The sequence below is a fragment of the Listeria costaricensis genome, assembly GCF_900183385.1.
In the GTDB taxonomy this organism is placed as follows: Bacteria; Bacillota; Bacilli; order Lactobacillales; family Listeriaceae; genus Listeria; species Listeria costaricensis.
In genome coordinates, this window is sequence record NZ_FXUT01000001.1 from 56967 (window position 1) to 287652 (window position 230686).

Consider the following 230686-nt stretch of genomic DNA (forward strand, 5'->3'; position numbering starts at 1 on the left):
TCGGTTCATCCATCTCACTATGCATTTCGGATATTCCGTTTGAAGGACCAATTGCAGGTGTAGATGTAGGGCGTATTGATGGCGAATATGTGATCAATCCTACTGTCGAGCAAGCTGAAAAAAGTGATATAACACTCACGGTTGCAGGTACCTATGAAGCGATTAATATGGTTGAAGCAGGCGCCAAAGAGGTGTCGGAAGAAGCCATGCTTGAAGCCATCATGTTTGGTCATGAAGAAATCAAGCGTCTTTGCAAATTCCAAGAAGAAATCATTCAAGCAGTCGGCAAAGAAAAACGTGAGATCGAGTTGTTTGTGACGGATCCAGAATTAGAAGCAGAAGTAAAAGTGCTAAGTGAATCCAAAATGAAAACAGCGATCCAAGTAGAAGAAAAGAAAGCACGTGAAGCTGCGATTGATGATGTCAAAGCAGAAATTCTGGCTGTCTTTGAAGAAAAAGACTATACGGAAGATCAAAATAAAGACGATATCCTTGGCGAAGTGGCCCATATTCTTGAAATGATCGAAAAAGATGAAATGCGCCGCCTGATTTCCCAAGAGAAGATTCGTCCAGATGGTCGTAAAGTGGATGAAATCCGTCCGCTATCCTCTGAGGTAGGTCTTCTGCCGCGCGTCCATGGTTCAGGTCTGTTTACACGTGGTCAAACACAAGCGCTCAGCATTTGTACGCTGGCACCGCTTCGTGAACACCAAATCATTGATGGACTAGGTACAGAAGAATATAAACGCTTTATGCACCACTACAACTTCCCGCAATTCAGCGTAGGGGAAACAGGTCCTCGCCGCGGTCCAGGCCGTCGTGAAATCGGTCACGGGGCACTTGGCGAACGTGCTTTGCAATATGTCATTCCATCAGAAGAAGAATTCCCATATACTATTCGCTTGGTATCCGAAGTCTTGGAATCCAATGGCTCAAGCTCACAAGCAAGTATCTGCGGTTCGACACTGGCGATGATGGATGCAGGTGTGCCAATCAAAGCACCTGTTGCCGGAATTGCAATGGGTCTAGTAAAACTAGGCGATGACTACACAATCCTAACAGATATTCAAGGTATGGAAGACCACTTTGGCGATATGGACTTTAAAGTAGCTGGAACACGTGATGGGATCACTGCCTTGCAAATGGATATCAAAATTGACGGCTTGAGTCGCCAAATCCTTGAAGAAGCTTTAGAACAAGCTAAAGCAGGCCGTTTGCATATTCTTGATCATCTGATGACAACCATTCAGGCACCGCGTGAGCACCTTTCTACTTATGCGCCGAAAATTGTGACAATGAATATCAAACCGGATAAGATTAAAGATGTAATTGGACCGGGTGGTAAACAAATCAATGCCATCATTGAAGAAACAGGTGTGAAGATTGACATTGAGCAAGACGGTACAGTTTATGTAGCTTCTCAAGATGAAGCCATGAACAAAAAAGCAATGGCCATCATTGAAGATATCGTTCGAGAAGTACAAGTTGGCGAAATTTACACAGGGAAAGTCCGTCGTATCGAAAAATTTGGTGCCTTTGTTGAACTTTTCAAAGGAACAGATGGTCTCGTTCACATTTCTGAGTTGGCGCATGAACGCGTTGGCAAAGTAGAGGACGTATTAAAACTTGGCGATGAAGTCACAGTAAAAGTCATTGAAATCGATCACCAAGGACGCGTAAACTTGTCACGCAAAGCCCTTATTGAGAAAAAAGAAGGCGACGATGCGGGCAAACGTCCAGAAAAGAAACCTTTTAAAAAACCATTTAAACCTAAAAAACAAGATAGCGACAAATAAAAAACAGCTCCTCTGAATAAATAATGCCCCGCCCCCCAAAGTTAGACCTAAAAATCTGATTTTGAAGGGCGGGTCATCTTATAAAGAGGGGCTGCTTTTCGTTTTAAAGATACAGAAAGAAACAAAAAAAGTGACGGCTCAAGAAAAGCCATCACTTTTTTTATTTAACGATGAGAAAGTAGTTTAGCGATATCTTCATAGCTCATATCACTTTTCACTTCATATTGACCATCACGGATATATCCTTCGTAGCCATTGTCTTTAATGTACTTATTAAAGTCATCTGCACTTTCAATAATACCATTTGCTTGAAGATCTTCCCCAGCTTTAGAAGCAGGATCACCTGACTGGATTGTAAGCGTATAGGTCTTGACTTCATTTGCTTTGGCCTCTTCGGCTTTTTTCGCATCTTCAGCTTCTTTTTTTTCTAATTCCTGCTGTGCAAGTAAATCTTCGTATTTTTTCTTCCAAGTATCACTGTTGTCGCTGTCCTTTTTGGAAGAATCCGCCTTCGTTTCCGTTGCTTTTTGTGTCGTTTTTGTCTCAGTCGCTGCATCCGTATCAGTTATAAAAAACTGATCCCCTATAAATAAGACAACGGCCGAAATTAGGAATCCAAGCGCAAGCATTTGTAAGTTTTTTTTCATCAGTGCGCTCCTTTCGATCTTTTCTTATCTGTATTCGAAACGAACTATTAGTGTTCAAGATATTCTTCGATAATTTTTTCAACTTCTTCTTTTGAAAGAGAAGACTGTTCAATGATTTCTTCAGTCGCAATGCCAGTTGTATAAAGAGTGATGACTTGTTTTTTTAGTAATTCTTTCATTTTAGGCGTTGGAGAAGGAGCGCTCGAAGTATCGTCATCCTCTTTTAACACTGTTTTGTCAATGTTCATTGCTTTTTCAAGAACGGTGACACGTTTTTTAAGTTCGTAGTTCTCGTGCATTAACTGCGAAGCCACTTCTTCAAGTTCCTCTTCAAAATGTTTATTCTCACCTTTTTGGGTGAAGGATAAAACAAACAAGATAATGGCTGCCGCGAGTAGAATAATAATCACTGCGGTCATGTATCTATTTACACCTCTTTCCTCTAAACTCTACTTCTATTTATAGCATAAATCGTTGTGAAACACCATGTTTTCTTGAATTTGTAATAAAATTTAAAACTTCTTCTATGAGAAGCCCTTGCAACTATTCGTTAAAAATGGTATTATTATACAGGTCTCGTAAAAATAAGCTAAAGATAGAGTTGGAGGGAAATAGAATGCGCGTGAATATTACTTTAGAATGCACTGAATGCGGCGATCGCAATTACATCACTACTAAAAATAAACGTGAAAATCCTGAACGTATTGAACTTAAAAAATATTGTCCAAGATTACGCCGTGTAACGTTACACCGCGAAACGAAGTAAGCAGCAGGAACTCGGCCTGTTGCTTTTTTCTTTCTTGAAAAGGAGGAATGAAAATGAGTGAGAAAGCAAATCTTCGCAATTTGGTGATGGATCAGCTGGAAAAATTATCAAAAGAGGATTATGATGCTCGTTCCTATGAGCTCGCAAAGCAATTATTTCAAACTCCAGAGTGGCAGGCTGCAAGCTGTGTAGGTGTGACATTATCCCGATTTCCCGAAGTTAATACGCGCTTCATTCTAGCAGAAGCAAAAAAAACGGGCAAAACAATCGCCATTCCAGAAACAATTTACCCGTCGCACACCATGCAATTTCGCGTATACGAGAAGGGGGACCAGCTGATTGAGAAAAAGTTCGGTTTAATGGAGCCGGCACCTACAGCACAACTTGTTGAAGCGGCACAAATTGATTTATTGATTGTGCCAGGGGTTGCTTATACAGAAGAGGGTCACCGAATTGGTTTTGGCGGCGGCTTCTATGATCGTTATCTGGCTGCCTACGAGGGGAAAACGGTGGCACTTCTTTTTCATGAGCAAAGCAGGCACTTCTTTCCAAACGAAAAACATGATGTGCCAGTGCAAAAATTATTAGTTAACTGATAGCGATAACAATTTGAAAAAAATTGTTGGAATCGCCTGAAAAGCGGGGGTTGCTTGTTTACAACGCCTGTTTTTTTGCGTATAGTAGAAGATATAATTTGTAATGAAAGCAGGGAATTTTTTGAGCCTCTTAGAAAAATATGTTTTCTGGCATCTAACGAATTATTTCTTGCGTGAAGAGAATTATCGACTGATTCATCTTCATGAGGAGAAATTTGAACTGTGGTTAGATAATCCAGGCAAAAAGGATCGTCCTGTCATCCGAATCCAGATGCGGGAACTTGGCTGGTCCAGCGTGATCGAACGTGATGTATCAAACACGCTACAAGTCGCTGAAAATCTCCGCAAGCAGATGGGGCGCATGAAATTGCCATTAATTAATCTATATATCAGTCCCTTTGCACCAGTGGGAGATGAATATGCATCTCTTCATGAGCCAGTTACCAGCCCCAATAAGAAAATTACTCTCTATAATTTTTTGCTGACAGAAGATCAAATGGAGAGTGCACTCAGAAACTTGGCAGCTCATTTACAAATCTCTGAGGAAAAGCTGTCATTTAGTGATGGCGCTATAACAGAAGAGACAGTGACAGCAGAACGTGATGCAGTCATAGGCTATATCACCAAAAAAGTCAGTGCCGAGCAACAGCAGGCGCGAAAAGAAAAACCCATCATCACCTATTCATTTATTGCGATAGCCGTTGTTGTTTTCTTGCTGACTTGGCTAAATGACCACCAATTGACCACCTATACATTTCTAAAGTGGGGAGCCTTTTTTAATCCACTTGTCTATGAAGGGGAATGGTGGCGTTTTATCACACCAATTTTCCTGCACGGAGATTTCATGCATATTGCGTCCAACTGTGTGATGTTATATGTTGTAGGTCCGTGGGCAGAAAAAATCTATGGAAAATGGCGCTATGCAATTATTTTGCTGTTAGGCGGGGTGGCCGGCAATATTGCAACTTTTGCGCTTAATTCGGAAGCGGTCTCACTGGGTGCAAGTACTTCTTTATTTGCCGTATTTGGCGCATTATTGTACCTGGTTGTAATCAAACCACATGTCTATGCTAAATCGATTGGAACAAGCATTGCTGCACTCGTAGCTATTAATCTGGTTATCGATATTTTTATGCCGGGTATCAGTCTTTCGGGACATGTCGGCGGGCTTGTCGGCGGATTTTTCTTAGCAGGCGCTTTATCCATCAAAAAACAGTATTTTCATTGGAAACAGTTCTTTTATGGTGGTGCCGTATGTGTGCTCAGCTGTTTATTTCTTTATTTAGGTTTTTCCAAGCAGTATGATCCAATCAATGCAATGGCAAGTAATTCCTTTGCTCAAAGCTATTTAAATGACCATAAACCGTCAGAAGCAAATAAACTGTTTTCCTATCTAGTTCAGTCGAATAGCGCAGATGAATATACGTATACATTGATGGCTTCAGAGGCGCTTGATAAAGGGAATTATGAAGAAGCAAAGAAACTAGCAGAAAAAGCGATTTCTATCAATCCGACTATTCCTGATCCACACTATATTTTGTCTGTATGTTATTTGCATGAAGGAAATGAACGGCAAGCGGAAGAACAAGCTAAGAAAGCAGCCGATTTATCGGATAATGATTTTTATAAGGATTATTATCACCAGTTTGAACAAAATAAAGTAGAGTAGAGGTCTTGAAAATGTATCCATTAAATAGTGTTTATGATGTTGGTCAACTGCTCAAAAAATTTGGGATTTTCGTTTACGTAGGGAAACGTGAATATGATATTGAAATGATGGAAACAGAATTAACGGAACTATTTAAACATAATCTTCTGGACCGTGAAATATATGCAAGAGCCCGCACGATCCTTAAGCAAGAATTAGTGAAAGAACAGAAAAAGAATCATACACATTTTAATAAATAAAGGAGCAATGGAGAAATGGAAAAAAAATTAATTGGTGTAGACTTAGGTGGTACAACAGCTAAAATCGCAATTTTAACAAAGGATGGGGACATTGAGCATAAGTGGTCCATTAAAACCAACATTGACGATCAAGGTTCGCATATTGTACGAGAAATTGGCGATAGTTTAAATCAAAAATTGACCGAAATGCAACTGGATAATGATCAGTTTTATGGTTTGGGTATGGGGACACCAGGAACCGTTAATTATGAAACAGGAACTGTCAAAGGAGCCTATAATCTGAACTGGGTGGAAGAACAACAAGTCAGTAAAGATCTTGGTAATTTGACCGGACTTAACGTTTACTTAGACAATGATGCGAATGTTGCGGCACTTGGCGAACGCTGGAAAGGTGCGGGCGAAGGCGGAGCCAATGTTGTTTTCGTGACGCTTGGAACCGGTGTTGGCGGCGGTATCTTTGCTGAAGGACAGATTCTCCATGGTATTCGTGGTGCAGCTGGCGAAATTGGTCATGTGACCGTTATGCCTGAAAATGGCTACGATTGTACGTGTGGTAAAAAAGGCTGCTTAGAAACAGTTGCTTCTGCGACAGGTGTTGTTCGTGTTGCGAAAGATATGGCAAAAGAATTCACTGGTAACTCAAAATTAAAAGCAGCGATTTCGAATAATGAAGAAATTACAGCTAAACTGGTCTTTGATTTAGGAAAAGAGCAGGATGAGCTAGCAGAAAAAGTCATCGATCGCGTGTCCTTTTATTTAGCGCTTGCTTTGAGCCATATCGGCAATATGCTAAATCCTGAAAAAATCATTATTGGTGGAGGCGTCTCAGCGGCAGGGGATATTCTTCTCAATCCTGTTACAGCTTACTTCGAAACAATGGTCTTTCCGGCTGTGCGCGAATCTACCAAGATTTCGATTGCAACACGAGGCAATGATGCTGGTGTGATTGGAGCTGCTTGGTTAGCTCTTCCAACTGACGAAGAAGCGTAATGACTGTATTCGGCTTCCAAAAGGGTTTTAGCTTATTCTAAAAAGGGTAAATTTTAGCATCAAGTGAAGATTGGAGGCCGGAGATGAAAAAGGCACATTTGTTGGTCTTAACTGCTGTTATGATGGGGCTTGTGGGGATGCTAGCCAGTTGTACAGATGAAGACCAGACAAAGCCTACAAAAAGTAAACAAGTGACAATTACACCATTTCAAACAACGAATGAAGCATTCAATCGTGTGGTGGGCTGGTTAACAGATAGCTCCGTTCTTCTGCAGGTGAAACGAGATGGACAGACAGAATTTTTCAGCTATGATATTTATTCTGGTAAACAGAAGCTGCTATATCAAACAAGTGACATGATCTCAGATGTTAGCATTTCAGCAGATTATGCCTATTTCCTTGTGTATGCGGCCTCTTCAAAAGATGATGCTTCTATAAAAATTTTTAAAACAGCAACAGGCGAAAAAATTGCTGAGCGACAAACGCCACCTGTGACGATGAATTTTTACTGGAATCAAGATACACCAGAAAAGTTGATGCTGGTTGCCTATGATCAAGATTGGCAGTATAGGACGTACGTTTGGAATTTTCTTACGGGTCAAGATGAAGAAATTCAAACTCTTTCGCCTTTTGTTGCTTGGTATAGTGATAATCTATATCTGATGAGATTTCATTCAAATGAGAAATCTGAACTCAGTGATCTGTATTTAGAAGATATTCGAGATGCTCAAAATCAAAGCTTGGTAATTGCGAATATTTTACAGTTTGGAGTGAATGATAATCTTCTCGTAACGCTTGAAAAATCTGAAGACGAAAAAGAGTTGGTGTATGATTTTCGGACAGTAGGCTTTCAAACCATGTTTAAATATACGCAACCACGTGAGTATGATGATATGGGGACCTTTATTCCGTATTTTGATACTAACTTTGATCAAGATCATTTTCTGGTTTTTGAACCTTATGAAAGCCAAAAATTGGGAGAAACCCCTGGACAGTATCGTCTTGTAGAGGTGGATCCTAAAGCGGGGACAAGTCAGACGATTATGGAACTGATGGAAAATCAACCACTTGAAAGTTCGCCAAATGGAAAGTTGGCTCTTTATGGCTATCAATTTGATAAAGTGATTGATACGAAAACAAAGCAATTGATTACACTAGTTGATTTGCCCAAAAGTGCTTATTAGAAAGTAGCTCTAATCGAAATAGGATTAGAGCTATTTTTTATAGGTAGATTGAATCTCTTGCTCGTAAGATTCTTGGATGAGCTGTTGCAGATGGATCTGATGCTCAAAAAGAAAAATAGTGGTTGATAGTATGAGGAGACAAAAAGAAAGTAAAAATAAGGCGATTGGCAATGTGAAGCCGTTTTTCATACACACTACTCCTTTCCGAAACGTAAAAAGCGCTGTTTGCTTTTACTATCGATAAATTCAAGGATTATTTCGTCATCTTTTTGATAAAAGTGCGTCTCCTGAACATTTTGTAGGACGGGTTCGTGACCACGGCCATCCACTTGACGACGTAATAAATCTTTATAATGTTGATAAGTGATCTGCTTCTCTTCTTGATTGATGAAGCTGATTGTATCTACGGAGATTTGGACTGTATGGGCGTGCTGTATTTCATCTAAGAATTGCTTGCGAAATAAAAGCCATTCACTTTCATCGCTAAGATCACTTAATTGATTGATCTTTTGTGCTTCTTGATAAATAAGTGGAACAAATGAAAGAATCATCATTGTAATAATTAGCGAAAGAAGCACTTCAAGAAAAGTGAAACCATTTTGAATCATTCCGGTCTGCAAAGTTTTGTCTGGTCTTGTTCGGCACAAATTTGCCACCTGTCTTTCTGTTTTTCTGTAGTAATTTTGTAAGAACCGACTGTTTTTTCTTTGGGAATGGGGTGCTTGGCTAGAAGTTTACTTTCATCGGCAATCATTTGTAAAAGAGTGGTTTCCTGCTGTTCGTGATGAAGTCGGATAATTAATTGGAAAAGCAGCGGGAAAAAGAGTGTGGTGATCAAACAAATGACAGAGAGTGAAACAACCCCTTCGATCAGTGAAAAGCCGTTAATTTTTTTCAATATAGAATCGCCCCTTTCCGATTTGAAAGACTAATTGATAGTGATCCTTGGTGCCAGTAAGCAAAAGTGTACGAAAACGATTGATTTTTCCTGTTTGAGCTTGAAATGAAAAACTTTCGCTTTTTTCTACATCAAATGATAGCGAGTGTGGAGTTTCAAGCTGTTCGTAACGGCCATCTGCATAATCTACCGTAAGCATGTGACTGGTAAAGGTAAGCTTTGAAGGAGCATCGTGTGTAATGGCTGCTGTTTGTGCGAGCAGAATGGCCGATGAGATTTCTTGGAGATAATTCTGTTCGGCTTGGGAGGTTAATAAACTGGAAATAGGTCGTAAAGAGAGTGTGCACAGCAGCAAAAATATACTGAGAACAAAAAGCATTTCGATCAAAGTAAAGCCATTGCGCCGAATCATTTTACGTGTACTTTTCCAGAACTGTCGATTTCAACCTTTTTTCCATTAGGACAGCTTTTTTGATCTTCAGAGAGATAGCCTGCGCTTAGTAAGTCGTTCATGGTGGGAATTTTTTGGTATTCAAGTTGATAAGCCTGTGTCTGACCTTCAACGAGCGTGACAAAGGCCTCGCAACCCTTATCATTAATGCTTTCACTTTGACTGACGATATTGGGAATTGTCAAAAGAAGCAGGACACTTACAACTAGTAAAACCATCAGCATTTCGACGAGTGTGAAACCTGAATCATCTCGCCAATCAATCATAAAAATTTTTTTCATAAAACTTCCTCCTTGCTAAATTTTGTCAACCATGGAAAACATGGGAAGTAGAATAGAAAGATAGATACTGATGATAAAGACGCCAATAAAAAGAAAGACGCATGGCTGAATCCAAGATAAGATTTGTGTGATTCTTTCCATCAGCCGCGTTTGACATTGCTGGTAATAAAAGATCAATTCGTTTGCAAGCGTGCCATTTCGCTCCCCATGCTTGACAACTTGGATGAATTCTTTTTCCAAATAGGGGAGTGTTGCCAGACTTTCGGAAAATGATTTTCCAAGTGCGAGCTGCTGGCTTAAATCATGACTAATCTCTTGAAAAAAGCCGGCTGTGTTTGATGAATGGAATAATTGAAAAATTTTTTGAATGGAAAGACCGCTTTGCAATAAGTAGCCGCATTCCCGCGCAAAAAGTTGTGAATAATGAATTTGAAAAAAGTAACGTGCAAAGGGTATGCGACTAATCAAGGCATATTGTTTTCGTAAGGGATACTTTTGGAACTTATGATGTAAAAAAACTGTCAGCAGACCAAAGAAAAGCAACATGCTGAGGAGTATGATCGGCAGACGATCAAATAAAAAAGAGCTGAGTTGATTTGTGTTAGATTCACTTTGCGAAAGCTGACTAAAAAGGAGCTCGAATTTTGGCATTAAAAAAAGGCGCAATAAGATAAAAACAAGCAAGACGGTCGTTAGGAGAATTGCTGGATATTGAATAGTTTTTACCAGCGCTTTTTGTTGCGTGAATTTTTGTTCTGTTAACAAACCTACATCACGAATGGTTTCGGAAAAATAGCCGTGTTCCGTTGAAAAATAGATTGGTGCGATACAGAAATTAGGAAAGTCACATTTTTCTAGTGCCTCAGAAAAAGCGATTCCCTGGTTCAGATAATCTGTAATGCGTAAATAGCGTTTTTTGTTATGCTTGGCGGTGATACTTAAATAATTAATGGCGGTTTCAAGTGGAAAGCCTTTTTCGAGTAATTCGGCAAGACGGATCAAAAATTCGCTATCTTCTTTCCAGTGATTACGTTTTAAAATAGCCATAGCAAACTCCTTTCTGAAACTGATGGGAAATGGATATGAAGCGGGCTGATTGCTGCCAGATAGCTTCGTTTTCAAGATATTCATAAAGGACCGTTCGCTTCTCTTTTAAATGGGTACAGTAAGGCTGGCATTTGCCATCGCATAGTGGGCAGTAAAGCGAGAAGATTCTCTGATGACTAATGCCGATCAACCCTTCAGCGAGATCGCTTTTGGAAAGCCCCAGTTCAGTTAAACGGTTTAGAATCCCTTTTAAACTGCCGGCATGGACTGTGCTCAGGACGAGGTGGCCGGTCAAGGCGGCGCGAATGGCCATTTGAGCCGTTTCACTATCACGAATTTCTCCGATGATAATAATATCTGGGTCATGACGAAGCACTTCGCGAAGTATCTCCTGATAGGTAAGTCCGGCTTTTTCATTGATTTCAATTTGTAAAAAGGCTTGATGATAGTGCTCCACAGGATTTTCAATTGTCACGATTTTTCGGGCATGGTGCTGATAGAGCAATTCTGCTAAACCATACATCGAGGAAGATTTTCCGCTGCCTGTTTTGCCGGAGAACAACAAGAGACCACTGTTCTTTTCTGCATTCTGAAACATTTGCAGACAATTGAAGAGAAATGGGGTGGATTTGTAAAATGGTAAAATGTCGCCTTCTGAAAACAAGCGAATCACCAGGCTTTCAAGACCTGATTTATCAAGCAAAGTGGAAAGACGTAGCGAGATTCTTTGCTGGTCTAGTGAGATTTCATATTGCCCAGTTTGCGGACGTCTTTTTTCGCCAATATCCATGGATGCTTGAAACTTTAAATAGGTGATTAATTTTTGGGCTTCTGTAATAGAGCAAGTTTCAATCAAACAAAAGTCGCCATTCATACGAAAATAACAATGATAATCTTCGCGCCGCGGGGACAAATGGATATCGGAAGCACGTAATTCTTTGGCGCTTGTCAAGAGTGCAGTCAATTTTTGCTGGGGCAACTAGCTCGACTCCTTTCTTTGAAAAATGGTTTTAATAATTTATTCGCTAAAAAAAGGAAATCTCCTTTTCATTTGGAATTTGGGCAAAGTACTTTTGAACGCTCATTTCGTGCTTCTTAACATCATCTGAAATTTTCGGGAAAGAACGCCCTCCATAAGTGTTCATTTTTGCCAGAAAATATTTTTTCATATGTGGAGAAATAAAAGTAAAATGCTCATAAGTGAACATACGGACGTTTTAATAAAAATAAATGGTTTAAGCCCTTACATTCCGAACGGATATCTGAAATTTAACGATTTATCCAATAAAAACGAATTGTTTGCTGAACATTACGGGTCATGGTAAGCTATAAAAAAGGGCTACATACATAACTTTAGCGGATGAAAGCAAACAGAGAGACCGACTGATCGGCGCCGACGGGGAAAGCATGGACTTGCGAAACTCTCAGGCAAAAGGATGTTTGCTGGACGCATCTCTGGAGTGTCACGCGCAACAGGGCTTATGAAACCATCATCAAGCCTTTTTTCTATGCACAAAAATAAAAGGAGGAACAAGATGTGGCAGAGCTAAAAAAAACTCCCTTACATGCCGTGTACAGTAAATATGGGGCAAAAACAATCGATTTTGGAGGTTGGGACTTGCCGGTCCAATTTGCAGGCATCAAAAAAGAACATGAAGCGGTTCGCGAACAAGTAGGGGTATTTGATGTTTCACATATGGGAGAAATTGAAGTAACAGGTCCTGACAGCACAGCTTATTTGCAAAAGATGCTAACGAATGATATTGCAAAAATCAAAGACGAGCGCGCGCAATATAATATTATGTGTGATGAAAATGGCGGAACGGTAGACGATCTAGTGGTTTATCGACGGTCTGAAGTATCCTATTTACTGGTGGTGAATGCAGCAAATACGGAAAAAGATGCGGCTTGGTTGCAACAGCATATTGAAAATGAGGATGTGCAGGTAAAGGATGTATCCGCCATGTACGGGCAACTGGCGGTTCAGGGACCAAAAGCAGAGCAAATTTTAGCCTCTTTGACAGAAGCAGATCTTGCTAGCATACCATTTTTTGGCTTTTTAGAAGATGTCGAATTAGCTGGGAAACGGGTGCTGATTTCTCGAAGCGGTTATACAGGCGAAGATGGTTTTGAAATTTATACACAAGCTGCAGATACGGTAGCCATTTTTGAAAAGTTGATCCAGCATGGCGTGGAACCGATTGGCTTAGGTGCGCGTGATACACTTCGTTTTGAGGCGAATTTAGCCTTATATGGGCAAGAATTATCGAAAGAAATCTCCCCACTCGAAGCAAAACTGAATTTTGCAGTCAAACTTCAAAAGGAAGCAGACTTTATTGGGAAAACGGCTTTGTTGGAACAAAAAGAAGCAGGGGTTCCGCGACAATTAGTCGGTATTGAAATGATCGATCGGGGCATTCCGCGGCATGATTATCCAGTCTATTTTGGCGAAAAACAAATTGGCCATGTCACAAGCGGGACCCAGTCACCTACACTTGGTAAAAATATTGGCTTGGCACTGGTCGAAACCCCTTTTGCTAAAATTGGTCAGGAGCTTGAAATTGGGGTTCGTCATAAAAAATTAAAGGCAGTGGTTATCCCCACACCATTTTATAAACGTTCAAAATAAAAGCATTCAAAAGGAGGAAAAAGTATGGCGAAATATCGTTATCTGCCTATGACTGAAGCGGATGAAAAAGCAATGTTGGATGTGATTGGTGTTCAATCGGTGGAGGAATTATTTTGTGATATTCCGGAAAGTATTCGTTTTAAAAGAGAATATGATTTAAAACCGGCGAAATCAGAGCCGAATTTACTTCGAGAATTAGCGCAATTAGCTGCACAAAATGTTAACACACTTGAAAATGCATCGTTTTTAGGGGCAGGTGTATACAACCACTATATTCCAACGATTGTCGATCATGTTATTTCGCGTTCAGAATTTTACACGGCCTATACGCCTTATCAGCCGGAAATTTCACAAGGGGAATTGCAGGCGATTTTTGAGTTCCAGACGATGATTGCGGAACTTACAGGCATGGAACTTGCCAACTCGTCGATGTATGATGGCGGAACAGCTCTTGCAGAAGGGGCAATGCTTGCAGCGGGTCACACAAAACGTAAAAAAATACTGGTTTCAGAGACGGTCCATCCAGAGTCAATCAGCGTCTTAAAAACCTATGCAGCGGGTCAGCATATTGAAGTGGAACTGATTCCTGAGACAGATGGTGTAACCAATCAGGAAAAACTAAAAGCGGCATTGAATGAAGAGGTGGCGGCGGTCGTCTTGCAATATCCGAATTTTTACGGACAAGTTGAGCCGCTTGCTGATTTGGAAACCTTTATTCATGAAAATAAATCGCTTTTAGTGGTATCAAGTAATCCGCTGGCATTAGGCGTGCTCACACCGCCAGGAAGCCTTGGAGCAGACGTCGTGACGGGTGATACGCAAGTGTTTGGTATACCAGAGTCCTTTGGTGGCCCTCACTGCGGTTATTTTGCCGTTTCAAAAAAACTGATGCGCAAAGTACCTGGACGTTTGGTTGGCGAAACTGTGGATGAAAATGGTAAACGTGGCTATGTCTTAACCCTGCAGGCTCGTGAACAGCATATTCGCCGGGATAAAGCCACCTCTAATATTTGCTCGAATCAGGCGCTGAATGCACTTGCTTCTTCCGTTGCGATGGTAGCGCTGGGGAGGAATGGACTTTCAGAAATGGCTAAGCAGAATATTGACAAAAGTCATTATGCAAAGAAACGCTTTTTGGAAAAAGGATTTGATGTCTTGTTTTCCGATGCCTTTTTCAATGAGTTTGTGATTCGGCTACGCGAGCCTGTAGCAAAAGTAAATGAGGAGCTAGTAAAAGACGGCTTTATTGGCGGGTTGGATCTTTCTGTTTACAGTGAAAAATATCAACAGCACATGCTTGTTTGTGTCACAGAAATGCGCACGAAAGAAGAAATTGACGCGTTTGTCGATCGTTTGGAGGGTGTAAAATGAATAAAGAAGAGACAATGCCATTAGTATTTGAACGTTCGATTTCTGGACGAATTGGCTATAGCCTGCCTGAACAGGATGTGCCAGAAGTGTCACTCACCGATATATTTGACGCAACCTACATTCGTACGGAAAAAGCTGCTTTGCCCGAATTAAGCGAACTGGAAATCATGCGTCACTATACCGAGCTTTCCAATCACAATTTTGGCGTTGATTCCGGCTTTTACCCGCTAGGTTCATGTACAATGAAGTATAATCCAAAAATCAATGAAAAAGTCGCACGCTTCCCCGGGTTTGCAAACGTCCACCCATATCAGCCGGAAAGTTCCGTGCAGGGAGCTATGGCGCTCATGTATGACTTGCAACAAAGTTTGAAAGAAATCACGGGAATGGATGAAGTGACCTTGCAACCGGCAGCAGGAGCGCAAGGGGAATGGACTGGGCTAATGCTGATTCGCGCGTATCACGAATCCAGAAATGACCATGCTCGAACAAAGGTGATTATTCCTGATTCAGCACATGGAACCAACCCGGCTTCTGCAACGGTGGCTGGTTTTGAAGTTGTTACAGTCAAATCCAATGAGAAAGGCCTTGTCGATGTGGAAGATCTGCGGCAAGTGGTGGGGGACGATACGGCTGCTTTAATGCTGACAAATCCTAATACATTGGGGCTTTTTGAAAAAGATATAGTCGAAATCGCTGAAATCGTTCATGAAGCAGGGGGCAAGCTATATTACGATGGGGCTAACCTGAATGCGATTATGGCAAAAGTTCGTCCCGGAGATATGGGCTTTGATGTCGTCCATTTGAACCTGCATAAAACCTTTACAGGACCACATGGCGGAGGTGGCCCTGGCTCTGGTCCGATCGGGATTAAAAAGGAACTGATTCCCTATTTGCCAACGCCTGTCTTAACAAAAAAAGAAGATCAATATGTCTTTGATTATGACTATCCTGAATCAATCGGTCGTGTGAAGCCGTTTTATGGGAATTTTGGCATCAATGTGCGCGCCTATACCTATATTCGGACAATGGGGCCGGATGGTTTAAAGAAAGTCACAGAATACGCGGTGCTCAATGCCAATTATATGATGCGCCGGCTTGAAAAAGCGTTTGATTTACCGTTTGATCAAGTCTGCAAGCACGAGTTTGTTTTAAGTGGTAATCGGCAGAAGAAATTGGGCGTGCGGACAACGGATATTGCGAAACGTCTGCTTGACCATAATTTCCATCCGCCAACTGTTTACTTCCCACTTATCGTGGAGGAGGCAATGATGATCGAACCAACTGAAACAGAATCGAAAGAAACTCTGGATCGTTTTATTGATACGATGCTACAAATTGCCAAAGAAGCAGAGGTAGATCCTGAAATCGTCCAAGAAGCGCCGCACAGCACGTATGTCAAACGACTGGATGAAACGCTTGCAGCAAGAAAACCAGTATTGCGTTATCAAGCCGAGACCGAATAAAGCACATAACAGCAGCTTTGCCGTCAAAAGGGCAAAGCTGCTGTTTTCGTTATAAAAAAAGACGCTGCAGAAAGCTCTGCCGCGCCTTTTTTATTTTGCTTTTGTTTTGCCTGTCCACTTTTTATATCCGCCTTTAAGCTGATACAGGTTGCGATATCCGCGTTTATAGAGCATAATTGCAGCACGGTTACTGCGTTGCGCAGACTGGCAATAAAGATATACAGGAACATCTTTGCGAATTTCACCTGTACGTTGTTTTAATTGTGTGACAGGAATATTGCGTGCACCAAGAATATGACCGCCATCAAATTCATTTGGTTCCCGAACGTCAATGATTTGCGCTTTTCGGTAGCCTTCCTTGAAAGCTTCTTCTGTCAACACGGTTAATGCTTTTTTTCGCATGATGTACTGATAGATCTCATAGCCTAATAAAATCAATAAGATAATCAGCGCGATAATCCAACTAACCACTTCAAGTAACTCCTTTCATGTCTGTAGGAACAAAATGTCCTAAGAAAAACTCTCCTCGTCTATTATAACTTATTTTTTCCCGCCATCAATGACTTTGAAAGAAGATTTTTTCTTTTTTGTGTCCGTTCCTTTTTTAGGATGTAATTTTCGGGATTGTTTCACAGCTTTTTGATAATTTTTATTCGTTTTTTGCCGGCTTATCATAAAACGAATCAGCAGCGTCAATAAAATGGAGCCGATAATTACCGTGACAAAAAGCCAAATAAATGAAGAAAATCCGCCGGAAAAAATGCCGATTAAACAAAGTAGGATAATCAAGCCAGCGATAATGGTTGATTTATTCATCATAGCGCCTTCTTTCTATGCCTGTTCAATCAGTTTAGCTTCAGTGAGCGCTCCGGCAGGGACGCCTTCTTTTTCAACACGCAACAGCTCATTGAATGAGGCGATGGCCACTTCCACCTGATCGTCTTTCGGTTCTTTTGTTGTTAAGAGCTGCAGCCAAAGCCCTGGATAGCCAAGATAGCGCAAAACAGGGATGTTTCGACATTTATTGGTTAGCTGCAGCACTTCAAATGCTACGCCAAGTACAACTGGAATCAATAGAATGCGGTCAACAATCCGCAACCAAAGCGGATCTGTCGGAACAAAGAAATAAATGAACATCCCGCAAATGACTGTGAAAAGAATAAAACTGCTGCCACAACGATAGTGAAGACGGGACTGGCTCTGCACGTTCTCTACAGTCAGTGGGAGACCAGCTTCAAAACAATTGATCACTTTATGTTCAGAACCGTGATATTGAAACACGCGCTTGATAACGGGTGTCTGGGAAACGGCAAAAATATAACCTAAGAGAAGTAGCAGTTTAACCAAACTTTCGAGTATGACCTGACCAACATCAGAAGGGACGAGAAAGCGGAAAAACTGGGCAATAAAGACGGGGACGAGTGTCATCACAAATTTTGCAAAGACAAAAGAGAGCACGCCGATTACTGCAACGCCCAGCCACATGGCCACTTTTGATTCCTTTTGTTCGATTTCCTCTTCAATCTGCTCATTATTTGGATCTTCATCATAGCGGTCTGTCGCAAATGTTAAATGCTTGGAGCCGATTGCGCTAGATTCGATCAGTGCTACGATACCACGCAGAAAGGGGATTTTTTTAAGTTTTATCACCCAAGCCGGGCTGTTTTTTTCCAAATAAAAATATTCAAGAGAACCGTCGATCCGCCGAATTGCTGTAACGGTCTGCTTTTTACCGCCGAACATAACGCCTTCTACAACAGCTTGCCCACCGTAAGTCGGCTTTTTCAAATCTGACAAAAATTTCACCAACCTTTTCTTTAACATTCTATCCAGTATTTTACGCTAAAAATGATCTTTCGTATAGATAAAAGCAAAAATTATGATAAAATAACAATGTTGAATGACTTACATATAAAAAGCTAGAAACAAGGAGGAGAAAAGCATTGACTAAATTAGCAAATATCCAAAAAGCCATCTCAGAAAGAAAATTGGAAGCGGTACTCGTCACAAGCGAATACAACCGTCGTTATGTATCGGGATTCACAGGAACAAGTGGTGTTGCGCTTTTAACGCCTGAAAAAGCCTATTTTGTGACGGATTTTCGTTATACAGAACAGGCAGCTAGACAGGCGGTTGGTTATGAAATCGTCAAACACACAGGTCCTATTTTTGAAACTGTAGAAGAGCTTTTACAACAAAACGGCGTCCGTCGCTTGGCGTTTGAAGCAGATTATGTTACAGTTTCAGCCTATAAAGGAATGGAAGCGACTTTTTCAGCCTCACTGGAACCACTAAGTGACTTTTTTGAAGGCATGCGCCAAATCAAGTCAGCAGATGAAATGAAAGCAATCAAAACGGCTTGCGAAATTGCCGACAAGGCTTTTGATCATATTCTGGGCTTTATCAAAGTAGGCATGACAGAACTTGAAGTTTCCAATGAGTTGGAATTTTTCATGCGTAAACAAGGCGCAACATCGTCTTCTTTTGATACGATTGTGGCAAGTGGTATTCGTTCGGCTCTTCCTCACGGGGTAGCGAGTGAGAAAAAAATTGAGCAGGGCGATTTTGTAACCATGGACTATGGCTGTTATTACAATGGTTATTGCTCGGATATGACACGGACCATCAGTATTGGTGAACCAAGTAATCCGAAACTGAAAGAAATCTATCAAATCACGCTGGATGCCCAACTAAAAGTGATTGATGCATTGAAACCGGGAATGAGCGGGATTGAGGCAGATAAAATCGCACGGGATCATATTGCAAGTTTTGGCTATGGGGATGCTTTTGGTCACTCACTAGGTCATGGCATTGGTCTTGAAATCCATGAAGGACCTAATCTTTCGATGAATAGTCCGCAAAAGCTAGTACCAGGCAATGTGGTAACAGATGAACCGGGGATCTATTTACCAGGAATTGGCGGCGTTCGAATTGAGGACGATCTATTGATCACAGAGACTGGAAATGAAGTATTGATTCATTCGCCGAAAGAACTGATTCTTCTCTAAGATTGAAAGACAGTCATTTTTATGGTTAAATAGAGAAGGAAAACTAAAATAGATGTCGAACATCCTAGTTTGAAGGATGACATGCAGGAGGAAATAACATGATTTCAGTGAATGATTTTCGTACTGGATTAACGATCGAAGTCGACGGCGGGATTTGGCGCGTACTTGATTTCCAGCACGTAAAACCAGGTAAAGGAGCTGCGTTTGTTCGTTCGAAGCTGCGCAACTTGCGGACCGGTGCGATTCAAGAAAAAACATTCCGCGGCGGTGAAAAAGTAGCGAAAGCACAAATTGATAACCGTAGAATGCAGTATCTATATGCAGACGGCTCGAACCATGTTTTCATGGACACAGAAACTTATGAACAAATCGAGTTGCCAGATACGCAAATCGAATATGAACTTAAATTTTTGAAAGAAAATATGGAAATCAGCATTATGATGTTCCAAGGAGAGACGATCGGTGTTGATTTGCCGAATACAGTCGAACTAAAAGTAGTTGCAACAGAGCCGGGGATCAAAGGCGACACGTCTTCAGGCGGTTCAAAACCAGCTACTCTGGAAACAGGGCTTGTTGTACAAGTGCCATTCTTCGTAAATGAAGACGATGTACTTGTGATTAATACAACAGAAGCTTCTTACGTTTCTCGCGCATAATGATCAAGCACTTGCATGAAAATTGCAGGTGCTTTTTTTCTGTTCAGGGAATGCCAGATAGTTCTTTTTCGACGCAAGTGTGGTACAATATTTATGATGCGTTACTATGCAATTTTTTAATTTATTTGAAGGAGTGTCAAACATGCTATCTTTAGAGGAGATTAAACAGCTGATTGAGCTGGTTGATTCATCAAATTTAGATGAATTTGATTTAGAATATGAAGGCCAAAAAATCCATTTGAAAAAAAATAGTGGCGCTGTAGCCTATGCCCCTGTTGAGGTAGCTGCACAAGCCCCTGTTATAAAAGAAGCCGTGCAACAAGCGCCTGCTGAAAATGCTCAACAAGCAGCTACTGAACAGCCAGAAGAGGCACTTGAAGTGATCACTTCGCCAATGGTGGGGACTTTTTATGCATCTGCTGCACCAGAAGACGATGCGTTTGTTAGCGTTGGTTCGCAAGTGTCAGCCACCACAGTGGTTTGTATCGTGGAAGCGATGAAACTTTTCAATGAAATTACAGCTGATATTACTGGCGAAATCAAAGAAGTGCTTGTAACCAATGGGGAATTGGTCGAATTTGGCCAACCGTTATTCAAAGTGAAAAAGAAGTAAGGAGTCTTAGCTGATGATTAAAAAAGTTCTGATTGCCAATCGCGGCGAAATAGCTGTTCGAATTATTCGTGCTGCGAAAGAGCTCGGAATCGAAACAGTAGCCATCTATTCAGAGGCTGACCGCGATGCATTACATATTCAATTAGCAGATGAAGCCTACTGTGTAGGTCCGGCACAAACCAAGGAAAGCTATCTTAATATGTCCAATATTATCAGCGTAGCCATCTTGACGAGTTGTGATGCGATTCATCCGGGTTATGGTTTCTTGGCTGAAAATGCTGATTTTGCTAGTCTGTGTGCAGATTGTAAGATTACTTTTATCGGTCCGAGTGCCGAAGCGATTTCTCAAATGGGCACAAAAGATGTTGCGCGTGAGACGATGCGAAAAGCTGGTGTTCCAGTAGTTCCTGGCTCTCAAGGGATTGTAGCGGATGCAGAAGAAGCGAAAAAAATCGCGAAAAAAATTGGCTATCCGGTTATTATCAAGGCTACTGCAGGTGGCGGCGGTAAAGGAATTCGGGTAGCGGAGAACGAGGAAAAACTCGTAAGCGGTGTGCAGACGACGCAACAAGAGGCCGAAGCTGCTTTTGGTGATCCGGGTGTTTATATTGAAAAGTATATTGAAGATTTCCGTCACGTGGAAATTCAGGTAATGGCAGATAATCATGGAAATGTCATCCACTTAGGCGAGCGGGACTGCACGGTACAACGCCGCCTGCAAAAATTAATCGAAGAAAGCCCGTCCCCGGCCATTGACGAAAAGATGCGCCAAAAAATGGGGAAAGCGGCTGTAAAAGCGGCCAAAGCCGTGAACTATTCCGGTGCAGGAACGATCGAGTTTATCTACGAGCCCAAACAAAAAGAATTCTACTTCATGGAAATGAATACACGGATTCAGGTGGAGCATCCTGTGACAGAACTCGTTACAGGAATCGATCTTGTGAAGCAGCAGTTTTTGGTTGCCTCCGGAGAAGAGTTGAAAATTAAACAAACAGATGTCAAATTAACCGGCTGGGCTATGGAATGTCGCATCAATGCAGAAAATCCCGAGAAGAATTTCATGCCGGCACCGGGCGAGATCAAGTTTTACTTGCCACCGGGCGGTAATGGTGTGCGGATCGATTCGGCTGTTTATCCGAATTACAAGATCCCGCCGTTTTATGATTCGATGATTGCGAAACTGATTTGTTATGCAGACAGTCGTGAAGAAGTGATTGAAAAAATGAAACGAGCACTTTCTGAATTTGCGATTGATGGGATTCCGTCCACGATTGCTTTCCACAGTAAGGTATTGGAAAACGAAAGCTTTGTCTCGGGAGATTTCAACACGAAGTTTTTAGAACAAAATGACATAATGAAACAATCATAAAGGAGGCAAAATCATGGCCTATACAAAAGATCTGCGAAAAGATCCGGAAACGCTTGGCAAAATTGAAATTGCACCAGAAGTCATCGGAGTCATTGCGGGACTTGCTGCCAGTGAAGTTGAAAATGTGGGCGCGATGCAAGGCGGCTTTGCCAGCGAAATGCGTGAAAAATTTGGCGGTACCGTCAATTACCGAAAAGGCGTCAAGATTGAACTGACAGAAAATGGGATTCTGGTTGATTTATACTGCTCCGTGCTTTTTGGAGCAACCATTCCGCTTGTAGCTGAGAGCGTTCAGTCAGCGGTCCGCGATACAATTTTCAGTATGACAGGACTTGATGTTGCAGAAGTCAATGTGCACATTGTAGGCGTTCAATTTGAGAAAACCGATGTCATGTCGCTGGATGATTTTACACTTTAAGATGTTTAACTGACTAAAAGGAGCTTTTTAGATGAAAAGAAGAGAAGCGCGCGAACGAGCACTTCAGGCATTATTTCAAATGGAACTAAACGAGATGACAGCAGAACAGGCGATTCAAAATGTCATGGAAGAAGAACAGGATGACTATGTAGAAGCGCTTGTAAATGGTGTTACAACGCATAAAGCAGAACTAGATGATAAGATTTCTGCGCACTTGGATAATTGGCGTATTGATCGGCTGAACAAAGTGGATTTGTCCATTTTGCGTGTCAGCACATTTGAGATGCTTTACATGGAAGATGTTCCTGATCGCGTAAGTTTAAATGAATCGATCGAAATTGCCAAAGTATACAGCGATGAAAAAGCAAGCAAATTTATCAACGGTGTACTTGCAAATATTGCACAAGAATAGTAGGATTTTTTGCGGCCTGAGCGGGCTAACTGCTCGGGCCGGTTATCTATTTATTTAAAGGGGGCAATCACATTGGCAACAATTATTGATGGTAAAAAACTGGCTCAAAAAATTCAGGAAAGTGTCACGACCGAAGTGAAAGAATTGGTCGCAGCAGGTAAACAACCTGGACTAGCAGTAGTTCTAGTAGGCGATAATCAAGCTTCACGTACATACGTCCGCAATAAACAAAAACGGACTGAAGAATGTGGCATGAAGTCCGTTTTGATTGAATTGCCGGAAACCATTTCAGAAGAAGCGCTGTTGGATGAAGTAGCCAAGCTGAATGCGGATAAAAGTATTCATGGCATTCTCGTACAGTTACCGCTTCCTAAACATATTTCAGAAGAAAAAGTTATTGATGCCATTCATCCAGAAAAAGATGTGGACGGCTTCCATCCGATCAATGTGGGCAACCTTTACATTGGGAAAGAAACCTTTGTTCCGTGTACGCCGGCAGGGATTATTGAGCTGATTAAATCCACTGGCGAATCAATTGAAGGAAAAACAGCGGTCGTCATCGGTCGTAGCAATATTGTGGGAAAACCCGTTGCGCAGCTTCTTTTGCAAGAAAATGCCACGGTGACAATTGCGCATAGCCGTACAAAAAACTTGCCAGAGGTCGCGCGCCAAGCGGATATTTTGGTCGTAGCAACAGGACTTGCGAAATTTGTTACGAAAGACTATGTCAAAGAAGGTGCAATTGTGATTGATGTCGGCATGGACCGGGATGAATTTAATAAGCTTTGCGGAGATGTGGATTTTGAAGATGTAAAAGAAACAGCCGGCTTTCTGACACCAGTACCAGGCGGTGTAGGCCCGATGACCATTACAATGCTGCTTGCGAATACGCTCAAGGCGGCAAAACGACTCGAGCGGTAAAGCAAGCTTACGGGAAGTGAAGATTTTGCAAAACCAATATTTGACCATAGGAGCACTAACCAAATATATTGAGAAAAAATTCGATGCGGACCCTTATATGCAAAAGGTATTCGTTAAAGGGGAAATCTCTAATTTTAAACAGCCACTGAGCGGTCATCTCTATTTCACATTGAAAGATGAGGCGGCAATGCTTCGCTCTGTGATGTTTGCAAAATCGGCCCAAAAACTATCTTTTCGTCCGGAAGACGGCATGAATGTGCTGGTTTCTGGGCGAATTGGTGTTTTTACGAAAGCTGGACGCTACCAGTTTTATGTCGAGGAGATGGAGCCAGACGGTGTCGGGGCTTTGTATGTCCGTTTTGAACAACTAAAGGCCAAGCTTGAACAGGAAGGGCTTTTTGCGCAATCGCATAAAAAGGTGCTTCCTTCTTTCCCGTCAAAAGTAGCCGTTGTCACCAGTGCGACAGGTGCTGCGGTTCGTGATATTTTAACAACAATCCAGCGGCGTATGCCAGCAACGGAGGTTGTCCTGTATCCTACTATGGTGCAAGGAGACGGTGCGGCAGAAAAAATTGCCCGTAATATCGCCCGCATTAATGCCCGAAATGATATTGACGTCATGATTATCGGGCGGGGTGGCGGTTCGCTTGAAGAACTTTGGGCCTTCAACGAGGAAGTCGTGGTGCGCTCCGTGTATGATTCCGATATTCCAATCATTTCGGCAGTAGGTCATGAAACGGATTTCTCACTGGCAGATTTTGCCGCGGATGTGCGGGCTGCAACGCCTACAGCTGCTGCTGAAATCGCAGTTCCGAGTCAACATGATCTAAAGGAGCGGATTTTGGAAAGAGAATACCGGTTGACTGCACTGATTCGCCGTCGTTTGGAACGGGAGAATCAACGGGTGCGACAGCAAAACGATCGGTTGCTCCACGTTAGTCCAGTTCGAACCATTGAAGCGGGGCTGGAAAAGACCGACTATTTTGCAGGTCGGCTCAAGCATTCTTACAGCCGTTTTATTTTGATTAAGGAAAAGGAGTATCAAACACTCCGCTATCGTTTTGAAAAGCTGTCCCCGAAAGACAGCGTTCTCCGTGAAAAACGGGAATGGCAGCTGCAAAAAGATCGGCTAAACGAGCTTTGCCATATACTTGTAGAACGGAAAAAGGACCAGTTAATTCGACTATCGGACGGGTTGGAATATCTCAGTCCGCTAGCGCTTTTAAAACGCGGCTACGGGCTAACAAAAAAAGAAGGGCGCGTCATCAAAACGATACAGGAAATCGAGATTGGCGACCAAGTGGAGGTAACGATGCAAGGCGGTCGGTACGAAGCAAAAGTGACAGCGAAGGAGGAAAGCGAATATGGCAGCGAAAAAACAAACCTTTGAAGAAGCGATGAGCGAACTTGAAAAAATCGTGGAGGCACTTGAAAGCGGAGAGGCAACACTTGAAGAATCGCTCGACTTATACCAAAAAGGTGTTAAATTAACCAAGATTTGTCAGGAAAAATTACAAGCGGCAGAAGAAAAAATGGCCAAAGTAGTTGACGAGATGGATACTGAAACACCATTCGATGTAGGAGGGGAATAAGTTTGACGATTCAAGCGCCCAAACTAATAACATTCAAGCAACAAGTAGAAGAAAACCTTCAAAAAAGCATCCCCGCAGAAGTTGAACCGGTTTTACGAGAAGCGATGCTATACTCTCTTGCAGCAGGCGGCAAGCGGATTCGTCCGCTCTTAGTTGCGGCGACCATTGATGCGCTTGGTGGCGATCTAACGAAAGGACTCGCTTTTGCCAGTGCGATTGAAATGGTCCACACCTATAGCCTCATTCATGACGATCTGCCGGCAATGGACGATGATGATTTCAGACGAGGCAAGCCTACCAGTCACCGGGTATATGGCGAGGCTACGGCGATTCTTGCTGGAGATGCCTTGCTGACACAGGCGTTTGCCGTTTTGAGTGCCGATAATGCTGGAAATTCTGCTGCTGTCAAACTGGCCCTTGTCGAGCTGCTTGCAAGTAGTGCCGGACCGCTCGGCATGGTTGGCGGTCAACAGGCGGACATTCTGGCTGAAAAGCAGGCGGTTAAACTTCCGGACTTGGTGTCCATCCATGCGCGCAAAACGGGTGCACTTTTAAAAGCGTCCGTTCTGGCAGGGGCTCACATTGGCGGGGCAACGGAAGAACAATTTGCAGGTCTAGCGACATTTGCCGCACATATCGGGGTCGCTTTTCAAATTTGCGATGATATCTTGGATGTGGTTGGTGACGAAAATAAACTAGGCAAAAAAACAGGCGCTGATTTGAAGTTGAACAAAAGTACCTATCCCGCTTTGTTGACGCTTGAAGGTGCAAAAAAAGCATTGGAGGCTGAATATCAGCAGGCGCTGGAGGCTCTTTTAGATTTACAATTGCAGTCAGATTTGCTTCTTTTGCTAGCGGAAGAAATTATTCGGCGTGACAATTGATTTATAGTGAAAATTTTTCTACAATTTGACATTTTTTATTTGCAATTTTGCTATAAGCATGTTATTCTTTAAGAAGATTATTTTTGTGGGTCAAGATATAATTGTTTTAGACAATTCCATCTCGTGCCGTTAAGCAAGAATAGTACAATTTATTTGTGTGTTTGACACACGAGGAGGAATTTTAAATGGAACAAGGTACAGTAAAATGGTTTAACGCAGAAAAAGGTTTTGGCTTCATCGAACGTGAAGGTGGCGACGATGTATTCGTACACTTCAGCGCTATCCAAGGCGACGGATTCAAAACTCTAGAAGAAGGCCAAGCAGTAACTTTCGATATCGAAGACGGCGCTCGTGGTCCTCAAGCTGCTAACGTTGAAAAAGCGTAAGTTAATCTTCTAATCATTAAAGGCAAATCACTCTCGGGTGGTTTGCTTTTTTTATTTGCACAAAAACTGCGAGCGTGATTTTCGGTAAAACTATGGGTTGGTGAAAAGGCGATGTAATGATATAATAGTAAGCATCAAAGAAATTGAGGAATGCTTTTTGATGGAGGGAAACGGGGCTGCGTAGAGGGTATAGCCGCGTTTTTTGAACGTATGGAGAGAAAGTGAGAGGATTCATTTGGATCTGACAAAAATCAAAGATCCTGCTTTTCTAAAACAAATGTCGATCCCTGAAATGGAACAGCTTGCAAGTGAAATTCGTCAGTTTTTAATTCAATCGACTTCTGTGACTGGTGGGCATATTGGGCCGAATCTAGGCGTTGTCGAATTGACGATTGCCCTTCACCGCACGTTTGACAGCCCAACGGATAAATTGATTTGGGATGTGGGGCACCAGTCCTACGTGCATAAAATTTTGACGGGGCGTGCCAACCAGTTTGATACATTGCGGCAGCATGGCGGACTCGACGGCTTTCCTAAGCGGAAGGAATCGGTGCATGATGTTTTTGAAACAGGGCACAGCTCCACCTCCTTATCAGCGGCAGCCGGCATGGCGATTGCTCGTGACTTGAAAAAAGACAGCTATCACGTGGTGCCGATTATTGGAGACGGCGCACTGACAGGCGGCATGGCACTTGAAGCGTTAAATCATATTGGTGATATGAATAAGAACGTGATTGTCGTTTTAAATGATAACAACATGTCGATTGCCCCCAACGTTGGAGCTATGCATACGATGCTTGGCAAGCTTCGAACATCCAGCAATTTTAAGCGAGCCAAAAAAGATATGGAGACAATGATGAAACGGATTCCGCAAGCAGGTGACAAGATTGCCGGCCTGGCAGAACGCATTAAGGATAGCGTGAAGTATCTGCTCGTTCAAGGAACCTTTTTTGAAGAGCTGGGCTATACGTATTTAGGGCCGGTTAACGGACACGATTATCAGGATCTGCTCCAAAATTTGCAATATGCACAAAAGGTTAAAGGGCCAACACTCATCCACGTCGTCACGACAAAGGGCAAAGGCTATGAGCCAGCTGAAACGGATCGAAGCGGACTGTGGCATGGGACTGGGCCTTATAAAATCGACACAGGTGCCTTTATCCAACCGGTCGAGGTCACCAAGCCTTGGAGTGCGGTCATTAGTGACGGTGTTCTGGAGCTTGCTGAAAAGGACGAACGGGTGGTGGCAATTACGCCCGCCATGCCAGTCGGTTCCAAATTGATGGAGTTTCAACAAAGGTTTCCCGATCGCTTTTTTGATGTCGGGATTGCCGAGCAGCATGCGGTAACTCTGGCGGCAGGTATGGCAGCATCTGGACTTAAGCCTTTTCTGGCGATCTATTCGACCTTTTTGCAGCGCGGCTATGATCAGATGGTCCATGACGTGTGCAGACAGAACTTGCCCGTGATGATCGGCATTGATCGAGCCGGCCTAGTTGGCGGAGATGGTGAAACGCATCAGGGAATCTTTGACATCAGCTTTTTACGAAGCATTCCCCATTTAGTATTAGCCATGCCGAAAGATGAAATGGAAGCGCGTCGTTTGCTTGAAACTGGCTTTTTGCATGACGGGCCGTTTGCGCTACGCTATCCTCGCGGTCACTCGCTTGGTGTGCAAGGGGCCACTGGTGACGTGCAGCCTCTTCCGATTGGACAATGGGAAGTGTTGATTGAACCATTTGATTGTGCGATTATCACATTTGGCTCGACGATTCAGATGGCGACAGAAGCGAGTCAGGCTCTTTTAAAGCAGGGGATTCGAGCAGGGGTCATCAATGCACGCTTTTTGAAACCGCTGGACGAGGAACTGCTCACACGGCTTTTTGAGCGGCAGATGCCGATTATTACCGTGGAAGAGGCCCTACTTGCGGGCGGATTTGGTTCAGCTGTACTTGAATTTGCTGAATCGGTCGGTGCTACAAGTATTGTCCAGCGACTAGGCTTGCCAGATGCTTTCATTCCTCATGGAGATGTACGGAAGCTGCTGGAAGAAAATGGGCTTTCAGTCGAAAAGATTGGCCAAGCAGTACTCAAGCTATACCAACAAAATGAAAAATTAAGGAAGACGACAATATGACAGTGAAAAAAGAACGTGCGGATGTCCTGCTGGTTGAGCAGGGATTATTTGAAACAAGAGAAAAAGCCAAGCGGGCAATCATGGCTGGGATCATCTTTGATGGTGATACAAGTGTGCTGAAGGCGGGTGAAAAACTCCCTGTAACAGCGAAACTACGCATTCGTGGAGAGACTTTACCTTATGTAAGTCGAGGTGGGCTAAAGCTTGAAAAGGCGCTCGATGTATTTGATTTTGATGTCAAGGATCGCCTGCTGCTTGATATTGGTGCTTCGACAGGCGGCTTTACGGACTGTGCGCTCCAAAATGGTGCCAGTCATTCCTATGCGCTGGATGTCGGTTATAATCAACTCGCTTGGAAGCTACGGAATGATGACCGCGTGACGGTGATGGAACGGACGAATTTTCGTCATGTGACGCCGGCTGATTTTCCACTAGGCTTGGCGGATTTTGCTACGATCGATGTATCTTTTATCTCGCTAAAATTGATTTTGCCGGTACTTGCGACGGTCTTGAAAACAGGCGGGGATGTCATGACACTCATTAAACCGCAATTTGAAGCTGGAAAAGAACGAGTAGGAAAAAAAGGGATCGTGCGTGACCCGAAGACGCATTTGGATGTCGTACAGGATATTTTGCATTTTGCTGAAACAGAAGGCTATCACGTGCAGGGGTTAGATTTTTCACCGATCACAGGTGGAGAAGGAAATATCGAGTTCATCGCCCATCTGAAATGGAGCGGCAGTCGAGCAGAAGCAGCTGAAACTGTTTTTCCTGTCTGGCAGATGGAGCAAGTGGTTCAGGAAGCGCACAAACAGCTGGATAAATAATTATGTAAGCCGGGAATGAAAAATTTCCCGGTTTTTTGCGCTTTTTGGACAAAAGTTTAAAAATATCACTGCATAAAGAAGGGAGAAGTTCATTTTTACCAAATAAGACGGTTCATTCGTGACTTTATGCGTTTTTTCCGTTAAGATGGTAGTAGTAAAAATAACGTGAGGTGAAATAATCATGAATAAAGGTCATCGCCATATCATCATTCGCGAAATCATCACGGCAAATGAAATCGAAACACAGGAAGATCTTGTTGCAAAATTGCTGGAACGTGAAGTAAAAGTCACGCAAGCGACCATTTCACGCGACATCAAAGAACTTCACTTAGTCAAAGTACCCACACAAAACGGCACCTATAAGTATAGCTTACCGGCAGATAACAAGTTTAACCCGCTGCAGAAGCTAAAACGTGCCCTTGTAGACTGCTTTATCAGTATCGATCGTGTGCAGTTTATGCTGATCATTAAGGTTATGCCCGGAAATGGGAATTCGATTGGTGTGTTGCTGGATAATTTGAACTGGCCGGAAAAAGCCGGTACACTTTGCGGTGATGACACTTGTTTGATTATTTGCCGCAGTGAAAAAGATGCAGAGATGATGTCAGAACGAATCGTCGAAATGCTGTAACGTGCACGGAGGTGAAAAAGTTGCTCCAAGAACTTACCATCAAAAATTTTGCCATTATCGAGTCGTTGTCGCTTTCATTTGAAGAAGGCATGACAGTTATGACAGGGGAAACGGGTGCCGGGAAATCGATTATTATTGATGCTCTCGGGCTGATTGTTGGCGGCCGCGGCTCCAGTCAACTGATTCGACATGGTGCAGATAAATTGTCGCTTGAAGCGCTGTTTTATTTAGAGGATCATATGGAAGCCGTACAGGGACTGCTGGAAGAAAACGGCATTGATGCAACAGATCGAATGCTGGTTTTGGAACGGGTTTTATTTAGGAGCGGCAAAAATACCTGTCGGGTAAATGGCAAACTCGTCACCACAGTCTTCTTGCGGGAACTGGGCAGTAAATTGATTGATATTCATAGCCAGCATGAATCACAGGAATTGATGCATGATGAATATCATTTAGGCCTCTTAGATCGGTTTGATCAAAAGACGCTTGCTGGGCCACTTGCTGCTTATAGTCGAGCATTTGAGGCTTATCAGGAAGCGGATAAAAAGTGGCGCAACTGGACGAAGAATGAACAAGAGATGGCACGCCGTCTGGATATGCTTCGTTTTCAAAATCAAGAAATTGAAGCAAGCGGTTTAAAAGAGGGCGAAGAAGAAGAGCTACTCGAGCAAAAAAATATTCTCGCCAATTTTGAAAAATTAAATGAAAATCTGGCCGGTGCCTATGAAGCGCTACAAGGAGAGCCGGGTGGGATGGCCTTCGTTTCGCAAGCGATGAGTCAACTTGAGTCGATCCAAAATGTGTCGGAGGAATACCGGGAACTGAGCGAAAGTGTTTCATCGAGCTATTATATGTTGGAAGATGCACTGCGGCAGATCGGTCAGGCACTCGATCATATGGAGTTTCAACCGGAAGAATTGAATCAGATTGAAGCGCGACTTGCCGAAATGAACCAGCTCAAACGTAAATATGGTAAAACGATTCATGATATTATTCAGTACAATGAGGAAATCATGCAGGAAATCACCGCACTTAGTGAAAGTGAATCCAGTATCGATCAGCTGGCCGAAAAGCGGTTGGACGATCTTGAAAAAGTGCGTACACAGGCAGCCAAACTGACGGCACTTCGCAAAAAAGCAGCGCTTCGTTTGGAAAAGCAGATTGGCGACGAGCTCAAACAGCTGTATATGGAAAAAGCGGTCTTTAAAGTCATGTTCAAGGAAGACGTGGCCGACTATACGGCGGATGGGGCTGATCAGATCAGCTTTTATATGTCAACCAATCCCGGTGAACCACCTAAGCCGCTTACAAAAATTGCCTCTGGCGGGGAATTATCTCGCATGATGCTAGCGCTAAAAACGATTTTCTCGAAGCATCAGGGGATTACGTCGATTATTTTTGATGAGGTAGATACAGGGGTCAGCGGACGAGTGGCACAAGCGATTGCTGAAAAAATTTATGCGGTCTCAATCGGCTCGCAAGTCCTCTGCATCACGCATTTGCCGCAGGTTGCAGCAATGGCGGATCATCATTTTTATATTACGAAACAGGTACAGAATAAACGAACGCTTACCAATGTGACGGTTTTAAATGGCGAAGAAAAGACACTTGAAATCAGCCGGATGATTGCTGGGACGGAAGTGACAGATCTTGCCAAACGACATGCGAAAGAAATGCTTGATCAGGCAGCGAAGATCAAGGAGCAAGGCCAATAAAACGAAATTGCTTGCATACGAATCGGTTTTTGTTTAAAATAAAGGGTGAAGAAATTATTACCTGGTCTTAAAAACAACTACTAATTCGCTACGCGGCTTTTTTGTGTGCAGATGGTGAAAGGAGAATGTTTGATGGGATCAGTTAAGTTCTTTGACAAACGACAAACAAACCAAACGCATATCTTTGCAGTAGCAGGTGGAAGTGACGGGGCGGTCACTGAAATGGTGAAACAAGCCATTGAGAAGAAGCTGGGCCGCTTTTTATTATTTGGTGGAGAAAAATCAACCAATATAAAAATGAAAAATGGGCAAGTGACAGGGATTCCCGTGGCAACGGCCTACACGGAGGCGGAACAGGAATGGGTCACCGTGATCCCAGTAGAAAATGCAGAAGATGCAGCAGAGCAGGCTGCCCTAGCTGTGAAAACAGGACAAGCAGATATTTTGGTGAAAGGATTCGTACCGACATCAAGCCTCTTACATCAAGTACTCAAAAAAGAGATGGGACTCCGAGATAGTCGGCTTTTGTCACATCTCGCCGTATTTGAATTCCCAGCCTATCATAAACCGCTGATCGTGACTGATTGTGCAATGAATATTGCCCCGGATTTTGATGCAAAATGCGCCATTACAGAAAATGCGATTGAAGCAGCTCGGAAAATGGGGATCGAACAACCAAAGATTGCGTTTTTAAGTGCGGTTGAAAAAACGTCTGCTAAGATGCCTTCCACAATTGATGCAGCAAAGTTAGTGGAATACTTTCGAGAAAAAGAGCCCACTCTGTTAACACTGGGTCCTGTAGCAATGGATGCGGCGATTTCAAAAGAAGCGGCGCAGCATAAAGGAATTGAGTCAGCAGTAGCCGGAGATCCGGATATTTTAGTTGTGCCTAACATAGAAACAGGCAATGTCCTTTATAAAACATTGGTCTATTTTGCACAGGCCAAAGTTGGCAGTATGGTTGTTGGGTCAAAAGTACCGATCGTGATCTCCTCTCGCAGTGACTCGGCGGATAATAAATTAACCTCCCTCATGCTAACGGCCCGAATGGTCAGAAAATGATATACAAATGTGAATAAAGCGATTTCATAGCGTTGAGAGCAAAGCTTTTTATCCCTTCCAGCCTACGTGTTACAATAGTGCTGAAATGACAGATAATACTTTTTAAATTTCACAAATTGTTTCAGAGTATATAATAACAAGCGCTTGGAGGAGAATGAATGGCTTATACAGTATTAACAATCAACCCTGGATCTACATCAACAAAGCTGGCGGTTTTTGAAGGGGACGAACTGCAATTTGAAGAAGAAATTCGCCACTCGCGAGAAGAACTGAAAGGTTTCAAGACAATTCTTGAGCAATTGCCTTTACGGCGGGAGGTTCTGCTGCGGACGCTTTCCGCACATGATTTTGACTTGAAAAGCCTCGATGCCATTGTGGGACGAGGTGGACTTTTACGTCCAATGGAAGGCGGTACGTATCGTGTGAATGACAAAATGGTCGCTGATTTACGGGCAGGGGTGTCCGGTGAGCATGCTTCCAATCTTGGCGGACTTTTAGCCAAAGAACTTGCGGAAAAATTGAACGGTTTGCCAGCATTCATTGTGGATCCGGTTGTCGTAGATGAACTGGCACCAGTTGCACGCTTTTCAGGTCACAAAAATTATGAGCGCATCAGTATTTTTCATGCGCTAAATCATAAAGCCAGTGCCCGGAAAATTGCTGCCCATCTCGGAACGACCTATGAAGAGGTCAATTTTGTCATTGCTCACCTTGGTGGCGGTATTTCAGTTGCGGCACACCAAAAAGGACGTGCGATTGATGTGAATAATGCACTTGATGGAGAAGGTCCATTCAGCCCGGAACGAAGCGGGAGTCTGCCCATGGCGGCCTTTCTAGAAGCGGCAATGAGCGGGCAGTGGACGAAACAAGAGCTCTATCAGCAGCTGATCGGTCAAGGTGGTGTCATTTCGTATTTAGACACCAATGACATGCGCGTGGTGGAAGAAAAAATCGCACAGCAAGATACATACGCAAAAGAAATATTTGAAGCGATGGCCTATCAAGTCGCAAAAGAGATTGGCCAAATGGCTGTCGTTTTGCAAGGGCAGGTAGAGGCGATCATTTTGACAGGCGGCCTTGCACGCAGTAAAAATTTCACAGAACAAGTTAAACAACAGGTATCCTGGATTGGTCCGGTATTTATTCATCCGGGAGCTGATGAACTAGAAGCACTGAATAGCGGTGCGCAAAGAGTCTTGGCGGGTATGGAAAACGCAAAAGACTATTAAAGGAGGAATAGACAAGTATGGCACAAGAGTATGATGTCGTGGTTCTAGGCGGCGGAACAGGCGGCTATGTAGCGGCGATTGAAGCAAGTAAAAAAGGGCTGAAGGTAGCCGTTGTTGAAAAAAATAAGCTTGGCGGAACATGTTTGCACCGTGGTTGTATCCCAAGTAAAGCTTTGCTTCGTTCAGCAGAAGTTTTGCAAACGGTAAAGAGAGCGGCAGAATTTGGAGTCGCCATTGACGGTGATTATCAGTTGAACTTTTTAAAAGCACAAGAACGGAAACAAGGCATCATCGATCAGCTGGAAAAAGGCATCCATCAGTTGTTCAAACAAGGGAAAATCGATTTGTATGAAGGGACAGGTACGATTCTTGGCCCGTCGATCTTTTCGCCGACTGCCGGTACGATTTCTGTTGAATTGAATGATGGCTCGGAAAATGAGATGCTGATTCCTAAAAATTTGATTATCGCGACAGGTTCGCGTCCACGCAGTCTGCCGGGGCTAACGCTAGACGAAAAAAATGTCTTTTCCTCTGACGGTGCCTTGCAAATGGAAGAATTGCCGAAGTCGATTTTGATTGTTGGCGGCGGCGTGATCGGGATGGAATGGGCTTCCATGCTGCATGATTTTGGTGTAGAAGTGACCGTTTTGGAATATGCAGATCGAATTATTCCAACAGAAGACCGGGAAATTTCCAAAGAGCTGACACGTCTTTTCAAAAAGAAAAAAATCAACCTCGTCACACAAGCAGAAGTTCAGGCAGATACACTTATCAGCCAAGACGGCCAAGTGACCATCGAAGCCATCGTAAAAGGTGAAACCAAAAGCTTCACTGCAGAAAAAATGCTGGTTTCAGTTGGACGTTCTGCGAATATCGAAAATATCGGCCTTGAAAATACAGATATTGTGGTAGAAAAAGGCTTTATCCAAGTAAACGAACGTTACCAAACGAAAGAAAGTCACATGTTTGCGATTGGTGACTGTATTCCGACCATGCAGCTGGCACATGTCGCGATGCACGAAGGAATTATTGCCGCTCGCTATATCGCTGGTGAGGCAGTAGAAACACTCGATTACGACCTTGTACCGCGCTGTATTTATACGTCACCGGAAATTGCCAGTGTAGGAATTTCTGAGGAAAAAGCAAAAGCAGCTGATTTAGAAGTGAAGAAAGGGAAATTTTTCTTCCGCGGCATTGGTAAAGCACTTGTTTTCGGGGAATCTGACGGTTTTATCAAAGTCGTCGCGAATAAACGGACAGATGATCTTCTGGGCGTCTCCATGATTGGACCGCACGTAACAGATATGATTAGCGAAGCGGCACTCGCGCAAGTGCTGGATGCCACCCCTTGGGAAATTGGCGAAACAATCCATCCACATCCTACGCTTTCGGAAGCATTTGCCGAAGCAGCGCTTGCTGTAGATGGCAATCAAATACATGGTTAAGGAAAATGGTTTTTTAGGAGGAATAAAAGCATGGCTTTAAAAGAGACAGGACTTGAAAAAGAAACGCTTCTTCGTATGTACCGGACCACACTTATGGCCCGCAGATTAGATGAACGGATGTGGCTCTTAAACCGCTCCGGTAAGATTCCCTTTACGATTTCCGGTCAAGGACAGGAGATTGCACAGGTAGGGGCAGCATATGCCTTTGATTTAGAGAACGATTATTCATTGCCGTATTACCGCGATTTGGCAGTCGTATTGGCATTCGGCATGACGGCAAAAGAAGTCATGCTGTCAGCGTTTGCGAAAGCAGAAGATCCGAATTCCGGCGGTCGACAAATGCCGGCTCATTTTGGGCATAAAGCGAAACGAATCGTGACGCAAAGCTCGCCAGTGACCACACAATTCCCGCATGCAGCTGGGATCGGCTTGGCGGCCAAGATGGCACATGATCCAGTGGTAGCCTATGTTTCAACAGGGGAAGGCTCTTCTAATCAGGGGGATTTCCATGAAGGCATCAACTTTGCCAGCGTCCACAAATTGCCAGTTGTTTTCGTGATTCATAACAATCAATATGCCATCAGCGTCCCTGCTAAAAAGCAATATGCGGCTGAAAAATTGTCAGATCGGGCACTTGGCTACGGGATTCCGGGAAAACGCGTGGACGGCAATAATTTGACAGAAGTATATCTGGCTTTTAAAGAAGCGCGTGATCGGGCGGCAAATGGGGAAGGACCAACCTTGATTGAAACGGTTTCTTACCGGTTTACTCCGCATTCCTCCGATGATGACGACCGCAGCTATCGTTCCAAAGAAGAAGTTGACCAGGCGAAAGCGAATGATCCACTCCTCCTTTTCCAAAATGAGCTGCTCGAAGAAGGTTATTTAACAGAAGATGACATTGCGATTTTTGAAAAAGAAATTGCAAAAGAAGTCAATGAAGCGACAGAATATGCAGAAAGCGCCCCATATGCGGAACCAGAAGATGCACTGCGCTTCGTTTATGAAGAAAGCGGGGAGGAGAAATAAGATGGCAGTCATTTCCTATATTGATGCAATTACACTAGCGCTGAGAGAAGAAATGGAGCGCGACGAAAAAGTATTCATTCTTGGCGAAGATGTCGGGAAAAAAGGCGGTGTGTTTAAAGCGACTGCCGGACTTTATGACCAATTCGGTGAAGACCGCGTGATCGATACGCCACTTGCTGAGTCTGCGATTGCAGGTGTCGGTGTTGGAGCGGCCATGTATGGTTATCGTCCTGTTGCCGAAATGCAATTTGCCGATTTTATCATGCCGGCTGTCAATCAAATCATCTCAGAGGCTTCGCGGATTCGCTATCGTTCAAATAATGAATGGACATGTCCGATGGTTATTCGGGCGCCATTTGGCGGGGGCGTGCACGGTGCGCTTTATCATTCTCAATCCGTCGAAAAAGTTTTCTTCGGCCAGCCGGGACTGAAAATCGTCATCCCGTCGAATCCCTATGACGCAAAAGGGCTATTAAAAGCGGCCATTCGCGACAATGATCCTGTCCTCTTTTTTGAACATAAACGGGCTTATCGTTTACTAAAAGGAGAAGTGCCGGAAACAGATTATACGGTGCCAATCGGAAAGGCCAATGTCGTGCGGGAAGGCGACGACATTACCGTCATTACTTACGGACTTGCCGTTCAATTTGCTCAACAAGCAGCGGAACAGCTGGCGTCGGACGGGATTGAAGCGCATATTTTAGACCTTCGCACCATCTATCCGCTTGATAAAGAAGCCATCATTGAAGCGGCGAAGAAAACAGGGAAAGTGCTACTAGTAACAGAAGATAATCTGGAAGGCAGTATCATCGGAGAAGTCAGCGCGATTATTGCTGAAAATTGCTTGTTCGATTTAGATGCGCCTATCGCACGTCTAGCGGGTCCTGATACTCCGGCTATGCCATTTTCACCAACAATGGAAAAATTCTTTATGATCAACCCGGATAAAGTGCTGACGGCGATGCGGGAACTTGCGGAATTTTAATTTGAAAGTATGAGGAGTGAAAAAAGTGGCACTAGAAAAAATTACCATGCCGAAACTTGGCGAAAGTGTAACGGAAGGCACGATCAGTTCATGGCTTGTAGAGCCGGGGCAAAAAGTAGAAAAATATGATCCGCTGGCAGAGGTGTTGACGGACAAAGTAACCGCCGAAATTCCCTCTTCTTTTAGCGGTACAATAAAAGAAATCATTGCGGCAGAAGACGAAACGTTAGAAGTGGGCGAGGTCATCTGCACGATTGAAACAGACGGCGATCTTCAAACGGAGGAAACTGCACCGGAAGCAGAGGAAAGTAAGCCAGCTGAAACGGTACAAAAAGCCGAAAAATCTCCCGTAACAAATCAAGCCAAGAAAACGGAAGGCTTGCGTTATTCACCAGCAGTTTTACGTTTGGCGAGTGAAAATCAATTAGATCTTGAACAAATCGAAGGCAGCGGTAAAGGTGGCCGAATCACACGGAAAGATGTCCTGCGCGTGATTGAAGCCGGAGGAACTCAAGACCCAACAGCCGCATCTTCTGCCCAATCACAAATGTCAGCATCAGCTGATACCAATCAATCAGTGCAGACAAACACTTCTGCAAGTAAGGCAGAGGTTGTGACGCAAGCAGGTGACCGGGAAATTCCTATCAGCGGGGTTCGTAAAGCGATTGCCAAGCATATGGTAGCAAGCAAACATGAAATTCCTCATGCTTGGATGATGGTCGAAGCTGATGCGACGAATCTGGTCCGGTACCGGAATACCGTCAAGGATCACTTCAAAAAAGAAGAAGGCTACAGTCTGACTTATTTTGCCTTCTTTGTGAAAGCTGTTGCGCAGGCCTTGAAGGAATTCCCAGCGCTTAACAGTACATGGGCGGGCGACAAGATCATTGAACACAAAGCGATCAATATTTCGATTGCCGTTGCTGCAAATGATTTGCTCTATGTACCAGTCATTAAAAATGCAGATGAAAAGTCTGTCAAAGGAATTGCGCGCGAAATCAGTGAACTGGCAGAAAAGGCGCGGAATAATAAGCTTGCCACCACGGATATGGAAGGCGGCACCTTTACTGTTAACAGCACGGGATCATTTGGTTCTGTTCAGTCAATGGGCATTATCAACCATCCACAGGCGGCGATTCTGCAAATCGAATCTATCGTGAAGCGACCGGTTGTGATTGACGATATGATCGCGATTCGCGAGATGGTCAACATGTGTCTGTCCATTGACCACCGTATTTTGGACGGCTTGCTCGCTGGAAGATTTCTGCAAACCGTCAAACAAAATGTGGAACATATCTCCAAGGAAAATACACCGCTTTACTAAAAGGTTTCATCTGGGAAAGAAGGGGTATAGTTTAGTACATCTAGATCCATACCCCTAAACTCCCTAGATGTTTTTGGGTAGTACTGTTTCAGTACTGCTCTTTTTTTGCTCAAAAGAAAAAGCCGCAGCCTGAAAGACTACCGCTTTTACCAGAACATTAGCACGCCGGTCATGATGCTTGAAAGAATGATCGCCACAAGCATAAGGATAACGACGAAACGAACGAATTTTTTATTTGACATGTAGAAAAGAGAACTCCTCTCGTTAGTAAAATCATATTGGTTCTATTTTAACGATAAATAAAAAAAACTGCAAGCTTTTCCGGCTTGTAAAATAAACCTTTTACCCGTTATACTTAAGAAAATTCCTTGAAAGAAGGAAAAAAAGATGAAAAATGTTGCAGATTATTTTGAAGAGCTTGTGAAAATTCAAGCTCCATCCGGCCAGGAGGAGCAGCTGATCGAGCATCTGGCTGAATTCTGTCAAACAAAAGGGCTATCCATTACATACAAGGGCCGGGCGGGTTTGTTGATCCAGCTGCCTGCAACGGCAGAAGGCTTCCCGCCACTTCTTTTCAATGCCCATCTGGATCATCATACAAATGATTCAATCCCAGAGCCGATTTTTGAAAATGGCTACTATCATTCCATAGGCGGGCAGCTAGGAGCAGATTGCAAAGTAAGTCTAGCCGCCATGCTTCGCTCGATTGACTGCTTGCTGACCGACAATATGCCGCACGGGGTAGTAGAGTGGCTACTCACTACACGTGAAGAGGAAGGCTTGGTCGGGGCAAAGCTGTTTGATAAGCAGCTGATCACCTCAAGTTTTGGCTATACACTTGATGCCCCCGGACGAGTAGGCGGCTATTTGATGAATAGTGAGACACATGTGACCGTCTCAGTCGATTACTTGCAGGAGGTCACAGCAGAAAGCCTCCCATTAACGCGCGTTTTGCGTGCAGCCATCCATCGTATCCGGCATTTGCATTTATCTGACAAGCTGACGTTTATGATTGACCGCTATCAAGTAGAACAGCAGCAGAATGGGTCAGAAGCTTTGCAAGTATGGAGCCATTTGCAGGCAGAAAAAAATGTAGCAGATGTGTTGCAAGAGTTGGAAGAAATCAAACGCTGCTTTTATGAGGCAGGTAGTCAGTACGGAGCACGCGTGGATATACAAGTCCATGTCACCTATCCAGGATTTCAAATCACCAAGGAGCACGCGGCTTTTCGTTTGTTCCAAAAAGCTGCCCGCAATGTCGGCATTGCAACGAAACCGGTAAAAGAAGAAGGCGGCTCAGATGCCAATATTCTCAATGAAGCAGGCATCACTACGATTCTTCTTGCAGCTGGCTACGAGGCCCCCCATAAGCCTGATGAACGGGTCTCTGTAGCCGAACTAGAGCATTTAGTCGAGCTGATCCTTGCCTTGATCACATGTAGCCGCGGCATCAGCATCCCCGCCGTATTTCAAAAATGAAAATCCATGAAAAATTCCGGTTGGAACAATTGCCGAAGCGTCATTTCTTTGGTATAGTTAAGAATGTTGAGAAGTTTGATGATTCAACGTGTCAAATTATGACACGCGCTGCCCAAAAGGTGCAGAGTATCCGAAGAAGGGAAGATTAGAAAATGGCAAAACAAGAAATTGGCGTAATTGGCATGGGTGTTATGGGCCGCAACTTGGCACTTAATATCGAAAGCCGCGGCTATACAGTATCCATTTTTAACCGCTCTAGTGAAAAAACAAAAGCAGTAATGGAAGAAAATGCAGATAAAAAATTAGTTCCAACGTATAGCTTGGAAGAATTTGTTGAATCACTGGAAGTTCCTCGCCGTATTTTGATTATGGTCAAAGCAGGCGATGCAACTGATATGATGATTGAAGCCGTCAAACCTTTCCTAAATGAGGGTGACATTTTGATTGATGGTGGGAATGCCTTTTTCAAAGACACGATCCGTCGTAACAAGGAGCTTAGCGAGGAAGGTTTTAACTTTATCGGGACAGGTGTTTCCGGCGGTGAAGAAGGCGCGCTGAAAGGGCCGTCGATCATGCCAGGCGGTCAACGTAAAGCTTACGACCTAGTAGCACCAATTTTGCGTGAAATCGCAGCAGTTGCAGAAGGAGAGCCTTGTGTGACGTATATTGGTCCAGACGGTGCCGGTCATTACGTAAAAATGGTCCATAATGGAATCGAATATGGGGACATGCAATTAATTGCTGAAGCCTATACGATTCTTAAATATATTGTTGGTTTAAATCAAGACGAGTTGGCGGATGTTTTTGCAGAATGGAATGAAGGCGAACTTGACAGCTATTTGATTGAAATTACGAAAAATATCCTAAAAGTCAAAGATGACGAAACAGGCAAACCGATTGTCGATGTCATTTTGGATAAAGCCGGTCAAAAAGGCACGGGTAAATGGACGAGCCAAAGCGCACTTGATCTAGGTGTACCGCTTTCGCTAATTACAGAATCTGTTTTTGCGCGTTACATTTCAGCGCTGAAAGACGAACGTGTGGAAGCAAGCAAAGTACTCAGCGGTCCAAGCAACTATCACTTTGACGGCGATAAGAAAGCCTTTGTCGAAGCGGTTCGCAAAGCACTTTATTTCAGTAAGATTGCTTCTTACGCGCAAGGCTTTGCCCAAATGAAAGCAGCAAGTGATGAATATGAATGGGACTTGCAATATGGTGAAATTGCGAAAATTTTCCGTGCGGGTTGTATCATTCGTGCACGCTTCCTGCAAAAAATTACAGATGCTTACAATAACAACAAGCATTTAAATAATCTGCTACTTGATCCTTACTTCAAAGACATTGCACATAATTACCAAGGTGCACTGCGTGAAGTCGTAGCAGAAGCAGTGAAAGCTGGTATTCCGGTACCAACATTTACAGCTGCAATCAGCTATTATGACAGCTATCGTTCCGAAGTGCTGCCTGCTAACCTAATTCAGGCTCAGCGCGACTACTTTGGTGCTCATACGTATGAACGTGTTGATAAACCAGGCGTATTCCATACAGAGTGGCCAGAAGTGGAAGAATAATTCCTGATTCTCGAGCGCCCTTTGAAGCGACGGCTTTAAGGGGCGTTTTTTACTGCCTAAAATAAGGATCCCATTAAAATGTGTTTTTTTGAATGATAAATCCATAAAAAATAGCGGAAATTCTTATCATTCGCCTTGTTATTAGTTGTTTTTGGATGAAAGTCGGTTACAATAGAAGTAGATATGTATACAGATGCCTGAAAGAGAGGTTAACAAAATGAGTAAAATTCTAATTGTGGAAGATGAAAAAAATCTGGCCCGGTTCATCGAGCTGGAGCTTCAGCATGAAAGCTATGAAACAACGGTCGCAAGTGATGGCCGTGCAGGACTGGAGCTTGCTCTCAGTGAAGATTGGGATGCGATTTTGCTTGATTTGATGCTCCCACATTTAAACGGTATAGAAGTTTGCAGACGAGTTCGTCAAACGAAGCAAACACCGATCATTATGATCACAGCGCGTGATTCCGTCATCGATCGTGTTTCCGGACTGGATCACGGAGCAGATGATTACATTGTAAAACCATTTGCAATTGAGGAGTTGCTTGCTCGTCTGCGTTCGCTTTTACGTCGCGTGGAAAACAGTGAACAAGCCATCAAGCAAACGACGCTTGAATACCGCGACCTTGTAGTTGAAAAAGAAAGTCGCATCGTTCGTCGTGGAGAAGAAGTCATCGATCTGACGAAAAGGGAATATGAGCTTCTTTTAACCTTGATGGAAAATATCAATATTGTATTAACAAGGGAAGTATTGCTCAATAAAGTTTGGGGTTATGAGACAGAAGTAGAAACAAATGTGGTGGACGTATATGTGCGTTATCTGCGTAATAAAATCGACCACCCGGATGAAGAAAGTTACATTCAAACGGTTCGTGGCACCGGCTATGTGATGCGTACATGACAACTAGCACTTTCTCACTTAAAAGCCGCTCACTCAAATTTAAATGGACATTTGGTGCCAGCGCTGCGATTTTCTTGACTTTCTTTCTATTCTCTTTTGCCATTTATCAGGGGATCGGCCAAATGCTTTTGAACGAAGAGGAGCAGAAGGCGAACTCGCTGCTTGTTGCTACCGCTTCCAGTGATGTCTTAAAATCTGGGAATATTGCCAATGATGATTTGAATAAAAAAGTAATGGACGACACAAAGGCTATCAGTCAGCGGATTCAAGATCAAGTGGTGGCAATTTATGATAAGGATGGCAATCGGATTAATAATTATTATTACCCGCAGTATAGTGAGACGGGCTCGAAAGATTATTCCAAGTATTTCGTTCCCAATAGCGATGAAATGCTGACAAGTAAGCCGACCGTGGATGGTCAGAAAATGATCATCACGCAGTGCCCAATTGTTTCCAGTGCAGATAATTCAACGATTGTGGGCTATGTGCAGGTTATTAACCCACTAACGAGTTACAATAAAATGATGGACAAATTACTTGTCATTATGTTCATTTTAGGAGCGGTGGCACTTTTCATTAGCGGAATGCTCGGCTATCTGCTTGCCCAAAATTTTCTAAACCCACTAACAAAATTGGCGCGCTCTATGAATGACATTCGCCGTGATGGTTTTCAGAAAAAACGAATCGAGCCGATCACACAAACGAAGGATGAGATCGGTGAACTAACGATGGTATTCAATGATATGATGACGCGAATTGAAAACAGTTTTGAACAGCAAAAACAATTCGTCGAGGATGCCTCGCATGAACTGCGTACGCCGGTACAAATTATGGAAGGGCATTTAAAACTGCTTGACCGCTGGGGGAAAGATGATCCGGAAGTATTGGATGAATCATTGAAAGCTTCTCTTACGGAACTGGAACGCATGAAGAAACTCGTACAAGAAATGCTAGATTTGTCTCGTGCAGAACAGGTTTCGCAAACAAAAGAGCTGCAGATTGTGAGTGTGAATGATACGGTCGAGCAGGTTCGACGTAATTTTGAAGTGATGTATGAAGATTTCACATTTACGCTTTCAGAAGAAGCTGAGAATCTCCATGCAATGATCCAACACAATCACCTTGAGCAGCTGCTAATCATTATTATGGACAATGCTGTGAAATATTCAGATGGAGCCAAGCAAGTGGATATGCGCCTTTACCGTGCGGCGGATAAGATCCGTGTTTCGATTCGGGACTATGGTGTGGGGATTTCAAAAGAAGAAGTGGAAAAAGTTTTCAACCGCTTTTACCGCGTGGATAAAGCCCGCAGCCGTGAAAAAGGTGGCAATGGTCTAGGACTTGCGATTGCCAAACAGCTGGTTGAAGGTTATCTGGGGACGATCGAAGCAGAAAGTGACCCGGAAAAAGAACCAGGAACGACCATTACCATTACTTTGCCACTGATTGAAAAAGAGGCTGAAAAAGCATAAAATTTTTAACCATAAAAAAAGCGAGTATCCAGTTGAAAGGATGCTCGCTTTTTCGATTATTTTTTACTTTGTTCTTCCACTGTTTTTTCGAATTCTTTTTCCTGTGCAATCACTTCTTTAACCTCAGGGTGTTTGTTCATGTAAAGTTTCTTGGAAAGAAGCGTCTGTCCGCAAAGGAAAAGTCCGCCGACTGCCCAGTAAAGTGAAAGTGCAGAAGGTGTCGAGAAGGCCATGAATAAAATCATCGCCGGTGACATTAAACCAATGATCCGCATTTGTTTCTTTTGCTCTGGTGTGTAGCCAATCATGGAGACGAAATATTGAAGCAGATAAACCAGTCCGGCAATAATGGCAAGGGCTGCATCTGGTTGACCAAGATTGAACCATAAGAAGCCGTGTGAGGCAATTTCTGATGAGCCGCGAATTGCATAATAGAAGGCCATCAAAATCGGCATTTGGATAATGATTGGCAAACAGCCCATTTGCATCGGATTGATGTCATATTTTTTGTAGACAGTCATCATTTCCTGCTGAATTCTAGCTTGCTCTTCTTTGGTTGCAGCGCGTTTCAGCCGTGCTTGAATTTCATCAATTTCTGGTTTGGCAACAGCCATTTTCGACTGCATGGTCATTTGTGCTTTTGATGTTCGCAAGTTGAGCGGCAGAATGGCAGCACGGATTAAAAGTGTGGTAATAATAATGGCAACCCCGTAGTTATCATTGAAAAAGGATGCCACAAATTTGATAAATGCTGTAAATGGGGCAATCAAGTAAGTATAGAAAAACCCGTCTGTATTTTGGGATGGGTCCATGCTACACCCAGTTAAGAGCGCCAAGCCAAGTAACAGCATGGCAATGAGTAATAAATGTTTTTTCTTCACGATTAATAGTTCCTCCTAGTTTTAAATAGCTCCTGTTACATCTCAAAGCAAGTAAAGGCTGTCTGGTTCATCTGCGAAGGAACTCTTCTTTAATGTGACAACAAGCCACAACAGGATGAAATTGACCAAATGAATCAATTTCGGTTTCACATTTAGAAGCGTAATGCGTGAAAAAAATAAAACATCTGCATGAAACATTGCTGGCTTCAGTGCTTTAATAATCGGCCAGAAGCGAAACAGTGACAGCATCAGCAAAAAAGTCACAGTCATAGCAATATATTCAGGCTCAGCAATCATTTGAAGAAAAAAGTCCACAGCACGCATCCACTCCCTTCCTGCGATTTTTAGTACTCATTAACTATAATTCAAATAGGCAAGGAATTCAAGCCGTTTTCGTCATTAATACAGAATATCAAATGTTTTGCGTTCTTCTACGGGTGCTCCCATATAAATGTACACATGTTCCACACGGGCAGCTCGTGAAGGCCCTTTTTTTACCGCTTCGATAAATTGATCTAATTGTTTTTCTTCACCGAGAGCCGCAATTTCAACCGAGCCGTCATCCAAGTTTTTTACGGTGCCGCTGATATCATATTTGTAGGCAATATGTTTGGTGGTATAGCGGAAACCAACGCCCTGTACCATTCCCGTAACACGTAAAATAGCGGTTTTTTTTGCCAATTCAATCATCCTTTCGCTTCGTCATCTATACCTATAGTGTAGCTTTTTTTTCTGCTGGTTTCAAAAATTTACTTTACGGTTTGTTCTGCGCTATAATGGATGAGTGTAAGAAATGACCTGAGGTGTTGAAGATGGAATATCAAGTACTGATTACAAAAGGTGAGTTTGAGCCATGGTGGTTTTTTGAAGAATGGGAAGAAACGATCACGGAAACTTTTACTTATATAGAAAAGGAAGCGGCTTTTGAGAAATATCAGGAAATCTGCCAAAAGTTTCAAAAAAGCTACCCGGAAATGCAAGTGAAAAAGACAGTGCTGGCGGCTTTTTGGGATGAAGCTGAGATCGAATACTGTGAGGACTGTGAAGATGACATTCAAACTTTTCACGGAGTTCTCTTACTGGCTGATGGCAATGTGTATGAGCCGGATGCTGCTGAAAAAGAGAAATGGTTTACGCTTGTTGGCGAGCCAGAAGGGGGAGAAGCATGACGAAGGAAGAAAATCTCCTGCGACAAAGAAGAAAAGACGAGCATGTGACGCTTGCAGTTAGACAATACGGTGAAAGAAGCCCGGGTGTTTTTGATGAAATCGAGCTGATCGGTCAATCCGTGCCCAATTTGCATGTTGATCAAGTGGATTTGGCTACGCGTGTGGCGGGGCTCAATTTTTCAACGCCCATCTATATTAATGCCATGACTGGTGGAAGTCCACATACGAAAAAAATCAATGCAGAGCTAGCGGAAATTGCACGCACGACGAATGTTGCCATGGCGGTCGGTTCAGAATCTGCCGCTTTAAAAAACCCAGACGTCCGAGATTCTTTTCAGATTGTCCGGGAAGTCAATCCAGAGGGCATTATTTTTGGCAATGTTAGCCCAGAAGTGCCACTTGAAGAAGGATTGAAAGCCATCGAGCTGATTCAGGCAGATGCCCTGCAAATCCATGTGAATCCAGCGCAAGAGCTTGCCATGGCAGAAGGAGATCGCGATTTTTCAAACTGGTTGAATGTGATTGCCGACTATGTCAAACATGCCCCTGTTCCAGTGATTGTCAAGGAAGTTGGTTTTGGCATGAGCCGTGAGACTGCTCTGCGATTAAAAGAGGCAGGCGTTACAGTCATTGATGTCGGCGGAAAAGGTGGTACAAATTTTGCCCAAATAGAAAATGAACGCAGACGGCATCACGAAAAACGGGCTTTTTTGAATGAGTATGGCTTAACGACCCCTCAATCGCTGCTGGATGTACAGACATTCCAAAAACATGGGGAAGTGCTCGCCTCAGGTGGTATCGAGACGGCCGCAGATGTGGTGAAATGTCTGGCACTTGGAGCAAAGGCTTGTGGAATTGCAGCGCCGATTCTGGCACGACTAAAAAATGACGGCAAGGAAGCGGCGATTGCCTATTTACAAACACTCCAACAGGAAATTCGCTTTTTGATGGTGCTGCTTGAAGCGGCAAACGTAGCAGCATTAGCTGAAATACCTCTTTTTATCAAAGGGGATTTGCGCGCCTTTATGGAAACCAGACAAATCAAGCGAAACTAAAGAACGCGTGAAACCCAGTGCCGAAAGTGGCTGGTTTCACGCGTTTTATTTAGACTTTAAAGACTTTCTGAATGAGCTGGCAATGTTTCACCAATCTCTGCAAGTTTCGCCTCAAGCGCCTCTTTTCCAAAGTCCATTTTTTTGATATAGAGATTTGCCGGATGAACGCGGCATTCATGCGAGCAGCTATGCAGATATTTTACTTCATTTTCTTCAGAAGCAAGAATCTGTTTATTGCAGTAAGGGTTGGCACAGTTGATATACCGTTCGCAAGGGGAACCATCAAAATGATCTTTCCCAACCACCGTATGCTCTACACGATTAATCGGTACAGCGATGCGTTCGTCAAACACATACATCATCCCGTCCCAAAGCTCTCCTTTTGTCTGTTCATTTTTGCCATAAGTCGCAATCCCACCATGGAGTTGGCTGACATCTGAAAAACCTTCTTTTTTAAGCCAACCGGAGAATTTTTCGCAGCGAATGCCACCCGTGCAATAGGTGACAATTTTTTTGTCTGCCAGCTGATCGCGATTTTGTTTGATCCAGTCTGGCAATTCGCGGAAATTTTTTATGTCTGGACGAATAGCTCCTCGAAAGTGACCTAAATCATATTCATAATCATTCCGAGCATCAATGGTGACGGTATCGGGATCTAAAAGCGCTTCCCGAAATGCTTCCGGCTCTAAATAGTCACCTGTTAATTCGAGCGGATCAATATCCTCTTCCAAATGAAGGGAGACAATCTCTTTGCGCGGACGGACATGCATTTTTTTGAAAGCATGCCGATCAGCTGCATCCACTTTAAACACCATATCGTGAAAACGAGGATCAGCGTGCATCGTCTCCATATATTGATTTGTTTGTTCCACTGTACCAGAAAGTGTGCCATTTAAGCCCTCTTCCGCCACAAGAATCCGGCCCTTCAAGCCAAGCTCTTTACAAAAAGCGAGATGCTTCTTGGCAAAAGCTTCCGGATCATCAATTGCTGTGTATTTGTAATATAACAACACTTGATAGTCACTCATGTTTTAACCACCCTTATTATTAAATTATGTGAAAAACGTTGCAAACTCTATGTTTCTCCACATTGCGCAGCTATTACTATACTATAAAAAAGAGGGGATTTCCAAGTTTTTGTTTTCTGTCGTTTCCTCAATGCCGTGATTTCATTTGTTAAATCCATATGATATACTATTAAATAGGAAAAAGGAGAGACGGGAAGTGATGTTATTTGCATATTGATTCAAGTATGATTGAAGAACAGGCCTATAAAGAGGTTCGATTAAGCCGTAGAAAAAGAATGAAATGGCTCCTTTATAAATTGATTATGATTACAGTTGGAGCAGTTTTGATGGGAGTTGGCCTGGAACTATTCCTTGTAAACAATCAGATACTCGATGGCGGCGTTGTCGGAATATCAATTATTATTTCCCAACTGACGCCACTTCCGCTAGGGGTACTGACTTTCGTATTAAACATTCCATTTTTTGTGATCGGCTACCGAAAAATCGGCAAGAATTTTGCTGTCTCAACGCTCTACGGGATTGCCGTGATGTCACTCGTCACATTGCTCCTACATGACGTTGAACCGGTAACAGACGATCTGCTTCTTGCCACAGTGTTCGGAGGCGTCACACTTGGACTCGGCGTGGGTCTTGTGATTCGTAATGGCGGCGCACTGGATGGCACAGAAATCGTATCAATCATTGTCAATGGAAAAACACCATTTTCTACCGGACAGATCATCATGGTCATCAATATTTTGATTTTTGCTGTTGCCGGTCTAGTTTTTAACTGGGATCGGGCGATGTACTCACTTATTACATATTTCTTGGCTTACAAAGTGATTGACATTGTGATTCAAGGAATGGATGAATCCAAAAGCGCCTTTATCATCAGTAAATATTATGAAGAAATCGGCGGCGAGATCATTGAACAGTTAGGGAAAGGGGTCACCTATCTAGAGGCGACTGGCGGCTATTCAGGTGATGTGAGAAAAGTGATTTTTGTGATTATTTCTCGTTTTGAAGAAGTAAAATTAAAAGCGATTCTAGATGAAATAGACCCAGATGCTTTTCTGGCCGTGGGTGGCAGTATGTCGGAAGTTCGCGGCGGCAAGACCATGAAAAAGAAAACACCCCATCTATAGAAATTAGCTGAAATTCTTTCGGGCAGAAGGAATCTCAGCTAATTTCTATTTATATGCGTACGTTTGTTTGGGAAATAGGACTTTTAGCGGAGCAAGTGGGATTTATTTTATGATATAATGGGGCAAGATATGTGAGAGAAGTAAGGTGGGGAAAAAATGGCAACAAAAAGGAAAAAACAACCGGCGAGGAAAAGTGGGCGTTCTCAAAGTCGAAATAAAAAGAAGAACGCATACGGTTTTGAAATAACAGGCATTGTTTTGATTGCGGCAGCCCTATTAGGAATGTTTCGCTTGGGATTTATCGGCCAGCTGATTTATGCAATCAGTGAATTTTTTCTAGGTACACTAGGTTACCTGTTTTTAGCCGGGATGATCGTATTAGGGATTTACTTGCTAATTGCACGAAAACGACCGCCATTTTTTCAAAAGCGACTGGTTGGCTGTTATTTGTTAACAATCGGGATGGCGACATTTGTTGAAATGCATTTTGCCACGACTTTTGGTCTGACAGATAATATTTTAATGGAAACCTGGTCACGTGCGACGACCAATCTGATTTATCCGACTGCAGTTGCCAGTGTAGGCGGCGGGATGATCGGAGCGGTAATTTGTGCAGCTTCTTATTTTCTTGTAGCTAAAATCGGCACACAGGTGATTGCGATTTTATTGATGTTGCTAGGTGTTTCTTTCTTATCTGGCATCCCGCTACGAACGGTAGGACATAAAATAGCTGTCGGTTTCCGCTATCTGTTTGGAAAATCAAAGGAAGCAGCTGTAAAAGGGAAGGACAAAGCTGCAGAGCGTCAGCAAAAGCGTGCGTTAAAAGCAGAAAAGAAAGCAGTCGAAAAGCAACCGACTCCATTGGAATCAAAGGAACCTGAGAAAGCCCTTCCTAAAGAAAATCGGCCGCAAGTTGAGCCGCCGATCATTTCAAACTTCCATGCCAAAGCAGCACCTAAAAAAGAAGTGCCGCCTGTCGAGGTAGCAGAGGATGCACCGGAAGAACGCGAAATGATGTTCGAGCAGGAGTCGTTTGAAAACGAAATCTATCAACTCCCAACCGTTGATCTGCTAACACCTGCACCACCAACAGATCAATCAAAAGAGTATGATCAAATCAAGGCCAATGCAGCCAAACTGGAGAGCACATTTGAAAGTTTTGGCGTACAAGCTAAGATTACACAAGTTCATTTGGGACCTGCTGTGACAAAATATGAAGTCCAACCGGCAATCGGGGTGAAAGTCAGCCGTATTGTTTCTTTAAGTGATGATATTGCGTTAGCCCTTGCCGCAAAGGATATTCGTATTGAAGCACCAATCCCGGGCAAGTCGGCGATTGGAATCGAAGTGGCCAACCAACAAGTGGCCATGGTGTCATTGCGGGAAGTGTTGGAAAATAATCCAGACAATCGACCGGAGGACAAGTTGCAAATTGCACTGGGACGGGATATTTCCGGGGAAGCAGTCTTGGCACACTTGAATAAAATGCCCCATTTACTTGTAGCCGGCTCGACAGGGAGCGGGAAATCTGTCTGTATCAATGGTATCATCACAAGTATTTTACTTCGAGCTAAGCCACATGAAGTGAAGATGATGATGATCGATCCCAAAATGGTAGAGCTGAACGTCTATAATGGCATTCCGCATCTTCTAGCACCAGTTGTGACCAATCCTAAAAAAGCCGCCCAAGCATTGCAAAAAGTTGTGTCTGAAATGGAGCGCCGTTATGAACTCTTTTCTCATACGGGAACGCGGAATATGGAAGGCTATAATGAGCATGTGCGCCGTCATAATGAGGAAAATGAAGAGAAACAGCCAGAATTGCCGTTTATTGTCGTCATTGTCGATGAATTGGCCGATCTGATGATGGTCGCTTCAAATGATGTGGAAGATGCAATCACTCGGCTGGCACAAATGGCGCGGGCTGCCGGTATCCATTTAATCATTGCGACACAGCGTCCTTCAGTTGACGTTATTACAGGGGTCATTAAAGCCAACATTCCTTCACGAATTGCCTTTGCCGTATCCAGCGCGACCGATTCACGAACCATTCTTGATATGGGCGGAGCTGAAAAGCTACTTGGGCGTGGAGACATGCTGTTTCTTCCCGTGGGTTCCAGCAAGCCGACCCGTGTGCAGGGAGCCTTTTTAAGCGACAGTGAAGTGGAGAAGATCGTGGATTTTGTCATTGCCCAGCAAAAAGCGCAATATGACGAAGAAATGATCCCAGATGATTTGCCAGATGTCAGCGAAGAAGCAGAAGATGATTTATTTAATGAAGCCGTTGATTTGGTTGTGGAAATGCAGACTGCTTCGGTTTCGATGCTACAACGGAAATTCCGAATTGGCTATAATCGTGCGGCACGCTTGATCGATGAAATGGAACAACGGGGGATTGTCGGTCCACACGAGGGTTCTAAACCGCGACGTGTGAACATAGATCCAGATAATCTGGAAGAGTAAAAAGAGAACGATGCAGAATTTCTGTATCGTTTTTTTGAGGTTTTATAAGGTTGAATTTTCAGAATTAACTTGTTATATTAAAATCGCAAGTTCCTTATTTATTTCTTTGGCGGTTCATGGTATATTAAAATCAGTTAGCGTATACGGTTTCAAAGTCCACTTGCCATTTTGGTAAAAGGGAAACATTACATAATCAATTAAGCAAAATTGTTCGTGGTAAACCGTTAAAGCTAGCGAATATTTTATCTCTTGGGAGGGGTTTGAAGGTGAAAAAGCGTACGTTTGCGTTGGCGCTAACCATGATTCTGGCTTCTGCGGTATTCCTTGGCGCTTGTGGAGGATCTGACAGCAGTAGCGACAAGTCTAGTGGGAAAAAAGATGATGACAAATTCACTGTAGCAATGGTTACGGATACGGGCGGTGTTGATGACCGTTCCTTTAACCAATCAGCATGGGAAGGTTTGCAAAAATTTGGTGAAGCAAATGACATGGAAAAAGGTCAAGATGGTTACAACTATCTTCAATCTTCATCAGAAGCAGACTACAAAACAAACTTGAATACTGCTGTGCGCAGTGGGTATGACTTGATTTTCGGTATTGGTTACAAATTAAAAGATGCCATTGAAGACGTTTCAAAACAAAATCCTGACAGCCAATTTGCGCTTGTAGATGACACAATTACTGACCGTGACAATGTTGCGAGCATCGGCTTTAAAGACAATGACGGTTCTTACTTGGTAGGAGTTGTTGCAGGTCTTACAACAAAATCGAATAAAGTAGGTTTTGTTGGCGGTGTTAAAGGAGAAGTTATCGACCGCTTTGAAGCAGGCTTTACTGCTGGCGTAAAAGCTGTTAACCCTAATGCAGAAATTGATGTACAATATGCGAACGACTTTGCAAAAGCAGATAAAGGTCAACAAATTGCTTCTACCATGTATTCAAATGGCGTAGATGTTATCTTCCACGCTGCTGGTGGTACTGGTAATGGTGTATTTGCTGAAGCGAAAAACTTGAAGAAAAAAGATCCTAGTCGCGACGTTTGGGTAATCGGTGTTGACCGTGACCAATGGGACGAAGGTAAAGTAAAAGCAAACGACGGCAAAGAGTACAATGTAACACTAACTTCTGAAATCAAACGTGTAGATATCGCTGTGGAAGACCTTGCAACTCGTACAAAAGCAGGCGATTTCCCAGGTGGCGAGAAGATCGAATACGGTCTTGATAAAGATGCAGTCGGCCTTTCTGAACACCAAGATAATATCTCAAAAGATGTTCTAAAAACAGTGGACGAATATAAACAAAAAATTGTTGATGGTGAAATCAAAGTTCCAGAAAAACCTTGATCAATCGTCATGTATGAAGGGCTGGCTGCTCAGTCAGCCTTTCAATTCTATTTACTTTGAAAGCGTTTCCTGCATTTAGTAAAACCTTTTACTAAGCGAAACGAATGGATTTTTCATTTTTTTATATAAAATTGATTGCAATAGTGCGGATTAAGAAATAAAATATAATGGTGCAGTTCTACAGATTTAGGGATTAATTGCAAATGAATCAGTCAAAATCTTATAAAGGTTGCATGTATAAGCGGATAAAAAACGCAAGAATCCATACAGTGGAATGATTGCGGAGAGGCGGCATCATCTGTGAAGACGGTGCGAGAGGCTGTTTTTCCGGTTTTATCATTTAATGACAAAGGGAGTGAGAATGTGGACTATGTTATTGAAATGTTAGGAATCAGAAAAGAGTTTTCTGGTTTTGTAGCGAACGATAACATTACCTTACAGTTAAAGCAGGGAGAGATTCATGCTTTACTAGGTGAGAATGGCGCGGGAAAGTCTACCTTGATGAATGTTCTTTTTGGTCTTTACGAACCTGATGGCGGAGAAATCCGTGTTCGTGGTCAGAAAGAAGACATCCATAGTCCGAACAAGGCCAACGATTTAGGCATCGGAATGGTGCATCAGCATTTTATGTTGGTGGACAAATTTACAGTGGCCGAGAATATCATTCTTGGCAAGGAGCCGAGCAAATTCGGCGTCATCGAGAAAAAGAAGGCGATTCAGGAGATTCAGGAAATTTCCGATCGTTATGGATTGCGTGTTGATCCAAATGCACTCATTCGAGATATCTCGATTGGCATGCAGCAGCGTGTAGAGATTCTTAAAACACTTTATCGCGGTGCTGATATTTTGATTTTTGATGAACCTACAGCGGTACTTACTCCACAGGAAATTAAAGAACTCATTCAAATCATGCGCTCCTTGATCAAGGAAGGCAAATCCATTATTTTAATTACGCATAAGTTGAAAGAAATTATGGATGTCTGCGACCGGGTAACCGTTATTCGTCGCGGAAAAGGAATCGGCACAGTCGATGTTTCGGAAACAAATCCGCAAGAATTGGCCAATATGATGGTCGGACGTGAAGTTGTTTTCAAAACAGAAAAAACACCTGCCCATCCTGGTGAAGATGTACTGGTCATCAAAGACCTGATCGTAAAAGAAAGCCGCGGAGTAGAAAGTGTTCGTGGGCTTAACCTAAGTGTTCGTGCGGGAGAAATCGTGGGCATTGCCGGAGTTGACGGAAACGGACAAAGTGAATTGATTCAAGCGATCAGTGGCCTCACCAAAGTGACAAACGGAACGATTACGTTAAATGGTCAGCGGATTGAGAATAAAAAACCACGTAAGATTACAGAATCGGGTTTGGGACATATTCCAGAAGATCGGCATAAACATGGCTTAGTGCTGGAAATGACAATCGGTGAAAATATCGCCTTGCAAACCTACTACAAAAAACCAATCTCCAACAAAGGCTTCTTAAACCATAAAGAAATGTATCAATTCGCCCGCAATTTAATTGAGGAATTTGACGTGCGGACAAGCAGTGAATATGTATCGGCCAAGTCTCTATCTGGTGGGAATCAGCAGAAAGCAATTATCGCGCGGGAACTTAGTCGAGATCCGGACTTCCTGATTGCGGCTCAGCCGACACGGGGACTTGACGTCGGGGCAATTGAATTTATACATCGCCGCTTGATTGAACAACGCGATAAAGGGAAAGCGGTTCTTCTGATGAGTTTTGAACTAGATGAGATTATGAACGTCAGCGACCGGATTGCCGTTATCTATGAAGGAAAAATCGTAGCAATTGTCAAACCGGAAGAAACCACGGAACAAGAGCTTGGGCTGCTTATGGCAGGTAGTAAAAAAGCAGAAACGGGGGAAGCGATCCATGGCTAAAGTCAAATCATCTTTAAACGCATTGATCATTCCGATTACAGCCGTTATTCTGGGGCTTTTGTGTGGCGCTGTGATCATGCTTGCTTTTGGTTATGATCCGATTGCCGGCTATACGGCACTTGTGGAAGGGGTTGTCAGTCAGCCTTACTACATCGGTGAAACCATCCGTCAATCAACGCCTTACATATTGGTCGGCCTTTCTGTAGCAGTGGCCTTCAAAGCAGGACTTTTCAATATCGGGGCAGAGGGGCAAATGTTGATGGGCTGGCTCGGCTCTGTGATTGTCGGCCTTCATTTTGAAAACCTGCCTACTTGGATCCACTTGCCGTTTGCCGTTATTGTGGGTGCCTTGTTTGGGGCATTCTGGGCGTTCATTCCGGGTATTTTAAAAGCTACACTTCGAGTTAATGAAGTTATCGTCACAATCATGTTGAACTATACAGCACTTTATGTATTCAATTATGTTGTTCAAAATATCTTGACGGATGGCTTGGATAAAACGGAAAATGTGGCGGCTTCGGCTTCACTACAGTCGGCCTTCTTGCAGGAAATCACCCAATATTCAACACTTCACTGGGGGATTCTTATTGCTCTCGGCTTTGTTATTATCATTTGGCTAATGTTGAAGAAAACAACTTTTGGTTATGAAATCGAATCAGTTGGTTTTAATGAAAATGCGTCCCAATATGCTGGGATGAGCGTGAAGAAAACCATCGTGCTTGCCATGGTACTTGCTGGTGCGCTCAGCGGCCTTGGTGGTGTGATGGAAGGTTTAGGTACATATGGAAATGCTTATGTCCTAAGTGCATCTCCGGGTATCGGCTTTGATGGGATTGCAGTAGCTCTACTTGGTGGAAGCTCGCCAATCGGCATCGTGTTCTCGGCACTTCTATTTGGTTCACTTAAGATTGGGGCATTGAACATGCCAGCTGTTGCAGGTGTTCCGAATGAGCTGGTTGATGTCATCATTGCACTGATCATCTTCTTCGTAGCATCCAGCTATATCATTCGTTGGGCGCTGGCGAAATTCAAGAAAGGGGCGAGAGCGGAATGACAACCTATATTGCAACGATTGTATCGAGTACTTTGCTAATGGCTGGCCCGCTGATTTTTACTGCACTTGGCGGTGTATTTTCAGAACGTGGCGGTGTCGTCAATATTGGATTAGAAGGCATGATGGTGATGGGCGCCTTCTCAGCGATCGTCTTTAACTTGACTTTTCAAGATGTTTTTGGAGCCTGGACGCCGTGGATATCACTGATCGCCGCAATGGTTGTCGGTGGACTGTTCTCACTGGTGCATGCTGTAGCGACCATTAATTTCCGCGCAGATCATGTCATCAGTGGTGTGGCCATCAACTTCTTGGCGACGGGGCTTTCCTTATTTTTAGTCAAGGCAATCTATGACAAGGGACAAACAGATCAAATTACTTATTATTTTGGTAAACCAGATATTCCATTTTTGAAAGATATTCCAGTGATTGGTGACATTTTCTTCACGAATGTGCCGGTTATGAGCTATGTAGCGATTGCTTTTGCGATTATTTCGTACTTCGTGATTTATAAGACACGCTTTGGTCTTCGTCTTCGCTCGGTAGGTGAGCATCCGCTTGCTGCTGATACGATGGGGATTAAAGTTCGCTGGATGAGATATCAAGGTGTTATCATCTCTGGTATTCTTGGCGGCTTGGGTGGCGCTGTGTATGCCCAAAGCTTTACGCTTGATTTCGGTCATGCGACGATTTCCGGACAGGGCTATATGGCACTGGCTGCGATGATCTTTGGTAAATGGAATCCGCTTGGGGCAATGGGGGCCGCGATTTTCTTCGGCTTTGCACAATGTCTGGCTATTACAGGAGGATCCTTACCATTCTTTAAAGACATTCCAGATATCTATTTGCAAATCGCGCCTTATGTATTGACGATTTTGGCACTCGTTGGCTTTATCGGCAAAGCAGAAGCACCAAAAGCAGATGGTATCAACTATATCAAAGGAAAATAATTCAACAGGCCTTGCTTCTTTATCAATTGGAGCAAGGCCTTTTTGTGTAAACATTCTTCAAAATTGTCTATCAGCCCCGTTTGCGCTACAATGGAAGATAGATGTTTAACCGGGAAGGAGCATACATATGCAGCTTTATCAGGAAAAAATTGGACCAGTGCAATTGGCGCTACTGGAAACAGATAAATTTAAGTCAACACGAATCGTTTTTAAATTTCGTGCGCCTTTAGATGAAAAAACAGTAACAAAGCGGGCGCTACTTGCCATGCTTTTTGAAACGAGCAATCAAACCTATCCGAATCAGACAGACTTTAGGAAGAAGCTTGCCTACCTCTATGGTGCAAATTTTTATACGACGGTAGAAAAAAAGGGGAATGAGCATATTATCAGTGCAGTCTTTGACATGGTAGATGCAGACTTAGTACCTGATGGGGAAAATCTGCTAGCAGAGGCATTTGCTTTTATTGAGCAAGTGTTTTTCAATCCGCTGGTTAAAAATCAGGCTTTCGATGAGGAAACCGTAGAACGGGAAAAAACCAATCTGCAAAGTCGGCTTGAGGGCATTTATGATGACAAAGCACGTTATGCTAATCGACGCTTGCAGGAGGAAATGTTTGCAGAAGATGTCTTTCGAGTTCCAGCATCTGGTCTTGTAGAAGAAATTCGTCAAATAGATGCGACTAATCTGTTTACCTATTACCAAGAGTGGCTTAAAACAGATGCCATCGATGTCTATGTATGCGGACGTATATCACGAAATACACTGATTCCGTATTTGGAAAAACTAGTGTTTCCTAATCGGAAGAATCAGATGGCTCAGTTTACGACGAATACAGCAAGAAAAGAAGCACAATATGTGTATGACGTGCAGCCAATCAATCAAGGAAAACTTGCCATAGGGTATCAAACGAACACTTTGTTTGGCGATGCGGATTTTGTAGCTTTACAGTTGGGCAATGGGCTTCTAGGCGGTTATGCCAATTCAAAGATCTTTGTAAATGTGCGCGAAAAAGAAAGCCTGGCCTACTCTGCTTCTAGTCGAGTAGATAGTTTTAAAGGCTATTTATTGATTTCAGCAGGGATCGATGAAGCAAATTATGAGAAAGCACTTGCAATTATTCTGGAGCAGGTGGCAGCGATGAAAGCCGGCGATTTTACAGAAGAAGAGCTTGCGCAAACCAAGGAAATGTATATCAATCAATTACTTGAAACGACCGATCAGGCGCAGGGGATGATCGAAATCAGTTATAATAACCAGTTAAGAGCAAGTGATTTAGATCCGGAAAACTGGATCCGTAAGATTGAACAGACGACAAAAGAAGAAGTGCTGGCAGCGATTCGAAAAATCGAACTGGACACGGTGTATTTCTTGAGCAGAGGAGTGACAGAGCATGCGTAAAATCGATTTTCCAGAGGTCAATGAAACGGTATACGAAAAAACGCTTGCGAACGGTTTGCGGGTGTTCTTACTGCCTAAAAAAGGTTTCAGCAAAACATTTGCTATTTTTACAACGAATTATGGATCCATTGATAATGATTTTGTTCCAATTGGTGGGAAGGAGTTTGTTCATGTACCGGATGGGATTGCCCATTTTTTAGAGCACAAACTGTTTGAAAAAGAAGAAGGAGATGTGTTCTTTAAATTTGGCGAAAAAGGTGCCTTTACGAATGCGTTCACTTCATTTACTCGGACGGCCTATCTTTTTTCCAGCACATCGCATGTCCATGAGAACTTGGAAACCTTATTGGATTTTGTGCAGGAGCCCTATTTTACAGAAAGTACGGTTGAAAAAGAGAAAGGCATCATTGCGCAAGAGATTCGTATGTATGATGATGATCCGGATTTTCGTGTTTATTTTGGTGCGATTGAAAACATGTATCACACGCATCCAGTTAAGATTGATATCGCCGGAACAGTAGAGTCGATTGGAGATATTACCAAAGACCTGCTGTATCTATGCTATGAAACGTTTTATCATCCAAGCAATATGGTTCTTTTTGTAGTGGGTAATTTGGAGCCGGATGAAATGATGCATTTGATTGAAGAAAATCAAGCGGCGAAAGATTTTCAACAAGTGGCCCCAATCAAGCGAGCTTTTCCAGATGAACCACAGGAAGTGGCTATCAAAGACCGCAGTATCACATTTCCTGTTCAGCGCGCCAAACTGCTGGTTGGTGTCAAGGAAGATATTGGCAAGTTGCGCGGAAAAGAAGCTGTCAAGCATGAAATGATCGCTGATGTGGCGCTCGAACTTCTTTTCGGAACGACTTCTGATAATTATTTAAGGCTCTATAACGAGGGAATCATTGACGATACTTTTGGCTTTGATTACACACTTCAGGATAGTTTCTCTTTTGTTTTGATTGGTGGGGATGCGAAAGACCCGGATAAACAGAAAGCAGCTATTTTTGAGGCGCTTAAACAGGCGGCAAGTGAAGGCGTGTCAGCGGATAATCTTGAATTGATCAAGCGTAAAAAAGTGGGGCAATTCCTGCGTGCACTTAATTCACCGGAATTTATTGCCAATCAGTTTAGCCAGTATGTGTTAGAGGATGCTTCTCTCTTTGATCTTCAGCCGGCGATTGAACAAATCACAGTGGCCGAAGTCAATGCCTTTCTTAAAACCCTGGCAGAGCCGAAACGGCAAACAACTTTCCAAATTCTGCCGGAAACAGCCGAATGATTCAGCCGCTAGTCGGAGTTTCTTTTCGGTTTCCAGAAGCATTTTTAGGAAATCGATAGTTTTTTTTAGAAATCTTCATGAAAAAATGGTTTTTTTGGCTTAGTCATGCTATCATGAAATAAATGGAGTTAGGGGTTTTGCACATTGAGGTTGAAAGATCGATACGCATTTGTCACTGGAGCAAGCGGGGGGATTGGCAGAGAAATTGCTAAGCAGCTTGCGGCGGATGGTTTTCATCTTTATTTACAGTATTTTCAGGGTGAAAAAGAAATCCGGCAATTGATAGATGAGCTTGCGGATCTTCATGTTGATTTGATCCCCATACAGGCGGATTTTTGTGATCCGGCCAGTTTAGAAAAAATGATGGCGAATATTTTTCAATTAGATGTATTTGTTCATGCAGCAGGGCAGTCCAGATACGGCTTGTTGGAAGAGACAAGCGATCAGGATATGACCATGCTTTGGGATACCCATCTTAGAATGCCGATGCGTCTGCTTCGTCATTTATTGCCGAAGTTGCGTACATCTGAGTGTGGAAGGATTATTTTTATTAGCTCGATTTGGGGTGAGATCGGTGCGGCAATGGAAGTGGCCTATTCAGCTGTAAAAGGCGGACAGATTGCTTTTTGTCGTGCGCTCAGCAAAGAAGTAGCTGATCAGAAAATTACGGTTAATTGCATCACACCCGGTGCAGTTGACACGCAGATGATGCAAGGATTTTCGCGGGAGGATATTCGACAGTTAGAGGCGGATATTCCATTTGGAAGACTCGCAAAGTCAGAGGAGATTGCAAAAGTTGTTTCGTTTTTAGTTAGTGAAAAAGCAGGATATATCACAGGCCAGACAGTGGGCGTTAATGGTGGTTGGCATATGTAGCGAATTATTTTGGCTATCTTCGTGAAATATTGATTTAAAAATGGCAGGTGTTAAATTTGACTGAATTAGGTGACAAACTGAAAGCCGCTCGTCGTGAAAAAGGACTCAGTTTAGATGATTTACAGCAACTAACGAAAATTCAAAAAAGATATTTGGTAGCAATCGAGGAAGGTAATTATTCGGTGATGCCGGGTAAATTCTATGTTCGAGCATTTATCAAACAATATGCAGAAGCGGTTGATCTAGATAGTGCAACATTATTTGATGAGTTTGAAAGTGAGGTGCCTGAATCACAGCAGGAAGTTGTGAAGCAGGAACAAAGCCGAGCGCAGAAAAAATCTGCTCCACTTACCACGCAGTCAGTTGGTGGTACAGGCGGTCCGAACCGTAATCGTTTTTTTGATATTCTACCAAAAGTACTGATTGCTTTGTTTATTGTATTTATCCTCTTTATCATTTGGTATTTTGTTTTTGCAAATAACAATAATGATGATACAGTAAATAATTCAAGCAGTGACAGCAGTATCAAAATAGAAGATGGAACCAATTCATCGACAACGAAAAAATCAAGTGATTCTTCCTCTTCCAAAGACTCTACTTCAAGCGATGATTCTGCGAAAAAAGCAGAAGAACAAAAAGCTACTGAGCAGAAGAAAGAAGAAGAGAAGAAAGTAGAAGTTACAAAAGGTGAAACAAGTGGGAACGCTACAACCTATACCGTGAAAAATGCTGATAAAATTTCGCTTGAGATTAGTGCGAGCGGTGGCGATTCATGGATTGGGGTTTCTGCTGCATCTGGTAGTAGTATTTATAATAAAACGCTGGCGGATGGTGAAAGCTCAGGAACAATTGATGGTGGTAGCGAAACCACGATTTCCGTTGTTATTGGAAATGCGCCAGTAACAACTGTCAAAGTGAATGGTGTCCAAATTGAATTGGCGCCAACGCTTGTCAAACAAGTGCTGACAATCAACTTGGATACAAGTAGTGACAGCAGTTCGTCTGATAGTAGTGCTCAATAATTTGAATGAAGTATAAGCAAAAAACGCTTATACTTCATTCTTTGTCATTTAATCAAAAAGGAGAGAAATTGATGAATCTACCTAATAAACTGACAGTTGCTAGAATCTGTCTAATTCCAGTTTTTGTGATATTATGCGTTGTGCCGTTTCCGTTTGGGGAAGTAGAGTGGCTTGGTTCAACCATTCCAGTTGCCAATTTGATTGCTACTGCTATTTTCATTATTGCGGCGTTGACGGATTGGTTTGATGGTCATCTTGCCAGAAAACATCATCTTATTACGAATTTTGGGAAATTTGCCGATCCGATGGCAGATAAATTGCTCGTTACAGCTGCCTTTATTATTTTAGTGGAAATGAATATTGCGCCAGCATGGCTGATTATTTTGATTATCAGTCGTGAGCTTGCTGTAACAGGCTTGCGTTTGTTGCTTGTCGAAGGCGGGGAAGTTATGGCAGCCGGGCAACTTGGGAAAATTAAAACTTTTACCCAAATGATTGCTATTCCATTGCTCTTTTTGGATAATTTCCCGTTTGCTTGGACTGGCATTCGTGTTGATCTTATTTTTCTTTATGTGTGTGCCTTCTTTGCCGTTTGGTCGGGAATCGACTATTTTTACAAAAACCGCGGTATTTTCAAGGGTTCTATGTAATTAAATATATTTAATAATGCTTAGGAAGTCGTGAAAGTGAGCATCGATAATATTTTCTTGATATTGTTGATATATAGCCACTTTTACGGCTTTTTTTATTGTGATTGAAAAAACAGTTGACAGTCAATAAATAGATAATGTATTATTTAAGTATGATAAATAATAATTAAATATATTTAATAACAGGAGTGAAGCATTTGGTTATTCAAAATCGACAGTTTATTCAATCCAGTAGAGAAAGAATTTTTCAAAAAACGGGCAATGAGAAGCTGGCTCACATGTATGAGAAATGTATGACAAATACATTGGATACGACAATCAAGTATCGCGAAGACGGAGCAACCTTTATTGTGACAGGGGATATTCCGGCGATGTGGTTGCGAGATTCAGTCTGTCAGATTCGTCCATTCCTCTATTTTGCCAAAGAAAATGAGGAAATTCAGCAAATGCTGATCGGCTTATTAAGAGAACAGGAGCGGATGATTGCCATTGATCCATATGCAAACGCTTTTAATGAGACGGCTAGCGGTGCTGGGCATCAGAATGATTTAACGGAGATGCTTCCTGAAATTTGGGAACGAAAATATGAAATTGATTCGTTATGTTATCCCTTGCAACTTGCTTACTTTATTTGGAAATTTGCTGATCAGACGGCTCAATTTGATAACGCTTACTTAAAGATGATTCATTGCGTATTGGATGTTTGGCAGACGGAGCTTCGCCATGAAACAGACTCGCCTTATAGATTTGAGCGACTTGATTGTGCAACAACTGACACGCTCCCTCGTTCTGGAAAGGGAAATGAAACCGCTTATACAGGTCTCCTTTGGTCGGGCTTCCGTCCAAGTGATGACGCATGCGAGTATGGCTATCTGATTCCTTCCAACCTATTTGCCATTCGTGTTCTTGCTTATACAGAAGAAATTTTAGCGACATTTTTTGCAGAGGAAATAGAGCTACTTGCGGAGGTTACGACACTTCGACAAACGATTGAAGCGGCGATTGAACAGCATGCGATTTATAATCATGCAGAGTTTGGTGAGATTTACGCCTATGAGGTAGATGGTTTAGGCAATCAATTGCTGATGGATGATGCCAATGTGCCGAGTCTCTTGGCCCTGCCATTTTTAGGAATTGCTGATGCAGATTCAGCGCGTTACAAGCAAACACGTCGCTTTCTGCTTAGTCAGGAAAATCCTTTCTATCAAGAAGGCGAATATGCGGCTGGGATCGGTAGTCCTCATACACCACTCGGATATATTTGGCCGATTGCCCTTAGTATTCAGGGACTGACGGCGACTGAACAAACGGAAAAAGAACAGATGATGCGTTATTTACTCGCAACTGATGCCGGGACGGAAATGATCCATGAATCTTTTGACCCCAATCAGCCGGAAAATTTCACACGTGAATGGTTCTCATGGGCAAATATGATGTTTTGTGAATTGGCGCTTGATTTGGGCGGCTACAAACTAGACCTTGGCCAGCCTGTTTATCGCTAATTTGAAAGGAGTTGTTGATATGAAAAGACTAAGAGCGCATTCTGTAGAAGCGCACCAGCAACGAATGGCCTATCTATTTATTGCGATTCCGGTTTTGCTGCTACTTGTATTTTTAATTTTGCCAATTGGCATGGCGCTAGTCGTTAGTTTCACTGACTATGATGTGGTAAACGCGCCGAATTTTCTTGGATTTGATAATTACGTCAAGATGTTTCAAGACCAGTATTTCCTGATTGCCTTGCGCAACACAGTGGTGTACGTCTTGCTGTACGTGCCGCTGGGCTTGATTGTTTCACTTGGAACAGCCTCTTTGATCAATATGAATAAAAAAGGCGCGGCGATGTTTCGAACATTCTTCTATGTGCCCGTTCTTTGTTCAACCGTTGCAACAGCGACCATCTGGTATTGGTTGCTAAATCCGCAATATGGTTTGATCAACATCGTGCTTGGCTGGTTTGGAATTAATGGTCCCGCCTGGTTGTATGACTCACATTGGGCAATGATTGCCATTGTACTGATGAGTGTTTGGATGACTTTTGGAACAAATATGATGATATTTATTGCTGGACTTCAAGGTATTCCGCAAAATCTCTATGAAGCCGCTAGAATGGAAGGCGCAAACAAGTGGAAAACGTTTCGCTATGTTACATGGCCTTCGCTTTCAAAGACGACTTTCTTGGTGACAACAATGCTCATCATCAATGCCTTTCAGGTGTTTGACCAGGCCTACATTTTAACAAAGGGCGGACCTGGGAATTCTACGATGACACTGGTTTATTACATTTATAATGAAGGCTTTGGCGGGCTCGAAATGGGCTATGCTTCAGCGATGAGTTTTGTTTTGTTCCTGATTATTCTTGTTTTTGCGATCATCAATACACGACTCAATAAAACGGATAATACGATTTAAGGAGGGAGCACATGAATACTTACCAAGCAAGAAAATGGAGTAAAAATATTTTGTGGTACATCGGGGCGATCATTATCAGTTTGATTACTGTCGTACCACTGATCTGGACACTTTCAACAAGTTTTAAATCAGACGGGGAGATTCTTAGCAACACGTTAAGTTTCATTCCGCAGGATTTTACGCTCGATCATTATAAAGAGGTATTTCAAACCACCCCGTTTGCGCGCTATTTGTTTAACTCGATGGTGCTAGCGGTTGGCGGTGTGATTACTAACCTGTTTTTCGGTTCGCTTGCAGGTTATGCTTTTGCTAAATTGCCATTCAAAGGGAAAAAAGCCACTTTTATGGTTTTTCTAGGCAGTATGATGATCCCCTCAGTGGTCACTATGATTCCCTCTTTTCTCGTACTGAAAAATTTTCCGCTCGTGGGTGGAAATGATATTTTTGGACACGGCGGGATTGGTTTGATCAATACATACTGGGCGATTTTACTGCCGGGTGCTGCGGGGGCTTTTTCAATCTTCTTTATGAAGCAATTTTTTGAGTCGCTTCCTTCTGAACTGGCTGAAGCCGCGCGTATGGATGGCTGTTCGGAGTTTAAGATTTTTTGGCGCATCTACATGCCGCTTGCAAAAACGGCGCTGGCAACACTTGGAATCATGACGTTCCAGTCGGGCTGGAATCAATTCATGTGGCCGCTCATCGTACTCAATTCACAGGAAATGATGACGGTTCAAGTTGGGCTGGCTGCCTTTCAATACAACGAAAGTGCCAATTATGGAGCGCTGATGGCAGGGACGGTTCTGGCAACATTGCCAGTTCTGATCGTTTTCATTTTTGCACAGAAGTATTTTGTTCAAGGTATCGCCCACGAAGGTGGTAAATAATAAATAAAGGAGTTTAAGAGACAATGAAAAAATGGTTACTTGCATTGTTAAGTGTCGGACTAGTTTTGGGGCTTTCTGCATGTGGAGGAGGCAGTGATAGCTCGTCTTCAGAAAGTAGCGGAAAAAATAAAAATGGTAAAGAAGAAATTGTCATGTGGGGCTCTTGGTCAGGGGATCAGATCGATCAGTTGAATAAGCAAATTGATACGTATAACAAATCACAGGACAAATATGAAGTTAAATACGTCATGCAGGAAAATGTGGAAGAAAAATTGCTGACAAGTATTGCTGGTGGGGAAGTGCCGGATCTGATTATGTGGGATCGGTATCAAACACCACTATATGCATCAAAAGGTGTCTTACAGCCAATTGATGAATTGGTGAAAAAAGATGGCATCAATTTAGATGATTTCTATGAACAGTCTGTCAATGAAATGGAATATGACGGCAAGCTTTATGGACTGCCACTTCTTAATGACTGTCGGGTGCTTTTCTACAATAAGGACCTGATGGCAGAAGCGGGAATTGAAACGCCGCCAACCACATGGGACGAGCTTGCAACAGATGCACAAAAAATGACAAAATGGGATGGCGATAAACTGACACAAGCGGGTATGAATATACAGGATGTAGGCTTGTTTAATCTGTACCTTCTTCAAGCGGGCGGCACATTGCTGAATGAAGATGGCACTAAAACGGCTTTTAATTCAGAACAAGGCTTAGAAGTACTCAATTACTGGGATAAGTTGCAAAATGATTTGAAAGTCTACAAACGCGGTTTTGATGATGGAACAGACCAATTTGCTGCTGGTAATGAAGCGATGATGTACAACGGTCCGTGGGCACTGGCTGATTATGATAAAGTAGATGGACTTAATTACGGCTTGGCACAACCGCCAACTGGCCCAAGTGGTGATAAAGGTGCAATCATGGGTGGATTCGGTCTTGTTATGCCAAAAGATGCGAAACATCAAGATGGTGCTTGGGACTTCATGAAGTGGTGGACAACGCAACCGGAAAACGGGGTTGAATTTGCAAAAATCAGTGGCTGGTTGCCAGCAAATAAAGTAGCAGCAAATGATGAATACTTTACAGAAGATCCACGTTACTCTGTTTTTGTTGATACGATGAATTATGCGGAAACTCGTCCGACTGCACTGGGTTATTCAGATGTGGAAAATCTAGCGCTTACACCGCAGCTGGAGAAATTTATGAATGGTGATATTACGGCAGAAAAAGCACTTTCAAATGCCGAAAAAGAAGGAAATAAAATTCTAAAGGAAGCACAAGAGGGGAAATAGATGAACTGGACTGACTATGCAAATCTGGCACAGAAAAGTTTAACATACTTTTTTGCTGCAGATGATCAACAATTTTTAAATAATTTTTACCCAACAGACTCACCTGAGGATAATCAAGTATTTAATTACTGGTGGCTTGCCCATACGGTAGATGTACGGCTGGATGCGTTTTTACGGACAAAGGATGATGCGTATTTGGCATTAGCGGAAGCAACCTATGCTTACAATAAAAATCGAAACGGCGGCACACTTCGTCACGATTTTTATGATGATATGCTTTGGAATGCGCTTTGTGCTTTTCGATTGTATAAGGTGACAGGAAAAACCGTTTATTTAGAGGATGCCATTTTTGTGTGGCAAGATCTGGTGGATACAGCTTGGAATGATATTATGGGGGGCGGATTTGCTTGGAAACGTCCGCAAATGGATTATAAAAACACCCCTGTGAATGTGCCGTTTATCATTCTGTCCACTTGGCTATATCAAGAGCTTGAGGAGCAGAAATATTTAGACTGGGCGCTGAAAACATATGATTGGCAGCGGAAAGTACTCGTTCGTGCGGATGGCTTTGTGGAAGATGGCATCAATCGCATGGGGGATAGTAAAATTGACACTAATTGGACTTTCACCTACAATCAAGGTGTCTACATTGGCGCCAATCTAGGACTTTACCGCATTACGGGTGAGGCGTGCTATTTGGAACGGGCGAAGCAAACAGCTGATATCAGCTTGGAGCTGCTGGTTTCGGAGGGTGTCTTTAAAGATGAGGGTGAAGGAGGCGATGAAGGGCTATTCAAAGGCATCTTCTATCGCTACCTGGAAGATCTTTATCAGCTGACGAAAGAACCGCGCTACATGACTTTTATGAAGGAAAGTTGTGAGATTCTAGTGGCGCATGCGGAAAAAGAAGGACATTTGCTTATGGGAATGGACTGGCTGAAACCGGCTGATTCCAAAGTTCCTTTTTCGGCTGAGCTCAGCGGGATGATGGCGCTTGAAATGGTGGCAAAATCCGAAAAATAGAAAAGAGTGATGGAGATGAAGAAATGGCTGTCAGGAGCACTGCTTGCATCGGTTCTTGTACCGTTTGCACCGATTGATACAGAAGCTTTTACGGCGGAACAACGGGATCAAGCCTATGAAGATTTTACAAAGATGTATTGGGATAGCAGTGAAGCGTATTTTTATACCTACAGCGACCATGAGATTCACAGTGAACATGCAGTTGGTCCGGATAACGGGCTTTACACGGACTACTGGTGGGAAGCACAATTATTTGAAATGGAACTCGATCGTTACGCGCGAACAGGAAGTGCTGATTCGCGCGCAATGATCGATCAGATTTATGACGGTTTTTATGCGGCCTATCCTGACTTCCTTGAGAATGACTGGAATGATGATATTGGCTGGTGGGCAAGAGGACTGATTCGTGCCTATGAAATGACAGGCGAGGAGCGCTTCCTCACGACTTCCAAGGAAATGTTCGACTATATCTATCAATTTCAGGACGAGACTTATGGCGGCGGGATCTGGTGGAAAAATGTCGATGTGGGTGATGGCGACAAAAATGAAAAAAATGTGGCGACGAACGCAACGGCTGTTTACACCGCTATGCATTTATATGCGGCAACAGGAGATGCGTCTTATTTAGACAAAGCAGAGTCTCTTTTTGCCTGGTTGGAAGATCGTTTTTATAATGATGGCCATATTTTAGATCATATTTCTGGCGATGATGTGATTTATAGCTGGGATTGGACCTATAATAGTGGAACTTATGCAACAGCTGCACTGGAGCTCTATCTGGAGACTGGGGATGTGAAGTATCTAAATGAAGCCAATACAGCAGTCAATTGGGCGATTCAAAATATGACGTCTTCGGAAACACTGCTCTATGAGGGACAGGACGATACGGGCGGATTTAAAGCCATTTTGACGCGTAGTCTGCGTGATTTGGCGGACAGAGCTGGTCAAACGCAATATGAAGAATTTTTGACGGATAATGCCACGCAAGCAGTGAATCATTTGAATCAAAATGGGATTGGTGCGTACGACTGGACGGCGCCTACATCTAATACGGATGCCATTCAGAGTCTTTCTGCAGCCGCATCTGTAGCTGTTTTAATGCAGGCTAAGCCAGATGATTATACAGGTATCATAGAAGGAAATGGTGTCTATGAAGCAGAAAATGCCGAACAAAACGGAATTAGTTCAGAAAGTTCACAGGCAGGTTTCAGTGGACGCGGCTATTTGGCGGGCTGGATTAATTCGGGGACGAGTGTGACGTTTCATGTCAATGTCAAAGAAACGAGTGATTATACACTTTCCTTCCGTTACAGTGCGGCAAATGGCGAGGCGATTCGTTCGCTTGAAGTAGAAGGACATGAGCCGCAAAACCTGACGTTTTCAGGGACCAGTGACTGGGGAGACTGGCAAACGAGAGAAGTTACTGTGCCGCTTTCTGCTGGCTCAAATGCGATTACGCTTGATTTAGACGATACGACGGGAAGTGCAAATTATCTTAACCTTGACCAATTAACGATTGAACTTCATGACTGATAGGAAGAAAATAAAAAACGGGCAGAGTGGCTTAAAGCGGCCAACTGCTCGTTTTTGTTTGCTAAGGATTAGCTTCGTTTATGCACGGAGTCCCCTTCAATAATGACGGGATCAAATATGTGTTTTTGAATTTTTTCTGGATGAATAATTTGCTCCAATAGAGAAGTGATTGCTTTCTTGCCCATTTTGTATTGGGGCTGTTTGATGTGGGTAAATCGAAAGCTTTGTCGATCAAAATATTGATCTGGGTGGTCAAAACAAACAATTGACAAATCATCGGGGACTCTTTTGCCTAGTTTTTCGCAAGCCTGTCGCAGCATTAAAGCAATATTATATTCTGCCGCAACCACTGCGGTCATTTCAGGACGTGCTTGCAAAAATTCGACAATATGAGTGATATCTGTATCTACGGCTACATTAGAATTAGGAATAACAGACTCGATTTTACGATAAATATAGTCTTCCTGATATGTCGAGTGAAATGAAGCATGGGCGCGTATAAAGCCATCAATCCGATTTTCAAGTGTAGAGACTTCACTTTTTGATGTGATCATCCCGATATTCTGATGGCCATTTTCAAAAAGAAGCGCCGTGATCATTTTAGCCGCAGCAATATTATCGGTACTAATCGAAGAAATCGGCAGCCCTTCAAGCGAACGGTCCAAAACAATCAGTGGGAACTTCTGAGTGGCCAGTTCAAGTAAAGCAGGGCTGACAAATTTGGAGCTGGCCGGAAGCATAATGAGTCCGGCTACGTTCATTTCAATAAATTCCTGCACGATTTTTTCTTCTAACTCAAGATCACCATGTGACTTTTTGAGAAGTAAATGTGCCCTTCCTTCTTCCTCGTCAAGCATACCAGAAAGTACCTTTGTACCAAAAGTGTCGTCAAAATCTGTCATGACACAACCAATCAAAGGTCGATCAAAGGTGCGCGTTTCAGAATGTTCAGCGGCAGGCCGGTCGCTGATGACGTGAGAACCGACACGCGGCCTTCTGGAAATATACCCCTCAGTCTTTAATAATTCAAGCGCCTTTTTAAGCGTGATGCTGCTGACGCCAAATTCTTCCATCAGCTGAATTTCAGAAGGAAGTTTTTCGCCAACGGGCAGCTGGCCGTTTTGGATTTTTGTGGCAAGTTTTTCGTAAACTTGCTGATATAATAGTCTTTTTTTCATTTTATCACCTAAATAAACATATTTATATGATTAATTATATTTTTTTTACGGACAAAAGTAAACAAAAACCTTGAGAGAAGATACTTGAAGCAAAACGTGAACGATTGGTATAGTATTGAAGTAGAGAGGATGTGTCGTTTGGTGAAACGAGCAGAAATTATTGCAGTGGGTACAGAATTATTATTAGGTCAGATTACAAATACCAATGCGTCGTTCTTGTCGCGGGAACTGGCAGAACTTGGCGTATACGTGTATTATCATACTGTTGTAGGGGATAATCCCACTCGGTTAAGAGAAGCGATTGAAATTGCGGAGAGCAGAAGCGATCTATTGATTTTCTCAGGCGGTTTAGGGCCAACTGAGGATGATTTAACCAAACAAATTCTGGCTGAACATCTAGGAAAAACACTTGCCATGGATGAATTTCATTTAAGGAAAATTACCGACTATTTTGAAAGTCGTGCTGTGCAAATGACTGAAAATAATAAGCGGCAGGCGCTCTATATTGATGGGGCGGAAGTGTTGAAAAATGATTTTGGCTTTGCTTGTGGGATGACTTTGACGGAGGGAGCGCATACTTATTTTCTCCTTCCCGGACCGCCTTCTGAGATGGAGCCGATGTTCTTGAAATATGCGAAGCCGCTGATTTCGGCCTCGATGAATGGGGATTCGACGCATCTAGAGTCGTTGATCATGCATTTTTATGGGATTGGCGAATCAAAACTGGCAGCGGACTTAGCTGATTTGATTGATAAGCAGACGAATCCTACCATTGCCACTTATGCTTCTGATAATGAAGTCGAGGTTCGGATCACAGCAAGCGCAACTACAAAGGAAGAAGCGCAGCAACTTCTTAAACAGACCGAGCAGGAGATTTTGGCGATTGATGGCGAATTTTTATATGGTTATGGGGACGTGACACTGGCTAAACTTATAACAGATCAGCTGCTTGATGAGAGCATCACCATTTCAGCGGCGGAAAGTTTGACAGCTGGCTTGTTTCAGGCGGAACTGGGGGCAACAACAGGTATTTCACAGGTATTTAAAGGTGGAGTCGTCACCTATCAAACAGAAACCAAAGAGAAGATCCTGCATGTCTCTTTTGAAACGATCGAAAATCATGGTGTAGTCAGTGCGGCTTGTGCAAAGGAAATGGCTGAGAATGTACGACAACTTTATCAAACAGATGTTGGGATTAGCTTTACAGGAGCAGCGGGACCGGGAAGTCTTGAAGGACAAGCTCCGGGAACGGTATGGATTGGCCTTAGCGTTAGCGGCTATGAAACGGAAACCTACTTATTTTCATTTGGTCGTGACCGTAATCATAATCGGCGACGTGCAGTTAAACAAGGTTTTCAAATCATTCGTGCATTTTTAGCGGCACATCCTGATTTTTCTGCTAACAGAAAAAGCCATGAATGAGCGGAAAATGCTGTAAAGCGCGCTAAAAAAGTATTGGACGGCAAGGCTTTTGACCCGTTATAATGGGGATAAGCAGGTCGTCCTTTTCTTATTCAAAATGAGCAAAAATAAAAAAAGCGAACATTTATTCGCTTTTTGCTTGCGCCGGAAAATGAAATAAGGTATAGTATGTGTAGAAGTTTTAATTGTATAGAGAATGAAGAAGAAAAGAGATACATGTAAAAGGATAGACAAGAGGAGGAAAAAACGTGAACGATCGTCAAGCGGCTTTAGATCAAGCACTCAAAGCTATTGAAAAACAATTTGGTAAAGGCTCTATTATGAAATTAGGAGAGCAGACCGATCAAAATATTTCCACTGTATCGAGTGGTTCGTTGGCACTGGATATTGCCCTAGGTGTAGGTGGCTATCCACGAGGCAGAATCATTGAGATTTATGGACCTGAGAGCTCTGGTAAAACAACAGTGGCGCTTCATGCGATTGCTGAGGTACAGGCGCAAGGCGGAACGGCTGCTTTTATTGATGCGGAACATGCCCTTGATCCGGCTTATGCAAAGAATCTAGGCGTGAATATTGATGAATTGCTTCTTTCGCAACCCGATACTGGAGAACAGGCATTAGAAATTGCTGAAGCACTTGTGCGCAGCGGAGCAGTTGACATTCTGATTATCGATTCCGTGGCAGCACTTGTTCCACGTGCTGAAATTGAAGGCGAGATGGGTGATGCCCATGTTGGCTTGCAAGCACGTTTGATGAGTCAGGCACTGCGGAAACTATCCGGTGTCATTAATAAATCGAAAACGATCGCCGTTTTCATTAACCAAATCCGTGAAAAAGTAGGGGTAATGTTCGGAAATCCAGAAGTAACACCAGGTGGCCGGGCGTTGAAATTTTATTCATCCGTTCGTTTGGAGGTTCGGCGAGCAGAGCAGCTGAAACAAGGAACAGACGTTATCGGGAATAAAACCAAGATTAAAGTAGTGAAAAATAAAGTGGCACCACCATTTAAAGTAGCTGAAGTGGATATTATGTATGGACAAGGGATTTCTCGTGAAGGCGAGCTTGTTGACATGGCGGCTGAAGTGGATGTCATCAATAAGAGCGGTTCATGGTATTCTTATAAAGAGGAACGCATTGGTCAAGGACGTGAAAATGCGAAACAATTCTTGAAGGAAAACCCAGAAATTCGTGATGAGATTTCTGCACGTGTTCGGCAAGAGTATGAGATTGATGGTGCGACAACCCCTGAACCTGCTGAAAAGGAAGAGTTTAATTTACTAGAAGACGAATAAATAAAAGCGCTGATTTCTTTTGGAAATGGAGGGTGTGAATGAATTATTCACCTGATTTTATTTCTGTTGAGAGAAATCAGCGCTCTTTTTTAAACAGGTATTTTTTATGTTTAGAAAGAGTTGATTTTTATTTTCAGAAGCTTTGATCGTTTCCTTGACATTAAGCTTATTCACCTATAAAATTAAATTGTATATTTGACATTGCTCGTGGTTTGTTCAAGCTTTATTGGACAGAGCTCAAGCAACAGAATTAAACGGGCATCATCCGCCTGTTTGATGATGATGGAAAATACACTTTGTGTCGAATATTTATTCGACCACCGACATAATGATAACGTAAATTGAATAGCAAAGGAGGTGTAAGGATGAGCACTTTAATCACAATCATCTCCAGCTTGCTTTTCTTGATCGTCGGTTTAGTTGTTGGCTCACTTATCAATAAATCGAGTACACAAAAAAAACTCATTGCGGCGCGCGGTACAGCGGAATTGATCGTTGAAGATGCAAAGAAGGAAGCGGAAACAACGAAAAAAGAAGCACTGATTGAAGCAAAGGAAGAGAGTCATAAGTTACGTACTGAAATCGAAAATGAACTTCGTGGGCGAAGAGGAGAATTGCAAAAATCTGAGAATCGCTTATTGCAAAGGGAGGAAAACCTCGACCGTAAAGATACTTCTTTAAGTAAACGAGAAGCGGCACTTGAAAGAAAAGAGGAGAGTATCAGTAAACGACAACAACATATTGAAGAAAAGGAAAGCAAAATCGCTGAGATGATGCAAAAAGAGCAAGCAGAATTAGAAAGAATCTCTGGGCTCTCAAAAGATGAAGCGAAGCAAATCATCCTTAACCAGGTAGAAGAAGAATTATCTCATGACACTGCAATTATGGTGAAAGAGACTGAAAACCGGGCGAAGGAAGAGGCGGATAAAAAGGCAAAAGATATTTTATCTCTCGCGATTCAGCGTTGTGCGGCGGACCATGTGTCAGAAACGACCGTATCCGTTGTAACGCTTCCAAATGACGAAATGAAGGGGCGGATTATTGGGCGTGAAGGCCGTAATATCCGGACGCTTGAAACCTTGACGGGAATCGATCTGATTATTGACGATACACCGGAAGCAGTGATTTTATCTGGTTTTGATCCGATCCGACGCGAAATTGCGCGGATTGCTCTTGAAAAACTCGTACAAGACGGCCGAATTCATCCAGCTCGTATTGAAGAGATGGTGGATAAAGCTAGAAAAGAAGTGGACGAGCATATTCGTGAAGTTGGCGAGCAAGCTACTTTTGAAGTTGGCATTCATTCAATTCATCCTGACCTTATCAAAATTTTGGGTCGCTTGCGTTACCGTACTAGTTACGGACAAAATGTTCTTAACCATTCTCTCGAAGTGGCAAAACTTGCAGGGATTTTGGCTAGTGAACTTGGGGAAGATGTGACAATGGCGAAACGGGCCGGTCTCCTTCATGATATTGGAAAAGCAATTGATCATGAAATTGAAGGCAGCCATGTTGAAATCGGCGTCGAACTTGCGACGAAGTATAAAGAGAATGAAGTGGTTATCAACAGTATTGCGTCCCACCACGGAGATACAGAGCCAACCTCTGTGATCGCTGTCTTAGTGGCTGCAGCAGATGCACTTTCTGCCGCAAGACCAGGTGCCCGCAGTGAGACACTCGAAAACTACATTCGTCGTCTTGAAAAACTGGAAGAAATTTCAGAGTCTTATGAAGGCGTTGAAAAATCCTATGCGATTCAGGCAGGTCGTGAAGTTCGGATTCTTGTTGAACCGGAAGCGATCGACGATTTGTCGGCATATCGATTAGCGCGAGATATTCGCAAACGCATTGAAGACGAACTTGATTACCCGGGTCACATTAAAGTGACGGTTATTCGGGAAACACGGGCAGTTGAATACGCAAAATAAGCAAATAAAGAGCATGGCTGATTTATATCTGTGCTTTTAGACAGTAAAACCCAACTTTTCAAAACGAAAAGTTGGGTTTTTTACTATCTAGATGAATCGTGACATGTGCAATAGTTTTAACGATATTGTTACTTCCCAAAAGTGCTCCTTGTATTTAAATTTAATGCGTTATCAGTTGTTAATTACATCTTGCTGATGAACAAGTATCATGAAGAAGTAAGATCTGATTGTTGTCTAGACAAACAACTAATAAAAGGAGCATATGAAAATGAACAATTTAAAATGTGGATGTGTTTTTAAGAAAAAATGGGTTTTAACAATGTTGTTGATGGTTGCAGTACTATGTTTAACATGCCCATCTACTGGTAGCGCCATGTACGAGGAAGCGGGAGAGGACACCTATCAATATGATGAAAAGGGGCAATTAATTGCAGCGCCATTTGATGCCATCTTTCCTGATATAAGAATGGCCATAGCAGTAGCGAAGACTCTCGGGATGGGACCATATGATAGCGTGTCATTGGATCTTCTTAAGGGTATAGAGGACTTAGATTTAGAAAATTGTCATATTAAATCATTAGAGGGGATTGAAAATTTAACAGGGTTAAAAAAGTTAAACTGTTGTAGAAATGATTTAATAAATATAGATATTTCGAAAAATAAAGAACTGGTTGAATTAGATTGTAGCAGAAGTAAACTGCAACATTTAGATGTTTCCGAAAATAAAAAACTGGTTGAATTAGATTGTAGTGCAAATAAATTAGAAAAATTGCAATTGGATCTTCCTAATTTAAAAATTCTAGATGTAGCAGGCACCATGATAACTGAATTGGATACAAGTAATCTGCCACTTCTAACGCACCTAGATGTTGGATTTTGTAGTAAGATAAAAACACTTAATCTGATAAAAAATCCAATGTTAGAAAAGCTATCTTTCATGGCAAATATGCATCTTGAAGGGGCAATTTTACATAAATATGCGACAGAAAGAGGGGTCAAATTTGTGTGTTTTACTAGTTGACAGGAAATTTTATGATGTGGTGCATTTTTCGTATTCAGGGTTAATATAAAGTATGATAAACTGGTGCATTTTCCCTCATATATTTTTGGCTGTGAAGGATGTTCCTGAGTCATTACCTTTCATTTACGAAGCTCAAATTCTACTACAGAGACTAGAATATAAATCTAGTCTCTGTTTTTTGCTTGAAGAAAAGCTGCCATATTGTTTTTATACACATTCTAAGCGGATGAATGATATTTGCTCATGTCCGTTTCTTATCAGCTGGAACATTGCAGTTTTTGGTTAGATCATGTAAAATTTAGAGTGAAACATACTTTAAAGGAGCGATCAGATCATGTCAGGACATTCAAAATGGAATAATATCCAAGGTCGGAAAAACGCGCAAGACTCAAAACGTGCAAAAATCTTTCAAAAGCTTGCAAAAGAAATTTTTGTTGCAGCCAAACATGGTCCTGACCCGAGTATGAACCCCGCTCTAAGACTTGTTGTAGATAAAGCAAAAGCGGCTAATATGCCGAATGATAATATTAAACGGGCCATTGATAAGGCAAGTGGAAATGCCAATACGGAACACTATGATGAAATATCTTATGAAGGTTATGGTCCGGGTGGTGTGGCGATTTTAGTGCATACACTGACGGATAATAAAAATCGGACGTCTACCAATGTGCGTGTAGCCTTTAATAAAAACGGCGGCAGTCTGGGTGAAACGGGCAGCGTCAGCTATATGTTCGATCGGAAGGGATACTTAGCCATCCCACGTGAAGATCTCACGGTATCTGAAGATGATTTTCTGCTCGAGGCGATTGAGGCAGGGGCAGAAGATGTGACGGTGAGTGATGAGGTTTTTGAAGTGTATACGGATCCTGCTGATTTTCCGGCAGTGAAGGAAGCATTGGCGGCGGCAGAGTATCCATTTGCTACGGCTGAGCTGACGATGATTCCGCAGACCCAAAATGAAGTACCGGACGATAAGAAAGTACAATTTGAAAAGATGCTCGACATTCTTTCTGACGACGATGATGTGCAGGAAGTTTATACAAATGCAACAGGTTATTAATACAGAAGCACCTAAATCAGTCATTGAATGGTTTAGGTGCTTCTCTTAACATGGAGGAGATCACATGGAAAACTGGGTAACGTGGCAGCGGCAATTTTTTCAAACGGGACAGACTTTGTCGTTTGATTTGCGGAAACAATTCTTGCTTGAGCTAAAAATGCGTTTGAAGCAAAATGAAGCCCGTTTTTTAGCTGCGCTTGAGCAGGATTTAGGAAAGAGTTCACATGAAGCTTATATGACGGAGATTGGTATTATTTATGAAGAAATTGACTTTACAGTGAAACATTTGCGTAAGTGGATGAAGCCGGAGCATGTGCCCACACCAATGACGCATATTGGGGCCAAGAGTTTGATTTATCGGGAACCATACGGGGTTGTTCTGGTGATTGCTCCTTGGAATTATCCTTATCAGCTGACCCTTTCTCCGCTGATTGGGGCGATTGCAGCTGGCAATACGGCGATTGTGAAACCTTCTGAATGGGCGCCTGCTACTGAACGGGTGCTGAAAGAGGTGCTGCAGGCTTTTCCTACTGAATACTTGGTTGTGGCTTGTGGTGGGCCGGAAGTGACTCAAAACTTGATTGAGCAAGGACCGGATTATCTCTTTTTCACAGGTTCTACACAAGTTGGCAAAATCATCATGAAACAGGCTAGTGAACAGTTGATCCCGCTTACCCTTGAACTCGGCGGCAAGAGTCCCGTTATTATTGCGAAAGACTGCGATCTTAAGCTTTCTGCCAGAAGGGTGGCTTTTGGCAAATGGACGAATGCGGGTCAAACCTGTATTGCGCCAGACTATGCGTTAATTGACCGGGCTGTGTATGCCCCGTTTATGCGCGAACTGGAACGGGCGGTGGCAGAATTTTATGGTGAAAAGCCGCTGGAATCACCTCATTATGGCAAGATTATTTCCTTGAAGCATTTTAAGCGGTTAAAAAGTTACAGCAATGCGCTCGATGTGGATGAAAGTCGGTTGAAAATAGCCCCTTTGATTATGGAGGAGCCTGATTTAGACAGTCCGGTGATGCAAGAAGAAATTTTTGGTCCGATACTGCCCGTTATTCCCTATACGACGCTAGACGCGGCGCTTACTTTCGTGTGTGAACGTCCTAAGCCGCTAGCCTTGTACCTATTTACGAATGACCGCAGGACTGAGCGGGAAGTTTTGAAGAGAACCTCATCGGGCGGTGTTTGCGTGAATGATACCCTGATGCACATTGCGACGCCCTATCTGCCATTTGGCGGCGTGGGAGCGAGCGGGATGGGGAGATATCATGGCAAGGCAAGTTTCGACACTTTTTCCCATCAAAAGAGCATTTTAAAGCAGACAACGCTCTTCGATTTGCCGTTTCGGTATCCAGGAAGCAACAGCGGTGAAAAATGGCTGCGGCGCTTTTTAAAATAAAAAAAGTCTTGCTGCCAGAACCACTGGAAGGGTAAAATAGAGCGTATGATAGAAAGGATGATTAGAAAAATGAAACCACGGAAAGTGATGATTATTGGTGCAGGGAATGTTGGTTCGGCGGCGGCCCATGCGTTTGTTAATCAAAAATTTATTGAAGAGCTCATCTTGGTTGATTTAAATAAAGATCGTGTGAATGGACATCGGAAAGATCTTGCGGATGCGGCCGCTTTTATGCCGGGCAAGATGGATATTTCGGTTCGTGAGGCGAGGGACTGTGCGGATGTAGATATTGCGGTCATTACGGTCACAGCGGGTCCGCTAAAAGAAGGGCAGACGCGTCTGGATGAATTAAAATCGACTTCGCGTATTGTCGGAAGTATTATTCCAGAAATGATGTCGGGCGGTTTTAATGGGATTTTTCTGATTGCAACAAATCCTTGCGACATTATTACCTATCAAGTTTGGAAATTGTCGGGCTTGCCACGTGAACGAGTGCTGGGGACGGGCGTTTGGTTGGATACGACGCGGTTACGACGGATCTTGGCTGAAAAATTAGATATTGCGGCGCAAAGTATTGATGCCTTTATTATGGGGGAACATGGTGATTCGCAGTTTCCAGTTTGGTCTCATTCGTCGGTGTACGGAAAACCGATCAATGAATATAGTGCGGAAAAACTTGGGACACCAATCGATCTGAAAAAGACAGGCGAAGAGGCACGCGATATGGGCTTTGAGATTTATCATCAAAAAGGCTGCACGGAATATGGCATCGGTGGTACGATCGTTGAAATTTGCCGGCATATTTTCAGTGGGAGTCAACGGGCACTTACGGTTTCTTGCGTGTTAGATGGCGAGTATGGTGAAACGGGAATGGCTACGGGTGTTCCAGCGGTTCTCAGTCAAAATGGTGTGAAAGAGATTATTGAGCTGCAGCTTAGTCAAGAGGAGCAGGAAGCTTTTGCGCATTCGGCACGAGTCATTAAGGAATCGATTGCTGCTTTGTGAGTTGACGATAATTTTGTTATGTAAACAAGGAGTGTTTATTTTTGAATAGATGCTTCTTTTTTACTTCATATTCAACGGATTTTAATGGTACAAATGTTCGTTTTTATGCTATGATTGACAGTATGGGAATTTATAGGAGAGGGCGAGCAGGATGTACGATTATATGATTGGCGAAGTGACGGCGGTTACGCCTGAAAATATTGTTTTAGAAGTGGGACAGATTGGTTACCAGATTTTGACGGGCAATCCATTCTCATTTCAAATGGACAACAAGCAAATAAAGGTCTATCTTTACCAGCATGTACGGGAGGATAATATCAGCTTGTTTGGTTTTAAGACAACAGAGGAGCGCTTTTTGTTTAAGAAGTTGCTCAGCGTTTCTGGGATTGGTCCGAAAAGTGCGCTGGCGATTTTGGCGACAGGAGATGCCGTTCAGTTGATTTCTGCCATTGAAGCAGAAGATGATGCTTATCTAACGAAGTTCCCGAGTGTAGGGAAAAAGACGGCGCGGCAGATTATTTTGGATTTAAAAGGAAAAGTGGGCGATGTGGCGCTGGATCAGCTGACAATTACAGCTCCGAAGAAGGATTTGACAGATGGTTTGCCCCCGCAGCTGGAAGAGGCGATTTTGGCGCTCGAAGCACTTGGGTACAGCCAGCGTGAGTTGAAAAAAATATTGCCGAAGCTTGAAAATGAATTGATGACGAGTGATGCATATATCAAGTTGGCACTCAAGCTAATGACGAAATAAGATAGGAGGAAAGCGGAATGGATGAACGTATTGTCTCAGGCGAGAATGTGGATCAGGAAGAAGTCTTTTTTGAGACGAGTATCCGACCACAGCTGCTTTCTGAATATATTGGGCAAGAAAAGGTCAAGCACAATCTGCAAATTTTTATTGAAGCAGCAAAAATGCGGGAAGAATCGCTTGACCATGTGCTGCTTTATGGACCGCCGGGGCTGGGGAAAACAACGCTGGCGATGGTGATTGCTAATGAAATGGGCACGAATATCCGCACGACAAGTGGGCCAGCGATTGAACGACCGGGGGATTTGGCGACCATTTTAACGGCACTTGAACCGGGCGACGTTTTGTTCATTGACGAAATCCACCGCTTGTCGAAAGCCATTGAGGAGATTCTCTATCCAGCGATGGAGGACTATTGTTTGGATATTGTGATCGGGGCCGGACCAACAGCCAGATCGGTTCGGCTCGACTTGCCGCCATTTACGCTGATTGGTGCGACAACTCGGGCTGGTCAGCTATCGGCACCGCTTCGGGACCGGTTTGGTGTGGTTGATCATTTGGAATTCTATCAAGAACGGGAATTGCAGGAGATCGTCACGCGGACGGCTGGGATTTTGACGACCGAAATTGACGAGCTGGGTGCACTGGAAATCGCCCGCCGTTCTCGTGGGACCCCGCGGATTGCCAATCGTTTGCTTAAACGAGTGCGGGATTTTGCCCAAGTAAAGGGGAATGGGCTTGTGTCGCAGGAAATTGCCGAGGAAGCTCTTACGCTTTTACGGGTGGATCCACGCGGTCTAGATACAATTGATCAAAAATTAGTGAAAACCATTATTCAGTCTTTCCGTGGCGGACCTGTTGGACTGGATACGATTGCAGCAAGTATTGGCGAGGAACGTGAAACGATTGAAGATATGCATGAGCCGTATTTGCTCCAGATCGGTTTCTTACAGCGTACGCCTAGGGGCAGACTGGCAACGGATATTGCTTATAACCATTTTGGTATTTTAAATGAAAAAGGTGTTCATAAATGAGAGTAGAAGATTTTGATTTTGATTTGCCGGAGGAATTAATTGCCCAGACGCCGCTTTTGGATCGTTCCAGCAGTCGGCTGATGGTTGTAGATAAAAATACAGGGGACCTTGCTGACCGGACTTTTACGGATATTTTAAGTTATTTGAATCCGGGTGATGCACTTGTATTAAATGATACGCGGGTGCTGCCTGCAAGACTTCATGGCATCAAGGAAGAAACGGGCGCTCATATTGAGGTGCTGCTTCTGAAGCAAATGGAAGGCAATCGCTGGGAGACACTAGTGAAACCGGCAAAACGGATTCGCTGCGGGGCTAAGATTCATTTTGGCGACGGTAAGCTTACGGCGACTTGTATAGAAGAGCTGGAGCATGGCGGACGAATTTTGGAATTTGCGTATGAAGGTATTTTTTATGAGGTGCTGGAAGAGCTTGGTGAAATGCCACTGCCGCCATACATTAAGGAACAACTGGCAGATCAGGATCGCTATCAAACGGTTTATGCGCGAGAAAATGGTTCTGCTGCTGCACCGACTGCGGGTCTGCATTTTACGGAAGAATTGCTTGATCAGATTCGGGCGAAAGGTGTCAAGGTGGCGTTTGTAACTCTGCACGTTGGTCTGGGCACATTCCGACCAGTTGATGTGGAAGACACCGAAAATCATAAAATGCATGCTGAATTTTATCGTCTAACAGAACCAACAGCGGATTTGCTGAATCAAGTCAAAGCAGATGGCGGCAAAATCGTTGCAGTTGGAACGACATCGATTCGCACGCTTGAAACGATTGCCACTAAATTTGATGGGAAGCTGGTCGCTGATTCGGGATGGACGGATATTTTTATTTCACCGGGCTATACATTTAAGGCGGTGGATGCACTAATTACGAATTTCCATTTACCTAAATCAACGTTGATCATGCTGGTCTCAGCACTCAGCTCCCGTGAACTTATCTTAAATGCCTATCAGCATGCGGTAGATGAAAAATATCGCTTCTTCAGCTTTGGAGATGCCATGTTCATTCATTAAAAAACGCTTTCTTTTTATGGAAAACACTTGTGTTATACGCGTATTTTCGTTATGCTATTTGGTAGAGTAATTGAGAAAGAGGGTACACATGACAGCCATTCGATATGAATTAATTAAAACGGATAAAAAGACGGGAGCACGTCTCGGCAAGCTACACACACCGCACGGCACATTTGATACACCGATGTTTATGCCGGTAGGGACGCTTGCAACCGTTAAAACAATGTCCCCAGAAGAATTGAAACAAATGGGGGCGGGTGTAATTTTAAGCAATACTTACCACTTGTGGCTGCGGCCTGGCGAGGATTTGATCCGGGAAGCAGGCGGTCTTCATAAATTTATGAACTGGGATCAGCCGATTTTGACGGATTCCGGTGGCTTCCAAGTGTTTAGTTTAAGCGATATGCGCGATATCAAAGAAGAAGGCGTGCATTTTCGCAATCATTTAAACGGGGATAAACTCTTTTTGTCTCCTGAAAAGGCAATCCAGATTCAAAATGCGCTAGGTTCTGATATCATGATGAGCTTTGATGAATGTCCGCCGTATCCTGCAACACATGAGTATATGCTGCGGTCGGTCGATCGGACGACACGCTGGGCGGAACGCGGACTAAAAGCCCACATGCGCCCAGATGAGCAGGGACTATTTGGCATTGTGCAGGGCGGGGCGTTTCGTGATCTTCGGGAACGGAGTGCGAAAGATCTTGTGTCGCTTGATTTTCCGGGCTATTCGATCGGCGGTCTGTCGGTTGGAGAACCGAAAGATGTGATGAATGAAGTCTTGGAATATACGACACCACTTCTGCCGAGCAACAAACCACGTTATCTGATGGGCGTTGGCTCACCTGATTCATTGATTGATGGTGTGATTCGCGGTGTGGACATGTTTGACTGTGTGTTGCCAACACGGATTGCCCGCAATGGGACTTGCATGACCTCACATGGTCGGTTGGTCATTAAAAATGCCAAATTTGCACGCGATTTCGGACCGCTTGATGAAAACTGCGACTGCTATACATGCCGCAATTATTCCAGAGCTTATATCCGTCATTTGATCCGCTGTGATGAAACATTTGGCATCCGTTTGACAACCTATCATAATCTGCATTTCCTGCTTAATTTGATGAAGCAGGTACGTACGGCGATTTCAGAGGATCGCTTGCTTGACTTTAGGGAAGAATTTTTTGAGCAATATGGATTCAATGGTCCTAATGCGAAAAATTTCTAAATAAATATTTTTACTTGAGTGAAAGGAGCTGAAATAGTTGCAAGGATTAGCAGCTTTTATTCCGATTATTTTAATGATCGTGTTGTTCTACTTCTTGTTGATTCGTCCTCAACAAAAACGTCAAAAAGAAGTAACGAATATGCAAAGCGGCCTTCAAAAAGGTGATAAAATTATCACAATTGGCGGTTTGCATGGTGTAATCGAAGCGATTGAAGACAATACGGTTATTTTGAAATGCGGTAATGCCAAATTAACTTTTGACCGTAATGCCATTCGTTCTGTGCTTGAAAAAGCCGGTGCACAACCAGTTGTTGCCCCAGTTGAACCAAAAGCAGAAGAACCAGTAGCAGAAAGCACTGAAGTAACAGAAGAACAGAAATAATAAATGAGCCGCTCGGACAATGGGCGGTTCTTTATTTATTTCGCAGAGTCCTTTTTTTAGGTAAATAAGGCTATTTTGTGTCATTTCGTGCTAAATACGAGATTATGCTTTCCATTTTTCCTAGAATTCGATAAAATGGGAATAGCTGATTGTTAATGGGAGGGGAAATAATGTCAGAACAATTTGCTGACTGGTATGATGAGCTTGAACCTGCAATTTTAATTAAAGTAGAAGATTTTCATATTCTCGGGTACCGGGAAATTACGGCTCATCATATTTGGTCATTTCTTACGGAAGTGATTTGGAAAAATAGTTCCCCGGCACTGCATACGCGAATCAATGATGTGATGCAGATGAACATTGGACAGTTAATGCAAGCCGTTACGGGAAGCGTTCAGAACGAGCCGACTTCTGTGATGGATGAGGCACTTATTGCGGAAGTACTAGACGAGCCTACGGAAGAATAAGCGTTTCTAGAGTTATGAATGAGGGAGGAAAGTAGAAAGCATGATCAAAAAAAGTAAATTGATTACTTTTTTTCTTGTCATCATGATTATTTTCGGAGCAGTGGCTTCGACAACGAAATGGGTCCTAGACAATATTAATTTAGGGTTGGATCTTCAGGGCGGCTTTGAAGTTTTATACAAAGTGGAGCCTGCGGATGGCAAAGGAAAAGTATCAAAACAGACACTTACTGATACGGTAAGTGCCCTCGACCGACGGATCAATACACTTGGTGTTGCTGAGCCGAGTATCACGATTGAAGGTGATGACCGTATCCGTGTGCAACTTGCTGGTGTAACTGATCAGGACGAAGCACGGGAAATGCTCTCCACAACAGCACAACTATCGTTCCGTGATGCGAATGATAAGCTGATGATGGATGGCTCAGATTTGGTTCCAGGCGGTGCCAAACAGGAGTTTGATCAAAATAACAAACCGATTGTGACGCTAAAACTTAAAAGCGCAGACAAGTTTGCCAAAGTCACGCAAACGATTTTAGATGAAGCGCCGAATAACCAACTTGTCATCTGGCTCGACTGGCAAGAAGGACAAAAATATGAAGAAGAAAAAACGAAGAAGAATCCGGCTTACCTATCCGCACCGAATGTCAACGAAGTGCTGGATACCAATAAAGTCGAGATTTCAGGCAACTTTACGGTAGATGAAGCGAAAGATCTTGCCAATCTGCTTAATTCAGGTGCTTTGCCTGTAAAAATGACCGAAATTTATTCAACCTCAGTAGGGGCACAATTTGGTCAGGATGCACTGAGTGAAACAGTTCTTGCCGGACTTGTAGGGATTCTTGCAATCTTTATTTTCATGATTGCTGTTTACCGCATCCCAGGTATTATTGCTTCTGTAACACTCGTTGCCTATACCTATCTAGTCCTCTTGGTGCTAAGCTTGCTTCACGCAACACTGACACTTCCGGGGATTGCCGGGCTGATACTCGGGATAGGGATGGCCGTCGACGCGAATGTCATCACTTACGAGCGAATAAAGGAAGAGCTGAAAGTCGGGCGATCGACGAAAGCTGCATTTGAAACCGGCAGCAAAGAGGCCTTCCGAGCGATATTTGATGGGAATATTACAACGCTGATTGTCGCGGTCGTCTTGTTCTACTTTGGAACCAGCTCGATCAAAGGTTTTGCGACGGTGCTGATTATCAGTATTCTGATGAGTTTCTTGACAGCTGTATGGGGTTCAAGACTTCTGCTTGGTCTACTTGTGAAAAGTAATGCCTTGGATAACAAACCAGGACTGTTTGCTGTTAAGCGGAAGGATATTCATAATCTTCATGAAGGCGTCAGCACTTATGATTTGAAAACACGCTTTGACCGTTTTGATTTTGTCAAACATCATCGCTTGTTCCTCACTATTTTCAGTTCGATTGCCATTTTAGGGATTATTATTCTGGCCGTTTTCAAACTGAATTTGGGGATTGACTTTGCTAGTGGAACACGTGCAGAGGTGACGGCTGATCATACACTGACAACAACGGAAATCCAAAAAGATTTGAAAGAACTGGGAATGCCGTCAGATGATATCACTTTCCAAGGAAAAGATTCAAAAACGGCAGTTATTTCTTACAAAGGTGCCTTCACACAAAAAGAAGATGCCAACTTTAAATCTTACTTTAAGGATAAATATGGTAAAGAGCCAAGCATCAGTACAGTTACGCCGACAGTCGGAAAAGAATTGGCGAAAAATGGTTTCTATGCACTCGTTATTGCATCCATTTTCATCGTCCTTTATATTGCGATTCGATTTGAATTCTATATGGGCGTTGCAGCCATTCTGTCGCTACTCTTTGATGCATTTGTGATCTTTATTTTCTTCAGCGTCTTCCAGCTTGAGGTGGATCTGACGTTCATTGCCGCCGTTCTGACCGTCATTGGTTATTCCATCAATGATACGATTGTAACGGCTGACCGGATTAGAGATATCGGGAAGAAAATGAAACGCTATAAAACGGAAGAGGATGTGGCGTTTGCTGTCAATCATGGTTTGCGTCAAACCTTTACACGTTCGATCAATACGATTGTGACTGTACTCTTGACTGTTTTAGCGCTTGTTATTTTCGGTAATGATTCGATTCTGAACTTCTCGATCGCGCTTCTTGTCGGACTTATTTCCAGTGTGTTCTCGTCCATCTTCATGGCGATGCAACTCTGGTATGTCTTTAAATCACGCCAGGTTCGTAAAAAAGGACCGATCAATACAGTGAAGAAAAAGAAAAAACGTAATCCGGGTCAACCGGTTGTCTAAGCAAAAAGCCGCTCATTAATGTGAGCGGCTTTTTGATGTGCAGTGCGAGTTGGTTGCGAGACTATTCCTGTAAGGGGCGGGGGAAGTCTTGAAAATTATTTTTAAGGATTAATTTATCTGAGAAAGGGTAAATAAAAGCAGCGGAAAAGGAGAGAATAGATATGAAAATACAATGGCAAGTTGTGGCGGGCATTGCTTTAGCACTCTTAATTGCAATTTTTGCAGTGGGCAATACGGAGTCTGTAGCGGTTAATTTTCTTGTAGCAGATGCGAGCTGGCCGTTAATCTTGATTATTTTAGGCTGTGTGTTGATCGGCTGCTTGATCATGTTCTGCTTGAATATCGCAAAAGTGAGAGGGACGAAAAAGGAAATTCAGTCTCTTCAAGTGAAAATCACCGAGTTAGAACGTAAATTAGCTGCGGAAAAACAAGCGCGCGAACGTGAAACACTTGTTCAAGAACCACTAGAGCAATCGGAGCCGGTGATTGAACCAGTTACAAAGGTAAATGAAGAGGAAAAAAGCTAAGATTCATTGGGTTTTAGCTTTTTTAATAGAAAAGTAGTTGGTTTTTTTAATTTTTTCAGCTATAATAGGAAGGTTGAAAGGTGGGGAAAACGTGATACGTTCCAAATACACCTGGAAGATCGATCCAGTTAATGAAGAAAAGACCGCAGAGGTGGCAAGGGAATTAGATGTGGCACCAAGTCTTGCCCGAATGCTTGTCAAGCGGAAAGTCACGACGAGCGGTCAGTTAGATAAATTTTTACATCCAACGAAATATGAAGGCTATGATCCGTTTTTACTCGCTGAAATGGATCAAGCGGTAGCACGTATCAAACAGGCTATTGAACAGGGTGAACGCATTCTCATTTACGGGGACTATGATGCTGATGGCGTCACGAGTATCGCTGTTTTGACAACGGCTCTCCGTAAATTAGGTGCGGAACCTGACTTTTATATTCCTAATCGATTTACGGAAGGATACGGGCCCAATCAGACGGCCTTCCAAATGGCGAAGGATGAAGGCTTTGACTTGATTATCACAGTGGATAATGGCATTGCCGCGCTTGAGGTAATGACTTTTGCGAAAGAGATTGGCTTGGATGTAATTGTGACAGACCATCATGAAGCAAGAGAAGTGATGCCGGAAGCCGTTGCGGTGATCCATCCGAAACATCCAGATTCCAATTATCCTTTCACTGATTTGGCTGGCGTTGGGGTGAGTTATAAGCTTGCACACGCCCTCCTTGGTGTAGAGCCGGTGGAGTTGCTGGATTTAGTGGCGGTTGGGACTGTAGCCGATTTGGTTTCACTAAATGATGAGAATCGTCTCTTTGTCCAAAAGGGCTTGATGCAGCTGCGTGAAAAACCTAATCTCGGATTGCAGGCGCTTGCCAAAAAAGCCAGTGTCAAATTAGCTGAGGCGACAGAAGAAACGATTGGTTTTGCTTTGGCGCCTCGACTCAATGCTGTTGGGCGATTGGGGGCTGCTGATCCGGCGGCTGACTTGTTATTAAGTGAGGATCCGGAAGAGGCAGGCTATTTGGCCGAAGAAATTGATCAGGCAAATAAGGAGCGGCGGGAAATCGTAAAAAACATTACGGAAGAAGCTGTGCAGATGATTGAAGAACTGCCGGAAGTACCGCGCATTTTGGTTTTAGCAAAAGAAGGCTGGAATCCAGGGGTGCTGGGTATTGTTGCTTCAAGAGTGGTGGAGAAGTATGGTCGCCCGACAATTTGTTTATCGATCGATCAGGAAACTGGACTTGTCAAGGGATCAGGCCGAAGCATTGCTGCTTTTCATCTGTATCAAGAACTTGACCAGAATCGTTCCTTGCTGACCGCGTTTGGTGGTCATCCGATGGCCGCAGGTTTAACGCTTGAAAAGAGTCATTTGGAGACTTTGACGGCTAATTTGAACCAGCAGGCGGAGAAGCTTTCGCTGGAGGATTTTCGTTCATCACAGGAAGTGGAGGCAGAACTAGCACTTGCAGAAGTGACGCTGCCATTCATTCAAATGATCGAACAGATGGCACCGTTCGGCTTTGGCAATCCTAAACCAGTTTTTCTGTTCAAGGCTGTCAAACCGCAGGATCCAAAACGGATTGGCGCGGATAAGACGCATCTGAAGACGGTGTTTGCTGCGCAAGAAACCCAAATAGATGCAATTGGCTTTGGTTTGGGCTTTTTAGCGGAAAAATTATCGCCAACTGCCCAAGTGGATGTGATTGGCGAATTGTCCATCAATGAATGGAACAATATGCGAAAAGCGCAAATCCGAATTTTAGATTTGGCTGTGGCGCATTGGCAATTGTTTGACGTACGTAATCGGACGGAATGGAGCAAAATCATTCAGGAACAAGCACCGAATCGTTTTTATGTTTGTTATCATGAGGAGACCATCCAAAAAATTCCGGCAGATGATACACAGATTTTAACGCCGCAGGAGGCTGCAGATTTGGCTAGTCAGGCTGTCGAGGAATTGGTTTTTGCAGATATGCCGACAGATACCCAGTCAGTAGAAACGCTGGTCGAAAAGGTACAGCCAGATCGACTTTATTTCCACTTTGGAGCGACTGAAAATATAGATCTTGAGGTGCTTCCCGATCGGAAAGAATTTGCGGCTTTATATAAATTGATCAAACAGTATGAGCCATTTTCATTGGCCAAATACGGTCCTGGATTGACGCAAAAATTTGGCTGGAAAAAAGAACAGATTGATTTTATGTCAAACGTGTTTTTTGAGCTGGAATTTGCTACAATAGACAGTGGCGTGATTAAAATAAATCCGACTGAAGCAAAACGCAGCCTGGATGAATCGGCGAGCTATCAAGAGCGAGCACGTCAAATTGCAACAAGACAAAAACTGCTTTATTCCAACTACTTCGATCTTTATGACTGGATGAAGCGGATCATGGAGACGTAATGTCTGCAAACTTGGAGGAAAAAACATGGATTTAAATGAATTGAAAAAATATGTCGCGATCGTGAATGACTATCCAAAGGAAGGGATCGTTTTCAAGGATATTACTCCGCTAATGAATGACGGGGAAGCTTACAAATATGCAACGGATCAAATTGTTGCCTATGCACGTGAACGCGATGCTGAACTGGTTGTCGGTCCGGAAGCACGGGGATTTATTATTGGCTGCCCGGTTGCTTATGCACTTGGAGTCGGCTTTGCACCTGTTCGTAAGCCGAATAAATTGCCACGCGAAACGATCGAAATGGAATATGATCTAGAATACGGAACCAATACGCTGACCATGCATAAAGATGCGATTAGACCTGGACAACGCGTGCTGATCACAGATGATCTTTTGGCTACCGGCGGAACGATTGAAGCCACGATTAAGCTTGTCGAAAAGCTTGGCGGCATTGTTGTGGGCTGCGCTTTTCTGATTGAACTTACAGAACTTGAAGGACATAAAAAACTAAATGGATATGATCGTCTGATTTTGATGGACTTCTGATCCGCTTGACAAAAGCTGTTTTCTTTTGAGAGAAAATGGCTTTTTCTTTGCGCAAAATGGAGGAATCGGCGAGAAAACTACTTTATAAAGCAGAAACTCTCATGTATAATGAAAACTAAGAATCACTTTGAAGAGGAGAGCTGGTACTTTCAGGCGAACGCGTTTGAGAGTCTTTTTCCATCAAAAAAAGTAGAAAAGGGTAAACTAGGGGTGAAAAAGATGGCAAAAGAACAAAACCTAACAGCAGAGGAAGTCATTCAAATGGCTTCTCACTACATGAATGATGAGCATCTTGCGGTCGTTAAGAAGGCCTATGAGTATGCGCGTGACGCCCATCGCGAACAGTTCCGTAAGTCTGGGGAACCTTATATTATCCATCCTATTCAGGTGGCTGGTATCTTAGTTGAGCTGAGAATGGATCCATCGACTGTTGCGGCTGGTTTTCTTCATGATGTCGTCGAGGATACAGAAGTGACCCTGAAGGACATGGAGGAAGCCTTTGGTAGTGAGGTTGCGATGCTAGTTGATGGGGTGACGAAGCTTGGGAAGATCAAGTATAAGTCACATGAGGAGCAGCAGGCTGAGAATCATCGTAAAATGTTTATTGCAATGGCGCAGGACATTCGGGTTATTTTGATTAAATTAGCGGATCGACTGCACAATATGCGGACGTTGAAACATCTTCCTGTTGAAAAGCAGCGCCGAATTGCGACTGAAACCTTAGAAATTTTTGCACCGCTTGCTCATCGTCTCGGGATTAGTCGCGTGAAATGGGAACTAGAGGATACGGCTTTGCGTTATTTGAATCCGCAGCAGTATTACCGGATTGTCCATTTGATGAAACAAAAACGAGTAGAGCGGGAACGCTACTTAAATGATGTGATCGATGGTGTGACAGAGAATTTGGATGAATTAGGGATTGAGGCAGATATTTCCGGCCGGCCTAAGCATATCTACTCTATCTATCGGAAAATGAGCGAGCAGCACAAACAATTCAACGAGATTTATGATTTGTTAGCCGTTCGGATTATCGTGGATAGTATTAAAGATTGTTATGCGGTTTTGGGGATTATCCATACACGCTGGAAGCCTATGCCGGGTCGATTTAAAGATTATATCGCGATGCCGAAATCTAATATGTATCAATCGCTGCATACGACGGTGATTGGGCCGCAGGGTGAACCGCTTGAAGTGCAGATCCGCACGCTTGAGATGCACCAGATTGCTGAATATGGGGTGGCGGCGCACTGGGCGTATAAGGAAGGCAAAATCGTTAATTCTAAAACTTCATTTGATAACAAAATGACTTGGTTTAGAGAAATTTTAGAATATCAAAATGAAGCGGATAATGCGGAAGAATTCATGGAATCACTTAAGCTCGATTTGTTTTCCGATGTCGTCTATGTCTTTACGCCAAAAGGGGACGTCTATGAGCTGCCAAGTGGCTCTGTACCGCTTGACTTTGCCTATCGTGTCCACACGGAAATCGGTAATAAAACAATCGGGGCCAAAGTGAATGGCAAAATTGTCACTCTGGACTATCAATTAAAAACAGGTGACATTATTGAAATTCTGACATCCAAGCATTCTTACGGGCCGAGTCGCGACTGGCTCAAACTTGTTCAGACTTCGCAAGCGCGCAATAAGATCAAGCAATTTTTCAAACGGCAGGCGAAAGAGGAAAATGTTGAAAAAGGCCGCGATCTTGTAGAAAAAGAACTACGGCAACTTGATTTTGAGCCGAAGAAAATCATGACAAATGAAAACATGAATAAGCTCGTGGATAAACTCAATTTTTCGCATGAAGATGATTTATTTGCAGCGGTCGGCTATAATGGCATTACGGCGCTTCAGGTGGCCAATCGTCTAACGGAAAAGCTGCGCAAAGAGCGGGAAAAAGAAGCGCAAACGGAAAAACTGCTGAATCAAACAGAGCAGAAAACGGACAGCACGGATGCCAATAATGAAAAACTAAAAATCAAGCATAATGCCGGAGTGGTCGTCCAAGGCGTGGGCAATTTGTTGATCCGTCTTTCGCGATGCTGTAATCCGGTTCCGGGTGATCAGATTGTTGGCTATATTACAAAGGGCCGCGGCATCTCGATTCACCGGAAGGATTGTCCCAATGTCCAGCTGACCGAAAAAGACCGTCTCATCGAAGTGGAATGGGAAGACGCGGACTTGCAGGCGAAGACAGATTATAATGTCGACATCGAGGTGTACGGCTATAATCGAAGCGGTCTGCTCAATGATATTCTGCAGGTTGTCGGCAGTCTCACGTCGAATATCAATGGTGTCAATGCCAAAGTGGATCACAATAAGATGGCGACGCTTGTTTTGACACTTCAAATCCATAATATCAATCATTTGCAACGTGTGGTCGACAAAATCAAGCAAATTCCAGATGTCTATACAGTCAGACGTCTCATGAATTGAGGAGGAAAAAACATGCGTGTCCTTTTACAACGTTGCCGGACTGCCAATGTGACAATTGATGATGAAGTCATTGCAGAGATTCCGGCTGGACTATGTCTGCTGGTGGGTTTTACACATGGTGACAGTGAAAAAGAAGTGGTGGCTTTGGCGAATAAAATTGTCGGCTTACGGATTTTTGAGGATTCAGAGGGCAAGATGAACCTCTCCATTCAAGAAGTGGGCGGTCAGATTCTTAGCGTTTCTCAGTTTACGCTATATGCAGATGCCAGAAAGGGTCGCCGCCCAAGTTTTACCGACTCTCTGGCTAGTGACAAGGCGGAAGGGCTCTATCGGCTTTTTAATCAAAAATTGGAAGAGTTGGGACTTGAAGTGGAAACCGGTGTTTTTGGTGCTGATATGGATATTTCACTGGTCAATCAAGGTCCCGTCACCTTTATGCTCGATTCAAATGAGTTAGTAAAATAAGGAAAGCCTTAAACGCGTGGCGCTGGGAAGAAAACCCGTTGCCGTCCGTTTAAGGCTTTTTTTGTTTGCAGTAAAAAAGAGCGCATCCGACTAATTTTTCTTGTCAGATACGCACCCTTTTTCAATTCATGATTTAGTTGGCAAAATAGTCCGCTAAGCCGTCGTAAATGCCTTGAGCAACTTGATTTCGATAGCTGCTAGAATTAATTCTTGCTTCATCTTCTGGTGAGCTTAGGTAACCCAGTTCAAGAAGTAGAGCCGGCTGATCGTTTTCACGAAGCACATAGTAGTCGCCCACCTGATAACCGCGATTCGTAATATCGACATCCTTTTCCAGACCCTCATTCACATCTTTGGCAAGGCCCTTGTCATTCTTGCTGTAGTAATAGGTGGTTTGCCCGCTGACGGAAGAATCCTTATCTTCCAAGCTGTCAAAATGCAAACTGATGAAGACATCCGCGTTATATTTTTCAGCAATCTTAGTCCGGTCGCTGAGTGAAACATATTCATCCGAGTCACGCGTCAAAATGACTTTAGCCCCGCTTTGACGGAGTTTGTCCGCAACGACATTCGCCATCTTCAGAGTCGCTTTTTTCTCAAGTGTGCCATTTGTTCCTTCAGCCCCCGGGTCATTGCCGCCGTGTCCTGGATCCAGAACAATCGTTGCTTCCGACAGGCTGGTTGTTTTGGATTTTTCTTTTGGTGTAGATTCACCTTGCGTGGTAATGTCTACCACCCAGTTGGCGATGTAGCCTTCAGCGCCGGATTTCGTTTGAACCTTGTACCAGTCGCCTTGAACTCCTTGAATGGCATAAGTATCACCGGAGCTGGCCTTTTCAATGACGGAGCTATTTAAATCCGGCTTGCTGCGAATATTGGTATTATCTTCTCGAACAGTCACTTTTTGGAGACTGCTTTCGTCCATCTTGGTTGTGGACTCACGAATCGTAATATAAGAAGCATCCACCCAAGCGTTTTGACCTTGATATTTGATCTGCGCCCAGCCGTTCTGTTCACTGATCACATTAATCTGATCACCATTGTTTAATGTGCCCAAGATTTCACTACTTGTAGAGGGCTCTTTGCGAACATTTAAATTCCCATCAGAGGAAACGACCGCTAAACTGTTACTGGCCGCGCTGACGCTTGTATTCTCGACAAGCCAGCTAGCCACATAGCCCGTATTCCCGTCTTCAAGCCGAACCTGATACCAGTCATTTTCTTCGCCAATCACTTTTAGATTGGTTCCTTTACGAACTTGACTTGTCACATCATAAGCAAGACCGGGACCGCTTCTGACATTCAAAACATCCGCTTGAACACTGACTGTATCAGCATTTGCCATGGCGATCGTTGTCATAATTCCTGCTGCAATTAGTAAAAAAGAAACGATCGATATAAATAAAAGATTTCTTTTTGCTTTTTTCACTTAGTCTTAACACCACCCAAACTTCTCACTTTAACAGTATGTATCATAAAAAGGTTACCATAAAATCGTGATTCAGGAAACTAGAATGGCGTTTTTTTTTCGAAAAATCTTTCAAAAGATTGACTTTCATGATTCTTTCTAGTAATCTAGTAATAATTCAGAAAAACCAGTGACAGAGAAAAGTACAAAAATCACTCCATAACAGAGAGAATTTCGGCAGGCTGAGAGAAATTCAATGGTATATTTTTGGAAAGACACTCTGGAGGGTTTGGTCCAACGATTTTTCTAGTAGACCAAAACGTTTTCCGGCGTTAACGGAATAAGCGGGGGCAGGCTTCATTTTGTCCCAATTAGGGTGGTACCACGGGAATTCAACTCTCGTCCCTTGTTTTTTCGGAAACAAGGGGCGGGAGTTTTTATTTACTTAGAATTAAAGGAGGAGCAGAATGTCATGGAGGAACAAATGATTCTACCACGCGGAACGCACGATATTTTACCGAAAGAAGCTGAAAAATGGCATGTGATCGAAGACGCCTTTATGAAATTGTGTCACACATATCAATATGGCGAGATTCGGACGCCTATTTTTGAGCATACAGAATTATTTGAACGCGGTGTAGGGGATACGACGGATATTGTCACAAAAGAGATGTATACATTTGCCGATAAAGCTGGCAGAAGTATCACTTTGCGCCCAGAAGGCACGGCTTCGGTCGTTCGGGCTTATGTCGAACATAAGTTATTCGGTCAGGTCAACCAACCGGTCAAACTTTATTATAAGGGACCGATGTTTCGTTATGAGCGCCCACAAGGCGGCAGACAGCGGCAGTTCAATCAGATGGGTGTTGAGGCGATCGGCAGCTCTGATCCGGCTATTGATGCAGAAGTCATCTCGCTTGCGATGAACTTTTTCCAAACGCTTGGGCTGCAGAATATCGAGCTGGTCATTAACAGTTTGGGAGATAAGGGAAGCAGACAGAAGCACCGTGAGGCACTGATTGCTCATTTTGAACCTAGCATTGATGAATTTTGCGCGGATTGTCATGAGCGGCTTTATAAAAATCCGCTGCGCATTCTTGACTGTAAGAAAGATCACGATCACCCGCTCATTCAGTCGGCACCTTCCATTTTAGACTTTTTAAATGAAGAATCGACGGCTTATTTTGAAAAGGTGAAGGCCTATTTAGATGTGGTAGGGATTTCTTATCGCGTGGATCCTACGCTTGTCCGAGGGTTGGATTACTACAACCACACTTGTTTTGAGATTATGAGTGCGGAAAAAGAATTCGGCGCGCAAATGACTCTTTGCGGTGGCGGGCGTTATCACGGTCTGGTAGAGGAATTTGGTGGACCTGAAACACCTGGGATCGGCTTTGGTATTGGGGTAGAACGTATTTTGATCGTGCTTGAAAAAGCGGGAATCACACTTCCAGCTGAGCCGGGACTTGACTGCTACTTAATCACTGCACAGCCAGAAGCTGAGGCGAAAGCAGTGGAGTTGATGGCGCGTCTAAGAAAACAGCAGATCGTGGCTGAGAAAGACTATATGGGACGTAAAATGAAGGCGCAGCTGAAAGACGCCAACCGAAAAAATGCCCGTTTTACCATTATTATTGGTGAAACAGAAATTGATCAGAAAGCTTACCAGCTGAAAGATATGGCGACAGGCGAGCAAGTAGAAGTGGCTGAAGAGAAATTGGCAGCAGAATTGATCAGATTGCTTGAAGGGGAGGAACATAACGAATGAAAAAGCGGACGATTTATTGTGGAAAAGTGACAGAAGAGTGGATTGGTCAGGAAGTTGTCTTGCATGGTTGGGTTCAAAAGAGACGCGATTTGGGCGGGCTGATTTTTATTGATCTCAGAGATCGTGAAGGTATGGTGCAGGTCGTTTTCAATCCTGAGTTATCACAGGAGGCCTTGGCAGTTGCAGAAACGATTCGCAGTGAATATGTGATTACTATCAAGGGGAAAGTGGCAGCACGCGACGCAGCAGTTGTCAACGAGAAGATTGCGACAGGAAAAGTGGAAGTTTTGGCAGAAGAAGTGACGGTTTTAAATGGCTCCAAAACGCCGCCTTTCTATATTGAAGATGGTGTCAATGTTTCCGACGAGCTTCGTTTGAAATATCGCTATTTGGATTTACGTCGTCCTGAGATGCAGCAGATTTTTAAAATGCGTCATCTGGTCACACAGACGTTCCGCGAAACATTGAACCGATTGGGCTTCTATGATATTGAAACGCCTTATTTGACAAAAAGTACCCCAGAAGGAGCGCGCGATTATTTGGTGCCAAGCCGGGTATATCCGGGCAGCTTCTATGCTTTGCCGCAGTCTCCGCAAATTTTGAAACAGCTTCTGATGGCTTCTGGTTTTGATAAATATTATCAAATCGTCCGCTGCTTCCGTGATGAAGACTTGCGTGGTGACAGACAGCCGGAATTTACGCAGATCGACTTGGAAACGAGCTTCCTCAGCAAGGAAGAAATTCAAGAAATGACAGAGGAGATGCTTGTGGCGGTTGTCAAGGCGGTCAAAGGGGTCGAACTGAAACGACCGTTTGCACGAATGCGTTATGATGAAGCAATGGACCGGTTTGGTAGTGACAAGCCGGATGTGCGTTTTGGACTAGAACTTAAAGATGTGTCGGATATTGTGGCAGAGCTTGAATTTAAAGTCTTTTCTGGCGCGGTTGCATCTGGTGGCAAGGTCAAAGCGATCAATGCCAAACAAGCGGCTGATAAGTATTCGCGTAAGGAAATCGACGCATTGGGTGCCTTTACGGCCAACTACGGAGCCAAAGGGCTGGCATGGCTGAAAGTGGAAGACGGCGCGTTGAAAGGCCCGATTGCTAAATTTTTCGATGAGGATGCCGCTGCTCTTTTGATGGCAAAACTGGAAGCAGAAACAGGCGACTTGCTGCTTTTCGTTGCTGATAAGGAAGCCGTTGTCGCGGCTTCACTTGGCGCTTTGCGGAATAAACTCGGCAAGGAGCTTGAACTGATCGATGAGTCGGCTTTGGCTTTCTTGTGGGTGACAGACTGGCCGCTGTTTGAATATGATGAGGAAGCAGAACGCTATGTGGCGGCGCATCATCCGTTTACTTTGCCGCGCGAGGAGGACATTGCGCGACTTAGTACAGAGCCGGAAAAAGCAATGGCTGAGGCCTATGACATTGTCTTGAATGGCTATGAAATCGGTGGCGGCTCACTGCGGATTTACAAAAAAGAGGTGCAGCAGCAAATGTTCCGTGCCCTTGGCTTTACAGATGAAGAAGCAAACGAACAATTTGGCTTTTTACTGGAAGCATTGGAATATGGTACGCCTCCTCATGGCGGGATTGCACTAGGGCTTGACCGGATCGTGATGATTCTGGCTGGCCGGACGAATTTGCGCGACACGATTGCCTTCCCTAAAACAGGCAGTGCAGTCGATCTGTTGACAAATGCGCCAAGTGAGGTAGCAAGCGCACAATTAGCTGAGTTAAAAATTCAACCGATACAAAAACAGACGCAAGAATAAAAAATTTTTTTCGCATACAAAAACAGGTAAGAAAACGCATTTACTGGTTTTCTTGCCTGTTTGTTTTTTTGTAAGATTATAATAAGAAAAATAGTGTAACGATTGTTAGGATAGTTGCATGAAACGGCGTCAACAGATCGATGATTGTGTGGACATAGACGTATTGCGCTCTTTTTCCTTTTTGCAAATAGGTAATGTCCTCACTGAGTGCGCCTGGTTTTGCTTGAAATTGCTGAATAAGTTTAAAAAAATCTCCATGTCTATAAAACTACAGTCAATTTCCGTCAAAGCATGCTTATCGTGAAAAATCAGTACCATCGTGGCCGAACGTTTTCCACTTGGGTGAGAGTATTTATAATGGATGATCCCGACTTTTTTAAGAACAATGGTTGTCGTTTTAAATAACGTATGGCAGACCAAATGCTTGCGATCTATGCATATCCATTTTAAAGGGATAGATAAAAGCTGCCATGCCAAACTGAGAAGAATCAGCCCAATAAATAGGATGAAAAATTTGATTTCGCCCGTATCATTTGTGGTAATCTGAACGATAAGTGTCAGAGCGACTATCCAAGCTAACGAAAGATGCGTGCATATCGTTCCTGTGATTTTGTATTTTCCTGTATAAAATTTCATCGTTGCACCTTTTTGATCGATTAAAAATAAAATCCCTCAAACAATACTGCTGAGGGATTCAAATAAAATATTCGACTGTTCAATCGTGTAGATTCTATGCTTGTGTGTTCTTCACGCGGCGTGCTTGGATTTTATGCCAGACATCACGCCATTTACCGGTTGCTAGATATGCTGCGATAAAGAGAATCGGCCAAAGCGGAATGGGGAAGAAGCCTAAGAAAAGAAGGGCTACAACCATTGGGTTATCTAGAATAACGGCGCTGGCACTAGCTGCAATCACGGCCACGATAAAAATCGGATCAACCGGAATGAAAGAAGCAAAAGCAAATCCGAGCGCGACACTACTGAACATGGCAGGGAAAATGTGTCCGCCTAGCCAGCCAGTTTTCAAACAAAGTTTTGTAACCGCCAGTTTGACAAAAGCAATTATAAAGAGCATTAGTGTTGTATAAATGCTATATTCGGCGGCTAGCTCTTTAAAGCCATGTTCGCCGGAAAATAAGCTGTAGGGAACAAAAATGCCGGCAAGGCCAAGCAGAATCCCCCCAATAATCGCTAACAACACGGTTGCATTTTTCACTTTTTGCAAGCAGAAATCGAAAAACTTACCGAACCATTCATAAACCTTGCCAAAATATTTGCCAATAAAAAGTAGTGGAACAAAGAGTAACAGATCCCACCATGAAAAAGCTGTTTTCCCAAGCATGCCGACAAATGGCTCGTTTCCTTGCAATGCAATTAAAAGAAGGAAAGTGCCGCTTCCGGCAAAAATCGACAATAGATAAACAATGACTTTCTTTTTATGAAAAGCGGGTTGATCTTTCGGGGCATTTTCTACAGTTGTCGCAAGCCCAGCGAACGGTGAAACGAAAATCGTGGAAATCATAACACCGATTGAAAACTCCGTAAAGTCTTCGCGTTCCTGAAAAGTAAAACGCATTTTGTCGCCGACCCATGTAATAAGTGCCGCACAAATACTTGTTAACGCTGCTTCTGGTCCTAGACTTGCACCGAACATTAAAATAATCAGCGCAGCTAAAAAGTGCTTCCACATATCACTGTAGCCAACTCGTTTTGTCTTTTTAAACTCACCAAAAACCTGAAAAATCTGGTGTGGATACGGTCCGATGTATTTTTGTACCAGCCCGACCACGACACCACCAAATGTACAGACAACAAGTGGCCAGTACCACGGGTTTCCAGCTAAATCCGGCAAGAATGTCCACCAGAAATCAATGAGCTGATTCATTAAGAAGACAAAGATGAAGGCAATCAAACCAACTACTGCCCCTAAAATAACGCCGTAAACTGCTAAAAAAGACTGAAGTTTTATTCTCACGTAGCTTATCACTCCTTTACATCAATAATTACCATTATACTAAAAAAACAGCTTTTCGACTAGTATTCCAATTAAAAAAGCTTCCAAAACGGTGAAATAATCGTCTTGAAAGCTTTTAAGTCTTAATAATCGAGTGCTTCGATTTGTTCGATATCTACATCATTGACTAAAAGTCCTTGGTTGGCCTCGTTCGACCAGAAGGGCCCGTCCAGTTTTTGTTTCTGTTTATCCGACAGTTTATTTTTATCATAAAAGACTGCCTTGATATTATAATGTTGGCCGGTTTTGACCGCGTTCCAATCATCTTTGGAAAGTGAAAGTGTGACGATCGTATCGCCAGCGCCGTCAATGCGGCCCTTCACCTGATAATCATCTGTTTTTTTATCTACTATATAATTAAAAGAAACCTCTACTTTGGATTTTTCATGATTATAGTAAAGGTAACCTGCGCCAAGTAATAAGGCAGCAATAATGGTGAAAATGGGGATTTTACGCATTACAGCCATCGCGCCTCCAATCTAAAAATACATTCCTTTCCCATTATAAGCGGTTTAGGTCCGTTGGGGAAGTCGAAAACATGATTTCTCATTGTATTTTTAGAAAATGTGCAGGATTATTCACGATTTTGCCATTTTATTTGGTGGGAGAATCTTGTAGCGCGGCCATACCCGTTTCGCCCGTGCTGATTTTTACGACCTCTGCAAGCGGATAGATGAACACTTTGCCGTCGCCAGGTTCGCCTGTACGAAGGGTTTCTTTGACGACACGAAGCACATCTTCAACCGGAACGGTACTGACAACGATTTCGATTTTCATGCGTTCATGCACATTACTTTCTTTTTTTGTGCCGCGATACAGCTCGATTAGCCCTTTTTCAAGCCCGGTTCCGAGCGCTTTCGTCACGGTTAGACCACTGACACCGATTTTTGCTAGTTCTTTTTGGAAAATTTCAAAGCGGTTTGGACGTGTGATAATTTCGATCTTTGTTAATGTGCTCATTTTTTTGACCCCCTTTAGTCCTGATAGGCTTTTTCGCCGTGAAGCGTTAAATCCAGCCCTTTAAATTCTTGGTCTTCATTGACGCGAATTGGAACGAAAAGTTTGATAATCATGACGATGAGTGCTGTCATGATGGCCACAAAGACAATTGTTATGCCAATGGCTGCCAGTTGTTTGAAAAGCAGGGAAGCCCCGCCGTAGAAGAGTCCATCAGCGCCTGCCGGATTGATTTTTGTTGTGGCGAAAAGTCCAGTGGCGATACCGCCCCAGATTCCACCAATCCCGTGCAGCCCAAACGCATCTAGTGCATCATCATATTTGACCTTGCCTTTCAGCCAGAAGACGCCCCAGAAGCAAATCGCCCCGCCAAGAAAGCCAATCAGCATGGCACTTGGAACCGTCACGAAACCAGCTGCCGGCGTGATCGACACTAGCCCTGCGATCGCCCCAGAAATGGTCCCAAGCATTGTCGGGCGCTTATTGATTAGCCATTCAACCGCACACCAGCCAATAATCCCAGCCGCTGCCGCAGTGTTCGTATTGACGAAAGCTGCCATCGCCACATTGTCGATCGTCAGTGCGCTGCCAACATTGAAGCCATACCAGCCGAACCAGACGAGGATGCCACCAATCAAAGCAAGCGGCAGATTGTGCGGAGAGGCAGTATCGGCCTCTTTTCGGCGTCCAATCATGATTGCCAGAACGAGCCCGGTCACCCCTGAACTGATATGCACGACATTTCCGCCAGCAAAGTCGAGTGCCCCCATTTCACGAAGGAAACCGCCATCGCCCCAAACCCAGTGTGCAACAGGTGTGTAGACAAGCAGTGACCACAGGATGATAAATAACAGGTAAGCAACAAAATTCATCCGCTCGGCAAATGCGCCGGAGATAATAGCGACGGTCAAAATGGCAAATGTCATTTGGAACATCATAAACAGAATATGCGGAATGGCGTCACTATACAAATCGTTTGGAGCGAAGCCGACCTGTTGCAGCATGCTCCATTCAAAGCCGCCAATGAAGCCGTTTCCTGGAGAAAAAGCTAACGAATAGCCAATTGTGACCCACAAGATGGAAATGATGGCCATAGAGCTAAAGCTGTACATTGCTGTGCTCAGTACATTTTTTCGCCGAACCATTCCTCCGTAAAATAGGGCAATCCCTGGTGTCATAAGCCAAACAAGCAATGTACAAAAGAACATAAAGACAGATTCCATATCCAACTCTCCTTTTATGTTAGATAAACTAACATTAAATATTTTATTTATGGACCTATCATACCGGATAATTTTTAAATTGCAAGACTTTTTGATTTATTTTGTAAATTTTGTTAGATAATCTAACAGAAAACGCTTTCGAGTGAACTGTGGTCTAGACAGGTTTTGCATAAAAATGGGGAATTGATGGGAGCTTAAACAGAAAAAAGTAGATGAGCGGTTATGGATAAAAAGGACTTGCTTAATAATGGCACGTAGCGATATGATACAGTTGTAGAGAACAAGTTTAAAACCAGCTGGAGGATGTGACAGAGGAAAATGATTCAAATTCAATATTTTTACTCCCCAGAAAATGAGTCTGAAGTAAATCTTGAAGTATGGCGCTTTTTGGAGAATCGTAGTGAAGAGTTGCGGCAGATTTATTATGAACACACGGGAAACCAATTTGAGGTGCAATTAACAAAAGTGACAGAAGACGATCGAAAAGAGCTTCCCGAGCAAGTTAGGGAGCTAATAACGAAGGATCGGGAGGCTTTACCGATCTTAGTGGTAGACGGAAAAATTTACAAATATGGGATATTTTCTATAACGGAGGCTGTGGAAGATATTCTGGCTATTGCCGTATCGATCCAAATAGAGGAAGATTAGGACAAAGATATTTTGAAAAATAAAAAAACCTGAGATCAAGTAGTAAAGCCATTTTTATAATGGGCTGTTACATGATTTCAGGTTCTTTCTATCTGCGCTTTTTTCACTTAAATGTAAAACATATAGCCATCTGTTTGATCCTGGTCATTTTCATGCGCGAGCAAATCTTCCAGCGTTGTGTTATCCAGTACATTTTTCACAGCATCACGCATCAGTGTCCAAAGTTCGCGCTGAGCCCGTTCCTCGTCCTCCATTGTTTCCACAAGGACAATCGGCCCTTCCAGCGTGCGGATCACATCGCCCGTCGTGATGTCAGCAGGATCCCCGTTTAAAATGTAACCTCCATGAGCGCCACGGATGCTTTTGACGATGCCGGCATTGCGAAGCGGTCCAACAAGCTGTTCTAAATAATGCTCAGACAGGTTTTTGGATTCAGCAATGCTGCGGAGCGAAATCGGGCCATCGCCGATCTTACGTGCCAGCTCCAGTGTGATGGTCAACCCGTAGCGGCCTTTTGTCGTGATTTTCATTTAATTTCTAACCTCCAACTAAACATATCCAGTAACACGGATTTCTTCGACTATTATAACCAACTTGCAGGAAGCATGCAATGAAAGAGTGCTTCCAACTGTGGTATAATGAAGCATGGAAGTATGTGAAAAGGAGCGGTATTATGGCAATTCAACCTTTGGCCTACCGGATGCGTCCGCGCTCGATCGATGAGGTCGTTGGACAAAGTCATTTAGTGGGAAAAGATAAAATTATCTATCGAATGGTAAAAGCTAGACAGCTTTCCTCGATGATCCTTTACGGGCCGCCGGGGATTGGCAAAACGTCGATTGCATCTGCTATTGCTGGCAGTACAAAATATGCTTTTCGAACTTTAAATGCGGTCACAAATAATAAAAAAGATATGGAAATCGTTGCAGCTGAGGCCAAGATGAGCGGGACGGTGATTCTCCTGCTGGATGAAGTGCACCGGCTCGACAAGGCCAAGCAGGACTTTTTACTGCCGCATTTGGAGAGTGGAGCGATCATTTTGATTGGTGCGACGACGAGCAATCCTTATATTGCAATCAACCCGGCGATTCGCAGTCGAACGCAAATTTTTGAACTAAAGCCGCTCAGCGTGGACGACATCATTTTGACGCTCGATCGGGCACTTTCAGATAAGGAACGTGGGCTTGGGGAATACCAGGTGGCCATCGAGAAGGCGGCCAAAACGCATTTTGCCACAGCAAGTAACGGGGATGTCCGCAGTGCACTGAATGCGCTCGAACTGGCGGTCATTTCGACAGAGCCGGACGCGGATGGGCAGATTCAGGTGACGCTTGAAATTGCGGAAGAGTGTCTGCAAAAGAAAAGTCTGGCGCATGATAAGGATGGGGACGCGCATTATGATGTGCTCAGCGCCTTTCAGAAGTCCGTTCGCGGCAGTGATGTGAATGCGGCGCTTCACTATATGGGACGCTTGATTGAGGCGGGCGACCTTGTGAGCATTTCGCGGCGGCTACTCGTGATGGCCTATGAGGATGTGGGGCTGGCGAGTCCTCAGGCAGGGGCCAGAACACTTGCGGCGGTTCAAACGGCTGAGAAGGTCGGCTTTCCTGAGGCGAGGATTCCGCTTGCCAATGCGGTGATTGAACTTTGCTTGTCACCGAAGTCGAATTCGGCGATTACCGCGATCGATGCGGCTTTAGGAGATATTCGGCAGGGGCTAAGCGGCGAAGTGCCAGATCATCTTAGAGACGGTCACTACAGTGGCGCCAAAAAACTCGGTCGGGCAGAAGGTTACCAGTATCCCCATAATTTTGAAAATGCTTGGGTGGATCAGCAGTATTTACCGGATCGGCTGTTAGGGAAGGAATATTACACGCCGAAAACAACCGGGAAGTTTGAGCAGGCGCTAGCAACTGTCTATGAAAATATTGCAGAAAACAAGCGAAAAAAATGACGTCAAAAAGTTGTCACAAATTGTATTTTTTCTCTAAATATGCTATCCTTAATTAAGTAAAGAAACCCTAATGTATTCGTTATAGTACCTATATATTTTGAACCGAACAATTATTTTTACCTTGGGAGCTCGGGGTTCTGGCGCAGCGCACATGCCTTTACACGAGGACTTGCAAACCGCGAGACAGGGCACCCACCTGCTTGAGTGCGGGTTCAAAGGAAGGGAAACCTAGACGGTACGATTGGGGTTTCTTTTTCTATGGGCAAAACTAAATAGGAATGATTCAGATTGTAGCTTTGCTTTCGGCGTTAATTCCTGTTACAATAGGGTACGAATTTGAAGCAACCGTAAAAAAGGAAGCGATTATGTTGGAAAATACGATTTATTTAGATCATGCAGCGACCAGCCCGACGCATCCTGAAGTGATTCAGGCAATGCTAGGCTGTTTTACTCATCATTATGGCAATCCGTCAAGCATTCATTTTGCCGGGCGGGATGCACGTCTAGTGCTCGATCAGGCGAGAAGTGCCATTGCGGCTGAAATCGGCGCACAGGAAAAAGAAATCATTTTTACAAGCGGCGGTACAGAAGGAGACAACACGGCTGTCATCGGCGGTGCGCTGGCGAAACAGGCGGCAGGCAATCACATTATCACGACGGCTATCGAGCATCATGCTGTGCTCCATAGCGCGGAATATTTGGAGAAGCTGGGTTTTGATGTGACCTATTTGCCGGTTGATGAAAATGGCCTGATTCGATTGGAAGATGTAGAAGCCGCACTGCGCCCAGATACGATTTTGGTTTCAGTGATGTATGGGAATAATGAGATTGGTTCGATTCAGCCGATCGCGGAGATTGGGGCGCTTTTAAAGGATCATCCTGCTTTGTTCCATACAGATGCGGTACAGGCTTTCGGTCTCGTTCCGCTTGATGTGAGGGAATTAGGGGTGGACCTCTTGACCACTTCAGCCCATAAAATCAATGGACCACGCGGCGTGGGCTTTTTATATGTGAAAAATGGAACGACACTGATTTATCCATTTCATGGCGGTGAGCAGGAACGAAAACGCAGAGCGGGAACGGAAAATCTTCCAGGGATTGCTGGGTTTGCGGAGGCTGTGACACTGATGGTGCAAGATCGGGAGAAAAAAGTAAGCGACTATCTGGAATTTAAACAGGAGCTAGTACGGATTTTTACAGAGGCGGGGCTGACGTTTGCAGTGAATGGCGATGCTTCTAAAACGCTGCCACATCTTTTTAGCGTGCGTTTTCCGGGCGTTTCGATCGAGCAGCTCTTGATGAATCTTGATATGGAAGGCATTGCAGTTTCAAGCGGTTCGGCTTGTACGGCGGGCACAGTAGATCCGTCGCATGTGTTAGTGGCGCTTTTCGGGGAGGAGCATCCGGCTATTCAGGAGACCGTCCGGATCAGTTTTGGCCTAGGAAATACTTTTGAAGAAATTGAACAAGCGGGCGAAAAAATAGTGGAAATCGTCACGCGTTTAAAGAAGTGAAAGGAGCAGCATCGTGACAAAAGATAACAGCAAAACTCGTGTAGTCGTTGGAATGAGCGGTGGGGTCGATTCGTCTGTAACGGCCTATCTTCTCAAAAAGCAAGGCTATGATGTAATCGGCATTTTTATGAAAAACTGGGATGATACGGATGAATTCGGGGTCTGTACGGCAACGGAAGATTACGAAGATGTGATCCGAGTAGCTGGGCAGATTGGCATTTCTTATTATGCCGTTAATTTTGAAAAACAATACTGGGATAAAGTTTTCACGTATTTCCTAGATGAATATAAGCTGGGTCGTACGCCTAATCCAGATGTCATGTGCAATAAAGAAATTAAATTCAAGGCTTTTTTAGAGCATGCAGAAAGTCTGGGGGCGGATTATGTAGCGACAGGCCATTATGCGCGTGTTTGTGAAATGGACGGGGAAGTAAAACTCCTGCGTGGCATTGATCAAAACAAGGATCAAACCTACTTTTTGAATCAGCTTTCACAAGAACAGTTGAGTAAAGTGATGTTTCCGCTTGGTGGCATGGAAAAAAGTGAGGTGCGAAAGATTGCGCTAGATGCCGGTCTTGCTACAGCGACCAAAAAGGACAGCACCGGTATTTGTTTTATCGGGGAAAGAAATTTCAAAAGCTTTTTGAGTGAATATCTACCCGCACAGCCGGGAGAAATGCAGACGCTTGACGGAAAACGGATGGGTAAGCATGATGGACTGATGTATTATACAATCGGGCAACGTCATGGCCTTGGTATCGGCGGCGATGGGGATCCGTGGTTCGTAGCAGGGAAGGATCTGGAAAAAAATGTTCTCTTTGTTGCGCAAGGCTTCCATCATGACAGCCTTTATTCGGATAGTTTGATTGCGACGGATATTTCTTTTACATCGAACAAGCCGAAAGAAAAGGAATTTCATGTGACGGCCAAATTCCGCTATCGTCAAAAGGATACAGGCGTAACTGTTCAGCTCAATGAAGATGGGACGGCGAATGTATTATTTGATGAACCGGTTCGTGCCATCACGCCAGGGCAAGCGGTCGTTTTTTATGACGGAGAGATTTGTCTAGGCGGCGGAACGATCGATACAGTCATTAAAAATAAACAAAAGCTTACTTATGTGGGCTAATGAAACCAAGCCGGATCATCTATTTCAGGTGATCTGGCTTTTTTTATGGCAAAAATAGATTTTCAATGGGCTTCCTTGATTTTTATGGTAAAATATTAAACGAATAAGAGAAAAGAGGTCTTTTATGAAGAAAATTGCATTTTGGGGCGGTATACTTGCACTGATTTTAATTTTGACTTGGGGTTATTTTTACTTTGATTCGACACCTAGCGAAACGGCGGAAAAGGCAGCAGATTCAACCAGCAAGGTGGATGTTTTTGAGGCGGATAATGCGCTGATTTTTGAACCGAAAGAAAGTGCGGAATCAGAAAGTATTATTTTATATCCGGGAGCCTTTATAGACGCGCTGAGTTATGCACCTCTTGCAAAAGAGTTGGCCAATGCCGGCTACAAAACCTATGTCGTGGAAATGCCGTTTAATTTGGCGGTATTTGGCAAAGACCGTGCAGAACCGATTATTAAGGAAAATAGCGATGAACATTTTGTCATTGGCGGACATTCGCTGGGCGGTGTGATGGCGGCGCGATTTGCAAACGAGCATCAGAACGAAATAGATGGGGTATTTTTCTTGGCGAGCTATCCGGATAAAAAAGGCGATCTGAAATCAGCAGGGATGCCAGTCCTATCAATCACTGCGACAAATGACCAGGTGCTCAATCAGGATAAATATCAGGAGAGTAAAAAATATCTGCCTGCAAATGATACGACTTATGTGTCCATAAAAGGCGGCAACCATGCGGGCTTCGGCTCCTACGGGAAACAAAATGGCGACGGAGAACGGACAATCTCGGCCAGCAGTCAGACAGATCAAACGGCGAACAGTATGATCTCTTGGCTTCAAACAAGTGTCCAGAATGAAAAGTGAGGCGAATCAAAGATGAATAAAAATGAACAGGGAATCCAGTTGATGCAGGAAGGAAAATTGGAACAGGCGGTGGCTCTTTTTACGGAAGTCATTGAAGAAAACCCCACAGATCCGGTTGGCTACATCAATTTTGGCAATGTGCTACTTTCGATGGACGATTTTACGCGTGCAGAAATCTTTTTTAAACGGGCAGTTGAACTGGAAAAAGAAGTTCCGGCCGCTCATTATAGTTTAGGAAATCTCTATTATGAACTAGAACGTTATCCGGAAGCGCGGGATGAATTTGATCTGGCGGTTAAACAAGGCATGGAAAATGGCGATGTCTTCTTTATGCTTGGAATGAGCTTCGTGCAGCTGGAACAAAACACGCTGGCATTGCCATTTTTGCTTCGGAGCGTAGAACTGGCGCCGAATGATGCAGAAAACACATTCCAGTACGGGATTGCACTTGCAAAAGAAGGCGTATATGAAGAGGCTATCGTGATGCTCGAAAAGACGCTTGCGCTAAAAGAAGAAGATGCCGATGCGCTTTATAACTTGGGAGCCGTTTATCTTGCTTGGCAGGGCGATCTTGTCATTGCAAAAGAATTTTTTGAGCGGGCACTGCAGTCGGATGCCCATCACAGCCTGGCAGAAAATGGTTTAGCGGCCATTTTAGCCTATGAAGAACAAGAAAATTGATTTTTAGGTAAAGGAGGAAAGCCATATGGAAGATCAGACTTCGCTTCATTTGTTTGAAAAAGAAGTAGCAGGTGGAGAAAAATTTATCAAAGGCACCGTGATGTCGACGATTTTCCATAATGCGGATAATCTTTTTTCCGTGGTGCGAATCCTTGTAAAAGAAACCAATACAGATTGGGACGAGCGGGATATTGTCGTAACGGGCTTTTTCCCGCAGCTTCAAGAACAGGAAGTCTATCAATTCTACGGTGTGATGCAGGAGCATGCCAAGTTCGGGCAGCAGTTCAAGGTGGAGAAATTCCGCAAAGAAATGCCGAAATCGCGAGACGGGGTGATCCAGTACCTTTCTGGTGAAATTTTTAAAGGTGTTGGGAAAAAAACGGCTGAGGCAATTGTCGATACACTCGGCGAGGAAGCAATCAGTCGGATTTTGAACGATCCAGATCTGCTGGCCGAGGTTCCAAAGCTCCCGAAAAAAACAGCGGACCAGCTTGTCGAAACGCTTCGAGAAAATCAGGGGTTGGAACATGTCATGGTCGGTTTGAATCAGTACGGCTTTGGTCCCCAGCTTTCCATGCGTATATTTCAAGTCTATAAGCAGCACGCGCTGGAGATTCTTGAAAAAAACCCCTATAAACTGATTGAAGATGTCAAAGGAATTGGCTTTCAACGCGCGGATGAACTAGGCAAAAAACTAGGACTCGGCGGTCGACATCCAGAACGAATTCGGGCAGCACTGCTTTTCGTACTTGATAATGAGTCGCTGAAACAAGGGAATGTCTATTTGGAAGAAGAGGAATTGCTGCATGCAACGAAGAGCTTGCTTGAACAGCATGATCCGGAAAGAATCGCTTTGGAGGATATTTCTCGAGAGATTGACTACTTGAAGGATGCAGAAAAACTGATTGCTGAAAATACGCGGCTATACATGCCATCGCTCTATTTTGCTGAGACAGGTCTGACGCACCATATCAAACGCATGATGAAGCAAACGGAATATGCGGACCAGTTTCCTGAGTCTGAATTTTTGCTTGCTTTGGGGGAACTGGAAGAGCGAATTCAGGTCTCATACGGGGAATCACAACGGGAGGCGCTCAAAACAGCTTTGATGTCGCCGATGATGGTACTTACTGGTGGACCCGGGACAGGGAAAACGACGGTCATCAAAGGCATTGTAGAGTTGTATAGTGAACTGAATGGTGTCAGCCTTGACCCGCATGCCTACAAAGATGGGCAGTCGTTTCCGGTTTTACTGGCGGCGCCCACTGGTCGAGCGGCTAAACGGATGAGCGAATCGACGGGACTTCCAGCTATGACGATCCACCGGTTGCTCGGGATGAACGGGCAGGAGGGGTTGGATGATGAGGCAGAAAGAACGATTGACGGACGGCTTTTGATTGTGGACGAAATGTCGATGGTGGATGTTTGGCTGGCCAACCAATTGTTCCGCGCTTTGCCCGCCCACATGCAAGTGATACTGGTGGGGGATCAGGATCAGCTGCCATCAGTCGGTCCCGGGCAAGTCTTGAAGGACATTCTGCACGCCAAAACGATTCCAACTGTTGCGCTAACGGATATTTATCGGCAAAAGGACGGGTCGACTATTATCGAGATGGCGCATGCAATCAAAGAAGGCCATCTGCCAGCCGATTTCACCAAAAATCAAGCGGACCGTTCGTTTTTCCATTGCCATGTCAACCAGATTGCTGATGTCGTGGAGCAGGTCGTGTTAAACGCCAAAGCAAAAGGATTTCGGGCAAAAGATATCCAAGTGCTGGCACCGATGTACCGGGGACCGGCGGGGATTGATGTGCTGAATAAAAACCTGCAAGAGATTTTCAATCCGAATGAATCGGGCAAGCGAAAAGAACTCACTTTTGGTGATATGAAATACCGTGTGCATGATAAAGTGCTGCAGTTGGTCAATCAGCCGGAAAAGAATGTCTTCAATGGGGACATTGGCGAAATCGTCTCCCTGATGTACGCCAAAGAGAATACAGAAAAGCAGGATATGATCGTGGTGGCTTTTGACCAAACCGAAGTGACCTATTATCGCCAAGAATTCAATCAGCTAACCCATGCTTACTGCTGCTCCATTCATAAAGCGCAGGGGAGTGAATTTCCGATTGTGATCATGCCGATCGTTCGCAGTTACTACCGCATGCTACGACGGGATTTACTTTATACGGGCGTCACGCGAAGCCAACAGTTTTTGATTCTTTGCGGGGAAGAAGAGGCTTTTCGAATGGGTGTGGAGCGTGTCGATGAAACTACACGACAGACAACACTCTACGAACGGTTGATTTCTGAGGAAGAGGTTCTGGCCGGCAGCAGTCGAAAAATCCTAACGATGGAAAATATCGAAACCATCGACCCTATGATCGGGATGGAGGGCATTACGCCGTATCGCTATATGGCCTAAGCCTAACAGTCAAAATAGAAAAACCAGAAATTGCGTAGCGAAGCCGTCGTGCAAAATGGGCTACTACGCAATTTCTGGTTTTTATTTGATTTATATTACTGCTCTTCTTCGTTATCGCTAAAAAGCGGCAGATAAAGTGTAAAAGTTGTACCTTTTTCCGGTTCGCTTTCCACTTCGATTTTGCCCGCATGATATTCAATCAATTGCTTCACGATGGAAAGGCCGATACCCGATTCGCCGAAAGCTGTGCTTGTACGTGACATGTCGGCTTTATAGAAGCGATCCCAGATTTGTTCGAGCTCGCCCGTATTCATGCCGATGCCGTTATCTTTGATGGCAATAATCGTTTCTTTGTAATCCGTTCGACCGCTGATTTCAATCTGTCCATTCTTGGTAAACTGGATACTATTTTTCACAATATTGATCAAAACCTGCGTCAGTCGGTCGTAATCGGCAAATACCTCTAAATTGGCTGGTGCCGTCACGATAATTTGATTGCCTTTTTCTTCTGCCAAATAGTCGAGCTGCTCCTTAATGACTTCCAGAAAGGCCTTCGCTTGGAAACGCGTCTTATAAAGCTGGATTTTATTCGACCGGATGCGTTCATAATCAAGGTTTTCATTGACCAGTTTTGCCAGCCTTTTCGCTTCCGTATCAATCAACGCAATACAGCGATCCGTTTCGCTTTTCGGGATGATGTCATTGACGAGCCCTTCTGTCAGGCCGCTGATCGTTGTAAGCGGAGTTCGCATTTCATGAGAGACGTCGGCAATAAACTGCCTGCGTCTTTTTTCCTGTCGTTTGATTTCTGCTTGCGATTCGCTGAGAGTTTCCGTCATATGGTTGAAATCATGCGCCAATTCACCAATTTCGTCAAATTGATTGGCTTTGAGACGGGTATCATAATTACCGCGAATCACTTCCCGTGTGGCTTTTTTCATCTTATTGATTCGATTGACTTGAATGCGTGAGAAAATCAAGCTGAGAACGAGTGCCATAGCAATTGAGAGCAGGATCGTATAGAACATGTATTGGTTGATCGTGCCGACCACTTGTTCAGTTCCGCTAATAGGAGCATTTAACACGATGGACCCCGTATATTCCTGATTCATATTGAGAATAGGCACATAGACGACGGACATCACTTGATTAAACCGATTATCTTCTTTATTGACCACCACTTTGCCATTTTCCAGCTGTTTCAGATCACTATCTGAAATGGTGAAGTCTGGTGGAAGCGGGCGGTCATTGTTGGGATAAACGACCGTGTTATCTTGATCCAAAATCGAGAAATGAATTTTTTTCACTTCTAAAATCCGTTGATAGGAGTTCAACACCTGATTGGTTTGATCGCCAGGTGAGTGTTCCAAATCACGCGAAATCGTCACTCCATAAGCCGTCAGATCATTCACCATGGAATCAAATAGATAATCTTTCAAAAAATGACTGACAAGCAGACCAATCATCAAACAGGCCATGAGGACAATGATAAATTGTGTAAAGAAAAATTGATAGCTTAGTTTAAATTTCACTCGACTCATTCCGTTTCATCAAATTTATACCCGACACCCCAGACGGTATGGAGAAATGGATGTTCCGGCGTGGCGATTTTTTGGCGCAGGCGCTTGATGTGCACATCGACCGTCCGCTCATCACCGTAAAATTGGTAGCCCCAAACCTGCTCTAACAACTGTTCCCGAGAAAATACTTGGCGCGGATGCTCCATTAAAAAGTATAATAAATCAAATTCTTTAGGTGTCAAGGCATCGAGCAGCGTCCCTTGATAAAAGATTTCCCGTGTTGTTTTGCTGATTTTAAAGAATTGCGTTTCAAGGACTTCATCATTTCCAGCGGTCGCTTGTTTGCTTGTTGTGTTTTTGCGCCGCGCCACCGCTTTGATGCGTGCCATCAATGTCAGCGGACTAAATGGTTTCGTCACATAATCATCTGCCCCCATTTCGAGCCCCAATACCTGATCAGATTCTGATTCTTTGGCTGTTAGAATGATGATTGGTACGTCGCTCGTTTCGCGAATTTTATGGCAAATCGTCATGCCGTCCATACTTGGCAGCATCAAATCGATGATGATCATATCAAAGTCATCTTTTAAAAATGTTTCATAACCTTCTTTTCCATCATGAATAAAGGTTGCATCCATTTTTTCTTTCATAAAGAACATATTAATCATGGTACAAACACTTTCGTTGTCTTCTATCATTAGTAGTTTCATTCTGGTTCAACTCCTTCATATATTAAAAGTAGCCCAAAAAAGACCGCCGCGCAAGTACAATCAATTTTTTTCGGAAAAGTTTAAAGAACCGCTCATACTTTGTTCATATTTTCGTCATATCCGCAAGATAAGCTAGATTTACAAGTTGAAAGCATGAATGGAGGAAAACAGATGAATTTTATGAAAAGGGCGCTTTTAAGTATGAAAGCGAGAAAAGGACGTACGATTTTACAATTAATTATTTTTACCGTTGTTTCTGTCTTGATTTTATCCGGCTTTACGATTCAGTCGGCTGCTAATAAATCTGCTGAACTAGCACGACAAGAACTAGGCGGCACAGTGACACTTTCTGTAGACAGGGAAAAACAAATGCAACAGCAGCAGGAAGAGGCGAGCTCCTCATCTGATTCAGATGATTCCAGCACCTCAAAAGAACCACCAAAATTTGAAAGTTCACCAATCGACATCTCCAGTGCAGATGATCTGGCTGATCTCGACCATGTGAAAAGTTATAATTACTATTCTTCCACACAGGCACTAGCCGATAGCTTCGATCCAATCGAGTCTTCCGGTGACAGCTCTTCCTCGGATTCTTCGTCCAGCAGTAATGGCGAGGGGATGCAAATGCCGGATGGCGGCGGTCAAATGACCAATGCCGATCTTACCATCAGCGGATTGTTAGACTCTGCAACAAGCACGGACTTTGACGGCGGCACAAGCGAGCTAGTTGAAGGAAAAGCAATTACGTCCGACAATGCAGATGACAATGTTGTCTTGATTGAACAAACACTGGCAGAAGAAAATGATTTGTCCGTTGGTGACAAGATTACCATCAAATCCAGCGATGAATCTACAAGTGTCGAACTGAAAATTATCGGCATCTATGAAACAAATAGTTCTGGCGATGACATGGCTGCAAACTTCTCATTCCTAAATCCATACAATGAACTTTATGTACCGGTCGCAGTTGCCAATACACTAAAAGGTGATGACTATACTGACACAGTGGATTCTGCGGTTTATACCATGGATGATGCTGCCAATATCGATGCTTTTGAAAAAGAAGCGAAGAAAGTATCTTCCGTTGACTGGGATACATTCAAACTAGATGCCAACGATACACTTTATCAACAAATGGTTGGGCCGATTGAAAATGTCGCGTCATTCTCTCAAAATGTCGTGTATATTGTGAGTATTGCCGGAGCGCTTATTCTCGCACTTCTCGTCATGATGCAAGTTCGGGAACGCAAATATGAAATGGGCGTGCTGCTTGCCATTGGTGAAAAACGCAGCAAACTGATCGCGCAGTTCTTTACAGAAATTCTGGTGGTTGCGCTCATCTCCTTCGTATTAGCAGGATTCAGCAGTCACTTTGTCGCTCAAGTTGCCGGCAATCAACTGCTCGCACAACAAACCGAAAGCACACAAACGACAACGACTACGCAGCAGGCTGGCGGTCCGGGAGGTAGCACTCAAGGTGGCCCAGGCGGAAGCGGCGGTCCTGGCGGGGATACAAGCGGTTTTTCAAGCTTGACGAGCAATCAGGAAGAAGTAAAAGAACTGGATATCCAAGTAACGCTTGAAGATATGCTGAAAATGGGCGGCATTGGTATCGGAATTGCCTTTATCGCAGTCGCACTTCCAGCCGCAACGATCTTGCGTATGAATCCAAAAACGATTTTGACTAAACAGGAGTAGGTGAACAGGATGGCAAAAATTTTAGAATTTGAAAATATTCATTACTGGTATAAATCTAAAGACGAACCAATCTTAAACAACATTAATTATACATTTGAAACAGGCTACTTTTACACAGTAGTTGGAAGCTCCGGTTCAGGGAAGACGACATTTCTTTCCCTGACTGGGGGGCTCGATAATCAAAAAGAAGGCGACATTTATTTTAAAGGAAAGTCGCTTCGTGAAATCGGTTTGCAAAACTACCGAAACCAATGCGTATCGATCGTTTTCCAAAGCTATAACCTGCTTCCTTATATGACAGCCCTTCAAAATGTGACAACAGCGATGGAAATCACGAAGAATAAGAAGACGGATAATAAAGCTTATGCCCTTGAAATGTTGAAGAAAGTAGGCATTGATGAAAAAATGGCCAAGCAAAAAGTCCTGACACTTAGTGGTGGACAGCAACAGCGGGTATCAATTGCGCGGGCACTTTGCTGTGAGACTGATTTAATCGTGGCGGATGAACCAACAGGCAACCTTGACGAACGTACAAGTAAAGAAGTGGTCAACTTGATCAAGGATTTGGCGCATAAGGAAGATAAATGTGTCATCATGGTCACACACGATCCGGAAATCGCTAGCGTCTCAGATATCAAGTTGACTCTTAAAAATGGCAACTTTATTTCAAAGGAAAAAGCGAAAATCTATAGTTGACATTTCCTGTCTGCTTCCATATAATTTAACTATCCGTAAATAAGAATGATTTACGCGGAAATATGGTCTTGCTAGACACTTCACGAGAGAGTTCTCCCATTTGGCTGGAAGGAGAATGTTGATTGCTTGCAAGATTGCTCTTTCGCACTTGTTAAATCCGTTTATCTGCGTTAAAGATTTTAAGAGGTAATGATAAGTCCTATGTCATTGCAATCAGGGTGGTACCGCGATTATTCGTCCCTGAAAGCACTGACGTAGGGCTTTTTTGTATCCAATAAGGAGGAAAAGGAAATGAAACAATTATCGAGCAGTGATGTCAGACAGATGTTTTTAGACTTTTTTAAAGAAAAAGGCCATTCAATCGAACCTAGTGCGCCGCTTGTACCGAACAACGATCCAACATTACTCTGGATCAACAGCGGCGTAGCCACAATGAAGAAATATTTCGATGGTTCGGTGATCCCGGAAAATCCGCGGATGGCGAATGCGCAAAAATCAATCCGTACGAACGATATTGAAAATGTTGGGAAGACCGCTCGTCACCATACTTTCTTTGAGATGCTGGGCAACTTTTCGATCGGTGATTATTTTAAAGAAGGGGCGATCGAATGGGCATGGGAATTCCTAACCAGCCCTAAATGGATTGGCTTTGATCCTGACAAACTATACGTAACCGTCTATCCGGAAGATGAAGAAGCGAAACAAATTTGGCGCGAGAAAGTCGGCCTAAGCGAAGAGCATATTGTTGAAATTGAAGATAATTTCTGGGATATCGGTGTGGGTCCAAGTGGTCCGGATAGCGAAATCTTTTATGATCGTGGACCTGCTTTTGGTGATGATGCCAATGATCCCGAGCTTTATCCGGGCGGCGAAAATGAGCGCTACTTAGAGATTTGGAATCTGGTGTTCTCGCAGTTTAATCACAATCCTGATGGCACCTATACACCGCTACCAAAACAAAATATTGATACCGGGATGGGACTTGAACGGATGGTGTCGATCATCCAGGATGCACCGACCAATTTTGAAACAGATCTTTTCATGCCGATCATCCGTGAAACGGAACAAGTTTCAGGCGAAAAATACGGCGTATCAGCAGAAAAGGATGTCGCTTTCAAAGTGATTGCCGACCATATCCGAACAGTTGCATTTGCCATTGGGGATGGGGCACTTCCTTCCAACGAGGGGCGCGGCTATGTGCTTCGCCGTTTGCTACGTCGTGCTGTACGTTACGCAAAAATTTTGGGCATTGATGAACCTTTTATGTATAAACTGGTCCCTGTTGTAGGAAAAATTATGAACAGTTTCTATCCAGAAGTTGAAAAGCAAACGGACTTTATTCAAAAAGTAATTCGTAACGAAGAAGAACGCTTCCATGAAACATTAAATGAAGGCCTAGCAATTTTGGAAGAAATTTTGAAAGATGCAAAAGCAAGTGGTGTCGTACAAGGAAAAGACATCTTCAAACTGTATGATACTTACGGCTTCCCAGTTGAGCTGACCGAAGAATATGCACTCGATCATGCGCTGGAAGTGGACCATGCCGGCTTTGAAGCGGAAATGGAAAAACAACGCGACCGGGCGAGAAAAGCACGTGCGGATGTTAAATCGATGAATGTGCAGGGCGATCTATTAGGCGATCTGACGGAGCCGAGTGTTTTTGTCGGCTATGAAACGATGCATGCGGCTTCTGAAATCCTTTACCTAATCCAAAATGATCAACTGGTCGAAGAGGTACGTGCCGGAGAAGAAGCACAAGCCATTTTCAAAGAAACGCCATTTTATGCAGAAAGCGGCGGACAAGTGGCCGATCACGGCACCGTTCAATCAGAAACAGGTCTGGCATTTGTCGAAGATGTCCAAAAAGCGCCGAATAAACAAAATCTGCACCGCATCAAAGTGACAGAAGGCGTTCTCAAGCTTTCCGATACTGTAAAATTGACCGTTGATCGGACAAAACGCTTATCCACGGTTAAAAATCATACAGCCACACATTTGCTGCACCGCGCTTTGAAAGACACACTGGGCGAGCATGTCAATCAGGCGGGATCCCTTGTTGCCCCTGACCGGCTACGTTTTGACTTCTCCCATTTTGGCCAAATTACCAAAGAAGAGCTAGCTCAAATGGAAGAAATCGTAAACCAAAAAATCTGGGCGGAACTAGCAGTTGACATCAACGAAATGCCAATCGATGAAGCGAAAGCACTTGGCGCAATGGCATTATTTGGCGAAAAATACGGCGACATTGTTCGCGTAGTCAAAGTGGGCGATTACAGTATCGAGCTTTGCGGCGGCGTGCATGTGAAGAACACGGCTGAAATCGGTCTCTTCAAGATTCAATCAGAAGGCGGAATCGGAGCAGGCACACGTCGAATTGAAGCGCTGACTGGCGAAGCTGCCTACCGGTTTATGAACGAACAGCAGGCACTACTGCAAGAAACGGGCGATCTTTTGAAAGTGAAGCAGACAAAAGAAACACCTGCAAAAGTAGAAAGTCTACAACAGGAATTGAAAGAGCTAAAACGTGAAAATGAATCGTTAGAAGCAAAACTGGCAAGTGCAGCAAGTGAAGATATTTTTAAAGATCCTGAAACGGTAAACGGTCTGCCAGTGATTGCCAAGAAAATCACAGCCAAAGATATGAACCAACTGCGTAAATTTGCCGATACATGGAAAGCGAAGCAAATTGGCGGCATTCTCGTCCTCGGTGCTCCTCAAGGCGAGAAAGTCAACTTGCTGGCAGCAGTTTCTGATGAAGCGCAAGCACAAGGCTATCATGCTGGGAAAATCGTCAAAGAAGTTGCAATGCGTTGTGGCGGAAATGGCGGCGGTAAGCCAGATATGGCACAAGCTGGCGGCAAAAATCCTGCTGAGCTGGGTTCTGCTTTAAAAGCTGTACCAGAAATCATTCAAACCCTAAGCTAATACGTCTTGTCGGCCTGGCCAAATGACTGCAGGCCGATAGGATTTGTGAAAGAAAAATTCCTTTGCCCGATTCCTTTGTAAAAACATCGCGGTTAGTGTAAAATAGGTGAAGAGGTTCGTTAACGAGGAGAAGGAATGAGGTGTTAGCACATGGGTTCAAAAGATCAAACAATGTTTTATAACTTTGGTGACGATTCCATTGAAGAAGATGTTAAGGTCTTAATGAAAAAGGTTTATGAGGCACTGCAGGAGAAAGGATATAATCCAGTCAACCAGATTGTCGGCTATCTGCTTTCAGGTGACCCAGCTTATATTCCACGCCACAATGATGCGCGTAATTTGATTCGCCGTCTGGAACGCGATGAAATCATTGAAGAATTGGTACGTGCCTACTTAAAAAACAACGAAATTGGTGACAAATGAGAATAATGGGTTTAGATGTGGGCTCGAGGACGGTCGGTGTAGCCATCAGTGATGAACTGGGCTGGACGGCACAGGGAATCGAGACCATTCAAATAAACGAGGATGCGAAACAGTTTGGTTATAATCGTGTGACAGAGCTTGTTAAGATGTACGATGTGACAAAAATCGTCGTCGGCTTGCCTAAGAACATGAATAACACACTAGGTCCGCGTGCTGAAAGCTCCAAAAAATATGCGGAAATTCTTGTAAAACGCTTGGAACTCCCTGTTGTGCTTTGGGATGAGAGACTTACAACCGCAGCGGCCGAGCGCACCCTGCTTGAAGCGGATGTCAGCCGCAAAAAACGGAAGCAAGTCATTGATAAACTTGCAGCTGTGATGATTTTACAGTCCTACTTGGACGCCAATAAATAAACGAGGTGATACGGATGACAGAAAAACACGAACACCAGCATGATCATGGTGAACATAAAGAAAATATTATTTTGATTCAAAACGAAAACGGCGTAGAAGAAGAGTTCGAGATTTTATTCGACTTTGATTCAGAAGCTTTCGAGAAATCCTACGTTCTTTACTTCCCAGCGGGGGCTTCAGAGGACGAAGAAATCGAAATCATGGCATCTTCTTATATCCAAGATGAAGAAGGTAAACAAGGCCGCCTTGAACCAGTTGAAACAGATGAAGAATGGGACATGATTGAAGAAATCCTCGCGACATTCTTAGCTGAAGAAGACGAAGAATAAGTGGAAAACTGTTGATGGCAAAAGCTGTCAGCAGTTTTTTTGTATGCAGGAGGAGAAAACGTGATTTTATTTGAAAATGATTATGCAGAAGGTGCAGCACCAGAAATCATCGTCCGATTAGCTACTACCAATTTGGAACAAACGCCTGGTTACGGATTGGACCCGTATTCAAAAAGCGCGGCAGAAAAAATCCGACAAGCGACGCATGCCGGGCAGGCAGATGTACACTTTCTAGTCGGCGGCACACAAACCAACCGAACCGTAATCAGCGCCATGCTGCGGCCATTCCAAGGTGTCGTTGCGGCGGAAACGGCCCATATCGCCACCCATGAGACTGGCGCAATTGAAGCAAGCGGTCATAAAGTATTGACGTTACCCACGCGTGATGGCAAAATTACCGCATCAGCAATTGACAAATTGGTTCATGCACACCAACTGGATGTAGCACGCGAGCACACCGTTCAACCGAAAATGGTGTACATATCGCAGCCGACAGAAACAGGCCTGCTATACACGAAACAAGAGCTAATGGATATTCAGGCCGTCTGTCAAAAATTTGATCTGCTGTTTTATTTGGATGGAGCCCGACTGGGTTATGGGCTTGCTGCACCGGAAAATGATGTCAGCCTACCTGATATCGCGGCCTTAACAGATGCGTTTTATTTTGGCGGGACGAAAGTCGGTGCCCTATTTGGCGAGGCGCTCATCATCACAAACCCCGCTTGTCAAAATGATTTTCGCTATGCGATTAAGCAAAATGGTGCCATGCTGGCGAAAGGGCGACTGCTAGGTCTACAATTTGATACGCTATTTGATCAGACGCTCTATCTAACCATCTGCGGTCATGCTGTTCGTGAAGCGCTACGCATCAAGCAGGCCTTTGCCGAACAGGGAATCCGTTTTCATTATGATTCACCGACCAATCAGCAGTTCCCCATTTTAACAAGTCAAGAGATCAGTCAACTGCAAGCATCTTTTGGCTTTACCTATTGGGAAAAGCTGTCTGATGACCGTCATGCCGTCCGCTTTTGCACGAGCTGGGCGACAAAACGGGAAAATGTCGATCGGTTGATTGAAGCGACTAGACATTTACGCCCATAAAAAAAGCTCCTCCCTCTTGCAGTATCTGAATTCATTCACTGCAAGGAGAAGGGGCTTTATTATTTAGATGATTCATCCGGCTTGGATGTTTCTTTCCGGGCCTTCTTATTCCAAATTTTATAGGCCAGCCAAATGACGAAGACAACACATAGGGCTAAAATAGCATAGCTGATGGGACGTGTATATTCTTCTACAATTCCCCAATTGGCACCAAGTGTGTATCCCAGCCATGCGAGGAAGATATTCCAAGGGATACAGCCAAGGATGGTATAAATGATGAATTTTGGCAGGTTCATTTTGGCAATCCCAGCTGGAAGTGAGATGAAGGTCCGAATAACCGGCAGGACGCGGCCGAAGAACACAGCAGATGCGCCGTAACGATTGAACCATAATTCTGCCTTATCCAAATGCTTGACATTCAGGAAGATATATTTGCCAAATTTTAAAACGAGCGTGCGCCCGCCTTTTTTTCCGATGTAATAAGCAAGTAGGGAACCAACGAGATTCCCGGCAATCCCGGCAATGATGACCATCCAAAAATTCAACACGCCCGATTCAGCCATGAAGCCGCCAAACAACATGATGACTTCACTAGGCAAGGGGATGCAGACACTTTCGATGAGCATTGCGAGAAAGATGCCCCAGCTTCCCATCGTGTCGATCAGAAACATGACAAAATCCTGCAAGCTTTGAATGATAGAATGCAGCATAAAAAAACTCCTTTGATAGAAAATAAGATCTAAGTCAAAAATACTTTACCATTATAGCATAGTTCAGAGAATCACGTATACGATTACCTTGTATGAACGCGTTTACTTAAAAAAATAGCCGTATTCACTGGAAAAACGCAGAATATTTGCTATAATTAAGAAGATTAAGTATAGAAAGAAGGCTAAATCTTCATGCAAAAATTTATTGTAACGGTTCACATGATCAGCGGTAATACGTATCAAAAAACAGTCGAAAGTGACGGGCAAAAAAAGGCGATTTCAGATGCACTCGTTCCAACGGGAGAAGGCACCTTTTTGTTTGATGATGACAAAGGACGTTCCGTTCGTCTCTATAAACGCAATATTGAATCCGTAGAGTCTGTCGAAGCCTAAAAAGAGAAAATTCTGAACACGTTCTTCATGAGGTGTTCAGAATTTTTTTGCTTATGCTGAGAAGAATTTTATTCAAAACATGGCATTTCTCTGCAAATATCGGTATAATAAACGAAGAAATTCTTTAAAAGTTATAGAAGTGAGGGTTTTTATGAAGAAGAAAGGCAAGATGATAACACTCATTATAGCGGCAGTTGTGCTGGTTCTTGTCGTATTAACATTTTCCGGCTATTTTTATGTCAAAAGTCAACTAGATGCAAAAGATCCTTCCAGCAAGGAGAAAATCATTGTAGACATTCCAAGCGGATCGAATATCACCAAAATCGGTCAAATTTTGGAAGATGATGGTGTTGTGAGTCATGGCAAAATTTTCTCATTTTATGTCAAATACTCGGGGGATACCAATCTGCAGGCCGGCAAATATGAACTGAGCCCCTCCATGGACACACAAAAAATCGTGGATACCTTGCAAAAAGGCAAAACAGTCGCACCGGATAAATTAGTGATTCCGGAAGGCTATACACTGGATCAGATTGCCGATAAAATTGTGGAATATAATCCAAAACTAAAGAAAAAAGAAGTTTTAAGCGTGATGGATGATCCGGATTTTGTGAATCAAATGATTGCTAAATATCCAGATACTGTCACAAAAGATGTTTTGAATGATCAAATTAAGCATCCGCTTGAAGGGTATCTTTATCCAGCGACCTATACATTCAAAGAATCGAATCCGTCAGCTGAGGAAATCATTGAAGAAATGATTAAAGCGACTGATTTAAATCTGGCTCCTTATCGTGACGAAATGAAAAAACAAAATAAATCGGTTCATGAAGTGCTGACCATGTCTTCACTGATTGAAAAAGAGGCAACGGAGAACGTTGATCGCAAAAAAATTGCCAGTGTCTTTTATAATCGATTGGCACAAGATATGCCGCTTCAAACAGATCCGACCGTTTTATATGCACTTGGTGAACATAAATCGCGTGTGACATATAAAGACTTGGAAGTAGATTCACCTTATAATACGTATCAAAATAAAGGCTTACCGCCAGGCCCTATTTCCAATAGCGGAACCAGTTCGATCGAGGCAGCCTTGTATCCGGAACAAACAGATTATCTGTATTTCTTAGCGGATCCTGATACTGGAAAAGTGTATTTTTCCAAAACCCTTGACGAACATAATGAACTCAAAGAAAAATACATCACAAATAAAAAATCTTCGTAACGAACTGTGCGCTGCAAACGAAGGCTACAGCTAAACGAATTTTGAAGAGGGATAAGAAGTGAAAGAGCGAATACATGATTATTTACTTGCGCAGGTACCGCCGCGCAGTCCATTTTTTACCGAGCTAGAATCAGTTGCTAAGCGCGATCAGGTGCCGATAATGGAGCCTGATTCGCTTGCTGTAATGTTGCAGGTGATGGCGATTGCCAAAACAAAACGGATTTTGGAAATCGGGTCAGCCATCGGTTATTCAGCCTTACGAATGTGTGAGGCACTGCCGGATGCTACCATCGTGACCATTGAGCGAGATGAGGCGCGCTTCCTGGCAGCACAGGCCAATATCGCGCGCTACGGAGCAGATGACCGTGTGGAAATCCTATTGGGGGATGCACTGCTCGATGCGGAGAAATTATGTCAAAAAGGTCCGTTCGATGCGATCTTTATTGATGCAGCCAAAGGGCAGTACGAAAAATTCTTTCAATTATTTGCGCCCGTGTTGACAGATGGTGGTATCATCTATACGGATAACGTTTTGTTTAAAGGTTTGGCGCTGGAAGAATCCGAGGAAGTACAGAAAAAAGCCCGAATCGCTCGGAAAATGCGGGAATTTAATGTGTTTTTAAATCAACAATCTGCCTATACGACCGTGACGATCCCGCTTGGTGATGGTTTGGCAATAACAAGACGAAAACAGTTTGGAGTGGCTGAGCATGAATAAAAAGCCTGTAGTTGTCGGAGTAACAGGTGGTTCCGGCTCAGGTAAAACCAGTGTTTGTAAGAAAATTTTTGATCATTTTGATGGGCATTCGATTTTAATGATCGAGCAGGATTACTATTATAAAGATCAATCGCATCTATCTTTTGAAGAGCGGCTCCAAACCAACTATGATCATCCGCTTGCTTTTGATACAGATCTTCTGATTGAACATGTTAAAGAGCTGCTGCAATACCGGGCAATTGATAAACCGGTTTATGATTATAAAGAGCATACCCGCTCCAGCGAGATCGTCCATCAGGAACCAAGAGATGTGATCATTTTAGAAGGCATTCTGATACTGGAAGATCCGCGGCTGCGCGACTTGATGGATATCAAAGTGTATGTAGACACAGATGATGACATCCGAATTATTCGCCGCTTGTTGCGTGACTTAAAGGAGCGTGGACGGTCGCTTGACTCTGTAATTGATCAGTATTTGACTGTTGTCAAGCCCATGCATCAGGAATTTATCGAACCGACGAAAAAATATGCCGATATTATTATTCCAGAAGGTGGTCAAAATCATGTGGCGATTGATTTAATGACGACAAAAATCGCTGCTGTCTTGCAGAAGAATCTGTGAATAGGGCTCATTAGACTTGTCAAATCAAGGAATTTACGGTAAAATCTTCCTAGTAAATATCGTTATTTACTTGCTTACATTCAAAAAATTCAGGCAAATAAATAGTCGAAAAAGGTACGGAGAGCTGCTCCGTGCTTTTCTATACAAAGATGAGAGTAAAAGGAGAGAATCAACTTGGCTACAGAAAAAGTATTTCCAATGACCTTAGATGGTAAATTAAAATTAGAACAAGAACTACACGAATTAAAAACAGTCAAACGGAAAGAAGTTGTTGAGAGAATCAAGATTGCCCGTGGTTTTGGCGACCTGTCCGAAAACTCGGAGTATGATTCGGCAAAAGATGAACAAGCCTTTGTCGAAGGCCGCATCACAACCATTGAAAATATGATTCGCAATGCGCAGATCATTGATAATGAAGAAACGGATAATGATACGGTGACATTGGGTAAAACGGTTACTTTTACCGAACAGCCTGATGGGGATGAAGAAGCTTACACTATCGTGGGTAGTGCAGAAGCAGATCCATTTGAAGGTCGTATCTCTAATGATTCTCCAATCGCAAAAGGATTGCTTGGTCATACAATTGGGGAAGTAGTGACAATCCAAACACCCGGCGGGGACATGGAAGTAAAAATTGTTAAAATCGAAGCATAATTTAAAAAGGGCAGCGTTGCTTTTTCGTCTGCCCTTTCTTTTTGTAAGGTGGTGAAGCAAGATGGCTAGACAGAAAAAAACCGAACATAGCAGGCGCGTTGAACAAAATAACATTGAAGCAACGCGAGCCAAACAAAACTCACAGCGGAAGCGAACGAATTTAATTTTAAATATCTTGATTATCGTTGTATCGCTCTTAATTGTTGCTTCGCTTTATGTGGTATTTATTGCAACGGATCCAGGTCCAGATCAAAATGACACGCAAACGGCATCTTCTACGCAAAAAAAAGAGGATGCCGCTAAAAGCGATCAATCGGCAAAAGAGGATAAGGAGCAAGCAACGGAAAAAGATTCAGCGACCACTGAAGAGCAGGAGAGCAGTGACCCCAATGTCTCAAAAGTTATTTCAAAAGACTGGAAGGCAGTGGGAACCAAGCAATCCGGCGATCATGTCAACTCTTATGAAATGAACAGTACAGATTGGAACGAAAAAATCCAAGCCTTTTCAGAGGCGACAGATATTTCAGCGGACGATATGACCATCTGGTATGTAGGCCGCGGCGCCGATCCTGCCACACAGTCAGTCGGAACTGTCTCAGCTAAAAGCACGCCGGATCAGGCTTACCGCGTCTATATTACTTGGCGCGACGGTGAGGGCTGGCAACCAACAAAAGTAGAAGTATTGAAATCAAATGATAAACGTTAAAGCGCGAGACTTGCATATCAAAAAGGCTCGCGTTTTTATGATGGAGGATGAAAAAGGATGAAAGTTGCGATTATTGGAGCCATGGCAGAAGAAGTGGCGATTTTAAAGGAAGCGATGGGAGACTATGCGGAAACTTCAATCGCAGGGGCTAAATTCTATACGGGGACACTTAGCGGGAAAGAGGTTATTTTGCTTGAGTCAGGAATTGGCAAAGTGAATGCAGCCTTAGGAACGACCTTGCTTTGTGATCATTTTAAACCAGATGTACTGATCAATACAGGAAGTGCTGGCGGCATTGGTGAGGAGCTTCAAATCGGTGACGTCATCATTTCTGACCGCTTGGCCTATGGGGACGTCGATGCGACGGTTTTCGGCTATGCATATGGGCAGGTTCCACAAATGCCAGCAGTTTATCAAGGGGATACGGCACTGGCTGAAAAAGCTGCCGCCATTTATCGCGCCAAACTGGCAGAGACCGCCAATCATGTAGCGTTTGGCCTTGTGATCACCAATGATTCTTTTGTTTCAACAGAGGCGCAGCGGGAACAGATCAAAACCTTTTTCCCAGAAGTGAAGGCCGTTGAAATGGAAGGGACTGCGATTGCACAAGTGGCCCATCAATTTGAAATCCCATTCGTGATGATTCGGGCGCTATCGGATGTTGCCGATAAAGAAGCAGCAGGAGATTTCGATACATTTTTACAGAAAGCCTCCGAAATGTCCTCTGCCTGCATTCTCGCGCTTCTAGCAGAAATCTAAAAAGAACAGAAGATCCGACAACGAGTTTCGCCGGATCTTCTGTTCTTTTATTTTTTAGATAAGCTCTTCTGTTAATTGTAAAAATTCATCTACGTCAGCTGCAGCCAGTTTGACGGCATCTTCCCAGAAAGTCGGTTTGGTTAAGTCAACATGAAGATGTTTTTGCGCCAGTTCTTCCGTTGACATGGCACCGGTATCCTTCAGAAGGGCAATATAGTCGTCTTCATAGCTTTTGCCCGCTTCAAGTGCTTTATGGTAAATTCCAAGCGAGAAGAGGTACCCGAACGTATAAGGGAAATTGTAGAACGGTACATCGGCAATATAAAAATGCAGCTTAGAAGCCCAGAATTGCGGATGGTACTCATCAAGAGCATCCAGATAAGCCTCGCGCTGTGCTTCTTCCATCAGTCGATTCAGGCTGTCTACAGAAAGCAGACCATTCTTGCGTTCTTGGTAAAAACGCGTTTCAAATAAGAAACGAGCATGAATGTTCATAAAGAAGGCGATACTGCGACCAATTTTATCTTCCAAAAGGGTAATTTTTTCCTCTTTTGAGGTGGCGGCTTTTACGGAAGCATCTGCAATAATCATTTCCGCAAATGTCGAAGCCGTTTCAGCCACGTTCATCGCATAATCCGTATTTTCATAAGGCTCATTGCGGATAACATGTGAATGGAAAGCATGACCAAGCTCGTGTGCCAGCGTGGCAACCGTTCCCGGAGCCCCGTCATACGTCATAAAAATCCGACTTTCTTTCACAAGTGGGAAATCTGTACAAAAACCACCTGGCCGCTTATTATCACGGTTTTCGGCTTCAATCCACCGTTTTTCAAAAGCATGTTTAGCGAAGCGAGCCATTTTTGGACTAAATTTCTCAAACTGTTCCAGAATAAAGGCGGCCCCTTCGTCATAGCTATATTTTTTCGGCTGTTCAGTCAAGACGAGTGGCGCTTCCACATCATAGAAACTCAATTTTTTGAGCCCCAGCAGTTGCGCTTTTCTCTCTAGGAATGTCACGAATGTCGCTTTATGCTCTTCAATGACTTTCCACATCGTATCCAGCGTCTTTTTGTCGAGCCGGTTTAAGGAAAGCGGTTCTTTTAAGAAATCTTCCTCACCACGAATATCGTAGGTTTTTAGACGGAAGCCTGCCAAGTGGTTAAGTGTGTCAGCAAATAAGCGACCGTTCGACTGCCAGGCCTCTGTATAAGCGCGGAAAACTTCCTGGCGAACCTGATGATCGGGATCATTCAGCATATTGAGCGCCTGTCCAGCAGAAAGGGTCTGCTTTTGCCCGTCTAATTCAATCTCGATCCGAAGCTTGCCAACAATCGTATCATAGTGATCCGACCAGCCGCGATAACCATCAACGGATAGTGCATTAATGACCGCTTCCTGTTCCTTGGATCCTTTTTGTTTCCGATTTTCGCGCGCTTCATTTAAAACATAAGCGATCTGGGAAAGGCCGCTTTGTTGAAGCAATTCAGACCAAATTTGGTCATCTGTTTCTGCAAATTTTTCGTACCAGTCATCGAGTGCTGTTGCATGTTCCGCAGCATAACTGTAGACAAGGCCACTAAGCTCGACTGCTCGCTCATCATTAACATCAGCAGAAGCCAGACATTCTAAAAAAGAGCCAGCATTCATCAGCCCTTTTGAAATTTCCGCATTTTGGTTGATGAGCAAAAGGAATTCCACGCTGTCCTCCGTACTTTCAGGCACGGCCCAATCTTCCACATTTTGGACAAAGCTCTGAATATCCTGTTTTAAATTATGTAAAGACTCCTGCAGTTCTGGCGATGTGCTGCCGCCTTGATAAATAGCATCTAAATCCCAGACCTGTGCATAGCTTTTTGTCATCTGATTTCCTCCTTTTTCTTCAAACGAAATGTTCTTTTTCATTATAGCATTGATTGAAAATATTTGGAAAACAAGCGGATATCTGCCGCCTGACAAAATTTTTTTGTAAAAATAGAAGAAAGATGATAAAATTTTATAGATTATCTGTTTGTTTCGCGTTATGATAAGGAACAAGTAGAATTTTTTAGACTTTTGAATTGAGGTGCGAAGAATTGTTCGAGCAATTTTCACCAGATAAGATGCTCCAGACACCATTTGGGATTACGGCAGAGCATCTGCGTAAATTAGGAAAAACGACTGTACTGACAGATTTAGACAACACCCTCATCGCGTGGGATCAACTGGATGCAACGGATGAGATCATCAACTGGTTTACGCTATTAGAAGAAGAAGGCATCAAGGTGATGATTCTTTCCAATAATTCCGAGGAACGTGTGGCGCGTGTTGCCAAAGTCACGAATATTCCCTATCTAGCCAAAGCCAGAAAGCCGCTTGCTAAAAATTTTCACAAGGCATTGGAACGGCTGGATTCGACTCCAGAGGAAACCGTGATGATCGGTGACCAGATTATGACAGATATTTTCGGAGGGAATCGGCAGAAACTGATGACGATTTTTGTTCGACCGGTAAAAGAAACGGATGGACTTGCGACGAAATTTAATCGAATGATGGAACGAATCATTTTAAAACAATTGAGCAAGAAAAAGAGTATGAAGTGGGAGGAATCGCTTTGACGGAAGAATTACGATGTATCGGCTGCGGGGCCGTTATTCAAACAGAAGACAAATCAAAACCCGGTTATGCGCCACAATCATCGCTGAAAAATGAGCAGGTCATCTGCATGCGTTGTTTTCGCTTAAAACATTATAATGAAATTCAGGATGTACCGCTAACAGATGACGATTTTTTAGAAATCTTGAATCAACTGGGCACCAAACAGGCACTCATTGTCTATGTGGTGGATATTTTTGACTTTGACGGCAGCTGGCTTCCCGGACTTAACCGCTTTGTCGGCAATAATCCAGTCCTTTTGGTGGGCAATAAAGAAGACTTGCTACCTAAATCAGTCAAACGAGAGCGCATGGCCAGATGGATGCGAACGCGTGCGAAAGAACTTGGCTTGCGGGCACAAGATGTCGCCTTAGTCAGTGCGGAAAAAGGACGCGGATTTGACGAACTGCTTGAAAAAATTGAGGAGCTCCGGGAAGGGCAGGATGTCTATGTGGTCGGCTGTACCAATGTTGGTAAGTCAACCTTGATCAACCGGATCATCAAGCGGGCAACTGGCGAAAGCAATGTGATCACCACTTCACAGTTTCCTGGGACAACACTTGACCGGATTGAAATTCCACTTGAAGGCGGCAGCACGCTTGTTGACACGCCAGGAATTATCAATCATCATCAAATGGCCCATTTCATTGATACCAAAACGCTCAAACTGATTTCTCCCAAAAAAGAAATCAAACCGATCACTTTTCAATTGAATGCCGAACAGACGCTATTTTTCGGGGCGCTGGCACGAATCGATTTTGTTGAGGGGCCGAGACAGCCGTTTGTGGTCTATATGTCGAATCAGTTGGAACCGCACCGCACGAAGCTTGAAAAGGCCGATCAGCTGTATGCTACGCAAAAAGGCCATGTGCTGACACCGCCGGCAGCTGAAAACATTGAAACCTTGCCAGAACTTGTGCCATATACGTTTTCCGTCCGTGAGAAAGCGGATATCGTCTTTTCAGGTCTCGGCTGGGTCTCGCTTCCAAATGGATCCGCTAAAGTCACGGCCTGGGTACCAAAAGGCGTGAGCGTGTCGATTCGGCAAGCACTCATTTAAAATAATAGTGGAGGGGAAAATATGAAACAATACGCCGTAATTGGAAATCCGATTCGTCACTCGTTGTCACCTGCCATGCATAACCGCGCCATCGAAGCATTAGGAATAGATGCCCACTATCGCCGGGTTTACGTCGACGAAGCGCAATTTGACGCAGAAATCGAAGCACTAAAAGCAACGGGTGTATCTGGTTTTAATATTACGACGCCCTTCAAAGAACGCATTATACCGCATTTAGATGAAATTCATGGGCTGGCTAAAGAATGTCGAGCAGTCAATACCGCCGTTTTAAAAGATGGCAAGTGGCACGGCTATAATACAGACGGTCAAGGCTATCTCGAGGGTTTAGAAGAAATCAGGCCGCTCGATAAGTCAGACCGAATTTTAATGATCGGCGCGGGAGGTGCCAGTAAAGGCATCTATCTGACCATCAAGCAGCAGGTTGGTTGTCCGATCGATCTGACTAACCGGACACTAGCCCGAGCAGAAGAAATGCTGAGCTTTCCAGAAGACCAGGCCATTTCTTTACAGGAAGCGGAAAGGCAGCTAGCCGAGTATGATATCATCATCCAAACCACGTCCATCGGGCTGCCGAATTCCAGTCAGGATGTACCACTTTCGCTTGCGAATTTGGCAGCAGGGACGATCGTTTCGGATATTATCTATAATCCTTATGAAACAACTTTTTTAAAACAAGCCAAGCAAAAAGGCGCTATCACACAGAACGGTCTCCCCATGTTTGTCGGGCAAGGAGCACTTGCTTTTACCCATTGGACAAATATCGAGCCGGACCGCCATTTAATGAAAGAGGCTGTGCTTGAGGCGCTTGATTTGAAGTAGGAGGACACGAATGTTAACAGGAAAACAAAAGCGTTATCTGAGAAAAGAGGCGCATCATTTACAACCTATTTTTCAAGTAGGGAAAGGCGGCATTACGCCAAATATGGTCAAGCAGATTCAGGCGGCGTTAGAAGCGCGCGAGCTGATTAAAGTTTCGATTTTGCAAAATGTGGAGGAATCGCATCAGGAAGTAGCGGAAACCCTTAGCGCCCGTACAGGGGCAGAACTCGTACAGCTGATTGGTCGAACAATTATTTTATACAAGGAATCAAAAAATAAAAAAGAGATTGAACTCCCTTGATGAGAGGCGAATAAAATGAAAAAAAAGATCGGGATTCTGGGTGGCACGTTTGATCCGCCGCACTTGACGCACCTATCGATTGTAGAGGCCGTTCAAAAGAAGCTTCATTTGGATCAGGTTATTTTCTTGCCCAACGCGATTCCACCGCACAAAGAAGCAAGCGGACTTGTAAGTGATGCCGATCGTCTGCAAATGCTACAGCTTTCAACGGCTGATAAACCTTCCTTTACGATCGACCAGCGAGAGCTTCTGAGACAAGGGAAAAGCTACACATATGAGACCATGAAAGAAATGACCAGTGAGCATCCAGAAATCGATTATTATTTTATTATCGGCGGGGATATGGTTGAATATCTGCCAAAGTGGTATCAGATCGATCAGCTGCTCAAACTCGTTCATTTTGTCGGTGTTAATCGCCCAAACTATCCGCTTTCAACGCCTTATCCAATTATCTGGGTCGAAGTATCGGAATCGGATCTTTCTTCAACCGCCATTCGTGAGCGGCTGCAGCAAGGTCAGCCTATCGATACACTCGTTCCAAAATCAGTAGCAGCCTATATAAAGGAGCATCAACTTTATGAAACGAACTGAAATTCTCCAAAAAGTAAAGCTAGCTATGCCGGAAAAACGGTATATCCATACGCTCGGTGTTGAAAAGCAGGCGATTCGTTTGGCAGAGCATTATGGAGAAAATGTCGAGAAGGCAAGTCTGGCGGCTCTACTTCATGATTATGCCAAATATACAGACACCAAAACGCAGAAAGACATTATCGTCCAGGAAAAAATGGATCCGAGATTACTTTCCTATCATCCGTCTTTATGGCATGCACCAGTGGGCAGTTTTTTTGCAAAAACGGAATTTGATGTAGAAGACCCGGATATTTTAGAAGCAATTCGTGTCCATACCACCGGAAAAATTGGAATGAACACGCTGGATAAAATCCTCTATTTAGCCGACTATACAGAAGAAAATCGTGACTTTCCAGGTGTGGAAAAAGCGCGAGAATTAGTCTTTCAGTCGCTTGATCAGGCCATGCTTTACGCGCTGGGCAGAACGATTATCTTTCTTGCAAGTAAAAACAGCCCCATTTTCCCTGATACATTTGAGGCGTATAATGATTTTTCAAGTAAAACAATTAAAGGAGATGTCAATTAATTTGATGAATAGTCACGAAACTTTAATGCTCGTTGCAAAAGCAGCGGACGACAAACGCGCAGAGGATATTTTAGCGCTTAATATGAAAGAAATCTCAAGTTTTGCCGATTACGTGGTGATTTGTCACGGGAATTCGGATAAACAAGTACAAGCCATTGCGCGGGAAATTAAGGAAAAAGCACAAGAAAATGATATTCCTGTTAACCGCTTGGAAGGCTTTGATGCGGCGAAATGGGTATTAATTGATCTAGAAGACGTCATCGTGCACGTATTCCACCGTGACGAACGCAGTTATTATAATTTGGAGAAACTTTGGGGAGATGCGCCGCTTGAAGATGTCAGCACGGCGTTTACACCCTTATAAGAAAGCGAACCGGTGGGGAAGCCCATCGGTTTTTTAGGAGGCAGACGAACTTTGAGTTATGAATATTTTCCTTCTTTTTATGATGAATTGATGGAAGAGGAGCTCTATGAAGAATGGCTGGCATTTACCCTATCTCTGCTAAAAAAATCAACGGGTAAAATGTTGGATTTGGGCTGTGGCACAGGGGAATTTTTACTACGAATGACGCTTTCCGGTTTTGAGACGACAGGGATCGATCTTTCAAAAGAAATGATCCAAGTGGCAGAACGAAAATTTCGGCAAATTGATCTTGAAATCCCATTATATGAACAAAATATGGCTTCATTCCAACTGTCGGAAAAGTTTGATCTCATTACCTGCTTTTGTGATTCACTCAATTATTTAGAAGAAACAGAAGATGTCGAGCATACTTTTCAGCGGGCTTATAGCCATTTAGCTACTGGTGGGCAATTCCTTTTTGACGTGCATTCCGTTTATAAAATCGATACACTTTTTCATGAATATCAATACACAGATGCTGATCCGGCGATTTCAACAATCTGGCAAAGCTATAAAGGAGAGGCACCTCATTCAGTCGAGCATGAGCTGAGCTTTTTTGTGCAGGATGATGATGGCCGCTACACGCGAAAAGATGAGCTGCATAAAGAACGAACCTACCCAGTGGAGGCCTATCTAGCCATGCTGAATCAAGCTGGTTTTTCAAAGATTCAAGTCTATGCAGATTTTGAAAAAGTAGCCCCAGTGTCAACGAGTGAACGGATTTTCTTTGTGTGCGAAAAATAAATTTTTATGAAGTAAACAATCTTTTTCAAGCTTATAAATAAGGATAAAATCAAAAAAGAAGCAGATTAGGTAATTTTGTGATCTGCTTCTTTTTTTGTGCGAAAAGGAAATCGGCCCAGTATGGCGAATATAATAAATAAAAGGATAGGTGGTCTCAGATGTTCGAAAAAATAAAACCTCATTGGAAATACGGTCTTGCAGCTCTTGCCGTGCTTTTACTTGTAATTGGCTATACGCTCATGACTAAACAGGAAGAACTAAGCCAACCCGCTGCCTCTGCAAGTTCAATCGAGACAGCAGAGGAGACGAATAAAACGGTTGAAGCGGACAAAAAGAATACTGAAACACCTTCACGCTACTACATTGATGTGAAAGGTGCTGTCCAAAAGCCAGGCGTCTATCAAGTGCCAAAGGATGGGCGTATTCAGGATGTCATCCAAATGGCAGGCGGATTTTCCGAGGAAGCGGATGTCACGGCTATCAATCTAGCCGCTAAGCTCCAAGATGAAATGCTGTTAATTGTGCCCAAAATAGGTGAAGTGTCCGCATCGACTCCTAGTGCGGGTGTCACCCAGCAGGCAGAAACAGACTCAGACAAAGTCGATTTGAACAGCGCAACAGCAGCAGACCTGCAAGAGGTTCCCGGAATTGGTGAAGCCAAAGCCACAGCAATCATTACTTATCGCGAAGAAGAAGGGCTCTTTCAATCCGTTGATGATTTGACAAACGTTAGTGGGATAGGTGAAAAGACGGTGGAAAAATTGGCCGAGTACGTTTTTGTGAGCGAGTATTGACGTTTTCCAATAAGAAGCACTATACTTAAGGAAAAACGCATAAAGGAGTTTTTACTTTGCAACGAATCGAATGGGATCAATTTTTCATGGCGCAAAGCCATTTAATTTCAACGCGCAGTACATGTACACGATTGATGGTAGGAGCAACGATTGTTCGGGATAAGCGAATCATTGCAGGCGGATATAACGGTTCCATCGCAGGTGGGGACCACTGTGCAGAACATGGCTGTCTGGTAGTAGAAGGACATTGCATTCGGACCATTCATGCGGAGATGAACGCGATTTTGCAATGTGCCAAGTTTGGTGCCTCTACAGATCAGGCAGAACTATATGTGACACATTTCCCTTGTGTTGCCTGCTGCAAATCAATCATTCAGGCAGGTATTAAAACCGTCTATTATGCGAAAGACTACAAAAATCATCCTTATGCAATCGAGCTTTTCGAGCAAGCCGGCGTACTGGTGAAAAAAGTGCCTTTTGAGCATGAAATTCTAAATCTAGAAGGTATAAATGGCCAAGATCGAACATTGGAAGCGATAAAAGAGGCAATTCGAGAAGAAACACTTTCGCCAGAGATTTCTGCGCGTCTTCTTCAGAACATCGAGAACAAGCTATCCTAGAAAGAGGTTCTTTATCGAACAAAAACTTTTTCTAGCTACGGTCTTCCTTTTTAGCGGGGCCGTACTCTATGACTATCATCCTTTTTTGCTGCTTGTGTGCATCGCCATGATAGGTGGAGGCTTTCTTTTAAACCACCATAAGAAAAGCTGGCTGCTGATTCTCTGTGCCCTTTTGATTGGATCAGGATATAAAATGATCGATCAGTTTTTACATATGACACAGGTGGCAGCCGGGGACTTTGATAGGGAAGTCATTATTGCCAAAAAGCAACAAGTAGATGGGGATCGTTATAAGGCCATTGTGACAGCGAATGGGGAATCATTTGCTCTTGGCTATACCATCCAAACGGAACAAGAGCAGAGGGCTTTTAAAGAGCTTCAATATGGGGACGTTCTTCATGTCAAAGGCGCACTGACGAAACCAGAGAATAATCGGAATCCTGATCAATTCAATTATCGTACTTATCTGGAAAGGCAGAGAATCTTCTGGGAACTTGAAGCAACGCAAATAACTAAGACGAATCAACATGCGACAAAGCTTAGCTATCTGTTTCAAAATACACGGCAAACGATATTAAACCAATTAGAACAGGGCTTTTCTAAACGGACATCCAGTTACATGCAGGCGCTTTTACTGGGGGATAAGACGGGGCTCTCGCAAGAAGTCTACCAAGAATATCAGCAATTAGGCGTGGTGCATCTTTTAGCGATTTCAGGGCTTCATATCAATTTGTTTAGCGGGCTTGTTTACTTTATATTCATTCGATTGGGCATAACACGAGAACGGGCTGCTTTTATTTTATGTCTATTTTTACCACTGTATGCAGTCCTAGCCGGGGCTAATCCGCCTGTTTTACGAGCAGCCATCATGGGCATGCTGACATTTATGGGCGTGATGTGGTCAAAAAAATGGTCCGGCCTGATTTGTCTGTGCATAGCTGGGCTGCTATTTTTCTTCTGGCGACCGAATGTCCTTTATGAAGCAGGCTTTCAACTCTCGTTCGCCGTTTCCTTTGCGATCATTCTTTCTAGTCGAATCTGGCTGGGGCGTTATCAACATTTTTTCACTAAGAGCTTGGCGATATCCTTTGTTTCAACTTTCGCAGCAGCACCGATTATGATGTTCCATTTTTATGAATTTTCAATGATAGGCCTGCTTTTTAATCTGTTTTACGTTCCTTTATTTTCTGTGCTCATTTTACCGTTATGTCTGATAAATATGCTTGTTTGGCCACTTCAGCCGCTACATTTCTTATGCGCCAGCATACTAGATCAATTGCTCATTTGGACCGAAAAGTTGACAAGTTTTTTCAGTCACTTCCCTCTGCAAACCATTGTGACCGGTCGCCCTGATTTTTGGCAAATGCTGCTTTTCTTAGGGATAACATGGCTTATTTTCTACATGTTTGAAAAGCGGCGTTCTGTTAAGCTCTTGCTGGTCGTCTACTTGCTGCTTCTTGTTGCTGTACGAATGCCACTACATGGACAAATTCTTTTTATCGATGTGGGTCAAGGCGATAGCATTTTGATACGATTACCACTAGGCCAAGGTGATTATTTAATCGATACGGGCGGTCAAGTAGTTTTTGAAAAAGAGGCATGGGCCAAGCGAAAAGATCCCTTTACGATTGGGAAAGATGTGCTAGTGCCAACACTTAAAGCAGCTGGAATTAGTAAACTGGACAAGATTTTTTTGACACATAGTGATGCAGATCATATTGGTGCGTATCAAGACTTGATCAAAGAAATAGATATCGACACATTGTATAAAACGAGTGGTTCAGAAAATAAAACGTTGATGGCGGAAGCTTTGGCTGCAAATCCAACAATCAAAGTCGTGAACGTGGTGCAAGGGATGGAGTTTGAAGCAGCGGGACAATATTTCCAAATTCTAGCACCGAAAAGTGAGGGCGGAAATGGTGGCAATGATGATTCTATTGTGATTTCTGCCATATTGGATCAAAAACGGTGGCTTTTTACAGGCGACTTGGAAGCGGCAGGCGAACAGGCCTTGCTTGAACAGGGAATTATTCAAGATACTGACATATTAAAAGTAGGCCATCACGGGAGTAAAACTTCAACTACAAGTACTTGGTTAAAAGTAGCAGATCCTGAAGTGGCTGTTATTTCATGCGGCTTAGAAAACCGCTTTGGCCACCCACATCAGGAAACGCTGCAGGCCCTAGAAAAAAATAATACGATCATTTATCGGACAGATGAGCAGGGAGCTATCCAGTATCAGTTTGGCAAAGGGTTCATCACGACTTTAGTTCCGTGACTTGCATTCGGAAAAAATTTCGATTACGATGAGAACAGAAAAGAAGAAATGGGGCATGAAAATGCTGGCAGAATGGAAAAAAATGGAATCAGGACAGCTATCATCTGTTTACCTCATCATTGGAACAGAGGATTATATTATCAACGAAAGTAAAAAGCGAATTTTAGCAGCAGGACTCAGTGAAGAGGAACAGTCTTTTAACTATGCGCATTTTGATTTGGAAGAGACACCTATCGAACTAGTCATGGAAGAAGCAGAAACACTGCCTTTTTTTGGGGATCGCCGAATCGTTCTTGCGAGTCATCCAGTGTTTTTAACCACAGAAAAAACAAAAAGCAAAGTTGAACACCATACGGATAAATTTGCCAGATATTTGGAATCTCCGGCTGATTATACGATTCTCATCATAGTAGCACGGGTCGAAAAGTTGGACGAGCGTAAAAAACTGACCAAACAATTAAAAAAAGTTGCGACAATCATTGAAGCGAAAAAACCAGATGAAAAAGAATTCTTAAATTGGCTGAAAAAAGCAGCTGAGAAAAATGGCTATCAGATGGAGCAGCAGGCAGTCGAGCGGCTTTACGAGCTCACAAGTGGGAATTTAACTGCCGCAATGAATGAACTGGACAAACTACTCTTGTATAAATTTGAAACGAAGGAAATCGGACGTCAAGATGTCGAGCAACTTGTCGTGCGCTCGCTTGAACAGAATATCTTTCTTTTATTAGATAAAATGATTGCCATGGATACAAGCGGGGCTCTGCGCATCTATTATGATCTGCTCAAACAAAAAGAAGAGCCGATTAAAATTATTGCACTGATTGCCAGTCAATTTAGACTGCTTAATCAAATTAAGATTTTAGAAAAACAAGGCTACAGCAGCCAACAAATCGCAAGTAAACTTAAGGTGCATCCGTTTCGGGTGAAAATTGCGACAAAACAAGCGCGCAACTTTTCGGCTGAGGAATTGCAAGTGGCTTTACTTCATCTAGCTGAAATAGATTTGGAGCTTAAAACAGGGTATGGGAATCGTGAACAAAAACTGGAATGGTTTTTATTTGAGTTAGAAGATAGACGAAAAGCTTCTCTAGAGCGTTAAAAAAACTGTGAGGAAAAGGGGAGACCCTCAATCCTCACAGTTTTTCTGCAAAATAAAAACACCACACGCGTGTGTGATGTTTATGCATTATTTAGCTAGTTTAGCAGCTAGACGAGATTTGTCGCGTGCAGCTTTGTTTTTATGAATCAAGCCTTTGCTTGCAGCCATGTCGATTTTTTTCGAAGCGGCAACGTAAAGATCTTGTGTGTTTTCAGCACCGTTAGCAGCTGCTTCTTCAACTTTTTTGATGGCTGTACGCATTGCAGAACGTTGAGCAACGTTACGGCTGTTGCGCGAATCCGTCGTTTTTACACGTTTAATAGCAGATTTAATATTTGGCATTCCATTCACCTCCGTCCAAACTAATGAGGTAATTCTGATTGTTAACCACCTGTAAAAACAAGTGTTTCATTCGATCATATACCCTTTAATTACACATGAACAAATGTTATTATACCGAAAAGCCTATAAGAATGCAATAATACTTTCTAACTTTCTTTAATTTTATTCGGAAATCTGTCAAGAAGCCATTGAATAATCGGTTATGTATTGATATAATCAAATTTAGCTTGCCATCCTTATAAAGATGAGTTCGAATCAGGAGCTGGGAGAATGAACAAAGAAGAAATGCTTGCTCGTCAAGAAAAAATAAGAAATTTTTCAATCATTGCACATATCGATCACGGGAAGTCAACTTTGGCTGACCGGATTTTAGAAAAAACACATGCGCTATCACATCGGGAAATGAAAGACCAACTGCTTGATTCCATGGATTTGGAACGGGAACGCGGGATTACGATCAAGTTAAATGCCGTTCAACTGGCTTACCAAGCGAAAGATGGCGAAACTTATACATTTCATTTGATTGATACACCAGGCCATGTCGATTTTACCTATGAAGTATCAAGAAGTCTTGCTGCCTGCGAAGGAGCAATCCTCGTTGTTGATGCCGCACAAGGGATCGAGGCTCAAACGCTTGCAAATGTGTATTTGGCTTTGGATAATGATCTCGAAATTTTACCGGTCATCAACAAAATTGATTTGCCGGCAGCTGATCCGGAACGTGTTCGGACAGAAATTGAAGATGTGATCGGACTTGATGCGAGTGAAGCCGTCCTTGCATCGGCGAAAAGCGGGATTGGCATTGAAGATATTCTGGAACAGATTGTTGAAAAAGTACCAAAACCAACCGGAGACATCGATCGGCCACTAAAAGCGCTTATTTTTGACTCTGTCTATGATGCTTACCGTGGAGTCATTGCGAATATCCGAATTGTAGACGGCGTTGTTCGTCCAGGCGACACGATTCGCATGATGGCAAACGGAAAAGAATTTGAAGTGACAGAAGTAGGGGTTTTTAAACCAAAAGCCACGCCTCAAGATTGTTTAATGGTGGGGGATGTGGGTTATTTAACAGCCTCCATCAAAAATGTCAGTGACACACGTGTTGGGGATACCATTACGCTGGCGAACAATCCGGCAGAAGAACCGCTACCAGGTTATAGGAAACTCAATCCGATGGTTTATTGTGGGCTTTATCCGATTGATTCTTCCAAATATAATGATTTGCGTGATGCCCTTGAAAAACTTGAACTCAATGATTCAGCCTTGCAATTTGAAGCTGAGACATCACAGGCACTCGGTTTCGGTTTCCGTTGCGGCTTTTTAGGTCTCCTCCATATGGAAATTATTCAAGAGCGGATTGAGCGTGAATTTAAAATTGATTTGATTACAACAGCGCCAAGTGTTATCTATCATGTAAACTTGACAGACGGATCTGAAATCATCGTGGATAATCCTGCTGAAATGCCTGAACCAGGTGTGATTGAGTCCGTGGAAGAACCCTATGTGAAAGCGACTGTTATGGTACCTAATGATTATGTTGGTGCCGTCATGGAGCTGGCTCAGAATAAACGTGGGACCTTCATTACGATGGAGTATTTGGATGATATTCGAGTGAGTATTATTTATGAAATTCCACTTTCAGAGATTGTTTATGACTTCTTTGATCAGCTGAAATCGAGTACAAAAGGCTATGCGTCGTTCGATTATGAATTAATTGGCTATAAAGAGTCCAAACTTGTGAAGATGGATATTCTGTTAAACAGTGAAAAAGTTGATGCGCTGAGTTTTATTGTTCATCGTGATTTTGCTTATGAACGTGGGAAGATCATTGTAGAGAAACTGCGTGAACTTATTCCGCGTCAACAGTTTGAAGTCCCTATCCAAGCGGCAATCGGTACGAAAATCGTTTCACGCTCTACAATCAAAGCACTTCGTAAAAATGTGCTGGCTAAATGCTATGGCGGTGACGTTTCCCGAAAACGCAAACTGCTTGAGAAGCAAAAAGAAGGTAAGAAACGCATGAAACAAATCGGCTCAGTGGAAGTTCCACAAGAAGCCTTCATGGCCATTTTGAAAATGGACGACCAAAAATAATAACGTGGTTTGAGCTGCTGTGAAATAATCGGCAGCTCATTTTAGAAGGAAGGGAAAGCTTTGACAGCTGTTTATATTCACATTCCTTTTTGTGAGCATATCTGCTACTACTGTGATTTTAATAAAGTGTTTTTGGAAGGGCAGCCGGTCGATCAGTATGTCAATTTATTGATTCGTGAAATGGAGCTGACAGCAAAAACGCGGGAATTTACGCCGACTGAAACAGTTTTTGTTGGTGGCGGCACGCCGACGACATTAAATGAACAGCAACTTGTGAGGCTTTGTGAGGCGGTTCATCGCTTGTTTCCACTAACGGACGACGTGGAATTCACTTTTGAAGCGAATCCTGGTGATCTTTCGCTGGAAAAGATTCGGACACTAAAATCCATGGGGGTCAATCGGATCAGCATGGGGGTTCAAAGTTTTAATAATGAACTATTAAAGCAGATCGGGCGGATTCACACGACGGAAGATGTCTACCAATCCATTCGAAACTTGGAAAAAGTCGGGTTTGAAAATGTCAGCATTGATTTGATTTTTAGTCTGCCCAATCAGACAGAAGTGGATTTCAAGGATACCTTGCAAAAGGCTTTAGCGCTAGATCTTCCGCATTATTCAGCCTATTCCTTGATTATTGAGCCAAAAACGATTTTTTATAATTTGATGCAAAAAGGGCAGTTGATTTTGCCCGGTCAAGATGCAGAAGCGAATATGTATGATTATTTGATGACAGAAATGGAACGTGCAGGTAAATCTCAATATGAAATTAGTAATTTTGCTGCAAAAGGCTATCAAAGCCGTCATAATCTGGTCTACTGGAGTAATGAGCATTATTTCGGTTTTGGGGCTGGGGCGCATGGCTATTTGGAAGACACGCGTTACAGCAACTATGGACCAATCAAAATGTATATGGAGCCGCTTGAAAAAAATCAGCTGCCCATTTTCCAGACCAAGCCGCTAACGTTGAAAGAAGAAATGGAAGAAGAGATTTTTCTAGGACTCCGCAAAGTAGCAGGAGTTTCAAAGGCCCGTTTCTTAGAAAAATTCGGTCGACCGATGGAACAGGTTTTCAAAGAAGCGATTGCGTATACCGCAGAACAGGGCTGGCTTTTGAATCAGGATGAATCTATCGCACTTACAAGAGAGGGACGTTTTTTGGGAAATCATGTTTTTCGAGAATTTCTCTAAAAACCGCACCATTGACCAATTTTGACCAAACATCTCCAACTTTAGGCTGAAATCGAGTGTTTTCAGTTGACGAAGGGGGACATGTTTGGTAAATTTATAATTGTATTTAGCACTTAAAGTCATCGAGTGCTAAAAAGAGGTGATAGATATGTTAACAGAAAGGCAGCTCCAGATTTTTAGAGCGATTATCGATCATTTCACTTGGACCGTTCAGCCAGTCGGCTCCAAAAACTTGTTGAAGGAAAGCGATCTCCCTTTTAGCTCGGCGACGATTCGCAACGAGATGAGTGTGCTGGAAGATTATGGCTTCATTGAAAAAACACATTCCTCTTCTGGTCGGGTTCCGTCTGAAAAAGGCTATCGTTATTACGTTGACTATCTTTTGCGTCCTCAGGCATTGCCGCAGGAAGACTTGCAAGTGATTGAAGGTCTTTTTTCAAGGCAATACTTTGAAATGGAGCAGCTGATTCAAAATTCTGCTTCGATTCTTTCGGATTTGACGAATTACACGTCGATCGTGCTTGGACCGGAGTCAGGAACCAATAAGCTCAGCGGTTTCAGGTTTGTGCCGATTAGTCAGGATCAGGCTATGCTGATACTGATTACAGATCAGGGACATGTGGATAATCATTTGGTCACACTGCCGGAAGGTGTCACACTCGCTGGTATGGAACGAATGATCAATATTTTGAACGATCGACTTGTGGGTGTTTCACTCAATGAGCTCAAACGGCAAATTCCGATTGAGGTCAGCGAATTGATCGAACAGAATATTGAAAAGAGCAGTCTTTATCAGTCAATCTTGCAGAATGCTTTTCGTCAAGCGGCGCATGAGAAAATTTATTTTGGCGGCAAAAACAATTTGCTTCATCAGCCGGAATTCCATGATGTGGACAAGATTCGTCACTATCTCGACCTGATGGAAGAAGAGCAGAATCTTTATAACCTGTTTCGTGATATTCCAGATGGCCTGCAAGTGAAGATCGGACGGGAGTTGGATCAGGCGTTTTTAGATAATATCAGCGTGATTACAGCTACTTACCGAATTGCAGATGAGCGAGTTGGCGGGATCATTTTGCTCGGTCCCACAAGGATGGAATACAGTCGGATGATCGGCCTTGTAGATGTTTTCAGCCGAGATTTGACAACGATTCTAACCAAGCTTTATAAAAAGGATTAACAAAATAAGAAAGGACTGAAAGAACAGTCGTTTTTTCAGGAGGTGACTTTTGTGGCCGAAAATAAAGATAAGAAAGACAAATTAGAAGAAGAAATTGAAAAAGAGGCAAATGAAGAGCTGGAAGAGGTGCTTGAAGAAGCAGAAGCTGCGGCTGAACAAACCCCCGAACAGCAGCAGATTGCTAAGCTAGAAGAGAAGCTTGCTGAAACGGAGAATCGCCTGTTGCGCCTTCAAGCGGATTTTGAAAATGTCAAAAAACGACATATTGCAGACCGTGAAGCGACCATCAAGTACCGGGCGCAAAGTTTAGCTGAGGATTTACTTCCAGCACTTGATAGTTTTGAAAAGGCGCTTGCAACTGAAAGTGATCATGAGGAAGTCAAAGCAATTTTGACAGGAATGGAAATGGTTTACAAACAGCTGCAAACAGCCCTTGAAAAAGAAGGAATCGAGCCGATCGCGGCACTTGGCGAACAGTTTGATCCGAATTTTCATCAAGCAGTCATGCAAGACAGTGACGCGGATAAAGCATCCAACGAAATTACCGCTGAACTGCAAAAAGGTTATAAAATCAAAGACCGGGTACTTCGCCCGTCAATGGTAAAAGTAAATCAATAAATTGACTAACACTGGAGGAAATGAACAATGAGTAAAATTATCGGTATTGACTTAGGAACAACCAATTCAGCCGTTGCGGTATTAGAAGGCGGCGAAGCAAAAATCATCCCTAATCCAGAAGGTGCTCGTACAACACCATCTGTTGTCGGCTTTAAAAATGGCGAACGTCAAGTAGGGGAAGTCGCAAAACGTGCGGCAATCACCAACCCAAATACAGTTATTTCAATCAAACGCCATATGGGTACTGATTATAAGGAATCCATTGAAGGGAAAGATTATTCTCCACAAGAAATCAGTGCGATCATCTTGCAATATTTGAAAGGATACGCAGAAGATTATTTGGGAGAAAAAGTAGATAAAGCGGTTATTACTGTACCGGCTTATTTCAATGATGCCCAACGTCAAGCAACCAAAGATGCTGGTAAAATTGCCGGCTTGGAAGTAGAACGGATCATCAATGAACCAACAGCAGCAGCTTTAGCATATGGTCTTGATAAAACAGATACAGACCAAACTGTTCTTGTTTTCGACCTTGGTGGCGGTACTTTTGACGTATCGATTTTGGAACTTGGCGACGGTGTATTTGAAGTACATTCGACTGCCGGTGACAACTTGCTTGGCGGCGACGACTTTGACCAAAAAATCATCGACTATCTGGTCGCAGAATTCAAAAAAGAAAACGGTATTGATCTTTCAAAAGATAAAATGGCGTTACAACGTTTGAAAGATGCTGCTGAAAAAGCGAAGAAAGATCTTTCAGGCGTGATGAGCACACAAATCAGCTTGCCGTTTATCACAGCTGGCGAAAGTGGCCCACTTCACTTGGAAGTAAACTTAACACGTGCTAAATTTGACGAATTGACTCATGATCTTGTAGAAAGAACCATTGGCCCAACTCGCCAAGCGCTGAAAGATGCGAACCTTTCTGCAAGCGAAATTGATCAAGTCATCCTAGTCGGCGGTTCCACACGTATTCCTGCCGTTCAAGAAGCTATTACAAAAGAACTTGGCAAAGAACCACATCGCGGCGTAAACCCTGATGAAGTAGTAGCCATGGGTGCGGCGATCCAAGGTGGCGTGATTTCCGGTGACGTGAAAGATGTAGTATTGCTAGATGTAACACCACTTTCTCTTGGTATTGAAACAATGGGTGGCGTTATGACAACACTGATTGATCGCAATACAACCATCCCAACTTCAAAATCACAAGTCTTCTCGACTGCGGCAGATAATCAACCAGCTGTTGATATCCATGTGCTTCAAGGTGAACGTCCAATGGCGAAAGATAACAAAACTTTGGGTCGTTTCCAATTGGCAGATATTCCAGCTGCACCACGCGGTATTCCGCAAATCGAAGTTTCTTTTGATATTGACAAAAATGGTATTGTAACTGTTCGTGCCAAAGACTTGGGTACAGGAAAAGAACAAAACATTGTTATCAAATCGTCTTCAGGTCTAACAGATGAAGAAATTGATCGGATGGTTAAAGATGCAGAAGCAAATGCAGAAGACGATAAGAAAATGAAAGAAAATGCAGAGCTTCGCAATCAAGCCGACCAACTTGTTTTCACTGTTGATAAAACATTGAAGGAACTAGAAGGAAAAGTGGAAGAAGAAGAAGTGAAGAAAGCAGAAGCAGCGCGTGATGAACTTCAAGAAGCCCTTAAAGGGGAAGACTTTGAAGTCATTAAAGAAAAAACGGATGCACTGAACGAAATCGTCCAAAATCTTTCTGTTAAACTTTATGAACAAGCAGCGGCAGCTCAAGCGGCGGCGGGAGAAAATCCAGAAGCAGAAGCGGCAACTGGTGCTGACGATGTGGTTGATGCAGAATTTGAAGAAATTCATGATGACGACAAAGAAAATAAATAAAAAATAGGCATACAATCCAACAGATGAAGAGTCAAAGCTTACTGGCTTTGACTTTTTATCTGAAAACAGCTTTTTAACGAAGCGGCTTTGTGATACAATACCTAAGAAATGAAATCTAACGGACAGGAGTGATTCGGATGGCGAAACGCGATTATTATGAAGTACTTGGCGTGGAGAAGAGCGCCACAGCAGACGAAATCAAAAAAGCATACCGGAAGCTGTCCAAGAAGTACCATCCCGATATCAATAAAGAAGCAGGAGCCGATGAGAAATTCAAAGAAATCTCAGAAGCTTATGAAGTGCTAAGTGATGACCAGAAACGTGCTCAATATGATCAGTATGGTCACGTGGACCCTAATCAGGGCTTTGGTGGCGGTGCAGGCGGCTTTTCTGGTGGGTTCTCGGGCGGCGGTTTTTCCGGGTTTGAAGATATATTTGACACCTTTTTCGGAGGTGGCGGCAGTAGCAGACGGGATCCGAATGCACCGCGGCAGGGGAATGATTTGCAATATACCATGCGTTTGAAATTCAAGGAAGCTGTTTTTGGTAAAGAGGCTGAGATCGAAATTCCTCGGGAAGAAAATTGTGATACTTGTCATGGTAGTGGTGCAAAGCCAGGCACCCAACCTGAAAAATGTAGCCATTGTGGTGGTAAAGGGACGATCAATGTGGAGCAAAATACGCCATTTGGTCGAATTGTCAATAAGCAAACGTGCCAGTACTGCCATGGAACAGGTAAGGAAATCAAAGAAAAATGTACCACTTGTAACGGTTCTGGCCGTGTAACCAAGAAAAAACGGATCAAATTGAAAGTTCCTGCTGGCGTCAATGATGGTCAACAAATGCGCGTCGCTGGCGAAGGGGAAGCGGGTGTCAATGGCGGACCGAACGGAGACCTGTATGTCGTCTTTGCGGTTATTCCAGATGATTTCTTCGAGCGTGAAGGAGATGACATCTTTGTAGAAGTACCGCTGACATTCGTTCAAGCAGCATTAGGGGACGAAATTGACGTGCCAACTGTTCATGGGAAGGTACGGCTAAAAATCCCTGCCGGCACACAAACGGGAACGACTTTCCGTCTGCGCGGCAAAGGTGTTCCGCATTTGCGCGGCAATGGAACAGGCGATCAGCATGTAGATGTCAAAGTGATCGTACCGAAAAAATTGGATGATGCACAGAAAGATTTGTTGCGTGAGTTCGCTAAAACCACGGGCGACCATGTGGACGAACAAACATCCGGCTTTTTCGATAAAATGAAAAAAGCATTTAAAGGCGAATAAGGAACGGCCGAATGGTGCGGAGGAAATGCTCACTTACCATTCGGCTTTTTTCGCTATAAAGTTAGAGGAGGCAAGTAGATGGAATGGTCAGAAGTGGAAATTCATACATTGAATGATGCAGTAGAACCGATCAGCTATCAGTTGAATGAATTTGGAGCAAGTGGTGTTTCTGTGAGTGATGCCGCTGATTTTTATCGGGAGAGAGGGGATCAATTTGGTGAAATTTATGCACTGGAACGGAGCGATTATCCGGAAAACGGTGTGATTATCAAGGCTTATTTTTTAAAAACAGAAGAATTTTTGGCGAGTATTCCAAAATTGGAAGAAACATTGCGCAATTTGACAGAATTCGATATTCCGTTGGGCGATTTCCGCTTTTTTGTGCAGGATGTGGATGACAACGATTGGGCGACGGCTTGGAAGAAATATTATCATCCCGTTCAAATCACAGAAAAAATTACCGTTGTGCCTACTTGGGAAACGTATAGCGGCAAAGAGGGTGAACTGATCATTGAGCTAGATCCTGGTATGGCTTTTGGAACAGGGACACATCCGACTACTCAGCTTTGCATGCGTGCACTGGAAAAGTATGTGACACCGAATGATTTCCTCATTGACGTGGGAACAGGTAGCGGGGTTTTAAGTATCACAAGTATTCAATTAGGTGCAAAGAAGGTCTTGGCGCTAGATTTAGATGAAGTGGCAGTACGTGCAGCTAAAGAGAATATTGAACAGAATCGGGTAGCGGAACATATCGAAGTTAGGCAAAATAATCTTTTGGAAGGAATCGAAGCACAAGCAGATGTCATTGTGGCAAATATTCTAGCAGAGGTCATCTTGCTCTTCCCGCAGGACGTCTACAAGAATTTACGCCCAGGTAGCTTGTTTATCGCCTCAGGAATTATTGAGCAAAAAGCAGAAGTTGTTCGTGAAGCCTTGATTGAAGCAGGGCTGACAGTTCTGGAAACAGAACAGCAGGGCGACTGGGTGGCGATTATTGCCCAAAAAGGAGCCGAGGCCTGATGCAGCGCTATTTTGTGGATGAGCCGTTTCAACAAGCTGGCCATGTCTCCATCACAGGAGATGACTATCATCATATTGTTCGGGTCATGCGGATGGAAAAAGGGGACCAGTTGATTCTTGCTTTTCAGAAAACCGCGGCTCGGGCGGAAATTGAGCAGGTGACAGAACTGGCGGTTGAATGCCGGGTGTTAAAGCTACTTGAGACAGATCCGGAGCTGCCCGTATCTATTACGATTGCTTCCGGGTTGCCTAAAGGGGACAAGCTTGAATGGATCGTTCAAAAAGGGACGGAGCTAGGTGCTGCGCAGTTTCTTGTGTTTGCAGCAGATCGATCGGTGGCAAAATGGGAGGGAAAAAAAGTACCCAAAAAGCTGGAGCGGTTGCAAAAAATTGCCAAAGAAGCCGCTGAACAGTCCCACCGCACGCATTTACCTGAGGTTGACTATGTGCCGAGCCTATGTGCTTTTCTCCAAAAAGAAGCGGCTACATATGATGCGGTTTTTTGTGCATATGAAGAAAGTGCTCGATCAGGTGAGAGACAGACGCTAGCAGATATTTTGGAACAGGCGGCACCGGGCGCACGGATACTAGGTATTTTTGGTCCTGAAGGCGGTATTAGTGAAAAGGAACGAAAATTCTTGCAGGAAATGGGCGTTCGATTTGCAGGCCTAGGACCGCGGATTTTACGAACAGAGACGGCGCCACTCTATGTTCTTTCGGCCGCTTCGTATCATTTTGACCTAGCGCAATAAGCCTTAAAAAAAGATGGTAAGAAATGTTGTGAAAGTTAACGATTTCATATTGACGCTAGAGGCGGTTTCATATATAATTTAATGTGAGTGAATGCTTACCCAGAAGTTCAGGATGCTTTTCCGGTATCTCCTGAGTTGTATGAGGACTTTCACTAGTCCATGTAAGTGTCGGAGGGAGGGAAAGAGAGATGTCAAAAACAGTAGTTCGTAAAAACGAATCGCTTGAAGATGCTCTTCGTCGCTTTAAACGTACTGTTTCCAAAAGCGGAACTTTGCAAGAATCCAGAAAGCGCGAATTCTATGAAAAACCAAGCGTAAAACGGAAGAAAAAATCCGAAGCAGCAAGAAAACGTAAATTCTAATCGAAGAATAAAGGTGATGATTTCGTTGACACTGCTTGACAAGTTAAATGAAGATATGAAGCAAGCCATGCGGAATAAGGAGAAGGATAAACTGACCGTCATCCGCATGTTAAAAGCTGCCTTGCAAAATGAAGCGATCAATCAGGGTGGAGAGCTTTCTTCTGATGATGAAATAACTGTTCTTGCGCGCGAAATGAAACAGCGCCGGGACTCACTTTCTGAGTTTGAAAAAGCAGGTCGGGAAGATCTTGCTGAGAAGGTTCGTGCTGAAATCGCAATCGTAGAAGATTATTCACCGAAGCAATTATCAGCTGATGAGCTTGAACAAATTGTTAAAACGACAATTGAAGAAGTAGGTGCTACCACGAAAGCCGATTTCGGTAAAGTAATGGGAGCGATCATGCCGAAAGTAAAAGGCAGAGCCGATGGAAATGCTGTTAATCAATTTGTCAAACAATATCTTTCATAAACCCAAAAGAACCAGCTAAACGGCTGGTTCTTTTTTTGGCGAGACATGAGTTGTTGCAGAAGATACCGTTTTCCAAGCAGCTCTTTTTCGTGTATAATGAAACCATATCGAAAGTTTAAAGAGTTAAAGGGGCTATAGAATGCAAAATGAGGTTTATCAAGAGACCATTGAACTAAATGATGCGGTTGAAGCAGTCGAACTTTTTGGAAACGGCGATGCTAATCTTGCCATTTTAGAGGAATTACTTCGTGTTAAAATCGTGACACGCGGTGAAAGCGTGACGGTGTCAGGTGAAGAGGCCGATGTGATGCAAACCAAAGCGGTCATAGGGGCGTTGATTGATGTCTTGAAGCAAGGCATTCATATTGATGGTCGAGATGTGACGCAGGCTGTGAAAATGGCGCAAAACGGGACACTGATTTATTTCCAAACACTTTTTGAAGATGAAATCACCAAAAATGCCAACGGGAAACCGATTCGTCCGAAAACATTTGGACAGCGGAAATATATCCAGATGGTCAAAAAATATGATATTGTTTTTGGCGTGGGGCCTGCCGGTACTGGGAAAACGTATCTAGCCGTTGTGATGGCGGTGGATGCTTGGAAAAAAGGCAAGGTTAGTAAGATTATTCTAACACGCCCGGCAGTTGAAGCAGGCGAAAGTTTGGGCTTTTTACCTGGAGATTTGAAAGAGAAAGTAGATCCTTATTTAAGACCGGTGTATGATGCGCTTTATGATATTTTTGGTGTGGAGCATACGACGCGGCTGATGGATCGCGGTGTCATTGAGATTGCGCCGCTTGCCTATATGCGCGGTCGGACCCTGGATCATGCTTTTGTTATTTTAGATGAAGCACAAAATACCACAATTGCGCAGATGAAGATGTTTTTAACACGGCTTGGCTATGATTCGAAAATGATCGTCAATGGCGACATGACCCAAATCGATTTGCCAAAAGGTGCAATGAGCGGTTTAGTCAATGCTGAACAAGTCTTGCAATCGGTCAAAAATATCGGCTTTTGTTACTTTGAACACCATGATGTCGTTCGTCACCCGCTTGTTGCTGAAATCATCAAGGCTTATGAAGGAAAGTAGCATCAGAAAGGAAGGGACGTCTTGCAAAAAAGACATGTAACAGAGTGGTGGCAGTCCGCTAAAAAGAAACGCTTGTATGTGTCGCTTCTGTTTATTGCAATCATCGTACTCTCATATTTTCTGTTGATTCAGCTCACCAAGCCGGAATCCTACAATGTTCAGCTGTTTTCGGTTGCTGAAAAAACAATTCGCTCTCCACAAACCGTGGAGGATACGAAAAAGACGGAAGAGGAACAGCAAAAAGCCATGGATGCCGTTCCAGATGTCTATACACATAATCGAGAAACCGGACAGAATCGCGTTGCTTTGGTAGAATCTTTATTCGACTATGTAAATGAGGTCAACAAAGAAGCGAGTGAGCAGGATAAAGAAAATGCAGAGAAGGCGGAAAAAGAAAATAAGGCGGCTCCTGCTGCAACGACCATTGATGAAAAAGTAAAAATGCTGAAAAGCAAGCTCTCAGATAATGTATCGGAAAAAATGACGACTGGCCTATCTGACAATGTTTTCCGCACGCTTTTAGAAGCCAGTAGCGAGGATCTGAACACTGTTGAAAAAGGCATTGTGGATGAACTAACTAAAATCATGGATGAAAGTATTCGCGATGATAATTTGAATAGTGTCAAAGTAGAGGCGCGTGATGACATCGAATTGTCCAGCATTCCCTCTGCTTATAAGGATGTTGCGAAATCCATCATTTCCTATGCGATCATTCCCAATGAAACTTATAATAAAGAACAGACAGAAGAACGGAAAAAAGAGGCCGCACAAGCAGTTTCTCCGGTCAAAATTCTTCAAGGACAGGTTATCGTGCAGGAAGGGCAAATTGTTGACCGCGAGAGCTATCGGCAGTTGAAATTGCTACATTTACTTGACCAAAAAATGCCAGTCAAACAGTATCTAGGCTACGGGCTGTTTGTTTTAGCGCTTGCCGGATTGCTCTACTTTTTCACGAAGAAACAAAATTATCCGAAGAAGAAAGCTCAGCAAAGAGTTCTGATATTCAGTTCGATTTATGTAATTATGTTACTGGTGCTTTGGGTGATTCGCATATTGGAAGCAGCAGATCTGAATAATATTGCTTTCTTGTTCCCTGCTGCACTCGCGCCAATGATGGCCAAAATTCTGCTCAATGAAAAATATGCTTTTCTCAGCTTGATTTATGTGACCGTCACGAGTCTGTTTGTTTTTCAAAGCGATTCGACTAGTGCGATTAACTTACTAGTTTCGGTATTTATTCTGCTTAGCGGGCTGGCCAGTATTTCCATGCTGAAAGATTATAGCAAACGTTCGGCAATTTTGCAGTCCGGGTTGTGGGTAGGACTTTTCAATATGTTATTTATTACCTTCCTACTCATGATCAATAATTCCACCATTCTCAGCTCGACCTACTTGCTGTCGATTCTATACGGATTTGTGGGGGGATTTGGCTCATTTGTGATCGGGATTGGTTTGATTCCTTTATTTGAAACGGTATTTGGCGTACTGACGACCAGTCGTTTAGTGGAGCTGGCAAGCCCGAACCATCCGCTTCTTAAAAAGATTCTGATGAAAGCGCCGGGAACCTATCATCACAGCATGATGGTGGCGAATTTAGCTGAAGCCTGTGCGGATCAAATTGGTGCCAATAGTCTTTTGGTGCGTGTCGGCTGTTTCTATCATGATATTGGGAAGACCCTTCGACCGCCTTACTTTGTGGAGAACCAGTTGCAAGGCATTAATCCCCATGACCGGTTAACTCCGAAGCAAAGTCGGGACATCATTTTAGCGCATACAACAGATGGCGCAGAGATACTAAAAGAAAATCATATGCCGCAGCCGATTATTGACATTGCGGCTCAACACCATGGGACCACCTTGCTAAAATATTTTTACTATAAAGAAAAAGAAACGAATCCAGAAGTTACAGAAGCTGAATTTCGTTATCCTGGGCCTAAACCGCAAACGACAGAAGTGGCGATTATCAATATTGCAGATAGTGTGGAAGCGGCTGTTAGAGCGTGCGCAGAACCGACAAAAGAAAAAATTCAGGCAATCGTTGACGGAATCATTCAGGATCGTTTACTGGATCGACAATTCAGCGAGTGTGAAATTACACTGGCGGAAATCGAAGTGATTCGAAAAACGCTGAATACGACACTAAATGGTATTTATCATCAGCGGATCCAATATCCGGATGATCAGAAAGGGGATCAAAAAAATGAAGCTGCTCGAAATTGATTTGATCGATGAGACAGAAGAACTTGCCACTGAAAAAATTCAGCTTGTAGAAGATATTTTACAATTTGCTGCGGATTATTTAAAATTACCACCGGATACAGAGCTGTCAGTGACGTTTACGGACAATGAAAATATTCGCGTGATCAATCGGGATTACCGAGATAAGGATCAGGCGACCGATGTGATTTCTTTTGCGCTGGAAGAAATCGGCGAAGGAGAAACGGAAATCCATTATGAGACAGAAGATGGTGTGCCGCGCATTCTAGGAGATATTATCATATCAACGGAACGAGCAGCCGAACAAGCAGCTGATTACGGCCATTCGCTTGACCGAGAACTAGGTTTCTTAGCTGTTCATGGACTGCTTCATCTACTTGGCTACGATCATATGCAGCCGGAAGAAGAAAAAGTGATGTTCGGACTTCAAAAAGAAGTGTTGGATGCTTATGGCTTACAAAGATAGAAAATATCAGCGTAGCAGAACTTATTTGGAATCTTTCAAACATGCCTTTTCGGGCTTGAAAACGGCTTTTATTGAAGAGCGGAATCTCAGGTTCCATTTTGTAGCTGCAATCCTATTGCTTTTTTGCGGCGTCTTTTTTCACATTACAAAGGACGAATGGCTTGTGCTTCTTGTCTGCATTTTGATTGTGATCGCACTGGAGCTTGTCAATACGGCAATCGAACGAGCGGTGGATGCGGCAACGGATCAGTTTATGGTGGAAGCAAAAAAAGCAAAAGATGTAGCAGCTGGGGCGGTTTTGCTCGGCGCGGTTATCAGTTCGATTATCGGATTAGTGATTTTTCTGCCCTATATTTGGCAATGGTTGAACTAGAAAAGATGGGAGTTTATAGCGATGAAAACAAATGATTTTATCTCACTGGCCAAAAAAGCACGTGAGTATGCGTATGTACCGTATTCAAAATTTCCGGTGGGTGCGGCGCTTGTAACGAAACAAGATGAAGTTATACTGGGTTGCAATATTGAAAATGCCTCTTTTGGGCTCAGTAATTGTGCCGAGCGAACTGCCATTTTCAAGGCCGTTTCGGAAGGTAAGACGGATTTCAAGAAACTCGTTGTTGTGGCGGATACAGATGGACCGGTTTCGCCTTGCGGGGCATGTCGGCAAGTTATCAGCGAATTCTGCAGTCCGGATATGCCAGTAGTATTAACAAATTTAAAAGGGGAACAGGTTGAGGTGACCGTCAAGGAGCTTTTACCGGGTGCCTTTAAAGCGGAGGATATGGTTGAATGACAGAACAGTTTAAATCAGGATTTGTGGCAATTGTGGGGCGTCCGAACGTAGGGAAATCCACTTTATTAAACCAAATTATTGGGCAGAAGATTGCCATTATGAGTGACAAAGCACAGACAACACGTAATAAGGTACAGGGCGTTTATACGACAGACGAGGCGCAGGTCGTGTTTATCGATACGCCTGGTATCCATAAGCCGAAACACAAATTAGGCGATTTCATGGTCAAAATCGCATTGAATACCTTTCGCGAGGTTGATTTAATTTACTTTGTCATTGATGCAGTGACAGGACTTGGACGCGGTGATGAATTTATCATTGAAAAACTAAAAAGTGTTGATACACCAGTCTTCCTTTTAGTTAATAAAATTGATCAGGTTTCTCCAGAAGAATTGTTTACATTGATTGAGAAATATCAAAGCCTCTATCCGTTCACAGAAATTATTCCGATTTCCGCGCTTCAAGGGAATAATGTTCCAACGCTTTTAGAGCAGACAACCGCCCATCTCGAAGAAGGACCGATGTATTATCCAAAAGATCAAATTACGGATCACCCTGAACGATTTATCATTTCCGAACTGATTCGGGAGCAAGTCCTGCATTTGACGCGGGAAGAAGTTCCTCATTCGGTGGCCGTCGTGATCGAAGGCATCGAAAAAAATCCTAAAACAGAAAAGTTGACGATCATGGCAACCATCATTGTCGAACGCAGCACTCAAAAAGGCATTATTATTGGGAAGCAAGGACAGATGCTGAAACAGATTGGCATGCGTGCGCGTAAAGAGATCGAGCTTTTGCTAGGTTCAAAAGTGTTTCTTGAAGTTTGGGTAAAGGTACAAAAAAATTGGCGGGACAAAGAACATTATTTACATGACTATGGTTTCGACAAAGACGAGTATTAAAAAAATCCTGTCAAGCTTGCGTGTGCTTGACAGGATTTCTTCAACTCCAGATTAAATCGGCATATTCGACTTCAAGTTCCGCATCGTCGTCCACATAATCAAAGTAGACAGAAAAATTGGCGGATTTTCCAGGTTCAATTTTTTCATGGAAATAATCTTTATCGATGACATCCGGATACATGTCCGTTGTATAATCATATAAATAAAAGTCATCTGCTGAAACATAGAGATTCTCATCTGAATTATTGGTGATGGCAACGTCGATTTTGTAATATTTGTCTAGGCCGCGTTCATCGAGATTACCGGTGGAAGGTTTGGAAACTGTGACGACAATTTGATTGCTTGTGGTCATCGTACTGCCAAATGCGCCCTCCGTATAATCATCAAAGTAGTCATCGGAATAGTCATCACTGCCATTTCCGTAATCAGGATCAAGTGCTTCAGCTGCATTTTCTTCTGTCGCAGTTTTTTCATAGCCCTGATAGATGGAAAAAAATAGATGCCCGATAAAATAGCAACTAAGGAACAGAAAAACAACGCCTGAAACAGATAGTAATGTAATACCGAGCGGTTTTTTCTTGCGTAGTACAAGAATCAAAATACCACCAATCAGACCGATCAATGATAAGATAAATAGTATAAAGAGTACAAGTTGAACAATTGAGCTCATAGTGGTCTCCTTTTTAATTTTGTCATTGTCTATTTTACCATGTTTTCTTTTGATTGAACAAGCGATATTGAAAAAACTGCGAAGAGCACAGCACAAAGGAGGGATGTCTTATCGAAAAATGTGAAGCGATTATTATTCGACAAACGAGTTACCGGGAATCAGATAAAATCGTGGTTCTCTATACAAGGGAGTACGGCAAAATTGGCATGGTGGCACGCGGTGCAAAAAAAACGAAGAGCCGTCTAGCCGCCTGCACGCAACTGTTCACACATGGCATTTACACGTTTTTTGGCGGGGGAAAGGGCCTTGTAACGATGCAGCAGGGGGATGTCATGGATACATTTTCTTCGATTCAGCGGGATATCTTTTTGACGGCCTATGCGACCTATGCTTGTGAGCTTTTGGATAAGGGCACAGAAGAACGGCAAAAAAATCCATTTTTATTCGAGTTATTCTTCCAAGTTTTGCGTGATATTGATGAAGGCTATGATCCGGCCATTCTGATCAATATTTTTGAAATGAAAATGTTGAATGTCATGGGGCATTATCCGGTGATGGACCGCTGTGCGATTTGCGGGGCAACAGAAGGGCACTTTGATTTTTCGACTAGCAGCAATGGGATTGTGTGTCACCGCTGCTTTGAAAAGGATCCGTACCGTCTGCATCTGCCTGAAAATGTCGTCAAGCTCCTGCGTTTATTTTATATTTTTCAGCTGGATCGGCTGGGAAATATCAATGTCAAACCTGAGACCAAGGCACTGCTGCAAAAGGCGATCGATACGTATTATGATGAACATACCGGGCTTTATTTAAAAAGTCGCAAATTTTTACGATCAATGGATAGCTGGGGAAGCTTGCTAAAGGAAAAAGATCAGGATTGACAAAATGCGCAAAATGCAGTATCTTTTTAAGTAATACGAATAGGTACGTTGAAGGAAAAGAGTAGCTGATCTCACTGACTTACAGCGAATCCGGGATAGTGGAAGCCGGACGGTCAAAGATTGTGTGAAGGCATTCTGGAGTACATCGGAATCAAGGTGGGAGATTGCTGCACAGGCAAATTCCAAATAGGGTGGAACCGCGAGACAAAATCTCGTCCCTATATGTTTACGCATATAGAGACGAGATTTTTTTCGTCTCTAAATCCTATGGAGGTGTTGAAAAATGAATCTGCAAACCATGATTCGTACATTGCAAGATTATTGGTCTGAACAAGGCTGCATCATGCTGCAATCCTATGATGTTGAAAAAGGAGCGGGAACAATGAGCCCGTACACATTCTTAAAGGCGATTGGACCTGAGCCTTGGAAAGCCGGCTATGTGGAACCATCTAGAAGACCGGCTGATGGACGCTATGGCGAGAATCCAAATCGGTTGTTCCAGCATCACCAGTTTCAAGTTGTGATGAAACCCTCACCGGACAACATTCAAGAGCTATATCTCGCTTCTTTGGAGCGCATCGGCGTAAACCCGCTCGAACATGACATTCGTTTTGTTGAAGACAACTGGGAAAATCCGTCACTTGGTTGCGCGGGTCTTGGCTGGGAAGTATGGCTTGATGGAATGGAAATTACTCAATTTACCTATTTCCAACAAGTGGGCGGCTTGGAATGTTCACCGGTGACATCAGAAATCACTTATGGTGTGGAACGTCTGGCAAGCTATATTCAAGATAAGGAAAATGTTTTTGATCTGGAATGGACAGATGGTATTACCTATCGGGATATCTTTTTCCAAGCAGAATATGAAAACTCTAAATATGCCTTTGAAACATCCAATACAGATATGCTGTTGACACTTTTTGACACATATGAACGAGAAGCGGCTCACCAAATGGCAAACGGTTTGGTTTTTCCAGCGTATGATTATGTCTTGAAATGCTCGCATACCTTTAATCTATTAGATGCAAGAGGGGTCGTTTCGGTGACGGAACGGGCACAGTATATTGGCCGGATTCGTAACCTGGCACGACGCATTGCCAAAACATTTTACGAGGAGCGGGAAAAACTCGGCTTCCCACTTTTAAAAGAAACGGAGGCGGCAGATCATGAGTAAAGATTTTTTACTTGAAATTGGTTTAGAAGAAATGCCGGCACAATATGTATCAGCATCAGTCGAACAGCTCAAAAAGCGGCTGGAAGACTGGTTGAATGAAGAACGAATCAGCTACGGGGCTATCAAATGCTTTTCGACGCCGCGCCGATTAGCCGTTCTCGTTCAAGAGGTGGCTCTTCGTCAGGCGGATCGCGTGGAAGAAGCAAAAGGTCCAGCAAAAAAAATCGCCCAAACAGAAGACGGCGAATGGTCCAAAGCGGCATTAGGATTTGCCCGCAGTCAAGGTGTCTCACCAGAGGATTTCACTTTTCGAGATGTAAATGGCACAGAATATCTTTACATTAAAAAGGAAATCACAGGGGCTGCAACCAGTGAACGGCTTAAAGAGCTAGATAAAGTCGTCACCAGCATGACATTCCCAGTCAGCATGCACTGGGCGGCCAACAACTTGCGCTACATTCGGCCGATTAAATGGCTGGTTGCTTTGTTTGGCGAAGAAGTGATTCCATTTAAGGTAACGAATGTGTCCACGGATCGCTCTAGTCGCGGCCATCGTTTCTTAGGTGCAGAAGCAGTTATCGATCTGCCAAGCCACTATGAAGAAAAACTTTTAGAGCAATTTGTTGTGGCGGACAGTGAAGCACGAAAAGCAGCGATTCGCGAGCAAATTGAAGAAATTGCCACCGTAAATAATTGGCAAGTGCCACTAGATGAGGACTTACTTGAAGAGGTCAATAATCTAGTAGAATATCCAACCGTATTAGACGGTCGTTTTGAAGAAAACTATCTGGAATTGCCAGAAGAGATCCTCATCACGTCCATGAAAGAGCACCAGCGTTATTTCCCTGTATTTGATCAAAATGACAAGTTGCTGGCTCACTTTATTACCGTCCGAAATGGGAATCATGAGCATTTGGATACAGTGGTTCGCGGAAATGAAAAAGTACTTCGGGCGCGCCTATCAGATGCCGATTTCTTCTATCAGGAAGATCTCAAGATGACCATCTCGGACGCTACGAAAAAATTATCTTCAATTGTTTTCCATGAAAAATTAGGCACGCTGACGGAAAAAATGAAACGTGTCCAAAAAGTAGCGCTACTCTTAGCTGACTATCTGAACTGGTCGGAAGCGGACAAAGAGGATATCAAACGCGTGACCGATATTTATAAATTTGACCTTGTGACGAATACAGTGGGAGAATTTCCCGAACTTCAAGGCATTATGGGTGAAAAATATGCGCTTCTGCAAGGTGAAAAACCAGCTATAGCGCAGGCCATTCGGGAGCACTATATGCCTATTTCGGCTGATGGGGCGCTACCGGAATCCGATCTTGGCTGCTTATTAGCCATTTCAGACAAACTAGAAACAGTCATCAGCTTTTTCTGCGTCAATATCGTACCAACCGGCTCAGCTGATCCATTCGGCTTGCGGCGCAGCACTTTCGGTGTGATGCGCATCATTCAAGCAAATAAATGGAACCTGCCGCTCATGGAGATTCTTTCTGACATTGTTGATTTTGAACGGAAAGAAGGCTTTAATGAACTGCCAAGCAAAGAAGTATTTGCAGAAGCACGGATGTTTATTCAAAATCGTCTGCGTGTCATTTTACAAGATCATGAAATTCGTCCAGATATTATCGATGCAGTCATCGGCGGCAATCCTAATATGCTACCGCAAATCATTGATCGCGCTAAGCTGCTTGATAAGCATGCTGACGATGATTGGTTCCGTCCAACGATTGAAGCATTGACACGCGTGGTGAACATTTCGAAAAAATATCAAGATCATGCGGAAATCGACCCGGATCTATTTGAAAATGAATATGAACACCAGTTGTTTGATGCCCTGGAAAAAATGCGGGCAGAGTATCCGACGATGAAAATTATCGACCGCTTGCGTGCCTTTACGAAGCTGCGTCCGATTATTGATGCTTACTTCGATAATACGCTTGTGATGAGTGATAATGAGGAGCTGCGCAATAATCGTTTGGCCCTTCTATTTGAACTTTCAACGTTTATTAAAGAATTTGCTCAAATGGATGAAATTAATGTAAAATAAAAGAGGAAGAATCCTCTGAAAAAGAAGTCGGAATCTTCTCCGGCTTCTTTTTTGACTAAAGATTATCTAGCAAAGGAGAATACATTGTGACTCAACCTGCTGTTTATGTTGTATCCGACTCAACGGGAGAAACGGCTGAGCTGGTAACACGCGCCGCCTTGAGCCAGTTTGGTCAGACACCCAAATTTATCCACCGTTTCCATCATATTGATTCACCAGAAATGATCGAAGAAATTGTCGATCTTGTTGCCGTCAATAATGGCATCATTGTGCATACAATCGTCCTGGAAGAAGTGCGCGATAGTTTGAATCAAACGGCTCAAGCTTTTGGTGTGCCGATTATCGACTTGTTCGGGCCGCTTTTAGCACAATTGGAGCAAACTTATAAGATCAAGCCATTATCCGAGCCTGGCCGGGTGCGTTCTCTTGATGAAGCGTATTTTAATAAAGTTGCTGCAATCGAATTTGCCGTTGAAAATGATGACGGACGTAATCCACGAGGTATTTTGCAGGCTGATTATGTGCTGATTGGTATTTCACGCACCTCCAAAACGCCCCTTTCACAATATCTGGCTTTGAAAGGTCTCAAAATTGCCAACGTGCCAATCGTGCCAGAAGCAACCGTACCAGACGAACTTTTTGAAATTGATCCGCGCAAAATCATCGGCCTTAAGATTAACAAGGGCAAGCTCAACCAAATTCGATCTGAACGGCTGATTTCGATCGGCTTAAGTGGCGGTGGCACCTATGCCAGTGGAGCCAGAATTGATGAAGAGCTCGTTTTCTTTAAAAAATTAACGGATAAGCTGGGCTGTCACGTGCTTGATGTGACCAATAAAGCCATTGAAGAAACGGCAAATGAGATTTTGATCCATATTGGTGAAATTGTGGATGAAAATTTGGAATTATAGAAGGAGTTTTTGATTTTTCGGCGAATATATATATTATGACGATGAAATAGGCTTGAAAATTTAGTTTTCATCGCGTATAATGCAATTTTGCAAGTCATTTTTGCATTGATTAAAAAAACGGGTTATGCAACTCGTTTTTTGGTTTGTCTAACGCTGAAAAGGAGGGAAAAGATGCAAGTATTTGTTGATGCTGATGCGTGTCCCGTTAAAGAAGAGATACTCAGGCTCCGCGATCTTTTTCAGTTAGATGTCTGCTTTGTCGCTTCCTATAATCATTTTATGATGGATACAAATGGCGAAAATTGGCTGTTTGTAGACACACAAAAGGAAGCAGTCGATATGCGTATCTTAACCTTGACGCACTCGGGAGATATTATTATTACACAGGATATCGGACTTAGCAGCATGCTTTTAAATAAAGGCTGTATGGTTTTTTCAAATCGCGGTGAGGAGTATCGCGAGCAGGATATGGCCTATCTTTTGGAAATTCGTCATCTTCATGCAAAAGAACGACGAGGCGGTCACTATGCAAAAGGACCGAAAAAATTATTGCCGGAAGATAAAGCGCGATTTTTTGAAACCCTCAAGAATCATTTTGAAAATAAGCTAACAGGAGTTGACGATGATCATGCGGCGAATTCCTGAAGAAACAATTGATGCCATTCGCAGTCAGGCTGATATTGTGGATGTCATCAGCAATTATGTTCAGCTCAAAAAACAAGGCAGGAATTACATCGGCCTATGCCCCTTCCACGGGGAGAAGACGCCTTCTTTTTCAGTTTCGGCTGAAAAGCAAATTTTCCACTGCTTCGGTTGCGGAAAGGGCGGCAATGTTTTTCGCTTTTTGATGGAGCACGACAATCTGACATTTGTTGAAGCTGTGCAAAAAGTAGCTGAAATGTCGCATATCGATGTGGAGCTTCCAGAGATTCAAACGCAGAATGATGCCCCTGTCACAAAAGAATCCAGCGAAACGCACCAGATGATTGAGATGCATCAGCTGACGGCCAAGTTATATCATTATCTACTCATGGAAACAGAAGAGGGCAGCGCGGCTCTTGCCTATTTGAAGGAACGCGGCATGTCTGAAGAAATGATGACGGCTTTTCAAATCGGCTTTGCGCCCAATCACCATGCGACGATTGCTTCATTTCTCGAAAAGCGGGGGATGGAACTTGAGTTGGCTGTAACAGCAGGTTTATTGACTAAGCGGGAAAGTGGCGAGATTGTCGACCGCTTTCGGGGCCGGATCATGTTTCCCATTACGAATGACCGCGGTCAACTAGTGGGCTTTTCCGGTCGGCTTTATGAACAGCGCGATGGACCGAAGTATTTGAATAGCCCTGAAACCCCTATTTTTAACAAACGAAGGCTGCTTTATCATTTTTCAGAAGGCAGACAGGCGATCCGAAAGAAAGAGGAGATTCTTCTTTTAGAAGGGTTCATGGATGTCATCTCAACCACGGAGGCTGATCTGGAAAATGGGATTGCTTCGATGGGGACCAGTTTGACAGAAGAGCATATTGAGCTGATCCGTCGAGTCACAAATCGTGCCGTGATTTGTTATGACGGGGATAATGCCGGAATTGAGGCGGCTTATAAAGCAGGGACACTGATTCAGGACCGCAGTCGGATGGAAGTTTTTGTTGTGCAGCTTCCCGGTGGAAAAGATCCGGATGAATTTATCAAAGCAAATGGTGCCGATAAATTCCGTGAAATTTACCAACATGAGCGGATGAGCTGGACGGCTTTCATGCTGCAATTTTTACGCAGAGGGAAGAATCTCCAGAATGAAACCGAACAGTTGCAGTATCTGGATGGAGCGCTAGCGGTCATTGCGCGTTTAGGGCAAGCGGTTGAACGGGAGATCTATCTCAAACAACTAGCTGAAGAGTTTTCACTTTCAATGGAAACACTGAAAGAAGAATTGCAATCAGCTGTCCGAAAAGTACAGCATGCCAAAAAAGCACCCGCACGACAACAAGCTCAAAGAAACGAACGGATGGAGCTGGATGAATCCTTTATGGGGATGATCCCTCCAGATGATGCTTTTGCCGGAGCTGAATTCGGCGGGGAGGCACCTATGATGGTTCAGGCGCCGCTTCAATTTCATAAACCCGTCCGAAAACTCGAGGCGCACACATTTTCAGAGCAGCAACTGATGAAGGCGATGCTCGAAAGTCGTGACGCTTTTGCGCAGATTCAGCATCTTTTAGGTGATCTTTCGTTTTATCATGATGATTTTCAGGCACTATTTACCTATTTAATCAGCTTCTATTTGGAAGATCATGATGCCGATATTCAGCGCTTTATGGATTTTCTGCCGGATGAGCAGACGAATCTCAAAAACCTGGTAGCAAGTCTTGAAATGATTGATGCACCAGATGAGCAAGGCCTTCATGAATATCAAGCGTATATTCTCAGTTTAAAGAAATTTAAACTTGAAAATAGAATTAAACAGCTGGAGCAAGCCCAGCACACACACATTCGTAATCAGGAAAATGAGCAGGCTTTGGAAGTGACAGCAGAGATTCTGTTGCTTCGGAAAAAGCTGGCTAGTCATGACTACGATTTGGAAGAATAAGCGAACGTTTTAAAACCGCCAAAAGATGGTATGGTATCACGTAGTGGCCACACTAGCGGTAATTTGGAAGGAGGAACCAGGCAGTTATGAGTGAGAAACCACAAGAGAAACAAAATGCCGAAAGTATTGATCAAGTGAAAGAGGCCCTTGTTGAAGAGGGAAAGAAAACAGGTCTAATCTCTTACACGAGAGTTACTGCCAGACTAGCTCCTTTTGCAATTGATTCCGATCATATGGATGAATTTTTAGAACATCTGGGTGAAGCCGGTGTTGAAGTGGTATATGCAGAAGATGAGGATGAAGATCCAGATGAAACAGAACTTGTAAAAGAAGAAACCGAAGAATTTGACTTAACAGATATGAGTGTTCCGCCAGGTGTTAAAATCAATGACCCTGTTCGCATGTATCTAAAAGAAATTGGCCGCGTTGATCTTTTAACAGCTGATGAGGAAATCGCCCTGGCAAAACGGATTGAAGCGGGTGATTTGGAAGCGAAAGGGCGCTTGGCTGAAGCCAATTTGCGGCTTGTTGTCAGTATCGCCAAACGTTACGTTGGTCGCGGCATGCTCTTCCTTGACTTGATTCAAGAAGGAAACATGGGACTAATGAAAGCCGTTGAAAAATTCGATTTCAGTAAAGGCTTTAAGTTTAGTACCTATGCGACTTGGTGGATTCGTCAAGCCATCACCCGGGCCATTGCGGATCAGGCGCGGACAATCCGGATTCCAGTGCACATGGTGGAAACCATCAACAAATTGATTCGTGTACAGCGTCAGTTGCTACAGGATCTAGGCCGTGATCCTTCACCAGAAGAAATCGGAGAAGAAATGGATCTGCCGACAGAAAAAGTACGGGAAATCCTCAAAATTGCGCAAGAGCCAGTATCGCTTGAGACTCCAATCGGGGAAGAAGACGATTCTCATTTAGGTGACTTTATCGAGGATCAGGAAGCTACTTCGCCTAGTGACCATGCGGCCTACGAGCTTTTGAAAGAGCAACTGGAAGATGTCCTTGATACACTAACTGATCGGGAAGAAAACGTGCTTCGTCTTCGTTTTGGTCTTGATGATGGTCGAACACGGACGCTTGAAGAAGTGGGGCGTGTCTTTGGTGTTACACGTGAGCGTATCCGTCAAATCGAAGCCAAAGCGCTTCGCAAATTACGTCATCCGAGCAGAAGCAAACAACTGAAAGACTTCCTCGAATAAAAAGAAGGCAGGGGGACAGACACGTCTTCCTGCTTTTTACATAGGAGTTGAAAAAATGAACGAACAACATCTTTCTAAGCGTCTGCAAAAAGTCGTGAGTTACCTTCCAGAAGGCACACGGCTCGCGGATATCGGCAGTGACCACGCATATCTGCCCTGCTATGCGGTTTTAAATGGGCAGGCTTCGTATGCAATTGCAGGTGAAGTGGTAGAGGGGCCTTTTCAGTCCGCGAAGAAGCAAGTGGAAAAATTACAGCTTGCTGAGCAGATCCATGTGCGTAAAGGCGACGGACTTTCTGTCTTAACCGCAGAGGACCAAATTGACACGATCGTGATTGCTGGAATGGGCGGTAGTTTGATTCGCTCCATTCTGGAGAAAGATCCAAGCAAACTAGCTGGTGTGAAACGCTTGGTTCTTCAGCCAAATCTGGCCGCGCATAAGCTGCGCAGTTGGGCCGAAACCAACCAATTCGCACTTATTGCAGAAGCCATTTTGATGGAAGATCAGAAAATCTATGAGATTCTAGTGCTTGAAAAAACCGAGCAGCCAGTTCACTATACAGAAAAAGAATGCTTCTTCGGGCCATTTTTGTTGGCAGAAAAAAATGAGGCTTTTCGAGCAAAGTGGCTGCATGAAAAGGAAAACTGGCAGAAGATCATCCAAACAATTGAAGAAAAAAGTGGCGCTCATGCTGAAAATCAACCAAAACTAAAAGAACTGACACACAAAATTCAATTAGTAGAGGACGTGATTGTATGAAAACGGCAAATGGTTATGAATACGCAGCAATGCTAGAAGAGATTGCCCCACGTAAATATGCAATGGAAGGGGATCCCATCGGTCTCCAGCTGGGAGATTTGAGCAAAAAGGTCCGAAAGATCATGTTTACACTTGATGTGCTGGAAGAGGTCGTAGAAGAAGCGATTGAGGAAAAAGTCGATATGATTATCGCGCACCACCCGTTTCTATTTCGTCCAGTCAAGCAAATCGACATGTCAACTAGTCAAGGTCGAATGATTCGGAAATTGATCAAACACGATATCATTGTTTACGCGGCACACACCAATTTAGACATTGCGCGTGGCGGTGTGAATGACCTTTTAGCGGAAGAGCTGGGGCTACACGATTGCCAGATGATTGTACCTACTTGGCAGGAAAAGTATGTCAAAATTGCCGTCTATGTGCCAGAGCTTGCGCAAGAACAGGTTCGTCAGGCCTTAGTGGAAAATGGGGCGGGTGAAATCGGGACAGATTATTCAGCCTGTACATTTTCTACCAGAGGATTAGGGCGTTTCCAACCAGCAGAAAATGCGCATCCAACAATTGGCAAGCAGGGAGAACTGACGGAGGTAGCTGAAATCAAGTTGGAGGCAGTGGCGCCGAAAAGCAGGCTGAATGAAGTTCTGAGGGCTGTTCGGGTTGCCCATCCTTATGAAGAAGTTGCGATTGATGTGTATCAGCTGGACAATTTGCAGGAACAGGAAGGGCTGGGAAGGATTGGTCGGCTGCCAAAAGAAATGCCGATGGATGCTTTTGTTGATGTGGTAAAAAGTACACTAGCTATTGAAAATGTTCGTTTTATCGGCAAAAATTTGCAACAGCCTGTTCAAAAAGTCGCGATTATTGGTGGAGACGGCAACAAGTTCATCCATGAGGTGAAACGAAGCGGGGCCGATGTCTATATTACAGGAGATATTTATTATCATACCGGGCATGATTTGCTTGCACTTGATCTACCCACGATTGATGCAGGTCATAACATTGAGAAAATCATGAAAACCTATTTGAAACAAACTTTTAAAAAGAAGGCGGCAGAACGTGATTATGAAGTCAGCCTGACGATCTCCGAAAAAAATACAGATCCATTTCAATTTCTATAAAAAACTGGATGCACTTGCTCTATAAAAGAGCCGGGGCATCCAGTTTTTTTAACGGCCGCCGTTTCTTAAATGTTCTAAGCGGGCTTGCCGTTTTTCTGCCATATTTGTTTTACGAGCACGTGGTAAGATGCTAGCTGAGTCCTGGTGATGCACGCGTGCCCAAGTTGTCGAGTCATTGGGATCAAAGGCTTCCAAAAAGAGTAGCACTTCACGAATCACCTGTGTAGGCGTGCTGGCTCCAGCGGTTACTGCCACTTTATCAATGCCTTTCAGCCAGTCGATTTCAATCTCACTGACATCTGCTACACGTTTTGCAGGGACGCCGGCCTTTTCCACTGAGACCTGTGCCAGTCGGTTGGTATTGTTACTGCGCGGATCCCCAACAACGATTGTCAAATCGGCTTCTTTTGCCTGCTCAGCAACCGCCTCCTGCCTGACTTGTGTGGCAAGACAGATCTCTTGATGGTGCTCAGCTTGCGGAAACTTCACCGAAATGAACCCCATCAAATCAAGCACATCCCATTGGCTCATAGTCGTCTGATTGGTTACAAAAATTTTTTGAGTGTTCAGTGTGAGTGCTTCAACATCTGCTTTTGTTTCCACAAGATGGACAATATCAGGCGCTGTGCCATATGCCCCCTCTGGCTCTGGATGCCCCTTTTTGCCAATGTAGATCACTTGATAGCCCTGTTGCTTCTTCTCAAGGATGAGCTCGTAGGTGCGGAGAACATCTGGACAGGTGGCATCAATCGTGGTCAGCCCCTTGGCGATTGCCAGTTCTTTCACTCGCGGAGAGACCCCATGTGCGGTAAAAATGACGGTGCCCTGATCAATTTTCTCTAGAATGGCTTCCCGATTTTCACCATCTACTGTATAAACGCCAATATCTGCAAAAGCCTCCGTCACATGTTGATTATGGACGATCATGCCTAAAATGTGAATTGGCCGGGGAAGCGTGGGATCAAGAGAGGCATTCTTGGCAATGATCATTGCATCCACAACACCATAGCAATAACCACGCGGATTGATTTTGATGACTTCCACTAAAATTCCTCCTCTTGCTTCCAAAGTTCTTTTTTATTATAAGCGAAAAGCTAATTTTTGACAAAAAAGGGTCATTTTCCGCAGCAAGAACGTTTTTTTCATTGTAGGAGGCCGCAACATCCTGTATAATGGCGAATAGGAACAGAACGGAGTGGAAAAATTTAATGACAAAAAAATCAAGGTTCGACCAGTTTGGGTTTCAGCCTTTTATTAATCAAGCAATTCAAAAGTTAGGCTTTTTTGAACCAACAGAAGTGCAACAAAAATTGATTCCCGGCATTATGCGCGGCGAAAGTATTATCGGTCAATCACAAACAGGGACCGGTAAAACCCACACTTTCCTTTTACCGCTGATTCAGCAGATCAACCCGGAAGTAAAGGAAGTTCAAGTCGTCATTACGGCACCAAGTCGTGAATTAGCCAACCAAATTTATCAGGAAAGCCGCAAGATTACGAAATTAAGCGAAAAAGAAATCGTGACGCATCTTTTGATCGGTGGCACGGATAAACAGCGGACAATTGAAAAATTGAAAAATCAGCCGCATATCGTCATTGGAACACCAGGACGGATTAACGACATGATTCGTGAAAAGGCGCTGCATATTTATACAGCACGCACATTGGTGATTGATGAAGCGGATATGACGCTCGATATGGGCTTTTTAAACGATGTCGATACGATTGCAGGAAAGATGCCGCCAAACTTGCAAATGCTTGTTTTCTCGGCGACCATTCCGCAAAAATTAAAACCATTTTTGAAAAAATATATGGAAAACCCGCGTTATGAGCATATTCAGCCCAAAGTAACAGCCTCTGAAAATGTGACGCATGAGATTATTGCGCGTAAAAGCCGTAATAAATTAGACTTGTTAAAAGACACACTGACAACGTTCAGACCCTATTTGGCGATTGTCTTTACCAATACAAAGCAAGCGGCCGATGAGGTGGCGGACGGACTAGTGGAGCGCGGCCTCAAAGTGGCAAAAATTCACGGTGATGTTCCTCCACGGGAACGCAAGCGGACAATGAAGCAGATTGAGAACATGGATTATCAGTACATTGTTGCAACCGATCTTGCTGCGCGTGGAATTGATATTACAGGAATCAGTCATGTGATTAACTATGAGTTGCCAAATGACTTGGATTTTTATATCCACCGGACAGGACGGACAGGTCGTGCAGGTCATACTGGTTTGGCACTCACCATTTATGAACCGGCCGATGAAGATAAATTGAACCAGCTGGAAAAGATGGGCATCACTTTGAAGCATGTCGACTTGAAACGCGGCGAATTTGTTGAAGTGCTCGATCGAAATCGTCGTGCCAAACGTGAAGCGACACGTGAAGCGGCGGATCCACGGGAAATCGGGATGCGTAAGAAAGCTAAACAAAAGCGCAAACCAAATTACAAGAAAAAAATTAATCGTAAAATGGCAGAAATCAAGCGACGCGAAAATCGTAAAAGAAAATAAAGGGGGACAAGATATATGCTAAGAATTGGTTCACACGTCTCCATGAGCGGGCAAAAGATGCTACTTGGTTCCAGTGAAGAAGCAGCTTCTTACGGTGCCAATACATTTATGATCTATACGGGCGCTCCGCAAAATACACGTCGTAAACCCATTGAAGAATTAAATATTGAAGCAGGACTTGCTCATATGGCAGCGAATGATCAGGCGGATATTGTGGTTCATGCACCTTATATTATCAATATTGGCAACGCGGTCAAGCCGGAAACTTTCGAGCTTGGTGTGAATTTTCTGCGTTCTGAAATTGAACGAACAGCTGCGATTGGAGCCAAACAAATTGTCCTACATCCAGGTGCCCATGTGGGGGAAGGGGTCGACAAAGGGATTGCTCAGATCATCAAAGGGCTGAACGAAGCGCTCGATCCGACTCATGATGTGCAGATTGCACTGGAAACCATGGCGGGCAAAGGGACCGAAATTGGTCGCAGTTTTGAAGAGCTGGCTCGAATTATGGATGGAGTGACGCACAATGAGCTGCTTTCTGTCACATTTGATACTTGTCACACCCATGATGCCGGCTACAATATTGTGGAGGACTTTGACGGTGTGCTGGATGAATTTGACCGAATCATCGGGATTGATCGATTAAAAGTGCTGCATATCAATGATAGTAAAAATGTACGAGGCGCTGGAAAAGACCGCCATGCTAATATTGGCTTTGGTCATATCGGGTTTGATGCGTTGAATTATATTGTGCATCATCCGCAGCTAGCCGACCGACCACGAATTTTGGAAACGCCATATGTGGGAGAGGACAAAAAGAATAAGCGTCCGCCGTACAAATTTGAAATTGAGATGTTGCGTAGCCAAACTTTTGATCCTCAAGTTTTAGAAAAAATTATGGCTGAATAGGCTTTACGGAAAAGCATCTTTTTTGCTAAGATAAAAGATACAGAAGAGGAAAAGGAGAGAACGTCATGGAAAAAGTACTTGTTTTCGGGCATAAAAACCCAGATACAGATGCCATTTGTTCGGCGATTGCTTTTAGTGAATTAAAAAAAGCGGAAGGCTGGGAAATTGAGCCGGTTCGTCTTGGTGAACTGAATACAGAAACGGAATTCGTTTTGAAACATTTTGGTCAGGCGGTACCGCGTCTGGTTACGACTGTGGCGAATGAAGTGGCGACAGTTTGCTTGGTGGATCATAACGAAAGCCAGCAAAGTGCAGATGATATTAAAGATGTAACGGTACATACGGTTGTTGACCACCACCGGATTGCTAATTTTGAAACGGCAGATCCACTTTACTACCGAGCTGAACCAGTTGGCTGTACGGCGACCATTTTAACCAAGCTGTATGCCGAAAAAGGTGTGGAAATTCCTAAAACTGTGGCAGGTCTGATGCTGTCTGCGATTGTTTCAGATACATTGCTTTTTAAATCACCAACATGCACGGCAGAAGATGTGGCGGCTGCTGAAAAATTAGCAGAAATAGCTGCGGTCGACCTTGAAACATACGGAATGGACATGCTTCGCGCAGGGGCAGATGTCAGCAAGAAAACAGTTGCTGAACTACTTCTTGATGCCAAAGAATTCGATATGAACGGCAAAAAAGTAGAAATTGCGCAAATTAATGTCGTGGATGAAGCCGATGTGCTTAGCCGTCGTCAAGAAGTGGATGCAGTAATTGGGCAGACAATCCAAGATAAAGGACTTGATCTTTATTTGTTTGTCATCACTAATATCCTGACAAACGATTCAGTTGGACTTGCTTTCGGTCAAGAAACAGGTGCAGTAGAACGCGCTTATCAAGTACAGCTTGAAAATGGGCAAGCACCACTGGCCGGCGTCGTTTCTCGTAAAAAACAAGTTGTACCAGTTTTAACAGAGATTTTTAATTAAAAAAGAGTGGCTGTCTTCTGTTGTGAAACAGTGATGACGGCATCGAAATAGCGTGTAGAAGGGGATTCTTTTCAGAGAATCCTTTTTCTATACCCATATTTTTGTACGAAGAAAATGGATGAATGAAATGTGGTGAGAGAATTGTTTGAAAATAGCTTTCCTGCAAGCATTTGGGAGAGCGTATTAAAAGTGGAGGCCAGAGCTTGCCGGAGAAAACGACGAAACATTGTTCGGCAGTCTCTGCTAATGGGACGACGTATCGACTAAATGGGGAAGATATTTTCATTCCCGATCGCATTTATTTGATAGAGCCTAGTGAGACCGTGGTGGCTCATTTGACGTCTGTCGAGTAAATGATCTTGCATGCTATTTTTTCGCGAAGTTATGATGGCTTTGTCAGGCAAAAACATCTGCATGTCCTGACAACGACTGATTTTCCAGAGTGGGCCAGGGCCATCCCGTATATCGTCAAGATTTGTGATGAATATGTGGTGGAGATTCTACAAATGGTCTATCAGGATTGGGCGAGGCGGGATACGACGCTTCTAAAAAAATTCTGCGCCACTAGTCAAAGCGTTTGTTACAGAAGCTACCAGCGAATGGTCAGTTATTGGAATGAGTACTATAGAAATGATTGCTTTAAATTTCAGAAGTATGTAGGACGAAAATTATTTATGGAATACTTTGGAATGACACACAAAGGTTAGAGTAAGTAAAAAAGAAGCAACAGTCAGTTGGAAAGGTTGACTGTTGCTTCTTTTATGCTCTTTTACGCAAGCGAAACCAGTTGAGAAGAAAAAGTAGAATGGCTAAAACAAGTGCGGTTACAGCCACGCTTTCGCTCATTTTTTGATCACGTACGAAGATCCCGACAAATGCCCAGACAATTACCAGTGGATAAAGAAGATCGTTTTTCTGATAACGAATGAAAAGTCCCAAGCAGAAGCCGAAAAATAGAAATAAAATCGCCCAACTCACTTCACTGATGCCAAGAAAATCCGGCTTTCCAATTGCGTGGAAGAAGTAGCTGATATTAGCTAAAAGTGCTACCGTGATCCAACCAATGTAAAGCGACAGCGGGGCAAGCCATATGTAAGAACCTTGTGCCATTCGTCGCTCTGCCCGGTAAAAAAGTGCCAGCATGATGAGCAGTAATAACATGACCAAAATAGATGTTCCCACCCATTCAAAATGCCAAACAATGATCCATAAACTGTTGAGCAGGTTGGTTGCAATAAAGCAACTGGCAATCGGCCGTGTCAAACGCCTGTGCTGAATCGTGATCGCAATCAACCAAATCAGTAAAGCCAGATAAATAAGACTCCAAATCGTGAACACGTAGCCGCTTGGTGTAAACAGTACCGGAAACTGATTGCTAATTTCACCTGTTGTCATTCCGTTGAGTGGTAAAATGTTGGCAAAAGCATTGATGGCGATCATTAGAAAGTACGTTAAGTACATCCATAAAATACGCATTTCAAGTTACACCTCCTAAACGGTCCATTGCCTATTGTACAAAAAAATAATCGAATACGCAAAAACCATCCGATCTTCTTTCTAGTTTTCCACCTGTCACAAGCTTCAAACCTTTTTTAACGAATAAGATTCATTCCGATTTACAAGTGACGCTTTTTTTACTATACTAGAAGGAGTGAAAAAGTGGCAGTAGCTGCTTTGGAGGAGAATGCGTATGGCAGAATTAATCTCAGTAAATAATCTCTCTTTTCATTACGACAAAGAGGAAGTTTTAAAAAATATTCATTTATCAGTTGAAAAAGGTAGCTTTACAGGACTGATCGGGCCAAATGGTTCCGGAAAATCCACCTTGCTAAAATTGATTCTTGGGCTGTTAAAAATGCAGCAAGGGGAAATCACGATTTTTGGTCAGTCAAGTGATAAATTTAAGGAGTGGGAGCGGATTGGCTTTGTCTCCCAAAAGGCCAATGCGTTTAATTCCGCGTTCCCTGCTAGTGTGAAAGAAGTGGTTGCAAGTGGGCTGACAAAGAAAAAGGGGCTCTTCAAAATGTTAAATAAAGAAGATGAAGCCGTTATTCGTGAGACGCTTGCGATTGTTGGGATGGAGCGATTCTTAAAACGGAATATTGGCGAACTTTCAGGCGGACAGCAGCAGCGGGTCTTTATTGCACGCAGTCTCGTCAGTAGTCCCGATATGCTGATTTTAGATGAACCGACTGTCGGTGTGGATATTGAAAATGTGCGCTCATTTTATGAACTATTGCAGAAGCTTCATCAGGAGCGAGGCTTGACCTTGCTACTTGTGACACATGATCAGATTGCCATTAACCAATATATCGATCAGATCATCAGTATCAACCAGCGGATTTTGTTTGAAGGCTCCCGCCGCGACTACCAGCTATATCTAGAGGAACGTGAAATCGAAGCGCGGGTCAAAGATAATGAAATGGGGGGCCAGCATTGTGATTGCCACACTGTTTCATTATGATTTTATTCGCAATACGTTTATTGTCGGCTTTGTGATCGGTATCGTTGCACCACTACTGGGTAGCTTTATTGTCGTGCGCAAGCTATCCCTGATGGCCGATGCACTTAGCCATGTGACGCTGGGCGGAATTGCGGTCAGTCTCTTTTTGAGTAAGGTTTATCCGCCACTTGCCGCTTTAAATCCGCTTTATCTGGGTTTTGGCTTTGCGACGATTGGCTCCGTTTTGATGGAAAAATTGCGTTCTGTCTATAAACATTTTGAAGAATTAGCGATTCCGATCATTATGTCGGCGGGGATGGGGTTCTCTGTAATCTTTATCTCGCTTGCCAATGGCTTTAATACGGACTTGTTTAGTTACCTGTTTGGGAGTGTCAGTGCCGTCAGCCGTGCCGATATGATTACCATTGTTATTGTGGCACTCGTGGTATTTCTGGTTATTTTACTTTTATACAAGGAACTCTTTTTATTATCGTTCGACGAAGAGTATGCGCATGTTTCAGGACTTCGAGCAAAAACTTTTGATCTGATTTTTATGATTCTTGTTGCGCTTGTTATTGCTAGTTCGATGCGGATCGTAGGGATTTTGCTCGTTTCCAGCCTGATGACTTTACCAGTGGCAGCAGCGATCCGGATTGCCAAAGGCTTTAAGCAGACGATTATTATTTCGATTATTTTTGGCGAGATTGCGGTTATGGGCGGTCTTGTGAGTGCCTATTATTTAAATTTAGCACCCGGCGGCACAATTGTTTTAATTTCTGTTTTGATTTTGGTGATGACCATTGTCTATCAAAAAATGGCATTAAAACGGGTGATTCGAAATCGAGGTGAAGAAAATGACACTATCAGCGAGTGAAGCATTGCTCCAGATGAAAAAGAAAGGCTACAAATTTACGAATAAGCGGGAATTTCTAATCAATCTATTTGCACAAAAAAATTGCTATTTAACAGCTAAAGATGTCCTTGAAAATATGAAAGATGATTTTCCCGGGATTAGTTTTGACACGATTTATCGTAACTTGTCACTATTTGTAGAATTGGGGATTTTTGAGGAGACGGAACTTTCCGGTGAGAAAAATTTCCGCATGAGTTGTTCCCATGAGCATCATCACCATCACTTTATTTGCCTCAAGTGTGGTAAAACGAAGGAAATCATGATGTGCCCGATGGATTTTCTAAGTGAATCACTGCCGGGTTATGAGATTGATGGGCATAAATTTGAGGTTTACGGTACCTGCCCGGATTGTTTGGCAGAAAGAGTCAGTTAAATGAAGATGCATCTTCCCGGGTGCATCTTTTTTCATAGAGGAGGAAAATAAAATGAGAAAACCCGTTTTACATATTGAAGAGGAACGAATTGGAGAAACACTGGCTGCAAATGCTATTGAACCAGAAACAGCCTATAAAAACTGCCACTTTGAAGGACGCTATGATCTGCCTAAAATGCGGGAGGTTCGTTTCCAAAGCTGCACATTTGATGGGCTTCATTGGAAAGGGCTGGAACTTTTAGACATTGAATTTTCAGGGATCGATTTTTCAGGTGTGGAGTTTGAAGAGGTGGTCAGTTATCGAACGGAATTTAATAATTGTAAACTAACGGGGGCGAATTTTATCCAGAGCTTGCTGGTTGATACAGCTTTTATTGAGACGCGGCTTGAAAGTAGCAATTTTTCTTTATGTAAAATCAGAGATAGTTTATTTCAGCGTTCCAACTTAAAAGAAATCTTTTTTCAGGAGGTGGCTTTTAAAAAGACCGAATTTGATACGGTGGAACTGGATGGGGCTGATTTTTCGGATACCAATTTGGCACAGCTGGATCTTACAAAGGCAGAATTTGATTGGCTGATTTTTAGTCCGAAGTTATTAAAAGGACTTAAAATTCGTCCTGATCAGGCGGCGGGGATTGTCATTCAATTTGGTGTCAAAATCAGTGAATCTTAAAACTTTCTCGGTTTGTTCATAGTTCGTTCACAAACTCTTCTCACTATCGCCAAATCTTTTCTTTATGATTAATCTTGTAGACGAGAGAAGGAGAGGACAAGAACGAATGAACTTTAAAAAAACCATCGCGGCCGGAGCAATTGGCCTAACCTTAGTACTAGCAGGATGCGGCTCTTCCGCCGTAGTGAAAACCGATGCAGGAAATGTAACCGAAAATGAACTGTACGAAGCCATGAAAGCTGATTACGGGGAAAGCACGGTGCAGCAGCTGACAATCGAAAAAGTGTTGAGTGATAAATATGAGGTAACAAATAAAGAAGTCAATGCCGAATACAAGAAATACGAGGAACAATACGGTGATAGTTTTGAAAGCGTCCTAGCCTCGAGCAATTTGACGGAGGATAGTTTTAAAGACAATATTCGTTATAACCTGCTGATTCAAAAGGCCACAGAAGCGAATATGGATGTCAGCGAGAAGAAATTGAAGAAATACTATAAGAACACATGGGAACCGGATATCACAGTCCGCCATATTCTGGTCGACGATGAAGATACAGCAAAAGAAGTCCAAGAAAAGCTAAATAATGGTGAAAAATTCACTGATTTAGCAGAAGAATACTCGACGGATACAACGTCTGCCTCAAACGGTGGCTTGCTTGATCCATTTGGCCCTGGTGAAATGGATGAGGCATTTGAAGAAGCTGCCTATGCACTTGAAAATGAAGGCGATGTTAGTGATATCGTGCAAAGCTCATATGGTTATCACCTTATCCAGTTAGTAGATAAGCCTGAGAAGAAAAGTTATAACAAAGTGAAGGATGAAGTGAAACAGTCGTACATTGATTCCAAAATGACAACTGAAAATATGACAGCTGCTATTACAAAAGAACTAAAAGCTGCCAATGTTGAAATTAAAGACAGTGACCTGCAAGATGCTTTATCCAGCTATCTTGGTACAACTTCTACAAGCTCAAGCGATTCCACAACTGAATAAGTTTTTGATAAAAAGAAAAGACGAGACCCGGAATAATCTCCTAAACACACACACGCTCCTGGGTTTCGTCTTTTCTTTCTTTATTTTACAGAAATAGTTGAACAATAGCTATGAAAAACACACCAAAATTTTTGGCACAAAAAGAGCGCAGTTTTTTGATTCTGCGCTCTTTTCTAATGGGATTAGTCCACTAAGCCAGCTTCTTGTTTGGCAAAATAAGCTTCTGCCAGTAAATCGATTTCTTTCTTTAATTCGTCCACCATGATGGCTTCCGGTACTTTTCGGACAATTTTGCCATCACGGAAAAGTAAGCCTTCACCATTTGCACCGGCAATGCCAATGTCTGCTTCTCTGGCTTCCCCAGGTCCGTTTACCGCGCAGCCTAAGACAGCCACTTTAATGGGCGCCTTGATGGATGAAATATACGCCTCCACTTCATTGGCAATGCTGATCAAATCGATCTCAATCCGGCCGCATGTGGGGCAGGAGATCAGGGTGGCCGCATTGGAAGCCAGTCCGAATGACTTCAGAAGTTCCCGCGCTACTTTGATTTCCTCGACAGGATCGGCACTTAATGAAACACGTAGCGTATTGCCGATTCCCAGACTCAAAATAGCGCCAAGGCCTGCTGCACTTTTAATGCCGCCTGCAAACTGTGTACCCGATTCCGTAATTCCAAGATGAAGCGGGTAGTCAAAGGCACGACTGGCTTTGTCATAGGCTTCGATGGCAAGGTTCACGTCGGAAGCTTTCAGCGAAACAATAATATCATGAAAATCCAGTTCTTCTAAAATTTGTATATGATGCAAGGCACTTTCAACCATTCCATCAGCTGTTGGATAGCCATATTTTTGAATGATTTTTTTCTCCAAGCTGCCGGCATTGACGCCGATTCGAATAGGGATTCCTTTAGCTTTGGCCGCACTCACGACCTTTTCCACACGCTCTTTCCGGCCAATATTTCCGGGATTAATTCGGATTTTATCAACCCCAGCTTCAATGGCTTTTAGTGCCAGACGATAATCAAAATGAATATCTGCCACAAGAGGAATATGAATCTGCCGTTTGATATCTGCCAGTGCATTCGCTGCACGTTCGTCAGGGCAGGCCACTCGGACGATCTGACATCCGGCTTCCTCTAACCGTAAAATTTCGGCAACAGTCGCTTCAACGTCGTGCGTTTTGGTTGTGGTCATGCTTTGAATGAAAAGTTCATTACTTCCACCAATTGTTAAATTTCCTACTTTAATAGGGCGGGTTTTTGTTCGTTGCGTTCGTTCCTTCAAGGAAATCACTCCTTTAAGTTCATCTAGTATCTAAATTATCATATCACTAAACATGCATGAAAGCACGGCTTCTCTTGATTAGAAATTGCTTAGAAAAAACCGCTACCTGAGAAAGTAGCGGTCAAGATGCAGCCTGTTTCGGCGGTTGGATCGTGCGAATCGCCAAGAATAGGACGATCATGCTAACGACCATATTGATCTCCATGCCAAATGGTACAGCGACTTGCAGCCATTCCATAATCATTGTAAATGTAACAGCCAAAGTAATACTGTAAGTGGCCATCATCCAGTTTTCTCTGTAAGAAACGCCGCCACGACCGAAGCCAGTTAAGATGTAACCGAACAGGCCGTAAATAGCAATGCGGAAGAAGGCAGCACCTAATGTAAATAAGAACAGCACGAATAAAATCAGTGGAATAAAGTAACGCGACAAGTCCTCAATTGTCTGATAAGTGGACACGAGGTCTGCCTTGCTTGAAATGCCAGCCGTCTGATAGGAAACAGTTTGCGAATAGCCGCCAGCTGTAATATAAATGCTGTCTGAAAGAAGCGCGACGGCCCCATCATAAGGACCAATTTTGTTATCGACATCATCGGCATCAAGCGTACCAGAAGGATCAAAAAATAAATGCAGACTGCCTTCATCGATTGTCACCGGCAGATCATCTTTTTTATTTGTTGCCTCAAGTTTACCGTTTTTTACAGTAAAGTCAGGAATTTCCTTTTCAATGGTCTCTTTGCCGACTTTTAAAGCATCATTAGATGACACTGTTGTAAAATAAGCAAGCGGCAAAAAGGCAACGAAACTCAGAACGATGATGTAAACAATGCTCTGACTGATTTTACCTTTGCGAAACTTGGCGATATCGGGAGGAGAATAAAGGCTCTTCCAGAAACGCTTAAAAATATTCATTCTTCGTCATGCACCTCACAATTATGGTTTAAAAATATTGAGAACGGGAAAAAGAATACGGATGCCGCATTCATGACATTCACTTTTTTATCATAGCTTGAAATGCTGTTAAAAGCAATGGAGACTACCTGTATAAGCAGAAAATTTGAAACGTGATTTGTTCCGTGGTAGTCTAAAAGAAGTAAGAGATGAACGAGTTGTAGGCCTCGCTTCTAGTACAATAGTTGCGGTATGCGCGTGCTTCTTGGCGGTTTCTTTTACAGCAATCATTTTCAAAAAACAAGGAGGAATTTTTAATGACTTACGAATTACCAAAATTAGCTTATACGTACGATGCCTTGGAACCAAACTTTGACAAAGAAACGATGGAAATCCACTATACAAAGCACCATAATACTTATGTGACAAAATTAAACGATGCGCTAAAAGGTCACGATGATTTAGCAAGTAAACCGGTAGAAGAATTGATCAGTGACTTGAACCAAGTGCCGGAGGATATCCGCACAGCTGTTCGTAACAATGGCGGCGGTCATGCCAACCACACATTATTCTGGTCAATCTTGAGTCCAAATGGTGGCGGGGAACCAACTGGCGCTCTAAAAGAAGCAATCGACAGTACTTTTGGAAGCTTTGATGCTTTCAAAGAAAAATTTGCTGCAGCAGCGGCAGCTCGTTTTGGCTCTGGCTGGGCATGGCTGATCTTAAAAGATGGCAAGCTTGAAATCATTAGCACACCAAACCAAGATTCACCGCTTTCAGATGGTGCTTTCCCAGTTCTAGGTCTAGATGTTTGGGAACATGCCTACTATTTGAAATTCCAAAATCGTCGTCCAGAATACATTGATACTTTCTGGAATGTGATTGATTGGGATACAGTTGGTAAACGTTACGACGAAGCCAAATAATCGAACAAGCAAGAAGTCTGTCTTTCACTTTGGAGGCAGGCTTTTTTTAATTCTTTAGTATATCTTAAACTTCTAGTGAAATTTCTTCCCTTTAAACGGTGGAAATACAGGCGGTTTTCGGCTACAATAAAAAGGAGCAAACTAAAGAAAGGGTTCGTTGTGTGTGAAATTAAATTTTAGAAAGAAAAAAAGAGAGAACAAGAAAAAGAAACAAGCAGTTATTCCGCTTCGCCTCAACGTGCTTTTCTTCGTCATCTTCATTTTATTCTCCATTTTGATTTTGCGGCTGGGCGTTGTTCAGATCGTGCAAGGAGATACCTACAAACGCCAGCTCGAGGAGACGGATAATGTAGAAGTAACGAAAAATATGCCGCGTGGCGTTATTTATGATCGGAATTATAATTTACTCGTCGGGAATACGGCGGTCAATTCGATCACTTATACAAGAAGTCAGCAAACCCCAACATCTGAAACATTGCAAGTTGCCCAAAAACTCAATAACTTGATCACGGTTGAACCGGAAAAATTAACGGAACGTGATTTACAGGATTATTGGATTTTAACGCATGAACAGGAATCACTCAGCCGACTTTCCACAAAGGAACAACAGCTGGATGCTTCTGATGCGTATAAAAAGCAAGTTGAAAAAGTAACAGATGCAGATCTTCAAACATTAAATGATACGGATATGAAAGTAGCCACGATTTTCAAAAAAATGACGACGGGCTATGCCATGACTGAATCTACCGTTAAAAATAAAGACGTGACAGATGAAGAAATCGCGCGCGTCAGTGAAAATATGGAGGAGCTTCCAGGGGTGGATACGACCACTGACTGGAATCGTTTCTACACATATGATCAAACGCTTCGTTCAGTGCTAGGCTCTGTTTCATCAGCTAAGGAAGGTCTTCCAAAAGAAAAAGCGGACTATTATTTGTCACAAGGCTACAGCCGAAATGACCGCGTAGGGAAAAGCTATTTGGAAGAACAGTATGAAAGCGTGCTTGCCGGGCAGAAATCCAAGTCTGAAAGTGTTCTTGATCAGCAAGGCAACATTATTGAAACTGTTCAAAAATATGAAGGTTCTAAAGGCAAGGATTTAGTTTTATCGATTGATGTTGAATTCCAGCAAGCAGTCGATGAAATCATTAAAAATAATATCAAAAAAGGCAAAGGCTATAGCGGTTCCGATCTTTTGGACCGGGCGTTTGTTGTAGCGATGGATCCTTATAGCGGTCAGGTATTGGCTCTTTCCGGCCAGCAGCTGAACGATGAAGGCGGCTTTGATGATTTTGCCCTTGGGAACTTTACGACCGCTTATAATATGGGATCTGCTGTAAAAGGGGCGACGGTTCTTGGCGGCATGATGAGTGGTGCAATCTCAGATGATCAAGTATTTGTCGACCAGCCAATCTACTTGAAGGGCACACCAACCAAAAGTTCGTGGTTTAACCGGACGGGGGCAGGGAATCGCGCGCTTGATACTGTGGGCGCATTAGAGATTTCTTCCAACTCCTACATGTACCAAACGGCGATGAAAATGGGCGGTGCGAATTACGTGCCGCATGGTCCACTCAATGCACCGCTTGATACCTTTGATAAAATGCGTTATTACTATAATCAGTTTGGCCTAGGGGTCAAGACGGGCATCGATTTACCGGGCGAACGAGGCGCTTATCCAAGTACAGATGATACGATCGGTAAGATTCTCGACTTTGCCATTGGTCAATATGATCCTTATACAACACTGCAAATGGCGCAATATGTGTCAACCGTTGCCAATGGTGGTTCTCGGATTGCTCCAACAATGGTCAAAGAGATCCGTAATCCTAGCAATGTTGGAGACACAGTCGGTACGATAGCTACAAGCTCCAAGCCAAAAGTCTTAAATAAAGTCGGAGCAACAGATAGCGAGATTGATCTTGTCAAAAAAGGCTTCTATCAAGTGACCCACGGATCGGATGGTACCGCACGAACTGTCTTTACAACAGAAGGCTATGATGTGGCTGGTAAAACCGGTACAGCACAGGGCTTCTATGACGGTCCGAAAGAAAGCAGTAAAATGGCGCCGGTTTGGAATACCACCTTTGTAGGTTATGCACCAACAGATAAACCGGAAATTGCTATTGCAGTCGTCGTCCCTTGGGAATATCGCGATGGAGACGGCTATACAGATAGTAAGATTAACATGAGTATTTCCAAAGAAGTCTTTGATAAGTACTTTGAACTTAAACAAAATCGGGCAAAGGAAAACAAAGACACATCAAATGTAAACCAACCGATCAACAATAAGGACAAAGTAACCGAAGCACAAGCAAAAGCGAAAGCAGAAAATAAATGAACAAACGGCAGCCTCGTAGAAGAACGAAGCTGCCGTTTTCTATTTAGCAGAAAAATGAACTAAGATTTCGACTTTTTCACAAAAATTCTAACCAAACGACTGCGAATACAAGTATTTTGTGGTATGATAAAGGCAGTGTAAATTTCTTAAATGAGAAAGAAATCCAAGAAGGAGGAGTAACAATGACGAAAAGCTATCATGTCGCGGTTGTTGGTGCCACTGGTGCAGTCGGTACGCAAATGATTCAACTACTTGAAAAGGCGGCAATTGAAATAAAGCAAGTAACCTTTCTTTCTTCTGCTCGGTCTGCGGGTAAGAAGCTTACTTTCAAAGGAAAAGAAATCACGGTACAAGAAGCCAAGCCAGAAAGCTTCGATGATATCGACATTGCTTTATTCAGTGCAGGTGGCTCCGTTTCTAAACAGCTTGCTCCTCAAGCGGCTGAAAGAGGTGCCGTGGTCATTGATAATACAAGTGCCTTTCGCATGGCGGAAGATGTACCACTTGTTGTACCAGAAGTCAATGAACATGCGTTAAAAGCACATCACGGCATTATCGCCAATCCAAACTGTTCGACCATTCAGATGGTGGCAGCACTTGAGCCGATCCGCCAAGCATTCGGCCTAAAACGGGTCATCGTTTCTACCTATCAAGCGGTCTCCGGTTCTGGCGTTAGTGCAATCAATGAGTTAAAAGAGCAGTCTCAAGCGATTTTAAATGATGAACCCTTCAGTCCACAAGTCATGCCAGTGAAAGGCGACAAGAAGCATTATCAAATCGCATTCAATGCGCTTCCTCAAATTGATGTCTTTACAGAAAATGATTATACATATGAAGAAATGAAGATGATCAATGAGACGAAGAAAATTATGGAGGATGATGCAATTCAAGTAGCTGCAACCTGTGTCCGTATCCCTGTAGTCAGCGGTCATTCCGAATCGGTCTATATTGAAATTGATAAAAGCGGCGTTACGGCGGATCAAATCCGTGCGGCACTTAAAGATGCTCCCGGCGTTGTATTGCAGGATGATCCTGCGAACCAAGTCTATCCGCAAGCAAGCGAGGCGGCTGGAAAGAAAGAGGTCTTTGTCGGCCGGATTCGTGCAGATCTAGACCAGCCAAAAGGTTTCCATCTCTGGATTGTCTCAGATAACCTCTTAAAAGGGGCTGCCTGGAATTCTATCCAAATTGCTGAAAGCCTGATCAAACAAGGAATCATTTAAGAAATATTTGAGGTGTAATCATGAAATTAATCGTCCAAAAATTCGGCGGAACTTCCGTACAAAATGAAGAGACGAGACAAATGGCATTTGGTCATATTCAAAAATCATTAGAAGAAGGCTATAAAGTGGTCGTGGTCGTGTCGGCTATCGGACGCTTTGGTGATCCCTATGCAACAGACACCCTTTTACAGCTAATTGGCGCAAAAGAAACCAGACTAAACGCTCGTGAACAGGATATGCTTGTTTCAGTTGGAGAGACCATTTCTGCTGCAGTATTCACCAATATGTTATTGGAATCCGGCATTCAGGCAACCTCGATTTCCGGCGCGCAAGCAGGCATCGAGACGACCAATGATCATTTGAATGCCAAGATCACAGAAGTCGACCCGAGCCGCTTGATTCAGCTGTTTGGCGAATATGATGTTGTTGTGGTAGCAGGCTTCCAAGGTGCTGCACCGAATGGCGATACGACAACGCTTGGTCGAGGAGGCAGCGATACAACAGCCGCCGCACTGGGCGTAGCCGTTCAAGCAGAGTATATCGATATTTTTACAGATGTAGACGGGATGATGACTGCTGATCCGCGAATCGTGGAGCACGCGCGCAGTTTGCCAAGAGTCAGCTATAATGAAGTCAGCAATATGGCTTATCAAGGGGCGAAAGTCATTCATCCGCGTGCCGTTGAAATTGCGATGAAAGCCAAGATCCCTTTGCGGATTCGTTCCACCTATTTAGATGGTGAAGGAACACTTGTGTCCGCGATGACAGATGAACGCAGTCATTTTGATGTGCATGAACGACTGGTAACTGGGATTGCCCATGTGACACGTTTGTCGCAGATTCATGTGTCTGCTGCGAATGCCAAAATGCAGGAACAGGCTTTTGCCGCTTTAGCAGATGCTGGAATCAGCCTTGATTTTATCAATATTACCACCAGCAGTATTGTTTTTACCGTGCCGGAAGAAAAGAAAGAATTCGTATTGGCACTGCTGGCAGAAAAGCAATTTGACGTGACATATCAGGATCATTGTGCGAAGGTGGCCATCGTTGGGGCAGGAATCACAGGCGTTCCTGGTGTGACAGCTAAAATTGTCACTGCGCTTTCGCAGGAAGAAATTCCCATCTTACAGTCCGCAGACAGCCATACGACAATCTGGGTCCTTGTACTGGAAGAAGATTTAAAAAAAGCAGTGAATGCGCTGCATGATACATTTTGTTTAGCAACAGACTGAAGGAGGAAAAAACATGGATTTTGGGCATGTCATTACAGCAATGGTCACCCCGTTTCATCCCGAAAAAAATTGTGTTTGTAAAAAAAGCGTGTATAAATTAGTCAACCATTTGATTGAAAATGGTTCAGATGCGCTTGTTGTTGCGGGAACAACCGGTGAGTCGCCTACACTGTCACACGATGAAAAAATGAAGTTATTTCGTTTAGTAGTGGAAGCGAATCAAGGGCGCGCTAAAATTATTGCTGGAACAGGCTCCAATAATACGGCTGATACGATTTCTTTTACCAAAGAAGTTGGGGAGATGGCAGGGATCGATGCGGTACTAATCGTGACTCCTTATTACAATAAGCCGAGCCAAGCTGGCATTCAAGCGCATTTTGAAGCCGTTGCAAAAGAATCAGCGCTGCCAGTAATTATTTATAATATTCCAGGTCGGACAGGGGTCAATATTGCACCTGAAACCATCATTGCATTAGCTGAGAATGAAAATATTATTGGTGTCAAAGAATCCAGCGGCAATTTAGAAAATATCACGAAAATTATCCGCGAAACACCGGACGACTTCCTTGTTTACAGTGGTGACGACAGCTTGACACTTCCGATTTTGGCAGTTGGTGGACAGGGTGTTATCTCTGTGACAAGCCATGTTGCTGGAAATGAGATGCAGGAGATGATCCAAGCATTTTCTAACGGCGATGTTAAAAAAGCAGCGCGCATCCATCAAGAATTGCTCCCACTGATGCAAGAACTCTTTGCTGTACCAAATCCTGCACCTACGAAATATCTGCTCAATCAGCAGGGGATTGATGTCGGACCTGTCCGTCTACCGCTCGTTGATTTGAACGAAGAGCAGGGCCAAAAATTAGAAGCGGTTTATAAAAATCGCTAAAGGAGGTTTCTGCTTTGACTGTAAAAAAAGCAAAACAAATTAAAATTATCTCGCTAGGCGGGGTTGATGAAAGCGGCAAGAATATGTATCTTGTCGAAGTGGATGATGATATCTACATTATGGATGCCGGACTCATGTTCCCGGAAGATGAACTATTGGGGATTGATGTGGTCATTCCAGACTTTAAGTATTTGGAAGAAAATAAAGAGCGGGTTCGGGCCATCTTCTTGTCGCATGGTCATGAAGATGCGATCGGTGCGCTACCATATCTGCTTCAAAAAGTAAAAGCACCCGTCTATGGAACCGAACTAACGATTGCCCTTGCACGAGCAGCTGTTCGTGAACAGCGCAAATTACGTTTCAAAAATTTCCATGTGGTGGATGAGGATACTGTTCTTTCTTTCCGCAAAATTGATGTCCGTTTTTTCCAAACGACGCATACCATTCCAGATTCAGTGGGGATTGTTTTGGAAACGAGTGAGGGCGCGATTGTCTACACAGGGGACTTTAAATTTGATCAGTCGGCTAGTGCCAGTTATCAAACGGATCTTAGCGCGATTTCTGAAATTGGTGAACGCGGAGTTTTAGCGCTGCTTTCTGACAGCTCGGAAGCAGAACATCCTGGTGCGACATCCAGTGATCGCTTGATTGCAGAAGAAATTCGTCATGCTTTCCGTTCGGCAAATGGACGTATTATTGTTGCATGTGTCGCGTCCAATTTGATTCGTGTTCAGCAAGTACTGGACGCATCCGCACGAGCAGGCCGTAAAGTGGTCATTGTCGGCAAAGAACTAGAGCGTGTGGTAGACATTGCACGTGATTTGGATAAATTAGAAATGGAAGAAGACCTGATTATTCCGTTTAAAGAAATGAAAAAATATGACGACGATGAAATCACAATCATTGAAACAGGTCATTTAGGCGAACCCATCCAGTCCCTTCAACAAATGGCGAAAGGTGGCCATCCGCAAATCAATATTAAAACCGGCGACACGGTTTATATCACGACAACGCCAAGTCCTTCTCTTGAAACGATGATGGCCAAAACAATTGACATGCTCTACCGGGCTGGTGCAAAGGTGCTTACCATGAGTCGCAACTTGTTTATTTCTGGACATGCCAGCCAAGATGATCTGAAATTGATGATGAACTTGCTGCGGCCAACTTACTTTATTCCTGTTCATGGTGAATACCGGATGTTGATCAGTCATGCAAAACTGGCCAATGAAGTCGGTATTCCTAAATCAAATGTTTTTGTAATCAGCAAAGGGGATGTCGTTGAATATAAAAACGGCAAAATGACAGCAGGCAATCGGGTCTATTCCGGCAATACGCTGATTGATGGTTTAGGTGTTGGCGATGTTGGGAATATCGTCTTGCGCGACCGGAAATTACTATCTGAGGACGGTATTTTTATCGTGGTTGTCACGCTTGATCGCAAACGCAAAAAAATCATCTCCGGACCGGAAATGATTTCGCGAGGTTTTATTTATGTGCGTGAATCGGAGCACTTGATTGAAGAATCGGCCAAAGTCGTCACGAAAATTGTCGAAAAAAATCTGGAAGACAGCGAATTTGAATGGTCAAAATTGAAACAGGATATTCGCGATCAATTGAATCGCTATTTATTCGAACAAACAAAACGCCGTCCAATGATTTTGCCGATCATTATGGAAATCTAGTAGGTCAAAATCCTCTCCTGACTTGGAGAGGATTTTTTTAGCAAATTTGCACTCCATGGTCAGATAGATTTTGAATTGCTTGCTGATGAATATCTTCGGAAAGGCTAGTACAAGCGGATTCAATCACTTTCACCTGATAGCCATTTTTTAATGCCGCTAGACTGGTTTCGGTCACGCACCAATCTGTCTTCATCCCACAAATCGTTAAAGATTGGATGTGCCGCTTCTCTAAAATATTGGCAAGATCCGTATCAATAAAACTATTTCGTTGCGATTTTGTCAGATAAATGGTTGTTCCCTTTTTCGCAGCAACCGCCTCAATATGAGGATGATTAGCTGCACCAAGTGAACCTAGACGGAAGAAGGGACCGCCTACAGTATGAATGTGTTGAATAATGATAACCGTTTCATTCTTTTTTAGTGCGCGATCAATTTCTAACAAGCTATGGGAAAGTGCCTTTTCAGTATTTACAAGTGAATGTCTGCCTCCTGGAAAATAATCATTTTGAATATCAATAACAAGTAATGCATGATTCGTCATTTGCTCAAACTCCTTTCGTTGATAATAATAGTATAGAAAAGAACGAACAGAAAAACCATGCCATATTGTATGGAAAATCCCTCTAAAAGTTACAACTTGAAAGGAAGGAATAATGATTGGATATTAATCGTCAAATAATGGCCGAGCTTACCAAAGATGCCCGACAATCATTTCAAGAAATTGGGAAAAAATTACATTTATCCGGCCAAGCCGTTTCTGCCCGCGTTAAAAAATTGGAAGAGGAAAAGCAAATTATTGGCTACACAATCAAACGAAATGATCTAGAAACGGCCTATATCACAGTTTTTATGCAAAGCACCGCCTACACAGCGTTTGAAGAAGAACTCAGTCGGCAGGAATCGGTGGAACAATTGGCAAAAATTACTGGTGAAGGCTGTTACCTGATTATCTACCGCTATGAATCAGTCAATCAATTGGAAGACTTCTTACAGACGTTGCTTCGCTATGGTCGATATCGAATAAATACAGCCGTTCGGAAAATCAAATAAACAATAAACGCCTCTGAAAAGGGGCTTTTTTGTTTGGAAGAAACTAGAAAGGGAAGGAGACATGTATCAAAGTAAAAGGAGCGAGACGAATGGAGTTACAATTCGATTGTATTGTCGTGGGCAGTGGTGTCAGTGGAACACAGGTCGCTTTTTCATTACGCGAAGTCGGTCAAAATGTGGCGATCATTGAAGAACGGGAAATTGGCGGGACATGTGTGCTTCGTGGCTGTGATCCTAAAAAAGTGTTGGCGGGTGCGATGGAAGCTTATCAACTGACAAAACGACTGACACATAAGGGAATCAAGCAAGCTGCTCAGATTGATTGGGAGGAGCTGATGGCCTTTAAAGAAACTTTCGTGAAAAATGTGCCGCATGACAGGGAAAAACAATTTGCCCAAGCTGGAATTGAAGTTTTTAAAGGGACGGCTTCCTTTAGTGGATCTGATAGCTTGACCGTCGGGGAAAACCAACTTTCGGCAAAAACGATTATTTTAGCAACTGGCGCGCGACCTGCAGTCCTGTCAATCGAGGGCAAAGAATTTCTCCAAACGAGTGATGACTTTTTAGAATTGCCGCATCTGCCCAAGCGGATGGCTTTTATTGGTGGCGGCTATATTGCCTTTGAATTTGCAGCGATAGCCCGTGCCGCTGGAAGTGAAGTGGCGATCGTCCATCATAATCAGCAACCGCTGAAAGGATTTGATCCAGATCATGTAGCACTGCTTGTCGAAAAGTTGCAAGAAGAAGGAGTCACTTTCCATTTCGATACAGAGGTAACAAAAATCACGCAAGAATCAACATGCTACAAATTACAGGCTGAAAACTGGCGGCTTGAAGTGGATCAGGTTTTCTGTACGGCAGGTCGAATCCCGAATATTGAAAAATTACAACTTGAAAAAGCGAACATTCAAACTGGAAAACGAGGGATAAAAGTGGATGATAATCTGCTGGCAGCTCCGGGAATTTATGCATGCGGCGATGTAGCAGATACAAAAGGTGCCCCGTTGACACCAGTGGACAGTTTTGAAGCCGCTCGTGTGGTCGATCATATTTTAGGTAGAAAGAGTCCTAGCTATCCACCTACTCCAAGCGCGGTTTTTTCGAGTCCCAAACTAGCGCGCATTGGTATTCGTGCATTTGAAGCCAAAAAAGCCCCTGCTAGATTCCATGTGAATGAAGTAGACCTGCGCAACTGGTATACATATCGACGAACAAATGAACAGATTGCATTCGCCAAAATTATCACGGAGCGGGCAACCGGACAAGTGGCAGGTGTTGAGCTGATTTCCGAGGAAGCAGACGTGTTGATCAATTATTTTGCCTTGATCATGGCAGGAAAACTGACGGCTGAGCATGTGGAGAATCTTCTATTTGCTTATCCATCACCAGCATCTGATTTAACTTCTTTGCTCACAAAAATGAGTGTGTTATGATAGAGCTAACCTGCATTTTAAAAGGAGTTTTAGTATGGTTACATGGATTTTAATTGCAACAATCGCCTTTATCGTGTTTCTAGGCGGACTGATCACACTTTTTTTCCAATCAAAACGAAAAATTGGGGCCATCCTCGTAACGATTGGCATGCTCCTGCTCGTTGTATCAATCATTGGGGTGTTTAGTTCATTCGGCAAATTGCAGGCAGTGAACAATGAAATGATTCATTATTCTGCACAAAAACAGGCAAGTAATAAAGATTCTGGCGAGACAAAAAGCTATCAGGTGGCATACGAGAATGATGCGGACCAGCTGACGAAAAAAATCACACAAATTGATGTATCTACACAGCCGGTCTATTCAACCCTCGATGGGAAAGAAGTGCCCGGAAGTGTAACGATTCATTTGGAAATCACCAATCATACAAAACAAACGGTCACAACATATCCCGGTCAGGGGCAGTTGACCACAGATCTTGGGACTGTCAATGGTGGAGACGCGGTACTTTCCAATTTTGACAGCTCGAAAGTAGAGCCGGAAAAAACCATTAGCGGCACGCTCGTGTTCCCGCTTAAAAAAATCAAATCCATCGACGATATTTCCAAAGTATCTTTGTCATGGCTCAGTTACGAGGGAGACGAGACGGAACCCATTACGACAGATACTGGACAGATTACCTTAAAATAATTAAAAAACAAGCCGGACAGCTCTTTTTAAAAGGACTGTCCGGCTTGTTTTTGATTGTTAGTTGATCACGTGATAGAGAAAACAACGGCGTTTTCATTAACTGTTGTTTTTTGAAAAATTTTTAGGGCAGTGAGTAATGTTTGGCATTGTAGTAGGATCCATAGCAAGAAGAGCTTTACTATCCTCATCATCTGCTTTAAGAAGGATTACTCAATGACTATATCATGACCAACTAGGCTCTATAAAGATTCTCACCTGCCACCGTTAATTTTCAACATTCATGGTTTCTTGCAGATATTCATCATAACCGATTTGTTTATTGTAGAAAGCATCCTGATCCAGATTGATCACACGCGTGGCCAAACTTTGTAGCAATTGATGGTCATGAGAAGAAATAATCATGGCACCTTTAAAGCCAAGCAGACCATTATTGAGCGCTGTGATCGATTCGAGATCCAAGTGGTTGGTTGGCTCGTCAAGAAGCAGGACATTGGCGCCTGAAAGCATCATCTTAGAAAGCATGCAGCGGACTTTTTCGCCTCCGGAAAGAACGCGCACCTTTTTCAGGACCTCGTCACCGCTAAAGAGCATACGGCCAAGGAAGCCACGTAGAAAGGCTTCACTATCTTCCTCAGGGGAATATTGGCGCAACCATTCGACAAGGTTCAAATTATTTTCTTCAAAGAAGCGGGAGTTGTCTTTCGGGAAATAGCTTTGACTGGTAGTGACACCCCAGCGATAAGTTCCGGAATCTGGCTCAAGCTCACCAGCTAGAATCTGGAAGAGCGTTGTTTTGGCTACTTCATTATTGCCGGCTAATGCCACTTTATCGTCACGATTGATGGTAAAGCTGACATCATCCAAAACTTTCACACCGTCGATCGTTTTTGTTAGATTTTCGACCGTCAAAAGGTCATTGCCGACTTCACGATCCGGCTTGAATTGGATAAATGGATACTTCCGGCTCGATGGTTGGATGTCTTCCAGTGTAATCTTATCGAGCATTTTCTTCCGACTGGTTGCCTGTTTACTTTTAGAAGCATTGGCACTGAAACGAGCGATAAAGTCCTGCAACTCTTTCATTTTTTCTTCTTTTTTCTTATTGCGGTCGGACATCATTTGTTGGGCTAGTTGACTGGACTCATACCAGAAGTCATAGTTGCCGACATACAGTTGAATTTTGCTGAAATCAAGATCCGCAATATGAGTACAAATTTTATTCAAGAAGTGGCGATCATGGGATACCACGATAACTGTGTTCTCAAAGTTAATCAAAAATTCTTCCAGCCAGTGAATTGCACGAATATCCAAGTGGTTGGTCGGTTCATCAAGAAGCAGAATGTCCGGCTTGCCAAATAGTGCCTGAGCAAGTAAGACTTTCACTTTCTCACTACCGGTCAGTTCTTTCATCAATTTATGATGAAGCGCGGATTCAATGCCAAGACCATTCAGTAAAACGGCCGCATCTGATTCAGCTTCCCAGCCATTCAGCTCAGCAAAGTCGCCTTCAAGCTCAGCTGCCCGAATGCCATCCTCATCACTGAAATCCTCTTTCATGTAAATCGCATTTTTTTCTGTCATGATTTTATACAGGCGCTCGTGGCCCATAATTACGGTATTCAGGACTTCTTCTTCATCGTACTGGAAGTGATCCTGCTTTAAGACGGCAAGCCGCTCGCCTGGCGTAATATGCACATTGCCGGACTGAGAATCCAGCTCACCTGAAAGAACCTTAAGAAATGTCGACTTACCGGCGCCATTTGCTCCGATTAGGCCGTAACAATTCCCAGGTGTAAATTTAATTGAAACATCTTCAAACAGCTTTTTATCTGCAAAACGAAGACTTACATTACTGACTGTTAACATTTTCTTCCTCCAATTCCATATAAGCACAAGTATCTCTATTTTACCATGAGCCGAGACTGAAAGAAAGCTTTTCTGTTATACTAGTAAGAAAAGGGGGGAGCCCACATGACTCTTGATATAGAAATACTCCAACACGTTGCCTTAGCTGGGAAATTTCCGGGTGTTGAAGAGACTTTTCCGTTCGGGAAGGAATTTCATGTCATGCGGATTGGCGATAAAATGTTTGCGCTGATTCATCGCTACCACGGGAAACTGTATGTCAGTGTCAAATGTCAGCCAGAACGGATTGAACTTTTGCGGACGGAATATCAATCAATCATTCCTGGCTATCATTTAAATAAAAAACACTGGTTGACGATGGTTTTTGATGAAAAGACCGATATTGAACAGGAAATGGAAGAAAAACTGCTTCAAAATAGTTACCAACTGATTTACGATAAATTACCACGCAAAAAACAAAACACCATTCGCTTTTCGGAGCCGGATTAATTAAGGGGTTTACAAATTCAGCCAAGATGATATAATGAAGCTGTTCAACTTCATAAACGTTACCACAGGGGGAGCTTAATAAGCTGAGACTGAACCCAGGCTGATCATATGGCTTGCGTTCTAACCCTTTGAACCTGTTCGTTAGTACGAGCGTAGGGATTGTGGCGATGGCATTTTCTATTCAACTTGAGGAAACTGCTTTCTTCTGCGGTGCGTTTTTGACCAATTCAAAGAAGAAGGGAGTTTATTTTTTATGGCAAACAAACGACTTACAATTTTACTCGAATGTGCTATTTTTGCTTCAGTGGCAATGGTTTTAAGCTTTATTCCATTTGATATCGGCTCAAGCTTTTCCGTTTCACTTGGGATGATCGCGATGTATGTCATTGCAATCAGACGCGGCTTTTGGGCTGCAGGCTTTTCAGGATTACTATGGGGGTTGCTTCACTTTATTACGTCCAAAGCATATATTTTGACGCCCACCCAGGCATTTCTGGAATATATTGTTGCGTTTTTATTCATCGCATTTGCAGGTGTTTTTGCTAAGCAGGTTCGGGCGGCATTAAAAGAAGATCACTTTTCTAAAGCGCTTGGATATGCTTGGCTAACCATGTTGATTGGCGGCGTGGCACGCTATTTCTGGCATTATGTGGCAGGCGTCATCTTTTGGGGAGAATATGCGTTTAAAGGCTGGAGCGCTCAGCTATTTTCCGTTGTAATGAATGGGATCAGCTGCTTGGCGACCGTAATCGTTTGCGGGATCGTAGTTTCAATTATGATGAAAACGGCCCCTAAATTATTTTTACCTAAAAGCAAATAAATAGCTTGTTAAAAGAGCACCTCATATCGGGGTGCTTTTTTTTGCGTATTCATTGGAGGAGAAAGGATTTCAGCTTTAACAGGCAGCGATAAAAATGGCACCGCTAATTCTGCTATTGTCCTCCTATTTTGTGATAAGAAAAACTTTTTGCTGTAAAAAACGTTTTGTACCAGTCGAAGTAGGGAATTATAAGAAAGGCTTTTGCTTCACAAAGCGTCTTGAAGTAAAGGCGAAAGAGAAAAAGTGGAGGTGTATGGTTTGTTAAGATTCGAACACGTTTCGAAAACGTACAAAGGTGGCAAAAAAGCAGTCAATGACCTCAACCTAAACATTGAGCAGGGAGAATTTATTTGTTTCATCGGTCCGAGTGGCTGCGGCAAAACAACCACGATGAAAATGATTAATCGGTTGATCGAACCCACAGAAGGGAAAATTCTTATTAATGATAAGGATATCATGCAGGAGGATCCGGTGAAGCTGAGGAGATCAATTGGTTATGTGATTCAGCAGATTGGCCTGATGCCGCATATGACCATTCGAGATAATATTGTTTTGGTACCCAAACTTTTAAAATGGCCAGAAGAACGAAAAAATGAACGGGCAAAAGAATTAATCAAATTAGTTGATTTGCCAGAAGAGTATCTGGATCGTTATCCCTATGAGCTCAGTGGCGGCCAGCAACAGCGGATTGGCGTTTTACGTGCGCTTGCTGCTGAACAAAATTTGATATTGATGGATGAACCGTTTGGCGCACTGGATCCAATCACTAGAGACTCACTTCAAGAGGAATTCAAAAATTTGCAGCAGGAATTAGGAAAAACCATCATTTTTGTCACACATGATATGGATGAAGCAATCAAACTGGCGGATCGGATCGTTATTATGCGTGCGGGAGAAGTGGTGCAATTTGATACCCCGGATGAAATCCTACGGAACCCGGCTGACGCATTTGTAGAAGACTTTATTGGAAAGGACCGCCTGATCCAAGCACAGCCAAACGTGACACAAGTTGAACAGATTATGAACCGGGCCCCAGTGTCTATTACAGCGGATAAATCTCTTCAAGCGGCCATTCAGGTTATGAAAGAGAAGCGCGTGGATACACTTTTAGTAGTGGACGAACAAAATATCTTGAAAGGTTTCATCGACGTTGAACAAATTGATAAGAATCGACGCACCGCAACGAGTGTCGTGGATATCTTAGAGCGAAATGTTTTTTATGTACAAAAAGATACACTGCTGCGTGATACCGTTCAGCGGATCTTGAAGCGCGGTTATAAATATGTACCAGTCGTAGATGAAGGAAAGCATCTTGTCGGCATTGTGACAAGAGCAAGCCTTGTAGATATGGTTTATGACTCAATCTGGGGCGAAGAAGAGGAAGCGGCTGTCGAAGCAAGCAGCACGAAGCAGGAGGTCGAGCATACACCGCATCATGAAGCCGAAAATAGTCAGGAGGGGAACTAGGTGGAGGCAATCAATCAATTTTTTCAAGAGAATGGGCATAATCTGCTCGTTCAAACTTGGCAACATCTCTACATATCCCTTGCAGCTGTTGTGCTTGGCATCATAGTCGCTGTACCATTAGGCATTCTACTAACCCGCTCGCCTAAAATTGCTAATTTTGTGATTGGCGTTGTCAGCGTTTTACAAACTGTTCCTTCACTGGCCATTTTGGCTTTTATCATTCCCATCATGGGCGTTGGAACGGGTCCAGCCATTGTGGCGCTATTCATTTACGCGCTTCTGCCGATTTTACGAAATACATTTATTGGTGTACGAAGCGTGGATAAAAATTTGATTGAATCCGGTCGCGGCATGGGCATGACCAATTGGCAGCTGATTGTCAATGTGGAGATTCCCAATTCTATTTCCGTCATTATGGCAGGAATCAGGCTATCAGCGGTTTATATCATCGCTTGGGCCACACTCGCCTCTTATATTGGAGCAGGCGGACTAGGTGATTTTATTTTTAACGGATTGAACTTATATCGTCCAGACTTGATTCTAGGTGGCGCGATTCCTGTTACCATGCTTGCCTTGCTGGTGGAATTTTTCCTTGGAAAGCTGGAAGTTTATTTGACACCAAAAGCCATACGTGAATCTAGGAATAATGGATAAGGGGGCACACAGAAGATGAAAAAAAGAGTTGCATACATGCTCGCTGCCTGTCTTGTCCTTTTAACGGCACTTACTGGTTGTTCGCTTCCAGGGCTTGGCGGCGGTTCAGATGATACGATTCGAGTAGGCTCAATGTCGACCACAGAATCACAGATCATGGCGAATATTGTCAAAGAAATGATTGAACACGATACGGATTTACAAGTAGAATTGGTCAATAATTTGGGCTCCTCGGTTGTCCAGCATCAAGCAATGGTTAATGGTGACGTGGATATTACAGCGACACGCTATACGGGGACAGATCTTGTTGGACCACTTGGAGAAGACCCAATTAAGGATCCAGAAAAAGCATTAAAAGCAGTTCAGGAAGGCTTTGAGAAGGAATATCAGCAAACCTGGTTTGATTCATATGGATTTGCGAATACCTATGCCTTTATGGTACGGCAGGATACAGCAGAAAAATATCACTTAGAAACCATTAGCGACATGAAGCCAGTACAGGATCAATTAGAAGCCGGGGTGGATAATTCTTGGATGGAACGTGAAGGAGATGGCTATAAAGCTTTTTCAAAAGAATATGGTATTGAATTCAAGAAAATTTTCCCGATGCAGATCGGACTGATTTATACCGCTTTGAAAAATAATCAAATGGATGTGGCGCTAGGCTACTCGACAGATGGCCGAATCCCGACGTATGATTTGAAGGTGTTGAAAGACGATAAACAATTTTTCCCGCCCTATGATTGTTCGCCTGTTGCTACAGATGCGATTTTGAAAGAACATCCGGAGCTGAAGACGACGTTAAACAAGTTGGTCGGCAAGATTTCCACGGAGGAAATGCAAAAGTTGAACTACCAAGCAGATGGCGAGCTGAAAGAACCCTCCATAGTGGCAAAGGATTTTCTTGAAAAGCACAATTATTTTGAGGATGAAACAGGAGGTGGCAAGTAACGATGGAAACTCTTTCGCAATTAGTTGACTATTACGCGACAAATGGCGCCTATGTCATGGAAGAATTCTGGCGACACTTTTTGATGAGTCTGTACGGTGTCGTATTCGCCAGCATCGTGGCCATCCCACTTGGTGTCTATATTGCACGTAAGAAGCGGCTGGCAGGCTGGGTCATACAAATTGCCAATATCATTCAAACGATTCCGGCGCTTGCCATGTTGGCCGTGTTAATGCTGATTATGGGACTGGGAACGAATACGGTGGTGCTCTCTCTTTTCCTCTACTCTTTATTGCCAATTTTAAAGAACACCTATACAGGGATTCGCAATGTAGATGGGGCGCTTTTAGAATCTGGTAAAGCAATGGGCATGACCAAGTGGCAAGTTCTGCGCTTGATTGAACTGCCGCTTGCCCTTTCTGTCATTATGGCGGGGATTCGCAATGCGCTTGTTATTGCCATTGGTGTGGCGGCAATCGGAACATTTGTAGGAGCTGGTGGGCTGGGTGATATTATCGTCCGCGGAACCAATGCAACGAATGGAACGGCCATCATCCTTGCGGGCGCGCTTCCTACGGCCTTGATGGCAATCTTAGCAGATCTTTTGCTTGGCTGGGTCGAACGGTCGCTTAACCCGGTGAAAAATAAGAAGAAAAGCTTCACGCAAGCCTTATGATAGACAAAGAACTGCTCTTATCCAAATCTAGGATGGGCAGTTCTTTTATAAATAAGGTAATTTTCATGCATTTTCATAAATTTTTCAGTAAAAATAGTCTAGTAGAGAACAATCTCATAAAGATGAAAAAATCCTTACTTCTTTCCCTCGAAATTTTTACCTTTATCCTTTATAATAGAGTTATCAGTAGATCGGTTAGCAAAGGTGATGATGACTTATGACGAATAAATATGCAAAACAATATCGGCGCTTACTTGAACAAGAGCACACGCTTCCATATAAATTACTTTTAAATGGACAGGAATTTGCCAGTACACTTTACACGAAACTGGGTAAGATTACGGGGATTGTTGTTTGGAATCAAGCAGATGATCCCGCTACGAAAGAAGAGGCCCAGCAAATCGTATCCATGCTACAGAAATACACGTTTTATTTTGACTACTTAGGGAAACGGGATAAGGTTTTACGGGAACGCGATAGTCTGGTTGCAGAAAAAATCGAACAGACGCAACTGATTCTAAATAACAATCAAATCTATGGTGAAAAAATGCAGCCCGTTGTGGATGAGCTGAGTCTAACACTTGAAGTTTATAAGCAGCAGCAAAGAAAGCTGGATATTTACCAAGAAGATATCGCGCTTTTAAATGAAAAAATCAAAGAACAGGGCAAAATTTTAGAAGAGGATTGGGAATCGGCTGAAGACCTTTCCGTCGCTTTTATGATTGCCAGCTACGCCCAAAGCATCTATTTAGAAGCGACCCGCGAGCATCGCCGGAAGTTGGTGAAGTGGTACCACGAGAATCAGCGTGAACTGAATTCAGAAGATCGAAAAGCCCTTTCAAAGCTAGTGAACTTGTTGAGCGACACCAATGCTGGTCTTGTTTTCGATCAAATTATCTCGTTGATTCCACTTTTAGAGAATGGCTTGCTGCTAGATCATGATGAATCACTTACAAAACGTGCACAAGAATTTAACAAGGAATACGAAGCACACTGCCATTTCTATAAACCAAATGCAGAAAAATTCAATGCTTTAATCCGAAATTAAAAAAAGAGTCCCAGTGAACCAAAATTCACTGAGACTCTTTTTAGTTTTGCAGTAAGCCTTCTTTCACTAAGAATGAATGAGCGACATCTTCAGCAGATTTGCCTTCCACATTGACTTGGTAATTCATTTTCCGCATTTCATCATCCGTAATTTTTCCGGCAAGTTTGTTCAGCGGTTTCTCTAACTCAGGATATTTTTCCAGTGTTTCTTTCGTGAGGAGAGGTGCACCCTGATAAGGCGGGAAGAGGTTTTTGTCATCTTCCAGGACTTTCAACTTGTATTGCGCGAGCTCGCTATCCGTCGAATAGGCATCAATCAAATTAATATCGCCTGCTTCGAGTGCAGTGTAGCGCAACTTCGGTTCCATGGTTTTTAGTGAATCGAACGTTAACCCATATGTCTTTTGGATTCCTTTATACCCATCATTCCGGTCTTTGAATTCCAGCGTGAAGCCGGCTTTGATTTGATCCGTTACTTTGGATAAGTCTGAGATTGTCTCCAAACCATTCTGCTTAGCAAAATCATCCGGAACGGCCAGTGCATAAGTGTTGTTATATTTCATCGGCTTCAGATAAGCCATCTGATATTTTTCACTTAAACCATCACGGGCCTGTTCATAGACTTGCTCAGGATCATGTGTTTTGGCCTCTTCCTTTAGAAAAGTTTCAAGTACAGTACCGGTAAATTCAGGATAAATATCAATGTTTCCAGATTGAAGGGCGTTAAACAGGAAACTAGTCTTGCCCATATTGGGTTTTAGGTTTACTTTCAAATCTGTTTCATCTTCAATGACCTGTTTGTACATATTAATCAATATCTCTGGTTCAGATCCTAGCTTACCGGCGATCGTAATCTCATTCTTTTCGCTAGCAAAGTAAGGGACGATAATCAGCGCGGCAGTGAGTAAAAGTCCAGCAGAAATCGTGATCACTGTACTGCGGAATGAAGCTTTTTCAAGGAAACGAAGTAGAAGATCGAATAGAATGGCAAGGAGGGCAGCTGGAATAGCGCCAAGCAAAATCAAACTGTTATCATTCCGATCAATCCCCAGCAAGATCAAATCCCCTAAACCGCCAGCCCCAATCAGCGCGGCTAGTGTAGCGGTTCCGATGATTAATACCATGGCCGTTCGAATTCCGGCCATAATCACCGGCATGGCAAGCGGCAATTGCACTTTATAAAGCTGCTTAAATCGATTCATCCCCATTGCAAGAGAAGCTTCCATCAAGGCCGGATCCACTTCTTTGATTCCCGTATATGTATTGCGTAAAATCGGCAAAAGGGCATAAATTACGAGTGCAATAATTGCCGGAACAGTCCCAATACCGACTAATGGGATTAGAAGACCAAGGAGGGCGAGTGAGGGAATCGTTTGGAAAATCGCAGCAATCTGAATAATCGGTTCGGCGAGACGTTTATGCCGTGTTAAATAGATGCCAAGCGGCAGAGCAATTAAAACAGCAATAAAAAGAGAAACAAAAGAAATTTGGATATGCTGCAGAAGTGCCGTCCAAAGTTCATCTTTCCGCTCGCTAAATGTATTTAGCAAGGTATTCATGAGCGTCCGCCTCCTTCCTCAAGCCTGGCTGCCAGGAAGCGCATAACATGTTGCCCAGAAACGGTGGCAACTTTTTCTCCTTGCTGATTTTCAACAGGAACCGTATGTTCATAAGCCAAACGCTTTACGAGTACTTCAAGAGGGGCGTGAACAGAAATGGCTGTCTCACCGTCGCCCTCCCGATAAGGCAAATACAACTCCTCATCTAATAGTTCTTGAACCGTATGATCAGATGTCAGTACGGGATTTGTCTGCAGATTGCCAGATTCCACAAAATTACGCACAAATTCATTAGCTGGATGTTGCAGAATATTTTCCGGTGTATCACACTGAACAATCTGCCCGTCTTGCATCAGACAAATCCGGTCTCCAAGCGCCACAGCTTCCTGCATATCGTGCGTAACAAAAACAATCGTTTTCTTGATTTTTTTCTGTAATGTATGAATATCCTGCTGTAATTTTTGGCGCGAAATCGGGTCGAGTGCACTGAAAGGCTCGTCCATTAGGATAATACTTGGATCAGCCGCCAAAGCCCGAACAACACCAACACGCTGCTGTTCACCGCCAGATAGCTCTTTAGGTTTACGATGCCGATAGACTTCTGGATCTAGACCAACCATCTCCAAAAGCTCCGTCACACGCGCATGGATTTTGTCCTTATCCCATTTTTTAAGTTCTGGCACAATCGCAATATTTTCCTCAATGGTCATATGCGGAAACAAGGCGATTTGTTGTAATACGTAACCAATATCCCAGCGAAGTTCATGGATATCGTAGTCACTGATCCTTTTTTCATTTATGTAAATCGTTCCAGTAGTAAGCGGAATTAGACGATTGATCATTTTGAGCGTTGTCGTTTTCCCGCAACCGCTTGGACCAATGAAAACAAAGAATTCCCCATCTTCAATATTCAATGAGATCTGATTCACAGCGGTTTTATCTGTGGTATAGTTTTTTGTCACATTTTCAAAGCGAATCATAATAGCCTCCTTTTGATCATGATAGAACATTTGTTCGCATTTGTCAAAAGATTTCCCTTGAGACAATGACTGCGCATTCTATTATGCAACTCTTTACCCCTAAAAAAAGAGAAATAATCATGAAACCTTCATAAGGGATGCTTTTTTAATTAGGAAACTCATGTTAGAATAGAAAGAGTGAGGTTTTTTACAATCATGGATGAGGTAGGTTAAGAAAAAATGAACGTAATGAATAAAATTATAGAAGAATATCCGAATTTATTAATAAAACAAAATGAACCTTTATCAAATTATACATATACAAAAACGGGTGGAGTGGCAGATTTTTTTGTTATGCCGCGTACAGTTTTGGAAGCTCAAGCAGTAGTGACTTTTGCGAATGAAGAAGCAATTCCACTCACAATTCTTGGCAACGGTTCAAACCTAATCGTAAAAGACGGTGGAATCCGCGGAATTGTTCTGCATTTAGATTTGCTTCACAATATTCAGCGTCAGGACACACACGTAATTGCAGGCAGCGGAGCAAAACTTATTGAAGTGTCTCGTTTCGCACTTTCAGAAAGCTTAAGTGGCCTAGAGTTTGCTTGTGGAATTCCAGGATCTATCGGCGGAGCTCTTTATATGAACGCTGGTGCATATGGTGGTGAAATTAGTGACGTGCTGGCCGCTGCCACTGTATTGACCCGAAAAGGCGAGCTGCTCCATCTAAAACGTGACCAACTAGCGGCCAAATATCGCCACAGTACGATTAGTGAAAAAGACCTGATCGTTTTGGAAGCCGAGTTTGAGCTAAAACTAACAGAACGCCAACCGATCGAAGCGAAAATGGCCGAATTGACAGAAGCACGTGAATCCAAGCAACCACTTGAATATCCATCATGTGGTAGTGTTTTCAAACGGCCACCTGGTCATTTTGCAGGAAAGCTGATACAAGACAGCGGCCTTCAAGGAAAGCAAATTGGCGGGGCACAGGTTTCACTGAAACACGCAGGTTTTATGGTCAATGTGGGTGGTGCGACTGCGACTGATTATCTTGAATTAATTGAATTTGTCAAGCAGACTGTCAAAGAAAAATTTGATGTAGAGCTGGAAACTGAAGTGAAAATTATCGGGGAAGATGCTTAAAGGGGGATAGATATTTGGTGAATGAAATTGCTGCTTTTTTTCAGCACCGCGGTGTTAGACGCGTATTCGTTTTCTTGATGCTGGCATTTGTTTTATATTTACTTCGCAGCATGATTGACATTATTTTACTCACATTTATTTTCTCCTTTTTGATTACACGCTTGGAAAACTTTATTTTAAAAAGGATCAAGGTTTATCGGCAGATCATCGTTTTGTTGCTTTACACGCTGATCGCACTCGGTTTGACCTTTATTGCCGTCAAATATGTACCGGCTCTGACTGAGCAGATCAGTCAATTATTTAAATTTCTCAACACATTTTTTAGTACCGAAAGTAATAATGACTTTATCAATTATTTGGTTCAAATGGCCAATGAAATCGATATTATGAAGTATACGGAGCAAGGGGTTCAGATGGCCGTTACCTATCTAACCAACATTGGTGTCGTCTTAATCAATGTCTTTATCGCGCTTATTCTGAGCCTGTTTTTCTCACTGGGACGCGATCATTTGATTCGTTTTACCAAGCAATTCAGTACAAGCAAGGTTGCCTTTGTTTATGATGAAATGAAATACTTTGGAACCAAATTTTCTGCAACTTTTGGAAAAGTCATTGAAGCTCAGTTTTTAATTGCGCTCGTGAACTGCGTGCTCACAACCATTGCTCTTTGGGTGCTTGGCTTTCCGCAATTATTCGCGTTGTCAGTCATGGTCTTTCTGCTAGGGCTGATTCCAGTTGCAGGCGTGATTATTTCAATGGTGCCGCTGACAATTATTGCCTATACGATTGGTGGGTTTCAATATGTCTTTTATATTGCTTTGGTAGTAGTGATTATTCATGCACTGGAATCCTATGTGCTAAATCCAAAGCTGATGTCTGCAAAAACCGATCTACCAGTTTTTTACACGTTTATCATATTAATATTTGGCGAACACTTCTTTGGTGTATGGGGACTGATCGTGGGAATCCCGGTTGTGATGTTCTTTTTAGATGTACTTGGTGTGACCGATCAGGCGGAGCATTTGCTCGAACGAAAAAAACAAGCTTGAGCCGTGCGCATTGCGCGGCTTTTTTCTTTGGTTATGCTACAATAGATTTCAGAAAGAAGGGGTGTTGATGAGCCGTTACTTGGTTGTTCTATCACTAGATGCCTTAGGGGCAGAAGATTTAGAAGATTTAAGCGAATTGGATGCGCTGGCTGAATTAATGGAAAAAGGGGTGCATATTAAGCAGGTGGAGTCCATTTACCCCTCACTGACTTATCCAGCACATACTTCGATTATTACAGGGCACTATCCAAAGACACATGGCATCGTGAATAACACGAAGATCGAGCCTGGCAAAGCGTCGCCGGATTGGTTCTGGTTCAAGAAAAGTATTCGTGTGCCGACACTTTATGATAAGGCGAAAGAAGCAGGATTAAAAACAGCTGCTTTTCTTTGGCCTGTCGCAGCTAAAAGTGGGATTGATCATAATATTGCGGAAATTTTTCCCAATCGATTTTGGCTCAATCAGGTGATGGTCTCGTTATGGGGGAGCTCGCCGCGTTTTCTACTTGAAATGAATAAAAAATACGGGCATTTACGTAAAGGCATCCATCAGCCGGAATTGGATCATTTTTTGACGGAAGCTGTGATTGATACGATTCTACATAAACAACCCGAATTGCTTTTGGCTCATTTTGTCGATATGGATAGTATGCGTCATGCATATGGCGTGCGTAGTAAAGAAGCAAAAGCAGCACTCAAAAGGCATAATACGCGTGTGCGGCGCATTGTTGAAGCGACAAAAGAAGCCGGGATTTATCAGGATACAACTTTTGTGATTTTAGGGGATCATTATCAAATCGATGTCGATACAGCCATTCGTCTAAATGTCCGTTTACAGGAATTGGGCTACATTAAAACCAATCAAAACGGAGAGGTCGTTTCCTGGCAAGCGTATGCGAAAAGTGCCGATGGTTCCAGCTATATCTACTGTGAAGATACGGCCATTCGTCAAATTTTGCAACAAGAATTGAGGAAGGTGGAGGGCGTTGAGCGGATTTTGATACAGCCGGAAATTGCAGAAAAAGGGGCAGATCCAGCGGCATGTTTGATGGTTGAAGGGAAGCCCGGCTACTTTTTCATGGAGCAACTGAACGGCCCGCTTGTTGAAAAGGTATCGCCGGAAAAGGTGGGGGAGCCGGATTACTATAAAGCGGTCCACGGTTATGATCCTAAAAAAGAAAATTATCAAACGACATTGGTCATTGCAGGACCGGAAATCAAACAACAGACTGTTTTTGAAAAAGCGCGATTGATCGACGAGGGGCCAACTTTTGCCCGCATTCTCGGATTAGAACTACCAGAAACGGAAGGCCGTGTTCTAGAAGAAATTTTTATTACTCAATAAAGGGGAAACATGGATGAAAATGACCAAACAGGAAAAAAGCTGGATCATGCAAGACTGGGCGAATTCTGCTTATTCAATTATGATCACCACAGCGATTTTGCCGATTTATTTTAAAGGGATCGCACATAATGCTGGACTTAGCGACCAGATGTCAACAGCCTATCTAGGTTACGCCAATTCCATCGGCACTTTGTTGATTTCACTTTTAGCACCGATTTTAGGAACCATTGCAGACTATCGCTTTTTTAAGAAACGCTTCTTCAGTCTGTTTACATGGCTCGGTATTCTCACAACGATCAGTTTTGCCTTTGTCCCATCAGATGGTTGGCTGCTACTTTTGATTTTATATGCTTGTTCTTTGATCGGATTTGCCGGAGCGAACATTTTTTATGATGCTTTTCTCATTGATATCACCACAAATGCACGAATGGATATGATTTCATCAGCAGGGTATGCTTTTGGCTATTTGGGCAGTTCGATTCCATTTATTTTATTTATCATCTTGCAGGCGACGGGGATTTTGCCTGTTAGTCAGGTCACGCTTGTGAATATTGGCTTTTTGATGACGGCACTTTGGTGGATGCTGTTTACCTTACCGTTTTGGAAAAATGTTCAGCAGATTCACTATATTGAGCCGGAACCACGCCCTGTCCGCACAAGCTTTAAACGTCTTTTCCATACGATTCGCCATATTGGTGCACACAAAAATATCATTCTTTTTTTAATTGCGTATTTTTTCTATATTGATGGAGTAGATACGATTTTCCGAATGGCCACTAGCTATGGGATTGATTTAGGGATTTCGGAAACTACGTTGATTGTGATTTTACTCGTAACGCAGTTGATTGCTTTCCCGTCCACCATTCTTTACGGACGTTTAGCGCAACGATTTCAAACAAAACCACTCATTTTGGTGGCCATTTGTACCTACATTATTATTTGTATCTATGCCGTTTTCATGAAATCAACACTCGATTTTTGGTTATTAGCTGTGCTTGTCGGAACGAGCCAAGGTGGCATTCAAGCACTTAGTCGTTCATATTTTGGTAAAATTATCCCCAAAAAGCGTGCGAATGAATTCTACGGTTTTTATAATATTTTCGGGAAATTCTCAGCTATCATGGGTCCGGCACTGCTTGGTATTATCACGCAAATTACTGGTAAGACGCAGTTAGGGGTCGCAAGTCTGATTGTGCTTTTCATTGTTGGTGGTATTTTATTCCTATTTGTGAAAGAGGAGAAAGATTTAAACTTTCTTTAAGTCCTTTTAACAATGATTTTATCTTTTACTGGTAAGATAGAATCAAAGTTAGGAGGGAAACAATATGAAAAAAATTCTTGATTATATCGCGTTACCACTTGTTTCCATCAGTTTTGCTATTTTTCTCTACGTGCATTTTATTAGCGGCTGGATGTGGTTCTATCTAAAAAATATTATGGAAACTTATTCCTACATGGATATTATGACAATACTTGCAGGAGCCGCATTGATATATTTGATTTTGGTGCAGCTCGTCCGACTGAAAATTGATCATAAACGCTTGATTATTGCCTATATGATTTATTTTATTATCTTAGGCGTGCTGCTTTTTGGGAAAGCATCCGATGTGCAAGGGGTTTCTTTTGATACATTTAGTTTTGTAAATAGCTTTGCAGCAGGCAATCTCCGGGTGATCACACTGGGCAATATCCTGATGTTTATGCCCATTGGATTTCTGCTAGTTAAACGCTCATTCTGGCAAACAGGCTTAATTGCTATTGGCTTGGTTACTGGGATTGAAATTACACAATATATTTTAAAAGTAGGATTTTTCGACACTGGAGATATTTTCTTAAACACAACTGGCATTTTACTAGGTTTCTTATTGCTTCGTGTGAGCGCTCATCTGGTAAATCGGCCGATAAAAAAATAAAGACTTCGACATGAAGAGCGAGGAAGGCAAAGTGGAAAAAATTAAAATCGAACAAATTATGGAACGAGTTGTTGCTCGTTATGAAAATAATCTGGAGCAAGCTTTATCAGGTTTTGTCACACCATATTTAAAAGAAAAGGGGGAAGAAGGGAGTCGAAATCGCTTTATCATCGGTTTCTGTCTCTTATTTACCCGAAAGTTCAAGTATGATTTAAGAAGAGAGGGTTTGCTCAAATTATTACTGGAGGAAGAGAAGGGCTACGCAGAGCCTGATAAATGGATTATAGAAGTTTTTCAGTTTTTATATGCACCCAATACAACCTTATCCACGTTCTCAACACAGCTAAGCGATTATTCGATAGAAGATTATCTTTTCTTTGTTGAAAGAACAGGCGATTCGGTGATTGCAGAAAAAATTTGTTCGTGGCAAAATAAGGAGACCTGTTAAAAAGGTCTCCTTATTTTTGTGTAAATGAGAGAAACTTGACAAGAAGACAGTGTCATGATAAATTGTAAATCGTAATAATTACGATTTAAACAAGGAGGAATTTTATAATGGCAGAAAAAATGGACCTTTCTAGTGCTTATCGTCGAATGCGTAGTCGAAATGCAAAAACTCGAAAACGTGCGCTTAAGATTATCCAGGCACAAAAGCGAAAGAAAACACGCATTGACTCCGCTTCTAGTGTTAATTGGGGATAATCAAGTCATCATCAGAATCAGGTGTTTCAGACTCCAGTGTAATAAGTAGCCGGTGCGGCAGGCAAACAATTTGCTCGCCGGCTTTCTTTTTCCAGCCCATATGTACACCGATTTGATCAGGGCTGTTGTCTTCTTTGATGCAGATTTGATGGTTCTGGATTTGAATTACATTATACTTGGCGCCTTTTCTAATGGTAAAAGTCTGATCTTTAGCATGAGTTAGATCGATTTTCCTCAAAGTTTTACCATCTTGTTGAATAACCGCATAGATGACATCCGATTCATTATTCGGAGATGCTTGTGTTGAAAACAAATATATGGGCAAGAACGAAAAAAGAAATAAAAGGCCTACAATCACAATATCGAACGGTTTAATCATTTTTTTGAACATAATGTGCATTCCTTTGTTATTCGTTATTTTTTATAGCTTAACAAAAGATGACTTAGTCTTAAAATAATCTATTTTAGGAGGATATGCAAGTTGAATAAGTAGGGAATTACATAATCTCTTTTCTAGTTTACATAATATATATTATAGGAAGTAATGTGTGTTACGCAGGTACCTTATAACTGTTTGATTTTTGAACTCAATCTGCATTAAAGATAGTCCTCGTTGGCTATGATTATAGAACAAAGGCTCTCGCTGAGGGATATACCTGTTGGGCTTATAGGATTAATAACATCGGGATATCCTTTTTGCCAACTGTAAACTTCGGGATTATCTACTCTCATATCCTCTTTTTTTATAGCCCATTCTGAATCTTTGTTCCAGGCAACACCAAATTTCAGGTAAACTGTCTGATTATTAGTAACTGGATGATTAGGCACATCATGTTGAGTAAAAAACATAAGTTCTTGCGGGGAAAGGATGACATGAAACGCTTGGTTGATTTCACATGTGCCATATTTAAGATAAAATTCATGTAACGCTTTAGGTAGTTTCCCAATTTTGGTTTCTGTTATCAAAATTTCGCTTTCAGGAATGCCGTGACAAGATAATGTGTCAATATAGTCTTCTAAATCCGAAAAGTAGTTCACAACGCTTTATCTGCTCCTTCAATTAAAATAAATTATTGACGAATTGGTCGAATTTCTTTCAAACAAAGTAAAATCTCTTAAAAAGCAAATGGCCAATCAAATGCTCCTATATCTCAAAAAACATATTCATATCAGTCCAATCATGTAATAAGATATGGCGTGTTTTCCTATAAAAAAGCTATATCCATCCGATAAATTTTACCACTAATTCTTGTGAGAGTAAACTTGGAAAGGTTAATCTGACTATACAGTTTACATAATAGTATTATGTAAATAAAAAATAAGCCTCATCTTTCTGAGACCTATTTTTTATGGCTATTAGTTAGATTCTTCAACTTGTGTAGGTGCTGCTTTCAAATAATTTTCAAACGGCTGCAGTTTCAAAAATAATAAGCCCATGCCGGCGAAACATAAAACAGCTGCGACAATAAATGGCCAGCTCATGCCAAAATGCTCCGAAATAAGCCCTGAAACAATCGGTGCAAATGCTGCACCAAGCCAGCGGACAAAATTATATGCCCCACTGGTTACGCTTCTTTCGTACGGAGAATGCTCCATTACGGTTGTTGTGAAAAGCGCGTTGTTAATCCCCAGCACAAGCCCAGAAATCACGATTAACACAATCCGAACTGGCACAGAATCGAATATGCCCATTAAAATTAAAATGACTGCACAGGCAAACAAAGTCCCCTTCAAGACTTGCTTGGAATCAAAGCGCGCCTCCAAGCCGTGGGCGATTTTTGCAGACCCGAGCGCTAGGCAAAGTCCCCATGCAAAGAAAACAAAACCAATTTGAATAGCAGACAAGCCTAGTACAAGCGGTGAAAATGCTAAAATTGTAAAGAAACAATAATAATAAAACATGCCGCTAAGCGTGATTTGCAAAAATGGTTTAAAGGTAAATAGATGAAGCATCTGTTTAATTGGCCGCTCCGTCTTGGCTTTATCAGGTACCACCGCTTTTTTCGGTTCTTTTACTTTTAAAAGAATCAACAGTCCTGCTAGAAAAATAAGACAAGCTGTTGCATAAAACGGATAGCGCCAGGAAAAGTTGCCTAGAATTCCGCCTACGAGTGGACCGAATGCCATCCCAAGACCCATAGCTGACTCATACAAGCCAATCGCATGGCCAGGTGTACTGGATAAGCCAATCAGCATAGTCATGGCAGTAGCCAAAAACATGGAGTTACCAAAGCCCCAGCCAGCTCTGAAAATGGAAAGTGCTCCGATACTGTTTGAAAATCCGCAAAGCAGTGCAAAGACTGTCACAACAAACAAACCCGTCACAATTAGCCGTTTATCCCCTACTTTACTTGCAACAATCCCAATCGGAATCATCATCACAGCCATTGTAAAAATGTAAGACGTAAATAACATTTCCACCTGCGAATGAGTTGCACCTATACTTTCCGCGATGGATGGCAATAATGGATCGACAATACCTATCCCCATAAATGCTAAAAGTGAGGCTAAAACCGTCACCCATTTTCCAAAGTTTTTTTCTTTTTCCGTTAACATATTTTCGACACTTCTTTCACCTTTTTTATACATTCTCTAGTGTAAGGTAATTTGAAACATATGTCAATATTTACATATGTAATTTATGACATATGTTTGATTTGTCTTATCTGATGAAATCCTTTACAATAGAACTAAGATAACTATCAGAAGGTGAAAAAAATGCCCAATCTATTAGGAATTACTTTATTAGAAATGATTGCCCGGAAGGCTTCTAGCGGTTATGATCTGGCTTATCAGTTGAAAATTATGCAAAACACGCATCATAGTCAAATTTATCCTACTTTAGCAAAACTTGAGGAAGCTGGTTTGCTTCATGTTGAAAAACAAGTCCAAGATGGAAAGCCCAATAAAAAAATCTATACCATTACGGAAGCTGGCTTAAAGACGCTTTACGAGTGGTCCGAAAAGCCAGCTAAGATTCCTGTTACACGAGATGAATTTACAATCAAACTCCAACTTGACTGGCTAAATCCAGATCGAACAAGTCAACTTTTGAATGAACGGAAAAATTATTTAAATGAGCAATGTGAACTGATTAATGCTACCCTAACACATTTTGAAAATGAGCTTGGATTAGTATCAGAAACAGATAAAAAAAGGAATATGTCCTACCAAATTTATCTGCGAAAAAAACAACTAGTTCGTGCAGAAATTGATTGGTGTAATGATTTGTTAGAAAAAAATGAAAAACCCAGTTCTTAGGCGCACTACAAGCATGCGCTAAGAACTGGGTTTAGTTTTATTTTTTACGAAGGTAGAGAGCGCCATAGCCAACAAGCGCCAATCCTAGCAAAAGCATGGAGCTACCAACCGCTTGATCCCCCGTTTGAGGTAAAGTTTGGTTGGTTTCTTGCGGTGTAACGACTGTATCTGCAGTAGCTGGTGGGAGTATTTGAGGTGTTTGATTATTGTTGTTATCGTCGTCGTTATCTGACGGAATTACATTTGGTGAATCAGCTATGACTTTAACAGCCATGGTAGACTCTGTTTTGGCACCAACTGAGTCGGTCACACTATAAGTTACCGTATAATCACCTGCTAATGCCGTGTCAACTGTATTATTCTCAACGACTAATTTGTCTGTTAAATTGCCATCCTCGTAGTCCTTCGCAGTGGCATAGTCGAGCGGATTAAATGTATCACCTACATGAAGGGTGACGCTGCTCGGATTATTTATAACGGGAGAGTCGTTGATGACATGAATGGTAACGTTTTTGGTAGTCGTTTGTCCTTGTGCATCCGCCACCGAATAAGTGATGGGATAGTCTCCTGGTTTTGTGTTGTCAACCGTTCCCGTATAGGTAATCTGGTTGGTTAGGTCTCCGTCTTCCGTATCCGTAGCTGTGACATTTTTTAGCACATCGACTTTATCGCCAACATGGATTGTTTGGTCAGTAGCAAAAATAGCTGGCGGATCATTGATGACAGTCACATTTACCGTTATAGTAGCCGTGCCTCCTTGGCTGTCTGTTACTGAATAAGTGATGGGATAGACGCCGACCGTTTGATTGTCGACAGAACCTGTAATAACGATTTGGTTTGTCAAATCGCCGTCTTCTTCATCCGTAGCTGTGACATTTGCTCGTAAATCAGGATTCTGCTCAACGTGAATGGTTTTATCACTTGCTGCGATGATCGGCTGCACATTGTAAATCCAGTCGAGCGGTTGAAGAACCGTTCCGCTGAAATAAAAAGCCTCTTCCCCTTCAAACTCTGTATAGTTGAATGTGTAGCTGGTATTTTCAGTGCCAGCAGGGATATCGGTCCATGAAATTTCATTGGAAACTGAATCATATGTGCCATCATTAGAAATATTAACTGGCTCAATATAGTTATTAATCCCTCTAATCTTATTCGGGACAGTTAGATCCACTTTTCCTTCAGTGACAGTTTGGATGGGCATGGTGATGCTTTGTTGTTCCACATAAATTGTCCCAACTGTTTTACCAGCTACAGCCGAGACATCATAAACATGATTATTTTCTAGATAAACAGCATGAATGGCGTCTAAATCTGTTAGAACGGTAATATCTTCAATATTATTATTGATCAAGTCTAAGTTTGTGAGCTGTTGCATGTTTTGAACTGGCGAAATATCTTGAATCTGATTATTAGTCAATTCGAGTTCCTGAAGCGTTGTCAACGATGCCAATTGTGAAATATCCGTGATGTTGTCGTTATCAAGATAGAGATGGGTTATTTTAGGCAACTGAGCGATCGGTGATAAATCCTGTAAATCAGAGTTATTGATCGATAAATTGTCTAAATTGGTTGAGTATTGGAGCCCTTCTAGCGAATGAACCTGACCAAAAGCATTTCCATCATAGCTTAAAACCGTCAAGCCTTCCAACTCAGCTTGTGTAGGGTCATGCGCTTGAATGTCATCCCCCGTGTATCCTAATGCTTCATTGATTGCATAACGTAATGCTTGGTCTGGTACTAATGAATCTGCTGCTATAGCTGAACTGGCCCAAGCAGGTACGGTGATAAAGAGAACTAGCATTGTTGCAAACACCATACGAATAATTTTTTTCATTTTCATAATGATTCCCCCTTCTTTTTACAAAACATCCTAATGGATCTATACTCCTCCCTTTCCTTCCGGTGTTAGCACTATACCCTTATTTACCATGTTCGCAAACCTCAAAACGTTAAAAATACAACAAAAAAACTGGGAATCATATAAAAATAATGATTCCCAGTTTTTATTAGCTTACAGTTGCATCAGGATAGGATTTGGTATCTAAAATCCGATTGGCCATGGCCACCGTCTCTTTATCAGGTGTTTCAATTCCTTCAAGCGGATAACGAATGCCCAGCTTTTCCCATTTGAAAACGCCCATTGTGTGATATGGCAGGACTTCCACTTTTCGAACATTCTTAAGCTGGCTAATAAATTCATGTAGCTTAGTCAAGTCGGCTGGATCATCTGTTTTAGTTGGTACCAGTACATGCCGGAGCCAGATAGGTTGATCACGATCACTTAGATATTTTGCAAAATCAAGAATAGGGGCATTGGGACGCGTGGTCAATTTAATGTGCTTGGCCGGGTCGATCTGTTTGATATCTAGCAGTACGAGATCCGTTAAATCCATGAGCCGATCCAATTTCTCGATAAATTCTGGGTCGCGTGAAAAACATCCACCACAAGTATCTACTGCTGTTCTAACGCCTGCTTTCTTATAGAGAGTGAATAGTTCAATCAAAAAATCAATCTGTAGAAGTGGTTCGCCGCCACTTACTGTTACACCACCGCCAGTACCATCCCAAAATGCCTTGTAACTAATGGACTGATCAAAAATTTCTTGTGCAGTAACTTCTTTACCTGTACCAATTTTCCATGTATCAGGATTATGGCAGTACTGACAACGAAGCAGACAGCCCTGCATAAAAATAATAAAACGAACACCAGGACCATCAACGGAACCCATCGTCTCTGTTGAATGAATTCTTCCAATTACCTCAGTCATGATTCTCTTCTTCCTTTCGTGACGCACATCTATTTTAAAACTCTTTGTATAATAATGAACAATAATTGTTTACACTGTAATCATAACACATTTTAGAAAAAATACTACAGTTTTCATAAAAAAAGTTTGACATTTTTTTGTCTTTTTTCGAAAGAAGCTGTTGAATATAGCAATTTAAAGCGGTTTCCAGTAATTGCAGTCGGAATTTCAATTTCACCCTGTATTAATGAATCGAGATATTCTGTTTTATAACAGATGACTACTTCATATAGTGCTATTGAACACAAAAAAACATGTGAACAATTGTTATTCACATGTTTTTCCACGCGGCCATAAATGTTGATCGGATGTAGTGACCGCGATGGCCCCTGCTTTTTGGACTGCCTGTATTTGTTCTTGATTTTCAATTAATCCGCCTGCAATTATCGGGATATCGAGTCGGTGAAAAGTCTTTTCGATTTGCCCGGGCAGAATACCTGGCAGGAGCTCCACTGCATCTGGTTTTACTTTTTGAATGAGTGCCAATCCTTTTTCGTAGGCACTGGAATCAATCATAAATAAACGTTGAATAGCCAAAACGTGATGTTGCTTAGCTTTCAGAACGACATTGCCTCGTGTTGAAATAATCCCATGCGGTCGTACTTCCTGACATAAAAATTCGACTGCATAATCATCATTTTTCAGGCCATTTATAAGATCCGCATGAAGTAAAACTTTTTTGCCATTCGTCGTAGCAAAATGAACAAGCGGCTTCAGCTGTGCGATATGTGTTTCAAGCATTACCATGTATGCGCCTGTTGCTTGCTCGACAATTTTTTCCACATCTTTTTGATGACGTGCAGCAGGAATGATGAGCTGCTCTCCAAATAATCTCTTCATACTAACTCCCTCTACATAACCCGCTTGAACATTTTTTCAAGCTCATAGGTCGTGTATTCAATGATAACAGGTCGACCATGCGGACAAGTAAATGGATCTTCTGCTTGTCGCAAAGTTTCCAGCAGTGTCTCCATATCGATCATCGTTAAATAGTGATTAGCTTTGATCGATTTCTTACAACTCATCATAATCGCCGTATCTTCTCTTAATTTATGAATACTGATACTTGGTGCATGCAGCGCCTCGTCAATAATGGCGCGCAAGGTCTCCTCCTCTTCTCCTTTTGGAAACCATGTAGGATGAGCGCGAATAATAAAGCTGCCGGTGCCAAAGTTCTCAAGAAAGACACCCACTTCTTCCAATTTTTCTTTTTGTTCTTGCAGTCGAATAAATTCATCGTTGGAAAACTCCAAAACAATCGGCACTAACAGTTCTTGCAATTCGCGTGAAACTTCACCAATTTTTTCGCGGAAGAATTCATATTTGATTCGCTCTTGAGCCGCATGCTGATCAATAATATACAGCCCCTTCTCATTTTGAGCTAAAATATAGGTCGCATGCATTTGCCCAATTGGATACATCTTGGGGATACGCGGCTCTTTTTCAGGCGCTACTTCCTCGGCCCGCGTTTCAGGTGGTTCTGCCGCATAAAGTGCTTCTTGTTCGCGTACCCCGCTTGCATCACTCTCAGGCGGTACATATGCTGGAATATCTGGCTGACTGAAAAGTGGGCGCGGTTCTCCTTGAGACTTCTCCTCTGCCTCTTCAAAGAATGCCGGCTTTTCTTCAGCCGTTTCCTGTTCTTTTTCTTCTTTAGGAGCGGCTTTTAGCGGATTTAAATCCATCTGAAGCTGCTCGGAAGCAAGTTTTTGTTTTTTGGAGATTTCGCCACTAGGAATAAGTTGCAACTGATGGAAAGCCTTTTTCAACATTTCGGCGATCAGCTGCCCTAACTCTTTCTCCTTACTAAGCCGTACCTCAAGTTTAGCTGGATGAACATTCACATCCACAATAATTGGATCCATATCGATTTGAAGGACGATGATGGGAAATCGGCCAATCGGCAAAAGCGTATGGTACCCTTCCTGAATCGCTTTCACCAGTGCAAAATTCTTGATAAATCGCCCATTGATGATGGTTGAGATATAGTTTCGGTTGGAACGATTGACTTCTGGCAAGACAGCATAGCCGCTAATTTTGAAATCCAAGGACTCAGCAGAAACGGGGACTGTTTTTTTGGCAATCGAGACGCCGTAAATTGCTGCCATGACCTGTCTGAGATCCCCATTGCCGTTTGTTTCTAAAAGTGACTTGCCATTATGTGAAAGGCGGAAACTAATCGTTGGATGTGCCAAAGCCAGGCGGTTAATAATATCCGTAATGTTGCCAAGTTCAGTGGGCAGGCTTTTTAAATATTTCAGGCGAGCCGGTGTATTATAAAATAACTGGCTCACTTCAATTTGCGTGCCTTTGCGTGATTGACTGCTGGTTTTCTCTAATACTTTGCCACCTTCAAGAATAATTTTAGTGCCGGGGCCATTACCAGTAGATGTGGTCATTTCGACATGTGCAACAGAAGCAATACTCGGAAGTGCCTCGCCGCGAAAGCCTAATGTATGAACTCGAAATAAGTCATTTTCATTTTTGATCTTGCTGGTTGCATGCCGTAAAAAAGCCACGGGAACATCTTCCGGGTCGATTCCGTCGCCATTATCGATGACCGTCATCTTATTCAAACCTGCTTCCTCGATCAGAATATCGATGACTGTGCTTCCGGCATCAATCGCATTTTCAACGAGTTCCTTTATCACCGAAGCCGGACGTTCAACCACTTCTCCAGCGGCAATCTTATTGGATAAGGCGTCACTTAATTCAACAATTTTTGTAGACATCTTACATTCCCGCCTTTACTTTAATTTCTTTTGCAATTCATAAAGTTTATTCATGGCGTCCATTGGTGTCATCTGCATGAGATTGATGCCTCGCACTTCTTTGATGAACTCACTTTCTTTTTTGGCCTGTTTTGGTGCTTCATCAATTGGAAACATTGAAAGCTGAACCTCTTCATGGATTTCCATACCAAGATCAGCCAGCTCAGCAGCTTTTACTTTTGTTTCTGGTAATTTTGATGGCAGTGTTTGGGAATTCTTACTTTCTTTTTCAAGCTCCGTTAAAATATCACTGGCACGTGCAATCAATTTTTCAGGAAGTCGGGCAAGCTGTGCGACATGGATTCCGTAACTCTTGTCGGCTGGTCCTTCCTTAATTTTATGAAGGAAGACGACTTTCCCGTTCTCTTCAATCGCACTGACATGAATATTGACTAAACTTTCCAGTGAATCTTGAAGAATTGTGAGTTCATGATAGTGCGTAGAAAACAGTGTTTTGGCATGCACTTCTTCATGGATATATTCAATAATCGCTTGCGCTAGTGCCATACCATCATAAGTTGCAGTTCCACGACCAATTTCATCAAATAAAATCAAACTGTCTTTGGTTGCATGGACAATTGCATTTCTAGCTTCTAACATTTCGACCATAAATGTACTTTGGCCCGCAATTAAATCATCTGCTGCGCCAATACGTGTAAAAACTTGATCGAAAATCGGTAAAACAGCTTCTTCTGCTGGTACGAAGCAGCCGATTTGTGCACAAATCGCCGTCAGGGCAATCTGCCGCATATAGGTGCTTTTACCTGACATATTGGGCCCAGTAATTAGTAAGATTTCACGTGAATCATTTAGCTCACAGTCATTCGCTACATAAGTCTGAGCGCCCATGACTTTCTCAACAACAGGATGTCGACCGCCTTTTACTGAAAGTGTACCGTTTTCGCTAAGTGTTGGCCGGATAAAATGATTTTTTTCACTGATTTCAGCAAAGCTCTGCAGGCAATCAATCATACTAATCTTTTTAGCCAGTTCTTGCAGGCGTTCGATATATGTTTTAACCATTTCACGAATTTCCGAGAAAAGACGGTATTCCAAATCAACACTTTTTTCCTCTGCCTCTAGGATGAGCTTTTCCTTCTCTTTCAATTCAGGTGTGATATAGCGCTCCGCATTGGTCAATGTTTGTTTGCGTTCATAGCGTCCTTCCGGCAAAAGATGTGTGTTGGCACGTGTCACTTCAATATAGTAACCGAACACACGATTAAATCCAACTTTTAGAGACTTAATGCCTGTCAGCTGTCGTTCTTTTGCTTCAAGTTCAGCAATCCAGCTTTTTCCATTGCGGCTTGCATCTCGGTATGTATCCAGTTCCGCGTTATAGCCATCCTTGATGATGCCGCCCTCACGAATCGAAAGCGGTGGCGACTCAATAACGGCCTGTTCTAAAATCTCAGTTAGCTCCTCACAAGGATCGAGCTCCGCCGCTAGTTTGGCCAAATTGGTTGCTCCAGCCATACTCGTAATGGTAGCTTTGATTTTCGGAATCTGATAAAGTGAGTTGCGAAGTTGAATTAAATCACGGGCATTGACATTCCCGTAAGCAACTCGTCCAGCAAGGCGTTCTAAATCATAGACGTTTTTCAGATTTTCAATCAATTCCACGCGCTCAAAGAAGTGGGCTTTTAATTCAGCCACATCATCCTGCCGCTCCAAAATCATGGCACGGTCAATTAATGGACGATCAATCCATTGCTTTAAAAGTCGCCCCCCCATTGCCGTTTTTGTCTGGTCAAGAAGCCAAAGCAGTGTTCCTTGCCGTCCCTTGCCACGAATGGATTCAGAAAGCTCCAGATTACGTTTTGAATAATAGTCCATTTTCATATAATGGCTAGTTTCATAATGAATTGCTTTTTGCAAATGCCCCAGATCCCGCTTTTGCGTATCAGAAAGGTAATTGAGTAAAATAGCAATGGCTTTTTTTTCGGTAGGTGTTGTACTGCGATCAACTAGGGATTCAAAGGAGGCACTCAGCGTAGTGTTTTCATGAAGCGAAAGAGTTAGTCCAAGCTGATCTTTTATATTGTCAGGGAGAAGGGCTTGATCCTTTTCGCTTATGACAAGCTCACGAGTTGAAAGCGTTGAGAGTTCATTTAAAAGACGCTCCGTTTCCGCAGTGAGCAAGGTCGACTTCAATTCTCCAGTGGAAAGATCACAATAAGCAAAACCACATTCTCGGTCTTCAAAACGATAAAGCGCTGAAATAAAGTTATTCTCTTTTTCCTTAAGCCCTTTTTCGTCCATGACCGTTCCTGGGGAGATGAGCTGAACCACTTCCCTTTTGACCATGCCTTTAGTTGTTTTAGGATCCTCTACTTGTTCACAAATCGCCACTTTATAGCCTTTTTCAATCAATGTATCAATATAGCCGCTTGCCGAATGATAGGGAACTCCGCACATGGGAATCTTCTCTTCGCCTCCGCCTTCACGACCTGTTAAAGTAATCTCAAGAATTTGTGAAGCTTTTAATGCATCATCAAAAAACATTTCATAAAAATCGCCTAGTCGGAAAAATAAAAATGCATCCTGATACCCGGCCTTTATTGCCAAATATTGCTGCATCATTGGTGTATATTCTGCCATTTTCTTCATCATCCCTTACTTATTATGCGTGTATTGTCTATTTTTTATTATAACATAAAGAATAACTGCTTTCATCGCATGAAAAGCAGTTATTCTTCGGTATCTAAATGACGGGAAACACGTTCTTCTATCTCTTTTGTGAGCGCTTGGAGCAGATCATTTGCTTCTGTTTGTGTACGTCTGAATTCCGCCACAACTGGTAAAGTCTCCAGCTCGTTTTGCAGGCGATCTATCTCTTGTTCCGTCTGTTTTAATGCTTGGTATTTTCCGTAATGTTCTAGATTTACTGCTTGTTTTTGCAAAGCCTTAATTTGATTTACTTTTTGAGCAATTTTTTTGTTTTGATTAATCCGTTCTTCGGCTGCTTGATAGGCTTTTATCTCATCTGTTTGACGCAGCGTCTGACGGATTTTTTTTGCTTCTTGAATCAGTTCATCACGCTGATACGCCATTCGTTTCTCCCCCTTGATTAAGAATAGAAAGGATTATCTTCGTTGATTAGAATCCGTTCGATCCGGCTTGCTTTGCCTGAATCCTCGTTTAGTGTAATTAGACAAGCAGAAAGTACCGCACGTCCTTTTTTAGGAACTTCAAAGCGTGTTGGGAGGCTTGTCTTGAATCGACGTAAAACAGCTTCCTTTTCCATGCCAAGAATCGCGTCATAAGGGCCAGTCATGCCAGTATCCGTTAAATAGGCTGTTCCTTCTGGTAAAATTCGATTATCTGAAGTCTGAACATGCGTGTGCGTTCCGACAACGGCAGATACTCGTCCATCTAAATACCAACCCATCGCTTCCTTTTCGCTAGTCGTTTCTGCATGGAAATCTACAAAAATGATATTGGTGCGTTTTTTAGCTTCGGCAACAAGCTCATCTATTTTACGGAACGGATCATCCAAATCAGCCATAAAAGTCCGTCCTTGTAAATTAATAACGGCTACTTCATGCTGATTGCTTTTTACAAAAACCATACCAGTTCCAGGTGTTGTATCTTCAGGATAGTTGGCTGGTCGAACAAGATATTTTGCTTCATCAATAAATTCAAAAATATCTCGGTTATCAAAACTATGATTACCAAGCGTCACAGCACTGGCACCTAGTTCAAGAAATTGTTTATAAATTTTTTCAGTGATCCCGCGGCCGCTTGCAGCATTTTCACCATTCATAATCGTGATGGTTGGTTTGTACTTTGCTTTTAGTTTTGGCAAATATTCACTGACCGCATCACGACCAATCGAGCCAACGATATCTCCGATGAATAAAATTTTCATTTTGTCATTCCTACTTTCATTAAACTCCAGTCAAGTATAACATATTTTTTTGCTTCGTCGCTCCATGAGGGCTACATCTCGAAAAACGCCATCCATTTCACCTAGCTTTTCGTGGATACAAAGTGTCTGAAAGTCAAATTTCTCATGCAAATGGATACTAGCTCTATTTTCTGGGAATATTAGGGATTGAAGTGTCCATATTCCCGCTTCTTCGCTTGCTGTAATCATCGCATCCATCAGCGCTGACCCCATTCCTTTGCCCTTTGCCTGAGAGGACACATAGATGCTTAGTTCAGCAACACCGCGGTAACTAGGCATGCTGGAAAAAGGAAGTAAAGCCGCAAAGCCAACAACATGCTCTTTTTGAACGGCAACAAGACGACAGATGGGCAGATATTTACGATCCCATTCCTCGTAACTTAAAGCGTTTGTTTGAAACGTAGCATTTTTTGTGGCGATACCTTCTTCGTAAATCGCACTCATTTCTGGATAGTCCTGCTTCTTCATCTGTCTAATCAACATCTAGCGCGCCTCCTTATTCACTGCTTAAGCGATACACGTGATAGGTTCCAAAAATATTGGTTTGACCACCTAACAATTTAATCTCTTCTAATGCATTTTGAATCAAACCATGCTGATCTTTTGAAAGTAGATCGATTAGAAAGAAATATTCGCCTAATGCTGTTTTTAAAGGACGTGACTCAATTTTGCTCAGATCAATATTTCGCCAGGCAAAAGTTGAAAGGATCTTATGTAAGGCACCTGGAAGGTTATTGGGTAAAAGAACGCTGACCGTCGTTTTTTCTTCTTCCGGTGTTAATGAAATATTGATACTTTTCCGACTTAGAACAAAAAAACGCGTCTGATTCAGCTCTAAATCCTGTGCATTATCAGCTACAATATCTAATCCATACTCTAATGCGGCCATCTTGGGTGCAATTGCAGCAGAAAGTTCTTCTGGATGTTCACTCACCCATTTTGCCGCATAAGCTGTTGAGGGGGTCGCTTCTCTTTCCACACCGTAAAGTTCCGTTTGGAGAAATTTTTCACACTGCGCAAGCCCTTGCGGATGACTAAGGATTTTTTGAACAGATCGCCAAGAGGTGTGATTACTCGGATGAACCATTACATGTTGCGCGATAGGCAAAACGAGTTCTGCCACAACGGGAACATTGGAAAAATGAAACAGATAATCAAGCGTTATATTGACGCTTCCTTCAATCGTATTTTCAATGGGCACGATACTTACATCAACTTCATGATTTTCGAGTGCCATGATGCAGTCAGGAATGGTATTTTGCGGTAATAATTCGTCACTTGGAAAAGCTTGTTTTGCAACCGCGTGGGAAAATGAGGCGGTAGGTCCCAGAAAAGCTACTCTCATGTCGATCGCTCCCTTTTATCGTTAATTGGTCAAAAAGAGCAGAGAGCATTAGCCTCTCTGCCCCACTTATTATTCCATGAATTCAAATTCGTAATCTAGCAGCCTTACTGTGTCACCGTCTTGTGCTCCGCGAACGCGAAGGGCATCATCTACACCCATAGCGCGAAGCTGGCGGGCAAAGCGATTGATTGATGCATCCCGTTCAAAATTCGTCATTGTAAAGAGACGCTCAATTTTTTCGCCATTCAATACAAATGCGCCATCATCATCACGTGTGATGGTAAAATCAGGCTCTTCAGCTTCATATTTATAAAGAACCGTGTCTTCTTCTTCTTTTTCAAGCAGTTCGTCTAGCGGGAACTCCGGTGTAGTTTCGAGCTTGTCTGCTACTGACAACAATAATTCGCGCAAGCCGGTTTTTGTTAGGGCTGAGATAGGGAAAATTGGCGTATCATCATCACCCAGCTGCTCTTTAAACTTCGCTAACTGTTCTTCCGCCTCAGGCATATCCATTTTATTTGCCACGATAACTTGTGGACGCTCCATTAAGCGTAAATTATATGCTTCCAATTCCTTATTAATCGCTAGGTAGTCTTCATATGGCTCGCGTCCTTCTGAACCAGACATATCAATCACATGGACAATGACGCGTGTTCGCTCGATATGCCGTAAAAATTGATGACCTAGTCCAACACCTTGACTGGCACCTTCAATTAGTCCTGGAAGGTCAGCCATGACAAAACTTCGGCCATCCCCAGTGTCTACCATACCAAGATTCGGAACAATCGTTGTAAAATGATAGGCCGCGATTTTTGGTCGTGCTGCTGAAACAACTGACAATAGTGTGGACTTTCCGACACTTGGAAAACCGACAAGTCCCACATCAGCTAAAACCTTCAGTTCTAGTTGGATATTACGCTCTTGCCCGGGCTCCCCGTTTTCCGATAACTCAGGTGCTGGATTCGCCGGTGTAGCGAAGCGTTTGTTGCCTCGACCACCTCGGCCAGCCTTAGCAATAACCGCTTGTTGATTGTGTGCCACTAAATCAGCCACAACCTCGCCTGTATCGACGTCTTTTACTAACGTGCCTGGTGGAACCATAATGACTAAATCATCAGCTCCGCGCCCATGCATGCTTTTACTCATGCCATTTTCCCCATTAGGAGCCTTGAATTTGCGTTTATAACGAAAATCAACAAGTGTACGCAACCCCTCATCTACTTGAAAGACTACATCTCCACCCTTGCCGCCGTCTCCACCAGCAGGTCCGCCATTAGGAACAAATTTTTCGCGACGGAAAGCCACCATGCCATTACCGCCATTACCGGCCTTTACATATATCTTAACCTGATCTACAAACATTTTTAGTATTCTCCGTTCTCTCAAATTCTTATCCCTTCATTATATCAAGAAAACTGCTAATCGCCAACCCGTAATTATCTGCTTTTGTTTCTCTTTATTTATATCATACTTTTCGCCTGTATAGTGAAAAAGCAGTAAAATGAATTTTTTGGTTACTTTATGACTGTAAAAATCGATTGATGGACTTAAAATTCGCTAGGCGTGCCAGCTTTATAAGTCCATTAAGTGCTTATACACACTTTTATGCATGATGAGAGAAAATCTGTCACAAAGTCTTCTTGCTTGATCATTACACTTAAAATTATTCTTTATTTATTTCACGAAAAACAAATAAAACGCGAACTCGTGTTGCATAAAAAAACAGCTCCTTAAGAATCAAGGAGCTGCGAATGACCTAATTATTTAAAAGCTTGTGCAGCATTTACCGCTTTATGCCAACCGTCATAAAGTTGTTCACGTGTTTCCTCTTTCATTTCAACTTCAAAACGTTTATTTAGTTTCCAATTTTTGATAATTTCTTTCTTATCTTCCCACACACCAACAGCTAGACCTGCCAAGTATGCAGCGCCCAAAACAGTCGTTTCCAGATTCTCTGGACGTTCGACAGGAACATCTAAGATATCAGCTTGGAACTGCATTAAGAAGTTGTTCGCCGAAGCCCCACCATCAACTCGGAGTGCTTTCAGCTTGATTTTTGAATCCTGCTCCATCGCATGCAGCACATCACGGGTCTGATAGGCAAGGGATTCTAATGTAGCGCGAATGAAGTGTTCTTTTTCTGTCCCACGGGTGATGCCAAACACAGCACCACGAACATCTGAGTCCCAATAAGGAGCACCTAAACCAACAAATGCTGGGACGACATAGACACCATCAGAGCTTTCAATTCGTTCAGCATAATTTTCCGAATCGCTTGATTGTCGGACCATTCTAAGACCGTCACGGAGCCACTGAATGGCGGATCCTGCAACAAAAATACTTCCTTCAAGCGCATATTCGACCTTTCCATCAAGTCCCCATGCAAGCGTCGTTAACAGACCGTTTTCAGAGCGAACGGCTTTATCGCCTGTATTCATAAGCAGGAAGCAACCTGTTCCATAGGTGTTTTTTGCCATTCCTTTTTCAAAGCAGCCCTGACCAAATAGCGCGGACTGTTGGTCGCCGGCAATTCCGCATACAGGAACCTCCTCACCAAAGAAATGATAAGGGACAGTTTTTGCGTAGATTTCGGAGGATTCTCTCACTTCTGGCAGCATGGCTTTCGGTACATTAAGCATCTCAAGAAGTTCGTCATCCCACTTTAGATCGAAAATATTGTAAAGTAGTGTCCTGGAAGCATTCGAATAGTCTGTGACATGGGCACGGCCGCCAGTCAATTTCCAGACAAGCCAACTGTCAATCGTTCCGAAAAGCAGCTCGCCTTTTTCAGCACGTTCCTGTGCTCCATCAACGTTATCCAAAATCCAGCGTACTTTTGTTCCAGCGAAGTATGCATCAATCAGTAACCCAGTTTTTTCACGTACCATTTCTTCACGACCATCTGCGCGCAACTTTTTGCAGATATCATCTGTTTGCCGAGACTGCCAAACAATCGCGTTATAGATAGGATTGCCACTTTCCTTGTCCCAAACAACCGTCGTTTCACGCTGATTGGTGATCCCGATACCAGCAATTTGTTTAGACGAAATATTGGTTTTCAAAAGAACACCCGCAATGACAGCAAGAATGGAAGCCCAAATTTCATTTGCATTATGTTCAACCCAACCTGGTTTTGGGAAAATTTGTTCAAACTCTTCCTGTTCTACCCCGATTACTTCCCCATCACTATCAATAATCATTGCACGCGAACTAGTGGTTCCTTGGTCGAGTGCTAAAATATATTTCTTTTCCATTGTTGAAAATCCTCCTTTAAGTATCTTTGCAAACTTCGTCTTATGTTAAAGATTACGTTAAATCATTTTTCTTGTCGAGTGTCATTGCGAGAACTAGGACGAGTATAAATAATGCGCCAAACGCCCATAGCCACATGCTAACGTCTCCATTAATAATTGCATTGTAGGAGAGTGCCCCAAGCGCCCCTCCAAGAAGTGGTCCAATTACTGGCACCCAAGAATAGGACCAGTCAGATCCGCCTTTACCGGCAATTGGCCAAACAAAGTGCGCAATTCTTGGCCCTAGGTCACGAGCTGGATTGATTGCATAACCGGTTGTGCCCCCTAGACTCATCCCAATAACAACAATAAGTGCGCCCACTACTAGTGGATTTAAGCCCTCTGAAAATGTATTTGCACCAAGTGATAATAAACCAAATACTAAAATAAAGGTACCCAGTGCTTCACCAAAAACGTTTGATGTATAATGACGGATGGCAGGTGCAGTTGAAAACACACCCAGTTTCGTCGGTTTATCCTCTGTTTTTTTCCAATGAGGATAGTAGTGCAGCCAAACAAGTGTGGCGCCTATAAAGGCTCCGATAAATTGAGCGCCAATATAAGGAAGCACATAATCCCAAGGAAAAGCTCCAGCAAGCGCCATTCCGAGTGTTACAGCTGGATTGAGATGCGCCATGCTCATATACCCAGAGACATATACACCCATTGTTACAGCAAGCCCCCAAGCAAGTGTGACAACCACCCAGCCGCCACTTTCTGCTTTTGACCATTTTAGTGAAACCCCCGCGACAACTCCACCGCCAAAAAGAACAAGTACAGCTGTGCCAATCAACTCCCCTAGAAACTGCGTCCCTAAACTTGTGTCGATCATTTTTTCCAACTCCTTTTGATTAGTTTTTTAGTCCTGCTTGCAAACACTTTGCCCCTTGTTTAGCTGCTGAACTATTTATTTCAAAAGAAAAATGACAATCAAAACAAGGGTATTTTGTGATCCAATACCGTTTTGATTGTCATCTCTTCTCCTGACAAAATCATTAACTTGGTTTTATTTAACCATAGGAAGAAAGCGCTGTCAATCAAACGACTTGCGTGTGAATTCACAAGTGATCACGGCTACTACTTTACTCATTTACCCGCGTTCCAATGCACTCTAACCTAAAAGAATGAAAAATTTCTGTAAAATATTTATAGCACACAAAAAAAACACACGCTGCGCGAAGCAAACGTGTGCGAATCTTAAAATATTAAGCTTCTTGTGCTACTGGATAAACACTAACTTTTTTCTTGTCACGGCCCATACGTTCAAAACGAACGATGCCGTCAGTTTTAGCGAAAAGTGTATCATCGCCGCCACGACCTACGTTAGTTCCAGGATAGATTTTTGTACCACGTTGACGATAAAGAATTGAACCGCCAGTCACGAATTGACCGTCAGCACGTTTCGCGCCAAGACGTTTGGATTCTGAATCACGACCATTGGAAGTGGAACCACCGCCTTTTTTGTGGGCAAAATGTTGAATATCAAATTTTAACATACTAGACACCTCCTATTTGGAGTTTATTTTTATATGATCAGGATAGCTGTACGCTAGTGATCGTAATTGATTCACCATGCCCGTTAAAAGCGTTTGGATAACTTGATCATTTCTAAATGCAGCCGGAAGTTCATAATAGAGATAGCCTTCATCTTGTGCAAGCGTTGGATCAAAACCCTCTGGCATAACTTCTGCAATCGCATTAATCATCCCGAAAGCAATTGACGATGCACCAGCACATACGAGATCACTCCCGTGTTCAGCAAAATCTGCATGACCATCCATTGTAAAAGAAATAATTTGATTATTTTTCCGCTCTACTCGTACATGAATCATCAGGTTCGTCCTTTCAATTAAGCGTTAATCGCATCAATTGTCAGTTTTGTGTAAGGTTGACGATGACCTTGTTTTTTGTGGTAGTTCTTTTTAGGTTTATATTTATAAACCGTTAATTTCTTAGCACGACCTTGTTTTTCAATCTTCGCTGTAACAGTTGCGCCTTCCACGAATGGAACACCTACTTTTGCAGCATCGCCAGAAACGAAAAGAACTTTATCAAAAGTCACCACATCACCAATTTCACCTGTTAGTTTTTCAACATAGATTTCTTGGCCTGCTTCTACTTTGATTTGTTTCCCACCAGTTTCAATAATTGCGTACATACTTGCACCTCCTCATATACTAAGACTCGCCAGCAATGGAGGTTTCGAATAAATCGACACACTTAAATCCATTTTTGTGCGGTTGTAGCGTGGTGCGCTACAAACATAACATTAAAATCATAGCATAGCTGGCCCCTGGTGTCAACAGGCTTCATTCAACTTGCAGGATTTGATAAAATGGCACAGCTTCTTCTGCAATTTCCCATTCAATAGGTGCGTCAGAAAAACTTCCTAAATCCAGAAAAGCGGATAGAACATCTTCTGTCGCAACAACTAACACGATGTTTAGTTCCGGTCTATAAAGGCCGCTTAGCTCTCGTTCAAGCTGATAGGCAAAGGTTAGTGCACTTGCCACATGTCCTGTCCCCTTACATACAGGGCAAAGCTGATGCGTCTCTTCTAGCCAAGATTTTTTTCGTTTGCGACGAGTTAATTGCATAAGACCCGATTTTGAATAGTTGGCAATTTGTGTTGTAATCGTCTCTTTTGCAGCATAGGTTTCTACTTTTTCAGTCAATTCGAGGTCATCTGTAGGATCTAGATGATTGATAAAGTCAATGACAATCAGACCACTCATATTGCGAAGGCGAATTTGACGAAAAATTTCTGGTACAGCTTCTTGATTAATTCTTGCTACAGCTTCTTGTTTGGAGAAATTTCCTCTAAACTGAGCAGAATTAACATCAATTACCCACATTGCTTCAGTTTTTTCAATAAAAATAGTCGTTCCATTCGGCAAAAGGACTTCCTGCTGCGTTAGCTTATTAATTGCCGCTTCGATGGCAAAATCATCAAAAATATTTCTGCTTGATTGAAACTGGGCCTGCTTTAAAAAGTTCAGTTTCGTATCTGTGTAGATATGATCAGGCTGGTAGGTTTGCTGCATTCTTTGTACCGCATCCTCTAAACGCCCCGTGCCAGTCGATAAGGGCCCTGTTTTCTTAGAACGCGTGATTTGTGCCTGAAGCTGTTGAAATTGCATCTGCAGCATCTCCCACTCTGCTAGAAGCGCTTCTTTTGATGCAGATCCAGCTTTTGAACGAAATAGAATGCCATCCTCTTCCTGTAAAATATCCTCCAACCAGTCTGTTAATTGCTTTCTAGCCGCTTGGTCTAGCCGTTTTGAAAATGCTTGATATCCTTTATAAGGCATAAACACAAGCAACTCTCCACTAAATTCTAACCAGCCAGTTGCAAGCGGTAATTTATGCTGATTACCTTCTCGAACAATCATAACTGGGAAACGAGCGCCCTGCGTAACCGTTTTCCCATTTGGAATATCTTTCAGATGCAGAAAAGCCTTTTCCTTCCCTAAATTAAGAAAGCAAGCCGCTGTTTTTCGATCTATTTTTTCTACTTGCGCATAATAGAGATCTCCCGGAAGCGCTTGGTCTGTTGGACGAATTAATTCCAATGCTTGTAATTTTCCATCTTCTAAAAAAGCTATTCTTTTTTCGGATAAAGCTGCCTGAACGACTAGTTGACGCATAAAAAAGCTCCTTTCAAAAAAAACAGGTCAACCCCTAAGTGTTTAAAAGTTGACCTGCATTTCTTTATTTTCCTGAAAATAATTGTTTTAGACGGGCAAAAAATCCTGGTTTTTGTGTTTCAATTGACATTAAAGGAATGGACTCACCCAGAATGCGGCGTGCTATATTGCGGTACCCTTGGGAAGCACGATTATTCGGTAACATCGCTACCGGATCACCGCTATTAGAAGAACGAATAACTTCATCGTCATCTATGATAATGCCTAAAAGTTCAATTGACAAATGGGTGGTGATTTCATCAATATCCATCACATCTCCATTTTGCATCATTTGTGTTCGGATTCGATTAATAATCAGTTTTGGCGGTTCAATCTCTTCTTTTTCAAGCAAACCAATAATTCGATCCGCATCTCGAACGGCAGAAATCTCCGGTGTCGTAACGACAATTGCTTTATCAGCCCCTGCCACTGCATTTTTATATCCAGTCTCAATTCCTGCTGGACAATCTATTAGAATATAATCAAAATCTGGTTTTAATTCGCCAATAAGCGCAATCATCTGTTCAGCTGTAACTGCAGATTTATCCGTCGTTTGAGCTGCTGGAAGCAAAAATAGTAAATCATCAAAACGCTTATCTTTAATCATCGCTTGATGCATTTTACATCTGCCTTCAACAACATCTACCAAATCATAAATAATTCGATTTTCAAGGCCCAAAACAACATCGAGATTGCGGAGGCCGATATCCATGTCAATCAGACAAACTTTCTTGCCTTGAAGTGCAAGAGCTGTCCCGATATTAGCGGTAGAGGTCGTTTTTCCGACGCCGCCTTTCCCAGAAGTAATAACAATCGCTTCACCCATGTTTAATAACCTCCCTCAAAATTAGAAATTTCAGGTCTAACTTTTCTGATTTTATGTATTTCATCAATGACAACCTCTTCTTTTTCGTTCACATAAGCTGAAGATAATGTGGTATCTTCTACTTCTTTGTAAGCTTCATCATCAAAACGATAATACTTTTCTGCAATTCTTACTTGTGACGGATAAAGGAATTTACCAGCGACGACCGTTTGCTGATCCCCAGAAAACCCTGCATGTACAATACCTTTAATCTTACCAAGTATGTAGATACTACCATCTGCTCGAATCTGTCCACCTGGATTAATATCTCCAATTAAAAGGAAATCTCCAGGAACATGAATAATTTGTCCTGAACGAATGATTGTTGCCATGCGATAAACTTGATCTTCTTCTTTCCATCTTTTGGCAGCTTCTTTCGTCATAACATTACTATAAAAAGATTTAATATCCATTTGACTGTTTTCTTTGATAATCTTAGCAATACGTTGCTCCTCTTCTTCTGAAAAAAGCCGATTTCCAATGCTCACTTGAACAGGCAATTTTTCACCGCCATAGGGTGCTTGCTTTTGCTCACGCAATAAAACGAGCAATTCTTCTTCCAGCTCAGATACGCCGGCTTGGTCATTCAAAAAGATTTGAATGCCATCTTTTGTCCCTTTGATTTGCACATTTTTTTTCATTTGGTTGTTCACCCCACAACTAAGATTTTCCTTCTATTAAAAGTCTGTCAAAATCCATTATACAAAAAAATCAGGAAGAAAGATAGATATAGTGTCAAAAAGCAGCTTGAATGTTGCAGACGACAATACCCATAAAGGGAAAAGGTGTCAGCGCTTCAAGCTGCTTCTTTCATTTTTGTTCAAATTTCTTCATTTTTTGAAGAAAGTGTCGAAACGGAAAATAGACAATTAAGAAAAACGCCAAATTGAACAAAATAGTTGTCCAAAGCCTAACATCTACAAAAGTAGCAATATCCATTGTTGTCGAGCCAATTAAATAATAAAACGCATAAACGAGACTTTCACATAAAATCACGTTAAAAACTGTTACAAGCCCCACCAATACAATATTATCCTGCAACACTTTCATAAATTTATCCGTTAGATATACAGTAAAAGGGAAAATGGCAAAATAGATACCCATGATACTCGTATAATAAATATCAAAGACAATTCCCAATATAAATGCATAAATAAGCGTTGTATTCCGATTATAATAAACGGTCATCAAAATCAGCATGATCAAGATGAAATGCGGGATAAAAAGATGACTTTCACCAAACAATTGTTTAGCGAAAAGAAGGCTGATAATCCCTTCAAGGATGAATGTGCCAATCATAATGGCTGGTAACCAAATGTTTTTTCTCACATTCATCGTTAATTTCCTCCAGACGTTTGCGTACTACTATCTGTTGTTGAGGAAGTTTCATCATCTCCGCTGTCAGTAGTTTCTGCTGTTCGCTT

228 protein-coding genes, 1 other RNA gene, 2 riboswitches and 2 other annotated features (2 of these 233 only partly in view) are annotated in these 230686 nt (G+C 43.0%); of the genes, 168 read left to right on the plus strand and 61 right to left on the minus strand.

All coding sequences use genetic code 11. The annotated features are described in order from the left end of the window. Positions 1 to 1796: the 3' portion of a polyribonucleotide nucleotidyltransferase gene (gene pnp, locus CS921_RS00360; RefSeq protein WP_099220960.1), read on the plus strand. It extends 391 nt beyond the left edge of the window; only the last 1796 of its 2187 coding nucleotides appear in the window; its start codon lies beyond the left edge, outside the window; its stop codon occupies positions 1794 to 1796. Between the two features lie 164 nt (positions 1797 to 1960). Here the strand turns inward: pnp and CS921_RS00365 are convergent, their stop codons facing one another. Together CS921_RS00365 and CS921_RS00370 are read right to left on the minus strand one after the other, a co-directional pair. Beyond that, positions 1961 to 2443 carry an endolytic transglycosylase MltG gene (locus CS921_RS00365; RefSeq protein WP_099220961.1) on the minus strand — a complete coding sequence of 161 codons (483 nt, stop codon included), beginning with the start codon at positions 2441 to 2443 and terminating at the stop codon, positions 1961 to 1963. A 47-nt stretch (positions 2444 to 2490) separates the two neighbouring features. Next, positions 2491 to 2862 carry a hypothetical protein gene (locus tag CS921_RS00370; protein ID WP_099220962.1) on the minus strand — a complete coding sequence of 124 codons (372 nt, stop codon included), beginning with the start codon at positions 2860 to 2862 and terminating at the stop codon, positions 2491 to 2493. Positions 2863 to 3059: 197 nt separating this feature from the next. Here CS921_RS00370 and rpmG point away from each other — a divergent pair, with 197 nt between their 5' ends. The 6 genes from rpmG (at position 3060) to CS921_RS00400 (ending at position 7887) form a co-directional block, all read left to right on the plus strand. After that, complete coding sequence (gene rpmG / locus CS921_RS00375; protein ID WP_003719608.1) at positions 3060 to 3209, plus strand: 50S ribosomal protein L33; 150 nt, start codon at positions 3060 to 3062, stop codon at positions 3207 to 3209. A gap of 53 nt (positions 3210 to 3262) precedes the next feature. Continuing rightward, positions 3263 to 3805, plus strand: coding sequence for a 5-formyltetrahydrofolate cyclo-ligase (locus CS921_RS00380; RefSeq protein ID WP_099220963.1), 543 nt, complete (start codon positions 3263 to 3265; stop codon positions 3803 to 3805). A 103-nt stretch (positions 3806 to 3908) separates the two neighbouring features. After that, positions 3909 to 5474 (plus strand): rhomboid family protein, encoded by a 1566-nt coding sequence (locus CS921_RS00385; RefSeq protein ID WP_240422279.1) that lies wholly within the window; start codon positions 3909 to 3911, stop codon positions 5472 to 5474. A gap of 11 nt (positions 5475 to 5485) precedes the next feature. Then, complete coding sequence (locus CS921_RS00390) at positions 5486 to 5713, plus strand: YqgQ family protein (protein ID WP_099220964.1); 228 nt, start codon at positions 5486 to 5488, stop codon at positions 5711 to 5713. 15 nt (positions 5714 to 5728) lie between these two features. Continuing rightward, a complete protein-coding gene (locus CS921_RS00395; protein ID WP_099220965.1) occupies positions 5729 to 6703 on the plus strand; it encodes an ROK family glucokinase in 975 nt (324 codons plus the stop codon). Positions 6704 to 6786: 83 nt separating this feature from the next. Continuing rightward, positions 6787 to 7887, plus strand: a complete 1101-nt coding sequence (locus CS921_RS00400) for a YqgU-like beta propeller domain-containing protein (protein ID WP_099220966.1) — start codon at positions 6787 to 6789, stop codon at positions 7885 to 7887. A gap of 194 nt (positions 7888 to 8081) precedes the next feature. Here CS921_RS00400 and comGF read toward each other — a convergent pair whose 3' ends face one another. From comGF to comGA, 6 genes are read right to left on the minus strand one after another with little or no spacing between them, the layout of a single operon-like run. Beyond that, a complete protein-coding gene (comGF, locus tag CS921_RS00405) occupies positions 8082 to 8534 on the minus strand; it encodes a competence type IV pilus minor pilin ComGF (RefSeq protein ID WP_162921652.1) in 453 nt (150 codons plus the stop codon). Then, positions 8492 to 8785, minus strand: coding sequence for a type II secretion system protein (locus CS921_RS00410; RefSeq protein ID WP_099220968.1), 294 nt, complete (start codon positions 8783 to 8785; stop codon positions 8492 to 8494). The genes comGF and CS921_RS00410 overlap by 43 nt, the downstream gene beginning before the upstream one ends. Further along, entirely contained in the window at positions 8772 to 9197 is a 426-nt protein-coding gene (gene comGD, locus CS921_RS00415) for a competence type IV pilus minor pilin ComGD (protein ID WP_099220969.1), read from the minus strand. The genes CS921_RS00410 and comGD overlap by 14 nt, the downstream gene beginning before the upstream one ends. Beyond that, entirely contained in the window at positions 9194 to 9517 is a 324-nt protein-coding gene (gene comGC / locus CS921_RS00420; protein WP_099220970.1) for a competence type IV pilus major pilin ComGC, read from the minus strand. The genes comGD and comGC overlap by 4 nt, the downstream gene beginning before the upstream one ends. Before the next feature lie 15 nt (positions 9518 to 9532). After that, on the minus strand, positions 9533 to 10564 hold the full coding sequence (gene comGB, locus CS921_RS00425; protein WP_099220971.1) for a competence type IV pilus assembly protein ComGB: 1032 nt from the start codon (positions 10562 to 10564) through the stop codon (positions 9533 to 9535). After that, entirely contained in the window at positions 10545 to 11543 is a 999-nt protein-coding gene (gene comGA / locus CS921_RS00430) for a competence type IV pilus ATPase ComGA (RefSeq protein ID WP_099220972.1), read from the minus strand. The genes comGB and comGA overlap by 20 nt, the downstream gene beginning before the upstream one ends. A 381-nt stretch (positions 11544 to 11924) precedes the next feature. Then, a riboswitch (glycine riboswitch) is annotated at positions 11925 to 12014 on the plus strand. 87 nt (positions 12015 to 12101) lie between these two features. Between comGA and gcvT the strand changes: the two genes are divergently transcribed. From gcvT to gcvPB, 3 genes are read left to right on the plus strand one after another with little or no spacing between them, the layout of a single operon-like run. Further along, on the plus strand, positions 12102 to 13193 hold the full coding sequence (gene gcvT / locus CS921_RS00440) for a glycine cleavage system aminomethyltransferase GcvT (RefSeq protein WP_099220974.1): 1092 nt from the start codon (positions 12102 to 12104) through the stop codon (positions 13191 to 13193). A gap of 24 nt (positions 13194 to 13217) precedes the next feature. Beyond that, complete coding sequence (gcvPA, locus tag CS921_RS00445; protein WP_099220975.1) at positions 13218 to 14564, plus strand: aminomethyl-transferring glycine dehydrogenase subunit GcvPA; 1347 nt, start codon at positions 13218 to 13220, stop codon at positions 14562 to 14564. Then, a complete protein-coding gene (gene gcvPB, locus CS921_RS00450) occupies positions 14561 to 16030 on the plus strand; it encodes an aminomethyl-transferring glycine dehydrogenase subunit GcvPB (RefSeq protein ID WP_099220976.1) in 1470 nt (489 codons plus the stop codon). Before gcvPA ends, gcvPB begins: the two co-directional genes overlap by 4 nt. A gap of 90 nt (positions 16031 to 16120) precedes the next feature. On the opposite strand, the gene CS921_RS00455 is transcribed toward gcvPB, so the two are convergent. The 3 genes from CS921_RS00455 to CS921_RS00465 all read right to left on the minus strand — a co-directional run bounded on the left by CS921_RS00455 (position 16121) and on the right by CS921_RS00465 (position 17854). Continuing rightward, the gene (locus tag CS921_RS00455; protein ID WP_099220977.1) at positions 16121 to 16501 is read right to left on the minus strand and encodes a rhodanese-like domain-containing protein; all 381 of its coding nucleotides are present in this window, start codon (positions 16499 to 16501) and stop codon (positions 16121 to 16123) included. Between the two features lie 69 nt (positions 16502 to 16570). Next, complete coding sequence (locus tag CS921_RS00460; RefSeq protein ID WP_205527749.1) at positions 16571 to 16846, minus strand: hypothetical protein; 276 nt, start codon at positions 16844 to 16846, stop codon at positions 16571 to 16573. A 15-nt stretch (positions 16847 to 16861) separates the two neighbouring features. Beyond that, positions 16862 to 17854, minus strand: coding sequence for a DUF1385 domain-containing protein (locus tag CS921_RS00465; RefSeq protein WP_099220979.1), 993 nt, complete (start codon positions 17852 to 17854; stop codon positions 16862 to 16864). A gap of 119 nt (positions 17855 to 17973) precedes the next feature. Here CS921_RS00465 and CS921_RS00470 point away from each other — a divergent pair, with 119 nt between their 5' ends. The 21 genes from CS921_RS00470 to CS921_RS00570 all read left to right on the plus strand — a co-directional run bounded on the left by CS921_RS00470 (position 17974) and on the right by CS921_RS00570 (position 38673). Continuing rightward, entirely contained in the window at positions 17974 to 19038 is a 1065-nt protein-coding gene (locus CS921_RS00470) for a M24 family metallopeptidase (protein WP_099220980.1), read from the plus strand. A 98-nt stretch (positions 19039 to 19136) separates the two neighbouring features. Then, the gene (gene efp, locus CS921_RS00475) at positions 19137 to 19694 is read left to right on the plus strand and encodes an elongation factor P (RefSeq protein WP_099220981.1); all 558 of its coding nucleotides are present in this window, start codon (positions 19137 to 19139) and stop codon (positions 19692 to 19694) included. A gap of 142 nt (positions 19695 to 19836) precedes the next feature. Further along, on the plus strand, positions 19837 to 20307 hold the full coding sequence (accB, locus tag CS921_RS00480; RefSeq protein ID WP_099220982.1) for an acetyl-CoA carboxylase biotin carboxyl carrier protein: 471 nt from the start codon (positions 19837 to 19839) through the stop codon (positions 20305 to 20307). A gap of 13 nt (positions 20308 to 20320) precedes the next feature. Continuing rightward, positions 20321 to 21676, plus strand: coding sequence for an acetyl-CoA carboxylase biotin carboxylase subunit (accC, locus tag CS921_RS00485; RefSeq protein ID WP_099220983.1), 1356 nt, complete (start codon positions 20321 to 20323; stop codon positions 21674 to 21676). Between the two features lie 13 nt (positions 21677 to 21689). Next, positions 21690 to 22094 (plus strand): Asp23/Gls24 family envelope stress response protein, encoded by a 405-nt coding sequence (locus CS921_RS00490; protein WP_099220984.1) that lies wholly within the window; start codon positions 21690 to 21692, stop codon positions 22092 to 22094. A 31-nt stretch (positions 22095 to 22125) separates the two neighbouring features. Further along, on the plus strand, positions 22126 to 22506 hold the full coding sequence (nusB, locus tag CS921_RS00495) for a transcription antitermination factor NusB (protein ID WP_099220985.1): 381 nt from the start codon (positions 22126 to 22128) through the stop codon (positions 22504 to 22506). Between the two features lie 72 nt (positions 22507 to 22578). Next, on the plus strand, positions 22579 to 23427 hold the full coding sequence (gene folD, locus CS921_RS00500; protein ID WP_099220986.1) for a bifunctional methylenetetrahydrofolate dehydrogenase/methenyltetrahydrofolate cyclohydrolase FolD: 849 nt from the start codon (positions 22579 to 22581) through the stop codon (positions 23425 to 23427). 22 nt (positions 23428 to 23449) lie between these two features. Further along, positions 23450 to 24817 carry an exodeoxyribonuclease VII large subunit gene (xseA, locus tag CS921_RS00505; protein ID WP_099221489.1) on the plus strand — a complete coding sequence of 456 codons (1368 nt, stop codon included), beginning with the start codon at positions 23450 to 23452 and terminating at the stop codon, positions 24815 to 24817. Next, on the plus strand, positions 24792 to 25019 hold the full coding sequence (xseB, locus tag CS921_RS00510; RefSeq protein ID WP_099220987.1) for an exodeoxyribonuclease VII small subunit: 228 nt from the start codon (positions 24792 to 24794) through the stop codon (positions 25017 to 25019). Before xseA ends, xseB begins: the two co-directional genes overlap by 26 nt. Before the next feature lie 2 nt (positions 25020 to 25021). Continuing rightward, positions 25022 to 25903, plus strand: a complete 882-nt coding sequence (locus tag CS921_RS00515) for a polyprenyl synthetase family protein (RefSeq protein ID WP_240422280.1) — start codon at positions 25022 to 25024, stop codon at positions 25901 to 25903. A 185-nt stretch (positions 25904 to 26088) separates the two neighbouring features. Continuing rightward, positions 26089 to 26289, plus strand: coding sequence for a cold-shock protein (locus CS921_RS00520; RefSeq protein WP_099220988.1), 201 nt, complete (start codon positions 26089 to 26091; stop codon positions 26287 to 26289). A gap of 235 nt (positions 26290 to 26524) precedes the next feature. After that, positions 26525 to 28426: a 1-deoxy-D-xylulose-5-phosphate synthase gene (gene dxs / locus CS921_RS00525; protein WP_099220989.1), complete on the plus strand. Its 1902-nt coding sequence runs from the start codon at positions 26525 to 26527 to the stop codon at positions 28424 to 28426. After that, positions 28423 to 29253: a TlyA family RNA methyltransferase gene (locus CS921_RS00530; protein ID WP_099220990.1), complete on the plus strand. Its 831-nt coding sequence runs from the start codon at positions 28423 to 28425 to the stop codon at positions 29251 to 29253. Before dxs ends, CS921_RS00530 begins: the two co-directional genes overlap by 4 nt. Before the next feature lie 181 nt (positions 29254 to 29434). Further along, on the plus strand, positions 29435 to 29884 hold the full coding sequence (gene ahrC / locus CS921_RS00535) for a transcriptional regulator AhrC/ArgR (RefSeq protein WP_099220991.1): 450 nt from the start codon (positions 29435 to 29437) through the stop codon (positions 29882 to 29884). 20 nt (positions 29885 to 29904) lie between these two features. Continuing rightward, positions 29905 to 31599, plus strand: a complete 1695-nt coding sequence (gene recN, locus CS921_RS00540) for a DNA repair protein RecN (RefSeq protein WP_099220992.1) — start codon at positions 29905 to 29907, stop codon at positions 31597 to 31599. 132 nt (positions 31600 to 31731) lie between these two features. Further along, a complete protein-coding gene (locus CS921_RS00545; RefSeq protein WP_099220993.1) occupies positions 31732 to 32661 on the plus strand; it encodes a phosphate acyltransferase in 930 nt (309 codons plus the stop codon). 158 nt (positions 32662 to 32819) lie between these two features. After that, complete coding sequence (gene buk, locus CS921_RS00550) at positions 32820 to 33890, plus strand: butyrate kinase (protein ID WP_099220994.1); 1071 nt, start codon at positions 32820 to 32822, stop codon at positions 33888 to 33890. Positions 33891 to 33907: 17 nt separating this feature from the next. Continuing rightward, positions 33908 to 35335: a dihydrolipoyl dehydrogenase gene (gene lpdA, locus CS921_RS00555; protein ID WP_099220995.1), complete on the plus strand. Its 1428-nt coding sequence runs from the start codon at positions 33908 to 33910 to the stop codon at positions 35333 to 35335. Between the two features lie 30 nt (positions 35336 to 35365). Continuing rightward, positions 35366 to 36364 (plus strand): thiamine pyrophosphate-dependent dehydrogenase E1 component subunit alpha, encoded by a 999-nt coding sequence (locus tag CS921_RS00560; RefSeq protein ID WP_099220996.1) that lies wholly within the window; start codon positions 35366 to 35368, stop codon positions 36362 to 36364. 1 nt (position 36365) lies between these two features. Next, positions 36366 to 37349 (plus strand): alpha-ketoacid dehydrogenase subunit beta, encoded by a 984-nt coding sequence (locus CS921_RS00565; RefSeq protein ID WP_099220997.1) that lies wholly within the window; start codon positions 36366 to 36368, stop codon positions 37347 to 37349. Positions 37350 to 37374: 25 nt separating this feature from the next. Continuing rightward, positions 37375 to 38673: a dihydrolipoamide acetyltransferase family protein gene (locus CS921_RS00570; RefSeq protein WP_099220998.1), complete on the plus strand. Its 1299-nt coding sequence runs from the start codon at positions 37375 to 37377 to the stop codon at positions 38671 to 38673. Positions 38674 to 38819: 146 nt separating this feature from the next. Here CS921_RS00570 and prli42 read toward each other — a convergent pair whose 3' ends face one another. Further along, complete coding sequence (gene prli42, locus CS921_RS00575; RefSeq protein ID WP_099220999.1) at positions 38820 to 38915, minus strand: stressosome-associated protein Prli42; 96 nt, start codon at positions 38913 to 38915, stop codon at positions 38820 to 38822. A 145-nt stretch (positions 38916 to 39060) separates the two neighbouring features. Here prli42 and CS921_RS00580 point away from each other — a divergent pair, with 145 nt between their 5' ends. The 4 genes from CS921_RS00580 to CS921_RS00595 all read left to right on the plus strand — a co-directional run bounded on the left by CS921_RS00580 (position 39061) and on the right by CS921_RS00595 (position 44093). Next, positions 39061 to 40152, plus strand: a complete 1092-nt coding sequence (locus CS921_RS00580) for a M20/M25/M40 family metallo-hydrolase (protein WP_099221001.1) — start codon at positions 39061 to 39063, stop codon at positions 40150 to 40152. A 152-nt stretch (positions 40153 to 40304) separates the two neighbouring features. Continuing rightward, a complete protein-coding gene (gene gndA, locus CS921_RS00585) occupies positions 40305 to 41723 on the plus strand; it encodes an NADP-dependent phosphogluconate dehydrogenase (RefSeq protein WP_099221003.1) in 1419 nt (472 codons plus the stop codon). Positions 41724 to 41940: 217 nt separating this feature from the next. Then, complete coding sequence (locus CS921_RS00590; protein ID WP_099221005.1) at positions 41941 to 42621, plus strand: response regulator transcription factor; 681 nt, start codon at positions 41941 to 41943, stop codon at positions 42619 to 42621. After that, a complete protein-coding gene (locus tag CS921_RS00595) occupies positions 42618 to 44093 on the plus strand; it encodes a HAMP domain-containing sensor histidine kinase (RefSeq protein WP_099221007.1) in 1476 nt (491 codons plus the stop codon). The genes CS921_RS00590 and CS921_RS00595 overlap by 4 nt, the downstream gene beginning before the upstream one ends. Positions 44094 to 44149: 56 nt before the next feature. On the opposite strand, the gene yidC is transcribed toward CS921_RS00595, so the two are convergent. From yidC to CS921_RS00610, 3 genes are all read right to left on the minus strand, one after another. Continuing rightward, on the minus strand, positions 44150 to 44974 hold the full coding sequence (yidC, locus tag CS921_RS00600; protein ID WP_099221009.1) for a membrane protein insertase YidC: 825 nt from the start codon (positions 44972 to 44974) through the stop codon (positions 44150 to 44152). Positions 44975 to 45016: 42 nt separating this feature from the next. Beyond that, positions 45017 to 45298: a hypothetical protein gene (locus tag CS921_RS00605; RefSeq protein WP_099221011.1), complete on the minus strand. Its 282-nt coding sequence runs from the start codon at positions 45296 to 45298 to the stop codon at positions 45017 to 45019. Positions 45299 to 45373: 75 nt separating this feature from the next. After that, the gene (locus CS921_RS00610) at positions 45374 to 45655 is read right to left on the minus strand and encodes an acylphosphatase (RefSeq protein ID WP_099221491.1); all 282 of its coding nucleotides are present in this window, start codon (positions 45653 to 45655) and stop codon (positions 45374 to 45376) included. A 131-nt stretch (positions 45656 to 45786) separates the two neighbouring features. On the opposite strand from CS921_RS00610, the gene CS921_RS00615 reads away from it, so the two are divergent. Together CS921_RS00615 and fni are read left to right on the plus strand one after the other, a co-directional pair. Continuing rightward, entirely contained in the window at positions 45787 to 46143 is a 357-nt protein-coding gene (locus CS921_RS00615; RefSeq protein ID WP_099221013.1) for a DUF1033 family protein, read from the plus strand. Next, positions 46140 to 47198, plus strand: a complete 1059-nt coding sequence (gene fni / locus CS921_RS00620; RefSeq protein ID WP_099221015.1) for a type 2 isopentenyl-diphosphate Delta-isomerase — start codon at positions 46140 to 46142, stop codon at positions 47196 to 47198. The genes CS921_RS00615 and fni overlap by 4 nt, the downstream gene beginning before the upstream one ends. A 56-nt stretch (positions 47199 to 47254) precedes the next feature. On the opposite strand, the gene trhO is transcribed toward fni, so the two are convergent. Next, positions 47255 to 48226, minus strand: a complete 972-nt coding sequence (gene trhO, locus CS921_RS00625; RefSeq protein WP_099221017.1) for an oxygen-dependent tRNA uridine(34) hydroxylase TrhO — start codon at positions 48224 to 48226, stop codon at positions 47255 to 47257. Between the two features lie 224 nt (positions 48227 to 48450). On the opposite strand from trhO, the gene CS921_RS00630 reads away from it, so the two are divergent. From CS921_RS00630 to CS921_RS00710, 17 genes are all read left to right on the plus strand, one after another. Continuing rightward, a complete protein-coding gene (locus tag CS921_RS00630; protein WP_099221492.1) occupies positions 48451 to 49350 on the plus strand; it encodes a YitT family protein in 900 nt (299 codons plus the stop codon). A 156-nt stretch (positions 49351 to 49506) separates the two neighbouring features. Continuing rightward, the gene (locus CS921_RS00635) at positions 49507 to 51813 is read left to right on the plus strand and encodes a DNA translocase FtsK (protein WP_099221019.1); all 2307 of its coding nucleotides are present in this window, start codon (positions 49507 to 49509) and stop codon (positions 51811 to 51813) included. Between the two features lie 266 nt (positions 51814 to 52079). Beyond that, the gene (locus tag CS921_RS00640; RefSeq protein WP_099221021.1) at positions 52080 to 53156 is read left to right on the plus strand and encodes a BMP family lipoprotein; all 1077 of its coding nucleotides are present in this window, start codon (positions 52080 to 52082) and stop codon (positions 53154 to 53156) included. 363 nt (positions 53157 to 53519) lie between these two features. Further along, positions 53520 to 55055 (plus strand): ABC transporter ATP-binding protein, encoded by a 1536-nt coding sequence (locus CS921_RS00645; RefSeq protein ID WP_099221493.1) that lies wholly within the window; start codon positions 53520 to 53522, stop codon positions 55053 to 55055. Then, positions 55048 to 56109: an ABC transporter permease gene (locus tag CS921_RS00650; protein WP_099221023.1), complete on the plus strand. Its 1062-nt coding sequence runs from the start codon at positions 55048 to 55050 to the stop codon at positions 56107 to 56109. Before CS921_RS00645 ends, CS921_RS00650 begins: the two co-directional genes overlap by 8 nt. Further along, positions 56106 to 57056: an ABC transporter permease gene (locus tag CS921_RS00655; protein ID WP_099221025.1), complete on the plus strand. Its 951-nt coding sequence runs from the start codon at positions 56106 to 56108 to the stop codon at positions 57054 to 57056. The genes CS921_RS00650 and CS921_RS00655 overlap by 4 nt, the downstream gene beginning before the upstream one ends. 127 nt (positions 57057 to 57183) lie before the next feature. Continuing rightward, complete coding sequence (yfmF, locus tag CS921_RS00660) at positions 57184 to 58455, plus strand: EF-P 5-aminopentanol modification-associated protein YfmF (RefSeq protein ID WP_420843729.1); 1272 nt, start codon at positions 57184 to 57186, stop codon at positions 58453 to 58455. Continuing rightward, positions 58448 to 59740: an EF-P 5-aminopentanol modification-associated protein YfmH gene (gene yfmH, locus CS921_RS00665; RefSeq protein ID WP_099221029.1), complete on the plus strand. Its 1293-nt coding sequence runs from the start codon at positions 58448 to 58450 to the stop codon at positions 59738 to 59740. The genes yfmF and yfmH overlap by 8 nt, the downstream gene beginning before the upstream one ends. Before the next feature lie 144 nt (positions 59741 to 59884). Continuing rightward, positions 59885 to 60616: an elongation factor P 5-aminopentanone reductase gene (ymfI, locus tag CS921_RS00670; RefSeq protein WP_099221031.1), complete on the plus strand. Its 732-nt coding sequence runs from the start codon at positions 59885 to 59887 to the stop codon at positions 60614 to 60616. 56 nt (positions 60617 to 60672) lie between these two features. Further along, the gene (locus CS921_RS00675) at positions 60673 to 61638 is read left to right on the plus strand and encodes a helix-turn-helix domain-containing protein (protein ID WP_099221033.1); all 966 of its coding nucleotides are present in this window, start codon (positions 60673 to 60675) and stop codon (positions 61636 to 61638) included. A gap of 71 nt (positions 61639 to 61709) precedes the next feature. Continuing rightward, positions 61710 to 62288 (plus strand): CDP-diacylglycerol--glycerol-3-phosphate 3-phosphatidyltransferase, encoded by a 579-nt coding sequence (gene pgsA, locus CS921_RS00680; protein WP_099221035.1) that lies wholly within the window; start codon positions 61710 to 61712, stop codon positions 62286 to 62288. A 197-nt stretch (positions 62289 to 62485) separates the two neighbouring features. Further along, the gene (locus CS921_RS00685; RefSeq protein WP_099221037.1) at positions 62486 to 63790 is read left to right on the plus strand and encodes a glycoside hydrolase family 125 protein; all 1305 of its coding nucleotides are present in this window, start codon (positions 62486 to 62488) and stop codon (positions 63788 to 63790) included. A 19-nt stretch (positions 63791 to 63809) separates the two neighbouring features. After that, complete coding sequence (locus tag CS921_RS00690; RefSeq protein WP_099221039.1) at positions 63810 to 64700, plus strand: carbohydrate ABC transporter permease; 891 nt, start codon at positions 63810 to 63812, stop codon at positions 64698 to 64700. Between the two features lie 11 nt (positions 64701 to 64711). Further along, positions 64712 to 65587 carry a carbohydrate ABC transporter permease gene (locus tag CS921_RS00695; protein WP_099221041.1) on the plus strand — a complete coding sequence of 292 codons (876 nt, stop codon included), beginning with the start codon at positions 64712 to 64714 and terminating at the stop codon, positions 65585 to 65587. 23 nt (positions 65588 to 65610) lie between these two features. Next, positions 65611 to 66888, plus strand: a complete 1278-nt coding sequence (locus tag CS921_RS00700; protein WP_099221043.1) for an ABC transporter substrate-binding protein — start codon at positions 65611 to 65613, stop codon at positions 66886 to 66888. Next, positions 66889 to 67911: a glycoside hydrolase family 76 protein gene (locus CS921_RS00705; RefSeq protein ID WP_099221045.1), complete on the plus strand. Its 1023-nt coding sequence runs from the start codon at positions 66889 to 66891 to the stop codon at positions 67909 to 67911. It begins immediately after the preceding gene. A gap of 15 nt (positions 67912 to 67926) precedes the next feature. Beyond that, positions 67927 to 69444, plus strand: a complete 1518-nt coding sequence (locus tag CS921_RS00710; RefSeq protein WP_162921654.1) for a glycoside hydrolase family 76 protein — start codon at positions 67927 to 67929, stop codon at positions 69442 to 69444. 68 nt (positions 69445 to 69512) lie between these two features. Here the strand turns inward: CS921_RS00710 and CS921_RS00715 are convergent, their stop codons facing one another. Then, positions 69513 to 70622, minus strand: coding sequence for a GntR family transcriptional regulator (locus CS921_RS00715; RefSeq protein ID WP_099221049.1), 1110 nt, complete (start codon positions 70620 to 70622; stop codon positions 69513 to 69515). 141 nt (positions 70623 to 70763) lie between these two features. Between CS921_RS00715 and CS921_RS00720 the strand changes: the two genes are divergently transcribed. The 19 genes from CS921_RS00720 to dtd all read left to right on the plus strand — a co-directional run bounded on the left by CS921_RS00720 (position 70764) and on the right by dtd (position 93320). Further along, entirely contained in the window at positions 70764 to 72044 is a 1281-nt protein-coding gene (locus CS921_RS00720; protein ID WP_099221494.1) for a competence/damage-inducible protein A, read from the plus strand. A 248-nt stretch (positions 72045 to 72292) separates the two neighbouring features. Continuing rightward, complete coding sequence (gene recA / locus CS921_RS00725; protein ID WP_099221051.1) at positions 72293 to 73336, plus strand: recombinase RecA; 1044 nt, start codon at positions 72293 to 72295, stop codon at positions 73334 to 73336. A gap of 365 nt (positions 73337 to 73701) precedes the next feature. After that, complete coding sequence (rny, locus tag CS921_RS00730) at positions 73702 to 75264, plus strand: ribonuclease Y (protein ID WP_099221053.1); 1563 nt, start codon at positions 73702 to 73704, stop codon at positions 75262 to 75264. Positions 75265 to 75532: 268 nt separating this feature from the next. Further along, positions 75533 to 76285: a leucine-rich repeat domain-containing protein gene (locus tag CS921_RS00735; protein ID WP_099221055.1), complete on the plus strand. Its 753-nt coding sequence runs from the start codon at positions 75533 to 75535 to the stop codon at positions 76283 to 76285. Positions 76286 to 76619: 334 nt separating this feature from the next. Continuing rightward, positions 76620 to 77345 carry a YebC/PmpR family DNA-binding transcriptional regulator gene (locus CS921_RS00740; RefSeq protein ID WP_099221057.1) on the plus strand — a complete coding sequence of 242 codons (726 nt, stop codon included), beginning with the start codon at positions 76620 to 76622 and terminating at the stop codon, positions 77343 to 77345. 64 nt (positions 77346 to 77409) lie between these two features. Further along, on the plus strand, positions 77410 to 78750 hold the full coding sequence (locus CS921_RS00745) for an aldehyde dehydrogenase (RefSeq protein WP_099221059.1): 1341 nt from the start codon (positions 77410 to 77412) through the stop codon (positions 78748 to 78750). A gap of 69 nt (positions 78751 to 78819) precedes the next feature. Further along, entirely contained in the window at positions 78820 to 79755 is a 936-nt protein-coding gene (locus CS921_RS00750; RefSeq protein ID WP_099221061.1) for an L-lactate dehydrogenase, read from the plus strand. Positions 79756 to 79906: 151 nt separating this feature from the next. Beyond that, on the plus strand, positions 79907 to 80506 hold the full coding sequence (gene ruvA, locus CS921_RS00755; protein WP_099221063.1) for a Holliday junction branch migration protein RuvA: 600 nt from the start codon (positions 79907 to 79909) through the stop codon (positions 80504 to 80506). Between the two features lie 17 nt (positions 80507 to 80523). Next, the gene (gene ruvB, locus CS921_RS00760) at positions 80524 to 81537 is read left to right on the plus strand and encodes a Holliday junction branch migration DNA helicase RuvB (RefSeq protein ID WP_099221065.1); all 1014 of its coding nucleotides are present in this window, start codon (positions 80524 to 80526) and stop codon (positions 81535 to 81537) included. Beyond that, complete coding sequence (queA, locus tag CS921_RS00765; protein WP_099221067.1) at positions 81534 to 82562, plus strand: tRNA preQ1(34) S-adenosylmethionine ribosyltransferase-isomerase QueA; 1029 nt, start codon at positions 81534 to 81536, stop codon at positions 82560 to 82562. The genes ruvB and queA overlap by 4 nt, the downstream gene beginning before the upstream one ends. Positions 82563 to 82650: 88 nt before the next feature. Further along, complete coding sequence (gene tgt, locus CS921_RS00770) at positions 82651 to 83790, plus strand: tRNA guanosine(34) transglycosylase Tgt (RefSeq protein ID WP_099221069.1); 1140 nt, start codon at positions 82651 to 82653, stop codon at positions 83788 to 83790. A 73-nt stretch (positions 83791 to 83863) separates the two neighbouring features. Beyond that, positions 83864 to 84172, plus strand: coding sequence for a preprotein translocase subunit YajC (gene yajC / locus CS921_RS00775; protein ID WP_476738458.1), 309 nt, complete (start codon positions 83864 to 83866; stop codon positions 84170 to 84172). A 170-nt stretch (positions 84173 to 84342) separates the two neighbouring features. Further along, entirely contained in the window at positions 84343 to 84639 is a 297-nt protein-coding gene (locus CS921_RS00780; RefSeq protein ID WP_099221073.1) for a post-transcriptional regulator, read from the plus strand. A gap of 40 nt (positions 84640 to 84679) precedes the next feature. Further along, positions 84680 to 86944, plus strand: a complete 2265-nt coding sequence (secDF, locus tag CS921_RS00785; protein WP_099221075.1) for a protein translocase subunit SecDF — start codon at positions 84680 to 84682, stop codon at positions 86942 to 86944. Positions 86945 to 87105: 161 nt separating this feature from the next. Further along, positions 87106 to 87471: a LapA family protein gene (locus CS921_RS00790; RefSeq protein WP_099221077.1), complete on the plus strand. Its 366-nt coding sequence runs from the start codon at positions 87106 to 87108 to the stop codon at positions 87469 to 87471. A gap of 91 nt (positions 87472 to 87562) precedes the next feature. Beyond that, the gene (gene recJ, locus CS921_RS00795; protein WP_099221079.1) at positions 87563 to 89872 is read left to right on the plus strand and encodes a single-stranded-DNA-specific exonuclease RecJ; all 2310 of its coding nucleotides are present in this window, start codon (positions 87563 to 87565) and stop codon (positions 89870 to 89872) included. A 25-nt stretch (positions 89873 to 89897) separates the two neighbouring features. Further along, complete coding sequence (locus tag CS921_RS00800; protein ID WP_099221081.1) at positions 89898 to 90419, plus strand: adenine phosphoribosyltransferase; 522 nt, start codon at positions 89898 to 89900, stop codon at positions 90417 to 90419. Positions 90420 to 90638: 219 nt separating this feature from the next. Next, positions 90639 to 92855, plus strand: a complete 2217-nt coding sequence (locus tag CS921_RS00805; protein ID WP_099221083.1) for a RelA/SpoT family protein — start codon at positions 90639 to 90641, stop codon at positions 92853 to 92855. A gap of 12 nt (positions 92856 to 92867) precedes the next feature. Continuing rightward, a complete protein-coding gene (gene dtd, locus CS921_RS00810; protein ID WP_099221085.1) occupies positions 92868 to 93320 on the plus strand; it encodes a D-aminoacyl-tRNA deacylase in 453 nt (150 codons plus the stop codon). Between the two features lie 133 nt (positions 93321 to 93453). Here the strand turns inward: dtd and CS921_RS00815 are convergent, their stop codons facing one another. Continuing rightward, a complete protein-coding gene (locus CS921_RS00815; RefSeq protein WP_099221495.1) occupies positions 93454 to 94680 on the minus strand; it encodes an N-acetylmuramoyl-L-alanine amidase family protein in 1227 nt (408 codons plus the stop codon). A 229-nt stretch (positions 94681 to 94909) separates the two neighbouring features. After that, positions 94910 to 95138 (plus strand) — a binding site (T-box leader). Between the two features lie 74 nt (positions 95139 to 95212). Between CS921_RS00815 and hisS the strand changes: the two genes are divergently transcribed. Then, a complete protein-coding gene (hisS, locus tag CS921_RS00820; protein WP_420843733.1) occupies positions 95213 to 96496 on the plus strand; it encodes a histidine--tRNA ligase in 1284 nt (427 codons plus the stop codon). Next, positions 96493 to 98271, plus strand: a complete 1779-nt coding sequence (gene aspS / locus CS921_RS00825; RefSeq protein WP_099221089.1) for an aspartate--tRNA ligase — start codon at positions 96493 to 96495, stop codon at positions 98269 to 98271. Before hisS ends, aspS begins: the two co-directional genes overlap by 4 nt. A gap of 129 nt (positions 98272 to 98400) precedes the next feature. On the opposite strand, the gene CS921_RS00830 is transcribed toward aspS, so the two are convergent. The 5 genes from CS921_RS00830 to CS921_RS00850 form a co-directional block, all read right to left on the minus strand. Continuing rightward, entirely contained in the window at positions 98401 to 98907 is a 507-nt protein-coding gene (locus CS921_RS00830) for a hypothetical protein (RefSeq protein ID WP_099221090.1), read from the minus strand. A 94-nt stretch (positions 98908 to 99001) separates the two neighbouring features. Beyond that, positions 99002 to 100246, minus strand: a complete 1245-nt coding sequence (locus CS921_RS00835) for a chloride channel protein (RefSeq protein WP_099221092.1) — start codon at positions 100244 to 100246, stop codon at positions 99002 to 99004. Positions 100247 to 100368: 122 nt separating this feature from the next. Further along, entirely contained in the window at positions 100369 to 100743 is a 375-nt protein-coding gene (locus tag CS921_RS00840) for a hypothetical protein (RefSeq protein WP_099221496.1), read from the minus strand. 136 nt (positions 100744 to 100879) lie between these two features. Further along, positions 100880 to 101245 (minus strand): P-II family nitrogen regulator, encoded by a 366-nt coding sequence (locus CS921_RS00845; protein ID WP_099221094.1) that lies wholly within the window; start codon positions 101243 to 101245, stop codon positions 100880 to 100882. Positions 101246 to 101259: 14 nt separating this feature from the next. Continuing rightward, positions 101260 to 102465, minus strand: coding sequence for an ammonium transporter (locus CS921_RS00850; RefSeq protein ID WP_099221096.1), 1206 nt, complete (start codon positions 102463 to 102465; stop codon positions 101260 to 101262). A 318-nt stretch (positions 102466 to 102783) separates the two neighbouring features. On the opposite strand from CS921_RS00850, the gene CS921_RS00855 reads away from it, so the two are divergent. Continuing rightward, entirely contained in the window at positions 102784 to 103113 is a 330-nt protein-coding gene (locus CS921_RS00855) for a hypothetical protein (RefSeq protein WP_099221098.1), read from the plus strand. A gap of 107 nt (positions 103114 to 103220) precedes the next feature. Here the strand turns inward: CS921_RS00855 and cymR are convergent, their stop codons facing one another. Next, positions 103221 to 103643 carry a cysteine metabolism transcriptional regulator CymR gene (gene cymR, locus CS921_RS00860; RefSeq protein ID WP_099221100.1) on the minus strand — a complete coding sequence of 141 codons (423 nt, stop codon included), beginning with the start codon at positions 103641 to 103643 and terminating at the stop codon, positions 103221 to 103223. Between the two features lie 143 nt (positions 103644 to 103786). On the opposite strand from cymR, the gene CS921_RS00865 reads away from it, so the two are divergent. The 7 genes from CS921_RS00865 to recD2 all read left to right on the plus strand — a co-directional run bounded on the left by CS921_RS00865 (position 103787) and on the right by recD2 (position 111678). Then, complete coding sequence (locus CS921_RS00865) at positions 103787 to 105067, plus strand: replication-associated recombination protein A (RefSeq protein ID WP_099221102.1); 1281 nt, start codon at positions 103787 to 103789, stop codon at positions 105065 to 105067. Positions 105068 to 105128: 61 nt separating this feature from the next. Further along, a non-coding RNA gene (ssrS, locus tag CS921_RS00870) (6S RNA) lies at positions 105129 to 105319 on the plus strand. A 116-nt stretch (positions 105320 to 105435) separates the two neighbouring features. Continuing rightward, on the plus strand, positions 105436 to 106581 hold the full coding sequence (locus CS921_RS00875; RefSeq protein WP_099221497.1) for a cysteine desulfurase family protein: 1146 nt from the start codon (positions 105436 to 105438) through the stop codon (positions 106579 to 106581). A gap of 13 nt (positions 106582 to 106594) precedes the next feature. Then, on the plus strand, positions 106595 to 107710 hold the full coding sequence (gene mnmA, locus CS921_RS00880; protein WP_099221104.1) for a tRNA 2-thiouridine(34) synthase MnmA: 1116 nt from the start codon (positions 106595 to 106597) through the stop codon (positions 107708 to 107710). Positions 107711 to 107834: 124 nt separating this feature from the next. Then, complete coding sequence (locus tag CS921_RS00885; protein WP_099221106.1) at positions 107835 to 108575, plus strand: alpha/beta hydrolase; 741 nt, start codon at positions 107835 to 107837, stop codon at positions 108573 to 108575. A 12-nt stretch (positions 108576 to 108587) separates the two neighbouring features. Further along, the gene (locus CS921_RS00890; protein WP_099221108.1) at positions 108588 to 109256 is read left to right on the plus strand and encodes a tetratricopeptide repeat protein; all 669 of its coding nucleotides are present in this window, start codon (positions 108588 to 108590) and stop codon (positions 109254 to 109256) included. A 25-nt stretch (positions 109257 to 109281) separates the two neighbouring features. Further along, positions 109282 to 111678, plus strand: coding sequence for an SF1B family DNA helicase RecD2 (recD2, locus tag CS921_RS00895; protein ID WP_099221110.1), 2397 nt, complete (start codon positions 109282 to 109284; stop codon positions 111676 to 111678). 95 nt (positions 111679 to 111773) lie between these two features. On the opposite strand, the gene pieS is transcribed toward recD2, so the two are convergent. Next, positions 111774 to 113219 (minus strand): two component system sensor histidine kinase PieS, encoded by a 1446-nt coding sequence (gene pieS / locus CS921_RS00900; RefSeq protein WP_099221112.1) that lies wholly within the window; start codon positions 113217 to 113219, stop codon positions 111774 to 111776. Beyond that, on the minus strand, positions 113216 to 113908 hold the full coding sequence (gene pieR / locus CS921_RS00905; RefSeq protein ID WP_099221114.1) for a two component system response regulator PieR: 693 nt from the start codon (positions 113906 to 113908) through the stop codon (positions 113216 to 113218). The genes pieS and pieR overlap by 4 nt, the downstream gene beginning before the upstream one ends. A 171-nt stretch (positions 113909 to 114079) precedes the next feature. Here pieR and CS921_RS00910 point away from each other — a divergent pair, with 171 nt between their 5' ends. The 7 genes from CS921_RS00910 (at position 114080) to CS921_RS00940 (ending at position 121493) form a co-directional block, all read left to right on the plus strand. Further along, positions 114080 to 115606: an ABC transporter permease gene (locus tag CS921_RS00910; protein ID WP_099221116.1), complete on the plus strand. Its 1527-nt coding sequence runs from the start codon at positions 114080 to 114082 to the stop codon at positions 115604 to 115606. A gap of 9 nt (positions 115607 to 115615) precedes the next feature. Then, the gene (locus tag CS921_RS00915; protein ID WP_099221118.1) at positions 115616 to 116302 is read left to right on the plus strand and encodes an ABC transporter ATP-binding protein; all 687 of its coding nucleotides are present in this window, start codon (positions 115616 to 115618) and stop codon (positions 116300 to 116302) included. Between the two features lie 291 nt (positions 116303 to 116593). Then, the gene (gene alaS / locus CS921_RS00920) at positions 116594 to 119227 is read left to right on the plus strand and encodes an alanine--tRNA ligase (protein WP_099221120.1); all 2634 of its coding nucleotides are present in this window, start codon (positions 116594 to 116596) and stop codon (positions 119225 to 119227) included. Between the two features lie 150 nt (positions 119228 to 119377). Then, the gene (locus tag CS921_RS00925) at positions 119378 to 119650 is read left to right on the plus strand and encodes an IreB family regulatory phosphoprotein (protein WP_099221122.1); all 273 of its coding nucleotides are present in this window, start codon (positions 119378 to 119380) and stop codon (positions 119648 to 119650) included. Next, positions 119647 to 120063: a Holliday junction resolvase RuvX gene (ruvX, locus tag CS921_RS00930; protein WP_099221124.1), complete on the plus strand. Its 417-nt coding sequence runs from the start codon at positions 119647 to 119649 to the stop codon at positions 120061 to 120063. The genes CS921_RS00925 and ruvX overlap by 4 nt, the downstream gene beginning before the upstream one ends. A 14-nt stretch (positions 120064 to 120077) precedes the next feature. Continuing rightward, a complete protein-coding gene (locus tag CS921_RS00935) occupies positions 120078 to 120392 on the plus strand; it encodes a DUF1292 domain-containing protein (RefSeq protein WP_099221126.1) in 315 nt (104 codons plus the stop codon). Between the two features lie 60 nt (positions 120393 to 120452). After that, a complete protein-coding gene (locus tag CS921_RS00940; RefSeq protein ID WP_099221128.1) occupies positions 120453 to 121493 on the plus strand; it encodes a threonine aldolase family protein in 1041 nt (346 codons plus the stop codon). A gap of 59 nt (positions 121494 to 121552) precedes the next feature. Here the strand turns inward: CS921_RS00940 and CS921_RS00945 are convergent, their stop codons facing one another. Beyond that, positions 121553 to 122203, minus strand: coding sequence for a DedA family protein (locus tag CS921_RS00945; RefSeq protein WP_099221130.1), 651 nt, complete (start codon positions 122201 to 122203; stop codon positions 121553 to 121555). A 192-nt stretch (positions 122204 to 122395) separates the two neighbouring features. On the opposite strand from CS921_RS00945, the gene CS921_RS00950 reads away from it, so the two are divergent. The 7 genes from CS921_RS00950 (at position 122396) to CS921_RS00980 (ending at position 127280) form a co-directional block, all read left to right on the plus strand. Further along, positions 122396 to 122596 (plus strand): hypothetical protein, encoded by a 201-nt coding sequence (locus CS921_RS00950; protein ID WP_099221132.1) that lies wholly within the window; start codon positions 122396 to 122398, stop codon positions 122594 to 122596. Positions 122597 to 122747: 151 nt separating this feature from the next. Then, positions 122748 to 123821, plus strand: coding sequence for an endolytic transglycosylase MltG (gene mltG, locus CS921_RS00955; protein ID WP_099221134.1), 1074 nt, complete (start codon positions 122748 to 122750; stop codon positions 123819 to 123821). A gap of 58 nt (positions 123822 to 123879) precedes the next feature. Then, a complete protein-coding gene (locus CS921_RS00960; RefSeq protein WP_099221136.1) occupies positions 123880 to 124539 on the plus strand; it encodes an O-methyltransferase in 660 nt (219 codons plus the stop codon). Beyond that, a complete protein-coding gene (gene udk, locus CS921_RS00965; protein WP_099221138.1) occupies positions 124532 to 125161 on the plus strand; it encodes a uridine kinase in 630 nt (209 codons plus the stop codon). The genes CS921_RS00960 and udk overlap by 8 nt, the downstream gene beginning before the upstream one ends. Positions 125162 to 125335: 174 nt before the next feature. Then, on the plus strand, positions 125336 to 125815 hold the full coding sequence (gene greA / locus CS921_RS00970) for a transcription elongation factor GreA (protein ID WP_099221140.1): 480 nt from the start codon (positions 125336 to 125338) through the stop codon (positions 125813 to 125815). Positions 125816 to 125876: 61 nt separating this feature from the next. Next, on the plus strand, positions 125877 to 126521 hold the full coding sequence (locus CS921_RS00975) for a YrrS family protein (protein ID WP_099221142.1): 645 nt from the start codon (positions 125877 to 125879) through the stop codon (positions 126519 to 126521). A gap of 57 nt (positions 126522 to 126578) precedes the next feature. After that, positions 126579 to 127280, plus strand: a complete 702-nt coding sequence (locus CS921_RS00980; RefSeq protein WP_099221144.1) for a 5'-methylthioadenosine/adenosylhomocysteine nucleosidase — start codon at positions 126579 to 126581, stop codon at positions 127278 to 127280. Positions 127281 to 127334: 54 nt separating this feature from the next. Here CS921_RS00980 and CS921_RS00985 read toward each other — a convergent pair whose 3' ends face one another. After that, complete coding sequence (locus CS921_RS00985) at positions 127335 to 129140, minus strand: M3 family oligoendopeptidase (protein WP_099221498.1); 1806 nt, start codon at positions 129138 to 129140, stop codon at positions 127335 to 127337. A 212-nt stretch (positions 129141 to 129352) separates the two neighbouring features. Between CS921_RS00985 and CS921_RS00990 the strand changes: the two genes are divergently transcribed. The 12 genes from CS921_RS00990 to holA all read left to right on the plus strand — a co-directional run bounded on the left by CS921_RS00990 (position 129353) and on the right by holA (position 139206). Continuing rightward, positions 129353 to 129874 carry a YqeG family HAD IIIA-type phosphatase gene (locus CS921_RS00990; protein ID WP_099221146.1) on the plus strand — a complete coding sequence of 174 codons (522 nt, stop codon included), beginning with the start codon at positions 129353 to 129355 and terminating at the stop codon, positions 129872 to 129874. Next, positions 129871 to 130971: a ribosome biogenesis GTPase YqeH gene (yqeH, locus tag CS921_RS00995; protein WP_099221148.1), complete on the plus strand. Its 1101-nt coding sequence runs from the start codon at positions 129871 to 129873 to the stop codon at positions 130969 to 130971. The genes CS921_RS00990 and yqeH overlap by 4 nt, the downstream gene beginning before the upstream one ends. Before the next feature lie 21 nt (positions 130972 to 130992). Beyond that, positions 130993 to 131811, plus strand: a complete 819-nt coding sequence (gene aroE, locus CS921_RS01000) for a shikimate dehydrogenase (protein ID WP_099221150.1) — start codon at positions 130993 to 130995, stop codon at positions 131809 to 131811. Between the two features lie 10 nt (positions 131812 to 131821). After that, on the plus strand, positions 131822 to 132112 hold the full coding sequence (gene yhbY, locus CS921_RS01005; protein ID WP_099221152.1) for a ribosome assembly RNA-binding protein YhbY: 291 nt from the start codon (positions 131822 to 131824) through the stop codon (positions 132110 to 132112). A 15-nt stretch (positions 132113 to 132127) separates the two neighbouring features. Next, positions 132128 to 132703, plus strand: coding sequence for a nicotinate-nucleotide adenylyltransferase (locus CS921_RS01010; protein WP_099221154.1), 576 nt, complete (start codon positions 132128 to 132130; stop codon positions 132701 to 132703). Then, entirely contained in the window at positions 132690 to 133268 is a 579-nt protein-coding gene (gene yqeK, locus CS921_RS01015) for a bis(5'-nucleosyl)-tetraphosphatase (symmetrical) YqeK (RefSeq protein WP_099221156.1), read from the plus strand. Before CS921_RS01010 ends, yqeK begins: the two co-directional genes overlap by 14 nt. 4 nt (positions 133269 to 133272) lie before the next feature. Further along, entirely contained in the window at positions 133273 to 133632 is a 360-nt protein-coding gene (gene rsfS, locus CS921_RS01020) for a ribosome silencing factor (RefSeq protein ID WP_099221499.1), read from the plus strand. 51 nt (positions 133633 to 133683) lie between these two features. After that, entirely contained in the window at positions 133684 to 134415 is a 732-nt protein-coding gene (locus tag CS921_RS01025; protein WP_099221158.1) for a class I SAM-dependent DNA methyltransferase, read from the plus strand. A gap of 158 nt (positions 134416 to 134573) precedes the next feature. Beyond that, positions 134574 to 135209 (plus strand): helix-hairpin-helix domain-containing protein, encoded by a 636-nt coding sequence (locus CS921_RS01030; RefSeq protein ID WP_099221160.1) that lies wholly within the window; start codon positions 134574 to 134576, stop codon positions 135207 to 135209. A 56-nt stretch (positions 135210 to 135265) separates the two neighbouring features. Further along, complete coding sequence (locus tag CS921_RS01035) at positions 135266 to 135829, plus strand: ComE operon protein 2 (protein ID WP_099221162.1); 564 nt, start codon at positions 135266 to 135268, stop codon at positions 135827 to 135829. Positions 135830 to 135914: 85 nt separating this feature from the next. Further along, positions 135915 to 138107, plus strand: a complete 2193-nt coding sequence (locus tag CS921_RS01040) for a DNA internalization-related competence protein ComEC/Rec2 (protein WP_476738457.1) — start codon at positions 135915 to 135917, stop codon at positions 138105 to 138107. A 61-nt stretch (positions 138108 to 138168) separates the two neighbouring features. Next, positions 138169 to 139206, plus strand: a complete 1038-nt coding sequence (holA, locus tag CS921_RS01045) for a DNA polymerase III subunit delta (protein ID WP_099221500.1) — start codon at positions 138169 to 138171, stop codon at positions 139204 to 139206. A gap of 87 nt (positions 139207 to 139293) precedes the next feature. On the opposite strand, the gene rpsT is transcribed toward holA, so the two are convergent. Continuing rightward, entirely contained in the window at positions 139294 to 139548 is a 255-nt protein-coding gene (gene rpsT, locus CS921_RS01050) for a 30S ribosomal protein S20 (RefSeq protein WP_099221166.1), read from the minus strand. Positions 139549 to 139818: 270 nt separating this feature from the next. On the opposite strand from rpsT, the gene lepA reads away from it, so the two are divergent. The 16 genes from lepA to era all read left to right on the plus strand — a co-directional run bounded on the left by lepA (position 139819) and on the right by era (position 155863). Further along, positions 139819 to 141645, plus strand: coding sequence for a translation elongation factor 4 (gene lepA, locus CS921_RS01055; protein WP_099221168.1), 1827 nt, complete (start codon positions 139819 to 139821; stop codon positions 141643 to 141645). A 60-nt stretch (positions 141646 to 141705) separates the two neighbouring features. Continuing rightward, positions 141706 to 142833, plus strand: coding sequence for a radical SAM family heme chaperone HemW (gene hemW / locus CS921_RS01060; protein WP_099221170.1), 1128 nt, complete (start codon positions 141706 to 141708; stop codon positions 142831 to 142833). Positions 142834 to 142981: 148 nt separating this feature from the next. Continuing rightward, entirely contained in the window at positions 142982 to 144013 is a 1032-nt protein-coding gene (hrcA, locus tag CS921_RS01065) for a heat-inducible transcriptional repressor HrcA (RefSeq protein WP_099221172.1), read from the plus strand. Positions 144014 to 144064: 51 nt separating this feature from the next. Then, positions 144065 to 144631 (plus strand): nucleotide exchange factor GrpE, encoded by a 567-nt coding sequence (gene grpE / locus CS921_RS01070; RefSeq protein ID WP_099221174.1) that lies wholly within the window; start codon positions 144065 to 144067, stop codon positions 144629 to 144631. A 27-nt stretch (positions 144632 to 144658) separates the two neighbouring features. After that, the gene (gene dnaK / locus CS921_RS01075) at positions 144659 to 146503 is read left to right on the plus strand and encodes a molecular chaperone DnaK (protein WP_099221176.1); all 1845 of its coding nucleotides are present in this window, start codon (positions 144659 to 144661) and stop codon (positions 146501 to 146503) included. Between the two features lie 137 nt (positions 146504 to 146640). After that, entirely contained in the window at positions 146641 to 147783 is a 1143-nt protein-coding gene (dnaJ, locus tag CS921_RS01080; RefSeq protein ID WP_099221178.1) for a molecular chaperone DnaJ, read from the plus strand. Positions 147784 to 147861: 78 nt separating this feature from the next. Next, positions 147862 to 148806: a 50S ribosomal protein L11 methyltransferase gene (gene prmA / locus CS921_RS01085; RefSeq protein ID WP_099221180.1), complete on the plus strand. Its 945-nt coding sequence runs from the start codon at positions 147862 to 147864 to the stop codon at positions 148804 to 148806. Further along, positions 148806 to 149558: a 16S rRNA (uracil(1498)-N(3))-methyltransferase gene (locus CS921_RS01090; RefSeq protein WP_099221182.1), complete on the plus strand. Its 753-nt coding sequence runs from the start codon at positions 148806 to 148808 to the stop codon at positions 149556 to 149558. Before prmA ends, CS921_RS01090 begins: the two co-directional genes overlap by 1 nt. Positions 149559 to 149746: 188 nt before the next feature. After that, positions 149747 to 149920: a 30S ribosomal protein S21 gene (gene rpsU / locus CS921_RS01095; protein WP_003719762.1), complete on the plus strand. Its 174-nt coding sequence runs from the start codon at positions 149747 to 149749 to the stop codon at positions 149918 to 149920. A 25-nt stretch (positions 149921 to 149945) separates the two neighbouring features. Next, positions 149946 to 150389, plus strand: coding sequence for a GatB/YqeY domain-containing protein (locus tag CS921_RS01100; RefSeq protein WP_099221184.1), 444 nt, complete (start codon positions 149946 to 149948; stop codon positions 150387 to 150389). Between the two features lie 139 nt (positions 150390 to 150528). Beyond that, complete coding sequence (locus CS921_RS01105) at positions 150529 to 151485, plus strand: PhoH family protein (protein WP_099221186.1); 957 nt, start codon at positions 150529 to 150531, stop codon at positions 151483 to 151485. A gap of 21 nt (positions 151486 to 151506) precedes the next feature. After that, complete coding sequence (locus CS921_RS01110; RefSeq protein ID WP_099221188.1) at positions 151507 to 153705, plus strand: HD family phosphohydrolase; 2199 nt, start codon at positions 151507 to 151509, stop codon at positions 153703 to 153705. Beyond that, a complete protein-coding gene (ybeY, locus tag CS921_RS01115) occupies positions 153686 to 154168 on the plus strand; it encodes an rRNA maturation RNase YbeY (RefSeq protein WP_099221190.1) in 483 nt (160 codons plus the stop codon). The genes CS921_RS01110 and ybeY overlap by 20 nt, the downstream gene beginning before the upstream one ends. Beyond that, a complete protein-coding gene (locus CS921_RS01120; RefSeq protein ID WP_099221192.1) occupies positions 154146 to 154541 on the plus strand; it encodes a diacylglycerol kinase family protein in 396 nt (131 codons plus the stop codon). Before ybeY ends, CS921_RS01120 begins: the two co-directional genes overlap by 23 nt. A gap of 21 nt (positions 154542 to 154562) precedes the next feature. Continuing rightward, positions 154563 to 154961, plus strand: coding sequence for a cytidine deaminase (locus CS921_RS01125; protein ID WP_099221194.1), 399 nt, complete (start codon positions 154563 to 154565; stop codon positions 154959 to 154961). Beyond that, positions 154958 to 155863, plus strand: coding sequence for a GTPase Era (gene era / locus CS921_RS01130; RefSeq protein ID WP_099221196.1), 906 nt, complete (start codon positions 154958 to 154960; stop codon positions 155861 to 155863). The genes CS921_RS01125 and era overlap by 4 nt, the downstream gene beginning before the upstream one ends. A 40-nt stretch (positions 155864 to 155903) precedes the next feature. Here era and CS921_RS01135 read toward each other — a convergent pair whose 3' ends face one another. Further along, positions 155904 to 156533, minus strand: a complete 630-nt coding sequence (locus tag CS921_RS01135) for a DUF4352 domain-containing protein (RefSeq protein ID WP_099221198.1) — start codon at positions 156531 to 156533, stop codon at positions 155904 to 155906. 110 nt (positions 156534 to 156643) lie between these two features. Here CS921_RS01135 and recO point away from each other — a divergent pair, with 110 nt between their 5' ends. From recO to CS921_RS01180, 9 genes are all read left to right on the plus strand, one after another. After that, the gene (recO, locus tag CS921_RS01140; RefSeq protein WP_099221200.1) at positions 156644 to 157414 is read left to right on the plus strand and encodes a DNA repair protein RecO; all 771 of its coding nucleotides are present in this window, start codon (positions 156644 to 156646) and stop codon (positions 157412 to 157414) included. Between the two features lie 283 nt (positions 157415 to 157697). Continuing rightward, the gene (gene glyQ, locus CS921_RS01145; protein ID WP_099221201.1) at positions 157698 to 158588 is read left to right on the plus strand and encodes a glycine--tRNA ligase subunit alpha; all 891 of its coding nucleotides are present in this window, start codon (positions 157698 to 157700) and stop codon (positions 158586 to 158588) included. Then, a complete protein-coding gene (glyS, locus tag CS921_RS01150; RefSeq protein WP_099221202.1) occupies positions 158581 to 160647 on the plus strand; it encodes a glycine--tRNA ligase subunit beta in 2067 nt (688 codons plus the stop codon). Before glyQ ends, glyS begins: the two co-directional genes overlap by 8 nt. 86 nt (positions 160648 to 160733) lie before the next feature. Then, positions 160734 to 161558 (plus strand): pyruvate, water dikinase regulatory protein, encoded by an 825-nt coding sequence (locus CS921_RS01155; RefSeq protein WP_099221203.1) that lies wholly within the window; start codon positions 160734 to 160736, stop codon positions 161556 to 161558. 171 nt (positions 161559 to 161729) lie between these two features. Next, positions 161730 to 162203, plus strand: coding sequence for a YaiI/YqxD family protein (locus CS921_RS01160; protein ID WP_099221204.1), 474 nt, complete (start codon positions 161730 to 161732; stop codon positions 162201 to 162203). After that, positions 162187 to 164142 (plus strand): DNA primase, encoded by a 1956-nt coding sequence (gene dnaG, locus CS921_RS01165; protein ID WP_099221501.1) that lies wholly within the window; start codon positions 162187 to 162189, stop codon positions 164140 to 164142. Before CS921_RS01160 ends, dnaG begins: the two co-directional genes overlap by 17 nt. 86 nt (positions 164143 to 164228) lie before the next feature. Further along, positions 164229 to 165350 carry an RNA polymerase sigma factor RpoD gene (rpoD, locus tag CS921_RS01170; protein ID WP_099221205.1) on the plus strand — a complete coding sequence of 374 codons (1122 nt, stop codon included), beginning with the start codon at positions 164229 to 164231 and terminating at the stop codon, positions 165348 to 165350. A gap of 55 nt (positions 165351 to 165405) precedes the next feature. Then, complete coding sequence (locus tag CS921_RS01175; protein ID WP_099221206.1) at positions 165406 to 166110, plus strand: tRNA (adenine(22)-N(1))-methyltransferase; 705 nt, start codon at positions 165406 to 165408, stop codon at positions 166108 to 166110. Further along, positions 166107 to 167231, plus strand: a complete 1125-nt coding sequence (locus tag CS921_RS01180) for a Nif3-like dinuclear metal center hexameric protein (RefSeq protein ID WP_099221207.1) — start codon at positions 166107 to 166109, stop codon at positions 167229 to 167231. The genes CS921_RS01175 and CS921_RS01180 overlap by 4 nt, the downstream gene beginning before the upstream one ends. A gap of 48 nt (positions 167232 to 167279) precedes the next feature. On the opposite strand, the gene CS921_RS01185 is transcribed toward CS921_RS01180, so the two are convergent. Next, positions 167280 to 168275 (minus strand): 4-hydroxy-3-methylbut-2-enyl diphosphate reductase, encoded by a 996-nt coding sequence (locus CS921_RS01185; RefSeq protein ID WP_099221208.1) that lies wholly within the window; start codon positions 168273 to 168275, stop codon positions 167280 to 167282. 164 nt (positions 168276 to 168439) lie between these two features. Here CS921_RS01185 and CS921_RS01190 point away from each other — a divergent pair, with 164 nt between their 5' ends. The 5 genes from CS921_RS01190 to CS921_RS01205 all read left to right on the plus strand — a co-directional run bounded on the left by CS921_RS01190 (position 168440) and on the right by CS921_RS01205 (position 172352). Next, positions 168440 to 169747 carry a DEAD/DEAH box helicase gene (locus CS921_RS01190; RefSeq protein WP_099221502.1) on the plus strand — a complete coding sequence of 436 codons (1308 nt, stop codon included), beginning with the start codon at positions 168440 to 168442 and terminating at the stop codon, positions 169745 to 169747. Positions 169748 to 169762: 15 nt separating this feature from the next. Continuing rightward, entirely contained in the window at positions 169763 to 170656 is an 894-nt protein-coding gene (locus CS921_RS01195) for a deoxyribonuclease IV (RefSeq protein WP_099221209.1), read from the plus strand. 65 nt (positions 170657 to 170721) lie between these two features. Continuing rightward, positions 170722 to 171645 carry a manganese-dependent inorganic pyrophosphatase gene (locus CS921_RS01200; RefSeq protein WP_099221210.1) on the plus strand — a complete coding sequence of 308 codons (924 nt, stop codon included), beginning with the start codon at positions 170722 to 170724 and terminating at the stop codon, positions 171643 to 171645. Between the two features lie 203 nt (positions 171646 to 171848). After that, positions 171849 to 171998, plus strand: coding sequence for a hypothetical protein (locus tag CS921_RS15475; RefSeq protein ID WP_162921656.1), 150 nt, complete (start codon positions 171849 to 171851; stop codon positions 171996 to 171998). 6 nt (positions 171999 to 172004) lie between these two features. Then, positions 172005 to 172352: a hypothetical protein gene (locus CS921_RS01205; protein WP_162921657.1), complete on the plus strand. Its 348-nt coding sequence runs from the start codon at positions 172005 to 172007 to the stop codon at positions 172350 to 172352. Positions 172353 to 172404: 52 nt separating this feature from the next. Here CS921_RS01205 and CS921_RS01210 read toward each other — a convergent pair whose 3' ends face one another. Beyond that, positions 172405 to 173121: a tryptophan-rich sensory protein gene (locus CS921_RS01210; protein ID WP_099221212.1), complete on the minus strand. Its 717-nt coding sequence runs from the start codon at positions 173119 to 173121 to the stop codon at positions 172405 to 172407. 214 nt (positions 173122 to 173335) lie between these two features. Here CS921_RS01210 and CS921_RS01215 point away from each other — a divergent pair, with 214 nt between their 5' ends. From CS921_RS01215 to CS921_RS01235, 5 genes are all read left to right on the plus strand, one after another. Then, the gene (locus CS921_RS01215; RefSeq protein ID WP_099221213.1) at positions 173336 to 174109 is read left to right on the plus strand and encodes a metal ABC transporter ATP-binding protein; all 774 of its coding nucleotides are present in this window, start codon (positions 173336 to 173338) and stop codon (positions 174107 to 174109) included. Further along, positions 174084 to 174962, plus strand: coding sequence for a metal ABC transporter permease (locus CS921_RS01220; RefSeq protein ID WP_099221214.1), 879 nt, complete (start codon positions 174084 to 174086; stop codon positions 174960 to 174962). The genes CS921_RS01215 and CS921_RS01220 overlap by 26 nt, the downstream gene beginning before the upstream one ends. Further along, positions 174943 to 175374 carry a Fur family transcriptional regulator gene (locus tag CS921_RS01225; protein WP_099221215.1) on the plus strand — a complete coding sequence of 144 codons (432 nt, stop codon included), beginning with the start codon at positions 174943 to 174945 and terminating at the stop codon, positions 175372 to 175374. The genes CS921_RS01220 and CS921_RS01225 overlap by 20 nt, the downstream gene beginning before the upstream one ends. A 52-nt stretch (positions 175375 to 175426) precedes the next feature. Beyond that, complete coding sequence (locus tag CS921_RS01230) at positions 175427 to 176047, plus strand: pentapeptide repeat-containing protein (protein ID WP_099221216.1); 621 nt, start codon at positions 175427 to 175429, stop codon at positions 176045 to 176047. Between the two features lie 106 nt (positions 176048 to 176153). Continuing rightward, positions 176154 to 177041: a peptidylprolyl isomerase gene (locus tag CS921_RS01235; protein ID WP_099221217.1), complete on the plus strand. Its 888-nt coding sequence runs from the start codon at positions 176154 to 176156 to the stop codon at positions 177039 to 177041. 182 nt (positions 177042 to 177223) lie between these two features. Here CS921_RS01235 and ispG read toward each other — a convergent pair whose 3' ends face one another. Together ispG and CS921_RS01245 are read right to left on the minus strand one after the other, a co-directional pair. Beyond that, positions 177224 to 178327: a flavodoxin-dependent (E)-4-hydroxy-3-methylbut-2-enyl-diphosphate synthase gene (gene ispG, locus CS921_RS01240; protein ID WP_099221218.1), complete on the minus strand. Its 1104-nt coding sequence runs from the start codon at positions 178325 to 178327 to the stop codon at positions 177224 to 177226. Between the two features lie 121 nt (positions 178328 to 178448). Beyond that, positions 178449 to 179240 carry a DUF1189 domain-containing protein gene (locus CS921_RS01245; protein WP_099221219.1) on the minus strand — a complete coding sequence of 264 codons (792 nt, stop codon included), beginning with the start codon at positions 179238 to 179240 and terminating at the stop codon, positions 178449 to 178451. Between the two features lie 296 nt (positions 179241 to 179536). Between CS921_RS01245 and CS921_RS01250 the strand changes: the two genes are divergently transcribed. From CS921_RS01250 to CS921_RS01275, 6 genes are all read left to right on the plus strand, one after another. Next, positions 179537 to 180145, plus strand: a complete 609-nt coding sequence (locus CS921_RS01250) for a superoxide dismutase (protein WP_099221220.1) — start codon at positions 179537 to 179539, stop codon at positions 180143 to 180145. Positions 180146 to 180308: 163 nt separating this feature from the next. Then, positions 180309 to 182486: a peptidoglycan D,D-transpeptidase FtsI family protein gene (locus tag CS921_RS01255; protein WP_099221221.1), complete on the plus strand. Its 2178-nt coding sequence runs from the start codon at positions 180309 to 180311 to the stop codon at positions 182484 to 182486. 182 nt (positions 182487 to 182668) lie between these two features. Further along, the gene (locus CS921_RS01260) at positions 182669 to 183709 is read left to right on the plus strand and encodes an aspartate-semialdehyde dehydrogenase (RefSeq protein WP_099221222.1); all 1041 of its coding nucleotides are present in this window, start codon (positions 182669 to 182671) and stop codon (positions 183707 to 183709) included. A 20-nt stretch (positions 183710 to 183729) separates the two neighbouring features. Continuing rightward, positions 183730 to 184941 carry an aspartate kinase gene (gene dapG, locus CS921_RS01265; protein ID WP_099221223.1) on the plus strand — a complete coding sequence of 404 codons (1212 nt, stop codon included), beginning with the start codon at positions 183730 to 183732 and terminating at the stop codon, positions 184939 to 184941. A 13-nt stretch (positions 184942 to 184954) separates the two neighbouring features. Beyond that, positions 184955 to 185830: a 4-hydroxy-tetrahydrodipicolinate synthase gene (gene dapA, locus CS921_RS01270; RefSeq protein WP_099221224.1), complete on the plus strand. Its 876-nt coding sequence runs from the start codon at positions 184955 to 184957 to the stop codon at positions 185828 to 185830. A 14-nt stretch (positions 185831 to 185844) separates the two neighbouring features. After that, a complete protein-coding gene (locus CS921_RS01275) occupies positions 185845 to 187512 on the plus strand; it encodes a ribonuclease J (RefSeq protein ID WP_099221225.1) in 1668 nt (555 codons plus the stop codon). Positions 187513 to 187549: 37 nt separating this feature from the next. On the opposite strand, the gene CS921_RS01280 is transcribed toward CS921_RS01275, so the two are convergent. After that, positions 187550 to 188053, minus strand: coding sequence for a cysteine hydrolase family protein (locus CS921_RS01280; RefSeq protein ID WP_099221226.1), 504 nt, complete (start codon positions 188051 to 188053; stop codon positions 187550 to 187552). Between the two features lie 116 nt (positions 188054 to 188169). Between CS921_RS01280 and CS921_RS01285 the strand changes: the two genes are divergently transcribed. The 3 genes from CS921_RS01285 (at position 188170) to CS921_RS01295 (ending at position 190683) form a co-directional block, all read left to right on the plus strand. Then, positions 188170 to 188562: an Lrp/AsnC family transcriptional regulator gene (locus tag CS921_RS01285; protein ID WP_099221227.1), complete on the plus strand. Its 393-nt coding sequence runs from the start codon at positions 188170 to 188172 to the stop codon at positions 188560 to 188562. A gap of 89 nt (positions 188563 to 188651) precedes the next feature. Further along, a complete protein-coding gene (locus CS921_RS01290) occupies positions 188652 to 189995 on the plus strand; it encodes a dihydrolipoyl dehydrogenase family protein (RefSeq protein ID WP_099221228.1) in 1344 nt (447 codons plus the stop codon). A 34-nt stretch (positions 189996 to 190029) separates the two neighbouring features. Next, on the plus strand, positions 190030 to 190683 hold the full coding sequence (locus CS921_RS01295) for a hypothetical protein (protein ID WP_099221229.1): 654 nt from the start codon (positions 190030 to 190032) through the stop codon (positions 190681 to 190683). Between the two features lie 264 nt (positions 190684 to 190947). On the opposite strand, the gene CS921_RS01300 is transcribed toward CS921_RS01295, so the two are convergent. Next, the gene (locus tag CS921_RS01300; protein WP_099221230.1) at positions 190948 to 192549 is read right to left on the minus strand and encodes an ABC-F family ATP-binding cassette domain-containing protein; all 1602 of its coding nucleotides are present in this window, start codon (positions 192547 to 192549) and stop codon (positions 190948 to 190950) included. A 105-nt stretch (positions 192550 to 192654) separates the two neighbouring features. On the opposite strand from CS921_RS01300, the gene CS921_RS01305 reads away from it, so the two are divergent. From CS921_RS01305 to CS921_RS01340, 7 genes are all read left to right on the plus strand, one after another. Further along, positions 192655 to 193038 (plus strand): MmcQ/YjbR family DNA-binding protein, encoded by a 384-nt coding sequence (locus CS921_RS01305; RefSeq protein ID WP_099221231.1) that lies wholly within the window; start codon positions 192655 to 192657, stop codon positions 193036 to 193038. 57 nt (positions 193039 to 193095) lie between these two features. Continuing rightward, positions 193096 to 193215, plus strand: a riboswitch (TPP riboswitch). A 76-nt stretch (positions 193216 to 193291) separates the two neighbouring features. Next, positions 193292 to 193858 (plus strand): energy-coupled thiamine transporter ThiT, encoded by a 567-nt coding sequence (gene thiT / locus CS921_RS01310; RefSeq protein WP_099221232.1) that lies wholly within the window; start codon positions 193292 to 193294, stop codon positions 193856 to 193858. A gap of 258 nt (positions 193859 to 194116) precedes the next feature. Beyond that, positions 194117 to 195325, plus strand: a complete 1209-nt coding sequence (locus tag CS921_RS01315; protein WP_099221233.1) for a betaine/proline/choline family ABC transporter ATP-binding protein — start codon at positions 194117 to 194119, stop codon at positions 195323 to 195325. Then, positions 195326 to 195979 (plus strand): ABC transporter permease, encoded by a 654-nt coding sequence (locus tag CS921_RS01320; RefSeq protein WP_099221234.1) that lies wholly within the window; start codon positions 195326 to 195328, stop codon positions 195977 to 195979. Positions 195980 to 195994: 15 nt separating this feature from the next. Then, a complete protein-coding gene (locus CS921_RS01325; protein WP_099221235.1) occupies positions 195995 to 196930 on the plus strand; it encodes an osmoprotectant ABC transporter substrate-binding protein in 936 nt (311 codons plus the stop codon). Positions 196931 to 196932: 2 nt separating this feature from the next. Further along, positions 196933 to 197604, plus strand: coding sequence for an ABC transporter permease (locus tag CS921_RS01330; RefSeq protein WP_099221236.1), 672 nt, complete (start codon positions 196933 to 196935; stop codon positions 197602 to 197604). 217 nt (positions 197605 to 197821) lie between these two features. Further along, the gene (locus CS921_RS01340) at positions 197822 to 198652 is read left to right on the plus strand and encodes a hypothetical protein (protein WP_099221238.1); all 831 of its coding nucleotides are present in this window, start codon (positions 197822 to 197824) and stop codon (positions 198650 to 198652) included. Between the two features lie 40 nt (positions 198653 to 198692). On the opposite strand, the gene CS921_RS01345 is transcribed toward CS921_RS01340, so the two are convergent. Continuing rightward, complete coding sequence (locus tag CS921_RS01345; protein ID WP_099221239.1) at positions 198693 to 200210, minus strand: ABC transporter permease/substrate-binding protein; 1518 nt, start codon at positions 200208 to 200210, stop codon at positions 198693 to 198695. After that, on the minus strand, positions 200207 to 201190 hold the full coding sequence (locus tag CS921_RS01350; RefSeq protein WP_099221240.1) for an ABC transporter ATP-binding protein: 984 nt from the start codon (positions 201188 to 201190) through the stop codon (positions 200207 to 200209). The genes CS921_RS01345 and CS921_RS01350 overlap by 4 nt, the downstream gene beginning before the upstream one ends. Positions 201191 to 201418: 228 nt before the next feature. Between CS921_RS01350 and murB the strand changes: the two genes are divergently transcribed. From murB to CS921_RS15480, 7 genes are all read left to right on the plus strand, one after another. Next, positions 201419 to 202315 (plus strand): UDP-N-acetylmuramate dehydrogenase, encoded by an 897-nt coding sequence (gene murB / locus CS921_RS01355; RefSeq protein WP_099221503.1) that lies wholly within the window; start codon positions 201419 to 201421, stop codon positions 202313 to 202315. 17 nt (positions 202316 to 202332) lie between these two features. Then, positions 202333 to 203364: an AI-2E family transporter gene (locus CS921_RS01360; protein WP_099221504.1), complete on the plus strand. Its 1032-nt coding sequence runs from the start codon at positions 202333 to 202335 to the stop codon at positions 203362 to 203364. Positions 203365 to 203431: 67 nt separating this feature from the next. After that, positions 203432 to 204709, plus strand: coding sequence for an alkaline phosphatase family protein (locus CS921_RS01365; RefSeq protein WP_099221241.1), 1278 nt, complete (start codon positions 203432 to 203434; stop codon positions 204707 to 204709). Between the two features lie 13 nt (positions 204710 to 204722). Next, entirely contained in the window at positions 204723 to 205970 is a 1248-nt protein-coding gene (locus tag CS921_RS01370; RefSeq protein ID WP_099221242.1) for an MFS transporter, read from the plus strand. Between the two features lie 64 nt (positions 205971 to 206034). Next, a complete protein-coding gene (locus tag CS921_RS01375) occupies positions 206035 to 206622 on the plus strand; it encodes a VanZ family protein (protein ID WP_099221243.1) in 588 nt (195 codons plus the stop codon). Positions 206623 to 206653: 31 nt separating this feature from the next. Continuing rightward, positions 206654 to 207070 (plus strand): hypothetical protein, encoded by a 417-nt coding sequence (locus tag CS921_RS01380; RefSeq protein ID WP_162921658.1) that lies wholly within the window; start codon positions 206654 to 206656, stop codon positions 207068 to 207070. A 107-nt stretch (positions 207071 to 207177) separates the two neighbouring features. Beyond that, the gene (locus CS921_RS15480; RefSeq protein ID WP_099221245.1) at positions 207178 to 207324 is read left to right on the plus strand and encodes a putative metal homeostasis protein; all 147 of its coding nucleotides are present in this window, start codon (positions 207178 to 207180) and stop codon (positions 207322 to 207324) included. On the opposite strand, the gene CS921_RS01390 is transcribed toward CS921_RS15480, so the two are convergent. The 3 genes from CS921_RS01390 to CS921_RS01400 all read right to left on the minus strand — a co-directional run bounded on the left by CS921_RS01390 (position 207311) and on the right by CS921_RS01400 (position 209880). After that, positions 207311 to 207715, minus strand: a complete 405-nt coding sequence (locus tag CS921_RS01390; RefSeq protein WP_099221246.1) for a NusG domain II-containing protein — start codon at positions 207713 to 207715, stop codon at positions 207311 to 207313. The two genes, CS921_RS15480 and CS921_RS01390, sit on opposite strands and share 14 nt — an antisense overlap. Positions 207716 to 207921: 206 nt before the next feature. Beyond that, a complete protein-coding gene (locus tag CS921_RS01395) occupies positions 207922 to 208362 on the minus strand; it encodes a hypothetical protein (RefSeq protein WP_099221247.1) in 441 nt (146 codons plus the stop codon). A 318-nt stretch (positions 208363 to 208680) separates the two neighbouring features. Next, positions 208681 to 209880 (minus strand): MFS transporter, encoded by a 1200-nt coding sequence (locus tag CS921_RS01400; RefSeq protein ID WP_099221248.1) that lies wholly within the window; start codon positions 209878 to 209880, stop codon positions 208681 to 208683. A 162-nt stretch (positions 209881 to 210042) separates the two neighbouring features. Here CS921_RS01400 and CS921_RS01405 point away from each other — a divergent pair, with 162 nt between their 5' ends. Next, on the plus strand, positions 210043 to 210585 hold the full coding sequence (locus CS921_RS01405; RefSeq protein WP_099221249.1) for a PadR family transcriptional regulator: 543 nt from the start codon (positions 210043 to 210045) through the stop codon (positions 210583 to 210585). Between the two features lie 37 nt (positions 210586 to 210622). On the opposite strand, the gene CS921_RS01410 is transcribed toward CS921_RS01405, so the two are convergent. The 20 genes from CS921_RS01410 to mreC form a co-directional block, all read right to left on the minus strand. Further along, entirely contained in the window at positions 210623 to 212425 is a 1803-nt protein-coding gene (locus tag CS921_RS01410) for an immunoglobulin-like domain-containing protein (RefSeq protein ID WP_099221250.1), read from the minus strand. Positions 212426 to 212591: 166 nt separating this feature from the next. Beyond that, the gene (gene pflA, locus CS921_RS01415; RefSeq protein WP_099221251.1) at positions 212592 to 213353 is read right to left on the minus strand and encodes a pyruvate formate-lyase-activating protein; all 762 of its coding nucleotides are present in this window, start codon (positions 213351 to 213353) and stop codon (positions 212592 to 212594) included. A gap of 306 nt (positions 213354 to 213659) precedes the next feature. Then, complete coding sequence (locus CS921_RS01420; RefSeq protein WP_099221252.1) at positions 213660 to 214232, minus strand: glycerol-3-phosphate responsive antiterminator; 573 nt, start codon at positions 214230 to 214232, stop codon at positions 213660 to 213662. Positions 214233 to 214243: 11 nt separating this feature from the next. After that, positions 214244 to 216124: a DNA mismatch repair endonuclease MutL gene (gene mutL, locus CS921_RS01425; protein ID WP_099221253.1), complete on the minus strand. Its 1881-nt coding sequence runs from the start codon at positions 216122 to 216124 to the stop codon at positions 214244 to 214246. A gap of 15 nt (positions 216125 to 216139) precedes the next feature. Then, complete coding sequence (mutS, locus tag CS921_RS01430; protein ID WP_099221254.1) at positions 216140 to 218764, minus strand: DNA mismatch repair protein MutS; 2625 nt, start codon at positions 218762 to 218764, stop codon at positions 216140 to 216142. Between the two features lie 89 nt (positions 218765 to 218853). Further along, complete coding sequence (locus CS921_RS01435) at positions 218854 to 219216, minus strand: YlbF/YmcA family competence regulator (RefSeq protein ID WP_099221255.1); 363 nt, start codon at positions 219214 to 219216, stop codon at positions 218854 to 218856. A gap of 17 nt (positions 219217 to 219233) precedes the next feature. Continuing rightward, positions 219234 to 220034, minus strand: coding sequence for a TIGR00282 family metallophosphoesterase (locus CS921_RS01440; protein WP_099221256.1), 801 nt, complete (start codon positions 220032 to 220034; stop codon positions 219234 to 219236). A 30-nt stretch (positions 220035 to 220064) separates the two neighbouring features. Beyond that, positions 220065 to 220541 carry a GNAT family N-acetyltransferase gene (locus tag CS921_RS01445; RefSeq protein ID WP_099221505.1) on the minus strand — a complete coding sequence of 159 codons (477 nt, stop codon included), beginning with the start codon at positions 220539 to 220541 and terminating at the stop codon, positions 220065 to 220067. A 28-nt stretch (positions 220542 to 220569) separates the two neighbouring features. Continuing rightward, a complete protein-coding gene (gene pheA / locus CS921_RS01450; RefSeq protein ID WP_099221257.1) occupies positions 220570 to 221418 on the minus strand; it encodes a prephenate dehydratase in 849 nt (282 codons plus the stop codon). A 69-nt stretch (positions 221419 to 221487) separates the two neighbouring features. Beyond that, positions 221488 to 222780 carry a GTPase ObgE gene (gene obgE / locus CS921_RS01455; protein ID WP_099221258.1) on the minus strand — a complete coding sequence of 431 codons (1293 nt, stop codon included), beginning with the start codon at positions 222778 to 222780 and terminating at the stop codon, positions 221488 to 221490. A 398-nt stretch (positions 222781 to 223178) separates the two neighbouring features. Continuing rightward, positions 223179 to 224672: a glycerol kinase GlpK gene (gene glpK, locus CS921_RS01460; RefSeq protein ID WP_099221259.1), complete on the minus strand. Its 1494-nt coding sequence runs from the start codon at positions 224670 to 224672 to the stop codon at positions 223179 to 223181. Between the two features lie 52 nt (positions 224673 to 224724). Beyond that, the gene (locus tag CS921_RS01465; RefSeq protein ID WP_099221260.1) at positions 224725 to 225543 is read right to left on the minus strand and encodes an MIP/aquaporin family protein; all 819 of its coding nucleotides are present in this window, start codon (positions 225541 to 225543) and stop codon (positions 224725 to 224727) included. A 373-nt stretch (positions 225544 to 225916) separates the two neighbouring features. Beyond that, positions 225917 to 226207, minus strand: coding sequence for a 50S ribosomal protein L27 (gene rpmA / locus CS921_RS01470; RefSeq protein ID WP_099221261.1), 291 nt, complete (start codon positions 226205 to 226207; stop codon positions 225917 to 225919). 12 nt (positions 226208 to 226219) lie between these two features. Beyond that, a complete protein-coding gene (locus tag CS921_RS01475) occupies positions 226220 to 226543 on the minus strand; it encodes a ribosomal-processing cysteine protease Prp (protein ID WP_099221262.1) in 324 nt (107 codons plus the stop codon). 17 nt (positions 226544 to 226560) lie between these two features. Beyond that, the gene (gene rplU / locus CS921_RS01480) at positions 226561 to 226869 is read right to left on the minus strand and encodes a 50S ribosomal protein L21 (RefSeq protein ID WP_099221263.1); all 309 of its coding nucleotides are present in this window, start codon (positions 226867 to 226869) and stop codon (positions 226561 to 226563) included. A 12-nt stretch (positions 226870 to 226881) separates the two neighbouring features. After that, positions 226882 to 226963: a sequence feature (ribosomal protein L21 leader region), on the minus strand. A 57-nt stretch (positions 226964 to 227020) separates the two neighbouring features. Beyond that, entirely contained in the window at positions 227021 to 228358 is a 1338-nt protein-coding gene (locus tag CS921_RS01485) for a ribonuclease E/G (protein ID WP_099221264.1), read from the minus strand. 64 nt (positions 228359 to 228422) lie between these two features. Then, positions 228423 to 229223: a septum site-determining protein MinD gene (gene minD / locus CS921_RS01490; RefSeq protein WP_099221265.1), complete on the minus strand. Its 801-nt coding sequence runs from the start codon at positions 229221 to 229223 to the stop codon at positions 228423 to 228425. 2 nt (positions 229224 to 229225) lie between these two features. Further along, positions 229226 to 229903 (minus strand): septum site-determining protein MinC, encoded by a 678-nt coding sequence (minC, locus tag CS921_RS01495; RefSeq protein ID WP_099221266.1) that lies wholly within the window; start codon positions 229901 to 229903, stop codon positions 229226 to 229228. A 169-nt stretch (positions 229904 to 230072) separates the two neighbouring features. Next, a complete protein-coding gene (gene mreD / locus CS921_RS01500; RefSeq protein WP_099221267.1) occupies positions 230073 to 230597 on the minus strand; it encodes a rod shape-determining protein MreD in 525 nt (174 codons plus the stop codon). Positions 230598 to 230599: 2 nt separating this feature from the next. Beyond that, positions 230600 to 230686, minus strand: the 3' end of a protein-coding gene (gene mreC / locus CS921_RS01505; RefSeq protein WP_099221268.1) for a rod shape-determining protein MreC. 819 nt of this gene lie beyond the right edge of the window; the window shows 87 of its 906 coding nt (coding positions 820-906); the start codon falls outside the window, past its right edge; the stop codon is at positions 230600 to 230602.

Coding starts and splice junctions, on each gene's coding strand:
- rplU (WP_099221263.1), bottom strand. CDS start 226,869: ATGTACGCAATTATTGAAACTGGTGGGAAACAAATCAAAGTAGAAGCA.
- gcvPB (WP_099220976.1), top strand. CDS start 14,561: ATGAATAAAGAAGAGACAATGCCATTAGTATTTGAACGTTCGATTTCT.
- ruvA (WP_099221063.1), top strand. CDS start 79,907: ATGTACGATTATATGATTGGCGAAGTGACGGCGGTTACGCCTGAAAAT.
- dtd (WP_099221085.1), top strand. CDS start 92,868: ATGCGTGTCCTTTTACAACGTTGCCGGACTGCCAATGTGACAATTGAT.
- recD2 (WP_099221110.1), top strand. CDS start 109,282: ATGGAAGATCAGACTTCGCTTCATTTGTTTGAAAAAGAAGTAGCAGGT.
- CS921_RS01010 (WP_099221154.1), top strand. CDS start 132,128: ATGAAAAAAAAGATCGGGATTCTGGGTGGCACGTTTGATCCGCCGCAC.
- mutS (WP_099221254.1), bottom strand. CDS start 218,764: ATGGCAGAATATACACCAATGATGCAGCAATATTTGGCAATAAAGGCC.
- dnaK (WP_099221176.1), top strand. CDS start 144,659: ATGAGTAAAATTATCGGTATTGACTTAGGAACAACCAATTCAGCCGTT.
- CS921_RS00380 (WP_099220963.1), top strand. CDS start 3,263: ATGAGTGAGAAAGCAAATCTTCGCAATTTGGTGATGGATCAGCTGGAA.
- glpK (WP_099221259.1), bottom strand. CDS start 224,672: ATGGAAAAGAAATATATTTTAGCACTCGACCAAGGAACCACTAGTTCG.
- secDF (WP_099221075.1), top strand. CDS start 84,680: ATGATCAAAAAAAGTAAATTGATTACTTTTTTTCTTGTCATCATGATT.
- CS921_RS00580 (WP_099221001.1), top strand. CDS start 39,061: ATGAAAAATGTTGCAGATTATTTTGAAGAGCTTGTGAAAATTCAAGCT.
- pheA (WP_099221257.1), bottom strand. CDS start 221,418: ATGAGAGTAGCTTTTCTGGGACCTACCGCCTCATTTTCCCACGCGGTT.
- rpoD (WP_099221205.1), top strand. CDS start 164,229: ATGAGTGAGAAACCACAAGAGAAACAAAATGCCGAAAGTATTGATCAA.
- CS921_RS00590 (WP_099221005.1), top strand. CDS start 41,941: ATGAGTAAAATTCTAATTGTGGAAGATGAAAAAAATCTGGCCCGGTTC.
- tgt (WP_099221069.1), top strand. CDS start 82,651: ATGACAGCCATTCGATATGAATTAATTAAAACGGATAAAAAGACGGGA.
- CS921_RS01235 (WP_099221217.1), top strand. CDS start 176,154: ATGAACTTTAAAAAAACCATCGCGGCCGGAGCAATTGGCCTAACCTTA.
- CS921_RS01175 (WP_099221206.1), top strand. CDS start 165,406: ATGAACGAACAACATCTTTCTAAGCGTCTGCAAAAAGTCGTGAGTTAC.
- murB (WP_099221503.1), top strand. CDS start 201,419: ATGAATAAAATTATAGAAGAATATCCGAATTTATTAATAAAACAAAAT.
- minC (WP_099221266.1), bottom strand. CDS start 229,903: ATGAAAAAAAATGTGCAAATCAAAGGGACAAAAGATGGCATTCAAATC.
- CS921_RS00975 (WP_099221142.1), top strand. CDS start 125,877: ATGGCTAGACAGAAAAAAACCGAACATAGCAGGCGCGTTGAACAAAAT.
- obgE (WP_099221258.1), bottom strand. CDS start 222,780: ATGTTTGTAGATCAGGTTAAGATATATGTAAAGGCCGGTAATGGCGGT.
- CS921_RS00370 (WP_099220962.1), bottom strand. CDS start 2,862: ATGACCGCAGTGATTATTATTCTACTCGCGGCAGCCATTATCTTGTTT.
- CS921_RS01245 (WP_099221219.1), bottom strand. CDS start 179,240: ATGAATATTTTTAAGCGTTTCTGGAAGAGCCTTTATTCTCCTCCCGAT.
- CS921_RS01340 (WP_099221238.1), top strand. CDS start 197,822: ATGACGAATAAATATGCAAAACAATATCGGCGCTTACTTGAACAAGAG.
- comGB (WP_099220971.1), bottom strand. CDS start 10,564: ATGGCTATTTTAAAACGTAATCACTGGAAAGAAGATAGCGAATTTTTG.
- CS921_RS01215 (WP_099221213.1), top strand. CDS start 173,336: ATGGCAGAATTAATCTCAGTAAATAATCTCTCTTTTCATTACGACAAA.
- CS921_RS01090 (WP_099221182.1), top strand. CDS start 148,806: ATGCAGCGCTATTTTGTGGATGAGCCGTTTCAACAAGCTGGCCATGTC.
- CS921_RS00815 (WP_099221495.1), bottom strand. CDS start 94,680: ATGACAACGATCGCCATGGCAAATGCTGATACAGTCAGTGTTCAAGCG.
- trhO (WP_099221017.1), bottom strand. CDS start 48,226: ATGAGTGACTATCAAGTGTTGTTATATTACAAATACACAGCAATTGAT.
- CS921_RS01125 (WP_099221194.1), top strand. CDS start 154,563: ATGAAAACAAATGATTTTATCTCACTGGCCAAAAAAGCACGTGAGTAT.
- CS921_RS01120 (WP_099221192.1), top strand. CDS start 154,146: ATGCTTATGGCTTACAAAGATAGAAAATATCAGCGTAGCAGAACTTAT.
- comGD (WP_099220969.1), bottom strand. CDS start 9,197: ATGATTCGGCGCAATGGCTTTACTTTGATCGAAATGCTTTTTGTTCTC.
- CS921_RS01405 (WP_099221249.1), top strand. CDS start 210,043: ATGCCCAATCTATTAGGAATTACTTTATTAGAAATGATTGCCCGGAAG.
- CS921_RS01225 (WP_099221215.1), top strand. CDS start 174,943: ATGACACTATCAGCGAGTGAAGCATTGCTCCAGATGAAAAAGAAAGGC.
- CS921_RS00845 (WP_099221094.1), bottom strand. CDS start 101,245: ATGAGCACATTAACAAAGATCGAAATTATCACACGTCCAAACCGCTTT.
- era (WP_099221196.1), top strand. CDS start 154,958: ATGACAGAACAGTTTAAATCAGGATTTGTGGCAATTGTGGGGCGTCCG.
- CS921_RS00740 (WP_099221057.1), top strand. CDS start 76,620: ATGTCAGGACATTCAAAATGGAATAATATCCAAGGTCGGAAAAACGCG.
- CS921_RS00385 (WP_240422279.1), top strand. CDS start 3,909: ATGAAAGCAGGGAATTTTTTGAGCCTCTTAGAAAAATATGTTTTCTGG.
- CS921_RS01250 (WP_099221220.1), top strand. CDS start 179,537: ATGACTTACGAATTACCAAAATTAGCTTATACGTACGATGCCTTGGAA.
- aroE (WP_099221150.1), top strand. CDS start 130,993: ATGAAACAATACGCCGTAATTGGAAATCCGATTCGTCACTCGTTGTCA.
- CS921_RS00695 (WP_099221041.1), top strand. CDS start 64,712: ATGAATACTTACCAAGCAAGAAAATGGAGTAAAAATATTTTGTGGTAC.
- CS921_RS01180 (WP_099221207.1), top strand. CDS start 166,107: ATGAAAACGGCAAATGGTTATGAATACGCAGCAATGCTAGAAGAGATT.
- CS921_RS01280 (WP_099221226.1), bottom strand. CDS start 188,053: ATGACGAATCATGCATTACTTGTTATTGATATTCAAAATGATTATTTT.
- CS921_RS00465 (WP_099220979.1), bottom strand. CDS start 17,854: ATGTTAAAGAAAAGGTTGGTGAAATTTTTGTCAGATTTGAAAAAGCCG.
- CS921_RS00650 (WP_099221023.1), top strand. CDS start 55,048: ATGGCTAAAGTCAAATCATCTTTAAACGCATTGATCATTCCGATTACA.
- dnaJ (WP_099221178.1), top strand. CDS start 146,641: ATGGCGAAACGCGATTATTATGAAGTACTTGGCGTGGAGAAGAGCGCC.
- CS921_RS00790 (WP_099221077.1), top strand. CDS start 87,106: ATGAAAATACAATGGCAAGTTGTGGCGGGCATTGCTTTAGCACTCTTA.
- CS921_RS00980 (WP_099221144.1), top strand. CDS start 126,579: ATGAAAGTTGCGATTATTGGAGCCATGGCAGAAGAAGTGGCGATTTTA.
- gndA (WP_099221003.1), top strand. CDS start 40,305: ATGGCAAAACAAGAAATTGGCGTAATTGGCATGGGTGTTATGGGCCGC.
- CS921_RS15480 (WP_099221245.1), top strand. CDS start 207,178: ATGGCAGAAAAAATGGACCTTTCTAGTGCTTATCGTCGAATGCGTAGT.
- cymR (WP_099221100.1), bottom strand. CDS start 103,643: ATGAAAATCACGACAAAAGGCCGCTACGGGTTGACCATCACACTGGAG.
- aspS (WP_099221089.1), top strand. CDS start 96,493: ATGAAAAAGCGGACGATTTATTGTGGAAAAGTGACAGAAGAGTGGATT.
- pgsA (WP_099221035.1), top strand. CDS start 61,710: ATGAATCTACCTAATAAACTGACAGTTGCTAGAATCTGTCTAATTCCA.
- CS921_RS00830 (WP_099221090.1), bottom strand. CDS start 98,907: ATGAAATTTTATACAGGAAAATACAAAATCACAGGAACGATATGCACG.
- accB (WP_099220982.1), top strand. CDS start 19,837: ATGCTATCTTTAGAGGAGATTAAACAGCTGATTGAGCTGGTTGATTCA.
- CS921_RS01190 (WP_099221502.1), top strand. CDS start 168,440: ATGACAAAAAAATCAAGGTTCGACCAGTTTGGGTTTCAGCCTTTTATT.
- CS921_RS01210 (WP_099221212.1), bottom strand. CDS start 173,121: ATGCGTATTTTATGGATGTACTTAACGTACTTTCTAATGATCGCCATC.
- CS921_RS00935 (WP_099221126.1), top strand. CDS start 120,078: ATGACAGAAAAACACGAACACCAGCATGATCATGGTGAACATAAAGAA.
- CS921_RS01200 (WP_099221210.1), top strand. CDS start 170,722: ATGGAAAAAGTACTTGTTTTCGGGCATAAAAACCCAGATACAGATGCC.
- pieR (WP_099221114.1), bottom strand. CDS start 113,908: ATGAAACTACTAATGATAGAAGACAACGAAAGTGTTTGTACCATGATT.
- CS921_RS00735 (WP_099221055.1), top strand. CDS start 75,533: ATGAACAATTTAAAATGTGGATGTGTTTTTAAGAAAAAATGGGTTTTA.
- comGC (WP_099220970.1), bottom strand. CDS start 9,517: ATGAAAAAAATTTTTATGATTGATTGGCGAGATGATTCAGGTTTCACA.
- yqeK (WP_099221156.1), top strand. CDS start 132,690: ATGAAACGAACTGAAATTCTCCAAAAAGTAAAGCTAGCTATGCCGGAA.
- CS921_RS01030 (WP_099221160.1), top strand. CDS start 134,574: ATGTTCGAAAAAATAAAACCTCATTGGAAATACGGTCTTGCAGCTCTT.
- CS921_RS00705 (WP_099221045.1), top strand. CDS start 66,889: ATGAACTGGACTGACTATGCAAATCTGGCACAGAAAAGTTTAACATAC.
- CS921_RS00715 (WP_099221049.1), bottom strand. CDS start 70,622: ATGAAAAAAAGACTATTATATCAGCAAGTTTACGAAAAACTTGCCACA.
- CS921_RS00690 (WP_099221039.1), top strand. CDS start 63,810: ATGAAAAGACTAAGAGCGCATTCTGTAGAAGCGCACCAGCAACGAATG.
- CS921_RS00985 (WP_099221498.1), bottom strand. CDS start 129,140: ATGACAAAAAGCTATGCACAGGTCTGGGATTTAGATGCTATTTATCAA.
- ybeY (WP_099221190.1), top strand. CDS start 153,686: ATGAAGCTGCTCGAAATTGATTTGATCGATGAGACAGAAGAACTTGCC.
- CS921_RS01485 (WP_099221264.1), bottom strand. CDS start 228,358: ATGCGTCAACTAGTCGTTCAGGCAGCTTTATCCGAAAAAAGAATAGCT.
- CS921_RS01330 (WP_099221236.1), top strand. CDS start 196,933: ATGGAAACTCTTTCGCAATTAGTTGACTATTACGCGACAAATGGCGCC.
- CS921_RS00805 (WP_099221083.1), top strand. CDS start 90,639: ATGGCAAAAGAACAAAACCTAACAGCAGAGGAAGTCATTCAAATGGCT.
- CS921_RS01365 (WP_099221241.1), top strand. CDS start 203,432: ATGAGCCGTTACTTGGTTGTTCTATCACTAGATGCCTTAGGGGCAGAA.
- CS921_RS01445 (WP_099221505.1), bottom strand. CDS start 220,541: ATGAAGAAGCAGGACTATCCAGAAATGAGTGCGATTTACGAAGAAGGT.
- CS921_RS00545 (WP_099220993.1), top strand. CDS start 31,732: ATGGGATCAGTTAAGTTCTTTGACAAACGACAAACAAACCAAACGCAT.
- CS921_RS00460 (WP_205527749.1), bottom strand. CDS start 16,846: ATGAATAAATCAACCATTATCGCTGGCTTGATTATCCTACTTTGTTTA.
- rny (WP_099221053.1), top strand. CDS start 73,702: ATGAGCACTTTAATCACAATCATCTCCAGCTTGCTTTTCTTGATCGTC.
- CS921_RS00530 (WP_099220990.1), top strand. CDS start 28,423: ATGACAGTGAAAAAAGAACGTGCGGATGTCCTGCTGGTTGAGCAGGGA.
- dnaG (WP_099221501.1), top strand. CDS start 162,187: ATGCGGCGAATTCCTGAAGAAACAATTGATGCCATTCGCAGTCAGGCT.
- lepA (WP_099221168.1), top strand. CDS start 139,819: ATGAACAAAGAAGAAATGCTTGCTCGTCAAGAAAAAATAAGAAATTTT.
- minD (WP_099221265.1), bottom strand. CDS start 229,223: ATGGGTGAAGCGATTGTTATTACTTCTGGGAAAGGCGGCGTCGGAAAA.
- CS921_RS00565 (WP_099220997.1), top strand. CDS start 36,366: ATGGCAGTCATTTCCTATATTGATGCAATTACACTAGCGCTGAGAGAA.
- glyQ (WP_099221201.1), top strand. CDS start 157,698: ATGAATCTGCAAACCATGATTCGTACATTGCAAGATTATTGGTCTGAA.
- CS921_RS01370 (WP_099221242.1), top strand. CDS start 204,723: ATGAAAATGACCAAACAGGAAAAAAGCTGGATCATGCAAGACTGGGCG.
- CS921_RS01195 (WP_099221209.1), top strand. CDS start 169,763: ATGCTAAGAATTGGTTCACACGTCTCCATGAGCGGGCAAAAGATGCTA.
- CS921_RS00700 (WP_099221043.1), top strand. CDS start 65,611: ATGAAAAAATGGTTACTTGCATTGTTAAGTGTCGGACTAGTTTTGGGG.
- CS921_RS01440 (WP_099221256.1), bottom strand. CDS start 220,034: ATGAAAATTTTATTCATCGGAGATATCGTTGGCTCGATTGGTCGTGAT.
- gcvPA (WP_099220975.1), top strand. CDS start 13,218: ATGGCGAAATATCGTTATCTGCCTATGACTGAAGCGGATGAAAAAGCA.
- yfmH (WP_099221029.1), top strand. CDS start 58,448: ATGCGTAAAATCGATTTTCCAGAGGTCAATGAAACGGTATACGAAAAA.
- prmA (WP_099221180.1), top strand. CDS start 147,862: ATGGAATGGTCAGAAGTGGAAATTCATACATTGAATGATGCAGTAGAA.
- CS921_RS01350 (WP_099221240.1), bottom strand. CDS start 201,190: ATGATTCGCTTTGAAAATGTGACAAAAAACTATACCACAGATAAAACC.
- CS921_RS00520 (WP_099220988.1), top strand. CDS start 26,089: ATGGAACAAGGTACAGTAAAATGGTTTAACGCAGAAAAAGGTTTTGGC.
- udk (WP_099221138.1), top strand. CDS start 124,532: ATGAATAAAAAGCCTGTAGTTGTCGGAGTAACAGGTGGTTCCGGCTCA.
- CS921_RS01230 (WP_099221216.1), top strand. CDS start 175,427: ATGAGAAAACCCGTTTTACATATTGAAGAGGAACGAATTGGAGAAACA.
- CS921_RS01420 (WP_099221252.1), bottom strand. CDS start 214,232: ATGAAGAGATTATTTGGAGAGCAGCTCATCATTCCTGCTGCACGTCAT.
- CS921_RS00390 (WP_099220964.1), top strand. CDS start 5,486: ATGTATCCATTAAATAGTGTTTATGATGTTGGTCAACTGCTCAAAAAA.
- CS921_RS01465 (WP_099221260.1), bottom strand. CDS start 225,543: ATGATCGACACAAGTTTAGGGACGCAGTTTCTAGGGGAGTTGATTGGC.
- CS921_RS01295 (WP_099221229.1), top strand. CDS start 190,030: ATGGTTACATGGATTTTAATTGCAACAATCGCCTTTATCGTGTTTCTA.
- CS921_RS00890 (WP_099221108.1), top strand. CDS start 108,588: ATGAATAAAAATGAACAGGGAATCCAGTTGATGCAGGAAGGAAAATTG.
- ahrC (WP_099220991.1), top strand. CDS start 29,435: ATGAATAAAGGTCATCGCCATATCATCATTCGCGAAATCATCACGGCA.
- hrcA (WP_099221172.1), top strand. CDS start 142,982: ATGTTAACAGAAAGGCAGCTCCAGATTTTTAGAGCGATTATCGATCAT.
- CS921_RS00745 (WP_099221059.1), top strand. CDS start 77,410: ATGGAAAACTGGGTAACGTGGCAGCGGCAATTTTTTCAAACGGGACAG.
- pflA (WP_099221251.1), bottom strand. CDS start 213,353: ATGACTGAGGTAATTGGAAGAATTCATTCAACAGAGACGATGGGTTCC.
- ruvX (WP_099221124.1), top strand. CDS start 119,647: ATGAGAATAATGGGTTTAGATGTGGGCTCGAGGACGGTCGGTGTAGCC.
- fni (WP_099221015.1), top strand. CDS start 46,140: ATGACGAAGGAAGAAAATCTCCTGCGACAAAGAAGAAAAGACGAGCAT.
- pieS (WP_099221112.1), bottom strand. CDS start 113,219: ATGAGTCGAGTGAAATTTAAACTAAGCTATCAATTTTTCTTTACACAA.
- CS921_RS01410 (WP_099221250.1), bottom strand. CDS start 212,425: ATGAAAATGAAAAAAATTATTCGTATGGTGTTTGCAACAATGCTAGTT.
- CS921_RS00910 (WP_099221116.1), top strand. CDS start 114,080: ATGAATTTTATGAAAAGGGCGCTTTTAAGTATGAAAGCGAGAAAAGGA.
- CS921_RS01260 (WP_099221222.1), top strand. CDS start 182,669: ATGACGAAAAGCTATCATGTCGCGGTTGTTGGTGCCACTGGTGCAGTC.
- mltG (WP_099221134.1), top strand. CDS start 122,748: ATGAAGAAGAAAGGCAAGATGATAACACTCATTATAGCGGCAGTTGTG.
- CS921_RS01305 (WP_099221231.1), top strand. CDS start 192,655: ATGACTCTTGATATAGAAATACTCCAACACGTTGCCTTAGCTGGGAAA.
- holA (WP_099221500.1), top strand. CDS start 138,169: ATGCTGGCAGAATGGAAAAAAATGGAATCAGGACAGCTATCATCTGTT.
- CS921_RS01290 (WP_099221228.1), top strand. CDS start 188,652: ATGGAGTTACAATTCGATTGTATTGTCGTGGGCAGTGGTGTCAGTGGA.
- CS921_RS01435 (WP_099221255.1), bottom strand. CDS start 219,216: ATGGCGTATCAGCGTGATGAACTGATTCAAGAAGCAAAAAAAATCCGT.
- CS921_RS00885 (WP_099221106.1), top strand. CDS start 107,835: ATGAAGAAAATTGCATTTTGGGGCGGTATACTTGCACTGATTTTAATT.
- CS921_RS00630 (WP_099221492.1), top strand. CDS start 48,451: ATGATTGAAGAACAGGCCTATAAAGAGGTTCGATTAAGCCGTAGAAAA.
- yhbY (WP_099221152.1), top strand. CDS start 131,822: ATGTTAACAGGAAAACAAAAGCGTTATCTGAGAAAAGAGGCGCATCAT.
- CS921_RS00595 (WP_099221007.1), top strand. CDS start 42,618: ATGACAACTAGCACTTTCTCACTTAAAAGCCGCTCACTCAAATTTAAA.
- CS921_RS00615 (WP_099221013.1), top strand. CDS start 45,787: ATGGAATATCAAGTACTGATTACAAAAGGTGAGTTTGAGCCATGGTGG.
- CS921_RS01390 (WP_099221246.1), bottom strand. CDS start 207,715: ATGTTCAAAAAAATGATTAAACCGTTCGATATTGTGATTGTAGGCCTT.
- CS921_RS01345 (WP_099221239.1), bottom strand. CDS start 200,210: ATGAATACCTTGCTAAATACATTTAGCGAGCGGAAAGATGAACTTTGG.
- CS921_RS00400 (WP_099220966.1), top strand. CDS start 6,787: ATGAAAAAGGCACATTTGTTGGTCTTAACTGCTGTTATGATGGGGCTT.
- thiT (WP_099221232.1), top strand. CDS start 193,292: ATGGCAAACAAACGACTTACAATTTTACTCGAATGTGCTATTTTTGCT.
- CS921_RS01475 (WP_099221262.1), bottom strand. CDS start 226,543: ATGATTCATGTACGAGTAGAGCGGAAAAATAATCAAATTATTTCTTTT.
- CS921_RS00635 (WP_099221019.1), top strand. CDS start 49,507: ATGGCAACAAAAAGGAAAAAACAACCGGCGAGGAAAAGTGGGCGTTCT.
- CS921_RS00865 (WP_099221102.1), top strand. CDS start 103,787: ATGGCAATTCAACCTTTGGCCTACCGGATGCGTCCGCGCTCGATCGAT.
- prli42 (WP_099220999.1), bottom strand. CDS start 38,915: ATGTCAAATAAAAAATTCGTTCGTTTCGTCGTTATCCTTATGCTTGTG.
- efp (WP_099220981.1), top strand. CDS start 19,137: ATGATTTCAGTGAATGATTTTCGTACTGGATTAACGATCGAAGTCGAC.
- CS921_RS00490 (WP_099220984.1), top strand. CDS start 21,690: ATGGCCTATACAAAAGATCTGCGAAAAGATCCGGAAACGCTTGGCAAA.
- CS921_RS00800 (WP_099221081.1), top strand. CDS start 89,898: ATGGATTTAAATGAATTGAAAAAATATGTCGCGATCGTGAATGACTAT.
- CS921_RS00710 (WP_162921654.1), top strand. CDS start 67,927: ATGAAGAAATGGCTGTCAGGAGCACTGCTTGCATCGGTTCTTGTACCG.
- accC (WP_099220983.1), top strand. CDS start 20,321: ATGATTAAAAAAGTTCTGATTGCCAATCGCGGCGAAATAGCTGTTCGA.
- CS921_RS01135 (WP_099221198.1), bottom strand. CDS start 156,533: ATGAGCTCAATTGTTCAACTTGTACTCTTTATACTATTTATCTTATCA.
- yajC (WP_476738458.1), top strand. CDS start 83,864: ATGATCGTGTTGTTCTACTTCTTGTTGATTCGTCCTCAACAAAAACGT.
- CS921_RS01375 (WP_099221243.1), top strand. CDS start 206,035: ATGAAAAAAATTCTTGATTATATCGCGTTACCACTTGTTTCCATCAGT.
- CS921_RS00945 (WP_099221130.1), bottom strand. CDS start 122,203: ATGCTGCATTCTATCATTCAAAGCTTGCAGGATTTTGTCATGTTTCTG.
- rpsT (WP_099221166.1), bottom strand. CDS start 139,548: ATGCCAAATATTAAATCTGCTATTAAACGTGTAAAAACGACGGATTCG.
- CS921_RS00750 (WP_099221061.1), top strand. CDS start 78,820: ATGAAACCACGGAAAGTGATGATTATTGGTGCAGGGAATGTTGGTTCG.
- CS921_RS01400 (WP_099221248.1), bottom strand. CDS start 209,880: ATGTTAACGGAAAAAGAAAAAAACTTTGGAAAATGGGTGACGGTTTTA.
- CS921_RS00605 (WP_099221011.1), bottom strand. CDS start 45,298: ATGCGTGCTGTGGACTTTTTTCTTCAAATGATTGCTGAGCCTGAATAT.
- dapG (WP_099221223.1), top strand. CDS start 183,730: ATGAAATTAATCGTCCAAAAATTCGGCGGAACTTCCGTACAAAATGAA.
- CS921_RS00655 (WP_099221025.1), top strand. CDS start 56,106: ATGACAACCTATATTGCAACGATTGTATCGAGTACTTTGCTAATGGCT.
- CS921_RS00950 (WP_099221132.1), top strand. CDS start 122,396: ATGCAAAAATTTATTGTAACGGTTCACATGATCAGCGGTAATACGTAT.
- mreD (WP_099221267.1), bottom strand. CDS start 230,597: ATGAATGTGAGAAAAAACATTTGGTTACCAGCCATTATGATTGGCACA.
- nusB (WP_099220985.1), top strand. CDS start 22,126: ATGAAAAGAAGAGAAGCGCGCGAACGAGCACTTCAGGCATTATTTCAA.
- CS921_RS01105 (WP_099221186.1), top strand. CDS start 150,529: ATGCAAAATGAGGTTTATCAAGAGACCATTGAACTAAATGATGCGGTT.
- buk (WP_099220994.1), top strand. CDS start 32,820: ATGGCTTATACAGTATTAACAATCAACCCTGGATCTACATCAACAAAG.
- alaS (WP_099221120.1), top strand. CDS start 116,594: ATGAAACAATTATCGAGCAGTGATGTCAGACAGATGTTTTTAGACTTT.
- CS921_RS00850 (WP_099221096.1), bottom strand. CDS start 102,465: ATGGAATCTGTCTTTATGTTCTTTTGTACATTGCTTGTTTGGCTTATG.
- CS921_RS00560 (WP_099220996.1), top strand. CDS start 35,366: ATGGCTTTAAAAGAGACAGGACTTGAAAAAGAAACGCTTCTTCGTATG.
- CS921_RS00840 (WP_099221496.1), bottom strand. CDS start 100,743: ATGCGTAAAATCCCCATTTTCACCATTATTGCTGCCTTATTACTTGGC.
- dapA (WP_099221224.1), top strand. CDS start 184,955: ATGGATTTTGGGCATGTCATTACAGCAATGGTCACCCCGTTTCATCCC.
- CS921_RS01160 (WP_099221204.1), top strand. CDS start 161,730: ATGCAAGTATTTGTTGATGCTGATGCGTGTCCCGTTAAAGAAGAGATA.
- CS921_RS00780 (WP_099221073.1), top strand. CDS start 84,343: ATGTCAGAACAATTTGCTGACTGGTATGATGAGCTTGAACCTGCAATT.
- yfmF (WP_420843729.1), top strand. CDS start 57,184: ATGCAGCTTTATCAGGAAAAAATTGGACCAGTGCAATTGGCGCTACTG.
- CS921_RS00925 (WP_099221122.1), top strand. CDS start 119,378: ATGGGTTCAAAAGATCAAACAATGTTTTATAACTTTGGTGACGATTCC.
- rpmG (WP_003719608.1), top strand. CDS start 3,060: ATGCGCGTGAATATTACTTTAGAATGCACTGAATGCGGCGATCGCAAT.
- CS921_RS00395 (WP_099220965.1), top strand. CDS start 5,729: ATGGAAAAAAAATTAATTGGTGTAGACTTAGGTGGTACAACAGCTAAA.
- mutL (WP_099221253.1), bottom strand. CDS start 216,124: ATGTCTACAAAAATTGTTGAATTAAGTGACGCCTTATCCAATAAGATT.
- queA (WP_099221067.1), top strand. CDS start 81,534: ATGAGAGTAGAAGATTTTGATTTTGATTTGCCGGAGGAATTAATTGCC.
- CS921_RS00915 (WP_099221118.1), top strand. CDS start 115,616: ATGGCAAAAATTTTAGAATTTGAAAATATTCATTACTGGTATAAATCT.
- CS921_RS00365 (WP_099220961.1), bottom strand. CDS start 2,443: ATGAAAAAAAACTTACAAATGCTTGCGCTTGGATTCCTAATTTCGGCC.
- glyS (WP_099221202.1), top strand. CDS start 158,581: ATGAGTAAAGATTTTTTACTTGAAATTGGTTTAGAAGAAATGCCGGCA.
- rsfS (WP_099221499.1), top strand. CDS start 133,273: ATGAATAGTCACGAAACTTTAATGCTCGTTGCAAAAGCAGCGGACGAC.
- CS921_RS01300 (WP_099221230.1), bottom strand. CDS start 192,549: ATGTTAACAGTCAGTAATGTAAGTCTTCGTTTTGCAGATAAAAAGCTG.
- hisS (WP_420843733.1), top strand. CDS start 95,213: ATGATTCTACCACGCGGAACGCACGATATTTTACCGAAAGAAGCTGAA.
- ruvB (WP_099221065.1), top strand. CDS start 80,524: ATGGATGAACGTATTGTCTCAGGCGAGAATGTGGATCAGGAAGAAGTC.
- CS921_RS01325 (WP_099221235.1), top strand. CDS start 195,995: ATGAAAAAAAGAGTTGCATACATGCTCGCTGCCTGTCTTGTCCTTTTA.
- rpmA (WP_099221261.1), bottom strand. CDS start 226,207: ATGTTAAAATTTGATATTCAACATTTTGCCCACAAAAAAGGCGGTGGT.
- xseB (WP_099220987.1), top strand. CDS start 24,792: ATGGCAGCGAAAAAACAAACCTTTGAAGAAGCGATGAGCGAACTTGAA.
- CS921_RS00855 (WP_099221098.1), top strand. CDS start 102,784: ATGATTCAAATTCAATATTTTTACTCCCCAGAAAATGAGTCTGAAGTA.
- lpdA (WP_099220995.1), top strand. CDS start 33,908: ATGGCACAAGAGTATGATGTCGTGGTTCTAGGCGGCGGAACAGGCGGC.
- rpsU (WP_003719762.1), top strand. CDS start 149,747: ATGTCAAAAACAGTAGTTCGTAAAAACGAATCGCTTGAAGATGCTCTT.